Annotated in this window: 181 protein-coding genes (2 of these 181 only partly in view); 101 read left to right on the top strand and 80 right to left on the bottom strand. The window is 65.0% G+C overall.

The window, feature by feature from the left end; translation table 11 throughout:
* From AC6RV7_RS01150 to trxB, 9 genes are all read right to left on the bottom strand, one after another.
* A protein-coding gene (locus tag AC6RV7_RS01150) for a beta strand repeat-containing protein (RefSeq protein ID WP_500092056.1) crosses the window boundary here: on the bottom strand, nt 1-1,715 show its 5' portion. It extends 3,673 nt beyond the left edge of the window; only the first 1,715 of its 5,388 coding nucleotides appear in the window; it begins with the start codon at nt 1,713-1,715; its stop codon lies off the left edge, out of view.
* Nucleotides 1,716-1,842: 127 nt separating this feature from the next.
* The gene (locus AC6RV7_RS01145; protein ID WP_500092055.1) at nt 1,843-2,712 is read right to left on the bottom strand and encodes a helix-turn-helix transcriptional regulator; all 870 of its coding nucleotides are present in this window, start codon (nt 2,710-2,712) and stop codon (nt 1,843-1,845) included.
* A gap of 125 nt (nt 2,713-2,837) precedes the next feature.
* Nucleotides 2,838-4,166 carry a Fe-S cluster assembly protein SufD gene (gene sufD / locus AC6RV7_RS01140; protein WP_500092054.1) on the bottom strand — a complete coding sequence of 443 codons (1,329 nt, stop codon included), beginning with the start codon at nt 4,164-4,166 and terminating at the stop codon, nt 2,838-2,840.
* A 95-nt stretch (nt 4,167-4,261) separates the two neighbouring features.
* Complete coding sequence (gene sufB, locus AC6RV7_RS01135) at nt 4,262-5,719, bottom strand: Fe-S cluster assembly protein SufB (protein WP_500092053.1); 1,458 nt, start codon at nt 5,717-5,719, stop codon at nt 4,262-4,264.
* Between the two features lie 53 nt (nt 5,720-5,772).
* The gene (gene sufC, locus AC6RV7_RS01130) at nt 5,773-6,528 is read right to left on the bottom strand and encodes a Fe-S cluster assembly ATPase SufC (RefSeq protein WP_500092052.1); all 756 of its coding nucleotides are present in this window, start codon (nt 6,526-6,528) and stop codon (nt 5,773-5,775) included.
* A 47-nt stretch (nt 6,529-6,575) separates the two neighbouring features.
* Entirely contained in the window at nt 6,576-7,010 is a 435-nt protein-coding gene (locus tag AC6RV7_RS01125) for a Fur family transcriptional regulator (protein WP_500092051.1), read from the bottom strand.
* A gap of 108 nt (nt 7,011-7,118) precedes the next feature.
* Nucleotides 7,119-7,685, bottom strand: a complete 567-nt coding sequence (locus AC6RV7_RS01120; protein WP_500092050.1) for a M15 family metallopeptidase — start codon at nt 7,683-7,685, stop codon at nt 7,119-7,121.
* Nucleotides 7,682-8,680, bottom strand: coding sequence for a 2-hydroxyacid dehydrogenase (locus AC6RV7_RS01115; RefSeq protein ID WP_500092049.1), 999 nt, complete (start codon nt 8,678-8,680; stop codon nt 7,682-7,684). The genes AC6RV7_RS01120 and AC6RV7_RS01115 overlap by 4 nt, the downstream gene beginning before the upstream one ends.
* A gap of 76 nt (nt 8,681-8,756) precedes the next feature.
* Entirely contained in the window at nt 8,757-9,701 is a 945-nt protein-coding gene (gene trxB / locus AC6RV7_RS01110) for a thioredoxin-disulfide reductase (RefSeq protein ID WP_500092048.1), read from the bottom strand.
* Nucleotides 9,702-9,817: 116 nt separating this feature from the next.
* Here trxB and AC6RV7_RS01105 point away from each other — a divergent pair, with 116 nt between their 5' ends.
* Together AC6RV7_RS01105 and AC6RV7_RS01100 are read left to right on the top strand one after the other, a co-directional pair.
* Nucleotides 9,818-10,621 (top strand): nucleotidyltransferase family protein, encoded by an 804-nt coding sequence (locus AC6RV7_RS01105; protein WP_500092047.1) that lies wholly within the window; start codon nt 9,818-9,820, stop codon nt 10,619-10,621.
* 49 nt (nt 10,622-10,670) lie between these two features.
* A complete protein-coding gene (locus AC6RV7_RS01100; protein WP_500092046.1) occupies nt 10,671-11,435 on the top strand; it encodes a sugar phosphate isomerase/epimerase family protein in 765 nt (254 codons plus the stop codon).
* A gap of 58 nt (nt 11,436-11,493) precedes the next feature.
* Here AC6RV7_RS01100 and AC6RV7_RS01095 read toward each other — a convergent pair whose 3' ends face one another.
* Nucleotides 11,494-15,210, bottom strand: coding sequence for a PAS domain S-box protein (locus tag AC6RV7_RS01095; protein WP_500092045.1), 3,717 nt, complete (start codon nt 15,208-15,210; stop codon nt 11,494-11,496).
* Between the two features lie 239 nt (nt 15,211-15,449).
* Between AC6RV7_RS01095 and AC6RV7_RS01090 the strand changes: the two genes are divergently transcribed.
* Nucleotides 15,450-17,501 carry a YgiQ family radical SAM protein gene (locus tag AC6RV7_RS01090; RefSeq protein WP_500092044.1) on the top strand — a complete coding sequence of 684 codons (2,052 nt, stop codon included), beginning with the start codon at nt 15,450-15,452 and terminating at the stop codon, nt 17,499-17,501.
* 51 nt (nt 17,502-17,552) lie between these two features.
* Here the strand turns inward: AC6RV7_RS01090 and AC6RV7_RS01085 are convergent, their stop codons facing one another.
* The 13 genes from AC6RV7_RS01085 to AC6RV7_RS01025 form a co-directional block, all read right to left on the bottom strand.
* Nucleotides 17,553-18,764, bottom strand: a complete 1,212-nt coding sequence (locus AC6RV7_RS01085; RefSeq protein WP_500092043.1) for a glycosyltransferase — start codon at nt 18,762-18,764, stop codon at nt 17,553-17,555.
* A 4-nt stretch (nt 18,765-18,768) separates the two neighbouring features.
* A complete protein-coding gene (locus AC6RV7_RS01080; RefSeq protein ID WP_500092042.1) occupies nt 18,769-19,554 on the bottom strand; it encodes a PEP-CTERM sorting domain-containing protein in 786 nt (261 codons plus the stop codon).
* A 143-nt stretch (nt 19,555-19,697) separates the two neighbouring features.
* Nucleotides 19,698-21,704 carry an ATP-dependent helicase gene (locus tag AC6RV7_RS01075; RefSeq protein ID WP_500092041.1) on the bottom strand — a complete coding sequence of 669 codons (2,007 nt, stop codon included), beginning with the start codon at nt 21,702-21,704 and terminating at the stop codon, nt 19,698-19,700.
* A 79-nt stretch (nt 21,705-21,783) separates the two neighbouring features.
* Nucleotides 21,784-22,770, bottom strand: coding sequence for a glycosyltransferase family 8 protein (locus tag AC6RV7_RS01070; protein ID WP_500092040.1), 987 nt, complete (start codon nt 22,768-22,770; stop codon nt 21,784-21,786).
* A 116-nt stretch (nt 22,771-22,886) separates the two neighbouring features.
* Nucleotides 22,887-23,618, bottom strand: coding sequence for an IspD/TarI family cytidylyltransferase (locus AC6RV7_RS01065; RefSeq protein ID WP_500092039.1), 732 nt, complete (start codon nt 23,616-23,618; stop codon nt 22,887-22,889).
* Complete coding sequence (locus AC6RV7_RS01060; protein ID WP_500092038.1) at nt 23,578-24,672, bottom strand: CDP-glycerol glycerophosphotransferase family protein; 1,095 nt, start codon at nt 24,670-24,672, stop codon at nt 23,578-23,580. The genes AC6RV7_RS01065 and AC6RV7_RS01060 overlap by 41 nt, the downstream gene beginning before the upstream one ends.
* A 169-nt stretch (nt 24,673-24,841) precedes the next feature.
* Complete coding sequence (locus AC6RV7_RS01055; protein ID WP_500092037.1) at nt 24,842-25,321, bottom strand: GNAT family N-acetyltransferase; 480 nt, start codon at nt 25,319-25,321, stop codon at nt 24,842-24,844.
* 67 nt (nt 25,322-25,388) lie between these two features.
* A complete protein-coding gene (gene proB, locus AC6RV7_RS01050) occupies nt 25,389-26,495 on the bottom strand; it encodes a glutamate 5-kinase (RefSeq protein WP_500092036.1) in 1,107 nt (368 codons plus the stop codon).
* 33 nt (nt 26,496-26,528) lie between these two features.
* Entirely contained in the window at nt 26,529-27,074 is a 546-nt protein-coding gene (frr, locus tag AC6RV7_RS01045) for a ribosome recycling factor (protein ID WP_500092035.1), read from the bottom strand.
* A 129-nt stretch (nt 27,075-27,203) separates the two neighbouring features.
* Nucleotides 27,204-27,944, bottom strand: a complete 741-nt coding sequence (pyrH, locus tag AC6RV7_RS01040; protein WP_500092034.1) for a UMP kinase — start codon at nt 27,942-27,944, stop codon at nt 27,204-27,206.
* A gap of 118 nt (nt 27,945-28,062) precedes the next feature.
* Nucleotides 28,063-28,908, bottom strand: coding sequence for a carbohydrate ABC transporter permease (locus AC6RV7_RS01035; protein WP_500092033.1), 846 nt, complete (start codon nt 28,906-28,908; stop codon nt 28,063-28,065).
* Nucleotides 28,905-29,795: a carbohydrate ABC transporter permease gene (locus AC6RV7_RS01030; protein WP_500092032.1), complete on the bottom strand. Its 891-nt coding sequence runs from the start codon at nt 29,793-29,795 to the stop codon at nt 28,905-28,907. Before AC6RV7_RS01030 ends, AC6RV7_RS01035 begins: the two co-directional genes overlap by 4 nt.
* On the bottom strand, nt 29,792-31,105 hold the full coding sequence (locus AC6RV7_RS01025; RefSeq protein ID WP_500092031.1) for an ABC transporter substrate-binding protein: 1,314 nt from the start codon (nt 31,103-31,105) through the stop codon (nt 29,792-29,794). The genes AC6RV7_RS01030 and AC6RV7_RS01025 overlap by 4 nt, the downstream gene beginning before the upstream one ends.
* 260 nt (nt 31,106-31,365) lie before the next feature.
* On the opposite strand from AC6RV7_RS01025, the gene AC6RV7_RS01020 reads away from it, so the two are divergent.
* A complete protein-coding gene (locus AC6RV7_RS01020) occupies nt 31,366-31,740 on the top strand; it encodes an SPW repeat domain-containing protein (protein ID WP_500092030.1) in 375 nt (124 codons plus the stop codon).
* Nucleotides 31,741-31,746: 6 nt separating this feature from the next.
* On the opposite strand, the gene AC6RV7_RS01015 is transcribed toward AC6RV7_RS01020, so the two are convergent.
* Together AC6RV7_RS01015 and AC6RV7_RS01010 are read right to left on the bottom strand one after the other, a co-directional pair.
* Nucleotides 31,747-32,142, bottom strand: a complete 396-nt coding sequence (locus AC6RV7_RS01015) for a hypothetical protein (RefSeq protein WP_500092029.1) — start codon at nt 32,140-32,142, stop codon at nt 31,747-31,749.
* Between the two features lie 109 nt (nt 32,143-32,251).
* Entirely contained in the window at nt 32,252-32,677 is a 426-nt protein-coding gene (locus tag AC6RV7_RS01010; RefSeq protein ID WP_500092028.1) for a hypothetical protein, read from the bottom strand.
* A 499-nt stretch (nt 32,678-33,176) separates the two neighbouring features.
* On the opposite strand from AC6RV7_RS01010, the gene AC6RV7_RS01005 reads away from it, so the two are divergent.
* From AC6RV7_RS01005 to AC6RV7_RS00975, 7 genes are read left to right on the top strand one after another with little or no spacing between them, the layout of a single operon-like run.
* Nucleotides 33,177-33,716, top strand: a complete 540-nt coding sequence (locus tag AC6RV7_RS01005; protein WP_500092026.1) for a hypothetical protein — start codon at nt 33,177-33,179, stop codon at nt 33,714-33,716.
* Nucleotides 33,713-34,267 (top strand): c-type cytochrome, encoded by a 555-nt coding sequence (locus tag AC6RV7_RS01000; protein ID WP_500092025.1) that lies wholly within the window; start codon nt 33,713-33,715, stop codon nt 34,265-34,267. The genes AC6RV7_RS01005 and AC6RV7_RS01000 overlap by 4 nt, the downstream gene beginning before the upstream one ends.
* 15 nt (nt 34,268-34,282) lie before the next feature.
* Nucleotides 34,283-35,239 carry a cytochrome c oxidase subunit II gene (gene coxB / locus AC6RV7_RS00995; protein WP_500092024.1) on the top strand — a complete coding sequence of 319 codons (957 nt, stop codon included), beginning with the start codon at nt 34,283-34,285 and terminating at the stop codon, nt 35,237-35,239.
* 40 nt (nt 35,240-35,279) lie between these two features.
* On the top strand, nt 35,280-37,178 hold the full coding sequence (ctaD, locus tag AC6RV7_RS00990; RefSeq protein WP_500092023.1) for a cytochrome c oxidase subunit I: 1,899 nt from the start codon (nt 35,280-35,282) through the stop codon (nt 37,176-37,178).
* Nucleotides 37,175-37,783 carry a cytochrome c oxidase subunit 3 gene (locus AC6RV7_RS00985; RefSeq protein ID WP_500092022.1) on the top strand — a complete coding sequence of 203 codons (609 nt, stop codon included), beginning with the start codon at nt 37,175-37,177 and terminating at the stop codon, nt 37,781-37,783. The genes ctaD and AC6RV7_RS00985 overlap by 4 nt, the downstream gene beginning before the upstream one ends.
* Nucleotides 37,780-38,199 carry a hypothetical protein gene (locus tag AC6RV7_RS00980; RefSeq protein ID WP_500092021.1) on the top strand — a complete coding sequence of 140 codons (420 nt, stop codon included), beginning with the start codon at nt 37,780-37,782 and terminating at the stop codon, nt 38,197-38,199. Before AC6RV7_RS00985 ends, AC6RV7_RS00980 begins: the two co-directional genes overlap by 4 nt.
* Nucleotides 38,196-39,143 carry a cytochrome c oxidase assembly protein gene (locus AC6RV7_RS00975; protein WP_500092020.1) on the top strand — a complete coding sequence of 316 codons (948 nt, stop codon included), beginning with the start codon at nt 38,196-38,198 and terminating at the stop codon, nt 39,141-39,143. Before AC6RV7_RS00980 ends, AC6RV7_RS00975 begins: the two co-directional genes overlap by 4 nt.
* Here AC6RV7_RS00975 and AC6RV7_RS00970 read toward each other — a convergent pair.
* Nucleotides 39,131-39,808, bottom strand: coding sequence for a beta-propeller fold lactonase family protein (locus AC6RV7_RS00970; protein WP_500092019.1), 678 nt, complete (start codon nt 39,806-39,808; stop codon nt 39,131-39,133). The two genes, AC6RV7_RS00975 and AC6RV7_RS00970, sit on opposite strands and share 13 nt — an antisense overlap.
* Before the next feature lie 469 nt (nt 39,809-40,277).
* On the opposite strand from AC6RV7_RS00970, the gene AC6RV7_RS00965 reads away from it, so the two are divergent.
* Genes AC6RV7_RS00965 through AC6RV7_RS00955 form a run of 3 tightly spaced genes read left to right on the top strand, consistent with a single transcriptional unit; the run spans nt 40,278 to nt 42,457 of the window.
* Nucleotides 40,278-41,309 (top strand): ATP-dependent DNA ligase, encoded by a 1,032-nt coding sequence (locus tag AC6RV7_RS00965; protein ID WP_500093003.1) that lies wholly within the window; start codon nt 40,278-40,280, stop codon nt 41,307-41,309.
* Nucleotides 41,310-41,367: 58 nt separating this feature from the next.
* Complete coding sequence (locus AC6RV7_RS00960; RefSeq protein ID WP_500092018.1) at nt 41,368-41,667, top strand: Dabb family protein; 300 nt, start codon at nt 41,368-41,370, stop codon at nt 41,665-41,667.
* A gap of 16 nt (nt 41,668-41,683) precedes the next feature.
* Nucleotides 41,684-42,457, top strand: coding sequence for a metallophosphoesterase family protein (locus tag AC6RV7_RS00955; protein WP_500092017.1), 774 nt, complete (start codon nt 41,684-41,686; stop codon nt 42,455-42,457).
* A gap of 15 nt (nt 42,458-42,472) precedes the next feature.
* Here AC6RV7_RS00955 and hflX read toward each other — a convergent pair whose 3' ends face one another.
* Nucleotides 42,473-43,747, bottom strand: a complete 1,275-nt coding sequence (gene hflX / locus AC6RV7_RS00950; RefSeq protein WP_500092016.1) for a GTPase HflX — start codon at nt 43,745-43,747, stop codon at nt 42,473-42,475.
* 104 nt (nt 43,748-43,851) lie between these two features.
* On the opposite strand from hflX, the gene AC6RV7_RS00945 reads away from it, so the two are divergent.
* Nucleotides 43,852-44,232, top strand: a complete 381-nt coding sequence (locus AC6RV7_RS00945) for a response regulator (RefSeq protein ID WP_500092015.1) — start codon at nt 43,852-43,854, stop codon at nt 44,230-44,232.
* 16 nt (nt 44,233-44,248) lie between these two features.
* Here AC6RV7_RS00945 and AC6RV7_RS00940 read toward each other — a convergent pair whose 3' ends face one another.
* A complete protein-coding gene (locus AC6RV7_RS00940; RefSeq protein WP_500092014.1) occupies nt 44,249-45,298 on the bottom strand; it encodes a lactonase family protein in 1,050 nt (349 codons plus the stop codon).
* Between the two features lie 273 nt (nt 45,299-45,571).
* Here AC6RV7_RS00940 and AC6RV7_RS00935 point away from each other — a divergent pair, with 273 nt between their 5' ends.
* Both AC6RV7_RS00935 and AC6RV7_RS00930 read left to right on the top strand, forming a co-directional pair.
* The gene (locus tag AC6RV7_RS00935; protein ID WP_500092013.1) at nt 45,572-47,065 is read left to right on the top strand and encodes a butyryl-CoA:acetate CoA transferase; all 1,494 of its coding nucleotides are present in this window, start codon (nt 45,572-45,574) and stop codon (nt 47,063-47,065) included.
* A gap of 30 nt (nt 47,066-47,095) precedes the next feature.
* Nucleotides 47,096-47,299 carry a hypothetical protein gene (locus AC6RV7_RS00930; protein ID WP_500092012.1) on the top strand — a complete coding sequence of 68 codons (204 nt, stop codon included), beginning with the start codon at nt 47,096-47,098 and terminating at the stop codon, nt 47,297-47,299.
* 19 nt (nt 47,300-47,318) lie between these two features.
* Here AC6RV7_RS00930 and AC6RV7_RS00925 read toward each other — a convergent pair whose 3' ends face one another.
* Nucleotides 47,319-47,897, bottom strand: coding sequence for a DNA-3-methyladenine glycosylase I (locus AC6RV7_RS00925; protein ID WP_500092011.1), 579 nt, complete (start codon nt 47,895-47,897; stop codon nt 47,319-47,321).
* Between the two features lie 127 nt (nt 47,898-48,024).
* Between AC6RV7_RS00925 and AC6RV7_RS00920 the strand changes: the two genes are divergently transcribed.
* The 4 genes from AC6RV7_RS00920 to AC6RV7_RS00905 all read left to right on the top strand — a co-directional run bounded on the left by AC6RV7_RS00920 (nt 48,025) and on the right by AC6RV7_RS00905 (nt 50,934).
* The gene (locus AC6RV7_RS00920) at nt 48,025-48,972 is read left to right on the top strand and encodes a helix-turn-helix transcriptional regulator (RefSeq protein ID WP_500092010.1); all 948 of its coding nucleotides are present in this window, start codon (nt 48,025-48,027) and stop codon (nt 48,970-48,972) included.
* Nucleotides 48,973-49,038: 66 nt separating this feature from the next.
* On the top strand, nt 49,039-49,446 hold the full coding sequence (locus tag AC6RV7_RS00915) for a VOC family protein (protein ID WP_500092009.1): 408 nt from the start codon (nt 49,039-49,041) through the stop codon (nt 49,444-49,446).
* 125 nt (nt 49,447-49,571) lie between these two features.
* Nucleotides 49,572-50,393 (top strand): VOC family protein, encoded by an 822-nt coding sequence (locus AC6RV7_RS00910; RefSeq protein WP_500092008.1) that lies wholly within the window; start codon nt 49,572-49,574, stop codon nt 50,391-50,393.
* Between the two features lie 109 nt (nt 50,394-50,502).
* On the top strand, nt 50,503-50,934 hold the full coding sequence (locus AC6RV7_RS00905; RefSeq protein WP_500092007.1) for a DoxX family protein: 432 nt from the start codon (nt 50,503-50,505) through the stop codon (nt 50,932-50,934).
* A 20-nt stretch (nt 50,935-50,954) separates the two neighbouring features.
* On the opposite strand, the gene AC6RV7_RS00900 is transcribed toward AC6RV7_RS00905, so the two are convergent.
* The 3 genes from AC6RV7_RS00900 to AC6RV7_RS00890 all read right to left on the bottom strand — a co-directional run bounded on the left by AC6RV7_RS00900 (nt 50,955) and on the right by AC6RV7_RS00890 (nt 57,926).
* Complete coding sequence (locus AC6RV7_RS00900) at nt 50,955-52,220, bottom strand: phospholipase A (RefSeq protein WP_500092006.1); 1,266 nt, start codon at nt 52,218-52,220, stop codon at nt 50,955-50,957.
* A gap of 306 nt (nt 52,221-52,526) precedes the next feature.
* Nucleotides 52,527-55,964, bottom strand: a complete 3,438-nt coding sequence (locus tag AC6RV7_RS00895) for a PPi-type phosphoenolpyruvate carboxykinase family protein (RefSeq protein WP_500092005.1) — start codon at nt 55,962-55,964, stop codon at nt 52,527-52,529.
* Between the two features lie 147 nt (nt 55,965-56,111).
* The gene (locus tag AC6RV7_RS00890; protein WP_500092004.1) at nt 56,112-57,926 is read right to left on the bottom strand and encodes a chloride channel protein; all 1,815 of its coding nucleotides are present in this window, start codon (nt 57,924-57,926) and stop codon (nt 56,112-56,114) included.
* Between the two features lie 82 nt (nt 57,927-58,008).
* On the opposite strand from AC6RV7_RS00890, the gene AC6RV7_RS00885 reads away from it, so the two are divergent.
* Together AC6RV7_RS00885 and AC6RV7_RS00880 are read left to right on the top strand one after the other, a co-directional pair.
* On the top strand, nt 58,009-58,425 hold the full coding sequence (locus AC6RV7_RS00885) for a MarR family winged helix-turn-helix transcriptional regulator (RefSeq protein ID WP_500092002.1): 417 nt from the start codon (nt 58,009-58,011) through the stop codon (nt 58,423-58,425).
* A 66-nt stretch (nt 58,426-58,491) separates the two neighbouring features.
* Entirely contained in the window at nt 58,492-59,037 is a 546-nt protein-coding gene (locus tag AC6RV7_RS00880) for a hypothetical protein (RefSeq protein ID WP_500092001.1), read from the top strand.
* Nucleotides 59,038-59,064: 27 nt separating this feature from the next.
* Here the strand turns inward: AC6RV7_RS00880 and AC6RV7_RS00875 are convergent, their stop codons facing one another.
* Together AC6RV7_RS00875 and AC6RV7_RS00870 are read right to left on the bottom strand one after the other, a co-directional pair.
* Nucleotides 59,065-59,571, bottom strand: a complete 507-nt coding sequence (locus AC6RV7_RS00875) for a chemotaxis protein CheX (protein WP_500092000.1) — start codon at nt 59,569-59,571, stop codon at nt 59,065-59,067.
* 153 nt (nt 59,572-59,724) lie between these two features.
* Complete coding sequence (locus tag AC6RV7_RS00870; RefSeq protein ID WP_500091999.1) at nt 59,725-64,944, bottom strand: Ig-like domain-containing protein; 5,220 nt, start codon at nt 64,942-64,944, stop codon at nt 59,725-59,727.
* 241 nt (nt 64,945-65,185) lie between these two features.
* On the opposite strand from AC6RV7_RS00870, the gene AC6RV7_RS00865 reads away from it, so the two are divergent.
* Entirely contained in the window at nt 65,186-65,887 is a 702-nt protein-coding gene (locus AC6RV7_RS00865) for a YceH family protein (RefSeq protein ID WP_500091998.1), read from the top strand.
* A 42-nt stretch (nt 65,888-65,929) separates the two neighbouring features.
* On the opposite strand, the gene AC6RV7_RS00860 is transcribed toward AC6RV7_RS00865, so the two are convergent.
* From AC6RV7_RS00860 to dnaE, 3 genes are all read right to left on the bottom strand, one after another.
* Nucleotides 65,930-71,149, bottom strand: a complete 5,220-nt coding sequence (locus AC6RV7_RS00860; protein WP_500091997.1) for a rhamnogalacturonan lyase family protein — start codon at nt 71,147-71,149, stop codon at nt 65,930-65,932.
* A 238-nt stretch (nt 71,150-71,387) separates the two neighbouring features.
* Nucleotides 71,388-74,204 carry a pyruvate, phosphate dikinase gene (gene ppdK, locus AC6RV7_RS00855; RefSeq protein WP_500091996.1) on the bottom strand — a complete coding sequence of 939 codons (2,817 nt, stop codon included), beginning with the start codon at nt 74,202-74,204 and terminating at the stop codon, nt 71,388-71,390.
* Nucleotides 74,205-74,349: 145 nt separating this feature from the next.
* Nucleotides 74,350-78,099 carry a DNA polymerase III subunit alpha gene (dnaE, locus tag AC6RV7_RS00850; protein WP_500091995.1) on the bottom strand — a complete coding sequence of 1,250 codons (3,750 nt, stop codon included), beginning with the start codon at nt 78,097-78,099 and terminating at the stop codon, nt 74,350-74,352.
* Between the two features lie 233 nt (nt 78,100-78,332).
* Here dnaE and rpsU point away from each other — a divergent pair, with 233 nt between their 5' ends.
* The 3 genes from rpsU to AC6RV7_RS00835 all read left to right on the top strand — a co-directional run bounded on the left by rpsU (nt 78,333) and on the right by AC6RV7_RS00835 (nt 80,438).
* Nucleotides 78,333-78,530: a 30S ribosomal protein S21 gene (rpsU, locus tag AC6RV7_RS00845; protein WP_500091994.1), complete on the top strand. Its 198-nt coding sequence runs from the start codon at nt 78,333-78,335 to the stop codon at nt 78,528-78,530.
* A 97-nt stretch (nt 78,531-78,627) separates the two neighbouring features.
* Nucleotides 78,628-79,578: a sugar phosphate isomerase/epimerase family protein gene (locus tag AC6RV7_RS00840; protein ID WP_500091993.1), complete on the top strand. Its 951-nt coding sequence runs from the start codon at nt 78,628-78,630 to the stop codon at nt 79,576-79,578.
* An 8-nt stretch (nt 79,579-79,586) separates the two neighbouring features.
* The gene (locus AC6RV7_RS00835; RefSeq protein ID WP_500091992.1) at nt 79,587-80,438 is read left to right on the top strand and encodes a redoxin family protein; all 852 of its coding nucleotides are present in this window, start codon (nt 79,587-79,589) and stop codon (nt 80,436-80,438) included.
* Nucleotides 80,439-80,535: 97 nt separating this feature from the next.
* On the opposite strand, the gene AC6RV7_RS00830 is transcribed toward AC6RV7_RS00835, so the two are convergent.
* Nucleotides 80,536-81,564, bottom strand: a complete 1,029-nt coding sequence (locus AC6RV7_RS00830; RefSeq protein ID WP_500091991.1) for an A/G-specific adenine glycosylase — start codon at nt 81,562-81,564, stop codon at nt 80,536-80,538.
* Nucleotides 81,565-81,648: 84 nt separating this feature from the next.
* Here AC6RV7_RS00830 and rnhC point away from each other — a divergent pair, with 84 nt between their 5' ends.
* The 3 genes from rnhC (at nt 81,649) to AC6RV7_RS00815 (ending at nt 84,838) form a co-directional block, all read left to right on the top strand.
* Entirely contained in the window at nt 81,649-82,662 is a 1,014-nt protein-coding gene (gene rnhC, locus AC6RV7_RS00825) for a ribonuclease HIII (protein WP_500091990.1), read from the top strand.
* A gap of 123 nt (nt 82,663-82,785) precedes the next feature.
* A complete protein-coding gene (gene rnhB, locus AC6RV7_RS00820) occupies nt 82,786-83,544 on the top strand; it encodes a ribonuclease HII (protein ID WP_500091989.1) in 759 nt (252 codons plus the stop codon).
* 112 nt (nt 83,545-83,656) lie between these two features.
* Complete coding sequence (locus AC6RV7_RS00815; RefSeq protein ID WP_500091988.1) at nt 83,657-84,838, top strand: two-component system sensor histidine kinase NtrB; 1,182 nt, start codon at nt 83,657-83,659, stop codon at nt 84,836-84,838.
* A gap of 34 nt (nt 84,839-84,872) precedes the next feature.
* On the opposite strand, the gene AC6RV7_RS00810 is transcribed toward AC6RV7_RS00815, so the two are convergent.
* The 11 genes from AC6RV7_RS00810 to AC6RV7_RS00760 all read right to left on the bottom strand — a co-directional run bounded on the left by AC6RV7_RS00810 (nt 84,873) and on the right by AC6RV7_RS00760 (nt 106,560).
* The gene (locus tag AC6RV7_RS00810) at nt 84,873-85,937 is read right to left on the bottom strand and encodes an NAD-dependent epimerase/dehydratase family protein (RefSeq protein WP_500091987.1); all 1,065 of its coding nucleotides are present in this window, start codon (nt 85,935-85,937) and stop codon (nt 84,873-84,875) included.
* Nucleotides 85,938-86,098: 161 nt separating this feature from the next.
* Nucleotides 86,099-87,835, bottom strand: coding sequence for a hypothetical protein (locus AC6RV7_RS00805; RefSeq protein ID WP_500091986.1), 1,737 nt, complete (start codon nt 87,833-87,835; stop codon nt 86,099-86,101).
* Nucleotides 87,832-93,657, bottom strand: a complete 5,826-nt coding sequence (locus AC6RV7_RS00800) for a hypothetical protein (protein WP_500091985.1) — start codon at nt 93,655-93,657, stop codon at nt 87,832-87,834. The genes AC6RV7_RS00805 and AC6RV7_RS00800 overlap by 4 nt, the downstream gene beginning before the upstream one ends.
* Nucleotides 93,645-94,637: a class I SAM-dependent methyltransferase gene (locus tag AC6RV7_RS00795; RefSeq protein ID WP_500091984.1), complete on the bottom strand. Its 993-nt coding sequence runs from the start codon at nt 94,635-94,637 to the stop codon at nt 93,645-93,647. The genes AC6RV7_RS00800 and AC6RV7_RS00795 overlap by 13 nt, the downstream gene beginning before the upstream one ends.
* Nucleotides 94,638-94,714: 77 nt before the next feature.
* Nucleotides 94,715-96,622, bottom strand: coding sequence for a hypothetical protein (locus AC6RV7_RS00790; RefSeq protein WP_500091983.1), 1,908 nt, complete (start codon nt 96,620-96,622; stop codon nt 94,715-94,717).
* A gap of 25 nt (nt 96,623-96,647) precedes the next feature.
* Nucleotides 96,648-100,475: a glycosyltransferase gene (locus tag AC6RV7_RS00785; RefSeq protein ID WP_500091982.1), complete on the bottom strand. Its 3,828-nt coding sequence runs from the start codon at nt 100,473-100,475 to the stop codon at nt 96,648-96,650.
* 82 nt (nt 100,476-100,557) lie between these two features.
* Nucleotides 100,558-101,580 carry a bifunctional heptose 7-phosphate kinase/heptose 1-phosphate adenyltransferase gene (locus AC6RV7_RS00780; protein WP_500091981.1) on the bottom strand — a complete coding sequence of 341 codons (1,023 nt, stop codon included), beginning with the start codon at nt 101,578-101,580 and terminating at the stop codon, nt 100,558-100,560.
* A 26-nt stretch (nt 101,581-101,606) separates the two neighbouring features.
* Nucleotides 101,607-102,119, bottom strand: a complete 513-nt coding sequence (locus AC6RV7_RS00775) for an adenylyltransferase/cytidyltransferase family protein (protein WP_500091980.1) — start codon at nt 102,117-102,119, stop codon at nt 101,607-101,609.
* A 106-nt stretch (nt 102,120-102,225) separates the two neighbouring features.
* Complete coding sequence (locus tag AC6RV7_RS00770; protein ID WP_500091979.1) at nt 102,226-103,665, bottom strand: hypothetical protein; 1,440 nt, start codon at nt 103,663-103,665, stop codon at nt 102,226-102,228.
* A 29-nt stretch (nt 103,666-103,694) separates the two neighbouring features.
* A complete protein-coding gene (locus AC6RV7_RS00765) occupies nt 103,695-104,558 on the bottom strand; it encodes an efflux RND transporter periplasmic adaptor subunit (RefSeq protein WP_500091978.1) in 864 nt (287 codons plus the stop codon).
* Nucleotides 104,559-104,574: 16 nt separating this feature from the next.
* Nucleotides 104,575-106,560: an efflux RND transporter periplasmic adaptor subunit gene (locus AC6RV7_RS00760; RefSeq protein WP_500091977.1), complete on the bottom strand. Its 1,986-nt coding sequence runs from the start codon at nt 106,558-106,560 to the stop codon at nt 104,575-104,577.
* Nucleotides 106,561-107,170: 610 nt separating this feature from the next.
* On the opposite strand from AC6RV7_RS00760, the gene AC6RV7_RS00755 reads away from it, so the two are divergent.
* The 7 genes from AC6RV7_RS00755 (at nt 107,171) to AC6RV7_RS00725 (ending at nt 119,075) form a co-directional block, all read left to right on the top strand.
* A complete protein-coding gene (locus tag AC6RV7_RS00755) occupies nt 107,171-108,499 on the top strand; it encodes a TolC family protein (protein ID WP_500091976.1) in 1,329 nt (442 codons plus the stop codon).
* Nucleotides 108,496-110,730: a site-2 protease family protein gene (locus AC6RV7_RS00750; protein WP_500091975.1), complete on the top strand. Its 2,235-nt coding sequence runs from the start codon at nt 108,496-108,498 to the stop codon at nt 110,728-110,730. The genes AC6RV7_RS00755 and AC6RV7_RS00750 overlap by 4 nt, the downstream gene beginning before the upstream one ends.
* A gap of 91 nt (nt 110,731-110,821) precedes the next feature.
* The gene (locus tag AC6RV7_RS00745) at nt 110,822-111,931 is read left to right on the top strand and encodes a helix-turn-helix transcriptional regulator (protein ID WP_500091974.1); all 1,110 of its coding nucleotides are present in this window, start codon (nt 110,822-110,824) and stop codon (nt 111,929-111,931) included.
* A 65-nt stretch (nt 111,932-111,996) separates the two neighbouring features.
* Nucleotides 111,997-113,343 (top strand): ABC transporter ATP-binding protein, encoded by a 1,347-nt coding sequence (locus tag AC6RV7_RS00740; RefSeq protein WP_500091973.1) that lies wholly within the window; start codon nt 111,997-111,999, stop codon nt 113,341-113,343.
* Nucleotides 113,344-113,597: 254 nt separating this feature from the next.
* Nucleotides 113,598-116,858 (top strand): beta strand repeat-containing protein, encoded by a 3,261-nt coding sequence (locus AC6RV7_RS00735; protein WP_500091972.1) that lies wholly within the window; start codon nt 113,598-113,600, stop codon nt 116,856-116,858.
* Between the two features lie 128 nt (nt 116,859-116,986).
* Entirely contained in the window at nt 116,987-118,597 is a 1,611-nt protein-coding gene (locus AC6RV7_RS00730; RefSeq protein WP_500091971.1) for a methyltransferase regulatory domain-containing protein, read from the top strand.
* Between the two features lie 34 nt (nt 118,598-118,631).
* The gene (locus tag AC6RV7_RS00725) at nt 118,632-119,075 is read left to right on the top strand and encodes a hypothetical protein (protein ID WP_500091970.1); all 444 of its coding nucleotides are present in this window, start codon (nt 118,632-118,634) and stop codon (nt 119,073-119,075) included.
* A 64-nt stretch (nt 119,076-119,139) separates the two neighbouring features.
* On the opposite strand, the gene AC6RV7_RS00720 is transcribed toward AC6RV7_RS00725, so the two are convergent.
* The 9 genes from AC6RV7_RS00720 to AC6RV7_RS00680 form a co-directional block, all read right to left on the bottom strand.
* A complete protein-coding gene (locus AC6RV7_RS00720) occupies nt 119,140-121,011 on the bottom strand; it encodes a glycosyltransferase (RefSeq protein WP_500091969.1) in 1,872 nt (623 codons plus the stop codon).
* Between the two features lie 57 nt (nt 121,012-121,068).
* Nucleotides 121,069-122,289, bottom strand: coding sequence for a glycosyltransferase family 4 protein (locus AC6RV7_RS00715; protein WP_500091968.1), 1,221 nt, complete (start codon nt 122,287-122,289; stop codon nt 121,069-121,071).
* On the bottom strand, nt 122,286-122,795 hold the full coding sequence (locus tag AC6RV7_RS00710; protein ID WP_500091967.1) for a hypothetical protein: 510 nt from the start codon (nt 122,793-122,795) through the stop codon (nt 122,286-122,288). Before AC6RV7_RS00710 ends, AC6RV7_RS00715 begins: the two co-directional genes overlap by 4 nt.
* Nucleotides 122,796-122,908: 113 nt before the next feature.
* On the bottom strand, nt 122,909-125,332 hold the full coding sequence (locus AC6RV7_RS00705; RefSeq protein WP_500091966.1) for a glycosyltransferase family 9 protein: 2,424 nt from the start codon (nt 125,330-125,332) through the stop codon (nt 122,909-122,911).
* Nucleotides 125,332-126,882: a methyltransferase domain-containing protein gene (locus AC6RV7_RS00700; RefSeq protein WP_500091965.1), complete on the bottom strand. Its 1,551-nt coding sequence runs from the start codon at nt 126,880-126,882 to the stop codon at nt 125,332-125,334. Before AC6RV7_RS00700 ends, AC6RV7_RS00705 begins: the two co-directional genes overlap by 1 nt.
* Nucleotides 126,879-127,610 carry a sulfotransferase family protein gene (locus AC6RV7_RS00695; RefSeq protein WP_500091964.1) on the bottom strand — a complete coding sequence of 244 codons (732 nt, stop codon included), beginning with the start codon at nt 127,608-127,610 and terminating at the stop codon, nt 126,879-126,881. Before AC6RV7_RS00695 ends, AC6RV7_RS00700 begins: the two co-directional genes overlap by 4 nt.
* Nucleotides 127,611-127,696: 86 nt before the next feature.
* Nucleotides 127,697-128,521 carry an ABC transporter permease gene (locus AC6RV7_RS00690; protein ID WP_500091963.1) on the bottom strand — a complete coding sequence of 275 codons (825 nt, stop codon included), beginning with the start codon at nt 128,519-128,521 and terminating at the stop codon, nt 127,697-127,699.
* Nucleotides 128,518-129,078, bottom strand: coding sequence for an adenylyl-sulfate kinase (cysC, locus tag AC6RV7_RS00685; protein WP_500091962.1), 561 nt, complete (start codon nt 129,076-129,078; stop codon nt 128,518-128,520). The genes AC6RV7_RS00690 and cysC overlap by 4 nt, the downstream gene beginning before the upstream one ends.
* An 81-nt stretch (nt 129,079-129,159) precedes the next feature.
* Nucleotides 129,160-130,137, bottom strand: a complete 978-nt coding sequence (locus tag AC6RV7_RS00680) for a GDP-mannose 4,6-dehydratase (protein ID WP_500091961.1) — start codon at nt 130,135-130,137, stop codon at nt 129,160-129,162.
* A 200-nt stretch (nt 130,138-130,337) separates the two neighbouring features.
* Here AC6RV7_RS00680 and AC6RV7_RS00675 point away from each other — a divergent pair, with 200 nt between their 5' ends.
* The 19 genes from AC6RV7_RS00675 to AC6RV7_RS00585 all read left to right on the top strand — a co-directional run bounded on the left by AC6RV7_RS00675 (nt 130,338) and on the right by AC6RV7_RS00585 (nt 152,168).
* Entirely contained in the window at nt 130,338-131,720 is a 1,383-nt protein-coding gene (locus AC6RV7_RS00675; protein ID WP_500091960.1) for a TolC family protein, read from the top strand.
* Nucleotides 131,717-132,817, top strand: a complete 1,101-nt coding sequence (locus AC6RV7_RS00670) for an efflux RND transporter periplasmic adaptor subunit (protein WP_500091959.1) — start codon at nt 131,717-131,719, stop codon at nt 132,815-132,817. The genes AC6RV7_RS00675 and AC6RV7_RS00670 overlap by 4 nt, the downstream gene beginning before the upstream one ends.
* Before the next feature lie 23 nt (nt 132,818-132,840).
* Nucleotides 132,841-134,085 carry an ABC transporter permease gene (locus AC6RV7_RS00665; protein WP_500091958.1) on the top strand — a complete coding sequence of 415 codons (1,245 nt, stop codon included), beginning with the start codon at nt 132,841-132,843 and terminating at the stop codon, nt 134,083-134,085.
* A gap of 23 nt (nt 134,086-134,108) precedes the next feature.
* Nucleotides 134,109-134,822, top strand: a complete 714-nt coding sequence (locus AC6RV7_RS00660; protein WP_500091957.1) for an ABC transporter ATP-binding protein — start codon at nt 134,109-134,111, stop codon at nt 134,820-134,822.
* 431 nt (nt 134,823-135,253) lie between these two features.
* Entirely contained in the window at nt 135,254-135,907 is a 654-nt protein-coding gene (locus AC6RV7_RS00655; RefSeq protein WP_500091956.1) for a cytochrome c3 family protein, read from the top strand.
* Entirely contained in the window at nt 135,904-139,290 is a 3,387-nt protein-coding gene (locus AC6RV7_RS00650) for a TAT-variant-translocated molybdopterin oxidoreductase (RefSeq protein WP_500091955.1), read from the top strand. Before AC6RV7_RS00655 ends, AC6RV7_RS00650 begins: the two co-directional genes overlap by 4 nt.
* Nucleotides 139,290-140,765 (top strand): NrfD/PsrC family molybdoenzyme membrane anchor subunit, encoded by a 1,476-nt coding sequence (nrfD, locus tag AC6RV7_RS00645; RefSeq protein ID WP_500091954.1) that lies wholly within the window; start codon nt 139,290-139,292, stop codon nt 140,763-140,765. The genes AC6RV7_RS00650 and nrfD overlap by 1 nt, the downstream gene beginning before the upstream one ends.
* Before the next feature lie 14 nt (nt 140,766-140,779).
* Nucleotides 140,780-141,313 (top strand): DUF3341 domain-containing protein, encoded by a 534-nt coding sequence (locus AC6RV7_RS00640; protein ID WP_500091953.1) that lies wholly within the window; start codon nt 140,780-140,782, stop codon nt 141,311-141,313.
* 3 nt (nt 141,314-141,316) lie between these two features.
* Nucleotides 141,317-141,955 carry a c-type cytochrome gene (locus AC6RV7_RS00635; RefSeq protein WP_500091952.1) on the top strand — a complete coding sequence of 213 codons (639 nt, stop codon included), beginning with the start codon at nt 141,317-141,319 and terminating at the stop codon, nt 141,953-141,955.
* Nucleotides 141,952-143,229, top strand: coding sequence for a hypothetical protein (locus AC6RV7_RS00630; protein WP_500091951.1), 1,278 nt, complete (start codon nt 141,952-141,954; stop codon nt 143,227-143,229). The genes AC6RV7_RS00635 and AC6RV7_RS00630 overlap by 4 nt, the downstream gene beginning before the upstream one ends.
* Nucleotides 143,222-143,518, top strand: a complete 297-nt coding sequence (locus AC6RV7_RS00625; RefSeq protein ID WP_500091950.1) for a hypothetical protein — start codon at nt 143,222-143,224, stop codon at nt 143,516-143,518. Before AC6RV7_RS00630 ends, AC6RV7_RS00625 begins: the two co-directional genes overlap by 8 nt.
* Before the next feature lie 12 nt (nt 143,519-143,530).
* The gene (locus AC6RV7_RS00620) at nt 143,531-144,940 is read left to right on the top strand and encodes a cbb3-type cytochrome c oxidase subunit I (protein WP_500091949.1); all 1,410 of its coding nucleotides are present in this window, start codon (nt 143,531-143,533) and stop codon (nt 144,938-144,940) included.
* Nucleotides 144,937-145,581: a cbb3-type cytochrome c oxidase subunit II gene (locus tag AC6RV7_RS00615; protein ID WP_500091948.1), complete on the top strand. Its 645-nt coding sequence runs from the start codon at nt 144,937-144,939 to the stop codon at nt 145,579-145,581. Before AC6RV7_RS00620 ends, AC6RV7_RS00615 begins: the two co-directional genes overlap by 4 nt.
* Nucleotides 145,578-146,237, top strand: coding sequence for a c-type cytochrome (locus tag AC6RV7_RS00610; RefSeq protein WP_500091947.1), 660 nt, complete (start codon nt 145,578-145,580; stop codon nt 146,235-146,237). The genes AC6RV7_RS00615 and AC6RV7_RS00610 overlap by 4 nt, the downstream gene beginning before the upstream one ends.
* A 140-nt stretch (nt 146,238-146,377) precedes the next feature.
* Entirely contained in the window at nt 146,378-147,370 is a 993-nt protein-coding gene (locus tag AC6RV7_RS00605) for an AAA family ATPase (protein WP_500091946.1), read from the top strand.
* An 81-nt stretch (nt 147,371-147,451) separates the two neighbouring features.
* On the top strand, nt 147,452-148,099 hold the full coding sequence (locus tag AC6RV7_RS00600) for a hypothetical protein (protein WP_500091945.1): 648 nt from the start codon (nt 147,452-147,454) through the stop codon (nt 148,097-148,099).
* Nucleotides 148,096-149,292: a DUF2157 domain-containing protein gene (locus AC6RV7_RS00595; protein ID WP_500091943.1), complete on the top strand. Its 1,197-nt coding sequence runs from the start codon at nt 148,096-148,098 to the stop codon at nt 149,290-149,292. Before AC6RV7_RS00600 ends, AC6RV7_RS00595 begins: the two co-directional genes overlap by 4 nt.
* Nucleotides 149,289-149,774, top strand: a complete 486-nt coding sequence (locus AC6RV7_RS00590; protein WP_500091942.1) for a GDYXXLXY domain-containing protein — start codon at nt 149,289-149,291, stop codon at nt 149,772-149,774. The genes AC6RV7_RS00595 and AC6RV7_RS00590 overlap by 4 nt, the downstream gene beginning before the upstream one ends.
* 165 nt (nt 149,775-149,939) lie before the next feature.
* Nucleotides 149,940-152,168, top strand: a complete 2,229-nt coding sequence (locus AC6RV7_RS00585; RefSeq protein ID WP_500091941.1) for an AMP-binding protein — start codon at nt 149,940-149,942, stop codon at nt 152,166-152,168.
* Between the two features lie 28 nt (nt 152,169-152,196).
* Here AC6RV7_RS00585 and AC6RV7_RS00580 read toward each other — a convergent pair whose 3' ends face one another.
* The 3 genes from AC6RV7_RS00580 to AC6RV7_RS00570 form a co-directional block, all read right to left on the bottom strand.
* Complete coding sequence (locus tag AC6RV7_RS00580; protein WP_500091940.1) at nt 152,197-153,429, bottom strand: sugar efflux transporter; 1,233 nt, start codon at nt 153,427-153,429, stop codon at nt 152,197-152,199.
* Nucleotides 153,430-153,521: 92 nt separating this feature from the next.
* Nucleotides 153,522-154,793 (bottom strand): ATP-binding protein, encoded by a 1,272-nt coding sequence (locus AC6RV7_RS00575; protein WP_500091939.1) that lies wholly within the window; start codon nt 154,791-154,793, stop codon nt 153,522-153,524.
* Nucleotides 154,790-157,060: a response regulator gene (locus AC6RV7_RS00570; protein WP_500091938.1), complete on the bottom strand. Its 2,271-nt coding sequence runs from the start codon at nt 157,058-157,060 to the stop codon at nt 154,790-154,792. Before AC6RV7_RS00570 ends, AC6RV7_RS00575 begins: the two co-directional genes overlap by 4 nt.
* 146 nt (nt 157,061-157,206) lie before the next feature.
* On the opposite strand from AC6RV7_RS00570, the gene AC6RV7_RS00565 reads away from it, so the two are divergent.
* On the top strand, nt 157,207-158,637 hold the full coding sequence (locus AC6RV7_RS00565) for an FAD-binding oxidoreductase (RefSeq protein WP_500091937.1): 1,431 nt from the start codon (nt 157,207-157,209) through the stop codon (nt 158,635-158,637).
* Between the two features lie 216 nt (nt 158,638-158,853).
* Here the strand turns inward: AC6RV7_RS00565 and AC6RV7_RS00560 are convergent, their stop codons facing one another.
* The gene (locus tag AC6RV7_RS00560) at nt 158,854-160,341 is read right to left on the bottom strand and encodes a DHA2 family efflux MFS transporter permease subunit (protein WP_500091936.1); all 1,488 of its coding nucleotides are present in this window, start codon (nt 160,339-160,341) and stop codon (nt 158,854-158,856) included.
* 238 nt (nt 160,342-160,579) lie between these two features.
* On the opposite strand from AC6RV7_RS00560, the gene smc reads away from it, so the two are divergent.
* Both smc and AC6RV7_RS00550 read left to right on the top strand, forming a co-directional pair.
* Nucleotides 160,580-164,467: a chromosome segregation protein SMC gene (smc, locus tag AC6RV7_RS00555; RefSeq protein ID WP_500091935.1), complete on the top strand. Its 3,888-nt coding sequence runs from the start codon at nt 160,580-160,582 to the stop codon at nt 164,465-164,467.
* A 4-nt stretch (nt 164,468-164,471) separates the two neighbouring features.
* A complete protein-coding gene (locus tag AC6RV7_RS00550) occupies nt 164,472-166,385 on the top strand; it encodes a hypothetical protein (RefSeq protein WP_500091934.1) in 1,914 nt (637 codons plus the stop codon).
* A 49-nt stretch (nt 166,386-166,434) separates the two neighbouring features.
* On the opposite strand, the gene AC6RV7_RS00545 is transcribed toward AC6RV7_RS00550, so the two are convergent.
* Nucleotides 166,435-168,624, bottom strand: coding sequence for an ATPase, T2SS/T4P/T4SS family (locus tag AC6RV7_RS00545; RefSeq protein ID WP_500091933.1), 2,190 nt, complete (start codon nt 168,622-168,624; stop codon nt 166,435-166,437).
* A gap of 81 nt (nt 168,625-168,705) precedes the next feature.
* Here AC6RV7_RS00545 and AC6RV7_RS00540 point away from each other — a divergent pair, with 81 nt between their 5' ends.
* The 8 genes from AC6RV7_RS00540 to AC6RV7_RS00505 all read left to right on the top strand — a co-directional run bounded on the left by AC6RV7_RS00540 (nt 168,706) and on the right by AC6RV7_RS00505 (nt 178,690).
* Entirely contained in the window at nt 168,706-169,131 is a 426-nt protein-coding gene (locus AC6RV7_RS00540) for a YraN family protein (RefSeq protein ID WP_500091932.1), read from the top strand.
* Nucleotides 169,132-169,213: 82 nt separating this feature from the next.
* Nucleotides 169,214-170,752, top strand: a complete 1,539-nt coding sequence (gene zwf / locus AC6RV7_RS00535; RefSeq protein WP_500091931.1) for a glucose-6-phosphate dehydrogenase — start codon at nt 169,214-169,216, stop codon at nt 170,750-170,752.
* Nucleotides 170,753-170,790: 38 nt separating this feature from the next.
* The gene (locus AC6RV7_RS00530) at nt 170,791-171,774 is read left to right on the top strand and encodes a glucose-6-phosphate dehydrogenase assembly protein OpcA (RefSeq protein WP_500091930.1); all 984 of its coding nucleotides are present in this window, start codon (nt 170,791-170,793) and stop codon (nt 171,772-171,774) included.
* A 176-nt stretch (nt 171,775-171,950) separates the two neighbouring features.
* Nucleotides 171,951-172,523 carry a MotA/TolQ/ExbB proton channel family protein gene (locus AC6RV7_RS00525; protein ID WP_500091929.1) on the top strand — a complete coding sequence of 191 codons (573 nt, stop codon included), beginning with the start codon at nt 171,951-171,953 and terminating at the stop codon, nt 172,521-172,523.
* The gene (locus tag AC6RV7_RS00520; protein WP_500091928.1) at nt 172,520-172,918 is read left to right on the top strand and encodes an ExbD/TolR family protein; all 399 of its coding nucleotides are present in this window, start codon (nt 172,520-172,522) and stop codon (nt 172,916-172,918) included. Before AC6RV7_RS00525 ends, AC6RV7_RS00520 begins: the two co-directional genes overlap by 4 nt.
* A gap of 82 nt (nt 172,919-173,000) precedes the next feature.
* Nucleotides 173,001-173,687: an SDR family oxidoreductase gene (locus AC6RV7_RS00515; RefSeq protein ID WP_500091927.1), complete on the top strand. Its 687-nt coding sequence runs from the start codon at nt 173,001-173,003 to the stop codon at nt 173,685-173,687.
* Between the two features lie 393 nt (nt 173,688-174,080).
* Nucleotides 174,081-177,533: a PVC-type heme-binding CxxCH protein gene (locus tag AC6RV7_RS00510; protein ID WP_500091926.1), complete on the top strand. Its 3,453-nt coding sequence runs from the start codon at nt 174,081-174,083 to the stop codon at nt 177,531-177,533.
* Nucleotides 177,534-177,718: 185 nt separating this feature from the next.
* Complete coding sequence (locus tag AC6RV7_RS00505; protein WP_500091925.1) at nt 177,719-178,690, top strand: glycoside hydrolase family 43 protein; 972 nt, start codon at nt 177,719-177,721, stop codon at nt 178,688-178,690.
* A gap of 22 nt (nt 178,691-178,712) precedes the next feature.
* Here the strand turns inward: AC6RV7_RS00505 and AC6RV7_RS00500 are convergent, their stop codons facing one another.
* From AC6RV7_RS00500 to AC6RV7_RS00470, 7 genes are all read right to left on the bottom strand, one after another.
* The gene (locus AC6RV7_RS00500) at nt 178,713-179,084 is read right to left on the bottom strand and encodes a VOC family protein (RefSeq protein WP_500091924.1); all 372 of its coding nucleotides are present in this window, start codon (nt 179,082-179,084) and stop codon (nt 178,713-178,715) included.
* Between the two features lie 52 nt (nt 179,085-179,136).
* On the bottom strand, nt 179,137-179,565 hold the full coding sequence (locus AC6RV7_RS00495; protein ID WP_500091923.1) for a CBS domain-containing protein: 429 nt from the start codon (nt 179,563-179,565) through the stop codon (nt 179,137-179,139).
* Between the two features lie 68 nt (nt 179,566-179,633).
* Nucleotides 179,634-181,412 (bottom strand): SLC13 family permease, encoded by a 1,779-nt coding sequence (locus AC6RV7_RS00490; RefSeq protein ID WP_500091922.1) that lies wholly within the window; start codon nt 181,410-181,412, stop codon nt 179,634-179,636.
* Between the two features lie 87 nt (nt 181,413-181,499).
* On the bottom strand, nt 181,500-182,276 hold the full coding sequence (locus AC6RV7_RS00485; protein WP_500091921.1) for a PPK2 family polyphosphate kinase: 777 nt from the start codon (nt 182,274-182,276) through the stop codon (nt 181,500-181,502).
* Nucleotides 182,277-182,327: 51 nt separating this feature from the next.
* Nucleotides 182,328-183,140 (bottom strand): metallophosphoesterase family protein, encoded by an 813-nt coding sequence (locus tag AC6RV7_RS00480; protein WP_500091920.1) that lies wholly within the window; start codon nt 183,138-183,140, stop codon nt 182,328-182,330.
* The gene (locus AC6RV7_RS00475; RefSeq protein ID WP_500091919.1) at nt 183,137-184,045 is read right to left on the bottom strand and encodes a diacylglycerol/lipid kinase family protein; all 909 of its coding nucleotides are present in this window, start codon (nt 184,043-184,045) and stop codon (nt 183,137-183,139) included. The genes AC6RV7_RS00480 and AC6RV7_RS00475 overlap by 4 nt, the downstream gene beginning before the upstream one ends.
* A gap of 64 nt (nt 184,046-184,109) precedes the next feature.
* Complete coding sequence (locus AC6RV7_RS00470) at nt 184,110-184,613, bottom strand: GreA/GreB family elongation factor (protein WP_500091918.1); 504 nt, start codon at nt 184,611-184,613, stop codon at nt 184,110-184,112.
* Nucleotides 184,614-184,930: 317 nt separating this feature from the next.
* Between AC6RV7_RS00470 and AC6RV7_RS00465 the strand changes: the two genes are divergently transcribed.
* The 7 genes from AC6RV7_RS00465 to AC6RV7_RS00435 all read left to right on the top strand — a co-directional run bounded on the left by AC6RV7_RS00465 (nt 184,931) and on the right by AC6RV7_RS00435 (nt 195,209).
* Nucleotides 184,931-187,510 carry a DUF5060 domain-containing protein gene (locus AC6RV7_RS00465; protein WP_500091917.1) on the top strand — a complete coding sequence of 860 codons (2,580 nt, stop codon included), beginning with the start codon at nt 184,931-184,933 and terminating at the stop codon, nt 187,508-187,510.
* Nucleotides 187,511-188,318: 808 nt separating this feature from the next.
* Nucleotides 188,319-190,520 carry a DUF5060 domain-containing protein gene (locus tag AC6RV7_RS00460; RefSeq protein ID WP_500091916.1) on the top strand — a complete coding sequence of 734 codons (2,202 nt, stop codon included), beginning with the start codon at nt 188,319-188,321 and terminating at the stop codon, nt 190,518-190,520.
* 168 nt (nt 190,521-190,688) lie between these two features.
* Entirely contained in the window at nt 190,689-191,045 is a 357-nt protein-coding gene (locus AC6RV7_RS00455) for a hypothetical protein (RefSeq protein ID WP_500091915.1), read from the top strand.
* A gap of 60 nt (nt 191,046-191,105) precedes the next feature.
* Nucleotides 191,106-192,467 carry an Nramp family divalent metal transporter gene (locus AC6RV7_RS00450; RefSeq protein ID WP_500091914.1) on the top strand — a complete coding sequence of 454 codons (1,362 nt, stop codon included), beginning with the start codon at nt 191,106-191,108 and terminating at the stop codon, nt 192,465-192,467.
* A gap of 100 nt (nt 192,468-192,567) precedes the next feature.
* Nucleotides 192,568-193,419: a restriction endonuclease gene (locus AC6RV7_RS00445; protein WP_500091913.1), complete on the top strand. Its 852-nt coding sequence runs from the start codon at nt 192,568-192,570 to the stop codon at nt 193,417-193,419.
* Nucleotides 193,420-193,533: 114 nt separating this feature from the next.
* The gene (locus AC6RV7_RS00440; RefSeq protein WP_500091912.1) at nt 193,534-194,232 is read left to right on the top strand and encodes a DUF4412 domain-containing protein; all 699 of its coding nucleotides are present in this window, start codon (nt 193,534-193,536) and stop codon (nt 194,230-194,232) included.
* A 65-nt stretch (nt 194,233-194,297) separates the two neighbouring features.
* Entirely contained in the window at nt 194,298-195,209 is a 912-nt protein-coding gene (locus tag AC6RV7_RS00435) for a 3-keto-disaccharide hydrolase (protein ID WP_500091911.1), read from the top strand.
* A 101-nt stretch (nt 195,210-195,310) separates the two neighbouring features.
* On the opposite strand, the gene AC6RV7_RS00430 is transcribed toward AC6RV7_RS00435, so the two are convergent.
* Entirely contained in the window at nt 195,311-196,933 is a 1,623-nt protein-coding gene (locus AC6RV7_RS00430) for a serine hydrolase (protein ID WP_500091910.1), read from the bottom strand.
* A gap of 110 nt (nt 196,934-197,043) precedes the next feature.
* Here AC6RV7_RS00430 and AC6RV7_RS00425 point away from each other — a divergent pair, with 110 nt between their 5' ends.
* Nucleotides 197,044-197,484: an SRPBCC family protein gene (locus AC6RV7_RS00425; protein ID WP_500091909.1), complete on the top strand. Its 441-nt coding sequence runs from the start codon at nt 197,044-197,046 to the stop codon at nt 197,482-197,484.
* Between the two features lie 21 nt (nt 197,485-197,505).
* Here the strand turns inward: AC6RV7_RS00425 and AC6RV7_RS00420 are convergent, their stop codons facing one another.
* A complete protein-coding gene (locus AC6RV7_RS00420; protein ID WP_500091908.1) occupies nt 197,506-198,309 on the bottom strand; it encodes an NYN domain-containing protein in 804 nt (267 codons plus the stop codon).
* A 131-nt stretch (nt 198,310-198,440) separates the two neighbouring features.
* On the opposite strand from AC6RV7_RS00420, the gene AC6RV7_RS00415 reads away from it, so the two are divergent.
* Nucleotides 198,441-198,863 carry a hypothetical protein gene (locus tag AC6RV7_RS00415; protein WP_500091907.1) on the top strand — a complete coding sequence of 141 codons (423 nt, stop codon included), beginning with the start codon at nt 198,441-198,443 and terminating at the stop codon, nt 198,861-198,863.
* Between the two features lie 20 nt (nt 198,864-198,883).
* Here the strand turns inward: AC6RV7_RS00415 and AC6RV7_RS00410 are convergent, their stop codons facing one another.
* The gene (locus tag AC6RV7_RS00410) at nt 198,884-200,236 is read right to left on the bottom strand and encodes a TAXI family TRAP transporter solute-binding subunit (RefSeq protein WP_500091906.1); all 1,353 of its coding nucleotides are present in this window, start codon (nt 200,234-200,236) and stop codon (nt 198,884-198,886) included.
* Between the two features lie 288 nt (nt 200,237-200,524).
* Between AC6RV7_RS00410 and AC6RV7_RS00405 the strand changes: the two genes are divergently transcribed.
* Nucleotides 200,525-200,836, top strand: a complete 312-nt coding sequence (locus tag AC6RV7_RS00405) for a hypothetical protein (protein ID WP_500091905.1) — start codon at nt 200,525-200,527, stop codon at nt 200,834-200,836.
* A 17-nt stretch (nt 200,837-200,853) separates the two neighbouring features.
* Here the strand turns inward: AC6RV7_RS00405 and AC6RV7_RS00400 are convergent, their stop codons facing one another.
* Nucleotides 200,854-201,228 (bottom strand): PAS domain-containing protein, encoded by a 375-nt coding sequence (locus tag AC6RV7_RS00400; RefSeq protein WP_500091904.1) that lies wholly within the window; start codon nt 201,226-201,228, stop codon nt 200,854-200,856.
* Nucleotides 201,229-201,469: 241 nt separating this feature from the next.
* Here AC6RV7_RS00400 and AC6RV7_RS00395 point away from each other — a divergent pair, with 241 nt between their 5' ends.
* The 8 genes from AC6RV7_RS00395 to AC6RV7_RS00360 all read left to right on the top strand — a co-directional run bounded on the left by AC6RV7_RS00395 (nt 201,470) and on the right by AC6RV7_RS00360 (nt 210,240).
* Nucleotides 201,470-201,613 (top strand): entericidin A/B family lipoprotein, encoded by a 144-nt coding sequence (locus AC6RV7_RS00395; RefSeq protein ID WP_500091903.1) that lies wholly within the window; start codon nt 201,470-201,472, stop codon nt 201,611-201,613.
* A gap of 163 nt (nt 201,614-201,776) precedes the next feature.
* Entirely contained in the window at nt 201,777-202,211 is a 435-nt protein-coding gene (locus tag AC6RV7_RS00390; RefSeq protein WP_500091902.1) for a VOC family protein, read from the top strand.
* Between the two features lie 308 nt (nt 202,212-202,519).
* Nucleotides 202,520-203,122, top strand: coding sequence for a hypothetical protein (locus tag AC6RV7_RS00385; RefSeq protein WP_500091901.1), 603 nt, complete (start codon nt 202,520-202,522; stop codon nt 203,120-203,122).
* Between the two features lie 79 nt (nt 203,123-203,201).
* Nucleotides 203,202-203,954 (top strand): DUF899 domain-containing protein, encoded by a 753-nt coding sequence (locus tag AC6RV7_RS00380; RefSeq protein WP_500091900.1) that lies wholly within the window; start codon nt 203,202-203,204, stop codon nt 203,952-203,954.
* Nucleotides 203,947-204,255, top strand: a complete 309-nt coding sequence (locus AC6RV7_RS00375; protein ID WP_500091899.1) for a hypothetical protein — start codon at nt 203,947-203,949, stop codon at nt 204,253-204,255. The genes AC6RV7_RS00380 and AC6RV7_RS00375 overlap by 8 nt, the downstream gene beginning before the upstream one ends.
* A gap of 108 nt (nt 204,256-204,363) precedes the next feature.
* Entirely contained in the window at nt 204,364-206,322 is a 1,959-nt protein-coding gene (locus AC6RV7_RS00370; protein ID WP_500091898.1) for a sialate O-acetylesterase, read from the top strand.
* A 61-nt stretch (nt 206,323-206,383) separates the two neighbouring features.
* Nucleotides 206,384-209,575, top strand: a complete 3,192-nt coding sequence (locus AC6RV7_RS00365) for a DNA polymerase III subunit alpha (RefSeq protein WP_500091897.1) — start codon at nt 206,384-206,386, stop codon at nt 209,573-209,575.
* Nucleotides 209,576-209,631: 56 nt separating this feature from the next.
* Nucleotides 209,632-210,240 (top strand): UdgX family uracil-DNA binding protein, encoded by a 609-nt coding sequence (locus AC6RV7_RS00360; protein ID WP_500091896.1) that lies wholly within the window; start codon nt 209,632-209,634, stop codon nt 210,238-210,240.
* Nucleotides 210,241-210,253: 13 nt separating this feature from the next.
* Here AC6RV7_RS00360 and AC6RV7_RS00355 read toward each other — a convergent pair whose 3' ends face one another.
* A complete protein-coding gene (locus AC6RV7_RS00355) occupies nt 210,254-210,919 on the bottom strand; it encodes a phosphoribosyltransferase (protein WP_500091895.1) in 666 nt (221 codons plus the stop codon).
* Between the two features lie 90 nt (nt 210,920-211,009).
* Here AC6RV7_RS00355 and AC6RV7_RS00350 point away from each other — a divergent pair, with 90 nt between their 5' ends.
* Together AC6RV7_RS00350 and AC6RV7_RS00345 are read left to right on the top strand one after the other, a co-directional pair.
* Nucleotides 211,010-211,507 (top strand): Ohr family peroxiredoxin, encoded by a 498-nt coding sequence (locus AC6RV7_RS00350; protein WP_500091894.1) that lies wholly within the window; start codon nt 211,010-211,012, stop codon nt 211,505-211,507.
* Nucleotides 211,508-211,518: 11 nt separating this feature from the next.
* Complete coding sequence (locus AC6RV7_RS00345; protein WP_500091893.1) at nt 211,519-211,974, top strand: host attachment protein; 456 nt, start codon at nt 211,519-211,521, stop codon at nt 211,972-211,974.
* A gap of 54 nt (nt 211,975-212,028) precedes the next feature.
* Here AC6RV7_RS00345 and AC6RV7_RS00340 read toward each other — a convergent pair whose 3' ends face one another.
* A complete protein-coding gene (locus tag AC6RV7_RS00340) occupies nt 212,029-213,699 on the bottom strand; it encodes an ABC1 kinase family protein (protein ID WP_500091892.1) in 1,671 nt (556 codons plus the stop codon).
* Nucleotides 213,700-213,809: 110 nt separating this feature from the next.
* Here AC6RV7_RS00340 and AC6RV7_RS00335 point away from each other — a divergent pair, with 110 nt between their 5' ends.
* The gene (locus AC6RV7_RS00335; protein ID WP_500091891.1) at nt 213,810-214,130 is read left to right on the top strand and encodes a hypothetical protein; all 321 of its coding nucleotides are present in this window, start codon (nt 213,810-213,812) and stop codon (nt 214,128-214,130) included.
* 102 nt (nt 214,131-214,232) lie between these two features.
* Entirely contained in the window at nt 214,233-214,646 is a 414-nt protein-coding gene (locus AC6RV7_RS00330) for an OsmC family protein (protein ID WP_500091890.1), read from the top strand.
* Here AC6RV7_RS00330 and AC6RV7_RS00325 read toward each other — a convergent pair.
* Nucleotides 214,628-215,134, bottom strand: a complete 507-nt coding sequence (locus AC6RV7_RS00325) for a hypothetical protein (protein ID WP_500091889.1) — start codon at nt 215,132-215,134, stop codon at nt 214,628-214,630. The genes AC6RV7_RS00330 and AC6RV7_RS00325 overlap by 19 nt on opposite strands.
* A 115-nt stretch (nt 215,135-215,249) precedes the next feature.
* Here AC6RV7_RS00325 and argH point away from each other — a divergent pair, with 115 nt between their 5' ends.
* From argH to AC6RV7_RS00275, 10 genes are all read left to right on the top strand, one after another.
* Entirely contained in the window at nt 215,250-216,653 is a 1,404-nt protein-coding gene (gene argH, locus AC6RV7_RS00320) for an argininosuccinate lyase (protein ID WP_500091888.1), read from the top strand.
* Nucleotides 216,654-216,697: 44 nt separating this feature from the next.
* The gene (locus tag AC6RV7_RS00315; RefSeq protein ID WP_500091887.1) at nt 216,698-216,904 is read left to right on the top strand and encodes a type II toxin-antitoxin system HicB family antitoxin; all 207 of its coding nucleotides are present in this window, start codon (nt 216,698-216,700) and stop codon (nt 216,902-216,904) included.
* Nucleotides 216,897-217,112 carry a type II toxin-antitoxin system HicA family toxin gene (locus tag AC6RV7_RS00310; protein WP_500091886.1) on the top strand — a complete coding sequence of 72 codons (216 nt, stop codon included), beginning with the start codon at nt 216,897-216,899 and terminating at the stop codon, nt 217,110-217,112. Before AC6RV7_RS00315 ends, AC6RV7_RS00310 begins: the two co-directional genes overlap by 8 nt.
* A gap of 173 nt (nt 217,113-217,285) precedes the next feature.
* Nucleotides 217,286-219,382, top strand: a complete 2,097-nt coding sequence (locus AC6RV7_RS00305) for an elongation factor G (protein WP_500091885.1) — start codon at nt 217,286-217,288, stop codon at nt 219,380-219,382.
* A 41-nt stretch (nt 219,383-219,423) separates the two neighbouring features.
* Complete coding sequence (locus AC6RV7_RS00300) at nt 219,424-219,657, top strand: hypothetical protein (RefSeq protein WP_500091884.1); 234 nt, start codon at nt 219,424-219,426, stop codon at nt 219,655-219,657.
* Between the two features lie 297 nt (nt 219,658-219,954).
* A complete protein-coding gene (gene mutL, locus AC6RV7_RS00295) occupies nt 219,955-221,799 on the top strand; it encodes a DNA mismatch repair endonuclease MutL (RefSeq protein ID WP_500091883.1) in 1,845 nt (614 codons plus the stop codon).
* A gap of 96 nt (nt 221,800-221,895) precedes the next feature.
* Entirely contained in the window at nt 221,896-224,400 is a 2,505-nt protein-coding gene (locus AC6RV7_RS00290) for a glycogen/starch/alpha-glucan phosphorylase (protein WP_500091882.1), read from the top strand.
* A gap of 104 nt (nt 224,401-224,504) precedes the next feature.
* Nucleotides 224,505-225,755 carry an intermembrane phospholipid transport YdbH family protein gene (locus AC6RV7_RS00285; RefSeq protein ID WP_500091881.1) on the top strand — a complete coding sequence of 417 codons (1,251 nt, stop codon included), beginning with the start codon at nt 224,505-224,507 and terminating at the stop codon, nt 225,753-225,755.
* Nucleotides 225,756-225,811: 56 nt separating this feature from the next.
* Nucleotides 225,812-225,991, top strand: coding sequence for a hypothetical protein (locus tag AC6RV7_RS00280; RefSeq protein ID WP_500091880.1), 180 nt, complete (start codon nt 225,812-225,814; stop codon nt 225,989-225,991).
* Between the two features lie 5 nt (nt 225,992-225,996).
* On the top strand, nt 225,997-226,374 hold the full coding sequence (locus AC6RV7_RS00275) for a YdbL family probable chaperone protein (protein ID WP_500091879.1): 378 nt from the start codon (nt 225,997-225,999) through the stop codon (nt 226,372-226,374).
* A 118-nt stretch (nt 226,375-226,492) separates the two neighbouring features.
* Here the strand turns inward: AC6RV7_RS00275 and AC6RV7_RS00270 are convergent, their stop codons facing one another.
* Entirely contained in the window at nt 226,493-227,788 is a 1,296-nt protein-coding gene (locus AC6RV7_RS00270; protein ID WP_500091878.1) for a NupC/NupG family nucleoside CNT transporter, read from the bottom strand.
* Between the two features lie 145 nt (nt 227,789-227,933).
* Here AC6RV7_RS00270 and AC6RV7_RS00265 point away from each other — a divergent pair, with 145 nt between their 5' ends.
* Together AC6RV7_RS00265 and AC6RV7_RS00260 are read left to right on the top strand one after the other, a co-directional pair.
* Entirely contained in the window at nt 227,934-228,467 is a 534-nt protein-coding gene (locus AC6RV7_RS00265) for a gamma carbonic anhydrase family protein (RefSeq protein WP_500091877.1), read from the top strand.
* Nucleotides 228,468-228,627: 160 nt separating this feature from the next.
* A complete protein-coding gene (locus AC6RV7_RS00260) occupies nt 228,628-228,876 on the top strand; it encodes a YgaP family membrane protein (protein WP_500091876.1) in 249 nt (82 codons plus the stop codon).
* A gap of 26 nt (nt 228,877-228,902) precedes the next feature.
* On the opposite strand, the gene AC6RV7_RS00255 is transcribed toward AC6RV7_RS00260, so the two are convergent.
* Entirely contained in the window at nt 228,903-229,532 is a 630-nt protein-coding gene (locus AC6RV7_RS00255; RefSeq protein ID WP_500091875.1) for a tetratricopeptide repeat protein, read from the bottom strand.
* A gap of 352 nt (nt 229,533-229,884) precedes the next feature.
* Nucleotides 229,885-230,686: the 3' portion of an ArsR/SmtB family transcription factor gene (locus AC6RV7_RS00250; protein WP_500091874.1), read on the bottom strand. 140 nt of this gene lie beyond the right edge of the window; 802 of the gene's 942 nt are visible here — the last part of the coding sequence; the start codon falls outside the window, past its right edge; the stop codon is at nt 229,885-229,887.

The raw sequence follows: 230,686 nt of genomic DNA, 5'->3' as shown, positions 1-230,686 counted from the left end.
AGGAGGAGGGTGCCGGCGCCGTATTTGATGAGCGGGCCCGTGCCGGCGATGGTCGAGCTGATGGCGAGATCGATGCCGCTCGGGGTGAAGCCTTGGGCGATGGTGAAGGACGTGGTGACGCCGCTCGTCCAACCGGAGAGCAACGTCAGGACGGGGACGTCGATCACCGCGGTGGTGGTGGCGGCGTGAGTGACGAGCGGGCCATTGAGCAGGAAGCGACCGTTCTCGCCCGGCGAGGTGAGGTGGCCGCCGGTCATCGCGACCTGCTGCAGCGTGGTGTGGGTGTCGGCGGAGTTGTCCGTGGTGACGGTGCCGCCGTTGATGACGAGGTGGGCGTTGCCGGAGCCCCAGCCGAGGGAGTCGGCGCCGGCGGTGACGAGGGTGCCGCCGGGGTTAACGATGACGGTGCTGCCGGGGGCGAAGGTGCCGATCTGGCCGTGGTGATCGGCGACAAGTGTGCCGGCATCGATCGTGGTGTCGCCGCTGTAGGTGTTGGCGGCGGTGAGCGTGAGCGTGCCCGCGCCGGTCTTGGTGAGAGAGCCGGTGCCGGAGAGGGAGGAATCGAAAGTGATGGAGTTGCTTCCGGTGTCCACGGTCCCGCCGGCAACGCCGAGGGTGATGAGCTGGGAGGAGAGGTCGGCGGTGTTGCCGGCGGCCCACCGCAGACCGCCGCCATCGAGGGTGATGGCGCCGGACCCGAGACTGGATGCGTTGAAGGTGATGACTCCTCCGGAGACAGTCGTGGCACCGGTATAGCTGCCCGCGCCCGCGAGCGTGAGCGTTCCGGCTCCGGTTTTGGTGAGCGAACCGCTGCCGGCGAGCGCGGACGCGAAGGTCAAATTATTGCCGTTCGTATCGATGATGCCGCCGGCGGAGCCGAGGGTGATCAAGCGGGAGGAAATATCGGCGGTGTTGCCGACGGCCCACTGAAGACCGCCGCCGTCGAGCGTGATCGACCCTGAGCCGAGGTTGCCGGGCGCGGCGAAGCTAATGAGGCCGCCGGTGACGGTCGTGCTGCCCGTGGAGGTGTTGGCGCCGGAAAGAGTGAGCGTGCCGGTGCCCGTCTTGGTCAGGGAACCGCTGCCGGAAATCGCGCCGGTGAACGTAATGGCGTCGGAGCGATTGAAAACCAGCGAGGCGTTGTTGAGCACTTTGCCGGCCAGCGAGCCAGTGACGCCGCCGTTGCCGATCTGGAGGGCGCCGGCGAGGATGTAGATGCCGGCGACGTCCACCTCACCCGTGAGGATCGTGGTGCCGCTCCCCCGCTGCTGGAGGAGGCTTTCGCCCGAGCCGAAGATGTCGGCGCTCAAAGTGTAGGTATCGGAGCGGCTGAACCAAAGGTCGGCGCCGAGCGAAAGATGGACAGACGATGTCGCGGAGATCGAACCGGCGCCGGCGAGATTGAGGAAAGAGTAGGAGGTGACGATGGTCTTGCCCGTGTAGGTGTTCTCGCCGCTGAAGGTGAGGATGCCGCTGCCAAAAGCGCCGAGAGTAACCTGGACGTTGCCGTCGCCACTGATCGTGCCGGCCACTTCGGCATTGTAGACGTTGATGAAGTCAAGTGACGAGCCGGCGGTGGTGGTGTGGGGCGAGGGGTCGTATTGATCGTACAGGTTGTAAAGGATGGTTTCCGCTTGCAGCGCACACGGGGCGGCCAAGGCAACGAGAGCAAACAGGATGGTCGCGACAAAGCCGCGGGCGGCAAACAGGCGCATAAGGGGGAAGGAAATGTGAGCGGGTGGGAAAAGGCCGCGGGAGTTTCCCAGAAGCGCAGCGGACTGAATACTCCCCTAAACAGGGGGAGATGTGACGGGCGCCCGACCCGGCGTATCAGTGTTCCGATTACGGGAGTCCGCCGAGCCAGAGCGCCATCAACCCGGCGCGGCTTTCCACCCCGAAATGCCGGTAGATCGCTTTCACGTATTGGTGCATCGTCGCCGGTTTGCGGCCTGCGGCGGCGGCGACCTCCTTTTCGGTCCGGCCGCTGAGCAGGCCGCGGAGGATCTGCCGCTCGACGGGACTGAGCGGCTTGTCGCTGGTGAGCAGGCCGTGGCCAAGCAGGAGGCGGCGGTGCAGTTCGGGCACGCCGCGCGACGCATCGCCGGCCAGCGTCGCCTCGCGCAGGGTAAAGTGCCGGTCGCGCCGCGCGCCGGCTTGCCGGTAGCGATCGACGAGGAAAAACGATTCCCGGCTGCCCGTGACCGGATAGCCGATCCAGATGCGGTCGCTGATGCCGGGCTCCAGATAATAACGCTGATAATTGGCCGTGCGCCGGAAGGCGGCGAAATCGATCCAACCGTCCCGCATGCGATGCACCCGGAAACGGCCGGCGCCGACGAACGCCGCGTGGCCGGTCATGCCGACGTGCACCTCGCGCTTTTCTTCGTGGGACCGCTGGTAATAGGTGGGCGTCCGTTTGCCGTAATGATCAGGGGTGTAATATTCGGCGAGCTGCCGTTGATAAGCCCCGGGATCGCTGCGCAGCGGTTGCCGGACCCGCAACCGCCAGCCGAGCGAGGGATCGTTTTTCGCGGGCGCGCCGTCCAGCACGCGAACGGCGCCGATCCAGATGACGTTGTCGGCGTCGATCGCCTGGGCGATCCAGCCCATCAGGCTGCGGAGGGCGGATTCGAACTGCGCGGCAGGATAGTCGGACAGCCGTTGCCGGAGCGCAAAGAGCGCTTCGGTCGAACCGTGAGCGGAACGTTTCACGCGTGACGCCGACGGGCGAGCGGCGTGAGGTTCAGCGCGAAGAGGCGAAGAGCGCAAAGGTAACGCGAAGAATGCCGGGTGACTCTTTGCGGACTGGGCGGATCTTCGCGCCTTCGCGCTGACGCTTATTTCTTGAACTTGGTTTGGATCAACGCGCGGAGCGCGTCGTGGAGCGGCTCGTTGTCGAGACGTTGCAGGACTTCCTCGAAGAAGCCGAAGGTGAGCAGCTCGTCGGCCATCGCTTTGCCGATGCCGCGCGACTGGAGATAGAACTCCTGCTCGGGATCGATGCGCGAGGACGTGGCGCCGTGCGTGCAGCGGACGTCGTTGGCCTGAATCTCGAGACCGGGCAGCGAATTCGCCTCGGCGTCGTCGCTCAGCATCAGATTGCGATTCGACTGGTAGGCGTCGGTTTTCTGCGCGTCCGGGTCGACGATGATCAGACCGGAGAAGATCGTGCGGGCTTTGTCGCGCAGCGTGTTCTTGTAGAGCAGGTCGGATTTCGTGTTCGGCGCCTGATGAATCTGCAGCGTGCGCTGGTCGAACTCCTGCGCGTCCTCGGCGACGGTGACGGCGAGCATCTCGGAGAACGCGCCGGGAGCCTGAAGCTGCGAGAGCGACTCGTGACGGGCCTGGCGGGCGCCGAGGTGGACGTTGAGCGACTGCACGCGGGCGTCGCGGCGGACGATGGTGTCGTTGAAATGAAACGACAGGGTGTCGCGCGACCAGTCTTGCGCGGCGACGTAGGTCAGCTGCGCGCCGTGGCCGGCATAGAGATCGTTCGCGCCGCACGCGAACGATCGGACCTCGGAGCCGGGAGCGGGGAGATCGGCGCTGACGGATACGAAGTAGTCGACGACGGTGACCTTGGCATTGTCTTCCGCGATCACGAGCGTGTGCGGGAAGACGGTGGCGTTCGCGCCGGCGGCGGCATGCGTGATCACGATCGGCGAGGGCACTTCGACGCCGCGGGGCACGTAAATGAACGCGCCATCGGAAATGAAGGCGGAGTGCAACGAGGCGAACTTCTCGGAGCCGAGTTTCTGCGGCTGCGCCATGAAATGCTCCTTGAGCAAGTCGGCATGCTTCGCCGCGGCCTCGACGAGCGTCGTGACGATCACGCCCTTCGGCAGATCGGACGGAAGCGCGACCTGGCCGACCAGCGCGTTGTTGACGAACGTGAGCGCCGGGGCGCCGAACGGCGAATCGGCGGAGAGCCCGCCGGGGATGCCGGGGGCGGTCTCGAAGCCATCGAGCGTCAGGCCGGCGATGTTCGAAAAGCGCCACGTTTCATCGGTGCGTTTCGGCATCGGGAGCGCGGCGAATTGCGCATAGGCTTCGCGCTTGCGCTCAAGCCACCAAGCGGGCGCGGATTTCTGCGCCGCGAGATGAGTATTGAAGGCGTCGGCGGTGAAGTTGCCGAGCGTGGAGTGGGACAAAGTGGAGGTGGACATTTTGGATTAAGCGCGAAGACGCGAAGAGCGCCAAGTATCGCGAAGGAAAGATCTTTGCGGAGCTTCGCCTCTTGGCGTCTTTGCGCTTCAATTGATCAGCCGACCGAGCCTTCCATTTCGAGGTCGATGAGGCGCTTGAGCTCGACGCTGTATTCCATCGGGAACTGGCGCGCGAGGTCGTTGATGAAGCCGTTGACGGCCAGACTCATGGCCTGGCCCTCGGTGAGGCCGCGCTGCTGCATGTAGAAGATCATGTCTTCCGAAACCTTCGAGACGGAGGCTTCGTGCTGCGTGGCGTTTTGGTCGCCGCGGACTGTGATCGCGGGGTAGGTATCGGTGCGGCTGTTCGTGTTGATCAGCAGCGCGTCGCACTCGGTGTTGTTTTTGCAACCCTTCAAGTGCTTCGGGATGTGAACCTGTCCGCGATACGTGGCGCGACCCTGGCCGACGGAAATGGATTTCGAGACGACGTTGGAGGTCGTTTCGTCGGCGGCGTGGATCATCTTCGCGCCGGTGTCCTGGTGCTGGCCGTCGTTGGCGAGCGCGATCGAGATCACCTCACCGCGAGCCTTGCGGCCCTTGAGGACCACGCCGGGATACTTCATCGTGAGGCGGCTGCCAATGTTGCAGTCGATCCACTTGATCTCGGCGTTCTCGTGCGCGACGCCGCGCTTGGTGACGAGATTGAAGACGTTGGGGGCCCAGTTCTGGACGGTGATGTATTGAATCTTGGCGCCCTTGAGCGCGACGAGTTCCACGACGGCGCTATGGAGCGTCGAGGTGGAGAACTTCGGCGCGGTGCAGCCTTCCATGTAAACGACCTCGGAGCCTTCGTCGGCAATGATGAGGGTGCGCTCGAATTGGCCGAAGTTTTCCGCGTTGATGCGGAAGTAGGCCTGCAGCGGGTGCGAGACCTTCACGCCGGGCGGCACGTAGATGAAGGAGCCGCCGGAGAACACGGCGCTGTTGAGCGCGGCGAACTTGTTGTCGCCGGTCGGGATGACCTTGCCGAAGAACTTGCGGAAGAGCTCCGGGTGTTCGCGCAGCGCCTCGGTCGAGTTGACGAAGATGACGCCCTGCTTCGCGACCGTTTCCTTGATGTTGGAATACGCGGCTTCGGAGTCGAACTGGGCTTCCACGCCGGCGAGGAACTTGCGCTCCTGCTCGGGAATGCCGAGGCGCTCGAAGGTCTTCTTGATGTCGTCGGGCACTTCGTCCCAGGTCCGCTTCGGCTTCTGGCCCTGCGCCAGGTAGTAGCGGATCTTGTCGAAATCGATGTTCTCGAGGTCCTTCGTCGCCCAGTGGGTGGGCAGCGGCATCGACTGGAACTTCTTGAGGGCGTTGAGGCGAAATTCGAGCAGCCACGGCGCCTCCTTTTTGACGGAGCTGATGTAGCGGACAGTCTGCTCGGTGAGGCCGGTGCCGGCGTCGAATTCGTAATCGACGTCGTATTTGAAATCGCCGCGCGACTGGTCAATGCCAGCGACGGGATTCTCGATCACGACCTCGTCGGGAGCGACGGACGTGGTGTCGAGTTCGGTGGGTGGTTTCATGGGCAATCTGAAATTTTAGATTTGAGATCTGAAATCGCGCGGCGGGGCCGCGGTCAGGCGGTGACGAGTTCTTTTTTGACCCAGTCGTAGCCCTTGGCCTCGAGCTCGAGGGCAAGGTTTTTGTCGCCGCTCTTTACGATGCGGCCATCATACATGACGTGCACGAAGTCGGGCACGATGTAGTTCAGCAGGCGCTGATAGTGGGTGATGAGGAGAACGCCGAGTTTCTCGCCGCGGAGCGCGTTGACGCCCTCGGCCACGATGCGCAGCGCATCGATATCGAGGCCGGAATCGGTTTCGTCCATGAGGGCGAACGCGGGTTCGAGCATCGCCAGCTGAAGGATCTCGCAACGCTTCTTTTCGCCGCCGGAAAACCCTTCGTTGACGGCGCGGGACGTGAACTTCCGGTCGATCTTGAGGAGGTCCATCTTCGAATAGAGCCGCTTGTAGTAGGCGGTGGCGTCGAGTTCCTCGCCCTCGCCCATGCGGGCCTGCACGGCGGCGCGGAGAAAGTTGGCGATGCTGACGCCGGGGATCTCGCTCGGATACTGAAAAGCCAGAAAGATCCCGGCGCGGGCGCGTTCATCGGGCTCGAGTTCCAGGATGGATTTGCCGTCGAGCAGGACCTCGCCCCCGGTGATGACGTAGTCCGGGTGTCCGGCGATCGCTTTCGCGAGCGTGGACTTGCCGGTGCCGTTGGGGCCCATGATGGCGTGCACTTCGCCCTGGCGGATCGTGAGGTTGAGGCCCTTGACGATCGGTTTGTCGCCGATGGCGATGTGGAGGTCTTTGATTTCGAGTTGGCTCATTGCGGGAAGTTGAGAGTTGAGGGATGAGACTGGAGGGAGAGCGTGGGTTAGCGGGCGTGGGAATTCGTTTTGCCGCGGAAAATGATCTCCACGGACGAGGCTTCGTAATCGGAAGGGAGAACTTTCTTCACGCGGGCCAGGAGCTCGGGCGGAAGGTCGACGTCGTAGGTCTCGCCCGTCTCCTCGTCGTGAAAATGGGCGTGCGGATGAAGGTTCGGGCAGTAACGCGTCGGGCCGCGTTCGAAATTGACCGCGCGCACCAGATGGCACTGCACGAGTGTTTCGAGACAGTTGTAGACGGTCGCCAGGGAAATCGTCGGCATCTCGTTGCGCACCCGCGCATACACTTCGTCAGCCGTCGGGTGGTCGCGCTTTTTCAACAGAACGCCGAAAACGACCTCGCGCTGGGGGGTGGCGCGCAGCCCGCTGTCGGCCAGCCGACGGGCCAACGAATCGGGAGAAATCGTGTCGTGGGAAATCATGGGAAGGTGGCAACAAACTGGAATGGTTCTAAGTTTCAAGTGAGAATTAGAACTATTCTAAACAAGCGCCCCGACGATCACGTGATAGGAGAGGTTTGCGAAGGTCGGTCAGTGCGTCCGACGCGCGACCTCGAGCAACGGCGGCTGCCAGCACCAGTGCCACGGCTCGAAACGGATGCCGTGACGGTTGTGGTGCGGATAGCTCAGCGTGAAACCGAATTCCGCCGCGCGGGCGCTCAACCACGTGAACGCGTCCGTCTGCGCGAAGCTTTCTTCCAACCCCGGATGCTCCGGCGTGGCGAGATCGACGGCCCGGCCGCTGTGATGCTCGCTGTAGCCGGGGGCCGCGTTGACCTCGAGGATCGATTCGATCGACTGGCCGCGGGCGAGCTTGCGGCGGATGATTTCCGTCTGGCGCTCGATCGAGCGAAAGCCCGACAGCAGCAGCAATTCGATGCCGTCGCGGCGTGCCGCCGTGTGCAGCGAACGCCAGCCGTCGGCGGCGTCGCGGGTGAGCCGGATCGTCGGCGTCGACCCGGCGTGGCCGTTGGCGGCGACGACGTCGACGAGATCGCGGGCCTCGGCGCAGAACCCGAGTCCGCGCCGGCGCGCGTAGTCGGAAGGGATGCCCAGCTCCCGGTGCAGCGCCGCGATCGCTTCCGGCATCGCGTTCATCCGGCAGACGGCGTCAACGCATTCGGGCCCGCTTCGCCGCGGGCGATCGCGTCCAGGTTGTTCAAGGTCGTCTCGGCAATCGCGTTCATGGCCTCGCGCGTGAAAAACGCCTGGTGGCTGGTCACGAGGACATTGGGAAATCCGATCAGTCGCGCGAGTTGATCGTCGGCGAGGATCTGTCCGGAAAGGTCCTCGAAGAACACGCCTTCCTCCTCCTCGTAAACGTCCAGCGCGAGCGCGCCGACGCGGCCTGATTTGAGCGCGTCGACGACGGCGGCCGTGTCGATCAGCGGACCGCGGCCGGTGTTGATCAACACCACGCCCTCGCGCATCTCCGCGAGGGTGGACTCGTTGATGAGATGATGCGTTTGCGGCGTGAGCGGGCAGTGCAGGCTGATGACATGACTTTCCGCGAGCAGCTCCGGCAGCGGCACGTAAGTGGCGCCGAGCGCGCAGACCTCGGGATTTTCCACGACGTCATAGGCCAGCAGGCGGCAGCCGAAGCCGGCCATGATGCGGGTAAAACACGTGCCGATCTTGCCCGTGCCGATCACGCCGATCGTTTTGCCGTGCAGTTCGAAGCCGAGCAGCCCCTCGAGCGAGAAATTCCCCTCGCGCACGCGATTGTGCGCGCGGTGGATCCGGCGGTTGAGCGTCAGCAGCAAACCCACGGCGTGCTCGGCGACTCCATGCGGCGAATACGCGGGCACACGATTGACCAGCACGTGCTGACGCTGCGCGGCGGCGAGATCGACATTGTTGTAACCGGCGCAGCGCAAGGCGATCCCGCGCACCCCAAGTTCCGCGAGCCGCGCCATCACGGCGGCGTCGGCGTGATCGTGAACGAACAGGCACACGGCGCCGGCACCGGCGGCGAGCGGCGTGGTTTCCGCGAGTAACCGCGGTTCTTGAAACACGAGCTCGTGACGGCCGCGGTTGGCCGCGACCAGAAATTGCCGATCGTAGGGCTTGGTGCTGAAGACGACGACGCGCATGGGAGACGGGATCGCCTCCATGGTGACGCAGGTCGCGGCGGCGTGCAACGCCGCAAGTTCGCGCGCGCGCCGACGCTCAGGCGCCGTGCTCGGCGAGCCAGCGCTCCGCTTCGATCGCGGCCTGGCAGCCCATGCCCGCGGCGGTGATCGCCTGGCGGTAGACATGGTCGGCACAATCGCCCGCGACATACACGCCCGGCACCTTCGTTTTCACCTGCGAGCCGTCGGACGGTTTGAAATAGCCGCCGTCGTCGACGTCGAGCGCCGCGGCGAACGGGCCGGTGTTGGGCACGTGGCCGATCGCCACGAAGAGTCCCTTGATCGGCAGCACGCTCTCCTCGTTGGTCTTCACATTCTGGATGCGCAGGCCGCTGACCGCGCCCTGTTCGACACCTTCGACCGCGAGCGGGATGCTGTTCCACACCATCCGGATTTTTTCGTGCGAGGTCGCGCGATCCGCCATGATCTTCGAGGCGCGGAGCGCGTCGCGACGATGCACGAGGTAAACCTTGCTGGCGAAACGCGTCAGAAACAGCGCCTCCTCCGCCGCGCTGTCGCCACCGCCGATGACGGCGACGTCCATCTTGCGATAAAACGCACCGTCGCACGTCGCGCAGGTCGTCACGCCCTTGCCGCCGTAAAGTTCCTTTTCGCCCGGGATGCCCGTCATGCGCGGCGAGGCGCCGGTCGCGATGATCACGCTCTTCGCGAGAATCGTGCGATCGCCGCAGATCAGCTTCCGCGGGTGCGAGGTGAAGTCGACGGCGGTGACGAGCGCCTGCTCGAAACGCGTGCCGAACTTTGCCGCCTGCTCGCGGAGATTCTGCATCAGTTGATAGCCGTCGACTCCCTCGGGGAACCCCGGGAAATTCTCCACCTCGCTCGTCGTCGTGAGCTGGCCGCCGGGCAGCGAGCCTTCGAGCACGAGCGGATTCAGGTTGGCGCGTCCGGTGTAGATCGCCGCGGTCAGGCCTGCGCAGCCCGTGCCGACGATGACGACGTTTTCGACGGAGGAAGACATGAGGCGGTTAGTTCAGTCGCAACTTAGCACACTTGGGAAGGGGAAAGTGGTCCCGGCCTGGCGGGGAACGCCCGCGCCGATGCTCGGTCTGCGGGGCGGGCCCATCCCCACTTGCCATGCCGGAAATCGATCAAGCCTTTTTGGCCGCGGCCCCGTCGCCGCCGACCACCGATCCTGTGAACGAAACGAGCTGGAGCTCCCTGATCCCCGAGGATCAATGGCGGGTGTTACTTGGCGGCACGGACGCGCTCGAACAGGCGGGCGTGCGTTTCCTGTTGGGCGGAGCCCTCGCGCTCGCCACCTACACCGGCCACTGGCGCAACACCAAGGACGTCGACGTGATCGTGTTCGAGGCCGACCGCGATCGCGCGATCGAAGCCCTGAAACGAACCGGATTCGACGATTACTTCGAGCAGCAGGCCTACGACCGCAGCTGGATCTTCCGCGGTTTCAAGGACGGCGTGCTCTTCGACGTGATCTGGGCGCTGCCGAATCACCGCGTCGGCATCGACGATGGCTGGTTCGCGCACGCACGGGCGCTGAATCTGCGCGGACGGACGTTCCACGCGGCGCCGGCGGAGGAGATCGTGCGCGTGAAGCTTTATGTCATGCAGCGCGAGCGTTGCGACTGGGTCGATGTGCTCAACATCCTCGCCGCCACCGTCGAGCAGATCTCGTGGCCCTGGCTTTTCGAACGCATGGGACGCGACCTGCCGCTGCTGCACGCCGCCCTCGCGATTTTCAACTGGATGTGCCCGGGCCGGGCGCACGCGTTGCCGGCGTGGCTGCGGAAACAATTTGCGCTGCCCCGCATCGAGGCCGACGACCTGGCGGCGACGGAGGAGCGTCGCGTCCGGCTGTTCGACAGCCGGCCGTGGTTCGCGCTGCATCAACCCGACGACCGACCGCTCGAGCGATAAGTGCACGCCGGCCGGGGCGAACGGCAGACCCTTTATGACGATTGGCGCGATGAACCACCCTGGCGAGCCGCTGCAACGCGAGCTGGCCTGGATGTCGGAACTGGAGCTCGACTTTGTCGATCTCACGCTCGAACCGCCGGCCGCCGCCACGTGGCAGCTGCGGCCCGCCGAGGTCGCGGCGATGCTGCGCGATTTTGACCTCGGCGTGGTCGGTCACACGGCCTTCTACCTGCCGATCGCGTCGTCGTTCGAAAGCGTGCGGCGTGCCGCGGTCGACGAGTTGAAGCGCGCGGCGGAGTTCTTCGCGAAACTCGGCGCGAAGTGGATGAACGTGCATCCTGACGGACACGCGCCGTTCGTCGACGAACCGAGTGTGGTCCGGCGCAACATCGCGTCGCTCCAGGAGCTCGCCGATTTCGCCCAGCCGCTCGGCGTCGGCGTGATGCTCGAAAACGTGCCCGGGCGCTTCAACAACGTGGTGCAACTCGCGCCGATTTTCGACGCGGTCCCTCATCTCGGGCTGCACCTCGACATCGGTCACAGCAATCTTTCCGTGCCGCGGAACACTGCGACCGAGCTGATCGAGCGCTTCGCGCCCCGCCTCGCGCACGTGCACGTGCACGACAACCGCGGCGGGCACTCTGACCTTCACCTTGCGATCGGCATGGGCGACATCGAAGTCGGCCGCCATGTCCGCGAACTTCGTGCCAGCGGCTACGACGGGACGATCACGCTGGAAGTGTTTTCGCGCGACCGTCACTTCCTCGCCTACAGTCGCGACCGGCTGCGGCAGCTGTGGGACGCGGCGGCCTGACGCCAACGTCTCGCGGTATTCGCTATCCGGATTCGAAGCCGGAGGCCGGCGCCTTGCGCTAGCGTGGCAGCGGCGTGGTGCGGGGCTGGACCGGCGAAGGAAACGCGGCCCGCGGACCCGAGCCGTCGAGCGGGTCGGGCGGCGCGATCGGCAGTTCGAGGAAGAAGGCGGCGCCCTGACCGGTCCCGGCGCTCTCGACGCGCAACGTTCCATGCATCTCCAGTGCGGCGAGAATGCTCGCGTGCAGCCCGAAGCCATGGCCGTGCGGCCGCGTCGTGAAGCCATGCGTGAAGATGCGGGAGAGGTTCGCCGGGGCGATGCCGACGCCGTTGTCTTCGACGACAAAGCGCACGCAGCCGGGGGCGCCCGGCTCGACGCGGACCGTGATCGTCCGCCCCCCGGGCGAATCGCCGGCCTCCTCGCAAGCTTCCTTCGCGTTCCGCACCAGGTTCACCAGAATCTGCAGCACCTTGCCTTTTTCGACGGTGATCGGCGGCACCGGCCGGTAGTCGCGGACGATGTTCACGCCACGACCGGGCAGGAAGGTGTCGTTGATGCGAAGCGCGTCCTCACACAGCGACGAGGCGTCGAGGGTTTCGACGACGCCCGCCATCGTCGCGTGGTCCTGCTGCGTGACGACGATTTCCTTGATGTGGTCGATGCTGCGCTGCATCGCCGCAATTTCTTCGATCAGCCAGGCGCGCTCGCCGGCGGCATTTTCCGCCAGCATCGCGACCATCTCGGGCACGCGTCGTCCCTTCGGGTCGGCGGTCAAAAAGTGGGGGAGATTGGCGGCGTGCTCGTGGAGCAGCGCCGAGAGTTTCTGCAGCAGGTCGGTCTTCGAATGGCGGACGGTGTCCGCGATCACGTTGGCGGAGACGTTGAGGCTGTTGAGCACGTTGCCGACGTTGTGCAGCACGCCGGTGGCCACCTCCGCCATGCCCGCGACGCGCGACGTGGCCACGAGTCGCTTGTAGGTCGCGGCGAGCTGCTCCTCGGCCTGCTTGCGCGGTGTAATGTCTTCCAGGATACCGATCTCCTGCACCGCCCGGCCGGCGTCGTCGCGGATCACCGCGACCGAAAACGAGCCCCAGACGGTGCGGCCGTCGGCGAGCACGAAACGTTCCTCGAGGTTGTAGCTGTCGGCCTCGCCGGACTCGATCAACCGGTTGAGGGAGGCCTGGCGCTCGGCATCGGCGGGATGCACGAGGTTGGTGAGCAGGGCGTAGTCGATCGTGGTGTCGTCGGAAAGCCCGAGAATGCGGCGGAAGGCGGCGTTGAAATGATACGCCGTGCCCAAATCCGATCGCCGCCAGGAGATGCCGACAGGAGCCTGTTCGAAGATCAGACGGAAGAGCGATTCCCGCTGCTGCAATTCGCGATTCGAATGCGACAGTTCGGCCGTGCGCGCTTCGACGCGCTGTTCCAGTTCGGTGTTGAGCGTCCGGTAACGTTCCTCGCTGGCGCGGAGTGCCTGCGTGCGTTCGCCGACGAGTTGCTCGAGCCGGTCGTTTTCGCGGCGTTGCAGGTAGGACGAGAGCCAGCCGGCAAAGCTGACCAGCCCCACGGCCGTAAGGACATAGGCGACCCAGGCCAGCCGCGTCCGGAACCAGGGCGGGCGAATCGTGAAGGCGAGTCTCGCCTCGTCTCCGCGCAGCGTGCCGCCGGCGACCGGCCGCACGCGAAACACGTAGTCGCCTTCCTTCAGCCGGTTGAACGAGGCGGAGCCGATCGTGCCGGTGGAAACCCACTGGCTGCCGGCGCCCTCGAGCAGGACCTCGAAGCCAACGGCAGCGGCAAACGGGTTCGCGGGCGCGGCGAAATGAAACATGAGGGAGTTGTCGCCGTAGTCGACCGGCGGCAGCGCCCCCGCCGGCGAAAAGACCCATCGGCCGCTCGAGGAGAACTCGACGCTGGTCAGACGCGCCTGCAGCGGCGGCGCGGCCGGAACTTCGACGCGCGGATCGATTCGCGAGAGTCGTTGTTTGTTGAAGATCCAGACGACGCCGGCGTCATCGATCGTATATTCCAGCGGCGAAAAACCGACCGCGAGGGTGGTGATTCGCGGCGCGGCTCCATTGGCGCGGCGTTCCAGAATGTGCACCTGGCCGTTCGCCGTATACCACAGCCGCCCGTCGGGCGCCCGCGCCACGCGCCCTTCCGGCCGCGCGTCCGCCGGAAAACGCGCGAGCAGTTCGCGATCTTCCACAAACCGCCGGCTGGCCGGATCGAAGAGAAGAAAGTGGTTGGCGAGATGAAACCGCGCTTCGCCAGCGAGTGCGTAAACCTCGACCCAGCCATCGGCGAGACCGTCCTGCGCCCCGAAGATTTCAACGGTAGGCTGGGCCGGATTCGGATCGAAACGCGCCACCCTGTTCGTGCCGAGCTCCAGCCAGACCACACCGGCGGCGTCTTGCGCCGAGCCGTAGTTGTCCGGCAGTTCGGGGAACGGGCGGCGCTCGGCGCGAAATCCTTCCGGCGTCCGCTGCAGCCAGCCGACTTCGCCTCGCGCGGCGAACGGAATCCCGGCCTCCGTCGGCCGGCCGACCATCCGGGCGTTGACCACACCGGTGACGATGGAAGTCCAGCCCGACGCCGTCCGCATATAGATGCCGTTTTCGTTGCCCGCGAGCAGGTGTCCCTGCACCTCGGCGAGCGTGAAAAGGAAACGTCCCGGCGGGGAATCCTCTTCGAAACGTTCGATTCTTCCGTCCGCATCGTAAGCCGCGCGCAGCGCGCGTCCGTCCGCCAGCAGCCAAAGGGAGCCCTCGTGTCGCAAGGGTTTCGCGTAGACGAGCCCGCTGGGGATCAGCGGCTCGAAATGCGAAATCGGCGACGGAAACTGCACGCGAGCCACGCCTTCGTTCAACAACGCCCAGAGCACGCCGTCGCGCGAATGCACGAGCCGCTTCACGCGCGAGAGCCGGTGATCCAGCGAACGGTCCAGCACTTGGACGATTTTGCCGGAGCGGTCGAAAAACACGATGCCCACGGTGTCCACGGCTGCGGCGAAAACGCCATCGCCCACCACGCAAAGGTCGGTGAGGCGAAAGCCGGGACCGAGGAGACGCGAGTGTCCGAAGGGTTGCGTCGTCGTGCCGTCGAACGTGCGGAGGCCATCGGCGCCGGTGCCGACGAGCAAAGTATTCGCGTTCAGCGGCGCCGCGCACGTGATGCCTTGGCTGGCCATCACGTCGCGCCGCGACACCCGCTCCAGGCCGTTGGCATTTCGCCTAAGTCGAAACAGCGAGCCGATCGAGCGATCACTGAAAAACACGTCGGGCCCGAGCGAAAACACCCGCTCGATCGCAGCGTCGGCATTCGCCACCACGCGCGCGGTCTCGCCCGGCCGCCACGCCACCACCGAGCCGCTGCCGCCATACCAATACCACTGGTTTTCAAGTCGCGTGACCCACGCGAGGGTGATCTTTTGCAGGCCGGAATCGGCGGGCAAATCGGCAGCACGCGCGAGTCGCCAGCGCGCGTCGGACCCGAGTTCGACCCGCGCGATCCCCCCGCGAACGCCGGTGTAAATGTTTCCCTGCTCGTCGACGGCGACTTGCGGCGCGATCGACTCCTCGCCGTCGGCGCCGCGAAACACCTCCCAGCGCAGGCCGTCGCCCAAGGCGATTTCACGCAGGGAAGTGGCAAGAATGCGCCCATCCGGCAGCACTTGCAGATCGGCCGGCTGCGTGCTCAGCCCCATCGCTTCCGGTCCCAGCACAACAAACGACGGGGTGCCGGTTTCCACCCGGTCGGCCGGCGTGGACGCCATGGTCTGCGCGATCGAAACCGGGGCCGCCGCGGCTAGGACCGAGGCGAACAAAACCGTCCGGGCGAGACGAAGCGGCCGGCGAAGCGCGGAGAGGGCGTGACGGAGCGGGGTAATGGCGCAGGCTATGGCTGCTTCGTCGGCATTCGCGAGACGATCTTGAGCGAAAAACCGCTCGCATCCCGGGCGCGCAAACCGCGCTTGCGATGCGGCGGAGCGACGTCGACTGTGGCGCTCGCACCGTGCCCGATTCCGTTACTTCGAAAATCTATTCTCACGAGCCCGTCTGGGATCCCGCCCGCTGGCTGCCGACTACGCGCGACGAGATCGAGGCGCGCGGCTGGGATTACGTGGACGTCATCCTCGTTTCCGGCGACGCCTACGTCGATCATCCGTCCTTCGGCACGGCGGTCGTCGGCCGCATCATGGAGCACGCGGGCTTCCGCGTTGCGATCCTGCCGCAACCGAACTGGCGCGACGACCTGCGCGATTTCAAGAAACTCGGCGTGCCACGGCTGTTTTTCGGCGTCACGGCGGGCTGCATGGACTCGATGGTCAACCGCTACACGGCGGCGAAGAAACTGCGTAGTGAAGATGCTTATACGCCGGGCGGCGAACATGGGTTCCGCCCGGATTACGCCAGCGTGGTTTACTCGCGGATCCTCAAACAGCTTTATCCGGATGTGCCCGTGCTGCTCGGTGGCATCGAGGCGAGCCTGCGCCGCGTGACGCATTACGACTATTGGTCCGACACGCTGAAACCGGGCATCCTCGAGGAAAGCGGCGCCGACCTGCTGGTTTACGGCATGGGCGAGTTGCCGCTGCGCGAGATCCTGCGGCTGTTGAAGCGCGGCGTGCCGTTTTCGTCTCTAAAAACGATTCCGCAGACGGCGGTGATGCTGACCACCGGCGCGCCGCTCCCGAAGAACTCCAACTGGGACGACTTCACGCTGCACTCGCACGCCGAGTGCCTGACGGACCGCGCGCTCTACGCGAAGAACTTCAAGGACATCGAGACCGAGTCGAATCGCGTGAAGGCGCGGCGGCTGCTGCAGGCGGTCGGCGAGCGGATGCTCGTCGTCAATCCGCCGTATCCGACGATGACCGAGGCGCAGATCGACGAGAGTTTCGATCTGCCCTACACGCGGCTGCCGCATCCGAAATACCGGAAGCGCGGGCCGATCCCCGCGTATGAGATGATCAAGCACTCGATCAACATGCATCGCGGGTGCTTCGGCGGTTGCAGCTTCTGCACGATCTCGGCGCACCAGGGGAAGTTTGTCGCGAGTCGCAGCAAGGCGTCGATCCTGCGCGAGGTGGAGGCGGTGAAGCAGATGCCGGACTTCCGCGGCACGATCAGCGACCTCGGCGGACCGTCGGCCAACATGTACAAGATGAAGGGCAAGCAGCAGTGGATCTGCGACGAGTGCATCCGCCCGAGCTGCATCTGGCCGGATGTATGTCGAAACCTGGATACAGATCATACGGCGTTGCTGGAGATCTACCAGGCCGTGCGCGAGACGCCGGGCGTGAAGCACGCTTATGTGGCGAGCGGGATCCGCTACGATCTTTTCCTGCACGACAAGGACCAGCGGCCGGAGGTGAAGGCGAGCCACGAGAAGTATATCGAGGAACTCGCGGCGCATCACGTGCCCGGCCGCATCAAGGTCGCGCCCGAGCACACGAGCGACCACGTGCTGCGCGTGATGCGCAAACCGACCTTCAACCTGTTCTACAAGTTCAAGGAGAAGTTCGATCGCGCGGCGAAGAAGGCGGGCAAGCCCGAGATGCCGGTCGTGCCGTATTTCATCAGCTCGCATCCCGGCTCGCGTCCGGAAGACATGGCCGAGCTCGCCCTCAAGACGAAGGACCTCGGGTTCCGGCTGGAGCAGGTGCAGGATTTCACGCCGACGCCGATGACGGTTGCGACGGAGATCTACGCGACCGGCGTGCATCCGTATAACCAGGAAAACGTGTGCGTCGCGCGCACGCCGGAGGAAAAACAGGAGCAGCGCAGTTTCTTCTTTTGGTACAAGCCGGAGATGAAGTCGGTCCTGCGGCGTTCGCTCCAGCGGATCGGCCTGGGCCAGATGGCGACGCGTTTGCTTGACGAAAAGAAGAAGACGGTCGACGTGACTCCGCCGCCGCACATCACGCCGTGCGGGATGAATGCGACGGATGTGGCGGCGCATTCGGGCACGCGATTGGAGGCCGCGCGACGCGGGGCAAGGAAGCCGATGAAGGTCGAGGTCGACGAGTTGTTGAAGAAGGCGGGCGTGCGGGTGAAGGAATGACGGGGCGAAGAAGGTGGTGCCGCGGGGGCCGACGCGGGGCGGTGTCTTCGGTCACGATCTGTGCGCCAAAACGCGCTCGAAAAACTCCACATATCGCGGAGCGAGTTTTCGAGGAAGGTAGACTTCGCCGGCGGCGCGGGCGCGCGTGCTGGCGGCGGCGTAGAAAGCGTCGTCGGCGAGTTTTTCGATGAGTTCCAGCCACGGGGCGACGGCGGCTGCGGTGACGGGCGTGCGCGTTTCCAATGTCAGCTCGGTCGGGAGCGGCAGGACGAAACCGCCGCCGTTGGCGGCTTCGGGCAGGCCGCCGCGGTCGCTCACGATCGGCGGCACGCCATTGAGCAGCGCCTCGGCGGCGACCCGACCGAATGGTTCTTCCCACACCGATGGAGCGAGCAGTGCGCGGGCGCCGCGGAAAATTTCGGCGGGCATCGCGGTGGCGGGCGCGAACATGAGCGATTCGTGCCGGCGCAGATCGAAGCCGCCGGCGAGGCCCGCGCGGACGAGAGCACCGGCGGAGCCGCGGGATTCGATGAAAAGCAGCGGCAAGTCGGGCCGGCGCAACGCGACTTCTTCCGCGACTCGCGCGAGGAAGAAAACGCCCTTTTCGACGGACGGGTTCACCGCGACGAAGAAGATGGGTTCGCGTTCGGTGGCGATGACGTCGCGTTCGGCGAGCGGAGGCGGCAGCGCGGTGCTGTCGAGTCCGAGTCGCTCGCGGTAGCGCGCGGAAAGAAACTCGCTGCACGTGAGGACGGCGTCGAGTTCGGCGAGCCAGCGAGCCTCGTAGTAGCCGTGGTTGCGCAGGCCGAAAACGACTTTCGCGCCCATAGCGGAGGCGCGGCGGTAGCGTTCGACGTCGCTGGGGTGTCCGCCGAAAGCGAATACGATGTCCGGGCGAAAATCTGCGAGTTCGCGGGCGTAGAGCCGGTTGAACTGAGAGCTGTGATGCTCCGGCCAGGCGGAGAGGGCGAGGTTGCCGGTGTCGAGCAGCGTCGTGTGGATACCGTGCTGGTCGGTGAACGTGAGGACAGGGCGATCGTGCCGGTAAATCGCGCGATTGGGCGCGCGTTCGTCGGGCGCGATGCCTTGTTGAGCGAGCAGGGCGCGTCCATCGCCGCCGGCGGCTTCGGTGGCGGTGGTCGCGAGCGTGCGCACGGACCAGCCAGCAGCGGCCAGGAATTCGCACGCGGTGCGGAGGGAACGGGCCGCGCCGCTGGCGGGGTCGTGCGGCAATTGCGGCAGAAGCAGCAAGAGCCGCGGCATGGGATCAGGCGGCGCGACGGCGGCGATACGCGACGTAGCCGAGGGCGGTCAGGCCGAGCAGCAGGGCGTAGGTCGAGGGTTCGGGGATGGCGCTGAGGGTGTTGGAGCCGAGCGCGAAACCCTCGGAGGGGCCCATGGCGATGTTGAGCGTATCGGTTGTCGCTGCCGCGCTGAAATGGATGGTGAGCTCGACGAGCCAGCTGCCCCCGAGCAGGTATATCGGGTCGTCTCTATCGTTCCATCCGTCGTTGGAGATGAAGCTGCCCGAGCCGGAGAATGTTCCCGAACTGAAATCCGAGATGTTGTCCAGGCTAGGACCTGTCCTGCGATCGTCCGCGCTGATCAGATTGGCATTGATAGACAGCGAGTGGAGCGTGACGCCGGAGCTGGCGGAAAGAGAAAATTGGTAGGCGAACGCCACCTCCGTGCCCTCTAGCAGCTCGCCGGAACTGCCGGAATCGGAGTAGAGTTGGATGTGCGCTTCGAGCCCGGGGCCCGACGTAGGCAGATTGGTGAACGTGTAGTTCGCGCCAAACTGCTGGCCCGCGAGACCGTCCTGTAGGGAGAGGGACTTGCTGAACGAGCTTGATGCCGTGTAGTTGAAGACGGCGGAACCGGACGGGACAAAGGCCGAGGCGCTCGTCAAGGTCATGGGCCCGAACACCACCTGGGCTTCGGCTTCGGTCGGCACGGTCGCGAGCGCCAGTGGGGCGATCACGGCGGCAGCCTTCGTGGATTTCGCAATGAAAGCTTTGGCGGCCTGAAGCAGGTTGGAGCGGGGGGAATCCATGGATGAAATTTTTTTTCGCTGAACGAGAGAACCTCTTCGGCAGATAAAATAAAACTGTAGGTCTTATCCTGTCATTTGGATCAACGCGGAGAAGCCCAGGCGGCGAACAAATGGGCTTCGAACAGCTGCGGGCGGCGCGTCACCTACCAGCCAAAACTCCGCTTGATGCGGAGGGGCTCGTAGAGGTCGGTCGGGAGCTCGAGGATGAAACGGCTCGGCGTGAGGAGCATGCCGCCGGGGCCGGCGCGCGTCGCCACCTTCGGATATGTGAGATACAATTCATTCTTCGCACGCGTGACCGCGACGTAAAACAATCGCCGCTCCTCCTCCACGTCGCCGCTCTCGATCGACCGCCGGCCGGGAAACTGGCCGTCCGCGAGTCCGATCAGGAAAACGACGTCGTATTCGAGGCCTTTGGATTGGTGAACGGTGGTGAGCTTGACGGCTTCCGTATCCGCCTCGACATGACGGTCGCTGGTCTCGCTGTTGAGCAGCACGATCTGCGCGAGGAAATCCTGCGTCTCCTCGAACCGCTGCGCGAAACCGACCAGCGCCTTCAATTCGTCGAGGCGGTCGAGGTAGTCGGCGAAGGCGCCTTTCAGGTAATCGCCATACCAGCCGTCGATCGCGGTCTGCACGGCGTCCGCCGGCCGTCCGGCTTGCATCGTCTCCGCGACCTGCGAGAGCGAGGCGCAGAAATTCACCCAGTCGTCGCGCGCATCTTTCGGGACCTTGCTGCGGACGTCGTCCGTGTTCAGTATATCGATGAAATTTTTCTGCATCAGCCGCGCATGATCGAGGGCGGCGGCGTAGATCTTCTGCGCACCTTTTTCGCCGATCTTCGGCAGCAGCACGACGATCCGCGCCCAAGCCTGCTCGTCGGCCGGATTGTAGACGAAGCGCAGCAGGGCCACGAGGTCGCGGATGTGCTGGCGCTCGAAGAATTTCACGCCGCTGGTGATGTGATACGGGAGTCCGGCGCGCGAAAGCGCGAGCTGCACCTCGAGCGCGAGAAAGTGCGAACGGTAGAGAATCGCGATCTCGTTGAGCGACACGCCTTCGTCCTCCACCAGCGCGCGGATGCGTTTGAGGATGAAATCCGCCTGCTCGCGGTCGTCCATGGTCTGGACCACGAAAGGCTTCTGCGAGTGACCGCGGGCGGCGCGGAGTTCTTTGTCGAAATGCCGGCCCTTGGGCTGCGCGAGCAGCACGCCGTTCGCGAGATTCAGGATCTCGGGCGTCGAGCGGTAATTCGTTTCGATCCGATGGATGACGGTGCCCGGATGCCGGTCGGGAAACGTCATGATGTTTTCGAAATTCGCGCCGCGCCACGAGTAGATGCACTGGGCGTCGTCGCCGACGGCCATCACGCAATGGTGTGCGGCGAGCCGGTCGACGATCTGCGACTGCAGCGTGTTCGTGTCCTGATATTCGTCGACGAGCACGTGGCGGAAGCGGTGCGCGAAATACTGCGCGACCTCCGGCGCGTCGATCAGCAGGCGCAGCCAGCATTCGAGCAGGTCGTCGTAATCGAGCACGTTCTGCTCGCGTTTCTTGGCCGCGTAGGCGGCCGCAAACGCGGGAAACCGGTGCGCGATCTCGTCGTATTGCGGGAAGTTCTTTTTGACCGTTTCCGGGATCGAAAGCTGCGTGTTGCGCGCGAGGGAAAGGACGTCGAAGAGCGGGCCGGGCCGCGGGTTGGTTTTGTCCTTGAAAAAGAGTTTGTCCTCGCGATCGACAACCTGCTTCAGCAGCGATTCGGATTCGTCGGCGTCGAGGATCGTGAAGTTGCGCGGTACTTTGATCGCTTCGCCGTAGATGCGCAGCGCGCGGTGGCCGAGCGAATGAAATGTCCCGCCCCAGAAACGCTGTGGCTCGACACCCGTCAGGTCCTGCACGCGATGCAGCATCTCCTTCGCGGCCTTGTTGGTGAACGTGAGCAGCAGGATCTCGCCCGGTTTCACGCCCTGCGACAACAGGTAGGCGACGCGGTAGGTGAGCGTGCGCGTCTTGCCGGAGCCGGCGCCGGCCAGCACGAGCAGCGGTCCGGGCGGCGCCGTGACGGCCGCGTATTGTTCGTCGTTCAGCTGCGCGCGAAAGTCGATCGGCGGGATCTGCTCCGGGGGACGTTGGTCGAGGGAAAATTCCATCAAAGCCGCAATGGCCGCAAAGAAGCGCGGACGGGGCAAAAGAAAAAACCCGCGAAAGCGGCGGCGCGCGCGGTTGCGTTCAACCCGATGGCGCGGCCGAGCGGGCGCGGCGCAGCAAAAGACGCAATGCCCGCACGGGAGAACCGACCCGCCGCCGCACCGCGTCGGGTCGCAGCGGCGGCGGCATCGCCTGGACCAGACGTTGACCCAGGCTCGGCGGTTCCGCCCGCCAGCCGCGAAACGGCGTGCGGTCCAGATAGCGGTAATAATCGCGCCGCCAGGGGTGCGCGTTGCGATCGTGCCACGGTTTCGCCGTCGAGGTGAAATGAACGATGAATGGACGCGTCCGCGCCGCCCGCAAGGACGCCACGGAAACTTGCAGGTCGGCGGCGGAGTGATCGAAGAACTTCGATTGCTGGTTCCAGCGCAGATCGAGCCGATGCCAGTTTCCCGCATGCACCTGATTCAGAGCGTCCTGATCCTGGCATGGCAGCTCACCGGGATGCTCGAGCGCAAACGCCAGCGCCCGCGCGGCGATCCGTTGCTCGCGCCACGCCTGCAAGTCGAGCACCAGCACGCCGGCGTTGAAATAATCGTCGGCGCGACGGAGGCCCAGCAGGTCGAGTTTCCGGCCGGCGGGATTGAGCACCGCAGCCGTCGGCCGGCCGCGCAAATCTTCTTCCCAGAGCTCCTCGATCGGATGGCGGACGAGAAGATCGCAATCGAGATAAATGGCGCGGCCGACATCGGACGGAAGCAACTGCGGCACGAGCAGTCGATAATAGGTCGCTTCCGTGAGATGTTCGCTGAGCGGAATCGACGAAAGCTGGCGCCGGGCCTCGTGCACGGGAACGAAACCAATCGTCGCACCGGCGTCGGCGACCACCTGCAGGAGCGGCCCGGCGTTGTGGGCCGCCAGCGAGTCCGACAAGATCCAGAAGCGCAACCGGGACGCAGCACGGGCATGCGCCACGACCGAGGCGACAGCGACCGTCAGCGGCTGCAGATAACCGGCATCGCAACCAAAGGCAATTTCGACAAAAGGCGCAGGAGCGTTCGAAGCCATGCGCGACTCGACAGCGACCGGCGGCAAACGGCGACGGAATCGTCCACCAAGCCCAGATGGGGGCTCGTCCCGAAGGAGAACACCGTTGAAAGGAGACCGGCAGCGTGGCCAGGCCGTCAGCCGCTCGCGCGATGGGCGAGCGGGTCGGGAGCCGAGATGACGCGCAGCGGCGCGAGGTCTTCGGGGTAGGTGACTTTGATGTTCTGGGCCGGCCCTTCGATCAGACGCACGCGATGACGCGCGCGGCTCATCAGTGCGATCGTGCTTTCCTCCTCCCAGCCGTGGCGGGCCGCCAGATCGTAGGCGCGGCGCAGGGCGGACGTGCGGTAGGCGTGTGGTGCCTGAACGGATACGACTTCCGAACGCGGCAGGCTGGCGGTGAGCAGGCCGTCTTTCATCGTCGCCACGCTGTCTCGCACCGGCAGCGGGGTGAAGAGCGCCACCGCGCTGCTGTGCCGCACCTCGGTCAGCAATCGCCGGAACGTCTCCGGTTCGACCCAGGGCCGCGCGACCTCATGCACAAGCACGAACGGCGTGTGCGCTTCGTCGAGCAGACGCTTGAGGGATTGCTGGCGGGTGGCGCCGCCGCTGACGCACGTGATCGCGCAGTCGTAGCGCGGCGAGTGGCATTGTTCGTGCGCCCAATCGAGATCGCACTCGCGGACGCCGACGACGGCGTGAGCGACGAACGGCGACACGAGCGACAGGGCGTGTTGGAGGAGCGAGCCGCCCTGGTATTCGAGGGTGGCCTTGGCGATCCCGCCGAGACGCGTGCCGCTGCCGGCGGCGAGAATCAGAGCGGTGACCTCAGGCCGACCGCAGCAGTCGTTTGAAAGCTCGGGATGCATTGCGCAGGTAGGGAAGCGAGGTGTGAAAGGCCCGGCCGAAGGGACTTACGGCCAGCAGTTGCGCGTCGGAGGCGACCTCCGGCGCGAGTCGGTCGATGTGGGCGGCGAGGCGTTCGCCGCTGCGGCCGTCGAGGAGAGGACCGAACAGGCGCTCGCGATAGACGGCGCGGCGGTCTCCGTGGAGTTGCGGGTTGTTGAGAACGTCCGTGATCGCGCCGGGCAGCGCGTCGGCGCTGGAGATACGTTCGCCCATGTCGCGCCACTTCCACTCCATCCCGTTCGGATCGTAGTGTTCCGACGCGACGTGCTGCGGGTTGTCGATCAGGACCATGGGGCGGTCGAGCGCGAGAAATTCGAGCTGCACGCTGGAGGCGTCGGTGACGAGCACGTCGGCGGCCTTGAGCCAGGGCATCACATCCTCGCCGCGGTTCTCGATCAGGAACGCATCGCTGCGGCGGCGGGTGGCCTCGCGCAGCGTCTGCATCCACGGCGCGAGTTTCGGATCCTGGCCCTGCTGCACGAGAGGGTGCGGCTTGATCACCACGAAGGTGTCGCTGCGTCCGCCGTGCAGCAGATCGACGACGCGCGAGCCCAGCATCGGGAGCGAGGACAGACCGTCGTGCCACGTGGGAGCGTAGAGGACGACCTTCTTCCCGGCGGGAATCTGGGCGGGCCGCGGAGCGCTGAACAAGTTGTCCATCTGGACGTAACCGGTAATCCAATACGCCCGTCGCGGCTGGATCCCTTGGGCGAGAAAGTCGTCGCGCATCGCCTCGCTGGTCACACAAACGTAATCGGCGGCGCGGAAGGAGCGCGCGGGAATGCCCTTGTTCGCCAGGCCGTGGCGCGTATGCACGAAACGGGAAAGCGGCAGGTGGGCGCGCAAATGCAGGTAGGTAAGGTCTTCGGCGGCGACAATCACATGTGGCCGGAAGCGGGTCAGCTTTCCGGTGTCGGACGTGGCGAGGCAGTCGTGCCGCTGCTCCAGGGCGCGGATCGTCGACTGGAAAATCGCCTCGTGAAACGTGTGTCGGTAGTAGATGCCAATCCGCATGAGTCTCGGAAGGAAGGGTTACGAATTCGTGACAGACAGGCGGCCGGGGCGCTTGTGTTACAAATGCGAAACAAAGCAGGTCCCGATCGGCGCACCGGGGATTTTCCCACCCCGGGCGCGGCCACGTTTCGCCGCCGTCCGAGTTTGATGATGCTGGCGGCGGATTCCCTCAACCCGTCGCCGGCAGGGGATGGCGCATGATGAAATGGGTCAGCGTTTCCTCCACCACCGAGAATCCGAGCCGCAGGTAAAGATCGCGCGCCCGGGTGTTGACCTTCAACACCTGCAGACGGACCGGCAGGGCTAGGCGGTGGGAGGAATCAACGACGCTCCGCACCACGGCGCTGCCGAGACCGCGGTTCTGGAAGGCAGGATCGATCTGAATGTTGGCCAGAAAGACGTCGGCGGCGGTGCGTTCGACGTGCAGCAGGCCGGCATCGCGGCCTTCGGTGACGATGATCTGGATCGTCTTGGGGCTGAAGTGCTGCCGGAAAAAGCGTTCTTGGGCGGCGTCGTCCCACGAGCCCCAGGTTTGCTCGACGAGCGGCTGCATGGTGCGGCGTTTGAGCTCCCACAGCCATGCGTAGTCACGCTCGGTGACGGTGCGGAGGGAAAACGGCGCCGGCGGCGAATCCGTGCGGATGGTCACGGGGAGAGGCGGAAATGCGCGTCGGGCGCGCAACGTGGAGGGACGAAAGCTCTTGGGGCGTGAGCGGCTAGAGCAGGACCAGGTCGTTGCGATGCACGACCTCCAGGCGTTTGCGTGCGGGATACAGCACGGACACTTCCTCGCCCTTGCGCCCGGCGAGAGCGGGGATCTCGTCGCTGGAAAACGCGATCTTGCCGCGGGCGAAGACGGTGCGTTTCGGGTCGGCGATGTTGACGATGTCGCCCGCGGAGAACTCCCCCGAGGCGCCCGTCACGCCGACGGCGAGCAGGCTTCGACCCTGCTCGCGCAGGACGGGGACGGCGCAGTCGTTGACGAACACGGTGCCGCTGGGCCGCTGGAAATAGGCGAGCCAGCGCTTCTTCGCCTCGAGCGGCAGACCGCTGGGCACGAAAAACGTGCCCGGTCCGTGGCCGCCCAGCAAACGGGCGATGATCTGCGGTTCGGCGCCACTGGCGATGAACACGCCGCAGCCGGAGCGCGTCGCGAGTTTCGCCGCGGAAATCTTCGAGATCATTCCGCCAACCGCGGTCTCGCTCGTCGTGCCGCCGGCCATGGCCTCGATGTCGGGCGTGATGCGCTCGACGATCGGCACGATCTTCTTGGAGCCGTTCAGGTCGATGAGTCCCGGCGCGGTCGAAAGAATGATGAGATACTGAGCCTCGACCAGACTGGCGACGAGCGCGGAGAGGGTGTCGTTGTCGCCGAATTTGATCTCGGCTGCCGAGACCGTGTCGTTCTCGTTGATGATGGGGATCGTGCCGTAGCTGACGAGCTGGCGCAGCGTCTCCTTCACGCCGAGAAAACGCGCCCGGCCGCGGAGGTCCTCGTGGGTGAGCAGCACCTGCGCGACGGTAAGGCCGTGAGGGCGAAAACCGGTCTGCCAGTGCTGCATCAGCAGGCTCTGGCCGATCGCGGCGCAGGCCTGTTTCTTGGAGACGTCCTTCGGACGCTTGGCGAGCGCGAGCGCGCCCATGCCGAGGCCGACGGCGCCCGAACTGACGATGATCACTTCGGTGCCCTGCGCGCGGAGGGCGGCGACCTCGGCGCACACCGCGGAAATGCGGGCCGTATCAAGCTGGCCGATACCGGACGTGAGCACGCCGGTGCCGAGCTTGACGACGAGACGTTTGGGAGGAGCGGAGGAGGGAGGCATCGTGCTGGCGGCCGGAGCGGCCGCCGCGATCGATCAGACCGTCAGCAGATCCTTTTCCTTGCCGGCAAGGTGCGCGTTGATGTCGGCAATGGCCTTGTCGGTCGCCGTCTGGATGTCTTTTTCGACGCGCTTGGCCTCGTCCTCGGGCAGCTTCGCCTTCTTGACGCTTTCGATCGCATCGCGACGGAGGTTGCGCACCTGAACGCGACCTTCCTCGGCGAGGCGGTGGGCGGTCTTGACGAATTCCTGCCGGCGTTCGCGGCTCATTTCCGGCAGCGGGATTCGCACGACTTTCCCGTCCGGGACGGGGTTGAAACCGAGGTTGGCTTCCTGGATGCCCTTGACGATGGCCTTCACGAGGCCGGCGTCCCACGGTTGGATCTGGATCAGGCGGGCGTCGGGCGTGGAGATGGCGGCGCAATCTTTCAACCGCATCGGGGAACCGTAAGCTTCGATCATGACGCCTTCGACCATGGTCGGCGTCGCCTTGCCGGTGTGGATCGCGCTGAACTCATGCAGCGTGTGATCCACGGCTTTCTTCATCTTGGCTTGGGCGTCGGTGAGAATGGGATGGGACATGGTTGGAAGTTGAGAGTTGAGGGTTTTGAGTTGAGAGCCGGAGAGAGGGTGCGAACGAGAATGAAAGAGGTCGGTATGACCTCTCAGCACTCAACTCTCAACTCTCAACTCGCGCGCACCCGCGCGCATTCAACCATGCACGAGGGTGCCGATTTTCTCGCCGAGGACCGCTTTCCGGATCGCGTGGGCGTCGCCGAGATCGAACACCAGAATCGGCACGTGGTTGTCGAGACAGAGGGAGAACGCCGTGGAGTCCATGACATTGAGCCGCTGCTTCAGCGCGTCGATGAAGCTGATCTGGTCGTATTTGACGGCGTCGGCGTGTTTCTTCGGATCCTTGTCGTAGATGCCATCGACTTTCGTCGCCTTCATGATGATGTCGGCGTGCATCTCGGAGGCCCGGAGCGCGGCGGTGGTGTCCGTGGTGAAATAAGGGTTGCCCGTGCCGGCGACGAAAATGACGACGCGGCCCTTTTCGAGGTGGCGGATGGCGCGGCGGAGGATGAAGGGCTCCGCGATCTGATTCATGGGAATCGCGCTCTGCACGCGGGTGCGAACGCCCATTTTTTCCAGACAATCCATGATCGCGAGACCGTTGATCACGGTCGCGAGCATGCCCATGTAGTCGCCGGTCGTGCGGTCCACGCCGCGCTGCGAGCCGGTGAGTCCGCGGAAGATGTTTCCTCCGCCGATGATCACGCAGACTTCGACGCCGAGGTCGTGGATTTCCTTCACCTGCCCGCAGATTCGCTCGAGGGTGGTGGCATCGATCGCATCGCCGGTTTTCCCTCCCCGGAGCACTTCGCCGCTCAACTTGAGGACGATGCGCTTGTATTTAACATTCGGATCAACCGGCGGTTTCTCTTCCATTCCTTGAGAAAACGACGCATGAAAATCCACGTCAATCCCGCCGTGTCGGAACACCCGCGGAGCGCGCCAGATGCAGGTATCGGGAAATTCCGGTGCCTGTCTCGCGCACACGCGCGAATCATTTGATCCCGGCCCGAGCCTCGCTCGGCACGATGTGTCGTTGAAAGAATCGAAACAGCGCGATCACCGGCAGGGTGGCGAGCACGGCGCACGCGAGGATGTCGCCCCACTGGATCGGCGGGGCGGTGAACAGATTCGCCAGCGAAAGCTGCACCGTGCGCGTCTCCTCGCGCGTGCTGATCATCAGCGGCCATAGAAAGTCGCCCCAATGTGCGAGCAGGTCGAGCAGCACAACCGTCGCGAGCGCTGGGCGCACCGCCGGCAGGGCGAGGCTCCAAAATTGCCGCCATGCGCCCGCGCCCTCGAGCGCCGCGGATTCCTCGAGTTCCTGCGGCAGCGAAAGGAAATGCTGCCGCAGGAAGTAAATGTTGAATGCCTTGGCGAGAAACGGAACCGTGAGCCCCGCGAGCGCTGCGCCGAAGCCGCCGGTCAGCCCGAGATCGCGCGCGGTGAAAAACATCGGCACGGCGAGGACCTCCACCGGCAGAATGATGAGGATCACCACGCCGGCAAAGAGCAGATCGCGACCGCGAAACTCGAGCCGGGCAAACGCATACGCCGCAGCGGCGTTGACGACGAGTCCGATGCCGGCGACGAGCGCGACCTGCAGAAGCGAAACGAGCAAACCGCCGCCGAGAGCCGCGCGGCGCCACGCGTCGGCATAATTCGCGAAGGTCCAGCCGTCCGTGGTGAACCAGTTTTCGCTCGTGAAATGAAAAATCCGCCCCTCCTCCCGGAAGGACGCGAGCACCATCCACAGCAGCGGCGCGAGGAAGGCCACCGCGACGACAACGCTCACCAGCCAGGCGAGCGCCGGACTCGAATTCGAAAGGCGCGCTTTCATGTGCGTTCCTCCCGCGTGAAACGGCGCTGCAGCAGCGTGAGCCCGCCGACGAGCAGCAGAAACAGCAGCGTCGCGGCGCACGCGCGTCCGAGGTTTTGGCTCAAGAAGGTGATCTCGTAGATCGATTGCACGACGGTGAGCGTGCTGTTGCCCGGTCCGCCACGCGTCATCAGATACGGCTGCACGAAAATCCGAAACGCCAGGATCGTCGTCACCGTGATCACGAACACGATCGTGTTGCGCAAGCCGGGGACGACGATATGCCGCACGCGTTGACCCGCCGTGGCGCCGTCGATCCGCGCCGCGTCGAGCAGTTCACGCGAGACGCCCTGCAATCCGGCGAGAAACACCATCATCTGCAGGCCCACGCCCTGCCAGATCGACATCGCCGCGATGGCGGGCAACGCGAGGTGCGGATCGCGCAGCCAGGCCTGCGCCGGCAGACCGACGAGCGAAAGCGCGGCGTTGACGAGCCCGGTTTCGCCGCCGTGCGCGGGTTGGTAGAGGATGGTCCACAGCACCGCGAGGACCGGCATCGAGACGATCACGGGCAGAAAGAACGCCGCGCGCAGCCAGCGCCACGCCGGTTCGGGGCGGTTCACCCAGAGCGCGAGGAGAAACGCGAGGACCGTCTGGATCGGCACCACGAGGAGCGCGAACAGCGCGGTGTTGCCGAAAGCGCGCCGAAAGCGCGGGTCGGCGAGCAGATCCGAATAGTTGTCGAGCCCGGACCAGCGCGCCTGCTCCGGCGCGAGCAGATCGGCGTTGGTGAAACTCCAGCCGAAGGCCCGCAGCATCGGCCAGACGACGAACATCGCGAGCAGGGCGAGCGCGGGCAGCAGGAACCACGGCGCCGCGCGGCTTTGGGCTTTTTTCCAGGACGTCATGGAGAAGATGATACGGCGGACGGCGCCGCGGCCGGGCGACGCCGGTCGATCACGGCCTGCACCTCGCGCTCGGCCGCCCGCAGGCGGCCGGCGACCTCGTCGCCGCGGGCGATGTCGCGCAGCGCCCCGGCGAACCGCTGCGTCAACGTCGCGTAGAAGGGTGTGCGCGGCCGCGGTTGCGCGGAGGTTTCCAGCTGCTCGCGAAAGAGGCGGTAGGGGAGATTCTGATACTCGGGAAACAGTGCGAACGCCGAGCGCCGCGCGGGCACCGCGCCATTCGCGCGCACGATCGGCGCGATGCCCTGTTGCGGGTCCGTCACCCATTTCAGCCACAGCGCCGCGAGCTCGGGATGCCGCGCCTGCGCGGATACGCCCCAGCACCAGCTGCCGCAGGGCGCGACCGAGCGGGCGCCGACCCGCGGCAGCGGCATCGCGCCGAGGGCCGCGCCTTTCGTCCGCACGTGCGACGGAGCCATCCAGTGGCCGCTCCAGTCCATGGCGGTGCGTCCGCTGCCGAACGGATCCGGATCGACCGGGTCGGTCGCGGCGTAATTATTTTTGAATACGTCCTGCCAGGCCTGCAGGGCGGCGATGTTCTCCACCGACGCCAGGACGCCGCGAACCGAGGTGCCGTCGCTCGAGATGAGCTGGCCGCCGTTCGACCAGATCACCGGCGAAAAGGCATAGGTGAACCATTCGTCGGCGGACTCGTTCATGTGAAAGGCGACCGGTTCGACGCCGCTCGCATGCAACTTTTCGCACGCCGCGAGAAATTCGTTCCAAGTCCACCCGCGACCGGCTCGCGGCGGTTCGACGCCGGCGGCGGCAAGCAGCTCGCGATCGTAGTAGAGGACCACGGCCGAGTCGAAGGCGCCGAGCGCGTAGAGACGGCCGTCGATCGTCCCCTGCGTGCGGATCGTCGGCAGGAAATCGGCGAGCTCGGCCGGCGTGAACCACGCGTCGAGCGGCGCGAGCAGGCCGGCATCGACGTAGCGCGCCACCAGCGGCCCGTCGAGATCGAGCGCGTCCGGGAGATCGCGGGCGGCGGCGGCGATGGCGATCTTCTCGTTATATTGGAAGTCGGGGAAAAACGTCAGCTCGACGCGGGCGCGACCCGCATGTGCGGCATTGAAGGCGGCGGCGATCGCGCGCATCGCCTGGTTCTCGGCTTCCTGCCCCTGATGACACCACACCCGCACGAGCGACACGCCGGCCGTCGCCGGATCGTCCCGCCGGCAACCCGCGGTTCCGATCAGCGCGAGGAACAGGAAGAGGAAAGCGGAAATGGGGGCGGGTCGAACGGAACGCATGAGCAGCGGGAAAATGAAACCGCCGGCGGAGAACGTTTCCGCACCGCTGACGAAAGTGGATCCGACCCGCGACGCGGCGCGGGTGGAAAGAGGCAGACCGATAGCAACGTTGCGGGTTCAGGTGCAACCCCTCTCTGCGCCTTTGTTTTTCCGATGACGGGAACGGGCGATCGCGCGATGTGCCACCGGTGGGTTGTCTTGCGCGGCCGGTCCGGTCGCGCCCCGCTCCCGTTTGCCGCCGGTGCTGCGTAGAGTGGAGGATGCGTTTCATCTCCACCTGGGTTCATGGCGTGCTCGACTACGTGGTCGGCATTTTTCTCCTCTTTGCGCCGCGTGTCTTCGGGTTTCAGAACGGCGGGCCCGAGGACAGGATTTTCGTGTTCCTCGGCGTGGCGACGTTGATCTACAGCCTGCTCACGCGCTACGAACTCGGGCTGTTCAAGGTCCTGCGATTCAGGACGCACCTCACCCTCGACATCATCAACGGCGCACTGCTCGCGATGTCGCCTTGGGTGTTCGGCTTCGTCGAACGCGTGTGGGCGCCGCACCTCATCATCGGCCTCTTCGAACTCGGCGTCGTGCTGCTGACGCAGCCGCACACGGCGGAGACCGGCCTGCAGCGGATCGGCCGCTGAGGGCCGTCAGGTGACTTTCAAGCTGTCGAGGGTGATGACGCCCTCGTCATTCTTTTGCGTGACCGCTTCGAACTCACGATGGAAGCGGTTGAAAGATCGGGTGGTGCTGTCGAAATACTCGATGTAGGCGCGGCCCTTGGAGCGAAAACGGTTGGCCCAGCCTTGCACCGGCAGCGTCTCGTCGAGCGAGATCTTCGCGTCGGTCACTTTTACGGCGTGGGTGCCGATGGGATATTCGTATTTGAAGTAATCGAGCAGCCGTTCGCGCGTGAACTCCCGGTGCTCCTCGCGGGCCGCGTCGCCCGGGGTCGGCGGAGCCGCGCCCACCGAGCCGGCGGCGAGAAGCGACAGCGAGAAAAGGGAAACGAGGAACAAACCGAGAGGTGAGAAGCGACGAGTCATAAGTGTAGGCGACGCACGCCAAAGAACTGCCGCTCATCCGGAATCGCAAGCTGATCGCGGTGGCGGAAGCGCACGCGAGCGACGCCTACGCGTCGCTCGCGGCCTTGGTTCAACGACTCCGATCTTCCGACGACTGCCGTTCCGCGGGCGCGGGACCGGTGTCGATTTCGATCCCCGCCTCTTCGAGCGCGCTGCGGAGCGGCGCGACGAAGTGGTCGCAGAACTCCTCGAGTCGGAACGTCACTTCGAAATCCTCCTGGCCCGTGACAAACGAGACGGCGTCCGCGAGATCGCAGAGGTCTTCGTCGGTGAAATGCTCCTCGATCACGGCCTGACTGCCCTCGAGCGCGATCATTTGCGCCCAGAACACGTCGTTGTCGGGATCGGCCGGGCGCAGCGTGACGCGACCGCAGAGCCCCGCTCGGGCGATGCGCCGGCCGAAGCCGCGCAGCGTCTCATACGCGAACGCCAGATTCGCGAGCCGGGCCTGTCGCGCGAGCAGCGGACGAGCCTGCAATAATTGGGTGAGTTTCATGGGAGGTCCTCCTTGCATCAGCATGCCTTGGTTGAAGGTTGATCCGCGTCCGGTGACGCGGGGTGTTGAGCAAACGCGAACAACTGACCATGGGTCCGGTGTCCCCGCCTTCGCCGAAGCGACTGTGCCGGAAACCGGGCCGTCACTGACCTGAACGCCGGAAAAAACCGCTGTCCTGACGATGCGCTCGGCCCTGCCGCGAATCGGATCCTGATCAACCATCCTCCGAGCCGCGCTTCATCTCGCCTCACGCTCTGCTGTCAATCACTCGTCACTGACCGGACTGACTTAAGCTTCCACTCCAACGAAGCTGCGTCCGCGCGCTTGTCCAGCCTCGTGACAAAAAAACTGCGGTGGCGCTGGAAATTTTCGCAATCGGGCCGCACCTGAGGCGCCCTTCCGGCCACTCTCCGCAAGACAGGCGGGGGTGCTTCCTCTAGCATGTTCCATGCGCTTTCATCCTGCAGCGGCCGGCCGGCGATCCTGGTGGCACAGAATCATGCGAGTGCTGCTGACGACCCTGGCGGGAGCCGCGGCCGCCGCCGGGCCCGAGGCAGGACCGCCGGGCGAGTGGCGGATGGCCGCCAGGGACTTTGCCAACACGCGCTATAGCGCGCTGACGGAGATCGGCACCGCGAACGTCTCGCAACTGCGGGTGGCATGGGCGTTCTCGACCGGCGTGGTGCGCGGGCACGAGGCCGCGCCGCTCGTGGTCGGCGACACGATGTATGTCGTCACCCCGTATCCAAACATTCTCTACGCGCTGGATCTGACGAAAAGCGGCGCGGTGAAATGGCGCTGCGAACCCAGGCCCTCGCGCTCGGCGCAAGGCGTGGCGTGTTGCGACGTGGTCAATCGCGGCGCCGCTTATGCGGACGGGCGGATCTCGTCGTCGGCGTGCCGGCGGATCTCGAACGCGCGCTCCCGGCGCGGCCGTATTACCGTTCCACCTACGTCTTCGTCACCCGGGCGGGCACGGCGGCGGTGCACTCTTTCGACGATGCCGCATAGCGGCGTCGCACCATCGGCGTGCAGATGATCGGCGACGATTTCTACAGTTCGCCTCCGGCACGCGCGCTCGCGGCCCGCGGTCGGACGGAAAACGTGTGCGGCGACTACGCGCAGGATAGTCCTCCGGCCGAGATCGCTCGCGCGGACGAGGCGTCGCGAACGGCGGTATTGAGCGAGTTGCGTCCTGGCCCGGCGAGTCCGGCGGACCCGAAGCGCGTGAGCCTCTACGACGACAACGCCTGGGCGGTTTCCGAGGGGCAGCGCTGGTTCCAGGCTTTTAATTGCATCGGCTGCCATGCCAACGGCGGGGGAGGCATCGGGCCGGCGTTGATGGACGATGTGTGGATCTACGGATTCGGACCGGAGAACATTCGCGCCACGATCATCGAAGGGCGGCCGAACGGGATGCCGTCGTTTCGCGGCCGGGTGACGGAACAGCAGGCCTGGGAGCTCGTGGCTTATGTGCGCTCGCTCGGCGGCCTGCTGCGCAAGGACGTCGAGCCGGGGCGCTCCGACAGCATGAACGCGCGGCTCGCGCCGCAATCGACTCCGCCGCAAAAGCCGCGTCAGAGCGAGTGACGCGTCGGAACCGCCATGTCGGAAAACTTGAACTCCGCGCTGGATACGGCCGGTCCCCAAGCGGGGCGGATCGAGGACTTGTGGTGGCTCCTGTTTGGTTTCTGCGCGGTGGTGTTTGTCGCGGTGATGGCGGTGCTCGTGGCCGCGCTCGTGCGGCGCCGCACGCCGGACGAATCGATGGAACCGACGTATGCGGGGCAGCGCACGGCGCTGCGCTACGTGGGCGCCGGACTGCTGGCGACGGGCGCAATCCTGTTCGGTTTCTTGATCGCGAGCGTCACGACCGACCGCGGGCTCGACGAAATCGAAACCGGTGGCGCGCGTGTGCTGACGATCACCGGCCGGCAGTGGTGGTGGGAGATTCGTTACGAGGATGCGCGGCCGGACCGGGTGGTGGTGACCGCGAACGAGATCCATGTTCCGGTGGGGCAGCCGGTGTTGCTGCGGCTGCGGGCTTCGGACGTGATCCACAGTTTCTGGGTCCCGAGTCTGGCGGGGAAGCGGGACCTGATTCCCGGACGCGACACCGGATTATGGATACAGGCCGACCGGCCGGGAACCTTTCAGGGGCAATGCGCGGAGTTTTGCGGGCACCAGCACGCGCACATGCGTTTCCTCGTGATTGCGCAGCCGCCGGCCGAATTCGAGGCGTGGCTGGAGGGGCAGCGGGCGTCGGCCCCCGAGCCGGCCACCGACGAGGAGCGGCGCGGGCGGGAGGTGTTTCTCGCCGGGAGCTGCGTGATGTGTCACACGATTCGCGGCACCGCGGCCGGGAGCATCGTGGGCCCCGATCTCACGCACCTCGCCAGCCGGCAAACGATCGCGGCCGGAGCGCGGCCGAATACCCGCGATCATCTGGCGGCCTGGGTGGCGGACCCGCAGCGCACCAAACCCGGTGCGCGCATGCCGGTGCCGGAGCTGCCGCCGGCGGATCTGCAGGCGCTGGTGACCTACCTGAGGAGCTTGCGATGATGACGCGGCGGCAAGGGTCGGCGGGACGGAGGCCGCGGGCGTGAAGCTTTCACCCGAAGCGGAGGCGGCGTTGCACGAACCGGCCACGGACGCCGAGGCGGCCCTGCTCGAGCGCACCTGGGCGCGACCGCGCGGGCTCGCGGGCTGGCTGGCGTCGACCGATCACAAGGACATCGGCCGGCGCTTCGTCGTGACGGCTTTTGCATTTTTCCTCATCGGCGGCGTATTGGCGGCGCTGATGCGCCTGCAGCTGAGCCGGCCGGAGTTGGGGCTGCTCGATCCCGATTTATACAATCAGGTGTTTTCGATGCACGGTGCGACGATGATGTTTCTCTTCGCCGTGCCGGTGATGGAGGCGATGGGCGTTTACCTCGTGCCGTTGATGATCGGCACGCGCAACCTGGCGTTCCCGCGGCTCGCGGCGTTCGGCTATTACATCTATCTTTTCGGCGGCGTGATGATCTACGTGGCCTTCGCCTTCGACACGGGCATCGAGACGGGCTGGTTCAGCTACGTGCCTCTGGCGGGGCCGGAGTTTTCGCCGGGCAAGCGGACGGATTTCTACGCGCAACTGATCACCTTCACGGCGCTGTCCGCGATGGTCGAGGCGGTGAACCTCATCGTGACGATCCTGAAGCTGCGGGCGCCGGGCATGACGCTCAACCGGATGCCGCTGTTCGTGTGGGCGATGCTGGTGACCTCGTTCATGATCGTGTTTGCGATGCCGACGGTGGCGACGGGCAGCGCGATGCTGATGCTCGACCGGCTGGTGAGCACGCAGTTCTTCAATCCGGCCGAAGGCGGCGATGCCTTGTTGTGGCAGCATCTGTTCTGGTTCTTCGGACACCCGGAAGTTTACATCATTTTCCTCCCGGCCACGGGGATGGTTTCGGCGATGCTCGTGCCGTTCACCCGGCGCGCGATCGTTGGCTACACGCCGGTGGTGCTGGCGCTGATCGCGACGGCATTTGCCGGATTCGGCCTGTGGGTGCACCACATGTTTGCGACGGGCTTGCCGAAGCTCGGGCAGAGTTTCTTCACGGCAGCGAGCATGTTGATCGCGATTCCGAGCGGCACGCAGATTTTCTGCTGGCTGGCGACCTTGTGGATGGGGCGGCCCCGGTTCACGACCCCGCTGTTGTTCGCGCTCGGATTTCTGTTCACGTTTGTGATGGGCGGGCTGACCGGTGTGATGCTCGCCGCGGTGCCGTTCAACCTGCAGGTGCACGACACGTATTTTGTCGTCGCGCATTTTCATTATGTGCTGATCGGCGGTGCGGTTTTTCCGCTGTTCGGAGCATTCTACTACTGGTTCCCGAAAGCGTATGGTCGCATGCTGAGCGAGCGCCTCGGACGGTGGAACTTCGCGCTGATGTTCGCGGGGTTTCAGCTCACGTTTTTTCCCATGCACATTCTCGGGCTGCACGGCATGCCGCGGCGCGTGTATACTTATCCGGCGGAGACGGGATGGGGCGGCCTCAGCCTGCTGGCGAGTATCGGGGCCGGGGTGCTTGGGCTCAGCGTGCTGCTGTTTTTGATCAACGTATTGCTGGCGCTGCGGCGACCGCGCGAGAATCCCGCGAATCCGTGGCATGCCGACGGCCTCGAGTGGTCGACGACCTCGCCGCCGCCGGCCTGCAACTACGCCGATCTTCCGGTCGTGCGCGGCCGCTATGCGCTGTGGACCAAGGGCGAGCCGACGGTGGTCACGGGCCTGCGCCGGGACAGGATGTTCGTGCTCGTCACGCATGTGCTGGACGCCCAGCCGGATCACAAGCTGGAGATGCCGGCGCCGTCGCTCTGGCCGCTGCTCGCCGCGCTGGCGACCACCGCGCTGTTCATCGCGACGATCTTCACGCCGTGGGGTGTAGTGTGGGGACTGATACCGGTATTCGTGACGCTCGTCGGCTGGTTCTGGCCGAAACAGGACGAATCATGAAAACGCTGCACAAACTGGACGTGTCCGAGCTGCCGGAATACGCCTTCGGCCACCGCAGCATCATGTGGTGGGGCACGATGGGAATCGTGCTGATCGAGGGCACGATGTTCGTGGCGCTGCTTGGGACCTATTATTACCTGCGCAGCCAGTCGACGGGGTGGCCGCCGGAATCGCCGCCGCCGGACCTGTGGTTCGGCACGATCAACACGGTGATTCTCCTGGCGAGTTGTGTGCCGAATCATTTGTACAAAAAGGCCGCCGAGCGGGAGGACCTGCGTGGCGTGCGGATCTGGCTCGTGGTCGCGGTGCTCTTCGCCCTCGCGTTCGTCGCGATCCGGGTCTTCGAGTTTCGCACGCTGAATTGCCGCTGGTCGGACAACGCCTACGCGTCGGCGATCTGGACGCTGCTGGGCTTCCACACGGCGCACCTGGTCACGGACCTGCTCGATACGCTCGTCCTGACCGTGCTGATGTTCACGGGCCCGCTGAAGGGAAAGCGCTTCGTCGACGTCGCGGAGAACGGCATGTATTGGTATTTCGTCGTGTGGGCGTGGCTCCCGATTTACGCGACGATCTATCTCGTTTCGCGAGGAGGTGGCGCATGAGCGGCTCGGACCTCCGTCTGCCGGCGCGCGACAACGTCCCGGACGAGTCGCCGGGCAACAACGAGACGCGGCGCGACGTCCTTCGCCTGTGGACGGGGATTTTTGCCGGGCCGTTCGCGTGGTTTGTGCACCAGCAGGTGTCGTTTGTGCTGGTGCCGTGGGTGTGCCGGAATGGCGAAATCTACTGGCTGCACCTGCTGACCGTCGCCTGCCTTGCCGCGACCGCGCTGGCCGGGCGCATCGCCTGGGACACGTGGAAGCGGGAGCGCCACAAAACGCGGTCCGAGCCGTTCCGGCCGGGACAGCAGCGCGTGATCTTCATGGCCGTGCTCGGCGTGCTGGGCTGCGCGTTTTTCGCCGCGGTCATCGTGGCGCAGGAAATCCCCAATTTGTTTCTCGATCCCTGCCAGCGATGAACCCGCCCGCGTTTGCCGCTCTGCTGGCGTCGTGCCTGCCGCTCGCCCACGTCGGTCCGGCGTCGACGAACGGACCGGTGAACTGGTCGCAACTGGTGCAGGCATGGGAACTCGATCCATTGCTGCTGCTCGGGCTGGTCGTGAGCGCGTGGATTTATCGCCGCGGCGTGCGGCGGCTGCGGGCGGAGCTGGACGCGGGGCACGGCCTGCGCGGTTGGGAAGTCACGGCATTTTGGGCGGGCTGGTGGACGCTGGTCCTCGCGCTCTCGTCGCCGCTGCATCCGTGGGGACAGGTGCTGTTCGCCGCGCACATGACGCAACACGAACTTCTCATGGTCGCCGCCGCGCCGCTGCTGGTGTTGGGTCGCCCGTTCCTCGCGCTGATGTTTGCGCTGCCGCGGGCCGACGCGCGTCAGCTCTCACGGGCCGCACGCCGGCCGGCGCTGCGGCGGACCTGGCGCACGCTGACTCATCCCGTGGTCGCCTGGGCGGTGCACGCGGCCGCGCTGTGGCTCTGGCATGTGCCGGTGCTGTTCCAGGCGACGCTGGTGCGACCGTGGCTGCACGATCTGCAACACCTGAGTTTCTTCGGCTCGGCTTTGCTCTTCTGGTGGAGCGCACTTGACGCCCGCGCGAGGCTGCAAGGTTTCGGCGTGGCGGTGTTATATCTGTTCACGACGATGGCGCACACCGGACTGCTCGGTGCGTTGCTGACGTTTGCGACGCGTCCGCTTTATCCCGACTACGCCGCGGGCGCGCGGGCGTGGGGGCTGACGCCGCTCGAGGACCAGCAACTGGGCGGCCTTATCATGTGGGTGCCGGCCGGACTCGTTTATATGATTGCAGGGCTCGCGCTGGTGGCGGGCTGGATGCGCCGCGCCGACCGGGCGCCGACGCCCCCGGCGGTTCGTCGATCCCCGGGCACTTCAGCTCAGTTGGGCTGAAACTCGCGCGCTTGCGGGGCGCTGGAGTTGGCGCCGGACGAAGGTCCAATGGCGATGCCCCACGGGCCGGCCCCGGCGGGGACGCGCTGCAACTCGCGCCGCGCGCGCACGTCGATCACCGACACGTCGTTCGACGCGCCGTTGGCCGTGAAGAGCCGGGAGCCATCGGGACTCAAGCCGAGGCCCCAAGGCCGCGCGCCGACGGGGATGCTCGCGATCACCTCGCGTTTTATGAGGTCGATCACGACGACCTGATTCCCGCGACCGGTGGAAACGTAGAGTTCGTGGCCGTCGGGCGAAAGCGCGGACGCCATCGGCAGAGCAGGCGTCGGCAGCGGAATTTTTCCGACGAGCTGAAGCGGGTTGGTTTCCAGCATCGCGATCGCTGCGCCGGTTTCCAGCGGCACGTAGGCAAACGTGCCATCGCGATCGAACCTGATCGTGCGCGGGCGACCGCCCAGCCGGAGGTGTCCGCGAGGTTGGCCGTTGGGTACGGAAACAATGAAGACATCGCCTTCCTCTTCACAGGCGATCCACGCTTCGTCGCGAGTGGGATGGAGGCTCACGCCCTCGGGTTCTTCGCTGACGGGCGAACGGGCGAGGCGTTCGCCGGACTGGACATCCCAGATCGACACGGCGGCAATGTCTTCGTTGGCGACGATCACGTGGCGGCCGTCGGGAAAAAGCGAACTCCTCCGGATCGGACCCGACGGCGAGGCGGCGGACGACGCGATTTTCCTGCAGATCGATGACGGCGAGGCCGTCGGCGGATTTGTCGGCCTGGGGGCTGCGGGCGCGTTCGGGATCGGCGCCCGGCCCCTGACGCGGCGAGCCGCTGGTCGCGACGAGCAACCAGCGACCGTCGGGAGACAGGTGCAGACCGCGCGGACGCTGGCCGACGGACAGGGTGAAGAGCGGCGCGAGCGTGGCGCCGTCGAGGACGGAAACGTCGCCGGACCGCTCGTTGCTGACATAGATGCGAAAATCGGCGCCGGTGCCATGAGTCCACGGGGCGAGCGCGACGAAAAGGACGGAACGGACGAGTCGGGCGAAGCGCACATCACTGCGGACAGAGGTCGCGCGCGGGCGTTCCGCGGCGCGAACCGACGCGGCGGCAGGCGGTCCGAGATCGCGATGAGCTTGGCGGTAAAGACGAGTCTTGCCCCGATGGAAGCGGCGTCCGTTGAGGAGATTCCCACGGGTGGCGGCTGGCAGTATGAGCCGAAGTGGGATGGGTTTCGCTGCCTGGTTTTTCGGGACGGTGAAAACGTCGAGTTGCGGTCGAAGGCCGGACAGCCGCTGGGGCGCTACTTCCCTGAAATCGTCGCGGCGGCGCAACAGTTGCGGGCGGCGCGCTACGTGCTCGACGGCGAGTTGGTGATCGCGCACGGCGGGACGCTGTCGTTCGACGAATTGCTGCAACGGATACATCCGGCGGCGAGCCGGGTGACGAAGCTGTCGCGCGAGACGCCGGCGTGGCTGGTGGCGTTCGATCTGCTGGCGGACGAGCGAGGACATTCGCTGGTCTCGCAGCCGTTGGGCGAACGGCGAAAGGCGCTGGACGCGTTTGCGAGACGGTTCTTCCCGCCGGACGGAGCGCTGCGGCTTTCGCCGGCAACGGTGGACTTGAAGGTCGCCAGAAAATGGTTCGGCTCGGTCGGCACGAGTCTGGACGGATTGATCGCGAAACGCGTCGACGCCCCGTATGCGGCGGGCGAGCGCACGGCCATGGTGAAGATCAAACCGGAGCGCACGGCGGACTGCGTGGTGGGAGGGTTTCGTTACGCGGCGAAGAAGAAGGAAGTAGGCTCGCTGCTGCTCGGGCTGTATGACGACGACGGGCGGCTGCATCACGTCGGCTTTTGCTCCGGTTTGAAGGCAGCGGAGAAACCGGCGCTGACGAAGAAATTGGAGGCGGCGATCGGCGGGCCGGGTTTCACGGGCCGGGCGCCGGGCGGGCCGAGCCGGTGGAGCACGGCGCGATCGGCCGAATGGCAACCGCTCGCGCCGGAGCTGGTGGTGGAGGTGGCGTTCGACCACGTGACCGGCGAACGCTTCCGTCACGGCACGCGACTGGTGCGCTGGCGACCCGACAAGGCGCCGCGACAATGCACGATGGACCAGCTGCGGCAGAAAGCGTCGCGGGTGCTGGCCTGGCTCAAGTGAGCGGGGCGAGGGAACTCGGAACTTGCGTCGGCAAACGCGCCCGCGAGGCTTCGAGAGCATGCTCGTTCACTCCGTTTATTTTTGGCTGAAGCCTGAACTTTCCGACGCTCAGCGCGCGGATTTCCGTCGCGGCGTCGAGTCGCTGGCCGGCATCAAGTCGGTGGAAAAGGTTTATGTCGGCACGCCTGCGGCCACGCCGAAGCGCGCGGTGATCGACGACAGTTATTCGGTCGCACTGACGGTGCTCTGCCGCGATCTCGCCGCGCAGGATGCGTATCAGATCGATCCGATCCATCTCGCGTTCGTGGAGCAGTTCAAGACGTTCTGGACGCGCGTGCAGATCTACGATTCGGAGTGAGGTGACGCGAAGGCAGATGCTCGGGAAGCTGGCGACGCTGCTGGGCACCCAGCGGTGGCCGGGCTGGCTGCATGCAACGGAAGCGGCGCCGTGCGCGTTCGCGGTGGCGAACGATTTCCATCACGACGGCCCGGCGTGCGATCCGTGGTTCGAGCGGCTCTTCGAGAGCATCGGCCGTCATCCCGGGCTCGAGTTCTGCGTCGGCCTCGGAGATCTGTCGCACCAGGGGCAGCCCGAAAGCCTCGAGGCGATCCGCCGGCTGTCGCGCTGCGCCGGCGTGCCGTTTTATCCGGTGCCCGGCAACCATGACAACGATCTCGATGGCACGACGCGGCGCTATGCCGCGGTGTTTCCCGGGCGTATCAACTATTCCTGGACGCAGGCGGGCTGGCAGTTCGTCGCGCTCGATACGACGGACGGGGCAAAATGGAAGGAGACGCACATCGCCGAAGCGACCCTGGCGTGGGTCGAAGAGGAACTGGCACGGCTCGATCCGCGGAAACCGACGGTGATCTTCACGCATTTTCCGCTCGGAGCCGGCGTGCGGATGCGACCGCTCAATGCCGACGAACTTCTGGCGCGGTTCGCGGGTTTCAACGTCCGCACGGCGTTTTGCGGGCATTTCCACGGCCGCAGTGCGGTGCGGCGGGGCGACTGCGATCTCGTGACGAACGTCTGCTGCTCGCGGGTGGCGGCGAACCACGACGAATCGGTCGACAAAGGTTACTGGCTGTGTGCGGCGCGCGCCGACGGAACGCTGACGCGCGCGTTCGTGACCTTTGCCGGCTGAGCGCCGGCGCCGGTTTCACTTCACGACGAAAGGCGCGAAGAAACCGGACTGCGTTGGGGGAAAACGGGCTTTGATCCGCACGCCGCCGTCGAAGTCCTCCGACGCCTGCACCTCGCCGAACTCGTGGAGACGCGCGATGACGTCGTAGCGCTCGTGCGGCACGACCAGTTCGGTCGAACCGAAGGCGTCGGCGATCAGCTCGAGGCAGCGCGTTTCCAGGAGGTCCATCCCTTCCCGGGTGCGCGCACTGACGAAGATCGCATCGGGCACGAGATGACGCGCCCGTTGCCGCAGCGCGGGATCGGCGATGTCGGTCTTGTTGAAAACGGTGAGGATCTGCTTGTCCGCGGCGCCCAGCTCCGCAAGCACGCCGAGCGTGGTGGCGTGGTGCTTCTCGAAATTTGGATTGGCGACGTCGAGCACGTGGATGAGGAAATCGGCGACGACGACCTCTTCCAAGGTGGCCTTGAAGGCCTCGACCAGGCCGTGCGGCAGGCGGCGGATGAAACCGACGGTGTCGGTGACGAGCAGCTTCTGGTTGCCGCGCAGCTGGAGCTGGCGCGTGGTGGGATCGAGCGTCGCGAACAGCTTGTCTTCCGCGAGGACGTGCGCGCCCGTGAGGGCGTTGAGCAGCGAGGATTTTCCGGCGTTGGTGTAGCCGACGATCGAGGCGGTCGGAACCGGCACGCGCAGCCGCCGGCGACGCTGCACGCCGCGCTGCTGCACAACCTCGACGAGCTCGCGTTTCAGATGCGCGATGCGGTCGCGCACGATCCGGCGGTCCTGCTCGAGCTGGGTTTCGCCTTCGCCGCCGAGGGCGCCTTTGCCGCGCTGACGGGAAAGATGGGTCCACGCGCGGGTCAGCCGCGGTAGCGAGTATTCCATGCGCGCGAGCGCGACCTGGAGCACCGCTTCGCGCGTGTGCGCGCGATCGGCGAACACCTCGAGGATCACTTCCTCGCGATCGATCACGCCCAGCCCGGTGAGCTCTTCCCAGTTGCGCTGCTGGGCCGGCGAAAGTTGCTCGTCGAACACGATCACGTCGGCGTTCTGCGCCTTCGCGCGCTCGGCCAGCTCCGCGGCCTTGCCGGAGCCCAGAAGGAGGGAAGGCGTGGGCGTGCGCAGGTTGACGAGGGTGGAATCGACGACCGTGAGCCGCAAATTCTCCACCAACTCCTTCAGCTCGCCGAGCAGTTCCGCGGCTTCCCCGGCCGGCATGTCATTCGTCTGGACGCCGATCAGAAAGGCGCGTTCGAGGTTGCGGGGTTTTTCGGTGAGAAATACGGCCATCGGAAGGAAACGCCCAGAGATATCCGGATCGCGGGCGGCGTCAACCGGCTGAGGGCCAACCCCGGCGGCTTGCGTCGCATCGAGACGCCCCTAGCATTTCGCGCGTGAAAAGCCGCTCGATCCTGGTTGTCGACGACGAAAGTGAGCTCCGCGACATGATTGCCCGCGTGTTGTCGGAGGCCGGCCATCGGGTCGAAACCGCCAGCGACGGCGCGATCGCAAGCCGGCTGTTTGCGGCGCGGGATTTCGATCTGGTCGTGACCGACGTGATCATGCCCGAGCGCGATGGCATGCAGGTGATTTCCGAACTGCGGCGGAAGCACCCGCAGGTGAAAATCATTGCGATGTCCGGCGGCGGCCACGTGCCGCGGGAGCATTATTTGAAAATGGCGAGAGGCCTCGGCGCACACGCGGTGCTCTCGAAGCCCTTCGACGTGCAGGAACTGCTCGCGGCGGTGGCGTCGGCGTTTCCCGTCGACGCGTGAGCGCGGGGCGTCGCCGTCAATTCGCGAACAAGACGCAGACCGGCGCGGGCACCTGGGCGACGGCGTCGGTCGCGGTGAGGCGTCCGGTCTCCGAATCGACGCGAAATGCCTTCAACGTGCCGGCATCCTGGTGGGCGACGATCAGCCAGCGCCCGTCCGGGGAGAGCGCGAAATCGCGGGGGTTGGGCCCGCCGCAGGGAACGATTTCCACCAGCGAAAGCCGGCCCGTGCCTTCTTCGAACCGAAACACCGCGATCGTGTCCGGACCGCGGTTCGAGCCGTAAACGAAGCGCCCGTTCGGGTGCACGCGGACGGCGGCGGATTTGTTCTTCCCGGGAAACTCGGCGGAGAGCGTCGACTGCGTATCCAGCGGATGAAGTGTGCCGCGCTCGGCGTCGTAGCGGTAGGACGTGAGCGTGCCGCCCATTTCCGAAATCATGAACGCGTGGGCGCCATCGGGGCTGAACGCGAAGTGCCGCGGGCCCACGCCGGCCGGCGTGCTGACAAACGCCGGGTCGTGCGGCTGCAGCGTGGCGGTGGCCAGATCGATCTTGTAGATGTAGATCTTGTCAGTGCCGAGATCGCACGCGAAGACGAACCGGTTGTCCGGCGAAACCGTGACGGAATGCGCGTGGGGCGACGTCTGGCGGTCCGGGTCGACGCTCGAGCCCGTGTGCTGGATCAGCGTGGCGGGAGCGCGCAGACGGCCGTCGGGCGCAATGGGAATCGAGCCGACCGTGCCCGTGTGATAATTGGAAACGAAGAGCACGCGACCCGTGCGGTCGGTCATCAGATGGCAGGGTGCCTTTCCGGCCGCCGGCTGCCGGTCGTCGAGCGGGGTGAGGGTGCGATCGGCGCTGACGGCGAAGCCCACGGCCATGCCGGCGGATTCGCTGACCGCGTAGAGGTGGCGCTGGTCGGGAGAGAAGGCGAGGTAGGTCGGACTGGTGGTTTCCGCCGCGACCTGTGGCGCATCGAAGCGGCCCGTGGCCGGATCGAACGAGACGGCGTAGATGCCTTTGCTGCCGGAATTGGTGTAGGTGCCGATGAAAAGAGCGTGCGACATGGCGGAAGACAGGGAAAGGAACGGAAATGTGGCGAAAGCGAAGGTGGAAACGACCAGAGAGCGCAGGCGCATGATGGGGAAGGTCACAGGTATTTGCCTGCAAATCCGCGATCTGCAATCGGACAGACCGGTTTTTTCGTCATAGGCGCACACTGCGCATTTCTTGCCCGACGTCTTCGGTTGAGCAATTTTCGCAATGCATGCGCCAACCTCTGCGCAGTCGGCGGCGCGCGGCTCTGCGAAGATAGCTGAACCAAATTCGAAGCACCACCCATGAGTTTCCCCTTTCCCTTCCTCTCCGCGGACGAAGCCGCGGCGTTTATCAAGGATCGCGACACGATCGGTTTCGGCGGTTTCACGGCGGCGGGAGCCTGCAAGGTCATCCCCCTCGCCATTGCCGCGCGCGCCAAGGTGGAGCATGCCGCGGGCCGGCCGTTTCAGCTCGGCGTGATCACCGGCGCCTCGACCGGTCGCTCCCTCGACGGCGCGCTGGCCGCGGCCGAGGCGATCGCCTGGCGCACGCCTTACCAGTCCGATCCGACGCTCCGCAAAGCGATCAATGAAGGGAAAACGCGGTTCTTCGACCTGCACCTTTCCGCCGTGCAGCCCACCGTCCGCAGCGGCGTTCTGGGCAAGGTCAACTGGGCGATCGTCGAGGCGAGCGACGTGAAGGCGGACGGCACCATCACGCTTTCGACGTCGGTCGGCGCGGCGAACACCTTCGTGCGCATGGCCGAACGCGTGCTGATCGAGCTCAACGCGCACCACCCGGCGGCGCTGACAGGTTTCCACGATTTGTATGAACCGGCCGATCCGCCGGCACGCCGCGAGATTCCGCTCTACACGCCGACCGATCGCATCGGCTCTCCCGTCATCAAGATCGATCCGAAGAAGATCGTGGGCGTGGTGAAGACGAACGCGCCCGACGAGACCGGTGGCTTCGATGCGCCGGATGAGGTGACGAACCGGATCGGCGAAAACGTGGCCCAATTCCTCGCCGACGAGTTGCGCGTGGGCCGGCTGCCGAGCTCGTTCCTGCCGCTCCAGTCCGGTGTGGGTAACATCGCCAACGCCGTGATCGGCGCGCTCGGTTCGAATCCGGGCATCCCCCCGTTCATGATGTATACGGAGGTGATCCAGGATTCGGTGATCGACCTCGTGAAGAGCGGGAAATGCGTGTTTGCGAGCGGCTGCTCGCTGACCGTCAGCCCCGAGAAGTTGAAGGAGGTTTACAGCGATCTGGAATATTTCCGTCCGCGCATGGTGCTGCGGCCGCAGGAGATTTCCAACAGCCCCGAAATCGTGCGCCGGCTTGGCCTGATCACGGTGAACACGGCGATCGAGGTCGACCTTTTCGGCAACGTGAACAGCACGCACGTGATGGGCCGCGACCTGATGAACGGCATCGGCGGCTCCGGCGATTTCACGCGCAACGCCCACGTGTCGATCTACACCTGTCCGTCGGTCGCCAAGAAGGGCGCGATCAGCACGATCGTGCCGCTGGTGACGCACCTCGATCACAGCGAGCACTCCGTGCAGGTCGTGGTGACGGAATACGGCGTCGCGGATCTCCGCGGCAAGGCGCCGGCCGACCGCGCGCGCCTGATGATCGAGAAATGCGTGCATCCGGATTATCGTCCGCTGCTCACCGCCTATCTGAACATCTCCGGCTCCGGCCACGTGCCGCAGACGCTGCAGAACGCCTTCCGCATGCACCTTGCGTATCTGGAAGGTGGAGACATGCGCAAGGTCGGGTGGCACCGCTGAGCTTGGCGGCGGCCTCCGCGAATCTGCGCGATGAGCTTTTCGTGTCCGTTCTTCCGTCCCGAGGGCGAGTATTGCCTGCGGTTGAAGACCGACTGCATCCCCGGCCGGCGCGGCTGTGTGCTGCCGGCGGATACGGTCTTCGCCGTGCCCGCGGAGGAGCGGGTGAAGGCGAAGGAAGAGGAGAAACGCCAGGCCCAGGCCGACCGTCTGCCAACCTGGCCGCCGGAGCCCTGACCCGGCGGCCGCGCGCGCGCTATGCGCCGGCGCGCTGGCAGGCGGCGTGACGCGGGCAGGTGACGAGGTGGTCGTTGACCATCCCGCTGGCCTGCATGAACGCGTAGCAGATCGTCGTGCCGACGAACTTGAAACCGCGCCGCTTCAGGTCGGCGCTGAGCGCGTCGCTTTCGACCGTGCGCACGGGGACGTCTCCGGATGTGCGGCGGCGATGGACGATGGGTTTGCCGCCGACAAAGGACCAGAGATAGCGATCGAAGCTGCCGAACTCCTGCTGCACGGCGAGGAAGGCGCGCGCGTTGCCGACGGTGGCGTCGATCTTGAGCCGGTTGCGCACGATGCCGGGATTTTTCAGCAAGGCCGCGCGCTTGCGCGCGTCGTAGCGCGCAATCCTGACAGCGTCGAACCGGTCGAACGCGGCGCGATAATTTTCGCGTTTGGCGAGAATGGTGGACCAGCTCAGCCCGGCTTGCGCGCCTTCGAGAATCAGCAGTTCGAATAACGCGCGGTCGTCGTGGAGCGGCACGCCCCATTCTGAATCGTGGTAGGCTTGATCGAGCGGCGTCTTGGGCCAGGGACAGGGACGGAGCGTGGGCATGGAAGGAAGGTGCGAGCAGGGTAGCACGGCGCGCGACAACCTTATGTCAGGATTCGTGAGGGGGAACGCGATGCCGGCCAGCGGTTTTCCTTTGGCGGGCGCGCCGGAAGTTTTCCATTCTGCCGGGATGAACCGAACGGACCGGCTCGTCGCGATGGTGATGTTTTTGCAGGGGCGGCGCGTGGTCAAAGCGGACGAGCTGGCGGCGCATTTCGACGTGAATGTGCGGACCGTTTATCGGGACGTCGCGGCGTTGAGCGAGGCGGGCGTGCCGGTCGCGGGCGAGGCGGGCGTCGGCTACAGCCTGGTGAAAGGCTATCATCTGCCGCCCGTCATGTTCACGGCGGAGGAAGCGATGGCGCTCTTTGTCGGCGGCGAAATGGTGAAGCAGTTCACGGATGCGTCGTTGGGCGAGCCGATGGATTCGGCGCTGTTGAAAATTCGCTCGGTGCTGCCGCGGGACCGGCAGGACGACGTCGATCGGCTGGCGAAGGCGACGGTGATTTATGGCACGCCGCGACTGCCGTCGGGATTGGATCAACGCACCTTGTTGCCGATCCAGCAGGCGGTGGTGTCGCGACGGGTGTTGCGGATGACCTACCACTCGCGCACGAGCGGCGGGGAAACCGCGCGCGAGGTGGAGCCGCTCGGGGTGACGTTTCACGGCGGCGCGTGGTATGTCGTGGGTTGGTGCCGGCTGCGGAAGGCGTTCCGGTATTTCAAACTCGAGCGCGTGCAGACGCTGGAGGTTTTGCCGGAACGTTTCGCGCCGCGGCCGGAGTTTTCGCTGCGCGACTACATGCAGCGCGAACTCGCGGCGGAGACGGAAACCGTGCGCGTCTGGTTCGCGACCCGTGCGGTGGACCGTGCGCGACGGGAAAGCTATTCGGGCTTCATCGAGGCCGTGCCTGCGCGCGAGGGACTGGAAGTGGCGATGAAGACCTTCGCGCTCGAGTGGATGGCGCGATGGCTGTTGTCGTTCGGCGCCGATGCGGAAGCGCTCGCGCCGGCGCGCCTGCGCACGCTCGTGGCAAAGGAGGCGGCGGCGGTCGCGCGACGGTATCGTCCGGAGTGAGGTTTTTTCCGGATCCGCGCGCTCCTGACATAAGGATGTCAAAAGCCGGTGGTAGGATTCGCCGCCATGAACACCCCCGCTCCCGTCTCCGCTGTCCGCGTCAAAGAAATCGCGTTTACCGGCTATCCCGTGACCGACCTGCCTCGTGCCCGGGCCTTCTATGAAGGCGTGCTGGGTTTGAAATCGGCGCTGACTTTCGAGCACGGCGGTGCGGCGTGGATCGAATATGAGATCGGCGGCGGCACGCTCGCGATCAGCAACATGATGCCGGAGTGGAAACCCTCGCCGGACGGCCCTTCGATCGCGCTGGAAGTGGAGGATTTCGACGCAGCGGTGGCGGCGTTGAAGGCGGCAGGCACAAAATTTTTGCTGGAGCCGATGGTCGGTCAGACCTGCAGCCTCGCCGTGGTGGCGGATCCGGCTGGCAATGGCGTGGCGATCCATCGGCGCAACGAAGCGGCATCTACGACCTGATCCGGTCCTGCAGTGAGACACAGCGAACGCAGTATTTTGGCTGCTTCTGACTCACCCTGTCGGAAAAGGACGTATTTAAACGTCATAGAAGTGGGCTCAAATTTACCCGCACGTATTTCCCTTACATGAAGACTCGCACGATCACCCTTTCGGTCGCAGCGGAACGCGATACGCTTTTCGCTTTTCTTCAGCACATTGAGAACCTGCCCGCCTGGGCGCCGGAAACGTTTCGCGAGTTGCGACGCGAGGGAGGTCATTGGAAAGCGCGCACCCCCGTGGGCGAAATGCACGTCGCATTGATGGCCGATGCGCGCACGGGCGTGATCGATCTTTTGATCGGCGAACACCCCGACGAAATGACGCTGTGGCCGATGCGCGTGACCTGCCGTTCGCACGGAGCGGCGTTGACGGCGACGATCTTCCAGGCGGCGGACGAGCCGGAGGAGCTGTTCGATTGTGTCTGCCGTGCTTGGATGGCGGATATGCGCGGCCTCTCCGCGAAGTTCGGTGGAAACAACCTCGACGTCCTGCCGAGTGAGGGCGTGGCGTTTTACCCCGGGATCGTCACGGCCGATTTCTACGGAACGTGGGATTTTTACAGCACGCACCTTGGCTTCCGCACCGTGGCCGAATGCAGTTATTACGTGCAACTCGCTCATCCGAGCGGCGCGCAAATTTCGATCCTGCGTCACGAACTCGACGGCCAGGCGCCGGAATTGATCAGCGCCACGGACGGCCGGGGGTTCTGGCTGAATCTCGATGTGGCCGACACGGATGCCGAACATGCGCGACTGAGTCAGGCCGGCCTCGAGATTGTGGCGCCGCCGGAGGACAAGCCCTGGGGCGACCGGATGTTTGTGATCCGCGATCCGAACGGCGTGCTCATCGCGCTCTCGCATCGCGTGGCCTCTCCGGCCATCGAGACGATGCCCCTGGCGGTGAACTGAGCGGCTCAGTCGCGCGGCGGTCGCTGCCGAAGTGACCGCAAAGCTCTTCGCCTCAGGTGAGTTGACCGGCGGCGTGACGCAGTCACGTTGGCGGCGAGTATCACTTGTCATGAAGAGTTTCCTGAAATTCCTCCAATTCGGCTTCATTCCGCGCAGCTCCGATCTCGCGCTGCTCGTTCTCCGGGTGTGGCTCGGCATATCGCTGCTGGCGCTGCACGGCTGGGCGAAGCTGGTCAATTTCAGTTCCATGGCGGGCCGTTTTCCGGATCCGCTCGGGATCGGCCCGAAAGGCAGCCTGGCGCTCGCGATCTTCGCCGAGGTGCTTTGCGCCGCACTGCTGGCGCTGGGCCTGGCCACGCGCTTCGCGGCGCTCGTGCTGATCGTCTTGCTCGCCGTCGCGTTTCTCGTGGTGCACGGACGCGCCTTGTCGGGGGCCGGCAGCGGCGAGATGGCTTTCGTCTACCTCGCTGGTTTCGTGACGGTCTTTCTGGCCGGTCCGGGCCGTTACTCGGTCGATGCGAAACTCGGCGGCGCGGTCTGAGCCTTCGGCCGGTGGGCGGCTCAACGCACGATCATGATGCCGAAGCGAAGCTGATCTTTGCGCCGGACATTGTAATCGAGGAGGCTTTCCCCGTAGCCGTTGAAATACTGCACCAGCGCGTAGCCACCCAGCGAGTGGGGCAGGATGAGTTTGAGCAGCGGCGTTTCGATGGCGGGCCAGGAAGCGTCGAACTCGACGCTTCCGTATCCGCTGGGGTGGCCGCGGAGCTCCGTCGCGAGTTGGAATCCGCGATCGTATCCGCCGCGCAACTTCAATGCCACATAGCCGCGATAGCGCGCGATGTCGGGATTTTCGTCGACTTGAAAATACGAGCTCGCCCGGGCGCCCGCCTCGAAGAAGCGGCCGCGGTCGTCCGACCACCGGAGGGTCGTCCCGAAATAAAGCGTGTTGAGGCTTCGTGAATCGGCGGGCGCCGGATCGGTGGCGGGATCGGGCGTGCCGCCTTTGCCGTTCGATTCGTGCTGAACGCCGCCGTTGACCGTGAAACGCCAGCCGACGGCCTTCTCGGGTCTGAACGTGTGTTCGAGGAAAATCGTCGGCCGGTAGCTGGAATCGTAGAACGGTTTGGAGAAGGTCTCCAGGTCCCAGATCGTGGTTTGCGAATAGGCGGCGTGCAGGTCGCGGGCGAGCTGGGCATACCACGGATCCCCGGAGGTCGCCGGCTCGAACACGCGGTATTTGAAACTGAACTGGAAACGGGCGTTCAACCGGGCGCGGGACCCGACCGCAAAGTAGATCGGTTCGTAACCCGAGATGTGCCGCCGCATGTTTTCCAGATCGGTCGTCAGATCGAGATGATGTCCCGGCTTCAGCGCCGTGCGCTGCGCCGGGGTGGGAGCGGCCGCCTCGGGCGGGGTTGCGCTCGCGAGAGCGGCAGGATGCTGCAGTTCGAACATGATGCTGTTCGTCTCCGGCCGAAGCAGCCGCAATGAAACGAAGCCGTTTTCTCCCTCGAGCGGCTCGCGCAGCACCAGTTTTACGGTGCGACGGCTGAGCGCAGGCACGACGCAGCGGAGATCGTCGGTCTCGGCCAATTGGAGCTGCGTGCGGTGGCGGCCGGTGCTGCTGGAATAGTCGGCGGAGATGACCTGCGGAAATTCGACCGTCTCGTCGAAGGGCGTCGGGTTGTTGAGATAAAGCGTGAACACCAGGCCGGCCTCGCCGGGCACCGCGTCGTTCGGCGGAACAAGCAGAAAATCGACCCGCGCGTGGAGCCCGGTGGCGGGCGCGAGGACGAGCAGAAAAACGAGAAGGCGAAACTTCATGATAACGTGCGACCGGTCCGAGGGTGAGGTGGAGATCCGTGCGGGTGCAAGCGGCGCCACGCGCGCGTCTTCGCGGTGCAAGCCCCAGCCAAACGTGGGGAAACTTACCCGCCGCGGTGCCATCGCTCGCGATACGCCGACGTTGCGCCGCGTTCCGATGAGACCACGCGGCGGTCAAACCGCCGGACGGAGCCGGTCAGCTCGCTCCGCCGGCGTCGCGAACGTAGCGCAGGTGTCAGAACCGTGGATACGACGGGCCGACCGGCGGCCGCGGGCGGCGCGCCGGTGGAGCTCCGCGATCCGCGTTCAAGGCTGCAGCTTCGCGATCTCCGCGGCGACGGCTGGCTCGGCGCCGATCGTGCCGGTGAGCCGCTTCGCGTAAGCCGGTTTGCGAGCCGCGCGGGCGTGGGCGGCGACGCGATCGAGCTTCTCGCGGATCGAGAGTTCCTCGGCCACCTCGCTGTAGTTGTGGCGGCGGAGGAATTTCTCGAGGTAGCGCGCGTGGTGCTCCCACAGGTGGGCATCGACGATGCGCTTCGCCTCGAGGCGCGCGGCATACCAATCGCTCGCGAGCATCGACTCGCGCGTGAAGAGGGCGCGGAACTCGGGATGATCCGCGCCGCGGCCTTCCCACTGGCCGTCGCGCATGATGTGCAGCAGCGCCTTCAGCGGCGGCACGGCCTGCTCGATCGAGCCGTCGTTGAAGTAGTTTGCCGCGGCGGTGCGCATCGCGGTGGCGATGTTGGTCATGCCGGCGACGAACACGTCCATGTCCTGCTTCTCCGGGCGGAGATACTCCTCCTCGAAGACCATCGTCGGATTGCTGAACATGCGGCCGAAGAACGTCTGCACGAAGCGCTCGGTGATGCGCCAGCCGAGGCGGTTCGCGAGCACGCGCTGGCCGTTGTGATCGAAGTCCGCGCAGCGCTCGAGATAGCCGTGCTCGATGAGGAATTTCGGATCGCGTTCCTCGGGCGACATGCGCGCCCAGATCTCGGGGACGAGCAGGCTGATGTCGTGATCGACGCGGAGCTTCGGGCCCACCCAGCCGGCGGCCGTCGAGAAGACGGGGAGACCGGTGAGGATGAAGGAGACGAGCGCGGCGTTGAGATCGTAGATCGGCGGCAGGGCGTTGAACGGACCCTTCGTCAGCGCGCCTTCCGAGCCCGCGCCGGTGGTGGACGGCGATTTGCCGGTGAGGCTGCCGATGAGATCCATGAAGGCCTCGGGCAATTCCTGGTAGTGGATCGGTCCATACACGCAGAGCGGCTGGACGCCGGCCTCGGGCGGGTTGAGCCGGCGGCCCATGAGCACGGCGCCGACCGGAAACACCACGGGAGCGTCGGCGCGGAGCCGGCGGTAAAGGCGCGCGCCGGTTTGCGCAAGATACGTGGCGCGCGGGTCCTCGAGGTCGGGACGATATTGCAGGTAACGCGGGTTCTTCGAGGGCTTGCCGTCGACCACGCGCGGATGCGCGGGCGACACGAGGAACTGCGGGCCGGGCTTCTCGAGGAAATCGTGGAAGATCTTCTGCACCGGCTCCGTGAACGCGTCGAAGCCGAGCGCGTCCTCGACGATGGCGGTCGCGGCCTTGCGATCGAGCGGCTCGTAATTCGAGAAGAAGTTGCCGGGGCGGCCGAAATCGCGCTCCGTGCGTTTGTCGTAGCCGCGCACGATCGCGTCGTCGGGCCGCTGGAAGAGGCGCGTCTCGCAGTTGTGGACGAATTTGAGCGACGGCTCGGTCGCGTTGGCGGGGATGCCCTGCACCTGCTCGCGTGGCGCCACCGCCGAGGCGGTGATGTCGTCTTCGACCTGGATCTTTTCCGCCGGGAAAAAGTCCTTGCGCAGCGTGAAGGTGCGCCAGCCGCCGTCCTTCGTGTAGCCGACACGGAGGTAATGCGTGAGCAGGCGTTCGCGGTGGTATTTGAGCTCGTTGCCCGGGCGGGCGTTGATCGTGTCGACGCTGTAGTGCTCACGCCAGTCGCCGGCCCAGGACGGCTTGTAGGCGCGCTTCACGATCAGGACGAGGTCGCGGATGTTGCCCGGAATCGTCTCGAGCCAGGCGTTGTATTCGTCGGTGTAGTCGGGGCTGACGGAGAGCAGCTTGACGACCGAGCCGAGCGAGCGGCGTGGATCGAGCACGGGGCGGCCGTGCGGGCGGTTGCGGGCCGGATCGCGGAAACGTTTCGAATAGTCGTAGCGCAGGATTTCGTCGACGCGATCGAGGTCCTTGTTGAGTTCGCTGACGAACACCGGACCGGAGAACGTGGCGTCGGCGATGGATTTCGAGATCTCGGATTTGCCGCCGCCGGAGACGGTGCACGGCTTGTGGCAGAGCAGGCCCTCGGCGGTCGTGCCGCGCAGGCGCCAGCGGCGGCCCTGGTCGGGCTTGTTCATCTCCACCTTGTAGCCGGACGGCAGCACGTAGGTGATGCCCGGCAGAAGTTTCAATTTCTGCTCGGAGCCGTCGCCGTTTTTCCACGTCACGCATTGCGTGCGCAGATCGAAGCGGGAGTCCTGCGGCACGTAATACACGTCGGACACCACGCGGTCGCGCGCCCAGCCGCCCGGCTGCAGTTCGGCGCGCTCGCCGAGCAATGCGAGCGCCTCGGAGAACGTGTGATCGACGACCGGCACGTAGCTGCTGAGCTGGAAGTCTTCGCCGAGATCGTAACTGGGAAACACGATGGCGCCGCCAGCGTGTTCCTCCTCGGCGACGCCGAGAAGATTCGCGGCGAAGCTGATCTGGGTCTTCACCTCCTTTTTGCAGTAGCCGAAATAGTTGTCGGAGATAATCGTGACGACCACGCCGGAGGCGTTGCGGGCGGTGATCTTGAAGGCGCCGCCGTCGTTGTAGAGCTCGTTGGGATCCTTCCAGCACATCCCGTCGCGACGCTGCCGCGGCGTCGCGGCGTCCCAGGAGGGGAGGCCGAGATCGATCTTCTTCAGGCCGTTGAGATGCGGGGCGAGGATGACGCAGCCGGTGTGGCCGGTCCAGTGCTCGGGATCGAGCGCCGCGTCGTTTTCGGGGAGATGCGGATCGCCGGCGTTGCCGAAGATGCTTTCGACGAAATCGAGGTTGGCGACGAGGCTGCCGGGGACGAAGAAACGCGTCTCCATGGACCGCGCTGGCGTGAAACCGGGCACGGCGGGCACGACGGTCGGCCGCAGATAGAGCGACACGAAACACGCGGCCTGCTCCGGCTCGGCCGCCGTAAACGGGAGCCGCGCGAAATCGGTGGGCGGCTGCAAGGCGATCCGCAGCAGCCGGCCGAAGACGGCGGCGGGGACGGCTTTTTTGTCGTCTGGAATCGGGAGCCCACCTTCGGTGACGTGGAAAATGCCCTGGGTGGTGCGGCGGTCGGCCTTGGGATTGTGCAGCACGCCCTGGCGCACACGGCGCGAGGTGAGAATCGGGCTCTGGTGCTCGTCGCGCGACGGCGGCAGCGAGAGGGTGCGGGCCAGCCCGGCGCGATCCAGGACGAGCGTGGCCGGCGGCAGGCGCGGCGTCTCGACTACACTCTCCAGGTAGTCGAACAGAAAGTTCTGAATGCGCTGGTCGACCGGGCAAAGATGGCGGGACAAGGCGCGATCCTTTTCGCGGCTTAGCGCAACAAAATTGCCGACGAGGTCGCCGAGTCCATCGTCGGCCAGCGGCACTCCCGGCTGCGAGAGTTCGCGAAGCTTCAGATTGAGGTAGGCCAGCGTGCGAGTGTCGGTGGAGGAGGTGGGAGAGGTCGACATGGCGATTGAAAACATCCGGAGGCGCCGAGAAGCAAAGAAACGTCCGGCCATCGCGCAAACTAATAGACTGCGCAGTTTATGCGGGGAACACGCGCAAAAGCTGCGCAGCCGAAAGGATGCAAGATCGGCGCAGTCGCATCGCGGCGGTCAGGCTTGCCGGCGACGCAGGAAGATGCGCTCGCGCCGTTCCTCCTCCGCGTGGCGGTGGAGCCGCGCGGCAAGGATATCGCCGCGTCCCAGATAGCCGATCACCTGTCCGGGCCGGTCTCGCTGCACCACCGGCAGCCGTCCCACGCCGAGCGTCAGCATCCGGGTGAGCGCGGTCTGGAGGGTTTCGTCGGGAAACGCGGTCGCGACGCCGGAGCGCGCCGCCGATATGACCGGTGCGCGGCCGGAGGGATCGCGTTGCAGCGCGTTCATCAGATCGCCGCGGGTGATCACGCCCGCCAGATTCCCCTCGGCATCGACGATGAACGCCGCCTGGCGGCGGGCCACCGCGGGATCGTCCTGCGCGATGCGTTCGGCAAGCGTGCTGATCGTCATGTCGGCCGGAACCAGCGGCGGCTGCCGGTCCATCGCTTCTCCGACGCGCGCGAGTTCGAAGACGTCCACCGAATATTCGCGCGCGATGTGTTGTCCGCGCCGGGCGAGTTTTTCCGTCAGGATCGAGCGACGCAACAGCAGCACGGTCACACACAGTGCCGCCACGCTGCCGACGAGGAGCGCGGGCAGCGCGTGCAAATCCTGCGTGAGCTCGAGCAGAAAGAAGACCCCGGTGAGCGGTGAACGCATCGTGCCGCCCATCATCGCGGCCATGCCGACCGTCGCCCACAAGCCCGCGTCGCCGAGCCCGGTGGCGTTTCCGACGAGTGCGCCCAGCGCACCGCCGATCATCAGCAAAGGCGCGAGCACGCCGCCGGAAGTGCCGGAACCCAGCGCGACCGCCCAGACGATGCCCTTGCCCACGAGCAGCGAAACGAGCGCCCAGCCGAGAATATCTCCGCGCAACAATCCATGGATGCTTTCGTAACCGACACCGAGCACGCGTGAATCGAGCAACCCGCCCAGACCTACCACCACGCCGCCGATCGCCGGCCACCACATCCAGTGAAGCGGCAGTTTCTCGAAACCATCCTCGCACGCATAAACGACGGCAGTGAGCAGGCCGGACAATAATCCGCCGCCGATGCCGATCGCCAGCGCGATGCCGAGCGCGGCGGAAGAGAGCGGTGCGTGGGCCGCGACCGGGAAAATCGGACCGGCTCCCAGCAGCGGCACCCGCAGCAACGCGGCCGTCACCGCCGCGACGGCGACCGGAATGAAGCTGCGCGGCTTCCACTCGAACAGCAGCAGTTCCACCGCGAGCAGGACGGCGGCGATCGGCGTGGCGAACACCGCGGCCATCCCGGCGGCGGCGCCGGCGACGAGCAGCGTCTTTCGTTCGGCGGCGGTGAGGTGGAACAATTGCGCGAAGATCGAACCGAACGCACCGCCGGTCATGATGATCGGCCCTTCGGCGCCAAACGGGCCACCCGTGCCGATCGACACGGCGGAGGAAACGGGTTTCAAGATCGCGACCTTGGGCTTGATGAGGCTGCCGCCGAGAAGGATCGCCTCCAAGGCTTCAGGAATGCCGTGACCGCGGATTTTGTCCGAACCGTAACGCGCCATGAGGCCGATGATCAGGCCGCCGATGACCGGCACGGCCACGCCCCACCAGCCGAAGTGATGATCCTGCAGCGCCACCGGTTCCGCCGAAAAACGGAGGAAGAACGCGGCGTTCGTGAAGACGGCGATCAGCCAGAGCAGCACCTTCGCCACGACCGCGCCGAGCGCGCCGATCGGCAGGGCGAGGGCGCAGAGCAGGAGCACGCGCCGGTTGGTGCTGAAGTCGGCGAGACGATCCGAAAGATGGGTTTGGGCAGGCGCCGGAGCCGGCGCGGCGGGAACAGCGGAGGACATAAAACGGAAGAAAACATATCGTAGTGCGATATATTGCAATGGCATTGTCGCGATCGCGCGGATGCGCTTGATTGCGCGTGCCATGACTGCGAAACGAACCGCCCGCCTGACGAAAGCGAACTACGAGGCTCTCGCGGAGCTCCGCCATACGCTGCGCGGCTTCCTCCGGTTCAGCGAAGCCGCGGCGAAAGCGGCGGGAGTGCCGCCGGAACAGCATCAGGCGCTGCTCGCCATCAAGGGTTTCCCTGGCCGCGACATCATCACCATTGGCGAGCTCGCCGAACGGTTGCATGTGCAACACCACAGTGCGGTTGGCCTCGTCGACCGCCTGGTGCGACGGCAACTGGTGCGTCGCGTGCGCGACGGCGCCGACCGCCGCCGGGTGCACGTGGAGCTGACCGCGCGGGGCGAGACGCTGATCGGCCGGCTGTCCGCCGCGCACCTCGACGAGCTGCGTCAGATCGGGCCGTTGTTGCGGCAATTGCTGGACACCATGTGACAGGTTAAAACGCCTTGCGGGTAGGGGGCTTGCGACGCACCGCCCCGGCGCCCGAAGATGCGGGGAATGGGGGTTTTAAGCTTTGGGATCAACGCGCGCGCCGAGATCGTCGCGGTGGGGGACGATTGGGAAAAACATGCAGATCAAGGGGCGCCGCCGCGGGCGGCGATCATTGGCCGCGTGCTGTGGGATTTTTTTGCCGATCCAACGACCAAGGAGCTCTACGCGCGACTCGTGAACCGCCTGCCCGCCGGCGGCTCCGTGAGCGTTCCGTATCGCTGCGACACGCCTTCGCGCCGGCGTTGGTTCGTGATGACCATCGTGCGACAGGGGACGGATCGGGTGGAGTTTACGTCGCGCCTCATGCGCGAGGAGAATCGCGCGCCGGTGGCGCTCTTCGAATTCGCGCGGGCCAGAGACGAGCGAATGGTGCGGATGTGCAGCTGGTGTCAGCGGATCGCCGCGCCGGACGACGGCTGGCTGGCGGTGGAGGAGGCGATAGCGGTGTCGCGCTTGTTGGAACGCGAAACGATGCCGCGAATCACGCACGGCATCTGTCCCGATTGCGTCGATGGGCTCGCTCGCTCGACTTCCCTCGAGTGGAAAACCTGAGCCGCCCCCCTGGGGCCGGCCCGCGCGTCAATCGATCTTGAGCTGCAGGTCGACGGCGAGCCGGTGCCCGGAGCAGTCGAAATGAAAGATGTGCCGCGTGGCGGATTTGATCGCGGCGATCGACAGCTTTTGTCCGCGAACGATCGCGGGCAGCGTGAGTTTGCAGGGGAAACCCATGTCGCACAGCGTGTTTTTAAAACCGCCGACGGTCATGTTCGTGATTTCTCCAATCGCATCGTGCACGACTTCGTCACCGTGCATCTCCACCTCTTCCCGGCTCATCCCGAGAATCCGGCTGCTGGCGATTTTCGCGAACTGTTCCGTGAGGCAAAGATAGATCAACCCGTCCGCCGCGCCCAGAAAACCCACGCTCGCAATCACGTGCGGCGACGCGAGTGGCAGCGAATGCACGTCGGCGCCGACTTGGTTCACAAACCGGACATCGTCGCCCGCCATGGTTTTGAAGACCGCCTGAACCGAGCGGATGATGCAGTCTTGGATGACCTGATCGGTGACAGGGGTTTTTACGTCCATTCGTGAAAAGATTACCCGTTATCGGGACAAACGCCGATTCCTGAAGCGCGTTTTTGGCCGCGCTACGCCGTTTAGCGGCATAAAAAACCCCGCGATGCGCTCGCGGGGTTTCCTGCAGGCACGCGCCGATATCGGCGGCGCTCGAAAGGCGGTCTACGGCTCGATGAGCGCCGCGCCGCCGTTGATGGTCAGCCGATCTGCAGCCACCCGGCCGGTGAGCGTCGTATTCGTGTTCAGCGAAACGGTGCCGGCTGGCGCGGTGACGTTGCCGTGCAGGGACGCGCCGGAATTCAACGTGACATTCCCGCCCGCAACCTCGAGCTCCAGCCAGGCGGGCTGCGAGGACGAACCGATTTCGCCGCCGTTAAAAGACATGTCCGCAGCGACACGCAGCCGGACGGGGCCGACGACTTGCAGCCGTGCGCCGGAATTGAGCGTCAGTCGCTGCAACTCGTAAACCGCTGGCTCGGTCGCGCCGGCGACGCCGAGCACCAACGTGCTGCCGCGATTCGCCGCGAAGTCGCCGTAGGTGCCCGGCGGCACGGCCACGCTGCCGGCGCCGGAGTTCAGCGTGAGATTGCGTAGCGTCGCGAAAGCGCCCGGAGACTGCGAGGCGTTGTTGATGGAAACATCGCGTGTGCCCGCCGGTTTCGCCGGCGCCGCCACGGTCGGGAGCGCGGGCGAATCGACCCGGCGCACGACGTGCCGGAGCACCGCGCGTTGGTTCAGCGTGATCGTGTGACTCGAGGGCGAGGCGCTGCCGCTGGCGTCCTGCGTCCCGCCATAAAGCGGGCTGCCGTTCAACACTACGCGCGGCGTACCAGGAACGAGGAGATCGCCGCCAATGCTGGCGCCACCGTTGAGCGTCACGTTCTCCGGGAAGATGACTTGCGCGGAGCCGTCGAGATCGCCGTTGAAACTCGGCGCGTGGCGGACGCGCGCGGTGATCGTGATGGTCAACGTATCCGCGAGCGCACCGTGGTAACCTGGATCCGTCACACGCGTGGCGACGGCGTAAGTTCCCGGCAGGATCGGCGGCGCGGTTTCACCGTCGTAGGTGATCTCGACCGGCAGACCGGCGGGAATGGTGGCGACCGATACTGGCTTTGGACTGCCATCGTAGGCTTGCGTGAGATGTTCCAGCTTGATCGCGGCGATTGCCTGCACCGTCACCTGCAGACTCGAGCCATCGAGCAGGAATGTCGCCATGTAGCCTTCCGGCAAACCGATCGCCGAGAAGTCCGCGGCCGCAAAGTCTGTCGACGCGAACGTCGCGACCGTGTAAGGAATTCCCAACAGGACGTCGTCGCCGAATTGCAGCGCGACGGGGAACGAGCCCGCGCCGCCGCGGGTGAGTGCGCCGGCCAGTTCGAGGCGATCGGAACTGCCGTCGGCGCCGAGCCGCGCGCTGAGGACGCTGCCGGCGTTCCAGCGGATGGCGGGCACCGCGAGTTGACCGGATGGGGCGAGCGCGCCGCCGTCGAGGACCACCGTGCGGGCGAGATTGCCGCTTGCGGCGAGCGTCCCCCCGGAGCGGACGACGACGTCGTCACCGGCGCCGAGACTGCCGGTCAGGGCGAGTTTGCCTTCGGCAATGACGAGCGGACCGGTGAACGTGTTTTCACCCGCAAGAGACAGCACGCCGCTGCCGGTTTTCGTGAAGCCACCGTCGCCGGTGAGAGCGCCGGTGAGCGCCACATCGTGTGGCTGACCGAGGGCGTCGGCGGCGCGAAGTTCCACCGAGTTGCCCGCGGGCAACGTGAGCGCCACGGACGTGCTCCACGGTGCGATCGCGCCGAGGGTGCCGTCGATGAGGTTGATGACGGGCCGGAACGAACCGGTCCCATTCTTCGCAATGCCACCGGCGCCGACGAAGAGCTCGCCGCCGTTGACATTGATCGTGGCCGAGCCGGCGTTGACGTCGGCGTCGTAGCCCAACGCGATGCGTTCGGCGGTGGTGGTGCCGCCGAGCAGATGGAGCTCGGCGACGTTGTTCGCGTTACTGCCGTTCTTGCGCGAAAGCACCAGGTCGCCGACCGCGAGAGTGCCGCCGAGCACGCGGACCTGTCCGCCGCGCCCGGAGGTTTGCTGCCAGCCGACGTAGAGTTCGTCGATCGCGATCGAGCCGCCTTCGACGGACATCGCGCCCCAGGAGTTGGTCGTGCCGAGGCCAACCGTGCCGATCGCGGTTTCGCCGCCTTGGATCACGAGTCCGTAACTATACATGCCCGCGCCGTCGCCGCTGCGAGGAAACAGCAGCTCGGTCGCCGTCATCGTGCCGCCTGTGACCTTCACGAGGTTGTTGCGGGAGTTGGTCGGGACGATGCGTTGGAAACTCGCGCGACCCGCGCTGACGACGTAGCCAACGCCGGTGCCAGAGACGAGCGCGGCGTCGCCCGTCACCGTGAGATCGCCGCCCGCGACTTCGAACTGCGTGCTGACCGCGAGCGAGATCGACGGCACGACGAGCGTCGCCCCCGAACCGAGCTTGAGCCGGCCCTGCGAGACGGAGATCGGTCCGGAGAACGAGCCGATGCGGTTGAGGATCGCGGTGCCCCAGCCGGTCTTGGTCAGGCCGTTGTCGGTCGCGAGCGTAACGTCCAAAATTGCCGGATACGCGGCGCCGAGTTCGGCGAGCGTCGGATTCGTCTGGCCAGCGGTTCCGGTGAAGTCGACGTGAACCGCGGCCGGTCCGGACGGCATGGCGAGCGTGAGCGTGTTGGCCGGATCGCCGTTGTCGGTGAGCAACCAGTTTCCCGGCGAGGCCTGGTCCGCATCGCCGAACGCCACGCGACCGACCGTGCGCGGGCCATCGAGATGCACGGTGACCGTGTCGCCGATGTCGCGCGTGCTGAAGTCCGCGGTCGCGCCGACGCCGTTGCCGATGAGGTTACCCTCCCAGTTAGCGGCATCGCTCCAATTACCGTCCGCCTCGGTGCTGCTCCATACGCTGCTGCCGGGCAGGCGCAGCGTGTAGGATTGACCGCCGGTGTAGTTGCGGGAGCTGACGCTGTTGCCTGCGAGATCCTGGATCGTGGAATTGGTGCGGCGGTCGAGTCGGATCGTGCCGTCACCGCCGGCGCCGGTGATCGTCACGTCGTAGATCCGCGGAGTGATTTCTGTCACGGTCGCGATTGCGCCGGTGACGCCGGTGCTGGTGGAGAGCGTGAAATCGGTCGGGTCGACGTCGATGACGGGCTCGGAGAACGTCACCCGAAACACGAGCGTGCTCGCGGACGTGCTCGGCGTGGCAGGATCGAAGCGCGCGCTCGTGTCGATGGTCGGAGCCTCGGTGTCGACCTGCACGCGGAACGGAGCAGACACCGGACTGGCGACGTCACCCGTCGAGGCCGTGGCCGTGAAGATGTAGTCGCCGTCCGGCAACGTCGTGGCGGTGGCATCGAAAGTCCACGCTCCGCTCGCATCGGCGGTGGCCGTGCCGATCTCACCCGCGCCGGCGCGGGTGAATGTCACGACCGAGTCGGCAGGCGCGGTGCCGCGGAGCAGCAGCGTCGTGTCGCGCGTGATTTGGTCGTCCGGGACGACGCCGGTGTCGGATTCGATCGCGATGAAAACCGGCGCCGCGAGACGGGTGTCGACGACATAGGCGGCCGACGCGGCACCGGCGTTGCCGGCGAGATCGATGGCGGACGCGGTGAACGAGTAAATCCCGGGGGGGAGCGGCGCGCCGGTGTAGGCGGCAGTCCAGCGGCCGTAGCCGTCGGCGGTCGCGGTTGCGACCGTTCCGACGCCTTCCTGGGTAACGGTGATCGCATCGCCGGGCGTGGCGGTGCCGCTGAAAACGTAATCCGGCGCGATCACGAGACCGGCAATCGCGGGCGGTTCGGCAGGCGTGGTGTCGACCTGCACGACGAAGGCGGGCGACGGCGGCGAAACGCGGCCGCCGAGATCCGCCATCGCGGTAAACGCATAATACCGGTCCGCGAGCGGCGTGCCGCTGTAGTCGAATTCCCAGCGGCCGTTGGCGTCGGCGACCGCCGTGCCAATCGCGCCGAGATCGACGCGGGAAATCGTCACGGTGCGGCCCGGCGCGCTGCTGCCGTGCAGCACGAGAGTGGTGTCGGAGGTGACGCCATCGTCGTCGATGTCGCCGCTGTCGTTGGCGATACCGTCGATGCTCACCGCCGGCACGCCCGCCACCACCAGGGCGTTGAGGTAATTTTCGAGATTGGTGTAACCGTCGCCATCGCGATCGCCGTTGTGATCGGCAACGTCCGGATCGGTGCCGGCGGCGGATTCCCACCAATCCGGCATGCCGTCGCTGTCCGTATCGACTGCGGCAATACCGCCGGCGATGGGGCCGGGGCCGCCGACCTCGTTTTCATCGACGATCTGCGCGCCGGCGATACCGAGCGACGTCAGCTCGGAAATCATGAACGCGTCGACGCGATCACGGCGATGGGATGCGCCGGCGTAGGCGACGACGTGCTCGTAGGCTTCCTCCGGCGTGAGCAGCGTCGCGACCGCGGGGTAGGGAAAGCGCTCGGAAACGAAATCCACCGTCGTGTAGCCGGACGGCGGAACGACGGAGCCGTTCAACACGCCGTCGCGGTCGGCGTCGTGGACATTGTTGTCGGCGAAGACGTGGAAGTTGAGATTGCCGCGGGTGAAGGCCTGCGCGGGCGAGTTCGGGCCCGCGATGAAGTAGTTGCGGCTGATGTTGGCATACGACTGGCCGGCGGAATCGCCGAGGATGTAGCCGCCGCCGCCGCCCCAGTTGTAGACGACGTTGTTGGTGAACTCGTGGACGCCCTTCACCTTCGGATTGCGCATCCAGTTGTCGGTATAGAGCGTGCGGAAAACGCTCACGCCGCCGTCGGTCTGCATCAGGCCGCCGGCCGAGTGAATCAGCAGGCCCTGGCCGACGATGCAGTCCTGCAGGGTGATGTTGCTCGGCGAGCCGCTGACGGAGAACGTCTCGTCGCGTCCCCAGGACGCGGATACGTGATCGAAGATCATGCGATCGCCCGACGCGATGCCGACCGCGTCGGTGCCGCCGTCGCCGCCGAGGCCCTGACGGAAGCGGATGTAGCGGCAGATGGTGTTGTTGGCATTGGAGAACGAGATGCCGTTGCCGTAGATCGTGATGCCGTCGCCGGGCGCGGTCTGGCCGGCGATGGTGATGTTTTCCCGCACGGCGATGCGCGAGGTGATGTGGATGATGCCACCGACGGCGAACACGACGGTGCGGTTGGGCTGGCTGACGGCGTCGCGGAACGAACCCGGACCGCTGTCGTTGAGGTTGGTGACCGTGTAGACCGAGCCGCCGCGTCCACCCGTGGCCTCGGCGCCGAAACCTTCGGCGCCGGGAAACGCGGGCAACGCCAGCACGGAATGGGCAACGAAAGCCATCAGCGCAGCGAAAACCGCGCAGACGCGAACACGAACAGAGCGAGGCACAGGCAGTGGGGTCATAGGGAAAAATGAAATGCGGCGGGGTGGCCGGACGGAACGCGGGTGGGGCAGGCCGCCGAGTGGGGCGCCGGAAACCAAATGCTTTTTCGCGCAATTTCCGGTTCGCACTGCTCGTTCCGTCTGAGCGCCGTCAGTTTTACGATTGGGTGACGCTGCCGATCGGTGCTAAAGGCTGCGCATGAGTTCTGAATCTGCTGTCGTGCCACCGCTGCCGATCGATCCGCCGTTGTCCGCGCTCGAAGCGCGCGTGTTGGGCTGCCTCATTGAGAAGGAGCTGACGACGCCGGATGTGTATCCGTTGACGCTCAACGCGCTCGTGAATGCCTGCAATCAGCGCAACAACCGCGCGCCGCTGCTCAGCGTCGGCGCGTCCGAGGTGGAACTCGCGCTCGAGCAGCTGCGGCACAAGCAACTCGTCACGCACTTCGCCGGCGCGGATGCGCGCGTGGCCAAGTTCAAGCAGCGGATCGACGACGTCTTCCCGATGGAAACGGCGGCGCGGGCGATGCTGGGGGAGTTGTTGCTCCGCGGACCGCAAACGAGCGCGGGGTTGCGTGGGAACTCCGAGCGCATGGGCGCGATGCCGGATCTGGCGGAAATCGAAGTAATTCTCGCGGAACTGGCGGTGCGCCCGGCGGGCGCGATCGTGCGGAAACTTCCGCGTCAACCCGGGCAGAAGGAGGCGCGGTGGACGCAGCTACTCACCGGCGAGCCGGCGACAGGAGCGGTCGAGGCGACGGGGGCGGGTGGCGCCACGGAGCCGTTGACGGTCGCCGTGACGCTGCCGCCGGACGCGGAGCGGCGTATTGCTGCCTTGGAGACAGAAGTCGCCGCGCTCCGCACCGAACTCAACCAGCTGCGCGAGGCGCTCGGCAGCTGAAGTCAGCAGGGCGGGCTGTCGGGCCCGCCCTGCGCTTTCAGATCAGGGTTCGGCGAGGACGCCGCCGCGGTTGATCGTGAGCCGGTCGGAGGAGACGCGGCCGTTGAGCTCGGTGTTGCCGTTGATCGAGACCGTGCCGGCTGGCGCGGAGACGATGCCGTGGAGCGTTGCGCCGGAGTTCAGCGTCAGCCCACCCGAAGCGATTTCGAGTTCGAGCCATTCCGGATGAGCGGCGGCACCGACGGTGCCGGCGTTGATCATAAGGCCGCTACCGAGGCGCAGCCGGACCGGGCCGACCACCTGCACGTGGGAACCGCTATTGAGCGCGAGGCTCTGGAGTTCGTAAACCGCAGGCTGGGTCGCGTCGACGACGCCGAGAACGAAGGTCGAACCTCCGTTCGCGGTGAACGCGCCGTAGGTGCCGGGCGGCACGCTGACGGAGCCGGCGTCGCGGTTCAGCGTCAGATTGCGCAGCGTCGCGAAGTCGCCGGGCGCCTGTGAGGGCTGGTTGATCGTGACGTTGCGCGTGCCGGTCGGCGCCGCGGGAGCGGCGACGGAGGGCAGTTCGATCGCGTCGACGCGGCGCACCACGTGACGCAACATCGAGCCGCTGTTCAGCGTGATCGTATGCTGCGTGGGCGAGGCGCTGCCGTCGGCGTCGATCGTGCCCGCGTAGAGCGGACTGCCGTTCAACTGCACGCGCGGCTGGCCGGGCACGAGCAGATCGCCGTAAACGCCGGCGATGCCGTTGAGCGTGACACTCTCGGGCAGCAGCACCTGCGCGGAACCGTCGAGATCGCCGTTGAACGCCGGTGCGTGGCGCACGAGGGCCGTGACGGTGATCACGAGCGTGCCGTTGGCGGTGCCGGCGTAGTTGGCATCGTCGACGCTCGCCACGACCGCGTAGCGGCCCGGCAACGTCGGCGCTGTTGGCGAACCGGCGTAGGTGATCGTCACGGCCAGATCGGACGGCGACGTCGTGACGCTGACTGGACGCGGCGTGCCGTCATACGGCTGCTGGAGGCCGCTGAGCGTCACGGTGGCGGCGGCTTTGGCGATCGTGAGCGCGAGCGGCGCAGCGCCGGTGCCGGCGACGTTCGAGGCGGTCAACGTCACGTTGAACTCACCCGTGACCGTCGGCGTCCCGGAGATGACGCCGGTTGCCGGATTGAGCGTGAGACCGGCGGGCAAGCCGGAGGCGCCGAAGCTCGTGGGCTCGTTGCCGGCGGTGATGGCGTAGCTGAACGGTTCGCCGTAGGTGCCGGAAGTGGCGGCCGGGCTGGTGATGAACGGCGTGCCGACGATCGAGACCTGCAGCGACGTGTCGTCGAGGTGAAACACCGCGGCGTAGCCGGACGGGAGTCCGGTGGCGGTTAAGTCGTCCGCCGTGAAGTCGGTCGACGCGAACGTCGCGAGCGTGTAGGTGTTGCCCGCGGCGAAACCGTCGCCCGCTTGTAGCGAGAACGCGAATACGCCGGAGCCGGCCTTGGTCAACGGCCCCGCGAGGGCGAGCCGGCCCGAGGTGCCGCTGGCGCCGAGTTCCGTGGAGACAACGCCGCCGCCGGACCAGGTCAGGCCACTGGCGCCGAGCTCGAGGGTGTCGCCGGCGAGGGCGAGGGCGGCGGTATCGTTGAGGAGCACGGGACCGACGACACGGCCCGAGACGCGGAGCGCGCCGCCGTTGAGCACCGTGGCGCCGGTGAAGGTGTTGTCCGCGGCGAGCGTGAGGGTGCCGGGGCCGGTCTTCGTCAGACTACCGTCGCCGGAGATCACGCCGGAGAGCGTGATGTCATGCGGTTCGCCGGCGGCGTCGGCGGTTTGAATCGTTACACTGTTTCCAGCCGGCAGCGTGAGCGGCACGGAGCTGAACCAGTCGTCCTTGGCCGCGAGCACGCCGGATGCGAGGACCACGGCCGGCATGAACGAACCGGAGCCGTTGGCGACGAGGCCGCCGCTGCCGAGGTAGATCGTGCCGCCGTCGAGGGTGAGGGTGGCGGTGCCGGAGTTCACGGCGCTGGTGAGGCCGAGCGTGATCTTCTCGAATGTACTCGTGCCGCCGGAGAATTCGCCGGTGGCGACATTGCCGGCGCGGGCGCCGAGGACGAGGCCGCCTTCGGCGGCGACGTTAAACGTGCCGCCCGTGACGCGAAGCTGTCCGCCTCGTCCGCCGGTCGCCTGATTACCGACGGTGACGACGCCGCCGACCGTGAGCGTGCCGCCTTCGACGGACATCGAACCCCACGAATTATTCGTGCCGACGCCGATGGTGTTGGCGATGGTGGCGGTGCCGCCGGTGACGACGAAACCGAAGGCAAACGACGGCGAGCGATCGCTGCTGCGCGGGATGTTGATGCTGGCGGCTTCGAAGCTGCCGCCGTTGATGCGGATGAGACCGTTGGCCGAGTTGTTCGTGTTGACGGCGGCGAACGTGGCGGCGCCGTCGTTGACGATGAGGCGACCGCCGCTGCCGTTGACGGTGGTGGCGCCGCTCGCGGTAAGGCTGCCGCCATTCACCTCGAGGGTTCCGGTGCCGGCGGAAACGTTCACCGTGCTTGCGGTCATGCTGCTCTCGGTGTCGAAGCGCAGGGTGCCGGCGGCGACGTTGAGCTGACCGGTGAGCTCGAGTGGACGCTGCAGAGCGAGCGTGCCGGCGCCGGCTTTCGCGAGTCCGGCGGTGCCCGCGAGGCGGACGTCGAGGCGCGCGACGGCGTCTTCGCCGAGGGCGTTGACGGTGAGCGTGGGCACGCCGCTGAGGGTATCCAGCGTGAGCGCGTGATCGGCTGGACTGGCGAGGGTCCAGCTCGCGGCCGACGCGGGCGCGGTGTCGCCGAACGTGATGCCGGAAATCGTGCGCGGCGTATCGAGGATCACGGTGTTGTCGGTCGTGAGATCGAAATTGCCGAAAATCGGCACGGCCCCGACACCGTCGGCGACGATGCCGCCGTCCCAGTTCGCGGGATCGCTCCAGTTGCCGCCGCTGGCGGTATTCGTCCACGCGAGCGTGGCGCGATTGTAGGCTTCGCCGCCGGTGAACCCGCTTGAAATTGGCGTGCCGTCGACGCTCACGATGCCGGTGCCGGAGGCGGCGAGATCGACGCGAATCAATCCGCTGCCGGTGATGGCACCGACGGTGACGTTATAGGCGAAATCCGTCAGTCGGGTAACGCTCGCGATGGAGCCTACGGCGGTGCCGGTCGTCGTGACGAGGAAGTCGCTCGCGTCGACGCCGGTGACCGCGGTGTTGAAGGTGGCGCGGAACGTGAGCTGCGTGCGATCGGTGTTGGTGCTGAACGGATCGTAGCGGTTGATCGACGCCGCCGCGGGCGGTGCGGGCGGGAGATCGGCGAGGGAGGTGACGATGTCCGGCGCGGGCGGAGCCGACATGCCTTCGCCGAGATAAAAGCTGGGGTGCGGGGGCTGGTTGTATCCAACATTCTGCCACGCGATCGCGAGGCGATACTGGCGGTCGTGCATCAGCGTGGGAAAGCGATACGTGGTCGGCGTCGTGGTCGTGTAGAGCCGCAGCGCGTCGTCGGTGTTTTCCCGCAGAATCACCTCCTCGCGCCAGTCGCCGAGAATGTCTCCGCTGAGCGCAGGCGTGGCTTTGGTGCCGTTGTTGGAGGAGACGTCCGGTGAGCTCAGCAGAACGGACGTGGTGCTGGTGTTCCAGTCCCACTTCGAGATGGTGGTGCCGTCGAGGATCTCGCGCAGGAGATCGCCGTCCCACCAGATCACGAAATTCATCTGGCCGGGGCGGGCGGCGGAGATCTGGGTGCCGTCAACGGCCATCAGTCCACTGCGTGAGCCCCACATTTCGTAGCCGAGAAAATGCGGATCGATGTCGCCGGCCACGCCGCGACCGACGTCGGCGCCGTTGCCCGGAACGCCGAAGATGATCTCGCCGGTGCGGGCGTCGCGGAAGTCCTGGCCGTTGGGGCCGTAGCTGCCCGGATCCTCGTGGACCATCCAGAGTTCCTGACCGGGGCGCGTGGGATCCATGTCGGACAGGTGCACGGCGTCGCCGTGGCCGAGCAGCGTCGAGTAGAGGCCGGAGCCATCGTCATCGATCGCGGAGGCGCCGTAGGTGATTTCGTCGCGGCCATCGCCATCGACGTCGCCGACGGTGACGGAATGCGAACCCTGGCCGCGCCAGTTGGCGTAAGGGGAGGCGGTGCCGTTGTGGCCGGTGTCGAAGACCCAGCGCGGGGTCAACTGGCCATTGCGCCAATCCCAGGCGGCGACCACGGCGCGCGTGTAATAGCCGCGGCAGAGCACGAGACTCGGACGACGGCCGTCGAGGTAGGCGACGCACGCGAGGAAGCGGTCCACGCGATTGCCGTAGTTGTCGCCCCAGGCGGAGACATCGCTGCTGGCGGGGTTGTCGTTGCGCGGCGGAATGTAGTTGGTGGTCGCGAGTTCTGCGCCGGTGAGGCCGTTGAAGATCGTGAAGAACTCGGGGCCGGTGAGGATGTAGCCGCCCTCGTTGCGGTAATCGGCGGAATGATCGATCGGAGCGGAAGGCGTGCCGACAAATTTGCCGGGTTGGCCGATGAAGGCGCCGGTGCCGTCCTTCGTGCCCGGAGCGGTTTTGCACACGACTTCGGCGCGGCCGTCGCCATCGAAATCATACACGAGGAACTGCGTGTAGTGGGCGCCGGCGCGGATGTTCACGCCCAGGTCGATGCGCCAAAGAAACGTGCCGTCGAGCTTGTAGGCGTCGAGATAGACGTTCCCCGTGACGCCGGACTGGGAGTTGTCCTTCGAGTTGGACGGATCCCATTTGACGATGAGCTCGTATTCGCCGTCGCCATCGACATCGCCGACGCTGGTGTCGTTGGGACTGTAGGTGTAATCGGGGCCGGGCGTCGGGCGCTGGAGCGGGATGCGCAGATACGGTTGTGCGGGGCTGTTGGCCGGCAGGGTGAACGCGGCGCTGAGCGGCTGCTCGGTGCCGCCGACGATCGCGGCCACGGCGTAGGCGTTGGCCTGCGCGGGGTCGGCGGTGGTGTCGGTGAAATGCGTGGGACCGGTGAGCGGCTCGGCGTTGAGCCGCACGGCGGCGGCGCCGTTGGTGGAGCGGTAGACATTGAAGGCGAGATCGCCGGGGTCGGTGCCGAGGAGGCGCCAGCTGACGAAGACCTCCGCTTCGGAGGTGCGCACGGCGACGACACCGCGACCGAGGTTTTCCATCAGGTGGGGCGCGGCTGACAACGAGGTGGTCAGGGCGCACGCGAGCAGAAGCAACGTTTTGAGCAGTTTCATGGGGAGGGGAAAAGCGAGCCGACGGGGTGGATCGGGCGGCGGTGCCGCGGGGTGATCGAAAACAGCGCCCGGTTGCTCGGATGCACAAAGAGCGCGCGCAGCTGACAGTTCGGGTGAAAACCTTTCGGTAAATCCCCGATGGCTCGCTGGGCCTGAACGGACCTGGCGAACACTCGGAAAGCGCAAAAAAAAAGCCCCGCGCTTTTGGCGCGGGGCTTGGGAGAGAAACGGACGCTGCTTACTTCTTCTTCTTGCTGCTGCCGGCGGCCTTCAGCTCCGCGACCGCCGCCTGGGCGGCGGCGAGGCGGGCGACGGGCACGCGATAGGGCGAGCAGGAGACGTAGGAGAGGCCGAGCTTGTGGCAGAACTTCACCGAGTCCGGGTCGCCGCCGTGTTCGCCGCAGATGCCAAGCTTGATGTCGGGGCGGGACTGGCGGCCCTTCGCGATCGCGACCTGCATCAGCTGGCCGACGCCGGTCTGGTCGATGGAAGCGAACGGATTCTTCTTCATGATCTCGGCCTCCTGGTAGGCGCCGAGGAAGATGCCCGAATCGTCACGCGACATGCCGAGGCAGGTCTGCGTGAGGTCGTTCGTGCCGAAGCTGAAGAACTGCGCGGTCTGCGCGATCTCGTCGGCGGTGAGCGCGCCGCGCGGCACCTCGATCATGGTGCCGACGGAGTAGTTGAGCTTCACCTTCTTTTCGGCCTGAACCTGCTTGGCGACCTGGTGAACGATCTCGACCTGGAGATCGAGTTCCTTCTTGAAGCCGACGAGCGGGATCATGATCTCGGGCTTGGCCTTGAAGCCGGCCTTGTTGGCGTCGGCGGCGGCCTCGAGGACGGCGCGGGCCTGCATGGCGGTGATCTCGGGATACTTGATCCCGAGACGGCAGCCGCGGAAACCGAGCATCGGGTTGAACTCATGCAGCTCGTGCACGCGGTGCATGATCTTCTCGACCGGAATGTTCAACTTCCGCGCGAGGTCCATCTGCTGCTCCTTCGAGTTCGGGAGGAACTCGTGCAGCGGCGGATCGAGGAAGCGGATCGTGGCCGGAAAGCCCTTCAGCTCTTTGAAGATGCCGAAGAAGTCCGCGCGCTGATACGGGAGCAGTTTCTCGAGCGCGGCCTTGCGGGCCTCGAGGGTGTCGGCGAGGATCATCTCGCGCATCGCGTCGATGCGGTCGCCCTCGAAGAACATGTGCTCGGTGCGGGTGAGGCCGATGCCGGTGGCGCCGAACGCGACCGCGTTGCGGGTCTGCTCGGGGGTGTCGGCGTTGGTGCGGACGGCGAGCTTCGTGACCTGCGCGCACCACTTCATGAGTTGCGCGTAGCTCTTGAACTTCTCGGTCTTCTTCGCGGCTTCGTCGTTGTGGAGGAGGCCGGAGATGATTTCGGACGGGGCGGTCTTGATCTGGCCCGCGTAAACGGTGCCGCTGGTGCCGTCGATCGAGAGGTAGTCGCCCTCGTTGAAGGTCTGGCCGTCGATGGTGGCGGTCTTCTTGTCGTAGTCGATCTGGACGGCGGAGGCGCCGCACACGCAGACCTTGCCCATCTGGCGGGCAACGAGCGCCGCGTGCGAGGACACGCCACCGCGAGCGGTGAGGATGCCCTCGGCGGCGATCATGCCGCGGAGATCTTCGGGCGAGGTTTCGACGCGGACGAGGAGAACCTTCTCGTTCTTCTCGGCGGCGATGACGGCGCGATCGGCGTTGAAGTAGATCTTGCCGGTGGCGGCGCCGGGGCCGGCGGGGAGGCCGGTGGCGATGACCTTGGCCTTCTTGACCTCGTTGAGATCGAAGATCGGGGCGAGGAGCTGCTCGAGCTGGTCGGCGGGGTTGCGCAGGATGGCGGTCTGCCAGTCGATGAGCTTCTCCTTCACCATATCGATGGAGAACTTCAACGCGGCGGCGGCGGTGCGCTTGCCGTTGCGCGTCTGGAGCATGAACAGCTTGCCTTCCTGGATGGTGAACTCGACGTCCTGCACGTCCTTGAAGTGCTTCTCGAGGATCGCGCGGACGCGCATGAGCTCGGCGTAGGCCTTCGGCATCTGTTTCTTGAGCTCGAGGACCGGCTCGGGCGTGCGGACGCCGGCGACGACGTCCTCACCCTGTGCATTGATGAGGAACTCGCCGTAGAATTCGTTGGCGCCGTTGGCGGGATTGCGCGTGAACGCCACGCCGGAGCCGGAAGTTTCGCCGGTGTTGCCGAACACCATGGCCTGCACGTTGACGGCGGTGCCCCACTCGGAGGGGATGTTGTATTTGCGGCGATAGACGATCGCGCGGTCGTTCATCCAGGAACCGAAGACGGCGCCGGCGGCGCCGCGCAGCTGGTCCCACGCGCTGTTCGGGAACGACTTGCCGGTGCGTTCCTTCACGAGCGCCTTGAAGCGCTTCACGAGCTCCTGCTGGTCCTCGGCGGTGAGCTTCGAGTCTTCGATGTCCTCGTGGTAGGTCTCGTGCTTGAAGCTGTGGATGACGGTCTCGAACGGCTCGTGGTCCTCGCCGGGGCGTTTCTGCACGCCGAGCACGACGTCGCCATACATCTGGATGAAGCGGCGGTAGCAGTCCCACGCGAAGCGCGGATTGTTGGTGGCCTTCTCAAGCGCGACGACGGTCTGGTCGTTGAGGCCGAGGTTGAGGATCGTATCCATCATGCCCGGCATCGAGTCGCGGGCGCCGGAGCGGACGGCGACGAGGAGCGGCATGCCGGAGGTGGCGCCGAACTTCGTGCCCATGATCTTCTCCATGTTGGCGACGCCGGCTTCCATCTGGGCCTGCAGCGACGCCGGATACGTCTTCTTGTTCGCGTAGTAGTAGGTGCAGACTTCCGTCGTGATGGTGAAGCCCGGAGGCACCGGCAGGCCGATGCGGGTCATCTCGGCGAGATTGGCGCCCTTGCCGCCGAGGAGGGGCTTCATCGAACCGTCGCCGTCGGCTTTGCCATTGCCCCACGTGTAAACGTATTTCGGGCCTTTGGCGGCGGAGGTTTTCTTAGCGGGCGCGGAGGCTTTGGACTTCGCGGCGGGTTTTTTCGCTTTGGATTTAACGGCCATGATGGAGGTTATCTGGGTTTAAAAACGAACGGTCTGCGCGGGGCGCAAAGGGCAAGGGCATAGCTGGGCGAAAGGCACTGTCAACCGCCTATAAGACGGGCGACGGGCGGTGGCCGTCCGCGAGTCGCCGCGGCCGTGCCACCGATCAGGTGCGCTTCGACCAGCGGCGATCCTGCTTCAATTCGAGCGTGCGGGTGCCGATCTGCACGCCGGCCACGGCCGGATGGGAACGCAGTTCGTGAAACGACGGGGCATTCACCTTCCAGCTGAGCGCGGTGCTGGTCTCCGCGAACGGCGCGACGCGGCCGTCGAAAAGAAACGCGAGTTCGACGCGCGTGTCGCCCGACTGCTTGTCGAGCGTCGAGCGCAGCTGGCGGAGGAAGGACGGGAGCTCGCGATGTTGCGGATGGAGAATCCAAACGACCTTGCGGACGAGGCCGGCGACCTGGTTCTCGAGCGGATACGCTTCCTTCACGTTGATGCGCGCGCCCTCGTGATTGACGATGATGGTGCCCTGCACGAGCACGAGGGCGTTTTCGACGAGGACGGTGCCGTAGTTGGCGTAGCCGTCGGCGAACATGTTGAGCGGGAGCGAGCCGTTTTTCGTCGCGAGGACGAAGGACGCCCACGGACGGTTGTCTTTTTTCGAGAGGCGTTTCGCGATCGAGCCGGCGATGCCGCAGAGGCGGAATTCGGTGCGATCGGGCTGGTTCAACAACTCCGTGATCGGGAAGGTGTCGATCGCGTCGGTGAGGCCGGCGAAGGTGTTGAGCGGGTGGCCGGACACGTAGAAGCCGAGGAGCTCCTTCTCGAACGCGAGTTTTTCCGACGACGCGAAGTCGTCCGCGGCGGCGGCGGGCGACGATTTCAAATCTGAACTCTCGGATTTGGGATTTCGAGCCGGAGGCTCGGGGGCGAACATGTCGAAGAAGTTGTGCTGGCCGGCGGCTTTGTCGCGCGCGTGCGCGGCGACGGCGGCGAGCGCGGAGTCGATGCTTTCGAACAACGTTTTGCGCGAGGCGCCGCTGAAATCGAAGGCGCCGGTTTTCACGAGATGCTCGAGCACCCGCTTGTTGATGGCGCGTCCGTCCATGCGGGAGATGAAGTCGTCGAAATCCTCGAAGGCCCCCTTCGCGTCGCGCTCCTCGATGATGTTGCGCGCGGCCTGTTCGCCTACGCCTTTAATTCCCGCCAAACCGAAGCGGATTTCGCCTTTGGCGGAACCCGCGTCGGCAGCTGATAGCTGAGAGCCCAGGGCCGGGAGCTCGGAGTCGGATTTGCTCTGGGCTCTGGGCTCTGGGCTCTGGGCTTTTCGAAACACCGGCGTGAACGTCTCGCGCGATTCGTTCACGTCGGGGCCGAGGACGGTGATGCCCATGGCCTCGGCTTCGGCGATGAAGTGGGCGACCTTTTCCGCGTTGCCCAGTTCGGCCGTGAGCACGGCGGCCATGAACTGCACCGGGTAGTTGGCTTTCAAATACGCCGTCTGGTAGCTGACGAGCGCATACGCGGCGGAGTGCGATTTGTTGAAGCCGTAGCTCGCGAACTTGTTGAGCAGGTCGAAGATTTCGTTGGCCTTCTTTTCGTCGATGTTGTTCACGCGCTTCGCGCCTTCGACGAACTTGATGCGCTCCTTCGCCATCGCCTCGGCGTCCTTCTTGCCCATCGCGCGGCGGAGCATGTCGGCGCCGCCGAGCGTGTAGCCGGCGATGATCTTCGCGCACTCCATGACCTGCTCCTGGTAAACGATGATGCCGTAGGTTTCCTGCAGCGACGCTTCGAGGAGCTTGTGCGGGTAGTGGACGGAGGAAGGGTCCTTTTTCCCGCGGGCGTAGTCGGGAATGAACGCCATCGGACCGGGACGGTAGAGCGCGCAGATGGCGTTGATGTCGTCGATGTTCGAGACGCCCACCTGTTTGCACGCGCTCTGCATGCCGGGAGATTCGAGCTGGAACACGCCCACGGTCCGGCCGGCGTTGAGCATCGCGTAGGTCTTCGGGTCGTCGAGCGGGATGGCCTCGATGTCGAACTTCGGGTTGACGGTGCGGCGGACGTTTTTCACGGCGTCGTCGATGACGGTGAGCGTCTTGAGGCCGAGGAAGTCCATCTTCAACAGACCGAGTTTGCCGACGGCGGCCATGTCGTATTGGACGGTGACGTCGCCTTCCTGCGAAGTGAGCGGGACGAATTCGTCGAGCGGTTTGTCCGTGATGATGATGCCGGCGGCGTGCTTGCCGGTGTTGCGCACCATGCCTTCGAGGACGAGCGCGTGGTCGACGATTTTTTTCGCGACGGGATTGCGCGCGATTTCGGAGGCGAGTTCGGCCGATTTGGCGATGGCGTCGGTGAGCGAGATGTTGAGCTCGTCCGGAATCATCTTCGCGAGCCGGTCGGCCTCGGCGAAGGGCAGGTTGTGAACGCGCGAGACGTCGCGGATCACCATCTTCGCGCCGAGTGTGCCGTAGGTGATGATGTTGGCCACGCAGTCGCGGCCGTATTTCTCGCGGACGTAGTTGATGACGTCCTCGCGGCGGCGCATGCAGAAATCGATGTCGAAGTCAGGCGGCGAGACGCGCTCGGGATTGAGGAAGCGCTCGAAGAGAAGTTTGAAGCGGAGCGGATCCAGATTGGTGATGCCGAGGAGATAGGCGACGAGGCAGCCGGCGCCGGAGCCGCGGCCGGGACCGACCGGGATTTCACGGGACTTGGCCCAGTGGATGAAATCCCACACGACGAGGAAGTAGTCGATGAAGCCGGTGACGGTGATGATCGACAGCTCGTAGGCGAGGCGGACGACGAGTTCTTCCTCGTGAGCGAGACCGCTGTAATCGGGCGGCTGCGGTTTCTCGCCGGGCGGAAGATTCGTGAGTTTGGCGAGGCGTTCGGCGACGACGGCGCGCGAGGCGACCGCCTCGTAGTCGACGCCGTAGCGGCGCTTCAGGCCGCCGACGCAGAGATCGTGGAGGTAGGCGCCGGGATTGGATTTTTCGCGGACCTCGAGGGGCAGCGGATATTTCGGGTAACGCTCGCTGCCTTTGGGAAACGGGATCGCGAGGTCGCACATCTCGGCGACCAGCTGGGTGTTCGTGAGCGACTCGGGGACCTCGGCGAACACCTTCGCCATTTCGTCGCGGGATTTGAGATAGAACTCGTGGCCGGAGAAACGCATGCGCTTCTCCTCGTCGATCTTCGCGCCGGTCTGGATGCAGAGCATCGCGTCGTGCGGGCCGGCGTCGGAGTGATTCACGTAGTGGACATCGTTCGAGCAGATGACCTGGAGCTTGAATTCGTCGGCCAGCTTCAGGAGTCCGGGGATGATCTTGCGCTGCTCGGGGATGCCGTGGTCCTGGATCTCGACGAAATAGTTTTCGCGGCCGAAGATGTCGACGAAGCGGGCGCAGGCTTCGCGGGCCTCGTCGTCGCGATCATTGAGCAAGTGCTGCGGCACGAGGGAGGCGAGACAGCCGGTGAAGCCGATCAGGCCTTCGGCGTGTTTCGCGAGCAGCTCGAGATCGGTGCGCGGCTTGTAATAGAAGCCCTTGAGATGCGCGTCGGAGACGAGCTTGAGCAGGTTCTGGTAGCCGGTGAGATTGCGGGCGAGAAGGCCGAGGTGGAAAATGGATTTTCCCTCGTCGTCGGTGCGGCCGTGTTTCTCGAGGCGGGAGTGTTCGACGAGGTAGAGCTCGCAACCGATGAGCGGTTTGATCTGCGCGGCTTTGGCGGCGTTGTAGAAGGCGATCGCGCCGTAAAGATTGCCGTGGTCGGTGAGCGCGAGCGCCTTCATTCCGAGCTCGGTGGCGCGCTTCATCAGGCGGTCGATCCGGCAGGCGCCGTCGAGCAGGCTGTAATCGGTGTGGACGTGAAGATGGACGAAATTCGGATCGGCGGACGGCACGGGTTTATGAAGGAAACGCGCGGGCGGAGCGGGCAAGGGGAAAGGTGGGCGCGAGCGGGAAACGGCCGGAAATCACGTGGCTGCGGCGTAATTTGGAGGCGGTGCCCACGGGGAAAGTGGCGGAACGCCACCGCAAACCGAGGGCGGGCGGCAAACGGCGAAAAAGACCATTGACGCGTGTGGGGAGGGGTGGCGTAGTTACCCACTTTTCTCTCACCTTCCGTCCGTCCCACATGGCTATCGAAATCAAAATCCGTAAGAATGAGCCGGTTGATCGTGCGATCCGTCGCATGAAGAAGAAGCTCGATCGCGAGAACATCATCAAGGGTGTTCGCGCCAAGCGCTACTACGAGAAGCCGTGCGAAAAGCGCCGCCGCAAGGAGAAGGTCCAGGCCTTCACCCAGATGCTGCGCCGCCGTTACGAGAGCTGAGGTTCTCGGACGCTGAATTTCAGCCGCGCTCCCGGTCGTCCGGGGCGCGGCTTTCTTTTTGCGTGCAACGGGATGGGATTTTCGAGTTTTTGGTGAGGTGAAGCCTGTGTTTTCGCTTTCCTGCTGCTGGTGCTCGCACCGTCATTCCGACGGCTACGCGATGGCCCGGGAGATGGCCGACATCGGATTCGAATACGTGGAACTGAGCCACGGCGTCCGGATCACCCTGGTGCCCGGCATCCTGAAAGCGGTCGACGAGGGCATCATTAAGGTCAGCTCGACGCATAACTTTTGCCCGTTGCCCATGGGCATCGTGCATGCGGCGCCAAATCTCTTCGAGCCATCGTCGCTCGACGCCCGCGAGCACGACCAATGGCTGCGGCACACCAAGCGGTCGATCGACTTTGCCGCGCAGGTGAAGGCGCGCGTCCTCGTCTGCCATTTGGGCAGCGTCCATTTTTTCTGGCTCAACCCCGGCCGCAAACTCCGCGCCTACGCCCGCCGGCATGCGCGCGACGCCCACATGGGCAATCCGCGTTACCGCGCGTTGCTCGACAAATGCAGCAACCGGCTGCGCAAGCGTCTCGGGCCGTATTGGGAGCGAACGAAAGAGACGGTTGGCGAGGTGCTCGCCTACGCGAAACAGAAAGGCGTGCGGCTGGGCTTCGAGAACCGCGAGAAATTCGAGGAACTGCCGTTCGATGCGGATTTCGCGGATTATTTCGCGAGTCTGCCGGCCGACGTTTCCGCCGGCTACTGGCACGACACGGGGCATGCGGACATCAAACAGTCGATGGGCATGATCGACCACCGCGCGCAGTTGGAAAAACTTTCGGCGCGCACGATCGGCTTTCATCTGCACGACGTCGACGCCGAGGGCTCGGATCACCAGCCGATCGGCACCGGGCACATCGATTTCGGCATGGTCAGCGAATTCTGGCGGCCGGAACACGTGCTCGTTCTCGAACTGAGCCCGCGCGTGCCGGTCGAAGGCGTGCGCATCTCGAAAGAACGCGTCGAAGCCTTGCTCGCCCGCAAATGGGCGTAACCTCACTTATGAAATTCAGAACGTTTCTTCTCTGCGCCCTGGTGCTGGGCGCGTCCGGCGTCGCGGGTGCGGCGGACACCGATTCGTCCGCCACCACGGCGACCTCGCCGCAGGGCGTCGACGAGTTGAAGGCACTGATCGAGCGGATCAAAACCAAGCTGACCGCGGGCGCGCGCACGGAGGCGGATCTCGCCGAAGAGTTGAAGGCGTTCGACACCCTGATCGCCGACCATCGCGGCCAGCCGACGGAACTGAGCGCGCAGGCGATGCTGATGAAGGCGGCGCTGTATCTGCAGGTGTTCGAGGACTACGACCGCGCGGCGGAATTGCTGACGGCGCTCAAGGAGGAGTTTCCAGATTCGGAATCGGGTCGGACCGCCGTGCAGCTGCTCGCGCAACTGGACCAGCAGAAGGAGAGCTTGCAGGCGCAGGCGGCATTGAAGCCCGGCGCGGTGTTCCCGGATTTCAACGAAAAGGATCTCGCGGGCCAGCCGCTCTCGGTCAGTCAGTTCAAGGGCAAGGTCGTGTTGATCGATTTCTGGGCAACGTGGTGCGGACCATGCGTGGCGGAACTGCCGCACGTGTTGGCGGCGTATCAAAAGTATCACGACAAAGGTTTCGAGATCGTCGGGATCAGCCTCGACCAGAGCGAAAGCGCGCTGAAGAATTTCATCGCGGAGCGCAAGATGACGTGGCCGCAGTATTTCGACGGTCAGGGATGGAACAGCAAACTCGGCCGCGCGTATGGCGTGAACAGCATTCCCGCCACCTACCTGTTGGATAAGGAAGGCCGGATCGTCGCGAAAAATCTGCGCGGCCCTGCGCTCGAGCAGCAACTCGCCAAACTTCTCGGCGAATAATTCGGCGATAAAGAGGTGGGGACGCGTGTCTCCACGCGTCTTGAGTTGGGTGCACGCCGCGCCTTTGGATGAGCGCGGACGGCTCGGAGAGCCGTCCCTACCGTCCTTTGAGCAACTCGCCGATCCAGCGGCGATGCGGGCCGGACAGCGTGATCGTGTCGAGGTCGGACCGCGACACCCACACCAGTTCCGGTCCGGGCGTTCCGCGCGGCGCGGGCGCGCGATAGATCGATTCCGTGATTTGAAAACGCGTGATGCCGCGCCGCTTTTTTGCGAGCAGGTGTTCGTCGTTCAGTCGCCCGGCGTCGATACCCGCTTGTTCCGCGGTGGGAAGTTCGTGTAACTCGGCCAGCCGCCGCGCACCGGCGGCGGCGCGATGCAGCAGGAGCGCGCCGTCGCGCTCGCACCAGACGCGCGTCACGGCGCGTTGCTCCATTTGCTTCGGCGCGAGCCGCGGATAATCCTCGGGATTCCCGCGCTGACCGGCGGCGCAGAACATCCGCACCGGGCAGGTCAGGCAGAGCGGCTTCTGTCGGAAGCAGACGGTGGCGCCGAGCTCCATCATCGCCTGATTGTGATCGCCGGCGGCCTCGTGCGAGAGGAGTTCGCTGGCCAGCGGCGTGAAGGCTTTCGCGGCGGTCGCGGAATCGCGAAACGACGTGGCATCAGCGGTCAGCCGCGCGAGGATGCGCACGACATTGCCATCGACGCAGGCGGCGGGCGCGTTGAACGAAATGCTGGTGATCGCCGCCGCGGTGTAGGGACCGACGCCCGGCAACTCGCGCCACGCGTCGGGCGTGCGCGGGAGTGCGGGGAGCGCGGTGACGGCTTTCGCGAGTTTGTGCAGATTGCGGGCGCGCGAGTAGTAGCCGAGGCCTTCCCAGAGTTTCAGGACGCGCGGCTCCGGCGCGGCGGCAAGCGCGGCAAAATCGGGAAACTCTGCGAGCCAGCGCGCGAAATAGGGGAGAACCGTTTTCACCTGCGTCTGCTGCAGCATGAACTCGCTCACGACCGTTTTGTAAGCCGAAGGCCGGTCGCGCCATGGCAGCGTGCGGGCGTGCCGGCGATACCAGGCCAGCAGCGCGGCTTGAAACTCGGCCCGGCGGGCAGTGAGGGTCGGCGTCACAAAAGGTCCAAGAGGCACAAAACTTCGTCGCGGCCCAAGCAGAATTTTTTTGTGCTTTCCCCGCTTTTTGTGGCGAATCGCGTGATGCCAAGAAAGCCAGCCGAGGAAGAGGCGCCGAAAAAGCTCTCGTCCTACACCACCAAGCTCGACGACGCGCAGATGGAGAAGCTCCACGCGATCTGCAAGGCACGCGGTTTCACGCCGTTTGAGGTGGCCTATACGCGGTTCGCGTTCAAATCCGACGCGGCGCGCATAAACATCAGCGCCTACACGAGCGGCAAGGTCGTGATCGCCGGCAAGGGCACCGAGGAGTTTATCACGATGACGCTCGAGCCGGAGGTCACCGGGGTGGCGAAGCTCGGCTACGACGAGGCGCTGCATCCGGACTGGTTCGAGTCGCACGCGGGCCTGGACGAAAGCGGCAAGGGCGATTTTTTCGGACCGGTGATCGCGGCCACGGTGATTGCCGACAAGGCCGCGATCGACGCGTGGCGCAAGGCGGGCGTGCAGGACTCGAAGAAGATCACGGAAACGCGGATCCTCGAGCTCGACCGGATCATTCGCGAAACGAAGGACGTCGTTGTGCGCACCTGCTATTGCGGGATGGCGAAATACAACGATTTGATGGCGCGGCCCGGCGCGAATCTCAACCGCCTGCTAGCGTGGCAGCACGCGACGGCGCTCGAACAAGCCCTCGCAGCGAAGCGCGTGTCGTGGGGATTGCTCGACCAGTTTTCCGAACAGCCGCTCGCGCAACGGGAGCTCGCGCGCAAAGGCGTGAAGGATTTCGAACTCAAGATGCGGACGAAGGCGGAAGAAGATCCCGTCGTCGCCGCGGCGTCGGTGGTCGCGCGCGCCGAGTTCGTGCGACAAATGAACCTGCTGTCCCGCCGCTTCGGCGCGAAACTCCAGAAAGGCGCCGGACCGCTGGTGAAGGAGCAGGCGCGCCAGATCATCGAAAAGTTTGGCACGCGGGCGCTCGGCGAGTTCGCCAAGCTGCATTTTCGCACGGCGTATGAGGTGGTTGCGGCGATGGGCAAACTGGACGAGTTGCCGTTGAAGGAGCCGCGGGAGAAAATGGAGTGGGGCGGACGATGAAGGGGTGGGTTTTGAGATTGGACACGGCGGTAGGGACGGCTCTCCGAGCCGTCCGCTTTCCCGCAGCGACGATCTTTAACGGACGCCTCGGAGAAGCGTCCCTCCCGTCGATCACGCGTTAGCATGCCGAAGCGCAGACAATTGCGGGCGTTCGATCTGAAGCAGATCGAAAGTTACCAAAGCCTCATCGGCGTCGATGAAGTGGGGCGCGGCGCGTTTGCCGGGCCGGTCGTGGCGGCGGCGGTGCTGGTGACGCGCGAGTTTCTGGAGAGCCGCTGGGCGATCACGAAAGCCGGGCGCGTCAACGACTCGAAAGCGCTCAACGCGTCGCAGCGCGAGGAGTTGTGGCAGGAGTTCGAGACCCTCGCGGCGAACGGAATGATCCACGCGCATTTCGGCGTGGCGGGCGTGGACGAGATCGCGCAGTTCAACATCCTCGGAGCCACCAAGCTCGCGATGCGCCGGGCGCTGGAAGCGATCCATCCGCCGGATGCCTTCGAGCGCAAAGTCGAGCCGGACCTGTTCTCGAGTTTCGAGGAGCGCGCGGCGTTTCAGCCCACGGTCTCGGCGCGTGTGCTCATCGACGGTCTGGCGTTGCGCGGCTTTCCTTATCCCCACACGGCGTTCGTCAACGGCGACGCGCGCTCGCTCTGCATCGCGATGGCTTCGATCGTGGCGAAGGTCGCGCGCGACCGGCTGATGTGCGAGCTCGACACGAAATTCCCCGGCTACGGTTTTGCGCAACACAAAGGCTATGGGACGGAGGAGCATCGCGAGGCGGTGCTGCGGCTCGGACGCTGTATCGAGCATCGCGAGATGTTCCTGCGCAAGCTGCTCGCGGTGCGCGTCGATCCCGCGCAGATGGAAATGTTCGGCGAATGAAATGCTGAAGACATCGAGCGCCGGAACGCCAGAAACCTGAAACGCTGAGAAGCCGGGAACGGGCGGAGTTTTCAGCATTTCAGTTTTTCCGGGTTTCAGTTTTTGTGCGCCCATGCCCGGTAAGAAGAATTCCTCGCTGGACCGCGTGCTTGGACGCGTCGAGTCGCTCGACTCGGTCAATCTCGCGAACCTCGTGCAGCGGCTCGCGCGCGAGCGCGGGCTGTTCGAGGACATCTTCAACGTGCTGCAGGAAGGCGTGCTCGTGATCAGCGCGGATGGGCGGATAGAATACGCCAATCGCGCGGCGCAGCGACTGATCGGCCTGGCGGACGAAGACCTGTCGGGGCAGACGCTGTGGCGGCTCGTGCCAGGACTGCGACCCTCGCTCGAGCGCGCCCTCGACGCGGAGGGCGTGGCGTCGCTGCCGATCGTGGCGCGCGAGTTCGAGCTGACGTATCCGGAGCCGCGGACGGTGCGGCTCTACATGGTGCCGTTTCGCAACGAATCCCGCGGCGCGCTGCGCCGGTTTGCGGTCATTCTCTCGGACATCACGCGCGACAAACAAACCACGGAGGCGCGGATCGAAAACGAGCGGACGTCATCGATCCTGCTACTCGCGGCAGGCGTGGCGCACGAGCTGGGTAATCCGCTGAATTCGCTGACGATTCACCTGCAGTTGATCGAGCGCCGGTTGAAGAAGCTGCGTTCGGCGAAGGACAAGGACGTCGCGGGGCTCGAGAACTCGATCGGAGTCTGTCAGGAGGAGGTCCGACGGCTTGACGGGATCATTAGCAACTTCCTCGAGGCGATCCGGCCGCGCACGCCGGACCTCTCGGAGACGCACCTCGCGGAGCTGCTCGCGGACGTCCTGCGTTTCCAGCACGGCGAGCTCGCGGATCGCGGGATCACCGTCGATGCGGAAGCGACGGGCGAGCTGCCGGTGGTGATGGCGGATGCCAATCAGATCAAGCAGGTGTTTTTCAACATCATCAAAAACGCGATCGAGGCGATGCAGCCGGGTGGAAAATTGAAAATCCGGTCGCACGCGGACGACGACAATGTGTATTTGCTCTTTGGCGACACCGGCGCGGGGATCAAGCAGGAGGATCTCGTGCGGTTGTTTCAGCCGTATCACACCACGAAATCCAGCGGCCACGGTCTCGGCCTGATGATCGTGCAGCGGATCATGCGCGACCACGGCGGCCAGATCGGCATCGAGAGCAAGGAAGGCGTGGGCACGCTCGTGACCTTGCAGTTTCCGCGGAAAGACCGCCGCGTCCGCATGCTGCAGTGAGGGCGCGGCGGCGCGAGGTGGATGCGCGCGGTGGTTATGCGGCCTGGGGCCGGCGCTGCCAGGCTTCGACGATCTGGCGGATCGTTTCCTCGAGCGACTGCGTGATGTCCCACGACGGGTAGTGCGCGCGCATCTTGCGCAGGTCGGAGTAGTAGCAGATGTGGTCGCCGATGCGGTTCTGGTCGACGTAGGTGTAGACCTGGGGCTTGCCGGTGAATTTTTCGGCGATCTTGAACGCCTCGAGGATGGACGTGCTGTTGGCCTTGCCGCCGCCGAGATTGTAGACCTCGCCGGCGCGCGGCGCGGCGACGAAAGCGGCCATGAACCGCGCGACGTCGAGCGAGTGGATGTTGTCGCGCACCTGTTTTCCCTTGTATCCAAAAACCTTATATTCGCGGCCCTCGAGATTGCATTTCACGAGGTAGGAGAGGAAGCCGTGGAGCTCGACGCCGGAGTGGTTGGGACCGGTGAGGCAGCCGCCGCGAAGGCAGCAGGTAGGCAGGTTGAAATAGCGGCCGTATTCCTGGACCATGACATCGGCGGCGACCTTCGACGCGCCGAAAAGCGAGTGCTTCGACTGGTCGATGGTGAACGTCTCGGCGATGCCGTGTTCGTAGGTCGGATCGGCGTAGTCCCAGCGGGTCTCGAGTTCCTTGAGCGCGATGCGGTTGGGAGCGTCGCCGTAGACCTTGTTCGTGCTCATGTGGACGAACGGCGATTCGGGCGCGGACTGGCGGGCGGCCTCGAGGAGGTTGAGTGTGCCGACGGCGTTGGTGTCGAAATCGTCGAACGGGATGGCGGCAGCGCGATCGTGGCTGGGTTGGGCGGCGGTGTGGACGATGGCGTCGGGCTTGACGGATTTGACGAGGGCGAGAACGCCGGCGCGGTCGCGGATGTCGAGCTCGTGATGGACGAAGTCGGGCAGCTCGTGCGCGAGGCGCTGCTGGTTCCAGCGGGTGTCGCCCTGCGGGCCGAAGAAGACGGCGCGCTGGTTGTTGTCGACGCCGTGGACGGTGTAGCCGAGTTCGCGGGCGAAATAGACGCAGACTTCGGAGCCGATGAGACCGGAGGAACCAGTGACGAGAAGGGTTTTGGGCACGAGAGGAGGAAGTTGAGAAGAACCAGCTAAATAAGCGACGCACGTCGCGGCGCAACTCGAACGATGGTCGTGCTCCCCCGGGTGAGACGTCCGCGGGTTTCCCGAGGCGATTGAGGGGGCGCGGCCGACGTGCGGAGCGCGGGAAACGAGCGAAACGGGCTTTACTGTTTCCTGATATAAATGCGGCTGCCGTCGACGGTCGCCGCCAGAAAGTAGTGACGAGCCACAAAATCCCGCAGCGGTGGAAAACTCTCGTGGCGATGCTCAGGGGTGCGGTCGTTGTAGCCGAAATTGTTTCCGCCCACGGCATCGACGAAAATGCGGGGCAGCCGACGTTGCAGATCCCACAGGTATCTCTGGCGATAAAACTCCACCATGGAGCCTTGAATCTGCCGTTGCGTATTGCCGTCGCGGGCGGCTTGGGGAAGGCCGGTCTCGACGTAAAAATAGGGCATCCAGCCCCATACCGTCATCGTGTCGCCCGGCTGGGCCAGCTGGGCGATGGCGATCGAGGCGGGGTATCTCATTTCGCCTTGCCGCCGAGTCCACTCGCCACGCATTTCAGGATTCGCTCGTTGGAGACGGGCGACGATCAGCGGGCTCGCCATCAGAAGCGCCAGTATTGCCAGCACCGCGAACTCGGCCCGGCCCGACAGCTTTGCCATGCGGAAACGAAGTTCGCACCACGCGACGATGCCCAGCGCTCCGAGAGGCACGCTCAAAAACTGCAGGTAGTGCGCGAAGAAGCGACGCGGCGCCAGCACGCAATAGACGCCGGCCGCCACGACCACCGCGGCAAGGAGGAAGCGGGATGCTCCGCCCGGACTGAGCGAGAAACCGCGCACGCGAATCCTGGAGAGTAACGTCGCGTCGGCTGGGAGCCAGGGCCGGCGGATCGGGCGCCAGCGGCAGGAGACAACCAGCGCGGCAAGGAAAGCGAGGATCGTGATGCCTGCTGCCGCCTGCAACCCGGGCGCGACGTCCATCCAGCTCCAAAGCTGAGAAATCATCCACCACCACGAGAACTCGCCGCCGTCCGCGTAGAGCAGGTTGTTCAAAACATACGTAAGCCAAAACTGCTGGGTGAGTCCCCAAATGATCAGGTAAACCGCGAGGAACAGCGAGGGGGCCAACGCGCCGGCGATGAGGGCCGTTACGAACCGGCCGCGCGCGGGTCGCCGCCACGCCGCGATCAGCGACACGACTCCGATGGCGACGCCGAGGGGGATGCCTTGGATCTTCGCGTAGGGGATGCAGCCCAGCAGCGCCCCGCCCAACGCGAGTAGCGATGCGCGTTGGCGAATGGACAACTCCGGGGAACGCAGTGCCGATGCGAGCGGCCAGATCGCAACAAGCGCAAAAAAGATCGCGGGCATTTCGCTCGTGTATCCGGAGAAGTCATAAAAAGAGATGGAGACCCAAAGCAGGATGACTGGCGCCAGCCCCAGTCGAATCGCGGAAAAGGAGCCGCAATGCCGCAGCCCGCGGGCCGCGAGCAGCCAGCCGCCGATCATCATCATCCCGCCGACGAACCGGGCGCCGCCATAGCTGAGCGGAACACCGAAGGCGTGGGCGAAGAGCAGGGGGACGTCGGCGAGCGGACCGTGAGTCGTGCCGTCCACGTATTTCCAAAAAATGGGATACGACTTAAGCGTGATCGCGCCCGCGATCATTTGCGCCTCGTCGGGATTGGCGATCGCGGGACCGACCAGAAATGGCCAACGCCAGGCCAGCAGCAGCAGGACGCTTGCGCCCGACCACAGCCACCAGGTTCTCGGCCAGCGGCGATCGTCGCGATCGATGAGCAGGGTGACCGTCCACGCGACGGTCGTCAGCAGCGCGATGCTCCAGTAGTGCCAGGGCTCGCGATCGAGCCAGTCAAGCAAGGTTCTCGTCATGACGCCCCTTCATTCTCCGCCACCGCGACTTCCCGATGCGGTCGGCAGCCAATCAGAATTACCCCCGCTGCGCCGAGGATTATGATTCCCCAGGCCAGCGGTTGCATGTTCCCCCCGATGACCCCATTGCCGGGAACCCAGGTGAACACGAAGGCCGCGAGTTGAAGCACCGCCATCGCGGGGATGGCGAACCGGCCAACAACGTCGCACCAGGCGGCGAACAGTGCGAACAAGGCAATCATCGCAGCGAAGGATCCCTGGTGAACGATGGCTTCGCCTCCCTTGAACATCAATGCGCACCAGACGCAGAGTGTCCCGAGACTCCAGGCCAGCAGCGCGCCGTGTCTTTTCGCCCGAGACGCAGACTCCGGCGGGGCAACTCTCAAGCGCCGGAAAATCAGCGGCAGAAAGAAAAGTGCGACGAGCCACCAACCGAACGCTCGGAACGTATGGAAGAATTCGTCGATGCGGCGGGCTTCGGCTCCCGCGGCGGAGGTGGCGACTAGTTCGTGCCATTCTCCGCGAAAGAGCGTTTTAAAATTCTCGAGCTTCTGATGACCGATGGCTGCGCCGTCCAGGGCACCGTAATTCTCCCGCAGGGTTTCCCAGACTCCACGAGGGTCCGGGGCGATCTGGCCGCCAAGGTGCCACTTCACGAGGCGGTTGCCCGGTGGGTCATAGAATTTTTGATACAGCAGCCAGGGCGTGGCGGCGAGGGCGAACACGCATCCGGCGAGGAGCCAGTCCCGATACCGACCCTTCAAAGCGTCCCACGCAATCCAGGGCACGAGCGCAAGGAGAGAAAACGCCACGCCGCCGTGGGCGAGCCAGGCCATCGCGGCACAAAGCGAACCGGCAACCAGCGCCGATGAAAGCCGGCTCGATTCGGCCCGCGAGACCCATAACACAAACGTGCCGCACATCAGCGCGCCCGCGGCGAGCTTGGGCCAGACAAAGGTGGAGTGCAGCAGGAAGAAACCACTGAGGGAAAGCAGGGCGACCCAAACGGCGCTTCGTCGGGGCGGAATTTGCAGCCATCGGAGCAGACCGTAGCACGCAGGCACCCAGAGAAGTTGAAACCAGATCGCCGACATGCCGCTCACGGATTTGGCGTCCAACCCCAAGGGCGCAAGCGGCGCGCGGGTGAGCAGGATCCAGCCGGTTTGCAGCGGCGGCCGGTCGCTGGAAAGCCAGTCGCCGGAGAAAGGTTTGAGTGAGCTACCGGTATAAAGTCGCTCGGCGAAGAGGTGCGGAAGTTCATTGTCGCCCGGGAGTCCGGCGAGAAACCGATTCGCGGACAGCGCGTAGAGGCTTCCACTCCCGGAATACAAATGGAGAACGCCGATGTAGCCCAGACCGATGAAGCCGCCGAGCAGTGCGATGCGTCTGGCTTCGGGGTTCATCTGCAAGCCGCGGAGGTGATGGCCCCAGCCGAAGGTCATGCCGCCGATTGCGCCGCCAACGGCGACCAGATGTCCGAACCACGGATGCAGAAAGTAGGCCCAGAAGGTTGCATATCCTGCGGCGCAGACCAACGCCCCAGCGACGAGGGGTTGCCACGGCTGCGTGATGCCACCGAGCTGCTGGACCGCCGCGAGTGCAACCATTCCCATTCCGGCCAAAACAAGACCGCTCGCCAGCCACGCTGTCAGATTTTGAATCAGTATCTGTCCGGACGTGACACTCCCCCGCGCCAGGACAGATCCGACCACCACGACGATCAGCGCCGCGGTCAGAAACTTCAGTCCTTGGGAATCGGATGAGCGATACCAAGGTCGAGCCACATACCACATCGCAGGTGCGAGCGCAGCGGCGATGGAGAGGGCCAAAAGCGCTGCGGCCTCACCGTTGATCTGCCAGCTGGGGAAGTCGGGCGCGGCAACGATGCCGAGCACCCGGATGCCCGCCATTTCGAGCGCCGCGATTGGCAGCACCCAATACCAGCCGCGTCGGACGGGCGGCAAAGCGGCGGCCGCGTAAATGATGAGAAGAATCGAGAGCGGCTCCAGGCAGTTGCGTCCCAAACCGTCATTGCTGAAGCCCCAGAAAACCAGCATCGTCGCGAACGCACCGGCAAAAATCCAGAAACGCAGTCCGGCGGCCGACTGCGGCGCGGGACGGAACAGACTGTAGAGCGCCGCCGGATACAGAATCAGCCCCATCGCGCCCGGCAGCGATTTCGCGTATCCAATCGCCCATCGCAGTGTCGGGCTGAGCGGACCCTCCAGCCACGCCGTCATGTGCGACGAGTAGAAAAAACCTGCAGGAACAACGGTCAGCCAGAAGTTCTGCCAACGGCAATCGAGCCATGAACCGATGCTCGCCGCGGCCAGAAATCCGCGTCCGTCGCCGAGGGTATAACGGAGCATGGCGTCCGGATGTCCCAACCAGGCTTTATAGGCCAGCCACGGCAAAAGGCAGGCGGCGAGCGCGCCGGCGAACCAACCGGCCGTTCGCACGGCTGTGCGTAATCTGCGATCGGGTTCGCTTTCCCGCCACGCCCGCCATGCGAGAAAACCAAAGACCGGCGGCGTCATCAGCGCTCCCACCGGATGGCTCAGGTAGGCGAGCGCACACCACAAGGCGCTGCGCCAGGCCGGCTGTTGCGCGACGATCGCGCGCACCGCAAGCACGACGAATGTGGTGGCGAGGAGTTTGGGCCACACGAAATCCGTGTTGATGGCGACAACGGGAGCACACGCCAAAGCAAGCAGCGCCAGGCGTTGGGAATGCGGCGCGAGATGCGACGCCAGGGCCGCGCCGGCGAGCACGACGAGCGCGTTGCACAAAATCGTGAACGCGCGCGCGAGCCAGAACCCGTCCGACGAAGCGGGCCAGGCGTCCGTTCGCGCCCCTGGTGGCGATCCCGGATCCACGTCGAAGAAGGCAAAGAGAGAGGTCAACGCGAGCGGCAGCAACGGCCCGCGCGAACCGACCGACCACATCTCACCGAAGTAGGCGGCACGGTCCTCGTTACCGTCCTTGCCATGTAGAAAATAGGCGGCGGTCCGCCACGGGATGTCGTGATCCGGAGGCGACGCAATCATTCGACTTTGCGCCGTGGTGCGGGCTCCAAACTCCTGCGCGACCTCGAGCGGAAGCACGCCATAGGCGAGCGCGGCGACCACGACCGCTCCGTAGACCAGGCCCGCCTGGCAATCCTCGCGCGCCAACGGCACGCCGTGCGCCCACCAGCGCACCGCGAGCAGCAGGGCAAGAACGCCGTGAGCCAGCAGCCAGGTGACCGCGAAGACCTCGCCGTTCGCATTTCCCGTCAGCCACATCATCAAGCCGGCTGCGGCCAGGGCAAGCAGGCCGGGAATCGCGATCATAACCGTCGCGGAGAATCGCCAACCCGGAAGCCACGTCGCCAGGGCCAGCCCCGGCAGTAACAGGAGCGCGGATACGGCGACCACACCGATCGCGAACCAAAGGTAGTTGCGGCGAACGTTCTCAAGCCATGGCACCTCGTGCGGCGGAGAAAACGACGGCGCGCCGATGGCGAGCCAGCCGGCGAATGCCGGCGATGCGTCCGTCAGCACCAGCCTGGCCGGGGCGCCGCGCCATTTCTTGACATCCACGGACCACAAGGCGCTCCGCTCGGTGGGATTTTTTCCAGTAAATGCGATTCGCTTCGGGCCGCCGGGCGTTTCGATCTCCAGCGCCAGCTCCGTGCCAGGCGAGTGGGGATAGCCGGCGATCGGAACGAAAAGCTTGTCTTCGTGAAGCGGAAACGGGGCCGTCGCGAGGACGCCGGTGAATGCGTCGCCGCCATAGTAAGAGCCAAACCACCGGTCGCCGCCGAGTGCTGGTGGCACCCGTCCGGCGAATGTTTCCGCCGAAGGCGGCGGCGCGCGGGATGACAGGACGTGAAGGGCAAAATCGCGCTCTGTAAACGGCGCGGGCGTGAGCGGAGGAGGGATCGGGTTTACCAGTTTCAGCCGGACCAAAAGAACGACGGCAATGGCTCCCGCGGCCAACATCGCCGCGATCGATGCGATCGCGGCCGCCGAAGAGGTCGGCCTCACGACGCGCGGCAGCTTGCGACTGCGCCTGATCGCCGTTGCGGCTCCGATGAGCACCAATCCCGCGACGAGGATAGTGGCATGCTGCTTCGTCATCTTTTCGGCGACCCAGCTGGTCCAGCCCATCTCGATTGGCCGGGTGAAAGCGAACCAGCCGCGTGGATCGCCGTCGCTCGCCTCGATCCACCATTCGCCTGCCGGCCGGGCGACCGTCACGCGCTTCCATCGCTCGCCGGAAGGCGCCTCAGGAATCACCGGCGTTTCGCCCTCCCGACTCTTGATTGTCAATCGCAGGCGGGGCGATCCGTTGCCCAAATCGCCGGCCACGAGGAACCGCAGCACGGGCAGCGTCGATGTCGCCACAGGGTCGCTTCGCCAGGAAACCTCTTCTCGTTCGGCTTCCGGTTCGCCGCGTGTGCTTAGCGCAATCTCCCAATTGCCCCGTGGCAGCGTCGGCGCGGAATGCGGATCGCGAGGCATCGTTTCTTCCCGGAGACGAATGGGCGTTCGCACGCTCCAAGGCAGAATCGCGCGCAGCACAGGTGTATCCAGTCGTTGCCGCAACACCGGCGCGCTGGGATACGGGATCTCGGGCCATGTCTGGTTCTCGAAGACGGCGGGATCGCCGTTCGCCACATAAGAACGGACAAGCTCATGCTGCCGCTGGTGGATCTCCGGAAGCGAGCCAATCGCCCCCGTCGCCTCGTGAACGCTGCGAGTGAGCAGACCGCCGATCGCAACCACCATCCACGCGCCGACGAACCACGGTCGGGATTGGCGCAAAATCAGAAGGCCGCCAACGGCGACGTTGATCGCGAGCAGATCTGTGTAACGCGACGCCTCAACTGCGCCGCCGCCGCGGCCGTAGGCCAGCGCGAGCGCCTGCAGCAGGCTCCAGCTCAACAATCCGAGCAACACGGGATCAGGTGCGTTGCCGGCGCCGCGTCGCAGCGCGCGCCAGATAAAAATCGCCGCGGGCGCGAAGACCAGCGGGAGAAACCACGGCCCGGGCCACGCGAGCAACTGCAGCAGCGCGAAGACGAATTGAAACGGCGTGTGCGCCTTCAAAATCGCATGCCCCGCCACATCGACTTTCATCGCCCAACCGGCGACAACGGCTGCGCCCGCAAGCAACGCGGTGACGATTTGCTGCGGCGTCCAGCGACGCTCGCGAACGAGGCGATAACCCAGCGCCGACAGCACGGCCAGCGCGGAAAGAAACCCCGTCGCCATCGTCGCCAGCGCAAGCACGGCACAGAGCTGGCCGAGCGCCCAGCGAATCGTGAAACGTTCGGCCTCGAGCGAGAAGATCAGGTGTCCGAGCGAGAAGAGCAGCAGATAATAAAACTGGGCCTGAAATCCGACGAGGGTGTTTTCCCAGGAGAACGGCAGGCTGAAGAGGAGCAGCAGCAGCAATCCAAACCAAAAAAACGGCGGCCCGCGCAGCCAGCGTCGGGCGCACCACAGCAACAGAACCGCCGACGCGAGGTGAATGAACGCGTTGAACACCGTTTCGACGTAGCCATCCCATTGCCGGTTGAGCGCCGTCAACGCGAGGGTTTGAAGCTTCGTGGTGACGATGCGGTGCTCGTTGTGCGGCTTCAGGATGTCGGCCGCCGTGAGCCGGTTCTCCAACCAGGGACGCAGCGCAAATTCGGCTTCACCGTCCCATTGATCGAGCACTGGCAGATCGCTGCCGGCGCGCTGAATGAGCCAGAACTTTGCGCCGAGAATCGTCAGCGCGAAGCCAAGCAGCAGCAACCAGCGAGACAGCGCGCCCGGGCTCAGTTTTCGCATATAGCGAACAGATGATTGTCGAGCGGGAGACCTTCGGGTGTGCGCACAGGCAGGGGTGCGTAGGTGAGGATCTCGACTTTCCTGAAATAACCGGACAACAGCCCGCGGAGACTCGCGCGGGTGAAGAAGTTTTTGTGATCGCCTTCGAGCAGGTGCCAGGGAACGACGCGATAAGGATGAAGGTAGGGGATCAGTTCCAGGTTGGGGACCGAGATCAGGCAGCGATGGCCGGTGACTCGCGCGATCTCCGACAGAAACCCGGCGGGCTCGGCGATATGCTCGAGGACTTCGATGCAGATCGTCGATTCGAAGGCGCGATCCGCAAATGGAAGTGTGCGGCCATCGACCTGGCGGTGGGGAAGATTCCGCCGCGCCAGCTCGTCGCAATCGGAAGCTTTGACCTCCACGCCGAGCCAGTCGTAACCCGCATCGAGCAGCGCGCGCCCGTATCCACCAAAACCGCACCCGACGTCGAGCACGTGGCTGGGGGGCTCCGGAAGATAGCGGCGAAGCATTGTCAGGCACTCGGGATTGATTTCGGAGACAGATGCGCCCGAGGTGTAGATGTCGGACCGGTGAAACAGCCGCGTCTCATCGGGTCGCGCCAAGACGCCGTAGTCGTTCGAGCGATAGTCGCGATCGATGACCTGGATGGTGCGAGTGGCCCCGAGCACGGAGGAACCGTCGCTGAAACGAATGCGACAGCCGAGCGTGACGAACTCCCGCCTGAACAGGGACGGGGCGCTGAGCAAAACCGAAAACCCGGTCCGCGTGTCGCTCAAAAAGGAATGCGCCTCGTTGACGTCGGGACGAATGAAGAAAAACGCCGTCTGGCCGAGCAATTCGCCGTCGGCGAGCACCTCCACCGCGACCAGATCGTCGTGTCGCGATGCCGCATGCACCCAGCCTTCGATGCGAAGCGCGAGCGGATCGGCGAGCGCATTGGCGGAGGGGGTGTCGATGATGTTGATGGGATTCATGCGGGCCGTTCTGATGCGTTCAAGTTGCATTAGGCGAAGCCTTTCGGCTTCGCCTGAAGGGTTCAAGTCTTCTGCAACTATCGGGCGATAATGTCGAGGCGCGCGAACTCGAACCGTGCGCGTTCCCGGAAATATTTTACGCCGCCGCGCGGAAGTTCGAGTCGAATGCTACGGACTTCCCGGCCGGCGGATTGCGTCAACAGCGTCGAAAGGTCCGCTGTATCCAGAAGCATGGGACTGAGCAGGAAACCGGCGCGGGCGGCGGGGACGATCAGGCGGAAGCGACGTTCGATGTCGTCGGCATCCCGCACGACGAGGCTGAGCTCCGGCGGCTTGTAGAAAAACGTGCGCAGCCGACCCAGCCACGAATACGGAGCCTCGATGCTCGCCCACACGGTCCCGCTGCCTGGCGGCAGGGTTTGCGCTTCGGTGCCATAGCGCAGAGAGCCGGAGGCGAGAGGCTTCCGCGTGACGGCCGACGGGGCGGGATTTTTTTGCAACAAGAGAAAGCCACCTTCCGCCAAAACGAACCGGTAATCGCTCTGCAAACGCGGGAGCAGAGCCGCGTCATCAAGCGTTGGATACCGGCCGTCGATCGTCTCGAGCGAAGCGAGCAGGAACTCCGCGCCGTCCGGCGAGAGGGCGGCCGTTTCATTGAGCCGGGCGAGCGGTCCGGAGTAGGCCTGGAAACTTTGAAAGACCGGACGCGGGCGATAGTTGAAGGCGTTGAGCAGGAGAATCGCCTGGTTGTTGCCGAATTGATCGACAGTGGCATCTCCGATGGCCGCGCGAACGGCCGGCAGCGCGTGGCCGAGGGCGAGGGCACGGGTTTGCCGGTCACGGATTTCGCGAACCCAAGGGAGTTGGAACGCGAGCTCGGTCTTCTTCACCAGGCGAAGACGGCTGGTGTGGTAGGGAAGCGTGAGCATCGCCGGCTCCGCTGCGAGGCAGCCGCCGAGCGCGACGGCGCAAAGCGCGCCGGACGTGACGTGGCGCCGCCAGCCTGCGGACGGATTCAGGCGCGGCGCGGCGATGCCGGCGAAGAGCACAAAGAAGAAAAAGCCGAGCGTGTGACCGTCAGCGCGGACGAAACCGTGTTTCCAGGCGAGAAAGCCAAACCCGGTCAACGCCAGGGCGGCCGGCCAGCTTTCACGGTTCACGCGATCCCAGACGAGCAGCAAAAACAGCAGCGCGCCCGAGATCCCGAACGCGAACACGGCGGGCGACTCCTCGAGGAACATCGCTTCCGTGTATCCGGAAGCCACCCACGCCGAGTGTTGGAGGAAAAGCGGGATCGCGGCCAAAGGCTGGCCGGCGGCCATCCAACCGATCAGAAATGAGCCGGTCGTGCCGCCGAGCAGCGCGGCCAGAAAGCGGCCGCGTTCCGGCGTGCGCAGGCGTTGGCCCACCACGCACGTCAGGCCTCCGGCGGCCATGACCAGATACGTGAACTTCTGGAGCGAAAGAAATCCCAGGCCCGCGCCGATCGCGGCGAGGAGCGGCCAGCGCAGATTTGGGCGCATCGCGAGCAGCGTCAGGCCAGCGATGAGCAGCATCGGCAGCGTGTCCTGAAAAACGGGCGGAAACAGGATCGCCGCGGCGACAAAGGCGATGCGGCGAGGCCAGGCGAGCGTGGTTGCGGCGAGGACCACCAGGATGGACGCGACAGTTTTGAAACCGATTTCCCACGCCATACGGGGAAAGAACGTCGCCGCGTCATACTGCAGCGTCGTCAACCAGCCCCACGGACCATACGTGTAGACCAGATCGCGTCCGAACACCCAGGGGCGGCCGACCGCGTGACAGAGCACGCTCTGCCAGGACGGATCGAGTCCGAGCGCCGGCTCGTTCGGAAAAAAAAGATTGGCCGACCAGACGAGGCACGTCGCGACCACCGCGAGCGTCCACCGCAGCGCTCGCCGCGCCGGCGAAGCCGCCGGGAAAGCGGTCGCTGCGGCCGAAGCGGGGGCGTCGGACACGTGCATGCCGGGGAAGGCGCGCGGCGAAGGCTCAGGCCGCCGGCGGGCGCGGAGGAAACGCCAGCGCGAAGTCTTCGTGCTGCAGCGTGAGGTTGGGGTTGTAAGCGGGGTCGTTGTCGAGCAACGCGCCCCAGGTGCGCCGCATGTAAGCGGCTTCGCGCTGGAAGCGCGCGATCTTTTCCGGCGTATCCTCGGCGCCGCGACTGGCGGACTCGTGGTGATACAGCTCGGCGAACGGCGTCCACAGGTTGCGGTAACCGGCCTGCCGGACGCGGAGGCAAAAATCGATGTCGTTGAACGCGACGGGCAGGTCGGCTTCGTTGAAGCCTCCGACCTGGTCGAAGACCTCGCGGCGCACGACCAGGCACGCCGCGGTGACGGCGGAATAGTTCTGCACGAGCCGCAGGCGGTTGCGCTGGCCCTCGGCGCCGCGCGGGAAACCCTTGAACGCATGGCCCGCGACACCGTCTTTGCCGGCGGGACCGGTGAGGCCGAGCACGACGCCGGCGTGCTGCACGGTTTCGTTGGGATAATAAAGCATCGCGCCGACGCAGCCGATCTCCGGCCGCAACGCCTGGGCGGTCATCTCGGCGAGCCAGTCGGGGGTGATGACCTCGAGGTCGTTGTTGAGAAACGCGAGGACGGAGCCCGTCGCAGCCCGCGCGGCGAAATTGTTGATCGCGGAAAAATTAAACGGTTGATCGTAGTCGATCACGCGGACCTTGATCCGGCGCAACTCGTCGAAATAGGCCAGCGTGCCTGGATCGTCGGAGCGGTTGTTCGCCACGATGACTTCAAAATCCGGATACGCGGTGCGCGCCAGGATGGAACCGATGCAGATGCGCAGGAGGCCCTCGGCGTTGCGCGTCGGGATGATGATCGAGACTCGCGGCGCGGGTTCGGGCAGGGCGCGCTTCACGCGCCAGTGCCGACCGGTGACGGAGACCAGTTCGGCGGCCGTGCCGGTGCGCGCGAGGTGATCGGCGAGGGCCTTGCGCGCGGCCAGAAACGGGTAATCGCTTTTCTGGTCGATCACGAGCGCGGTCGAGCCGGCGATGGCGCGCCAGTGATAAAGGATGCGCGGGATGTGGTGAACCTCGCCGGCGCTGAGACCCTCGGCGAAGCGCAGCGTGAGGTCCCAGTCCTGGCTGCCCTCGTAGCCGACGCGGAAGCCGCCAATGGCGTGGAGGCGACTCGTGCGGAAAACGGAAAGATGGCAGATGTAATTCTGGCCGAGCAGGAGATCGGGATTCCAGTCGGGTTTGAAATAGGGTTCGAAACGCCGGCCCTGCTCGTCGATTTTGTCCTCGTCGGAATAGAGGAACTCGAGCGCGGGGTTCGCGGCGAGCGCGAACGCCACTTCCGCGAGCGCCTGGGGAGTGAGTTCGTCGTCGTGATCGAGCAGCGCGGTGAACTCGCCACGGGCAAGGGCGAGCGCCGAGTTCGAGGCGGCCGAGATGTGGCCGTTTTGTTCACGGAAGGTGACCTTGATGCGTTCGTCGCGACGCGCGTAGTCCTCGAGCACGCGGCGGACGTGCGGCGAGGTCGAGGCATCGTCCGCGATGCAGAGTTCCCAGTGCGGGTAAATCTGAGCGCGCACCGACTCGATCGCTTTGACGAGCCACACCTCGGGCGTGTTGTAGGTAGGCATCAGCACCGAAATCAGCGGCCGCCGCGTGTCCGGCAGCGATTCCACGCGGGCCCGGAGGGCGACGGTTTGCTCGAGGCCGAGGGTGTCGAAACGCTGGACCCAGGTCGCGTAGTCGCGGCGCAGGTGCGGCGGAATTTCGGCGGCGACCTGCGCGGTGGGCGTCGCCGCGCAGCGCCAGACGCGATCCTCGGTCTGCACCTCGAGGAGGAGCGGCTGCGAGGTTTGCGGCGGCAGCGAATATTCGAGGGAGAAGCCGCTGCGCAACGCATGCGGATGGGCCGGGTGGCCCATGGCGACGTCGGGGCGCGTGAGGGCGTGAGCGGCATCGACAACATGACCGGCGGCGCGGAGCCGGACGCCGAGCACCGCGAGATTCTCCTGCGAGAGCACCCAGCCGCGCAAGGTGCCGGTCGGAGCGACCTGGTTCCAGTCGGTGGGTTCGTCGATGACGCAAGTCAACGACGTATCCGGAGAAATAGGACGCGGGGCGGGGGCAGGCCGGCGGCGCGTCAGCGGATCGATCAGAAGCCGGCGCAGCGAGCGCAGCGGGGCCGTGATCTGCCAGGAAAAGGAACGTTGGAGACGTTTGGTCTTCTGGTGGCTTTGGTGGAGCTCCGCCGAGAGCTCGTCCGAACGGGCGCGCTGCGCTTCCAGTTGATCGGCGAACCGCCGCACGGCGCTCATCGCCTCGACGAGCTGTCCGCGGAGCACTTCGACCTGGTTCCGAGCGTCGTTGGTTTTGCCGGCTTGGTAATTGAAGCGTGCGACCTGGCGGTCGTGGGACGCCTGAAGTCCGCTCAGGGTGTGGCGCAGTGAGTTGATCGTCTCATTGAGGCTAGCCACGGTGTTTTGCAGCGATTGGATCGTGCGCTGATGCAGCGCGAGCTCTTGCTGCAGTGACAGAAACGGCTTTTCGGCGGCGACCACCTGCTCGCGCAGGTGAGCGATGGTGGCTTCCTTGGCGCGCAGGCGCAGTCCGATATCGCCGCCGTCGAGCAATAGGTCTTCGGAAGGCGGCGTGCTCGAATCGGGGAAGAGCGGAGCGGCCGCGCTGGTGACGCGCTGATAAAAACCGAAAAGCGCGGCGGTGTTTTCCTTTAGATCGAAATGGCGGCGCGCAAAGGCGCGTGCGCCTTCGGCGAGCCGGCGGGCAAGCGCAGGATCGTGGAAGACCTGCAGGCACTTCTCGACGATCTCCTCCGGCGTGCCGGTGTCCAGGAGCAGCGCGTCGCGGCCATCCTGCATCTCGTGTGCGAGGTTCGCGCGGGGAATGATCGTGGGGCGGCCGGAGAAAAGAAATTCCGGAATTTTCGAGGGCAGCCGGTAGTCGTTGAACGCGTCGGCGGCGCCGGGTTGCACGAGCACGTCCGCGAGCGCGAGGAGATGAGGGAGCAGGGGCTTCTCCACGAAGCCGAGATCGATCACATTGCCGCCGGCGATGGCGGCAAGCTCGGCGGAATATTGGGGCGGGTTGATTCCGGTGCGGAGCAGTTTGCAGGGCGTGCCGCGATCGTTGAGGAGCCGGACGGCGAGCAGCAGGGTGCGCACGTCGGCGAGATTCGCGAACGTCGTGCTGCCGGTGAACACGAGCAGTTTCTCGTGCGGCTGCACGCCGAACGACTCGCGTGTTGGCGGAGTGGAAACCGGACGCTCGAAAGTTGCGGGATCGATGCCCGGCAGCAGGCGAAGGGCGGGCTTGTCCGGGGGAATGAACTCGCGCAGGCGGTCGGTGATGAAGGTGGCGGCGTGCGCGACCCGGAGGAAGTTTTTGAACCGGACCGGGTGAGAAAGCCGCGGCGACAGGCGGGCGGCGAGTTCCTCGTCGGAAAGCGTGCGCAGCTGATCCAGGCCCTCCTGGGCGAACGATTCGATCAGGAAGGCTTCGTTGTCTTCGAGATGAATGATGAGGGCGGCGTCGCGATGCTGCCGGAGGTAGTGCAGGCAGAACTCGCGGACGTTTTCGCGCGGAGTCCAGGCGTGCACCACGTCGGCGGGGCGGCGGTCCGGGAAGATCGGCTCGCGCTGCAGCGCACGTTCAAACGTCAGTGGCGTGAACAGCGGTTCCGGAATCGCGGAAATCGTTTCCGGATTGTCGGGGACGGCGACGACGCAGGAATGGCCGAGCAGGGTGAGCTGGTTGGCGAACGCGCCGATGTGGTTCAGGCTGTTGCTGGTGAAGTCGCCGTAGTTGACAAAAAGGATGTTCACGCGAATCGCCGCCGAGGCTAGTTGGAGTCGGCGAACGGATTCCAGAACCGTTTTTCCAGATCCGGTTCGCGGAGGACAGAAACTAACGCCGATCGGGATGAACCCGCACCCACTCCAATAGCTCCGCGGTGGTGACGCTCGCGGTGCCGGGCTTCCCGACGACGATGCCGGCGGCGTGATTCGCAAGCGTGGCGGCTTCGAAGGGCGTCGCTCCCGCGGCGCGAGCAAGGGCAAACGCGGCGATCACGGTGTCGCCGGCGCCGGCGACGTCGAACACCTGGCGGGCGAAGGTGGGAATAGGTTGCGGGATGTGGCCTTTTTCGGCGAGCAGGAGCCCGGCTTCGCTCAAGGTGACAAGCAGCACGGCGGGATCGTGGCGGGCCTGGACGGCGGCGACGGCGCGTTGCAAGGCGTCGTCGCGGTCGCGGAAATTCGCGTTGGCGGATTCGCTCATGCCGGCGAGTTCGAAGGTCTCCTTGCGATTCGGCGTGAGCAGCGCGCACCCGCGCATCTCGAGCTGATGCGCGGGTTTCGGATCGATGCAAACCGGGACGCCAAGTCGCACGGCTTCGCTGAAGGCGGCGTCAAGCAGAGGCTGGCTGACAACGCCCTTGGCGTAATCGGCGACCAGAACGGCGGCGGCGCCCGGCAGCACGGCGCGAAGGTGCGAAAGGAGTTTCTCGGCCGTGGCGGCGCGGGCGGGCTCGCTGGTTTCGCGGTCGAGACGGACGAGTTGCTGGCGTTGCGCGGTGATACGGGTTTTGAGTGTCGTGGCGCGGCCGGGCTCGGCGATCAGGCCGTCGGTGCCGATGGCGTGTTGAGCGAGGCTTTCGCGCAGCAGCGTCGCGGCGGAATCGTCGCCGACCACGCCGAGCAAATCCACGCGTGCGCCGAGGGAGACCAGATTGTGGGCGACGTTGGCGGCTCCGCCGGGTGTGTAGGTTTCGTGGAGGAAGTTGACGACCGGGATCGGCGCTTCGGGCGAGATGCGGCGGGCATCGCCGACGATCAGGTGATCGAGCATGAGGTCGCCGAGAACGACGAACCGCTGCTGCGGAAACGCGGCGCAGATCTGCTGGAGACGGGAGGGAGGCACGGAGAGCATGCGGGACGCGAGGAGCGGCGAGGCGACTACGGGGACGACGCGGCGGCAATTCGTTTCAGCAGCCCGGTCGTGCTGAAGCCGGGGAGGAAGGGCAGGAAGCGAACCTCGGCCCCGACTTCCTGGAGGGCGGCCCGCTCGGTCGGGTCGAGAGTCGCCAGGGAGTAATCGCCGGCTTTGACATAGATGTCCGGCGCGAGCGCGCAGATTTCGGCCTCCAATCGCGGTTGATCGAACAGGACGATCGTATGCACGCAGGCGAGGGCGGAGAGCGCGTAAGCTCGTTCGAATTCGGAAAGGATCGGGCGGGCGGGACCTTTGAGCGCGCGCACGCTGGCATCGCTGTTTAGCGCGACGAAAAGCGCGTCGCCGCACGCCGCGGCCTGTTGGAGAAAATAAAGGTGGCCGGCGTGCAGCAGGTCGAAGCAACCGTTGGTGAGGACGACGCGGCGGTGCTGCTGACGGAGCGATTGGCGGAGATCGATCGCGGCGGTCAGGCTGCGGAGCTTGTCGGCTGACGGTGAAGTCACAGGAAGTCCCATGAAGCGGCGTAGGAAGGAGAACTCGGAACGTTCCGATGGGACACGCGCTTCATGGGCAAGCCGGCACGCCCGCGTGGGGACGTTTCAATGCGGCGCTGGCCGTCAGCTAGCTGGAAGCAGCCAGCGGCGACGTGACGAGATCGGGCGCCGAGACCATCTGCTCCAATGACGATTTGCGGCTGGTGCCCAACCCGCGGGTCGGCTGCGGATCGACGAGAAGAACGAGCGACTGCTGACCGGGAGAGAACTCGGCGGTGACGCGTTCCACGATATAGGTGCTCAACGCGCGCACGGTCTCCGCCAGCGATTGCTCGGGTTCGGGGGACGAGCCGTTCTGATGGCGATGGTTACCGATTTCGGCCAAGGCAACGGGATCGAAACCGTTCCACGACACGTCGACATGCATCGGCACGCCGAGCTTGTTTTCCACGCCCATGGGCGCGGAGAAAACCGTTGTCTCGGGCAGAGGGGGCAGACCGCGATCGGTAAAAAGACCGTGTCCCGGCAGCAGGATGGGCGACTCGAAGTTTATCGGAGTTCCGGCCGTAATGCTGGTGAGCGGGATATCTGTCGCCAGGTCAAATTTACTACGATCGCCAAAGGGGTTTTGCAGCGCTTCGGGGGTGACGGAATGGGAGGAGAGTAGGGGAGACTGGAGCTGCAAAGGATGACCAAGGTATTCGGCCAGCAGAATCTCCGTTTCGCGGCTGGAGGAGTTCAGCACGTTCCGCAGTTCCAGTAAAAAGGCACGCGTTTTTTCGTCGAGCGGAAGGCTGATGACGACAAGCTTATCCGGTGGACTTGCGGGGACCGGCGTCGTGGGCGTGGTTGGCGTTTGCGAATCGCCCGGTGTGTTCGGCGTTCCTCCACCGTTTCCAGGAGTGACCGGCGGGGTTTCGGGATCGCCCGTACCCGGAAGCAATACGTGCACCGAAGAGGTGGGCATGCCCGTGACCGCCACTAAGTCCGGTAGATACTTAAGGTTCAGGGTTTGCTCGGAATTGAGGCTGATGAGGAAAACCGACTTGCTACTCGAGTCGAACGTGAGGGTTTTCAGATCCGAGATGAGGCTCGTGTCTCCGAGGGCGCCCAGGGAGAGATCCGTGCTGTCTCCCTTCAAAACGGCCAAGCGACCGGCGGTGGCCAATGAGAGAGTCTCGACGTCGCGGGCCGTGAGGCTCTCCGTGACGGACAGACCGCTGGCGCTGAACGAACCGACGGAGTCTATGATGAGCGTTTCGACCTTATCGTTGCCGACAATGTTAACGGTCTCGAAGGACGAGATGTAAAGGTTCGTGATGAAGTCGGGCAGCTTATCAAGATCGATGGTGACGGCTGCATCGGCATTACCCGTGAGAACCAGACGATGATTGCCGAAGTTCGTGCTGAACGAACCCTGAAAATCTCCCGTGCCACTGACGGCGGCCATGGTCAGATTGAAATCAGCCGTCAGTCCAAACGGGTCCGAAGCATCGGCCGCCAGCAGCGTGCGCGTCTCCAATGCCTCAAGGAGGAGTCGGGAGGGGAGAGCTGGATACGCGTTCATTGTCGGCTGGCGAAAGAAAATGAGGAAGTTCAGGAGGGCGCAATCAATATTGCGGGCAAACCGGGGATCGCATCGGCGGAACGCTCGATTCTGACCTTGACGCGGAACGTGCCGCTGGACGGATCGATGATGGGATCAACATGGGAGATGGTGCCTGTCACGATCGGCTGCTCTTCTGTCGACTTGAGGACGCGGACTTGTACCTGTTGGCCAGTCTTGAAGAGCGGGAAGTGGCGCGCGTCGCAATATACCACCATTTCCAAGCTCGTGACATCGACCACGCGGGCGACGGTCTCGTAACGTTCGACCGCTTCGCCGACCAGTTTGTTGGTCTTTAGGAAGATGCCATCGATCGGCGAAACAATATCGCGGTTCTCCAGCCGCACTTTCGCGAGCTCCATGGCCGCGACGGCCTGCTGCTGACGACTGCGAGCCAGTTCGGCGGCGGCTTTCGCTTCCTGGAGTTGTTTCTCGCTGTAAATCTTGTCTTCCCTGAGCCGCTGCATCCGGTCGAACTCGTTCTCGGCCCGCGACAGTTCGGCGTCCGCGCCGCGGACGGCGGCTTTGGCTTGGGCGAGCTCCGCCCGCTCTTGATTGGAGTCGAGGCTGATGATCGGCTGGCTCGCTTTGACCTCGGTCCCTTCGGGCACGCGGATGAATTCGACGATGCCCGCGGCGCGGGCGCTGAGGGAAACGTCCAGTACGGGACGGAGAACCGAGCGAAGCGATCCGCGCGAGGTGCTTCCGCCCAAGGTGAACGTCTCGGTTTCCCGCGCGGCGGGATTGAGGCTGGACTGCGCCGCGGCCGGCAGGCAGGGGAGCAGCAGACTGAAAGCGATCAGTGAGCTTCGCAAAGAGGAGGAGGAGGAGCGGGACCCAGAGCCCATGGCCATAATCGTGGAAGGCGGACTAGAAGAATCGGACAGTAAGGAAATTGATAAAATCGCTGAACATCACGTAAGCGAGCGCCCGGGTGCCGGTCTTGAAAGTAACGCGGCCCGTGAAGCCGGCCTTCAGGACGTTGGTTTCTTCCAGCCGGGTGTTCAACGGCAACATGGCGGTGAATTGATATTCGCCAGTCGTGGTATCCAGTCCGTAAGCGAGCTGACTTTTGCGTTCGAGACTGAGCTCGTATTCGCGGGCCGGATTAGCTGACAGTCGCAGCGAGGCGAATACCTCCCCTTGTTTGGCCAGGGTTCTGTCCAGATAGATCAAATCACGCTCCTTGAGGCTGGCTTTTACCTGCCAGGCGGAGGGATCGACCACTTCCAGCGCCGGCTCGCCCATGCGCAAGACCTCACCGATGCGGGTGGAAAGAGTTTGAGCTCCCAGCACCATGCCGGTGAACGGAGCCCGCATGACGGCGCGAGAAAGATCGAGCCGAAGCTTTTCGGCGGCGGCGGCGGCTTTCTCGGCGTTCAGCCGGGCGATCTGCATCTGCGCTTCGTTACCCATCGTCAGGGCGGCGTCGCTTTCCACGAGAGATCGCTGGTATTCCTGTTCCGCTTGGGAGAGCTGCAGCTGGATGTCGCGCGTATCGAAACGCGCCAGCACCTCGCCCTGCTCCACCATCTGGCCCTCGCGGACTGTCACCTCCAGCAACCGGGCGTTCACCAAGGATGGCAGCGTGTTCTGCGTGACCGGCAGAACACTGGCATTGCCGCGCACGTTATAGGGGACCGGCAGAGCCAGGATAGCCACGATCACCAAGACCGGCAGGCCGAAGCGCATGAGCTTGCGGCGAAGCGGCGTGTTCACGTATTCGCGCCGCAACGCAATCGTGCGGTGCGCGATCCGCATGGAACGATGCTGCGTGCAATAGAGTGTCGTCCCGAGCGCCTTGCCGGCCGACGCTGCGAGATCGAGCATCGGCTTAAGCAGCGTGGCAATTTTCTCCTCCAGCTTGACTCCTTCGAAAAGCAGAATGCCGCAAACACGGTTTTCGCGATCGAGCAGGGGGATGACGGTCGCCCAGTTCATGGGCATGACCTCGAAATAGTCGTTCACCTCCGGCGGACGCGTGGCCGTTTTTGACGGATCGCGCATCATCAACGTGAGCTGCATCCGCGGCGCCACCGGGTCCGGTGCGGCTTTTGCGGGCTGGGCGGGATGGTTGCCGGGCGCTGGATTCGCGGTGTTGTCGGCGGCTGTCGCCTCGGCGGGCGCAGGCGCGGCATTCTCAGTCGTGGCCTTTTGCATCGACATCTCGGTCAGCTTCTGGGCCACGTGCTGCAACACCACCGCCTGCTCGCTTTTCGGATGCGGCCGCTTCAGCCCGCTGCAGGCCTGCAAGCGGAACTCGTAATCGAGACTACCGGACGCGGGATCGGCTTGGACGACGCGGTGGTAATCGCTCGCGATAAACAGACACACCCGCTCGCACGCCACGGCTTCACGCGCGTAGTTGACGAGCTTCCAGCTGACGGAGTCGAGATCGATGTCCCCGGTCAGCTCCTCCAGCAGTCTGGCGTAAGTCGTGACGCGCGTGACCTCATGCGACGCATCGCGGGCGCGGCGCGTTTTCAGATACAGCTCAATCTCGTTGCACAGCTGGCGGAGTATCGTCACGCGCGCATGGGAAGCGGCGGGATTCGTGGGCTGGAACCAGACGTGAAGGATGCCCGCGCAGCCGTCGTTCATCGGGATTGGCACGAAAACCTGCTCGAAAGGAGTCTGGTTGAAAATCGAAAGCTCGTCGGGCGCCGGCGAGTCGAACGCCGAGGATCCGCGTGGGCCGGCCTGACGTGTGTTAGGCGGCAAGACCAGCGGTTTGCGTTGATCGACGACCATCTTCCGCGCCCGCTGGAACGCGTTTTCCTGTTCCGGTGAATCCTTGTAACCCAGTGACTCCAGATTCGCCTGTAACAGGCGCTGGAATACCGCGCCGGCCACCATTTCGTAGGAAAATCCCGCGGGACGGAAAGCCGCGGTGACACACTCCGCGTGAGCTCTCAGGTAGACCAGCAAGTCCGGCGGATCCTTGGCCAGCTGACTGAGCCGCGCGGTGATCTGGTTGAAAAATTGCTGCTGTTGGGAAACGGAAGCCGCGGGCGGTGACTGCACAGGCGTCATTGGAAGGTAAGGACGATTTCACCCCATGCCTTCCTGTGGCAATTCAATTTCTGATGAGCCCGACCGCACTTCTTCCGCTGATTTTAAGCCATGACGGACTGGACGGGGCGGCAGAAGAGAGACAGACGGTGCTGGAATAAAGGGGAGCCCACGTCGGGAGCACACCCACTCCGAGAAATACGTTGCCATGCTGCACGCCAGACCTGACGTTGCCGGTTTTCTGCGAAATGTATCCGATGTTCCGGCGCCCGTGCCTTATCGACGTGCGATCCATCGTCAGCCGCCCAGCGGCGGATGTGAAGCGGTGCGGCACCCCGGTTTCGGGCCATCGTCCTTCGGACTCAAAGCAATGACCCTGCTGCGACTGCGTCGTCACGTTAAACTGAATACCTCCCGCTTCGCGTCGGTTCTTCTGACTGCAACCGCATTCTCGATGATGCCCGTCGGCGCGAGGAGCGAGCCCACGGCCGCTCGCCTGTCGGGATTGGCCGCGGCGGATGTGTGGACGCTCGACCGGGCTCTGAATCGGGCGCTGGAGGCGAATCCCGACATCGTGGCGGCGAAGCACGATCTCGAGCGCCAGGAGGGCGCGCGTATTCAATATGTGGCGCGGCTGCTCCCGTCGCTCTCGGTCAGTGCGAGTGTGAACGAGCGCTCGGAAGGCCTGGTGGATACCGATCTGCCCGCCTCGCAGGCGAAACCGGATGTGGCCCTCTATGGCTACGACTCGCGAATCGAGGTGCGTCAGCTGGTGTTCGACGGACTTTCGAGTTGGAACCAGGCGCGGCGGCAGAGCTTGTTGACCAAGCAGGCTTACCTGACGCTGCAGGCGACGGTAGGGCGCGTCGTGAGCACGGTCCGGCAGGAATTCGACGCGGTGCTGCTGCGGGGTTCGGTGGTCAGGGCCGAGGAGCGGCGGGTTGATGAGTTTGTGCAGCTGGTGGACTGGACGTCGCGCAAGCACGCAGTTGGGGATGTTGCCGATTTCGAACTGCTGCGAGCCGAGGCCGAACTGGAAGGCGCCCGCGCCGATCTCGCGGAAGCGAACCGGGCGCTGTCGCAGGCCGAGCAGGCGTTTCGCCGAATCCTGCAGATCACGGATGCGAACCGACCGATCCGGCTCGAGGGTGCGTTCGAGCCGCGGCGGTTTGATCTGCCGCTGGAGCAGGCGATCGCGCAGGCCCAGGCCAATCGCCCCGACCTGCAGGCGGCGGCGTTGGCGGTGAAAGCCGCGCGACGCAACGAACTTTCCGAACGGGGCAATTATCTCCCGAGGCTGGAGGTGTTCGCCTCCTACGGGGCGCGCAGCTCGTATTACGATTCTGGAACGCGACTCGACGGCTGGAGCTACGGCGCGATGGGACAGTGGAATCTCTTCGAGGGCGGCGCGGCGCGTGGGCGCCGGATTAGCTTGCGGGCGGAGCGGCGCGGCGCGGAGGCCAAGCTCAGCGAAACCGAGCAAGGCATTGTCTCGCGTCTCCACGAATTATACGATGGTCTCGATCAGGCCAAAATCGCGATGGAAGCGCAGCACAAGAGCGTGGAAATGTCGGGTCGGGCATCGCATGATGCGCGCCGGCTCTACGAAGAGGGGCAGGCCAGCCTCGAGCAGGTCCTGCAAGCCGGCATGACCTTCCGTCGCGCGGAAACGCGACTCGGTGAAGCGGTCTTCAATTACAACTCGACCGTATCGGAAATCGAGTTCGCCATCGGCAACGGCACGGATGGGGCGGAGCGGGTGCCCGGCGTTAAGAAGCCATGAGCACCGTGGCAGCGCCTGCGCCCGCGCCCGCGTCTGCGCCGCCCGCGGCGGATGCCGAGCAAAGCCGGCTGGAGGCCGTGATCCCGGCGCGCCTGCGCGCGGACATCGTGATCCGGCGGCAATCCTTCAAGCACCAGGAGTACTACGTCCTTAAGGATCCGCTGGCGCTGACGTATTTCCGGCTGCTGCCTGAGGAGGCTTATGTTCTTACGCTGCTCGACGGGAAGAAGTCGCTGGGCCAGATCGCGCGACGGTTCAACGCGCGGTATCCGAACCATCACCGTTCGGCGGCTGAGCTCGCGCAGTTTGTGAATCAGCTCGGTGCGGGTGGATTGCTGAACATCAGCGCGAGCCGGTTCATCGAGGAGGCAAAAAAGACCAAGCCGCAGCAGCTCCTGCTGTTGTGGGCGAAGCTGATTTCCAGCACGCTCTTCATCAAGGTGCCGCTGCTCGACCCGAGCCCGTGGCTGGGAAAGCTCGTGCACGCGATCCGCTTCGTGTGGACGAAGTGGTTCGTGGGCGCCGCGCTGCTGTTGTTCGTCTGGACGATCGGTTTGCTGCTGGCCAACGCCGGCGAATTCAGCGCCCGGCCGATCAACTTTTTCTCCGCGAGCAACCTCATGCTCCTGTGGGCAACGACGATCGTCATCAAGACGCTCCACGAGTTTGGCCACGCCACCACCTGTCGCCGCTTCGGCGGCGAGGTGCACGAGATGGGGGTGTGTTTCATGATGTTCACGCCCTGCGGCTATGTGGACGCCTCGGATGCGTGGATGATGCGGCATCAACGGCACAAGCTGTTCACGACCATCGCGGGCATCTTCACCGAGCTGATCCTTGCGTGTATCGCGGCGCACCTGTGGCTGATCCTGCCGGATGGGCTGGCGCGCAGCGTTGCGTTCAACGCAATGTTGGTGGCGAGCATCAATACGATCGTCTTTAATATTAATCCGCTGATGCGGTTCGACGGCTATTATGTACTGTGTGATCTGCTCGAGGTTCCGAACCTGCGGTCGAAGGCGATCAGCTTCTGTTCGTATCACTTGCAGCGCCTGATGTTGGGCTACCGAAATCGCATGCAAGAGATGCAGTTTGCGCAAGAGGCGCACGGTCGAGTGTTCGTGCTCTATGCGATCCTCGCGTATCTTTACATGATTTCGATCATCTACGGATTCACGCAAATTTTCGCACGCGTGCTGGAGCCGATCGGACTGCACGATTTTGGCCTCTCGCTGGGTTTTTTTGTCGAAGGTTCCTTCGTAGCCCTCCCGTTTATCAAAGTCATCATGGATGCAACCAAACCCGGCGTGCACATCGTCAAGACAGGATCGGCCTTAAAGCGGGCCAGCCTCATCGTCCTCGGTTTGGTCGGAATCGTAGTCGGGAGCTTCTACGTGCCGACGCGCTATCATGTCAGCGGCCAGGCGGTCGTGATGCCACATTCGCTGGAAGTCGTCGGTTCCGAGGTCGGCGGCGTCATCAGGGAAGTGCATGTCCGCACCGGACAATGGGTGAGCCGCGGCGATCTGCTGATCACGTTGGATAACCCGGAAGTGACCGCGGAGCTAAAGATTGCTGAAGCGGGCCGTGTGCAGGCCCGGGTGCGCTTTAGCAGCCTGGCGAATTCCTCGACCTGGCGCGTGTCGGAAACCCGCGCGTTTGCCGCGCAGGAGATGGAGGTCGCCGAAGCCGCTTATAAAATTGCGGCCGCCCGCGCGGCCAAACTGGAGCTTCGCGCCGCGGCGGACGGTTACGTGCTGACGCCGGATGTAAAGAAGCTGGTGGGGTCCTACGCGCCACCTTTCGCGGTGGTCCTGCGGCTCGGCGACACGCGTCAGCTCCGGCTGGCGATGGCGCTCAGCGAGGACGAAGCCCAAGTGATCGGTCCGGGCGCGCCGGTGGAAGGTCGCTGGGTGGCGACGGCGGAGAGATTCGAGACGAAACTGGATTCCGTGTCGTCGCAACCCGCCAAGCCTTCCGAACTGCACCATGGGATGCTCGCCTATTTTGGCGGCGTGGTGCCGGCGCAGGCCATGCAACGCGACCACCGCGGGGCGACCAGTTATCCGATCTTTCTGGCGACGGCACCGTTGCCGAAACCCGATTATGAAGTGACGGAAGGATTGCGCCTTCGCGTGAATATTGAAGGCAACCGCACCACGCTCGGCCATAAGGTGTGGCGGCGGATCCTGTCGTTCTTCAATTTGAAGTCGGCGCCGCCGCAGCGGTGAGTAAGGGGCACCGGCATGCGCGCAGCGGATGTCGCGCCGCCGTTACCGGTTTCGGCTTCTCGGTGGGTTCGCAATCGGGTAGGTGATCGCCATGGTCGCGCCGTCGGCTCTCAACGAATGTCTGCTGGAACTCGCGCTGCAACGCAGCCTCGCGGGGTTTCAGCAATCGTTAAAGCGGACGCTGGATCAGTTTTCTCTTTCGGCGTGGGCGGTGGTTTTCCCCGCCGGGACGGCAATCGGTGCGCGGCCGGTTTTCATGGGGCACGGCGTGCGATCCACCGCGAGTTCCCTGCTGTCCTTGGCCTCGAAACAGGGGCTGGAAACGATTTTTCCGCCGCAGGGCGTCGGGCCGCAGTTGCTGGCGCGTTTCGCCGATGAACTCAATCCCGCGCCGGGGAGCCGGTGCCGCATCCTGCGCAGCAAACGCGAAAAATCCGGCGAGTTTTTCCTGTTCTGCTACCGCGTGCCGTCGGGCCCGGATCTTTCCGCTGCGGAAATCGAAGTGCTGTCGCGCGTCGGCCGGATTCTCGATCGTTGCTTCGTGGCGCTGTGGCAGGCGCAGGAGCAGGAGTTCGAAGCCGGACTGTTCCGCCTGGTTGGCAACCTGCATCCGGAAGGTCTGTGCGTATTGGATAATCGGTTACGCATCCTTTTCGAAAACCGGAAATTCCGGGAGCAGATGCAGATTTGGAACCGCGGACTGGGCGCGCTGCAAAGTCTCTCGTTGCCGAAGCAGTCGGAACTGCCGGCGGTCTGGCGCGAGGCGTGCGATCGCTCGTTCCAAGCGTTTCGCGAGGTGAAATTTCCTCCCGTTTCGGGTCGCATGGCCGTCACTCAAGGTTCGCTGTCGGTGCTGAAACATCCGCTCGACGACCAGAGCTGGCTCGAGGGAGCGGTGCGCTATCTCGCTTTCCAAAGTGCGTTGGGCGTGCGGCCCTATCTGGTGCTCACGTGCGCGTTCAAGCGCCGTCAGCCGGCTTCGGCGGCGTTGACGCCCGCGCAGATCGCCGAGCGACTGGGATTCTCGCGTCGCGAGGCCGAGTTGGCCGAACTTATTTTGGAGGGCAAATCCGCGCGGGAAATCGCCGGCCGGCTGAAGATCGCCTTGCCGACGGTGAAGACACACATCCGCCATATTCTCCACAAATCGGGAGTGAAGACGCGGCTGCAGTTTGTGGGGCTTTGTCGGCCGCAGAACTGACCGCCGCAGATCGAAGGCCGACGCAGGCTTGCGCGTTGTGGCGAACGCTTCTGGTGTTCACCGTCATGAGCATGCCGTTGGTCGAGGTGGATCGGGTCACCAAGGATTATCGTTTGTGGCACAAGCCGGCGGATCGGCTGGCCACGATGCTGCTCGAACAGACAGCGCAGCTACCGCTGGTGCCGGAGGGGATCGGGCGACGTTTGCGGGCGGCGGCCGATCGCCGCGGTGCGCTGTTCCATGCGTTGCGGGAAACCAGCTTCACACTGCAGCACGGCGAAAGCCTTGGAATCATTGGCCGCAACGGCTCAGGCAAAAGCACGCTGCTGCAGATCCTGGCGGGAACGCTGCAACCTTCAACAGGAACGCTGAAGGTGAGCGGCCGGGTCGCGGCGCTGCTGGAGCTCGGTTCCGGCTTTAATCCCGAGTTTTCCGGACGAGAAAACGTGCTGCTGCAAGCGGCGCTGTTTGGCTTCACGCGACGGCAGGTGGAAGCGCGCATGCCGGAAGTGGAGGAGTTCGCGGGCATCGGGGAGTTCATTGACCAGCCGGTGAAGGTCTATTCGAGCGGCATGCTCGTCCGGCTGGCGTTTGCGACCCAGACCATCGTCGAGCCGGAGCTGTTCATTGTGGATGAGGCTCTCGCCGTGGGTGACGTCTTCTTCCAGGCGAGATGTGCAAAGTTCTTCGAGGATCGGCTGAAGTCCGGCATGTCGCTGATCCTCGTCAGCCACGATCTCGTCGCGGTTAAAGCACTGTGCCAGCGGACCATTGTCCTGCATCAGGGACATCTGTCGTTTTTCGGACCGAGTGCCGAGGCGGTCAGCCACTATCATCAGTTGCATCGCCCTCGTATCGAGAGTTCGAGTGCCACTGTGCCAGCAACGGCGTCCGCTCTGGACGCGTCCATCGAACTGCCGCGCGGCGCGCAGGAGCGTAATTGGACGGCATCACAGGAAGTCGGAACGCGCGAAATCGAGATCGTTTTCTGCCGGGTTTTGGACGTGTCTGGACAGGAGCGAGCGGCGTTCGATTTGGCCGAGGAGGTGCTCGTGGAGTTCTATACCCGCAGCAAAGTTGCGCTCACCGGGGTGGTGTTTGGTCTCGAGCTGACCAACCGGCACAATCAGGTGGTTTACGGTGCGACCACGGTCCATTTGGGGACGGAACCTCCGTCCATCTCCGCGGGAAGCCTGAGTCGGTTCGCTTTTCGTTTCTCTGCGCGTCTGGGCGCAGGCGACTATTTGATCGATGCGGCCGTGGGTTGGGGAGATCGGGGCGATGGAGCGCCTGAACAGCTTCTGCATCGGGTCGCCCGGATCGCTTCGCTCTCGGTCCGGCATACGGGATTACGACCGGCCTTTTTTGGCGCGGCGGATTTGTCCGGCAGGCTGCAGATCGACGCCGGATAAGGCCTTTGCCTGAAAAATTGCGTGCCCGCATCGTTACGTATCTGCATATGCAAGGCGCAGTTTCGATGCATTGGGAGTCGCTTCGGATATCATCCTTATGGATGGTTCACGGTTCTTTGAGGCCCGCTTAAGCCGCTGCCTTCGAGAACGGTTCGGGAAACCTTCGGGAAAGGATCGGGCCGCAAAGCTCCTCGTAAAATCATCCCTTGGGATGATAGGCGATTTTCCGGTTTTTCGCTAGGATAACGCCGACATTGAGCAACCCGGCTTCTTTTTTGGAGGCTGCGACCCTGCTCGAACCCAAACAGAAAACCTATATGGCTAAACGCACAAAGAAACTGTCCAAGTCAGTCCTCAAGCTTGAGGCGCTCGAGCAGCGCCAGCTTCTCGCCGGTATTTCCGGTAGCGGTCAGGAAGTCACGCCCGGCGGCGAGGGCGTGGATAACTACATCCTCCACCCGAACGGCAATAAGTATGACCAGGTGCTCATGACCGGTCAGACGGTTTCCGTGACGAACGATACCGGCACGGTTACCCGTGTTTCGTTCATGGATCTCCAAGGTGACATCGTCCAAGCCGAGTTCTCCGGCAAAGGCACCCTGACGATCTCTCTCGACGACTACAGCGGTCCGAAGGAAGCGGAAAAGTATATCCAGCCGGGCGTGAAATACGTTTCCGGTCTCGCGACCTTCACCATCGAGGGTTCGGATTCCACGACCAACTTCTCGGTCTTCTCGGTCGGTAGCAAGACGGCTATCAACCAGTCGCTCTTCGACGACACGCATGTTGGCGGTAACCACACGGCGGACGTCGCGCGCGTGACCATCGTTGCTGATACCACCAACCCGAACGGTTCGAACTTCGGTGGCATCCGGGCCGGCAACGCCGTCTTCACGGCGGACAATGGCCCGGTCGGTATCACTGCTGCGAACGTTCAGGTGCAGAACAAGGTCGTCATTGGTGAAATCAATGCCACCGGTTCGGCCACCCCGACGCTGATCTTCGGCAAGGCCTCTCAGTTCGGTGACGTTCAGGTCGCTGGCGGCGGCTTGCTCTCGGCTAACGGCAAAGCGATCAACAACGTCGACTCCTATACCTTCGGCCTGACGCTGATGGCGGGTGAGAAGTCCGATGGCACGGCGGACGCGGCGGAGGCCACCCAGTCGCAGCTGTCGTTCCTCGGCAACAACCCGGTTGCGGCCCAGACGAAGACGTTCGAGCTCACGACGGGCGTTGACACGATCGTTGGAACCACGGGCGGCGACAAGATCCTCGCGAGTGACACGACGATTACCGGTCTCGACACGGTGAACGGCGGCGACGGCAATGACACCTTGACGGTCAACGACGTCGCTGGCGCGTCGGCGAACCTCTCGCTCCTCACGGTCAGCAACGTCGAAAACCTCGTCGTGAACTCGACGAAGGGGCTCAACGGCGCGGCGCTCAACACGACTGCCTGGACCGGCCTCAATTCGGTTGTTCTGACCCTGAATGCTGGCGCCGCCCAGACGATTACGGCGTCTTCGACCACGGATTTGAGCGTGGTGAATACCTCCGCTCAAGACGTCAGCATCATCGGCGGCGGCCAGTCTCTCATCGTGCAGAACGGCGCGGGAGCGATTAATGTCGGCCAGACCAACGTTGCCAACGCTTATACTTCCGCTGAGATCAAGGGCGGCACCACGGTTGCTATCCGCGATTATTCCAAATCCGGCGGCGGCGTGGGAGCTACCCTCACGAGCGTAACCCTGGACGGTAACACCGGTGCGGCGACGCTTACTTCCGATGGTCTGACCTCCGTGACGCTGAAGAACCTGAGCACGGACACGACGATCACCAACACCAAGGATCACGCGCTAACGGTTGGCTTGGAGAAGACCGCGGCTGGTGCTACGCTGACGGACGCTAAGGCAACTTCCGTCTCGGTGAGCGCTGCGGCCGATTCTACGCTGACGACCTTGACGGCTGCGGCCGCCAAAAGCGTTTCGCTCGCTGGTACCGCTGGCAAGCTGACGGTCACGACCGCTGACGTTGACGCGGCCGAGACGATCTCGATCACCGGGAGCAAGGACGTGACGGTGGGCCTCGGTGCCACCGCTGCGCTCAAGACGATTGACGCGTCTGCGGCCACCGGTCCCGTCAAGGTGACCACCGCCATTGGCACGGGCATCGTTTACAAGGGCGGCGCGGGCGCTGACACCATCACCCTCGGTGCCACGACGAAGGATATCACCACGGGTGCCGGCGACGACGTTGTGACGGTGAATGCCAGCGCGATCACCGGTACTATCGACGCGGGCGAAGGCACCGACACCCTCGCCATGACCTCGGCCAACGCCGTCACCGCTTCCGCTTCGACCACGTTCGAAGGCAAGATCAGCGGTTTCGAGCGCCTTGACCTTGGCACGTTCACGACTGCCAGTGCAGAAGTGAAGCTCAACAACCTCGATGACATCAACTATGTCACCGTGAACGGCATCACGAGCGCCACGGCGGCGACGGCCGACACGCTTACTCTTAGCGGTTTGGCGAACGGCGCGACCCTCAAGATCACCGGCGCGGCGGACGAGGCGGCGAACGATGGCTATGCCCTCGCTCTCACCGACAACTCCGGCTCGAACGACAGCGTTAACCTTGTCATCTCCAACGTCGCCGGCATTAATGTCGGTAAGGTCGACGCTTCCGGCATTGAGACGATCAACATCAACTCCGACGACACGGCGAGCACCCCCTCGGGCATCGCTCACACGGTCGCTCTCACGGCTGCGGCTGCAAAGACCATCGTCGTGACGGGTGATGCGGGTCTGACCGTGACCGGCACGGGCACGGCGCTCACGAGCTTCGACGCCAGCGCGGTTTCGAAGGGTGCGGTTACGCTTACCACGGCGGCGCTCGCCAACGCGGCCACCCTCAAGGGTGGCGCGGGTGACGACGTCATCAACGCGAGTGCGGCCACCAAGGCCGTTACGATCGAAGGTGGCGCGGGTGCGGATACCCTCACGGGTTCGGCGACAGCGGCCAACACGATCAACGGCGGCGATGGTAATGACATCATCGTTGGTGGCGCGGCTGCTGACACCATCAATGGTGGTGCCGGCAACGACACCATCACCACGGGTGGCGGCCTCGACATGATCACCGGTGGTGCGGGTAACGACACCTTCATCATCAGTGTTCCGGCTAACGGCAACACCTACGCCACCATCACGGATGCGTCGGCGGGTGATAAGCTGCAGTTCGCCGATCAGGGCACCGAGACCTTCACCTCCGCGAAGGTGGAACTCGCGAGCACGGCTGCTTTCCAGGACTATCTGGATGCTGCCGCGGCCGCGACGAATGCTGCAGCAAATGGCAACTACTCGTGGTTCCAGTATAACGGCGACACCTACCTCGTGCAGGATAACTCCGATGCCTCTACGTTCCAGAACGGCGCGGACATCGTTGTGAAGCTCTCCGGTCTCGTCGACCTCTCGAAGGCGACCGGTGGCACGACGAACATCCTGACGATCGCCTAACTCGGTTAGCGATTCTTGGATCTCAGCCCCGTCCCGAAAGGGACGGGGCTTTTTCGTGGAAGCTGACGACGGAAGGCATCCTCGAATCCCCCTTTACACAGCTGGTCTCCCCGCTTGTTGTGGAACGCATGTCGAACCTCGAAAACGCAAGCGCACCATCGCAAACGAATCCCTACGATGTGACGCCTTATCCGGCCGCGGCTTTTCCGCAAAGTCATCCTAATCGCTTAGCGGCGATGGCGCGTCTTTTTGGCGTAGCGGCCCCTGACCCTGTTCATGCGCGAGTGCTGGAACTCGGCTGTGCAGACGGTTCCAACCTACTGCCAATGGCGTCGCATCTGCCCGGTGCAAAACTACTCGGTGTGGATGCTTCCACGGTTCACGTCACGGCGGCGCAGAAGGCGCGCGACGCTTCAACCTTGGGTAACGTCGAGATCAGACGACAAGATATTTTGAATTTCCCGGAGACGGAGGGGGCGTTCGATTATATCGTGGTGCACGGCGTGTACTCTTGGGTGCCGCAGGTCGTTCGAGAGAAGATATTGTCCATTTGCTCGACCCACCTGACCGATAATGGCGTCGCCTATATAAGCTATAATGCGCATCCAGGCTGGAATCTGCGTCGCTCGCTACGGGATATGATGCTGTTTCATACGCGAAATATCACTGAACCGGCGGCAAAAGTTCAGCAAGCCCGCGCCCTGCTGGCGTTTTTGGCAGAGACCGTTCCGAGCGATGATAATGCCTACGGCATGCTCCTCAAAAACGAGCTGAGTGCGATCACTTCGTATGCCGATAATTTCCTCCTCCATGACATTCTCGGCCAGGAGAACACGCCTTTCTATTTCCACGAATTCATTTCCGACGCTGCGCGCCACGGGCTGCAGTACTTGAGCGAGCCGGGCATCGCCGAAATGTTGACTGCAAATCTCCCCGATAAAGTTCGGCAGACGCTGGGGCAGCTTAATAACCAGCTCATTGCCCAGGAGCAATACATCGACTTTGTCCGCAATCGATCCTTCCGCCAGACCTTGCTGGTAAAAGCGGGAGCGTCGATCAAACGCAAACTGGATCCGGCCAGCATGAGCCAATTTTCGTTCCGCTCCACATTGGTGCGGGCCACGGGAGCAGTAGAATTGGTGCCGGGTATCCCTGTTAGCTTCACGACCGCACTGGGCGTCCAGATCACCAGTGCCGATGTGTTCGTGAAAGCGGCGTTACTTGCGCTGACTGAGACAAAAGGAGTGGCGGCAGTATCCTATAGTTCGTTGTTGGAAAACGCGCGTTTACGCTCCCGCCCTTTCCTGGGCGAAGTGCCTGCCGATCGTAACGAGGTAGAAGACGCCACCCTTCAAACGAACCTCCTCAATCTGCTGGCTAAAGGCTTTGTCGAGCTTCACGCGACGCCTGTTTCGGTGCGCACCGACGTGCCTGAAAGGCCGGCCGTCACTCCGCTGGCGCGCTATCAGGCGCTAAACGCCCGTTTGGTCACGAATCATATTCACCAGTCGGTCCCCGCAGACATCGTGTCTCGGTATATCATCGCCGCGTGCGATGGCAGTCGCACGCGGGAGCAGATCCTGGACGAACTCGTGGCGCGGGTGCTGGAAGGCAAGCTGCAGGTGAACGAGGGTTCGGTGAAGGTCACCGACGAAACGAAGCTCCGCGGTCTGCTCGGCCCGACCTTGGATACCGGGCTCACCGCGCTGGCCAATGCCGGGTTCTTCGCGGCGGAGTGATAAATCGACTACATTTACAAGAACGAGGTGGAGAATGACGGACGCGGAAATTCTCCACCAGTTCCTCGCTCGCGAGCAGCGCTGGCTGCAGACGCTGCAGGCGTTGCGCAGCTTTCACGAAACGCAGATGGGCAAGGTCGCGACCGGCATCCAGTGGATTGCTGGGCGTGAACTGGGACGGTTCTCCTGGCTAGGCTATTACTGGCACCAGGAGATGTTCTGGTTTGGTTACGGGCTACGCGAAGGCCTTTGGCGTCCCCTGATCGAGGTCGATAACCGCTCCCGGTTCAGCGACGTGCTCGAATCCATGCGCGCCGAATTGAGCGGGAGGTGGGAATCGGTCACCGCCGAAGGAAATCTGTACCGCCGGCTGTGGTCGGAAGCCCCCGTCGCCGGCGAGTCCGCGTCCGAACTCGAATGGTTCAAGGCCCGCTCGCGCGAGCTGCACGAGTTTGTCGTCCAGCCGGGGTCGAGCTGAGCTCCGGCTCTTTCGCGCAGATTGGCGCGATGGTCTGTCCCGCCGCTCACGCGGCGGGCTACGATTACGAAAGCGACCGTCGCCGCAGGACGCAGAACGCTCCTGCCCACGGTTCGGGTTTGATCAGTTCAAAATCCGGATGGCGCGCGACGAATTCGTCGGCTGCGGTTTTCGCCCCCGTCGAAAAGAAATCGTAGTCGTCCACCACGACGCGGCCGTTGGGCGTGAGGTGGCGCTCGAGGTATTCAAGCGTGTAGAGGATCGGCTCGTAGAAATCGAAATCGACGTAGGCGAACGACACCTGCGCCGGGCCATTTTCCTCGCGCAGCGTCTCCTGCACCCAGCCCGCGCGAATTCGATAACGCTCCGGCGCAAACCCGATCGCGGCGAGCCGGTGTTCCACCTCGCGCGAATCGCAGCGCATTTCCCCTTCATAAAGCTCGATGCTGCCGAGGCGGAAAATGTCGTCCTTCAACCGATCCTTCGCGGACGGCTTGGGCAGGCCGGCAAACGAATCGAACAGCCACAGGGCTTTCGCCGTCGAGCGAATCTCGTTGGCGAGCAGCGCCGAGGTCGCGCCTTGGGCCACGCCGAACTCGCACACGTCGCCTTCATCCGCCAGTCCTTCGTGCAGCGCCGCAAGCACATACATCGCCTCCGGGATGCCGGTTCCGAGCAGTTTCGCCATCAAGTCGACGCGGCCGTCAGTGAGTGGCAGCCGCGGAAACAGGAACTGCCGCACCGCATCGTGCATTTGCGCGACGAGATTCGGATAGGCTTGGGTCAGCTCGGGCTGCAGGGGGATGATCGGTGACATGGAAAATTTGGGGTCCGGCGATCCGGTCGTGGCGCACAGGGATCCGGTCGAGGAGGCGTGTTGTCGCCCTGTCCGTGAGGACAGGGATTCCGTTTCAGGAGAGTTCGTCGATTCGGCAGCGGCGTGTTCGGTCCCGCTCCTCACGGAGCAGGCCACGGACGAAGCGGGTGCGGCGTGTCTCCACAAATCGGAGACGTGGCTGCCGTGCGGCGCAATGTCGCGGCCGTAGCGCGCGACGATGTCGTTGAACGACCGCGCCTTCATCAGGCGCACGAGCCAGGCGTTGAGATGATCCATGCAGCGCTGTTGCGCGGAGCGTTGGCTCATCGGCAACTCGGGCGAGGCGGCCCAGCCGGCGGCGTTCAGCGACTTGATGATGTATTCCAGCGTGTAGAGGCGGAAGGCCGGACGCGTGACGAAGAGAGGTCCGGGATTCGACGAAAACACCCGCATTGCTTCCCACCACCGTGCAAGTCCGCCGGAATTGGTTTTCGTCGCCGGGTGGTCGCGGTTCGCGGCGAGGAAGTGCGGCAGGCGCGCGCCACGCAGCCCTGCTTTGAAGAAGCGCGTGAACCACTCGTAATCCATGAACCAGCGCAGATCTTCGCGCAGCGGTCCGACCTGCGTCGGCACCCGCCGTCTCATGAAGAGCGTGGGCTGGCAGATGAAATTGTGAGAGCAGAAATACCGCCGCGGATCCGGATCTTCGGTGAACGGATTCGGCGTCATGATCCGGCCATTTTCGTCGATCTCCAGCACGTCGCCGTAGACGAAGTCCAGTGTCGGATCGGCCGAAAACGCCGCCTGCACGCGGGCGAGCGCGTCCGGCAAATACAGGTCGTCGGAGTTCAGCCACGCCACAATTTCGCCGCGGGCCTGGACGAGTCCGCGATTGATGGCGTCGACCTGGCCGCGATCCGCTTCACGCCGCCACTCGAGTCGGTCGCGGTAGCGCTCCAGGATCTCCGCGGTGCCGTCGTCGGAGAGCGCGTCGAACACGATCAATTCGACCCGCCCGGCGAACTGCTGATCGAGCACGCTGCGCACGGCGTCTTCGATCCAGCGCGCGTGGTTGCGCGTTGGCATGACGATGGTGAAGTCGGGTGCGGACTGAGGCATGGCGTTGATTCGTCGAAACCGCGCGGAAGAAGGCAATCCCGCTCCGCACGGAACGAGTTACCGGTTGTGTCCTCCCGCGCGCGGCCGCAGGGACTCGCTCAGCAGCCGTTGCGCGGCGCCGATTTCGTGGGGCAGAAGCGCGCGGCGCGGCACCTGCGAGCGCGGCTCGAGGAATTTTTTGCGATACCAGTGTTTCCACGGGCGGTAGCGGCGGCGGGCGAGTTCGAACGCGGCGAGATGGCCTTCGACCAGACGTTGCGGTGTGAATTCGGCGGCGCGTTCAACGCCGCGCTGGGCGAGCTGGCGGCAGAGCGCATCGTCCTGCCACAAGCGAGCGATCGCCTGGGCGATGTCGTCGCTCCGCGTGGGATCGAAGTAGAGTGCGCTCGCTTGCGCGATTTCGGGCAAGCTCGTTCGGTCCGCGCAGGCGATCGGGCAGCCCGACTGCATCGCCTCGATCAACGGAATGCCGAAGCCTTCGAACAGCGACGGGAACACCAGTCCGCGCGCGTGCTGAAACAGCCACGCGATTTCGCCGCGAGAGCGTCGGCCGAGATGATGAACTGAATCGGCGAGGCCCGCGTCGCGGATCATGGCGTTCCATGCCTCCTCGTGGCCCAGCAGATTTCCGGTGAGCACGCCGCGAACGGCCAGGCCGTTGGCGCGGCATTTCTGCAAGGCATCCAACAGAGTCCGGTGATTTTTGTGCTCCCAGAGGTTCGACGGGTAGAAAATGAACTTTTCCCAGCTCGCATCCCAGCCGTCGGGCCGACGGGGCGAAGGGAGTTCGTCCGGGGCATGGTAGACGCGGCGAATTTTACGCGGAGAGATCCCGACGATGTCGGTGCAGGACCGTTTCGTGAACTCGGAAACCGCGATCACGACGTCCGCCATGCGCAGCGATGCGTCGTAGTGGAAAAACCGTTCCTCGAGCTGCGCCGGGGTGAAAAACTCCGGGAAAAAGCGCTCCTGCAGGTCGTGAAACGTGAGCACTGTGGGGAGCGGGACCGGGCGTGGCCACAGCGAGCTGAACGGGCAGAAGTAGACGTCGATTTTGTCCAGGTGGCGGAGGACGTCTTCCTGAGTGCGGAGACGGATCTCATGACGCCGCGCCGCGGCGGGAAGCTGCGCAAGCATCTCCTCATTGTGGTCGAACGTGAACAACACCAGCGGGTGTTCGGGCGCGAACTCCGGCCAGTGCCGCAGCAAAGTGAGCGCGTAGTTGCCGACGCCGCCAGCGTGCGGCTGGAGGAGGTTGAGTCCGACGCCGATCCTCATGGGTGGACGGGACGGCGCTCCGGACACCCGGGATCAGCGTTCGTAAGCTGACCGGCCGTAGCCCTGCGCGTGAGCGCAGGGACGGGTTGGACATGCTCCCGTTGCTCAAGCGGCAGACATTGGTCCGCGCGCCGATGATGAATCTTCCAGAACGTCTCCCACAAATCTGCGCCGCGAGGATCGAGGTCCGGATAGCCCGGAACCATACACCCAAGATGCGGCCATTCGCGTTTTCGCAGGAGCGCCGTCGCGAGCCATTGATCGGCAGAATCGGACAGACCCATCGCCATGATGTGCCAGTGGTCGGGCATGAGCACGTAGCATGGCACGGCGAGTTGGTAGCGATGACACGCGTGGAGCAGAGTCTCGCGAAAACGGTGATGGAACGCGGGACTCAGCCAACCGGTGGCACGGTGCTCCATGGTGTGCGTCCACAGGACGATCGCGCGACCCTGGTAATACTCGCGGGCGAGACGCGGGAGTTTGGAACACGCGACGAAACTCATGGACGGACGAGGCTGCAACGGTCCCGCTGCTTACGCAGCGGGCCAGGGGCCGGGTGCGGCGAGAGACTTGCCCCATTGGATGGCGGTATGCGGGGATCGCTCGTGCCTCGTGTTCATCGCCGGACGGGGTCGGTCAGATTCTGCAACAGCGCGAGCGCGTAGCGCGCGACGCCGGCGAGTCGTCGTTTAGCAGCGAACGCCAGGAACGCTTTTTGCGCGTTCCGATCGCTGGCGGTGCGGGCGGGGAGTTCGCGGAAGCGCTGCGATGTCCACAAATACACCTGCCAGTGAAACTCCAGCGAGGACTCGACGATCAGGTAATTCAGCAAAATCCAGGGCACGCGCAGTCCTAAGCGAACGCCCTGCGTGGCTTGATGGCGGCGGTTCATCTGCAGATCGCCCCAGGTGCGCGTGAGCACGGTGCGAACACTGTAGGCGCACACGCCGCCGAAACCGGCGAAGAAATATTGGGCGGCGTTGCCGTTGCGCCAGAAATAGCGCCACATCCGCCACAGCGAGTCGCGGCCGTGGTGATGATACGCCACCAGCGAAGGTTCGTAGGCGAGCAGATAGCCGGCAGCCCGGATGCGCTGCGTGAGATCGACGTCCTCACCGTTCGGCAAATCCGGGTTGAAGCCACCCGAGCGATGATACGCTTCGACGCGAACGACAATCGCCGCGCTGTAGAGGAACCAGATGCTATGCGGCACGGCGCGCAGCGGCGATTGCTGCGACCAGAAATTCGAGATGTCCGTGAGCTGCTCGAAATACGTTCCGCGGCCGCCCGGCAGCCGCACGCCGATCGCGCCGACCGGCGGCTGGTCGGACTTCGTCGCCGGCACGGCGAGGATACGCGCGAGCATCGCGAAGAAATCGGGCGACAGCTGCACATCGTCGTCGACAAACAAATACCACTCACCGGTGGAGCGTTTCACTCCTTCCACGCGCGTGCGGGGCGGCAGGAGATTGTGTTCGAGATCCACTGGCACGAGCGGCAAACGCGGGTATTTGGACAACAGCTGCGAAGCGCCCACGCCGACGACGACCACCTCCCAGAAATCGGGCTGAAGGGTCTGCGCCGCGAGCGATTGCAAGGTGCCGTCGGCCCGCTCCGGACGGCCCATCGGGATGATGACCGATAATTTCGGCAGCCGAGGCCCCGGGGGAGCCGGTGTCGTGCTTTTCTCCATCAGCTCCGCGTGAGAGATTTTGAGCCGTTCGAGCACGTCGTTGATGATCTGGAGGCGCGCCCAGCCGTCCCAGCGGAGTCGATACAGCTCCTGCTGATACCAGTCGCGAACTTGTTCGAACTCGGCCGCACGATCGGGCGAACCCGGGAGCGGCAACGCAATCGGGAGGGCGACCTGGCCGGCCGCCGGCGCGGCGAGTTGATCGACGACGGCCTGAGCGACCGCCTCGTAGGGGACGTCCTGCGCGCAAACGTGACGCTCGAACGCACACTGCCACTGGCAGCCGCGGCACACCGGATTCCCTTGCACGACGCGGACGCGCCCGAACTGCGGGACAAAGCGTCCTTTTTGTCCGGCGCCGAACACGGCCACGGCGGGAACCTCCAATGCGGCGCACAGATGAACGTAGGACGTGTCGTTGCAGACGACGAGCGCCGCCGAGTGCAGCAACGCGGCGAGCAGGTCGAGGCGATCGGCGGAAATCTTGATGCGGTGAGCCGCTTCTTCCGGGGAGAGCTGTGCCAGCAACTCGGCGTCCTGCGGGCCCTCAAGCCAGCGAACCGCGTGACCTTGGGCACGAAGTTCGCCGGCTATCTGGAGAAAGTGTTTCAACGGCCACGCCCGTTGCGTGTTTTGTCCGACGCCCGGCGCGATCAGCACCGTGCGCTGACCCGACGCTAGAAGCGCGGCTGCGTCCTGTTTTGCGGCCGCGGAAAGACTCAAGTCCGGAGGTGACCACGACGTTTGCGGCGAGATCGCCCGCAGCATCCGGCCGTGCTGCCGCCATTCGGGTTCTTCCAACGACGACGTGATCTCGTCGGTGAACACCGCCTTTTTCTGCGGCAGGTGCGTGAACGCTGCCTCGATCATCGGCTGGCAGGCGACATGGGTCGCGAACGCGAAGCGCCGCGGGGCATTGCTCGCGGTGACCGTGAAGTCGCTCAGCGCAGTGCGATTCACCACCGGCGCGACGGCCAGGTCCCACGCGGTGGCGGAGAGGAATTCGCGCCACCAGCCGAACTGGCGATCGAGGCCAGAAGTCCAGTTGGCGTATGGATCGAGGCGGGTGGGCACGACGACGATCGGAGTCGTGGTGATCGACCACAGGCGTTCTGCTTCGGCGGTCGCGGGCAGGTTCGCGTCGGGCACGAACACACTCGTGTCGGCGACGAGCGACGCGATGACCTCCATGCCATGCCGCACGTGCCAGACAATGCGCGCATCGGGACGGGCGCGTCGCAAGCCCTGCACGAACGACGTCGCGAGCACCTGGTCGCCGAGCGCGTCGGGTTTTGAAACGAGAATCTTCATCGCCGAGGCTGAGGCGTCGTCCGCGATTTCCGCCATCAGCCGAACCAGCGGCGGAGCTTCGCGAGCAGGCCCTGCGGCTGCTTGCGGAGGATGGCCGCGCCGGTGACGTAGTTGTGATGGGCGGCCGTTTGCCGGTGCCAGCGGAGAAATGGCCCGATGTCTTCGCGATTCCACTCGAGACGTTTGCCGCTGCGAAACGCCGGGTGATTCCAGATCTCGCGCTCGAATTCGGCCATCGTCAGCGCCCGCCCGTTCCATTCCGGGAACGTCATTCCAAGCGACGGTTCGCAAATGTCGAATGAGATGCCGAAGCGGCCGTCGGGCTTGAGCACGCGGGCAACTTCGGAGACAGCGAGACGTTTGTCGTCCTGGTGTTCGATCACCGAGAAGCTGGTCGCCGCGTCCACGCTGTTGTCGGCGAACGGCAGCCGGCAGGAATCGACGATTTGCCAGTCGACTTTCACGTCGCCGAGCGCGGCGCGCACCGCCTCCCATTGTCCAATCCAGTCGCGGCGAGTTTCGACAAGCGTGACGACGGCGCCTTGGGTCGCGAGCCACCAGGGAAACGGCGATTGCTCGGAACCGAGGTCAATGACCCGACGTCCGCGCCAGTCGAGCGCGGACAAGCCGCGGTGCCAGAGCCACGGATACTCCCAGATCTTCGACCAGTTGGTGAACTGGCGCAGCCCGAGGGGCGCCGCGAAGGCGTTGAGCGTATCGATGAAACCGATCCAGTCCGGAGAAAACGTTTCGCCGAGATTGGCGAGGTGACGAAGCTTGCGCGGAGGTGTTTCGACGCGGCGGGCGACGACGATCTCGTGTGCGCGCCGCCACGCGGTCTCATTCTCGAGCACAGCGAAACCGGCCGTTTCCAACAGCGTGGCCACCGAATCGCGCGAGTAGATGAACACGTGTTCCTGCACGTCGAAGACTCGCTCGTTCATCGGACCGAAGTCGGGTTCGGTGCGCTCGAGCAGTGGGAGCTGTAGGAACAGCACGCCGCCGGGCTGGAGCGCTGCCCGGGCGGCGCGCAGGAAAGCGAGCGGTTCGGGGATGTGTTCGAGCACATCGCAGGCGATGAACAGATCGCAAGTGGGCGCGGCGATTTTCGGAAAGGCGCCGGCGCTAATCTCGAGGCCGGTCCGCTCCGCGACCGCCGCGGCGGTTTTCGCGTCAGGCTCGATGCCTACCGCTCGCCAGCCGCGATCTCGCAGATGCCGCAGCAGCGTGCCTTCCGCACAACCGACCTCGACGGCGGTGCCGCGTTTCGGGCCGGTGTGGCGTTCGATGGCCCGTATCCAGAAATCGATGCGGCCGTCGGCCTGGCTTTCGAAAAGTTCCTGACGCGCCCACAGAGTGGGATGCTCCTTGCCCGATTGGCGCTGGTGCCAGTAGCCGTCGAAGCTGTAGAAGCGTTCGATGCAATCTGGCTTGAGCCGGCGTGACGAGAAGTGCGTGCCGCAACGCTCGCAGACCAGGTAATGGGGCGAGTGAGCACTGGGCGTCGTGCTGCGGCCGCCGCACCAGCAGCGGTCCACGACATCGAACCACGATTCGTCGACCGTGTGCGTGTAGGTCTTGATCATGGGCGCTCAGGATAGCCGTAGCGGTTGAAGTCGCCGGGATCGGCTTGCTCGAGGTCGCGCCGCCAGCCCTGGTCTTCGCGCCAGCGCTCGTTGTTTCCGCCACGGTAAAACGTTTTCGGGCCGGGTTGCGTCATTCGGCTGAAATCCGTCCACCAATGCACGAAGGGGGGCGAGAGTTTTGGGCGAACGCCGAGGAAGGAGACGATTCGCTCCAACTCGGTCGGGCTGGCCTTGAGGTCTTCGAAGCGCACGAGACAGGTGCGCTCGGGCGCCTTTTCCTGAATCGCGAGCGCGGCGTCGTAGAATTCGCGATAGTGACGGTACACGTCTTTCATCCACGCCACGCGATCGGGGACGATCGCGCCCCACCGGTCGATCGCGGTGTGATACCAGCTGTAGACGGTGGGATGCGGATCTCGAATCAGGATGAGCAACGGCCAGTTCCCGGCGATAGGCGTGCCGTGCGTGCCGTTGGCCGCGGCGTTGATATAAACGGGCTGGACGGGCACGCCGTCCTCGCGCAAACGCAGCGCATAATAAGCGTGCGGATTCAGCTCCTCGGCCCGCTGCCGCGCCTCGGGGTTGTCGACGTATTCGTTCGGAAAGAACACCAGATCGAGCAAGCCGGTCAGACAGGCCCACAGGTAGTGGCTGCCCGTGCGGGGGAACGCGTAATAGTCGCATCGCACGGCCAGACGGCTGCCGAAATAGTAGCTTTCCGGAGTCATAAAAGGTAGAGCACGCAGCGCGCTGGAAATCAGCGCAAACGAAAAAAGAACGCGCCGGAGTTCACAAAAGTGTCAGTTCGCCGAACCTAAAGCACGTCCGCAAACGCCGAGCGGGTTTTGCTGAAGAAGAAGTAGCCGGCGAAGCAGACGGCGAGGCCGGAGAGCCAGAGATAAAGCAGCCCGTGCGCGTTGACCGGCATCTGCCACAGCACCGCGTGGCGGGCGCCGTCGACCGCGTGGAGCAGCGGATTCCAGCGCAGCACCGTCCACCACACCGTGCCTTGCACGAGGCTCAGCGGAAAAAACACGAAGCTCGTGTAAACCAGCACCTGCACGAGGAACGGCATCGCGTTCGCGACGTCCCGCACAAAGACGCCCAGCGCCGCCAAGAACCATGCGCACCCGAGTCCGATCAGCGCCACCGGCGGCAGGATCGCCAAAAGCAGCAACGCATGCGCGTCGAGCCCGCGGCCCAGCACCGCGATGCCCGTGATCGCCAGCGTGAGGCTCACCGCGGCGTTGAACGCCGCCGCGCCCACGATCGCCACGGGCAGGACTTCGAGCGGAAACACCACCTTCTTCACGAAGTTCGGCTGCGTCACGATCGCGGTCGAGGCCTGCGCGAGGATTTCGCCGATGAATTGAAAGATCGCCAGCCCCAGAAACAGCCCGAGCGCATACTCGAAACGCGTCTCGTCCGGCACGACGCCGTAACGCGTGCCCAAAACGTGCCCGAACACGAACGTATACAACGCCAGCGATAACAGCGGCGTGAGAATCGTCCACACGAAACCCAAAAAGCTGCCGCGGTGCCGTTGTTCGATCGTGCGCCGCGTGAACTGCCGCAGCAGATCGCGGTGCCGCCAGAGCAGGATGAAAGGGGCGAGCGGATTCCAGGCCGACGTGGTCATGCGAGAAACGGATCCCCCGTCCCGGCGCCGAGCCGGTCGCGGGCGAAATCGAGCAGCCGCGCCGCGCTCGCGTCGACCGAATCGCGGCTGGTGTCGAGCACGAGATCGGCCGCGGCAGGCGGCTCGAAGCCCGACGAGATGCCGGTCATGTGTTTCACGCCGCCGGCGTTGGCGCGCGCGTAGAGACCCTTCACGTCGCGAGCGACGCACACTTCGAGTGGGGCGTTGAGATAAATGAACGAAAGCGACGAGTGGGGGACAACGCTGCGCACCAGGGCGCGATTCGCGGAGAGCGGCGTGATGAACGACGCCACCACGCAAAGCTGCGATTGCAACGCGAGCTTGGCCGTTTCAGCCGCGCGGCGGAGGTTTTCCGCGCGGTCCGCGTCGGAGAATCCTAGGCCGGCGCACAAACCCGCGCGCAGCGCGTCGCCGTCGAGCATCAGCACTGGATTCCCGTCGTCGCGCAGACTGTCGCCGAGCCGCGTCGCGAGCGTGGACTTGCCGGCGCCGGAAAGGCCGAAGAGCCAGAAAACGTGAGGAGTGAAGCGATTCATCGGGGATCCTTGCCCGCACTTACGTTACGGACGGAAAAACGGATTCAGCGACGCGCAGGAAACGGAGAAAGCACCGCCGGCTCATGCCAGTTTCTGCAGTTCGGATTCCACCAGGCGGCCGACCATGTCCTTGAACGGAACGGTGTTTCGCCAGCCGAGGATGCGGTGGGCTTTGCCGGGATTGCCGCAGGGCGCGACGGGCTCGACGCTCGTGATCAACGCCGCGTCGTGGCGCACGTGATCGCGCCAGTTGAGGCCCACGCAATCGAAGGCGCAGCCGACGAGATCGGCCACGCTGTGCAGTTCGCCAGTGGCGAGCACGAAGTCGTCGACGTGCTGCTCCTGCAGGATGAGCCACATGCCCTTCACGTAATCCGGCGCCCAACCCCAATCGCGGCGGCCTTCCAAGCTGCCGAGCGCGAGCTCGGTTTGCAGGCCGCGCTTGATGCGGGCGGCGGCGCGCGCGACCTTCATCGTGACGAAATTGCTGCTCCGGCGCGGCGACTCGTGGTTGTAGAGAATCACGGCGCAGGTTTGCAGACCATAGGCGATGCGGTAGATCCGCGCCATCTGCTGGGAAAACGCCTTCGCCGCTCCGTAAGGCGTGGTCGGGTTGACCGGCGTGAGCTCGTCCTGCGGCGAGTGGGGCGGGGAACCGAAGACCTCGCTGCTCGACGCGTAGAGGAATTTTGGCGGATTCGGCAGATCACGGAGAATTTCCAACAGTCGCAGCGTCGCCATGCCGATGCTGTCGACCGTGCTTTCCGGCAACTCGAGGCTGAGCCGCGGGCTGGATTGGCCGGCGAGATGATAAAACTCGTGCGGCCGCGCCCGGCTGATGATGCGGCGCAGATGCGTGGCGTCTTCGAACGCGCCGTTGTGCAGGAAGAGGCGCTTGCCGAGCAACGCAGCGTCCGTGACCAGGTGGCGGATATTGCTCGTGGCGAGTGCGTCGGGCCGGTGCACGAGGCCGTGCACCTCGTAGCCTTTTTCCAAGAGGAGTTCGCACAAATAGGAACCGTCCTGGCCCGTGATGCCCGTGATGAACGCTTTCTGCATGGTCGACCGGACGGTTATCGCGCGGCGGCGTCGAGCGCAAAGCCAAAGACAGTCGCCCGGCCCGCGGTGGAGGATGGGGAGAACAACGGCAGGCCGTTGACGGCGTGGAACTATTAAACTTTCGCTTGTCTCCTGAATTTGCTGAGGTGGCGGCTGCGCTGTCCCGTCAGCGCCAGGAAACATCACGCCGTCACCATCGAATGCTCCGTCGCCTCCGCTTTACCGTCATTGCCGGCATCGCTTGTTTCCTCCCGTTCGTTTGCGCCCAGACTTCGTCCGACTCGTCGCTGCCCGTGCCGGAGACCTATTTTCCCGGGCTGAAGACGTTGATCGAGACCGCCGTTTCGCAAGCGCCGCGGATGATCGCGCGCAATACCGAGAGCGCCGTGGCCGAAGCCGAGCGCATGGTCACTCGCGCCGCCCAGCTGCCGCAATTGCGCGGTTACGCAAGCTACTATCCGTGGACGCAGGACCGCCGCGCCGATCTGACCGGCACGACGACGACCGAAAAGGCGGCGTATAACTTCGCGCTCGAGCAGCCGCTGTTTCACTGGGGCGCGCTGCGCGACGCAACGCGGATCCGCGACCTGCAACTCAACATTTCCCGCGGGCAGATGGCCGAGGCGTATCGCAGCCTCGTCGCCGAAATCCGCGCGCAATACCTGCAACTCGTGCTCAAACGCCTGGGCCTGGAACGCGCGCACCAGGCGCAGCGCCTCGCTGACGAGGCATTGAGCCTCGCGCGCGACCGGCTCGAGCGAAAGGAAATCGCCGAGGCGGATTTGTTCGGACCGACGATCGCCGCCGAGCAGGCGCGGCTGTATACCGATCGAGTGCAGGACGATTACGACACGGCGCGGATCGTGCTTGGCAAATTGTGCGGCACCGAACCGATCGACGACGCGCAGGTGCCGACCGCGATTCCGCCGATCACGCCCGTCTCAAGCGAAGTGGGATCGCTGGTCGCGGACTTCACGCGTCGCGGAGAAGTGGATACGATTGGCATGCGCAACCTGCGCCAGCAGATCGAAATCGAGCGGTTGAACTACGCGATCGCGTCGGACCGGCTGAAGCCGAAGCTCAATGCGGTCGTGGGCCTCTCGCAGGACCAGCAGACCTACGTGTATTCGCCGGGTTCGGAACGCAATTATCGCTACGAGGTGCAGTCGCTGTTCACCGGCGTGACGTTGAGCTGGTCGATTTTCGACGGCTTCGCGACGCGCGGCGCGAAGGCCGCGTCGCTGGCGCGCCGCCGGCAACTCGAGCGCGATTACGCCACGCAGGGCGACGCGATTGCGATGAACGTCAAGGCCCAGCAGCGGCAGCTCGAGTATGCGGCGCGCAGCCTGGCGATTTCCGAAAAGTATCTCGCGCGCGGGCGCGACGAACTCGCGCGCAAGGAGGAGGACGCGAAACGCGGCCTGGTCTCGGCCAACGACCTCGAGACGGCGCGGATCCAGTTTGTCGACACGCAGAACGCCACGTTTGCCGCCCGCAACGATTACCTGTTGCGCGTCGCGGAGATTCTGTCTGCCACCATGAACGATCCCGCGCTAGCCAACCTTCCGGCCCAACTTCGATGAAAAAGATCCTGATCGCAGTCGTGGCGCTCATCGCCGCGGCCGTTGTTTTCCTGGTAATGGCCAAACCGGTGGCGAAGGTCGCTCCGGTCGTGAAAGGCCGCGCGGTGAATTCCGTGCCGGGCAGCATCACCGTCGAGGCGGAATACCAGATGGAGCTGAAGAGCGAGATCGGCGGACGCGTGATCGAGAGCCGGCTCGACGAAGGTCTCGCCGTGCGAAAGGGCGACGTGCTCGTGCAGATCGACACCGGGGATCTCGAACTCGATATCGAGAAAACGCAGAGCGAATACGACGCGAAGAAGAAGAGTCTCGAGATCGGCTCCAGCATCCGGTTGCAACTGGCGACCGCGCGCGAGAACTTGGAAAATCTCGAACGCCTGACGAAGTCCGGCAACTACGCGCCGGCCGAGTTGGAAAAACAGCGCCGCCAGGTGAAACAGATCGAACAGCAGCTGGCGTTGGAGGAGGTGAGCAATTCCCACCTGCTCGCAAGCTACGAGAACGCGTTGAAAACGAAGCGTCGCCAGCTCGACAAGATGACGATTCGCGCGCCGTTCGACGGCGTCGTGTCCGTGATCAAGGCGCGGCCCGGCGACCTGATCGGGCCCGGTGCGCCGATCGCGGTGATCATCGCCAACTCGCGGAAGGTCGAAGCCAAGATCAGCGAGGAAAACTTCTCCGGCGTGCGCGTAGGCCAGCCGGCGAGCGTGCGCTTCCTCGGCTACGGCGATCACACCTACGAGGCCGTCGTCACCAAAATCCTGCCCACCGCCGATCCGGCGACGCAGCGTTACGTCGTTCACCTCGACGTGAAGATCGACCGGGAAAAACTCGTGCCGGGCATCACGGGCGAGGTCACGATCCAGGTCGGCGAGCGCGACGCCGAAGCGATCATCCCGCGGCGGGCGTTGTTCGGCAACAGCGTGTTCGTCGTGGAGGACGGGCGCGTGCACCTGCGCAACGTCGAGACCGGCTATGTGAGCCTCACCGCGGTGGAGGTGTTGAAGGGACTGCAGGCGGGCGAGCAGGTGATCGTCGAGGACCTCGACAAGTTCTACGACGGTCAGCGCGTGCGCGCCGAGTCGACGGGCAACTGATTCGTTTCGCGAGCGCCGAGGCAATGTCCACGAATTTCCGGATCGCGTATCGGTTTCTCACCGCGAAGAAGCGCGCGATGGCAATGAGCCTCGCGTGCATCATCCTCGGCGTGGGCCTGTTCGTGCTGACGCAGGCGACGACGAGCGGCTTCGAGCGGCTTTTCATCAACACGATCCTCGGGACGGACGGAGCGATCCGGATCCAGGACCAGATGCAGGACACGATGCGCAGCATGGCGGCGCCGGGCGGAAATTCGCTTTTTCGCGTGCAGCAGAAGGAAGGGCGCAAATACATCCAGGGCATCGAGGAGCCGCGGCTGGTGACGGAGGCCCTCGCGAAATTCGCGAGCGTGACGGCGGTGTCCGAAGTGCTTAGCGCGCCCGTGACGATCCGCAGCTCGTTCGGCAGCGATGCGGTGCGGATCTTCGGGATCAATTTCGACGATCACGTGCGCGTATCCGATCTGGAACGACAACTGGTGCGGGGCGAGGCGGCGACGTTTCGCAGCACGCCGTCCGGCGCGCTCGTCGGCAGCGAAATCGCGTCGCAGCTGCAGCTCGCGGTCGGGGATTCGTTCATCATCGAGGCTGCGGGCGAGCAGCGGCGGTTTCGCGTCAGTGCGATCTACGAGACCGGCGTGAGCGACATCGATCGCGTTCGCGTTTACGTGCACATGAGCGAGGCGCGCTCGGTGTTGAAGAAGCCGACCGGCGCGTCGTTCATCCAGGTGGCGGTGGTGGACCCGGACCGCGCGCCCGAGGACGCCGCGCACATGAGCGAGGTGCTGCACCATCTGGTGCGCCCGTGGCAGGTGCGGCAGAAGACCTGGCTCGAGGTGTTTCGCGCGCTGCGTATCTCCTCCGGCATTACGGTGTCGGTGTTCACGCTGATTGCGGGCCTGGCGATGTTCAACACCCTCGCGATGATCGTCCTCGAGAAGACCAAGGAGATCGCGATCCTGCGGTCGATGGGCTACACGCGCGACGACATCCTGCGGATCTTTCTGTGGCAGGCGGGGATCGTGCTGGCGATCGGCACGGTGCTCGGTTGCGCGCTTGGCGCGGCGGTGACCTATGGCGTTTCGCGGGTGCCGTTGCGGATCACGGGGATCTTCAAGACGGAGACCTTCATCGTGGCGTGGTCGGTCTGGCACTACGTCGCGGCCGTGGTGACCGCGGTCACGATGGTGATGATCGCGAGTTTGATTCCCGCCCGTCGCGCCGCGCGCCTCGAGCCCGGCGATGTCATTCGCGGCACGGCGCAATAGCTTCGGGCGCATCCGGCTGAACGATGAGTTTTTCCACCCACAATCCTGCCCTTGCCGCCGACGGCCTCGCGCTGCGTTGTGTGAATCTGCACCGCCATCTCGGCCAGGACGAGGCGCGGGTGCATGTGTTGCGCGGAGTGTCGTTCGAAGCGCAGCGCGGCCAGGTTTACGCGATCGTCGGTCCGTCGGGTTGCGGCAAGTCGACGCTGCTTTATCTGCTCGGCCTGCTCGATCGCCAGGAGGAAGGCGACATCTGGATCAACGGGCAGTTGATGTCGGACCGCAGCGACCTCGAGCGCACGTCGGCGCGGTGTGCGCACATCGGGTTCGTGTTTCAGTTTCACTTCCTGATGTCGGAGTTCACGGCGTTGGAGAACGTGATGATGCCGATGCGTCGTCTGGGGAAACTCTCGCCGGAGCAGATGGTCGAGCGTGCGCAGGCGCTGCTGGGGGAGGTGGGGCTGGGGGACAAGGCCCACCGTTTGGGTAATCATCTTTCGGGTGGCGAGCAGCAGCGCGTCGCGATCGCGCGCGCCCTCGCCAACGAGCCGGCGATTATCCTGGCGGACGAACCGACGGGAAATCTCGACGTGAAGAATTCGGGCATGGTCTTCGACCTGCTCACGCGGTTGGCGAAGGAAAACGGCCAGGCGGTCGTGCTCGTCACGCACAATCCTGACATCGCGAGCCGTTGCGATCGGGTGCGGCCGATGCGCGATGGTGTATTCGTAGATTGAAGCGCGCGTGGCCCGGAGCGTCGGGCCTTTCTCCCTACGGCTCATGGGGCCTTCGACCGGGTCGCGCTTATTAGCGCGCGCGCCATGCCGTTGCAGGGATGGTCATATTTTGTGCACAAGAAATGCGGCTCCCCAAATTTTGGTTTACAACGACAAAACACGCACACTTCTTTGACAGCTCCATAACTTCCTCCCTTTCACCCGCTGTGAGCCACGACCCTTCTCGAAAGAGCTTTCTTGGTAAGTTGATCGGCCTCTTCGCCGTCGCGAGTCTCGCGCCGCGGGTGCTGGCCAAAACCGCGGTGAACGCCGCGACCGAGGACTCGAAAAAGGCTCCTGCTCCTTTCTCGCTCCGCCCGGATTCTCGCGCCGTTTCACGGCGCGCCGATTCGGTTTAACCCGCGTTTGGTTCACCGAGGATCATCCGGCTCATGTCGTATATTTTTCCGAAATCGGCCAACAAGCTGCCGCTGCAGATTGTCATTTATCTCGTCGTTCTGGCGGGCATCGCGACGGCAGGCGTCACCTACTACATGACGCCGAAATACACGCGCGTGGGCTATGCGCCGGTCCAGCCGGTGCCCTACAGCCACGCGCTGCACGTCGGCCAGCTCGGCCTCGATTGCCGTTACTGCCACAACAACGTCGACAAGTCGGGCTTCGCCAACCTGCCGACCGCGCAGACGTGCATGAACTGCCACAACCAGGTGAAGCCGGACAGCCCGCTGCTCGCGCCGGTGCGCCACAGCTATGAAACCGGCGAGCCGGTGCCGTGGGTGCAGATTCACTCGCTCCCCGATTTTGCCTACTTCAATCACGCCGCCCACGTGAACCGTGGCGTCAGCTGCGTCGAATGCCACGGCAAGATCAACGAAATGGAAGTCGTCGAGCACGCGCAGTCCCTGAGCATGGGCTTCTGTCTCGACTGTCACCGCGCGCCGGAGAGCCGCGTGCGCCGTCCTGAGGACATCTTCAATCTGAACTCGCCGACCATCGCGCAGGCGCAAGGCATCGAGGCGGGCAAAAAATTCGTGCACGACTGGAATATCAAGCCCCCGCAAAGCTGCAGCGGCTGCCACCGATGAAACGCAAATTTGAACATCCCGCGCCGTCCGAACGCGAGCTGACCGGTCCCAAATACTGGCGGAGCCTCGACGAACTCGCCGCGACGCCCGGTTTCAAGGCGCAGCTTGAGCGCGAATTTCCCGATGGAGCTTCCGAGCTCGAGGGGGTTGATCGTCGCCAGTTCCTGAAGCTGATGGCGGCGTCGTTCGCCCTCGGTGGCATCGGCCTCGCCGGCTGCCGCCGCCCCGAGAAGCACATCCTGCCTTACGGCAAGTCCGTCGAAGGCGTGATCCAGGGTTTGCCGCTTTATTTCGCGACCGCGATGCCGCTGCGTCGCTCGGCGATTCCGCTGCTGGCGGAGACGCATCAGGGCCGCCCGACCAAGCTCGAGGGCAATCCGACCTACACGCCGCACGGCGGCGCGAGTTCGCTCCTCGCCCAGGCTTCGGTGCTCGATCTTTACGATCCGGATCGCGCTACGCGTCACACGAGCGGTGGCCGCGAACTGCGTCCGGCCGACGTGAACGATCTGCTCGCCAAACTTGGCGCCGATCACGCTTCCAACGGCGGCGCCGGCCTGGCTTTCCTGGCCGAGCAATCGAGCTCGCCAACTCGCGCGCGCCTCGTGGCCGCGTTGCAGGAGCGTTTCCCGCGTGCGATCTGGGCCGAATACGAGCCGGTGACCGATGAGGCGCCGGCCGAGGTTGCGCGTGCGGCATTCGGACAGAACGTCCGCCCGCTGTATCGTTTCGCCAAGGCGCAGCGCGTCGTCTCGATCGACGCCGATTTCCTCCGCGCCGACGGCAGCCATCTGTATTACTCGCGCGACTTCGCGAAGGCGCGCCGCGTGCGTAATCCGGAAGACGCGAGGGCGATGAACCGCCTCTACGTCGCCGAGAGCGCGTTCACGCTGACCGGCAGTATGGCGGATCACCGCCTCCGCCTCGCCAGCAGCCACATGGTGGCACTGCTCGCGACGCTCGCGGGCAAGATCACCGGCGAAAACACCTACGCGTCTCTCGCGCAGGGACTCGACATCAATCCGAAGTGGGTCGACGAGTGCGTGGCCGATCTCCTTGAACACCGCGGCGCATCGCTGGTCGTCGCCGGCGCGCACCTCCCGGTGCAGGCGCACGTGATCGCCTATGCGATCAATGCGGCGCTCGGCAACATCGGCGCGACGGTCGACTTCGTCACGGTCCAGGAAAACAGCGCCACGTCGATCACCGGTCTCGCGAGTGCGATCAAGGCCGGCTCGGTCAGCTCGCTGGTGATTCTCGGCGGCAATCCCGCTTACAACGCTCCTGCCGACCTCGATTGGCCGGCGCTGCAGAAGTCGGTCGCGAACGTCGTTCGCTACGGCTACTACGTCGACGAAACGTCCGCGGCGTCGAATGTCACGCACATCGCCGCGACGCACTATCTCGAATCGTGGGGCGACGCCCGCACGATCGACGGCACGATCGTGCCGATCCAGCCGATGATCCTGCCGCTGTTCGGCGGACTCACGGAAAACGAAGTGCTCGCCCGCATTGCCGGTATCCAGAATCCGGATCCGTATGCGCTCGTCGTCGAGACGATCGCGCCGCTGGCCGGTGGCGATGCCGAGAAGGCGGTCCGCCAGTTCCTGCACGACGGTCTGCTGGCCAATTCGGCTTTCCCGATCGCGCGGGTTTCGTTCAACGCCGGCTCCGCGGCCCGCGCGCTGGGTGGCGCGGCCAAGCCCGAAGCGCTGTCGGGCAAGAACCTCGAGGTGCGTTTCGTCAGCGACTACAAGCTTGAGGACGGTCGCTTTGCAAACAACGGCTGGCTGCAAGAGCTGCCGGACCCGATCACGAAGCTCTCGTGGGACAACGCGATCCTCGTCAGCCCGCGCCTCGGCAAGGAGCTCGGCGTCATGCCGACCGGGTCGAAGCTGCAGGTGGCACGCATGGAGTCGGCCGAGTATCCGCAGGGCAAGCAGGTCGCCTACATCGGCACGCTGACCCTCGGCGGCCGGACGATCACCGGGCCGATTCATATCCAGCCTGGTCTTTCGAATTACACCGTCGTTCTTCCGCTCGGCTATGGCCGCACGAAGACCGGTCACGTCGGGCAGGGGATGGGCCACGATTTCTATCCGCTGCGCACGACCGCCGGCTTCCATTTCGCGACCGGCGCGACGCTCACCGTCACGCAGGAATCGGTGAAGTTGGCGAACACGCAGGAGCACTGGTCGATGGAAGGCCGCGACATTGTCCGCGAGGGCAATGCGGCGGAATACATCGAGAATCCGGCGTTCGTGCACACGTTCGGCATGGAGACGCACAGCCCCTCCATTCTCGGCGAGAAGGGCGAGGCGATGTCTCCCGCCGAGCGGGCGACCTTGATCCCGCGCGGTAACTCTCTTTACCAGACGCCAAAGTTCGACGGTCACCACCAGTGGGGCATGACCATCGACCTCAACACGTGCATCGGCTGCAACGCGTGCGTGATCGCCTGCCAGGCGGAAAACAACATTCCGATCGTCGGCAAGGACCAGGTCATGCGGGGTCGCGAAATGCACTGGATCCGGCTCGACCGTTATTATTCCGACGGCCGGCTCGATGCGGCGGCGTTCGGTGGCGAGGGCAACAAGGAGATCCCGGAAGATCCGCAGGTTTCGCTGCAGCCGATGGCGTGCGTGCACTGCGAGATGGCTCCGTGCGAAACCGTGTGTCCGGTCAATGCCACGGTGCACGACGACGAAGGCCTGAACGTGATGGCCTACAATCGCTGCATCGGCACCCGTTATTGCGCGAATAACTGCCCGTATAAGGTGCGGCGCTTTAATTTCTTCGACTGGAATCAGCGCCAGCTCGACAGCCTCTACCTCGGCCCGGTGGGCCCGCAGGGCATGCCCGAGCTGCTGAAGATGGTGAAGAACCCGGAAGTCACCGTCCGCATGCGCGGCGTGATGGAGAAGTGCACCTATTGCGTGCAGCGTATCCAGAACGGCAAGATCCAGCACAAGGTGAAGACCGCGCAAGCCGGCCGGCCCGAGGATGTCGTCGTTCCCGATGGCACGATCAAGACGGCCTGCCAGCAGGTTTGCCCCGTCGACGCCATCGTGTTCGGCAACATTCTCGATCCGAACAGCGCTGTCTCGCAGAACAAGGCGCTCGGCCAGAGCTACGACGTGCTGGGTTATCTCAACACCCGTCCGCGCACCTCGTATCTCGGCAAGCTCCGCAATCCGAATCCGCGGATGCCGGACTACACCGAGCTGCCGCTCAGCCGGGTCGAATATCAGCGCAAGAACGAACCTGCCGGTCATGGCGAAGGCCACGGCGAAGACCACGCTCCCACGCAAGGCGAGCACAAGCATGACCACGACAGTCACAGCGCCATGAACGCGTTGAAACGTTTGGGAGGACTTAGCTAATGGCCCACGCCGACCATGCCGTCGCCGCGCCGGCGATTCTCAACGAGGTCAAGCCCGCGCATCTGCCGCGGGCGGTGCTCGTCGAGCACAACCGGAGCTTCTCGTGGATCACCGACAAGATCTGCGGCATCATCGAGGGCAAGACGCCCGCCTGGTGGTGGGTTTGCTTCATCCTCGCGTGCTTCGTCGCGTCCTTCACCGTCGCAGGCATCACCTACCTCGTCGCCACCGGCGTCGGCGTGTGGGGCCACGCGAATCCGGTCAATTGGGCGTGGGATATCGTCAACTTCGTCTTCTGGATCGGTATCGGCCACGCCGGCACCCTGATCTCCGCGATCTTGTGCCTGCTGCGCCAGAAGTGGCGCACGTCGATCAATCGTGCCGCCGAGGCGATGACGATTTTCGCGGTCGTTTGCGCCGCGATCTTCCCGGTCTTCCACGTCGGTCGCGTCTGGTATGCGTGGTATCTGTTCCCGATTCCGAATTCCAACTGGATCTGGCAGAACTTCCGCTCGCCGCTCGAGTGGGACGTGTTCGCGGTTTCGACCTACGGCACGGTGTCCGTGCTCTTCTGGTATGTCGGTCTGATCCCTGACCTCGCGATCCTGCGCGATCGTTTCGAGGCCGCGGGCAATCGCCTGCGTTCCTTCCTTTACGGCCTCTTCGCGATGGGCTGGCGCGGTTCGAACCGCCACTGGAGCAATTACGAAATGGCGTATTTGATCCTCGCCGGCGTGAGCACGCCACTCGTGTTGTCCGTGCACACGATCGTGTCGTTCGACTTCGCGGTTTCGCTGCTCCCGGGCTGGCACACGACGATCTTCCCGCCTTACTTCGTCGCCGGCGCGATCTTCTCCGGCTTCGGCATGGTGTTGACGCTGATGTTGCCGCTGCGCGCGATCTACCGATTGGAGGATTTGATCACGCAGTATCACATCGACTGCATGTGCAAGATCACCCTCGCGACGGGCACCATCGTGGGCTACGCCTACGGCATGGAGTTCTTCATCGCGTGGTATGGCGCGAACCCGTATGAAGGCTTCGCGTTCATCAATCGCGCCTTCGGCCACTACGCCTGGGCCTACTGGATCATGATCTCGTGCAACGTGATCACGCCGCAGTTCTTCTGGTTCAAGGCGATCCGCAACAACACCGCCCTGGTCTGGGTGCTGTCGATCTTCGTCAACGTCGGCATGTGGTTCGAGCGCTTCGTCATCATCGTGACCTCGCTGGCCCGCGACTTCCTGCCGTCGAGCTGGGGCTACTACAGCCCGTCGATCGTCGAGATCTTCACGTTCTTCGGCACCTTCGGCGTCTTCTCGGTCCTGTTCCTCCTCTTCATCCGCTTCCTGCCGATCATGCCGATGGCCGAGCTCAAGGCGGTCACGCCGCAGGCGGACGTCCATGGCCACGGCCCCGACGACCACGCGCACACGACGGGTCTCGGCGATCCGATCAAGCTCGAGAAAATCTAACGCACGACCCGACCATGCCCGCACCATCCTACGGCTTGATCGCCACCTTCGACTCCGCTGCCGCGGTTTACCACGCGGCCGAGCAGGTGCGTGACGCCGGCTACAAGAACTGGGACGTGATCACTCCGTGTCCGATCCACGGCATGGACAAAGCCATGGGCGTGAAGCGCTCCATCGTGCCGCGCATCTCGCTCGCCGGCGGCATCACCGGTTTCTGCACCGGCATGACGATGATCTGGTGGACCGGTCAATACGACTATCCGCTGATCGTCGGCGGCAAGCCCTACTTCTCCCCGATGTTCGCGTTTCCCGTGAGCTATGAGCTCACGATTCTCTTCACCGCCTTCGCCACCATCATCGGCATGTTCGTCGTGAACGGCCTGCCCATGCACTACCATCCGGTGCTGAAGTCGCCGAAGATCAAGCGCGGCTTGGACGATCAATTCCTCATCGTGATCGAGGCGCGTGACCCGCGCTTCAATCTCGCCAACACCAAGGCGCTGCTCGAGAAAGTCGGCGGCAAGGACGTGTCGGAGCTGGAGGCCTGAGCCATGCGCAACGTCTACCTTGTCACCGCTTTCGTCGTCGTGCTCGCGTTCTCGATCCTCGGGTTTCGCGGCACGAACTTCACCCGCCCGCCCGCGGACGTTTTCCCCGAATGGGCGTTTCCCGGGATGAAGTATCAACCGAAATACAAGCCGCAGCACGAGAGTGCGTTCTTCGCCGACGGCCGCGTCGATCGCCCGATCCCGACGCACGCCGTCTCGCGCGACGCGCTCCGGAACGACGATGAGCTCTACGCCGGCCGCACCGGCAATGGCGAATGGGTCCGCGGCTTTCCCGCCGGCATCGAAGTCGACGAGAAGCTGATGGCTCGCGGCCACGACCGCTATCAGATCTATTGTGCCCCCTGCCACGGCGCGCTCGGCGATGGCCACGGCGTCACCAAGCTCTACGGCATGGGCGCGACCCCGACCTACCACGATCCGCGCCTGCGGGACATGGCGGAAGGTGAAATCTTCAACACGATCACTCACGGCAAGGGCAACATGCTGTCTTATGCCGACAAGCTCGCGCCGGAAGACCGGTGGGCGGTGATCCTCTACGTGCGGGCTCTGCAGCGCGCGCAAATGGGCACGGCGGCGGATGTCACCGACGCGGCGGCCAAAACCTCTCTCGGTATCCAATGAGCACCCACGCTGCTTCCGCTTCCGCAGCCGTCCCGGCGGCCTCGTCTTCGGCGACTCCCGCCGGCAAGGCCCTGATGATCGGCGCCGTGGGGCTGGCCCTGACGCTGGTCGGCGCGCTCATCTCGCCCGACAAGGCCGGCGTCGCGCTGTCCTATCTCGTCGGCGTCAGCTACTGGACCGCCATCACCATCGGCGCGCTCCTGCTGGTGCTGATCCACCACATCTTCGACGCCTCCTGGTCGGTCGTGATCCGCCGCCAATACGAACACTGGCTCAACGCCTTCAAGTGGCTCGCCGTCCTGTTCGTGCCGCTCGTGCTGGTGACGCTCTTTTTCCAGCGGGATCTGATCTGGCCGTGGATGGACCCGGCGCATGAAATGCACGGCGGCCACACCGTCGGACACGATCCGCTTTATCTGAAGAAATCCGGCTTCCTCAACCTGAATGCTTTCGTGATCGGCACGTTCGCGTTCTACGGAATGTGGATGTGGCTGTCGGCCCGGCTCCGCAAGGCGTCGTTCTCCCAAGATGCCGACGGCGACGTGAAGTGGACCTTCATGAACCGCAAGACGGCGGCCTTCGGCCTCCCGATCGCGGCGCTCTCGCTCACCGCGGCGGCGATCTACTGGATCAAGTCGCTCGAATATCACTGGTTCTCGACGATGTATGGCGTGTGGTTCTTCGCGAACTGCGTGCGCGGCGCCCTGTGCGTCGGCGTCGTCATCATGGTCTGGCTGTATCGCCGCGGCGACTACAAGGGGGTGCTCAACACGAACCACCTCCACAGCATCGGCCAGCTGATGCTCGCGTTCACGATCTTCTGGGCCTACGTCACGTTCTCCCAATACTTTCTGATCTGGAACGCCAACGTTCCCGAGGAGACCTTCTGGTATAACCTGCGCGAGCTGAATCAGGACGGTTCCACGAACCAGTGGTGGTATGTCGGCCTCGTGATCCTCTTCGGTCACTTCTTCGTGCCGTTCTTCGCATTGCTGTCCTACCGCTTCAAGGTGACGCAGCACATCATCCGGCGCATCGCCTTCTGGAATCTCGCCATCATCCTCGTCGACATTTGCTACAACATCCTGCCGGCCCTGAAGAACGAGCACGGCGATCCGCTGCCGTTCACCTCGCTCAACCTCGTGTGGGTGATCACGTCGATCGTCGGCGTGGGCGGCATCTGTGTCTGGGCCTATCTGAAGAGCTTCCCGACTACCAAACTCATCCCGATCCGCGATCCGCGGATTGGCGAGAGCCTCACGCACCATGAGTGACCTTTCTCCGAGACGAGCTCCGCTCGTGGCCATCTTCGCGATCTTCGTGCTCTTCGCACTCTTCGCGGCGGTCGCCTACTACATTTACGTTCCGCGTCGCACGGGCGCCTACACCGGCGACGGGCTGCGCACGGCGGAAGAACGCATCAAGAACCTCGCCGAGCTTCACGCCAAGGAGGCGGAGGCTGCGTCGACCTACGGCTGGGTTGACCAGAAGGCCGGCGTCGTCCGGCTGCCGCTCAACCAGGCGCAGGAAATCACCCTGCAGCATTACGCCAAGAAGCAGTAAACGATGTCCGCGATGACCTCTGCCTCCACCGAAGTCAGCGAGATTGACTCGTCCGCCCGCGGACCGATTTCGCTGCTCCTTGCGTTCGCGCTCGTCTGGCTCGTGGTCAGCGGCGCGCTCGCGCTGCTGCACTTCGCGCAGACGCTTAATCCGGCCTTCCTCGCCGATTGCGCCTGGCTCACCTACGGCCGCCTCCGCGGCTTGCAGGAAACCGCGTTCGTTTACGGCTGGGCCGGCAACGCCGGCGTGGCGATCGCTGTCTGGCTGCTGGGCCGCCTCGGCGGCGCGGCGCTGCGTTCGTTGAACTGGCTGACCGTCGGCGCGCTGTTCTGGAATCTCGGCGTGCTGCTCGGCCTGATCGGCATCGCCCGCGGTGACGGCAGCTCCACGCCGTTCCTTCGCGTGCCGGAGTATGTCCAGTTGCTGCTGCTGGTCGCCTATGCCGCGATGGCGATTCCGGGCATTCTCGCGTGGACCGGTCGCGGCCGGGCGCAGACGTTCGCCGCGCAGTGGTATGCGGTGGCTGCACTCTTCCTGTTTCCCTGGTTCTTCGCCGCCGCGCAGATCGTGCTCGTGCACTTCCCGGTTCGCGGGGTGGTTCAGGCGATCGGTGCGGTGTGGTATGCGCAGAGCCTGTGGAATCTCTGGCTCGCGTCGCTCGCACTCGCCGCCGCCTATTATCTGGTGCCGAAGCTGACCGGGCGCGTGCTTCCCGGCTACGATTTCGCGGCCTATGGTTTTTGGACGTTGATCCTGGTTGGCGGCTGGATCGGCGGGCGCCACCTGGTGGGCGGTCCGGTTCCGGCCTGGGTGGCGACGATCGGCATCGTTTCCTGCCAGGTCCTCGTGTTCCATTATCTCATCGTCGCGATCAATCTTCGCGGTGCGTTCACGGGCCGCGGCAGCACCGCCCTGAGTCTCGTGGCGTATGGCGTCGCCGCCTATCTCCTCGGTGGACTGGTTGACGCGGTGGTGTCGCTGCGGGCGATCGCGGTGACGACGCAATTCACGTGGGTGACGCAGGCGCAGACCGCGCTCGCGCTCTACGGGGCGTTTTCGCTGATCGCGTTCGGCGTGATCTATTTCCTGGTTCCGCGCATCGCGAATCAGCCGTGGCCGTCCGCTCCGCTGGTGCGCGCGCATTACGCGGCCGCGTTGTTGGGCACGGGCGGTTTGGTCCTTGGCCTCGCCGTCGCCGGCGTGATCCAAGGTCGGGGCTTGCTCGAGGCGGGCTTGTCGTTCGCCGACATCGCCGCCCGCACGCGCCCCTGGATCCTCGTCGCGGCGGCCGGCCAGGCGGTCCTGTTGGCCGGTAATCTCGTGTTCCTGTTCCACTTCGCTCGTCTCCTGGTGAAGAAGCCGGCCGTCACTGCGGCCGAACTGCTCCGCCAGCCCCCGACAATGGAGGCGTCTGTCTCATGAGAAACGGTTTCCTTTTCTTCATTGGCCTTTTCTGCGCCGCCGCCCTGTCGTGGGCGGGTGTGGTGCTGTGGCCCCATCTCCAGATGGGCTCGCTCGTCCCCTATGTGGACGAGACCGAAGGCAAGGCCTATCCCTTGCGCCTCTCCGGCATCGCGGCCCAGGGCCAGATGGTTTACGACGACCTTGGTTGCGCGGCCTGCCACACGCAGCAGGTGCGTCGTCCGGGCTTCGGCTCCGACAAGGAGCGCGGTTGGGGCGATCGACAGACGGTCGCGCGCGACTACATCTACGAGACGCACGTGCAACTCGGCGACAGCCGCCTCGGACCGGACCTCGCCAACGTCGGCGGCCGCAAGACGCCCTACGACGCGGAGGATCTCTACAAGCTGCTCTACGCGGGCAGCGGTGCGATGCCGGCCTACAAGTTCCTTTTCGAGCAACGCTCGATCGCGGACCGCCAGCCGTCCGATTACGCGCTCGCCTTGCGCGGCAATCTGGCGCCGGCGCCCGGGACGGAAGTGGTGCCCACGATGCGCGCACGCGCCCTGGTGACCTATCTCCTGAGTTTGAATCACACATTTGAATACCCGGAAGCCCGTCCGGTCGAGCCGACGGCGGAGAACGAGGGGGAGGCCAAATGAGCGACCAAAACGATCCTCGCCTCGAACAGCCCGGCGCGTCCGACGAGACGCTGCTGTCGGCGCACGAGCATCAGCTCGCCCCGAAGGGCGACGATGGCGGTCATTATCGGATGCTGCCGCTGGCGCTGCTGTTCATCTTCAGCGGTCTGATCTTCTACGGAGCGACCTACCTGCATCACTACTCGGGCCACTTCCACGCCGACGTTTTCAACGAGACGGCGTCGCCGGCCGGCGCGACGGCGGCGGCACCCAAGATCGATCCGATCGTGCTTGGCAAACGCAGCTATGAGCAGGTCTGCGCGACCTGCCATCAGGCCACCGGCCTGGGCGTCGAAGGTGTTTATCCGCCGCTGGCGGCTTCCGAGTGGGTCACCGGTTCGACGGATCGCGTCATCCGCATCGTGGTGCACGGCCTGAAGGGCCCGATCACGGTCGAGGGCAAGCAATACGGCGCCGCGGCCATGCCGGCGTTCGGCAAGGTTCCTGGCGGCGGTTACAACTGGAACGAGGATCGGATCGCCGCGGTGCTGAGCTACATTCGTCAGGCTTGGGGCAACACAGCCTCGGCGATCACGCCGGAGCAGGTGGCCGCGATTCTCCAGCAGGAAGGTCCGCGCAAGGAGTGGACCGAGCCGGAACTCCTCAAGATTCCCTGAGCGGCCCCGCCGTTGGCTGCCAGAACTCACTTCAAAGCCGCGCCTCCCAGGCGCGGCTTTTCGTTTTTTAGCGCTCTGGGATCGCCCGTGCGCCGGCGGAGCGCGATTGCCTTCACGCCGCGCGCGAACATGGTGTGCTCGTGATTGCGTCGGTCCGCTTCCGAAATTTCAAAGCTCTTCGCGACGCCCGCGTGCGGCTGGCTCCGTTCAATCTTGTCCTCGGGCCGAACGGCAGCGGCAAGACGAGCCTCATCGAAGCCCTGTTGCACCTGCGTGGGCTGGCGAACCTCGCGCCGCGGCCGATCGGCCCGGTGCCTGAGTCCGGCGGGGGCCCGGATATTCAGTTTCAGTTCACTCCGCCTCACGCGGCCGTCGAGGTGCGGCTCGGCTGCGTCGATGCGACGCGCTGCAATGCCTTGAACATCCGGCCACCCGACGCTCCCGACTGGCCGGCACTGAAGGCGGAGATCGCCCGGATCCGAAGCTACGTTTTCGACCACGAGGCGATGTCGCGCCCCGCCCCCGGGGAAGAGGCGGACGAGCTTTCGGCGGACGCGGCGAATCTTCCGGCGCTGCTCGCCACCTGGAAACGGCGCCACCCCGAGGCTTACGCCGCTTTCGTGCGCGAAGCGTTGCGGTTGTTTCCGGAGTATTCGGCGATGGCGCTGCGGGAACGCCCCGGCAATCGTATCGCGCTGGCGTTCACGCTCGTGGGCGAAGTGGGCGTTGTTGACGTGGAGAACATTTCCCAGGGCACGCTGCACACGCTCGGAATCCTCGCGTTGTCGGTGACGCCCACGCCGCCGAGCGTGTTGTGCATCGAGGAGATCGATCGCGGCGTGCATCCGCGCATGCTGCGCGAGATTCGCGATGCGTTTTACCGGCTGAGCTATCCCGAGGCGAGTGGCTTGAAACGCCCACCCGTGCAGGTGCTGGCCACCACGCATTCGCCCTATCTGCTGGATCTGTTTCGCGATCATCCGGAAGAGATCGTGCTCACGCAAAAGCACGGCCGCGAAGCGCACTTCATGGCGCTGACCGATCTTCCGAATTTCCGCGAAGTCCTGGTCGAGGGTTCGCTGGGCGATCTGTGGTTCAGCGGCATTCTCGGCGGCGTGCCGGAAGCGGACTAGACCTGGAATGCACGCAACCCGGCTCATCCTTTCGCAAACGAACGCGGCGCGATGTCGCGGCCATGAGTTTCAAGGGAGCCGATGAACGTCGCGATTCTGAGCGAGTCGCCGGCGGATGAGGCGGCAATCCGGGTGTGGACGGAAGCGTTGCTGGGCGTGCCGATCCACCGGGTCCAGGCCGGATTGCGGGCGCGCGGGTGGCCGAATGTCCTGCAGGTGCTGCCGGCGGTGGTCCGTCACCTGCATTTCAATACGGACGCGCACGGCCTCGTGGTGGTGGTCGATGCCGACGATTCCGTGGTGCATACGGAAGCGCACGAGGCGCCGAACTATTTCCATCCGTTATGCCGGCTCTGCCAGTTGCGCGCGGTTTTCCGGCGCACCGCCAAACGCCTGCCGGCGGCGCGTGGACGCGAGCGCGTGCTGCGTTGCGTCGGCGTGGCCGTGCCCGCGATTGAAGCATGGTATTTGTGCGGTCGCGACGACTCGGTCGGCGAGGCGGCGTGGCTGGCTGGACAGGAGCAGGGGCGACCGCCCTACACCCGGCGCGAGTTGAAAGAGCGCGTTTACGGCACGGATCGGCCGAGCCTGCCGTTCGAAACCGAACGTGCGATCGCGGAGGTGCGCCGTCAGGGCAAGGATCTGCGGCGGCTCGAGGCGGATTTTCCCGGAGGTTTCGGCGCCCTTGCGGCCGACCTGCGAAGCTGGCATAAAGCCTCTTCAACATGAAGAGCTTCGAACAGAAGCTGGCGGAGCTGTCGCCCGTGTGGGTGCGCGAAGGCCTCATCACCGAGGAGCAGCGTAAGCGTTTGCTCGCCCGTCACCCGGCGGAAATCGGCGGCGGCGGACGGTTCGTGGCGATTCTGGCGACGTTCGGCGGCATCATGGTGGCGGCGGGCCTCGCGCTTGTGATCGCGTCGCACTGGCAGGCGATCGCCGATGGCTGGAAGATCGCGGGTTTGATCGCGCTGCTGGTCGGCACGCACCTGACCGGTTGGCGGCTGCGCATCGCCCCCGCGAGTTTTCCGCGGACCGGCGAAGTTTTCTTCATGATCGGCTGTGTGATGTTCCTGCTCGGCATCGCGCTCGTCAGCCAGATCTATCATCTCAACAGCCGGCCCGCGACCGGCGTGATGATCTGGTGGCTTGGCATCGCCGGCCTGCCGTGGATCGTCCGCGTGAAAAGCGCCCAGTTGGTCAGCCTCGTGGGCCTGCTGATCTGGTTGGGCATGGAAGCCGCAGCCAACGATTCCTGGTTCTGCCTGCGCACGGAAGCGTCGGGTCACGGCGCGGAGCGGTTGCACGGCGTCGCCTTCTTTTTCCTCGGCGCGACACTGGCGTTGAGCGGGCTGGCGCTGCGTCGAAGCGCTTATGCGCTCTTCGCTTCGCTGCACGAATTGCTCGGGCTGCTGGTGGCGAACGCGGCCTTGTTTTTCCTCAGCTTCAGCTGGAGTCGAAACCTGTGGTGGAACGCCAGCGCCGTCGCGCCACGGCCGATGCCCTTCGTCGTATTGCTCGTGGTTCTCGGGGCGATCGCCGTTTGGGCATGGCGCTGGAATCGCCCGGACGTCGCGCGAATCGGCGGGTGGCTGGCGCTCGGGCTGGTTCCGGCGTGCGGATTTTTGTTTGCGGTCAACGATCCTGCGGCGCGGTGGTGGTGGGGGGCGGCGGCGAGCGTCGCGTTGTTTTTCCTCAACGTCGGCATGGTGCGGGCCGGACTCGCGAGCGGCCGCGAAAGTTGGATCAACCTTGGCGTGGCGTTCGTCGCCCTGAATGTTTTCGCCCGCTATGTCGACCTGTTCGCCTCGATGCTCGAGGGCGGGTTGTTTTTCGTCATCACGGGCCTGATTGTTCTCGGCCTGGGGGTGTATCTCGAACGCAAACGCCGCGCGCTCGTCGCGCGGGCGCGGGAGGCCAAATGAACGTGCGCGCGGTTTGGTGGTTTTGGAGTCTCGTCGCTCTCCAGGTGGTTTTCCTCCTCGGCTGGGCCGGCTATCACGAGACGGTGCGGCGCTCCGCACCGACCGTGTTGCTGAAAACGAATCCGGTCGACCCACGGGATTTGTTGCGCGGCGACTACATCTTGCTCGGCTACGAGATTGCGGACGTAGCGTTGCCCGCGGAGACGGCGATCGGGGCCGACGTCTGGGTTCTGCTCGAGCCGCACGGCCGGTATTACGAAGCGGTGTCGGCGTCCCGCGAACGACCGGCACTCCAGGATCGGCAGATCGCGGTCCGCGCGCAGAAAGGCGGCCGCGGAGTGAATTTCGGCATCGAGCATTTTTACGTGCCGGAAGGCAAGGGGACGCCGGCTTTCACGACCCTCGAGGTCGAGGCGTCGGTCAGCCCGACCCAGCAACTTTACATCAAACACCTGTTGCTGGACGGAAAACCTTATCCGTAACGCGCGGCCGGTCGTGCGGTTGACGGGTGGGAAACCGGTGCGGATCGGACCGCCGCGCGGGTTGGCTTCGGTTGTTCGAGTCGCCGCGTTTATTGCCCGGGCGTTTTCCGGAGGAGAAATGTTTTGAAAACGCGAGCCGGGTGGCTCGCATCGACGTCCGCGAGCATGCCTACCCTGTTACTGCGCCGAAGGTCCTACCTTCCTTATCCCATCGAACTGCTGGCCGAACTCGGCGCGCGCCTCCTCTATCGCGTGCGCTCGCGGGGCGGGCAACACGTTCCGGCGAGCGGGGGCGCGCTGCTGATCGCGAACCACCTGTCCTACGTCGACGTGATCGTGCTGCAGCTGGCATGTCCGCGACCGATCCGGTTTGTCGGATTTCAAGGCCTGCGCGCGAACGCCTTTTTCGATCTCTGTCTGCGCTGGAGCGGGGCGTTGCTGATTTCCTCGCGGCGGCCGGCGGAAGGGATGAAGGGCGCGATTCGCGCGCTGCAGGCGGGCGAACTGGTGTGCGTGTTTCCCGAGGGGCACATCTCGCGCACCGGTCAGCTGATGGAGCTCAAGCGCGGCTTTGCGGTGATCGCGCGGAATGCGGGCGTGCCGGTGATTCCGGTGGCGATCGACGGCTTGTGGGGTTCGGTGTTTTCCTTCGCGGGCAACAAGTATCTGTGGAAATCGCCGCGGTTGATGCCGACGGCGGTGTTCATTGCGTTCGGTGAACCGATCCCGGCGGAAAAGGCGAGTGTCGCCGTCGCGCGGAAGGCGATGCTGGACCTCGGCGCGATCGCCTTCGAAGAGCGACCCATTTTGAAGCGTCATCTGGCCCGCGAGTGCGTGCGCGCGCTGGCCAAGAATCCGCGGCGCGTGCTCGTGATCGATCGCACGGCGGAGCGCCGGCCGCTCAGTGCGGGGCGGATCTTCGCGGCGGCGGCGGCGCTGGCGTGCCGGATCCGTGACACCATTCCCGAGCGGCGGGTGGGCATCGTGTTGCCGCCCGGTGCGGGGGCGTTCGTCGCGAATCTCGCGGTGATCTGCGCGGGCAAGGTGCCGGTGAATTTAAATTTCACGCTCGGGAGCGCGTCCTCCGCCGCCTGCATCCGCATGGCGGAGGTGAAGACGGTGATTTCCGCCGATGCGATGCGCGCCAAGGTGCCCGGCTTCCCCTGGCCGGAGCGCACGCTCGACCTGCCGACCGAACTGAAGGCGTGCGGCAAGAAGAAGATCCTGCCGTGGCTGCTCGCAGCGTGGTTCCTGCCGAACCAATGGGTCGCCTCGCTGCTCCGGCTGCCCAAGGTGGGCGATCGCAACGAGGCGGGACTGCTTTTCACGAGCGGCAGCGCCGGCGAACCCAAGGGCGTGATCCTCACGCATCGCAACATCCTCGCCAACTGCGCGCAGATTTCCTCGCTGTCGATCCTGCCCCGGAGTGCGTCGATCATGGGCTGCCTGCCGCTGTTTCACAGCTTCGGCTTCACCGTCACGCTCTGGTTTCCGATGCTGCGCGGCTGCCACGTGGTGACCGTGCCGAGTCCGCTCGACACGCGCAAAATCATCGACGCCATCCGCGAGGAGGAGGTGACGGTGCTGGTCGGCGCGCCGACTTTCATCCGGCCGATCTTGAAGAAGGCCCAACCGGCCGAGCTGCGTTCGCTGGACATCGTGGTGACCGGCGCGGAAAAGCTGCCGGACGATCTTTATCGAGCGTTTCTCGAGACGTTTCACATCGAGATCCTGCAGGGTTACGGACTGACGGAGACCACGCCGGTGACAAACGTGAACCAGCCCGACCCGCCGGTCACGACCGACACGGCCGAATATCAAAGCGGGAAACGCACCGGCTCGATCGGACGCCTTTTCCCGGGCATGACCGCGCGTATCGTCGATCCCGATACGGGCCGCGAGCTGGAGGTCACGCAAACCGGTGTCGTGTTGTTTCGCGGCGCCAACGTGTTTTCCGGCTACCTGAACGACGAGCAGAAAACCCGCTCGGCGTTTCGCGACGGCTGGTTCGTGACCGGCGATCTCGGACGCTTCGACGAGGAGGGTTTTCTTTTCATCGAGGGCCGGCTCTCGCGGTTCTCGAAGATCGGCGGCGAGATGGTGCCGCATGTCACCATCGAACAGAAGATCGCCGAGGTCTTCCGCCTCGACGAAAGCGAGCGGCCGAAGGTCGCCGTCACGAGCGTGCCGGATCCGATCAAGGGAGAGGCCTTGGTGTTGTTGACGACGGAGCCGATCGCGAACGACGAGCTGCGCGTGCGGCTGCTCGACGCCGGCCTGCCGAATCTGTGGGTGCCGAAGATTGTGAAACGGATCCCGGAAATCCCGATGCTCGGCTCCGGCAAGCTCGACCTGAAGGCCTGTCGCGAACTCGCCGCCGGGCCAGCCGCTTGAGCGTCGCGCTCCGCGGCCACGCGCCGCTTCAGGCGGCTTTCGGTTCGGCGGCGAGGGCTCCGCCGGTGGAGCTCCGCCGGGCGCTGAACAGGAGCGCCGTGACCAGCGCGAGCCCGCTGCAGACGACGAATACGCCGCGGTAGCCGACGGTCGACGCCAGCAGGCCGAAAAGCAGGTAGCCGGCGGTCGCACCGATCCGGTTCACCGTCATGTAGAGATTCGTGGCCGAGCCATGCTGACCGGGCAGATAGTTTTGAAAAAATGTGATTGCGACGCCGGAGTTCACCGCGGTGACGGCGGCGGCGAGCAACTGCAGCGGATACACGTTCCACGGCGCGCGGACCGCCGCGAGCAGTCCGTAGTAGGCGAGCGCGATCGCGGCGCCGAGGCGGATGATTCTGGCCTGGTCGCCGCGAGAGGCGAGCAGGCCGAAATAGAACATCAGCGGAATCTCGAAGATCGGCGCGAGGCTGAAGGCGATGCCGATCTGCTGCTCGGTGCCGTGCAGTGTCTGGATGATCAACAGGGGCAGGCTCATCGCCGCCATGGTCGAGGCGCTGTTGATCAGCACGAAGCCGACCGCAAACGCCTGCAGGTCGCGGCGCTGCAACGTGCGAAACAGCGACGGCCGCGGGCCGGTCCGTCGCGCCTGCGGCGGAGGGAGATGCGGGATGAACCGCAACACGATCGCCAGCAGCACGACAAACAACGACGCGGTGGTCAGGAACAGCCCGCGGTAGGAAAACAGCACGAGCACCCAGGAGGCCGCCGCCGGACCGACCGTCCACGCCAGCGCGAAAAACAGGCGGAATACGTTCACGTAAAGCGGCGCATCGGCTGCGGGAAGGCCCGAGCGGTCGAGTTGCTCCCGCGCATGCGCGAACAGCTGCGAAAACGTGATCGAGGAGATGCTGACGACGAAACAGCCCACGAGCATCAGTCCGGTGAAGCTGCGGACGTAGCCGTAGCCGAGATAGCCGAGTGCGCCGCCCACGCAGCCGACGATGAGCACCGTGCGCCGCGACCAGTGCGTGTCGGACCAGCGCGCGATCGCCGTGCTGACCACGATCGCCGCCAGCGCCGTCACGGTCATGAAGACGCCGAACTGTGCCGGGCTCATGCCCGCCTCGATGGTGCCGAAGAGCGAGAAAAACGGCACCGCGAAGGAATAGGCGAGGCCGAGCAGCACGTTGCACCCGAGGATGACGAGCAGCTCGGGATGTTGGACGAAGGTTCGCGCCGGCGTGAGCACGCGTTGCATGGCGAAACCGGCCTTCATAGCCGACGCGTGCCCCCGCGCCACGGAAAAACGCAGACAGCCGCGTGGCGTCGCGCTCGGGGCGGCAAAACTGCCTAGGCCGACGGCAGTTCCAGCATGAACGTGGCGCCCTGGCCCGGGCCCCCGCTGGTGACGGATAACGTGCCCTTCATCTCGCGCGCCGCGATGGCGCTCGAATGCAGACCGAAGCCGTGACCGCCCGCGCGGGTGGTGAAGCCGTGGGCGAAAATCCGCGTCAGGTTCTCCGGGGCGATGCCGACGCCGTTGTCCGCGACGATCAGTTGCACGCGTCCTGTCTCGCCGGTTTGGATACGCAACGTCACGCGTTTGTCGGGACGGCCGCTTTCGTCGGCCGCATACTTCGCGTTGCGGATCAGGTTCACGAGGATCTGCAGCACCTTGGCCTTTTCGGCGAGCACCGGCGGAACGGGCTGGAACTCGCGCACCACCGCGACCGAGTGGCGCATGAGGGCGCCGGCGTTCATGCGCAGCGAATCCTCCATCAATTCGGCGGGATCGAGCGGCTCGGTGACGCCGACCATGGTCGCGTAGGCCTGCTGCATCGCGACGATCTCCTTGATGTGGTCGACGTTTTTCTTGAGCGATTCGATTTCCTTCAACAGCCGGGTGCGTTCGGCGGCGGCGTGCTGGGCGAGCGACTCGATGAACTCAGGCAGCCGCCGGCCCTTCGGGTCGCGGGTGAGATAGTCGCCGAGGTCGGCGGCGTGCCGGCGAAACAGCTCGGCGACGCGCGTGAGGTTTTCGGTTTTGGAATTGCGGAGGCCGCTGGCGATGACGGTCGCGGAGACGTTCAGGCTGTTGAGCACGTTGCCGACGTTGTGCAGCACGCCGGTGGCGACCTCGGCCATGCCCGCCGTGCGCGATGCGTCGATCAGCTGGCGCTGCGTCTGCTCGAGCGTCAGCTCCGTTTCCTTCGACTGCGTCACATCCTTGCTGATACCGAAAGTGCCGACGACCTCGCCCTCGGCGTTGCAGAGCGGAAGCTTCGTGGTGAGGACCCAGGTGATCCGCCCGTCGGGCCAGGTTTCGCGCTCGACCTTGCCGATGATCGGTTGACCGGTGCGGATGATCTCCTGTTCGTCGGCAAACGCGGCCCGGGCGTGCGCTTCGGAAAACAGATCGAAGTCGGTTTTGCCCAGGATCTCGCCGCGCTGTCGGTCGTGAAGAATCTCCAGCGAACGACTGACCGCGATGAAGCGCGACTCGCGATCCTTGAAATAGATCACGTCGGGAATGTTTTCCAGGAACGCGACCGCAAGATCGTGATCGAGGCTTTGCCCGTCCTGGCGATTGAGGCGGGCCGAAGTCGGTTCAGTGGAGGTCATGCGACGGGGGCGCAGGTGCGATTGGGGAGATAACGGCTCAGCATCGCCCGGAGGTCCGCGGGCTTCACCGGCTTGGCGAGATAATCGTCCATCCCAGCCGAGAGGCACGCCTCGCGATCGCCTGACATGGCGTTCGCCGTCATGGCCACGATCGTGATCGGCGATTGAAAGCCCGGCTCTCCGGCGGCTTGCGCGGAGCGGATGCGCCGTGTCGCCTCGGCGCCGTCCATTTCCGGCATCTGCGCGTCCATCAGGATCAGCGCGTAGGTCTTGCGCTGCAGGGCGGCGATGACCTCGACGCCATTCGCGACCACGTCCGCGGTGTAGCCGAGATTGCGGAGCTGCAGAAGAGTGACCTTCTGGTTAACGGGATTGTCTTCGGCGATCAGGATCTCCGCCGGATGCGGCGTCGAGGCCGGGGCTTCGTCCGTGGCTGATGGCGGGGTGGCGGCGGAAGGCGGGAGACTCGCGAGCACGCGGGCGAGCGTCTCGTGGAGCGACTTCGTGTGAATCGGTTTCAGCTCGCACGCAGCGAAACGGTATTCGTCGAGCACGGGCTGGGGCAGCCGTTCGCCCCGTGAAGTCAGCAGCACGAGGGCGGGTTGGGGCAGGCCCTGATCGGTCATGATCGTCGCGGCGAGATCCAGGCCGTCGCGGCCGGGCATGTGATGATCGGTGATCACCAGCTCGAACGGCGTGCCGGCCTCGGCCGCGCGTTGCAGTTCCTCGATGGCGCTCGTGACCGAATCGACCGCCACGGATTCGAGCTGCCAGCCGGCGCAGAGGTGCGAAAGGAGGGTGCGGTTCGTGGCGTTATCATCCACAATGAGCACCCGATGTCCCTGCAGCGTGGGCAGGCGGACCACCGGATCGATCGGGTGCCGGGCGTGCTTCAGTTCGGCGGTGAACCAGAACGTCGAGCCCTTGCCGGGCGTGCTTTCGACGCCAATGCGACCGTCCATCAACTCTACGAGGCGTTTGCAGATCACCAGTCCCAGCCCCGTGCCGCCGAAGCGCCGCGTGGTGGAGCTGTCCGCCTGGACGAAGGGTTGGAAGAGTTTTTCCTGGATCCAGTCGGGGATGCCGATGCCCGTATCGCGCACGGCAAACCGGACCAGCGTGCGGTCCGGCCAGCTCTGGTCGATCGAGGTCTCGAGCACGACTTCGCCCTGGGTGGTGAACTTGATGGCGTTGCCCACCAGATTGAGCACCACCTGGCGCACGCGCACGGGATCGCCGCGCACGTGCCGCGGCACATCGGGCCCGAAACGGGCGACGAGTTCGAGTCCCTTGCGCGCGGCCGCCTCGGCGTGCAGGTCGAGCGCGCGCTCGAGCGTGTCAGCCAGGTCGAAGTCGATCGACTCGAGTTCGAGCCGGCCCGCTTCGATTTTGGAGAAATCGAGGATGTCGTTGATGATTGTGAGCAGGCTTTCGCCGCTCTGGCAGAGCGTCTCGGTGAGGTCCCGCTGCTCGGCGTTCAGCGGCGTCGCGAGCAGGAGATTCGCCATGCCAAGGACGCCGTTCATCGGCGTGCGGATTTCGTGGCTCATGTTGGCGAGAAACGCGCTCTTCGCGCGATCCGCCGCCTCGGCCGCTTCCTTCGCGCGCTTCAGGTCGAGCTCGACCAGCATGCGGCGCGCGATCTCGTCCTGCAGCAATCCGTTGGCCTGCTCGAGCGCAGCGGTGCGACCGCGCACGCGCGCCTCGAGGTCGTCGGCATGAGCGCGGGCCTGCTGCAGGAGATTCCATTTCGCGGTCATCGCGTTCGCGAGCTGGAGCACCTCGATCGTGTCGAACGGCTTTTTCAGGATCACGAGGCGGTCGGAGCCGTCGATCTTCGCCAGCAGCTCCTCCCAGGAGTAATCGGAATAGGCGGTGCAGATGACGATCTGCAGGTCGGGCGCGACTTTCCACAGCTCGAGCGTGGTCTCCACGCCGTCCCAGCCCGGGGGCATGCGCATGTCGACGAAGGCCATCCCATACGGTTGACCCTCGGCGAGCGCCTGTTCGACGCGCGCGAGGCCCTCGCGTCCTTGAAACGCCGAATCGACGACGAAAGTCGGCAGCGCCCGCGCGGGCGCATTGTCCGGACCGGTCGGGTTGTCGCCGAACAGCTCCTGCTCCAGAGCGTCGAGGCTGGCGGACGACGGCACGGTCGGCGGGCAGAGGATTTTGCGCACGTCGTCGTGAATCGACGGGTTGTCGTCGATCACGAGGACGCGATTGCTTCGCGCCGAGCCACGGGCCGGTGGGGAAGTGAGAACCATGAGCGGGCTGCGCGCCGAACGCGCACCGGAGACTGCAATTATTTTGTCGGCTCAAATCGTTTGAACTTTAGCTCCTCTGCTGAACGCAAACCGACGGCAACCGCCGCACTCTTGCGTCGAATTCTGGCGCGCGGCACCCTGCGAGCATGTCCTTCGCTCCAGCCACTCGTTTGCTGCGCCGGCGGCTTGGCCGCATCGTCGCCACCGATGAGGCGTCGCGTTTCGCGGCGTCGTTCGACAGCAGCAAGATTTCCTTCCTTCCCGAGGCGGTGATCACGCCGCGACGCGAGGCCGAAATCGGCGTCGTGCTGACACTGGCGAACCGCCACGGCGTGCCCGTCACGGTGCGCGGGCGGGGGACGACGTTGATGGGCTCGGCGGCGCCGGTGCGTGGCGGCTGGGTGATCGACATGCTGGCGCTGAATCGGATCAAGATCGATCCCGTCGCCGGACTGGCGCAGGTGCAATGCGGTGCGAAGGTCGGCGATATCCAGCGCGCGGCGGAAGCGGATGGCTGGTTTTATCCGCCCGACCCCTCGTCGAAGGAATACTGCACGATCGGCGGCAACATCGCGTGCAACGCCGGCGGGATGCACGGCGGCAAATACGGGGTGACGCGTGACTTTGTCGTGGCGCTGAGCGGATTCCTGCCGACGGGCGAGTTCGTGCAATGGGGGACGGCGACGAAGAAGTTTTCCGCCGGCTTCAACCTCCGCGACCTGTGGATCGGCAGCGAAGGCATGCTCGGCGTGGTGACGGGCGCGGTGTTGAAACTTGTGCCGAAACCGGCGGCGCGCTGGACGCTGCTGACGGCGTATCCGGACGAGCAGCACGCGATCGAGGCGGTGCTCGCGCTGTTCCAGGCGAAGGTGCAGCCGGCGATCTGCGAGTTTCTCGATCGCGACAGCGTGCTCTGCGCGGAGCGGGCGACGCAGACGGAAGTATTTCCCGGACAGGCCGGTCGGCCGGTCGTGCTGCTCGAATTCACCGGCAGCGTGGCGGACGTCGCCGAGCAGCAGGTGGCGGCGCTGGCGTGGGCGCAGGCGCACACGAGCGCGCACCGCGCGGCCCGCGATCGCGCCGAGGCCGAGCAACTCTGGGCGGTGCGGCGGAAATGTTCGGGGGCGATGTTCGAGCTCGGCGACGCGAAGCTGAACGAAGACATCGTGGTGCCGATGAAGAATTACGGGACGTTCATGCGTTTTCTTACGCAGTTGAAGCGCAGCTCGCGGCTCGCGATTCCGACCTTCGGTCATCTCGCCGACGGCAACCTGCACGTGAACATCATGTATCATCGCGACGATCCCGCGGAGACGAAACGCGCGGAAGCGGCGGTCGAAAAACTGATGCGCAAGGTGGTCGCGCTGGGCGGCGCGATATCCGGCGAGCACGGTATTGGCCTGGCGAAAACGCCCTTCCTGCGGGTGCAGCACAGCCCGGCGCAGATCAAGGCGATGAAGGCGGTGAAGCACGCGCTCGATCCGAACGGTATCCTGAATCCCGGAAAAATGTTCGAGCCCGTGCGCATCTGGAAATACCGCCGCCTCGCCGTGAAGCTGCCGTGGGATCACAAGTGAGGCGTGACCGGTCGCGGGGAGCTCCTGGCCCTCGCGGCGCCGCGGCCGGCCATTCTCGTGCGCGTGGCGCCGCATCGGCAGACTTTGATCTTCGGCGATGAGGTGGGACACGACTGAGTTTGCCGAGGCGAGTTGGCGTCGATCGCGTCGCGGTCCGATCGCCCTCAACTCTCAATCTCTCAACTCTCAACCCTCAACTCGGGACTCCCTCCGCCCTCACTTCCCGACCGGGGCAGCGGCGTCGCCGGCGATGTTGACCTCGGCGCCAGGACGGCGGCGGGTGCGACGGTTGCTGACGTTGTTGCCATCGTTGGCGTGCAGGCCCCAGAACGTGATCGAGGACAGGATCGTGACGCTGCCCAGCGTGAAGAATGCTTTGTGCAGTGCGGGGATCGCCTGGCCCGGATCGGTCTGATTCACGTGGCCGAGAAACAGTCCGGCCAGCAATGAGCCAAACGCCACGCCGAAGCTTAACGAAAGCTGCTGCGCCGTGCTCGCGATGCTGCCGGCCTTGCTCGCGTCGCGATCCGAGATGTCGGCGTAAACGAGCGAGTTCATGCTCGTGAACTGCAGCGACGAGAAGAACCCTTGGGTGAAACTCAGCAACAGGATCGCCGCCCACGGCGTGCCGGGGCCGATCTGCGTGAAGACCATGATCGTGCCGCCGAGCAGGACGGTGTTGGCGATCAGCACATGGCGGTGGCCGAGATGACGCAGGACCGGCCGGCTGATGATCTTCATACCCATCGCGGCGACCGCTTGTGGCATGGTCAACAGTCCCGCCTGCCAGGCCGGATAGCCGAGTCCGATTTGGTAGAGTAGCGGCAACAAAAACGGCATGCCGCCCACGCCCAGCCTCGTGACGAAACCGCCGACGACGGAAAGGCGAAACGTCCGCACGCGAAACAGCGACAATTCGAGCAGCGGCGCGTCGTCACGTTGCGCGTGCCAGCCGTAGGCGGCGAGCAGCAGCAGCGCCAGCGCCAGCAAAAACGCGATCGGTCCGGGCGCCATGCTGTGCTCGCCGAACACTTCCAGCACGTAGGAGAGCAGCGCGATGCCGGCGCCGAAGAGCACGAACCCTGTGCGGTCCATCGGCGCGGTTTCCTCGCGGAAATCCGGCATGTAGCGCCGGATCATCCAGAATCCGAGGAGCGCGAGGGGAATGTTGACGAAAAAGATCACGCGCCAGGAAAACCAGTGCACGATCAAGCCGCCGGTGAACGGCCCGAGCAGCGGGCCCATCAAGGCGGGGATGACAACGTAGTTCATCGCGCGCAGCATTTCGGAACGGGGAAACGCGCGCACGAGCGCGAGCCGTCCGACCGGTGTCATCATCGCGCCGCCGATGCCTTGGAGGATGCGCGCGCCGACGAGGAAGTGAATGTTGGGCGCGACGCCGCAAAGCAGGGAGCCGGCCATGAACAACGTCACCGCCCAGTGAAACACCTGGCGCGTGCCGAAGCGATCGGCGAGCCAGCCGCTGATCGGAATGAACACGGCGAGGCTGAGCGTGTAGCTCGTGAGCACGGCCTTGAGGCTCAGCGGCGCGACCTGGAGATTTGCCGCGATCGTCGGCACGGCGGTGTTCACGATCGTCGCGTCGAGGTTCTCCATGAACAGCGCTCCCGCGACCAGCCATGGCAGATAACGGCGCGTCTCGGAAGAAACAGCGACGGACGTGGCGGCGGCGTTCGTGGACATCGGACCCAAAGTGCTAGCGAGTGACGTCCCCGGCGCAAACGAGGATCCGATCGGCATCGATGCACTCCGTGCAATCTGTGGTTTCAATTAAGAAGGGCAGCCCATGCTCGCACCTGACGAAGGAGCGCCGGCGCCGGGGACCGGCCGCGCCCGGCTGGGAATACCGTGTGAACATCTTTCGGGTTTTTCCATTGCCGGGGACTAGGGGTGGCCTTCAATGGCCCGTTTTTAACGCTGCATGTATCTAAAGGCGCTCAAGCTCCACGGTTTTAAATCGTTCGCCGACCCCACCACGCTTCGCTTTGAGCCCGGCGTCACCGCGGTCGTCGGTCCCAACGGTTGCGGCAAGTCCAACATCGCCGATTCCATCCGCTGGGTGCTGGGCGAACAGAGCGCCAAAGCCCTCCGCGGCGGCAAGATGCAGGACGTCATCTTCGAGGGCGCCGACACCCGCAAACCCGCGCAGATGTGCGAGGTTTCGTTGCTGTTGACCGAGTGCGAGAAGCAGCTCGGCAGCGAGTTTCACGAGATCGAAATCACCCGCCGTGTGCACCGCGACGGCCAGAGCGAGTATTTCTTCAACGGCCAGGCATGCCGGTTGAAGGACATCCAAAAACTGTTCATGGACACCGGCATCGGTCGGACCAGCTACTCGATCATGGCGCAGGGCCAGATCGACCTGATCCTCTCCTCGAAGCCGGAAGAGCGTCGTTCCGTTTTCGAAGAGGCGGCCGGAATCACCAAATACAAGAGCCAGCGTCGCGAGGCCCTGCAGAAGCTCGCGCTCACCGACCAGAATCTCGCGCGCGTGGCCGACGTCATCGGCGAAGTCAGCCGGCAGATCGGCAGCCTCCGCCGCCAGGCGTCCAAGGCGATGCGTTACAAGCGCATCAGTTTCCGCCTGCGCCACCTCAGCCTCGCGTGGAGCGGCTATCATCACGCGAAGCTCGCGGCGTCGCTCGGCGAACTCGAGAGCCGCGTCACCTCGCTGCGCTCCGAAGCCGACGAGCGTCGCACGCATCTCGAGTCGCAACAGGCGCTGCTCGACGAAAAGAAGTCCGGCCGCAACCGGCTCAACCAGCGCGTGCAGGATGCGCAGCAGGCGGTCTTCGACGTCCGCTCGCAAAAAGAGCAGGCGGAAAACCAGGCCAATCTCGCTCAGATCAAACGCACCGGCCTCGAGGACCGGCTGGGTTCCTCGAAACAGAATCTCGAGGAACTGGAGATGCAGCTGCGCGAAGTCTCAGCGCAGGTCGACAGCGGCGCGCAGGACAAGCAGCTGCAGCTCGGCTTGCTCGGCAGCAGCGATGCCGTTTTCCAGCAGCGCAACCGCGAACTCGCGATCGTCGAGGGCGAGTTGTCGAAACTGGAGCAGGAGCTGCAGCAGGCGAAATTCCAACTCCTCCAACTCGAGAGCACGGTCGCGCGTTTGCGCACCGACTGCTCCGGCTACGAGGTCGACCAGAAGACCAGCGTGCACCGTCACGAGGGACTCGCGCAGGAACTCGAAAGCGTGCGGCAGCAGCAGGCCGCCGCCGCGCAGATCGTGGCGGAGCTCGAGGCGCGCGTCGAAAGCGCGCTCGCCGACAAGGCCCGCGCCAATCAGGAAGCCGCGGAAGCGCAGCAATCGATCACCGATCTGACGCGCGAGTTTCGCGAGGCGCAGCGCAAGCTGCAGGAAATCGATCGCCAGCTCGCCCAGCGCACCGCGCGGCTGCGCTTGTTGCAGCAGCTGCAGGAAAAGTGGGAAGGTTTCGGCGAGGGCGCGAAAGCCGTGCTGCAGGGCCGGCTCGATGCCGCGCTCGCAGGCGCGAAGGTCGCGCCGATCACGCACGGGCTCGCCGTGAAACAGGATTTCGCGAAGGCGATCGAGGCGATCCTCGGCGCCGCCGCCGAGGCGATCAGCGTCACCGATCTGTCGACCGCGCAGCGCATCCTCGCGCAACTGGAAACCGAGCAGATCGGTTCCGCGGTGCTGAATGTGGCGGAGATGGGAGCGCGGGGCTCGGCGAACGGAAGCGAGCTGCCGCCGGGTCTCACGCCCGCGGTCCAAGCGCTCGGCGACATGGAGCCGAATCATCCCGTGCTCGGCGTGCTCGGCGAATGCTACATCGCCGAGGATCTCGGCGCGTTTCTCGATTATTGGAAGGCCAACCCGAGCTTCGGGTTTCTCGCGGTGGCGACCCGGAAAGGCGATTTGGTGGACCGACGCGGTTTCGTTTACGGCGGCTTCCACTCGAGCAAGCGCTCGGCGAACAGCATCGTGCAGCGCGAAATCGATCTGCGCGAAACCGCAAAAGCGCTCGCCGACGACCAGAAGGCGCACGACGAACAGAAGGCCGTCATCGACGCGCTCAACGCGCGACTGACCGAAGCCGAGCAAACGCTCGAAGCGAAGCGCGCCGAAGTGCTCGCGGTCACGCAGACCGTCGCCGCGGTGCAGGCCGAGCAGCGCAGCGCCGAGCGCAACGCCGAGGACATCGCGAACCGCGTCCGCCGGATGGAGACGGAACTCGTCGGCCTCGAACAGGCCCGCAACGAGGCGCACGTGCGCTGGGAAAAAGCGCAGGCCGGACTGGCGGAGGCGGAAGCCACCGCCGGCGCGCAGCGCGATCGCATCCAGCACCTCGAGGTGCGGATCAACGAATTGCGCGCGGATCGCGACGTGAAGCGCGAGACCCTGGGGCAGGCGCGGCTCGAACTCGCCGAGCGACGCCAGAAGGTCGAAGTCCTCGATCGCGGCCTCGGCGAAATGGAGCGCCGGCGTATTCAACTTTCGGAGCTGCTCGTGCAGCGGCAGCACGAGATCGAAACCTGGAGCGAGCAGACCGGTTTGCTCGAACGCGAGGCCGAGGAACAGCGCGCCCGCGCGATCCAGCTCGAGGAAACGTTGATCGTTTCGCAGCAGCAGGTGGAGAGTGCGCGCACGGAGTTGATCGATCTGGAGCGCGAGATCAACGCGCTCGAAGGTGCACAGTCGTCGCTGCATTCGCAGTCCGACAACGCGCACAACCAGCTCAGCTCGCACGAAATCAGGCTCGCGGAGACACGTCAGCGCGCGCAGTTCCTCGCCGAGGAAGTCACCCGCGAGTATCAGCTCGATATCACCAGCGTCGATTGGAAGCAGCAGCTCTGGCGCTCGGACGACGAGCCGGAAGGCGTGAAGCCGCTCGATCTCGACGACGAGGACGATGACGAACCGAAAAGCGCGGAGTTGAAGGCCTCGACGCCCGAACCCGACCTGCGTGGCGAGACCCCGGCCGCGGCGGGCGAGGAGCCCGGTCCGAACGGCGAGCAACCGGCGGGCGAGGCGGAGGCCGCAGCGCCGACGAAGCGCCGGCGCAAGCCGAAGGCGCCGAAGGGCGAGCCGACGGAGCAGGATCTCGCGGCGCTCGAAGCCACGAACTGGGACGCGATCAAGAGCGAAATCGATGCGCTCCGCGCGCGGCTCGGCAGCATGGGCGCCGTCAACCTCGTCGCCATCGAGGAATACGCGGAATTGAAGCAGCGCTTCGATTTCCTGAAGGGGCAGTCGGACGACCTCACGACCGCGAAGGCGGAGTTGTTGAAGGCGATCGACGAGATCAACCAGACCTCGCAGAAGCAGTTCGAGCTTACGTTCGAGCAGATCAAAAAGAATTTCGAATACACCTTCCACACGCTCTTCGGTGGCGGCCGCGCGCACCTGGAATTGATCCAGACCGAGGACATTCTGGAGAGCGGCATCGAGATCGTGGCGCAACCGCCGGGCACGAAGTTGAAAGGCATCACGCTGCTGTCGGGCGGACAGAAAACGCTCACCGCCGTGGCGCTGCTTTTCGCGCTCTACATGGTGAAGCCGTCGCCGTTCTGCTTGCTCGACGAACTCGACGCGCCGCTCGACGAATCGAACATCGGTCGCTTCACGGATCTGTTGAAGAAGTTCGTGAACGAGTCGCAGTTCATCATCATCACGCACAACAAGCGCACCGTCTCGGCGGCGAGCGCGATCTACGGCGTGACGATGGAGGAGCGCGGCGTCTCGAAGACCGTCTCGATGAGATTCAATCACGAGCGCGGCGAAGCCGAGGCGCATTCCCAAAACATCGCCCAGGCGGTTCGTGCCGCCGCGCCGGCGCTCGCCTGACGCGGTGAGGCCCGGTCGGATCAAGCTCATCTGGGGCGGGGCGGAGCGCATTCGCGGCCACTGGCGGCTGGGATTGTGGGGCGTCTATCAGCGCGAAGTCGGTTCGCGTCCCCACATCGCGATCAGCCTGCGCGGCGTGCTGCTCTGGCTGACCGCGATTGCAGTCAGCGGTTATCTGGTCGGCGCCACCGCGCTCTATTTCTGGTTTCGGCAGAGCCCCTACAACTTCGTCACCTGGTCCGACTGCGTCCTCATGCCGGTCCGCTGGGACCACGTCCGCGAGTTGCGCGGTCGCGCGATGATCGCGGAAGGCCTGGCCGATTTGAAGGAGAAGCGCTGGGGTGAGGCGCAGATGAAGCTGCGGATCGGCCTCGCCCGCGCCCCGCGCGAACTCGAGGCGCGACGGGCCCTGGCCGAGTTTTACGTGCTCGCCAACCGGCGCCCGCTGGCCCTGAGCACGCTCGAGGACGGGCTCCGTTTCAAGTATCCGGGAAAACGTTACCTCACGACCCTGTTTGCGGTCGCGACCCAGGGCGAGGCGCACGAGACGATCGTGACCGCCTGCGACCGTTTTCTGCCGGGCGAGACGATCGACCGCGCCTGGCTCGTGACGCAGAAAGCGAACGCGTTGATGGCGCTCGACCGGCCGGCCGACGCGCTGGCCGCGGTCGACGCCGAGCGGGATCGCCTGACCCCGCAGCTGCGCGAGGCGCGGGTGCTCGCGCTCGTGGCGTTGGGCCGGGCAGACGCCGCCGCCGCCGCGCTCGAGGCGTGGACTCGCGAAGCCCCCGCAGACCGTGCGCAAATCCTGCGTCTCAAAGTGCGGGTGCTCCGCGAGGCGGGACGACTCGCGGAGATGTCGGCGGCATGGGCGCAGCTGCGCGAGCTGGCGCCCGCGGATCCGCGGACCTACGTCTATGGCGTCGTGCAGACCTGGCTGGCGGGGGACGCCACAGGCGCGGCGGACGGGCTGGAGGATTTCTTCCGTCGTTTCGGAGCATCGTCGCAGCACCTGTTGCTGATGGCGAATGCGCTCGGTGAAGCGAAAGCCGCCGCGCTGGTGCGACGCTGCGACGAACGGGCGGCCTCGCACGGGTTTCCGCGGGCGGGGTTCAAGACGAGCCTCGCGCAGGTGCAGCTGGCGACGGGTGACTGGACGGGCGCGCTCACGACGGTCGCGGAGTTGAAGGGCTTGCTGAAGCAGCCCTCGGCGGAAAACGCGTTTGTGCTCGCGTGGATGGAGCGGGTGGCCGGGCTGGCGGCACGGCCGGAGGACGCGCGGCGGGTGATGCTGCTCGAGCTGTTGCAGGGGCGGTCGCTGCCGCTGCGCGTGTATCGTGAAACCGGAGACATTTTGGTGCGCGCGGCGGATTATGAAGGCGCGCGCCGGGTGCTGGACCTGGCGCAGCGCTCCTATCCGGAGAGCTCCACGCTGGCGGCACTGCGGACGCGGACCGACGAGGGGCTCGCGGCGCTGGCGGCGCAGAGCGCGGCCGCCGAACCGGTCGCGGCGAATCGCCCGAGCGGCACCGCGGACGATTTTTTTGACCGGCTGAACCAGCTCGAAACGGAGGAACGCTGGTCCGAGGCGCTGGAAGCGGTGCGAGCGATACGGCTGGCGAAGCCGGGCTGGCTCGCTTCGCGCGATGCCGAGGTGATCGAGCGCCAGCTTCGCCTGGCCGCGCGCGCCGGAGAGACGCTGGAGCTGCTCGGGGCGGCGCGACAGTATTTGAACGGAGAGCTGGTGCGCGCGGCCCGGGTCGTGCAGATCGCCCGCGAACTCGATGCCGCCGGTCGCCGGACGGACGCGATGGCGCTGAATCGCGAAGTGCTGCGGCGGACGCCTGCTTTCAAGCCGGCGGTGACGTTGCAGGAGAGTTGGGACCGGCCGCCCGAGGCGCCCGCGAGTCAGCCCTAGGTCTTGGCGGGGCGCCCGAGCGTCGCCCTGTTTCGAGGCGGCGGGCGGATCAGAGGATCAGGTCGGGCGGGACGTTGCTCAGCGCCTCTTCGATGGTCGTGAGGCCCTGCCGCACCTTCAACATCGAGTCCTGGTGCAGCGTTTTCATGCCGTTTTTCATCGCGATGCGCTTCAATTCGGCGACCTCGATCTCGCGGTTGATGCCGTCGGTCAGCTCCTCGCTGTTCGTCATGAGTTCGTGGATACCGACGCGGCCCTTGTAACCGAGGCCGGCGCAGGTCGGGCAGCCCTGGGGATTGGCTTTGAAGACCTGGCCGCTCCAGCCGAGCGCCTTTTCGAGGATGTCCTTCTCGCGACCCTTCGGCTCGTAAGGCACCTTGCAGTTCTTGCAGACACGACGGAGGAGACGCTGCGCGCAGACGCAGACGAGCGAGGCGGAGATGTTGAACGGCTCGATGCCCATCTCGCCGAGACGTGCGACGGTGGACGGCGCGTCGTTGGTGTGGAGCGTGGACACGAGCAGGTGACCGGTGAGCGCAGCCTCGACGGCGATGCCGGCGGTTTCCTCGTCGCGGATTTCGCCGACGAGGATCACGTCGGGGTCCATGCGGAGGTAACAACGCAACGCGCGCGCGAAGGTGAGCCCGATCTGCCGGTTCATCTGCATCTGGTTCAGGCCGGGCAGCGTATATTCGATCGGGTCCTCGGCGGTCTGGATGTTGATGTCGGGCGTGTTGATCTCCGAGAGGGCGGAGTAGAGCGTCATCGACTTCCCGGAGCCGGTCGGTCCGCAGTGCAGGATCATGCCGTAGGGCTGCCGGATGCACTCGCGATATTTGGCGAGGTTTTCCTCGGAAAAGCCGAGGGCGGGCAACGGCAGCGTCGACTTCTGCTTATCGAGGATGCGCATGACGACTTTCTCGCCGTGATTCATCGGGCCGGTCGCGACGCGCAGGTCGATATCGATGTTTTTCTTCGTGTATTTCTTGAAGACGATGCGTCCGTCCTGCGGCAACCGTCGCTCCGAGATGTCGAGGTTGCACATGATCTTGAGGCGGGTGACGAGCGCGTTGGTCACCTGTTTCGGCAGCCGGAGCTTTTCCTGGCAAAGGCCGTCGACGCGGTAGCGCACGAGCAGATCCTTTTCCATGGGCTCGATGTGGATGTCGGACGCGCCGGAGATGTAGGCGTCTTCGATGACGCGGTTGGCGAGCTGGACGATCGGCGCGGATTCCTCGTTCTCAAGATCGGCGGCGGTGGCATCGCCGACGAGCTCGTCGCCGGTGTAGGCGGTGCTGATCTCCTCGGCGACGGAGCCGATATCGATGTCGTCGGCGCCGGGCGCGGCGGTTTTGGCGTCCTTGAAATATTTTTTGAGGAGCGTCTCGAACAGCGAAGCCGAGACGACGCTGACGTCCTCGATCGACAGATCCGTGGCTTGGGAAAACGCCTCCCGCTTCGCGTAATCGAGCGGGTTGGCCATGAGCACGGCGATGGACGTGGGTGAGACGCGTTTGTGCGGGAAAACACCCTCGCGGCGGATGATCGCGTCGCCGATCGCTTCGAGGAGCTTGTCGTCGATCTCGACGTCCTCGGGTTTCGTGACGAGCGGAAGGTCCGTGAGCTTGGCGACGAACTTCGCGGTGTCGTCGGCGCTGAGCTGGAACTTCGGGTCCAGCATCCGCTGCAGGAGCGTGGCGGAATATTCGGCGACCTCCTGGAGGAGGAGCAGATCCTTTTCGGTGAACTCGCCGCCGGTGCCGGCGGAGGCTTCCTTGTTCAGCACCTGGATCGCGCCGATCACGACGTTCGTTTTCAGCGGGACGGTCAGCATCGACCGCACCTCGAAGCCCGTCGTTTTTGCGAGCGATGCCATCATCGACGCCTCGTCGGCGGTGTTGCGGAAGAACTGGGCTTCGCCCGCGGCGATCACGCGGCCGACGATGCCGGTGCCGAGCGGCAACTTGAGCGCGAGGAGCTTGGCGGCGGTTTCTTGCAGCTTGTTCTCGAGCGGCGGATCCTTCGCCCACAGCGTGGGCGAATAGTAAACCTGTTTGAAGGCGATGTCGTTGCCCTCGACGAGATAGAGCGTCATCGACTGGGCCTGCAGCGCCTCGACGACCTTCGACGCGGTCAGCTCGATCACGGAACTCACATCCTCCCGGCTCGGGGCGGGCTTGGAGATGACCTTGATCAACAACGAGCGGCGCAGGGTGCTGGCGATGTGCGAGGAAGCCATGGGGCTGGAGCGGGTGGCGGGATTGTCGATGGTGGTCGAAGGCTCGCAATGAGAATCAGCCTCCGCCATACCGCGTTCGCCATGCTGCGATGGATCAAGCGGATTCTGGGAGGACGTCCGGGCGACGGCGCCGGCGAACGCGGCGAGCGGCAGGCGGAAGCGTGGCTGAAACGGGAGAAAGGTTTCTCGATTGTCGCACGCAACTGGCGGAGTCCGCGCGACCGGCGCGAGGAGATCGATCTGGTGTGTCGCGAGGGCGACGTGCTGGTGTTTGTCGAAGTGAAGGCGCGCGCCGCCGCCGCGCTGGTGCCGGGGTATTATGCGGTGGACGAACGCAAGAAGCGTGTGATGCGCCGGGCGATCGACGCCTATCTGCGACGACTGTCCGCGGCGCCGCAGACATTTCGCTTCGATGTGGTGGAGGTTTCGCAGCGTCCCGACGGCGACGTCGCGGAGATCCTGCACTTCGAGAACGTTCCGCTGTTTTCGAAACATTATCGCGGGTGAGCGCGCGGTCGACGATGTGACACGCATCGTCCAATTGGCGACTTGCGTCACCCGCGGAGCGGGTCGAAGTTCGCGGCCGCGCATGGCCGACACACAGCGACATCCTTTTCTGCATGGACTGAGCAAACACCGCGGCGCCCCCCCGACGGTGGTGGTGATTTTCGGCGCCTCTGGCGACCTCACCGCGCGAAAACTCATTCCCGCCGTCTATAACCTCGGCCTCGATGGCTTGCTGCCGGCCGATTTCTTCCTCGTGGGCTACGGCCGGAAGCCGATCCCCGACGACGAGTTTCGCAAACTTTCCGCCGAGGCCATCCACGAGTTCTCGCGTCGTGACCTGATCGAGGACGTGTGGAAGCGCATCGCCGCGCACACGAGCTATGTTGCCGGCGGTTACGACGAGAAGGAGGCGTTCGACCGGCTCGCGGCGCATATCGCCGGGCTCGAAAAAAAGCTCGGGCGGCCGATGCAGACGCTGTTCTACATCTCGACCCCGCCGTCGGTGTTCGCGCCGATCGTCAAGAATCTCGGCGCGAGCGGGCTGGCTTCGAAATACCTCAACGAGCCGCACCACGCGAAGGTGATCATCGAGAAACCGTTCGGCAAGGACCTGGCTTCGGCACAGGCGTTGAACACGGCCATCCGCGCGGTCTTCGAGGAGCGCCAGGTGTATCGTATCGACCATTACCTCGGGAAGGAAACGGTGCAGGACCTGCTCGTGCAGCGCTTCGCGAACGCGATTTTCGAGCCGCTGTGGAATCGCAACTTCATCGACAGCGTGCAGATCACGGTCGCGGAGGAGGTCGGCGTCGGCACGCGCGGCGGTTATTACGAGCAGAGCGGCGCGTTGCGCGACATGATCCAGAATCATACGATGCAGCTGCTGGCGCTTACCGCGATGGAGACGCCGGTGTCGCTCGATGCGGAGGCGATCCGGGACGAGAAGGTGAAGCTGCTGCGTGCGATCCAGCCGCTCGATCTCGGCCCGCAGGGCGATGTCGCGCGGGCCCAATATGACGCCGGCATGATCGGCGGCAAACGCGTGCCCGGCTATCTGGCGGAGGAGGGCATCTCGCCGCAGTCGAGCACCGAGACCTACGCGGCGTTGCGACTCTCCATCAACAACTGGCGCTGGCAGGGCGTGCCGTTCTACCTGCGTTCCGGCAAGCGCATGGCCCGCCGCGTCTCGGAAATCGCGATCAATTTCCGGCGTCCGCCCGGCACGCTGTTCGCCGAAGGCGAGAAGTTCAACCTGGCGGCCAACACGCTCTCGTTCCAGATCCAGCCCGACGAAGGCCTGAGCTTCGTGTTGAACGGCAAGGTGCCGGGACTCGAGACGCGCACGCAGCCGGTGAAGATGAATTTCCGCTACTCGACCACCTTCGGCTCGAACACGCCGGAGGCCTACGAGCGCCTGGTGCTCGATGCGATGGTCGGCGACGGCACGCTCTTCATTCGCGGCGACGAGACCGAGGCGTCGTGGAGGCTCTGCACGCCCATTCTCGAATCGTGGGCCGCCGCCGGTCGCCAAGGTCTGGATACGTATCCCGCCGGCTCCTGGGGCCCGCCGAGCGCGGCGGCGCTGCTCGCCAAGAACGGCCACACCTGGCGGCAGCCGTGAGGCCCGCGCCGCATCGAGCACCGGACCCAAAGCCGATCATGTCTGAGATTTTCAACGCGCTGCCCGGGATCGAGGTCGAAGTGGGCGCCATCGCGAAAAGCCTGGCGCACATGTGGGAGGCCACGGCCGCGAGCGGCCGGGCCGCGCCGGCCTCGAACGACGTCCGCGCGACGCAGGCGAACGTGGTGCTGCATCTCGGGTTCAACACAACGCCCGCCGATGCGCTCGAACAGTTCCAGACCATGCTGCGTTTCTCGCAGCGTTATCCCAGCCGAGTGGTTGTGCTCTGTCCGCTCAAGGAAGAGCACGGTGCGACCGAGATGCGGGCGAAGATCTATGGCGAATGTTTCCTCGGGCGCTCGAAGGGAGACACCCGCTGCGTCGAGTTCGTGATGCTCAGTTATCCGATCGTGGCGCGGCAGCGGCTGGAGGATCAGGTGTCGATCTGCCTCTCGACGGACCTGCCGCTCTACTACTGGGTGCACCGTTTTCTGACGACCCAGCGGATGGCCGACTACACTTACCTGCTGTCGCGCGCCAAACGCGTGCTGATCGACAGCGCGACGGCGCCGGCCGACACCCTGGCTTATCCGTGGCCGAATCCGGCGGCGCTGCGGGACCTGGTGTATTGCCGCCTGCTGCCGGTGCGCCAGACGGTCGGCCAGTTTCTCGCGGGCTATTCGCCGGAGATACTGGTGGACGGGTTGAAGGCCGTCACGGTGCGCCATGGGGGCGAGCTTGCCGCGGAAGCGCGGGTCACGCTCGGCTGGCTGCAGCGCCGGCTCGCCGCTTGCGGCGCGACGGTGCAGGACATCGCCTTTGCGGACGAAACCGACGGCAACGGAAAATTCGAAATCCATTTCGCCTATGCGACCGCGGGGAAATTCTTCCATTGGGCCGGGGATCTGACGACCCGCCATGCGATGTTCGAGGCGGATTTCGGTTCCGGCCCGGCGACGCTGCCTGCGCCGGTCAGCCTGCTCGCACCGGAGTGGGCGCTGAGCGAGGCGATGTTCTTCTAGGGAGACGCCCGCCGGAAACACCCCGCGTGGTCGCGCCGTAACTTGGCTGCGGCGGTCGGCGTCTGCCTGGACTCTTCTCCGGCTCTTGCCAACGAGAACGCGTAGCGCCATGCACTTGCCCCGTTTTCCTTGAACTTTTGCTGGGACCGAACGTCACATCGTGCACTTTCTTTTCCATGTTCATCGCCATGATTGAGGTCTTCAAGGGCGCGGGCGTCCTGATCTATCCGCTTGGGATCTGCTCCGCCGCGGCGGTATTCATCATCTGCGAGCGCGCTTATGCGTTGCGCCGGGTGGCCGTGATGCCGCCCGACCTGGTCGACGCCGTGGTCAACGGCCGGCCGCTCGTCGGCGGGAGGCACACGGTGCTTTCGCGCATCGTGGAGTTCGCCGAGATGCACAAGCATGACGAGGACGCAGTGAAGGCCTTCGCCCGCCTCGAAATCAACCGGATGGAGCGCGGCATCCCGTATCTCGACGTCATCTATGCCGCCGCGCCGCTCATTGGCCTCACGGGCACGGTGACCGGCCTGCTCCAGGTATTCTCCCAGATCGCGCCCGACACGGGCCTGCCCGATCCGGTCAACTTCACGAAAGGCGTCGCCCTCGCGCTGTCCGCCACGGTCATCGGCCTGTCGATTGCGATTCCGTCGCTGGTCGGCAGCGGTTACCTCCAGCGGAAAATCGAGAATTACGCGGCGCAACTCGATGTGCTGCTCGAGCGCATCCTGCAGCGCGGCCGGGTATGAGCGGCCTCGTTCGCAAACGGCGCAAACGGCCCGAGATGAACCTCGTGCCGCTGATCGACGTGCTGGTCATGTTGATCTTTTTCGCGTTCGTCACGATGCAGTTCAAATCGGCGGCGACCCTGAACATCACGCTGCCGAAGGTGGAGACCGCCGGCAAAAACGAGTTCAAGGGCAACATCACCATCTCGATCGACAAGGAGGGGCAGCTCACCTTCAACGGCAAGCCGATCCCCGACGAGGCGCTGCCCGGCCTCCTGCGCGAAGTGCACAACGTCGACCGCACGATTCCCGTGCTGATCAAGGCCGACGAAAACACGCCGCTGAAAAAAGTGACCTACGTGTGGGACGAATGCCGCAAGGTCGGTCTCACGCGGCAAAGCATCCAGTCGCGCTGACGCCGCAGTCCGCGAACGGAACCCGGTGGGACGAGCAATCGCGCGGTTGCGCGCGCGAAGCGGACCCCCAGAGTGGGCGGGCATGAAGATTCTGATCACCGGAGCGACGCGCGGCCTCGGTCGCGCCCTGGCGGAGGAATTCATTCGCGGCGGGCACACCGTGTTCGGCTGCGGACGCAACGGCGAAGCCATTTTCGACCTGCGCATGGCGTATCCGGAACCGCATGACTTCTCCGTCGTCGACGTGGCGCTCGACAACAAGGTCGCTCTCTGGGCCGCCAAGGTCCTCGAGCACGATGCCGCGCCCGACCTGCTCATCAACAACGCCGGCGTCATCAACCAGAACGCGAATCTCTGGGAGATCTCCGACCGCGATTTCACGAAAGTCATCGACGTCAACGTGCGCGGCGTGGCTAACGTGATCCGTCATTTCGTGCCCGCGATGGTCGCGCGGAAAAAAGGCGTGATCGTCAATTTCAGCTCCGGTTGGGGCCGCAGCACGTCGCCCGAGGTGGCACCGTATTGTGCGTCGAAGTTTGCGATCGAGGGACTCACGCAGGCGCTCGCGCAGGAACTGCCGGACGGCATGGCCGCAGTCGCGTTGAATCCCGGCGTGATCGACACCGACATGCTGCGCACCTGCTGGGCGGATGGCGCAGGGAGTTACCCGAAAGCGGAAGCCTGGGCGAAAGCCGCTGCGCCGTTTCTGCTCGGCCTCGGGCCGAAACACAATGGCCGCGCTCTGAGTGTGTCGTCGTTCGAAGACTGAGGCGGCCCACGGAACACACAGAAGACACGGAAGAGTGGGTTTTCTTAAACCACGAAACACACCAAACACACGAAAGCTCAGACCCCGGGAAAGGTAGGGGCGGCTCTCCGAGCCGTCCGTGGTTTGGCCCACCTCCGCCGCCATGCGGCGAGTTTAAGGTTCAAAGTTTAGCGTTTAAGGGGCGCGATTGAACCTTCCCGCGTGCGCGGCTCGCGGGAATTGCGCCGCTCAAACAAGCGATCCTGATTTCCGTGTTTTTCCGTGTGTTCCGTGAGCCCTCTGCTTGTTTGCCGCTGCTCCGACGAGCGCCCGCGCGAGTCATTTTCTGCTTTTCGCACCGGCGGATGTCACTCTTGCCCCGCGCGTGCGACTAACACACGTTTCCCATTCCACATGCAGTCCCCTGTTCTTCCCCGCGTGGCGGCGCTCGCCGCTGGTCTCCTGGTGTTATTTTCCGCAGGCGTGCGCGCCGTGGAAGTCGAAGCGGATGCCTCCGCGTCCGTGCCGCGAGGGCTGAAGGATCCCGGGACGCGCCTCGCCGAAGCGGAGATCGCGCCGGCCTCGAACGAAGCCGAGCAGGCGCTGAAACGCATGCAGCTGCCGGCCGGCCTGCAAGCCTCGCTGTGGGCGGCGGAGCCGATGCTGGCGAACCCGGTGGCGTTCAACATCGACGAGCAGGGCCGCATCTTCGTGGCTGAGACCTATCGCTACGGCTCCAGCGTGCTCGATATCCGCAACTATCTCTGGATGCTCGAGGACGATCTCGCGTGTCGCACGATCGAGGATCGCACGAAATTGATCGCGGCGAAGTTCGGCCCCGAAGGCACGAAGGAACTGTCGCTGGAAAGCGAGCGGCTCCGGCTGCTCGAGGATCGCGATGGCGACGGCAAGGCGGACTTTTCCACGGTTTACGCGGAGGGTTTCAACACGCCGCTCGATGGTGTGGCGGCGGGCGTGCTGATCCGCCGCGGCGAAGTCTGGTTCACCAACATCCCGAGTCTCTGGAAACTCACCGGCCGCGAGAAGGCCGAGCAGCGCGTCGAGCTCAGCCGCGGTTACGGCGTTCGTTTCAACTACACCGGTCACGACCTGCACGGGCCGATCTGGGGACCGGATGGGAAAATCTATTTCAGCATCGGCGATCGCGGCGCGCATGTGCCCACGAAGGAAGGCGGCGTCGTCGACGTCCCGGACATGGGCGCGGTTTTTCGCTGCAATCCCGACGGCACCGAACTGGAGCTCTTCGCCTACGGCCTGCGCAATCCGCAAAGCCTGCTGTTCACGGAAAACGGCGATCTTTTCACCGGCGACAACGACTCCGACCAGGGCGACCAGGAGCGACTGGTGCAACTCGTCGAGAATGGCGACAGCGGCTGGCGCGTCGGTTATCAGTTCGCGCCGCTGGGCAACGCCGGTCCGTGGAACACCGAAAAAATGTGGCACCCGCGCCACGCCGGACAGGCTGCGTATCTGCTCCCGCCGATTGCCAATATCGAGGACGGTCCGTCCGGCATCGCTTACTACCCCGGCACGGGCCTCAACGACAGCTATCGCGGCAGCATCTTCATCACCCATTTCAAGGGCAGCATCGCCCGCAGCGGCATCTTCGATTACAAGCTGAAGCCGGCCGGCGCTTCTTACGCGATCGCGGACGCGAAGCCGTTCCTGACCTCCTCGCTGCCGACCGACGTGCGTTTCGGGCCCGATGGCCGCGTGTATTATTCCGACTGGGCCGAGGGCTGGCCGAAATCGAAGAAGGGCCGCATCTATGCGATCTTCGATCCCGCTCACGTGAACGATCCGCTCGTGAAGGAAACGAAGGCGATCATCGCGTCCGATTTCACGCGCAAATCGGACGACACGCTCGTGCAACTTCTCGCGCACGCCGACTGGCGCGTGCGGCTCGAGGCGCAATTCACGCTCGCCGAACGCGGCGCGAAGAGCATCGCGCGTTTCGCCTCCGTGCTGCAGCGTCCGGAACCGGGATACGCCGGGTTGCATGCGATTTGGGGACTGGGGCAGCTCGCGGCCCGGGAGACGTCGGCGCTCGCGCCGGTGCGGGCCGCGCTCAAGCACGGAGACGCCGAGGTGCGGGCGCAGGCGGCGAAGGTTTTGGGCGATCGTCGGATGAACGAGGCCTTTGACGACCTGATCGCCGCGCTCCGTGACGATCAGGCCCGCGTGCGTTTCTTCGCCGCGCAGAGTCTCGGGAAGCTCGGTCGTCCGGAAGCGGCGCCGGCGCTGCTCGCGGTCTTGCGGGAGAACGACGACCGCGATCTCTACCTGCGCCACGCCGCGGTGATGGGCCTGGTCGGCGGCAAAAATCTCGAGGCGCTCGCGGCCGCGGCGAAGTCGGATTCGCGCGCCGAGCGGCTCGGCGTGTTGCTCGCGTGGCGCCGGCTGCATCGCCCGGAGCTCGCGCAGTTTCTCTCGGACGCGGATCCGTTCCTGCGACGCGAGGCCGCGCTGGCGATCAACGACGAACCGGTCGACGGTGCCTTCCCGGCGCTCGCGGCCTTGTTGAGCGACGCCTCGTCCGGGACGGCGGCGGACGAACCCGTGATGTTGCGGGCGATCAACGCGAATTTCCGTCTCGGCGGCGTCGACCACGCCCAGGCTCTCGCCCGCTACGCGGCGCAGGCCGGCGCTCCGGCCGCGCTGCGCGCCGAGGCGCTGAAGCAACTCGCGCTCTGGCGCAAGCCCCCGGCGCGCGACCGCATCGTGGGCGTGTATCGACCGATCCATGACGCCGGCCGCGCGCCCGAGGCGGCCGCGGTCGCGTTGAGCGAAGTCGCGGGATCGATTCTCTCGGGCGGTGCCGCCAGTGAGGTCGAGGCGGCGGCGATCGAGGCGATCGTGGCCTTGCAGGCGCGAGCGGCGGCCGACGCGCTCGTGGCCACCGTGCGCGACGCGCAGCAGCCCGGCGACATCCGGGCGGCCGCGCTCGCGGCCCTGGCCAAGCTGCAGGCGGGCGATTTGACGGAACTGGTCGCGTTCGCCCGCGAATCGGATTCTCCCGAACTGCGGATCGCGGCGCTGCCGGTCGCGGCGAAACTCTCGCCGGAGGCCGCCGCGCCGCTGCTGGAAAAGCTCGCGACGCAGGGCAACGCCGAGGAGCAGCGCGCCGCTTACCAGGCGCTCGGCACGCTGCAGCTGCCCGCGGCGGACAAGCTACTCATCGCGCAACTCAAGAAGCTGAACGCGGGCGAGATTCCCGCGCCCGCGCAGCTCGAGCTGCTCGAGGCGCTGCAACAGCGCAGCGATCCGGCGATCAAGCAGATGCTCGCGGACCGCGATGCCGCGCTCGCCGCCAGCCCCGATCCGCTCGCGCCTTACCGCGTCGCCCTCGAAGGCGGCAATCCCCGCAAGGGTCGCGATATTTTCCGCAGCCAGCCGGTCATGTCGTGTATCCGTTGTCATGATGCAGGCTTCGGCGGCGGCGACGCCGGCCCGAATCTGGTGATGGTGGGAGCCCGCCGCACGCGCGAGTATCTGCTCGAAGCGGTGGTGAAGCCCAACGCCGCGATCGCGCCCGGTTTCGACAGCGTGGTCGTCACGTTGAAGTCCGGCGGCCTCGTCGGCGGTATCGTTTCGACGGAGACGGAAGACACGCTGAGCCTGAAGGACGCGGACGGCAAAGTGGTCGAAGTGAAAAAGTCGAACATCGCCAGCCGCGAAGGGGCGCCCTCGTCGATGCCGGAGATCTACGGCGCGGTGCTGTCGAAGACGGAGCTGCGCGACGTCGTCGCGTTTCTGGCGAGCCTGACGAAGGAGTCCGGCGGTGGCGCCGGTCCGGAAAAGTTGCGCGCGCTTCGCACCGAGGAGGAAATCGCCGCGATGCAGTGAACGCGGGCCGCTGACGGCACCGCGCGACGACGCCAAGGGGCGAAGCATAGCGAAGGATTCATGGTCCTTCGCGCGTCTTCGCTCCGCTTCGCGGCTTCCGGCTTTGGTTCGGCTTGATGCTTCTTCGACCTCCTCGCTTGCGCGGGGAGGTGGAGCTGCGCAGGTTGCCGCCGATCTGAGGCGGCATGGCGCGCGATACCTTGAGTTATACGAATCCGGTCTGGCCGGGTTATCTCGCGGATCCCTTCGTGTTTCAACACGAGGGGATCTATTACGCGGTAGGCACGGGCTCGGACGAGGGTAACGGACGCCAGCCGGACGGCCGCGTGTTTCCGGTCCTGCGTTCGCCGGATCTGGTGCACTGGACGCAGCTCGGCGGCGCGCTCGAGCCTCTGCCGGCGGCGCCTGCCAGCACCGCGTATTGGGCGCCGGAGGTGGCGGAGCGCGACGGCGTATTCCATATGTATTACGCGGCGGACATGCGACTGCGCGTGGCGAAGGCGCGGCGTCCGGAAGGTCCCTATCGCGACGCGGGAGTGGATCTGTTTCCCGAGGAGAAATTTTCGATCGACGCGAATCCGTTTCGCGATCCGCGGGATGGACAATGGTATCTGTTTTTCGCGAAAGATTATTTCGACGAACGCGTCGGCACCGGCATCGCGGTGGTGCCGCTGGCCGACGACATGGTGACGCCGCGTGAGGCGCCGCGCACCGTGGTGCGGGCGCAGAGCGACTGGCAGATTTTTCAGCGCGACCGGCTGTGGTATGGACGAAAGTGGGACGCGTGGCACACGGTGGAGGGACCCTTCGTCGTCGCTCACGACGGGCGCTACTATTGCCTCTATTCCGGCGGCTGCTGGGAAACGCCCGGTTACGGCGTCAGCTTTGCCGTCGCCGATCATCCGCTTGGCCCCTGGAGCGACGAATGGAGTGAGGCGGGACCGGTGGTGTTGCGCGGCATCGAGGGCCAGGTCGTCGGACCCGGCCACAATTCCGTGGTGCGCGGGCCCGATGGCCAGCGTTGGTGGATCGTCTATCACGCCTGGAATGCGGAACGCACGCGCCGCCAGATGTGCGTCGATCCGCTGGTCTTCACGCCGGCGGGGCCGCGCTGCCTCGGTCCGACGACCACACGTCAGGCTTTCGAGGGAGCCTGAGAGTAATTGCGCTGCGTTGTCGTCAGCTGTTTTTGCGATGATGGAGCGTGAGGCGGTTCTCGTCGGGATCGAGCACGACCGCCATCCAGCACACGGGCGTTTCCTGCGGTTCCCAGAGAAACTTCACCTGTTCAGCTTTCATGCGCTTCACCCACGCGTCGAAATCATCGACCTCCAGCGCCGCGCCCGGCCCGCCGTTGGCCGGCGGCCATTCCGCGCCCCCGGCAACGATCGCCAGACACCCAGGGCCGATGTCGTATTCCACCCAGCTGGGATTGGACTCGTCGCCCCATGCGCGCGACGTCTTCAGGCCAAGCACGCCCTCGTAGAAACGGCGGGCGCGCGTCATGTCGGTCACCGGATACGCGGTGAACGCGATTTCCTTGATCGTCATTCGTATAAAATAACGGGTTTCCTCGCCGGCGCCAGCGGCAGGATCCGCGTCTTTACGGCAGCGGCATCGCCGGTTCCGAGACAGTTTTGAGCACCTTGCCGGACATGCCGGCGTGCACGTCGACGGCGAGATCGCCGAGCGACACGATGCCGACCAGGCTGTCGCGCGCGTCGACCACCGGGAGTCGTCGTACCTGGTATTTTTGCATGAGCTCCGCCGCTTCGTCGACCTCCTGATCCTCCCGGATCGAGATCGAGCCTTGGGACATGACATCGCGCACGAGCGTGGCCCGTGGATCCTCGCCGTCGGCCACGACCTGCAGGACGATGTCGCGGTCGGTCAACATGCCCACGATCCGGTCGCCTTCGAGCACCGGCACGACTCCGACATCGTGAAGGCGCATCAATCCGGCTGCTTCGATCACGGCGGTTTCGGGCCCGACGGAGTGCGTGCCCCTGGTCATCATCTCGCGAATTTTCATGAGGTGCGGAATGTATCCCGTCGTTGCGTCCCGGCCATGGGGCGGGTTCCGGCTTGCGCGGACGGAGATCATTGCAGCGGCCAGAAGCGAGGAACCAGGAACATCGCGAGAATCAGCAGCAACACGGTGAGCGGAGCTCCGACGCGAAGAAAATCGGCGAACCGATATTGACCCGGCCCATAGACCATCACGCAGGCGGGTTCGAGCGGCGTGAGATACGAGCAACTCGCGGCCACCGCGATCATGATGGCAAAGGCGCGGGGGTTCAGATGGAGCTGCGCTGCGGTGTGCACGGCGATGGGCAGGATGACGGCCGCGGCGGCCTGGTTGGACATCGGCTGCGTGAGGGCGACGGTGAGAACGAAAAAGCCGCCCAACAGCCAGAGCGGGGACACTCCGGCGCTCGCCGCGGCCAGCAATTCCGCGAGATAGGCGGCGGTCCCCGTGCGCACCATCGCTTCTCCGAGCGCGAGCATGCAGGCGATCAGAATCACCGCCCGCCACTCGACCTCGCGATACGCGTCGGAGGGTGCGATGCAGCGGGTGAGGAAAATCAAAAACGCGCCGAGCAGCACCGCGACCGGAAGCGGGAGGACATTGAACGTGGCGAGCAGCAGCGAGCCCACGAAGATCGCGATCGAACGCCAGGCGCGACCGCGGTCGACGCGATGTTCCGTCACGGCATTCAGGACCGAGACGGCGCCGTCGTCGGCGAGCCGCGCGATCGATTCCTTCCGGCCCTGTAGCAGCAACATGTCGCCGGCGCGGAGCACGGTGCGGCTCAGTTTCTCGAGCATGTTTTGGCCGTGGCGATTCAGGCCGAGCACCTGCAGCCGATAACGTTCGCGGAAGCCGACGGAGCGCAGCGTGCGACCGATCAGCAGCGAGCGCGGGACGATCAACGCTTCCGCCAAGGTGATGTCCTCGACGTTGAGATCGGGATCGGAAAGCGCCACGTCCGGACGGATCTCGATTCCGACGGTGTCTTTAACCTTCAGGACGTTCTCGCGGGCGCCTTTCACCAGCAGCACGTCACCGGCGCGGATCGCCATCGTGCGACGCGGCCACACGTAGGTGTCGGGCTGGCGTAGCACGCGGATCACCTCGAGGTCCATATCGCGCCCGAGCCCGGCCTGGTCGAAGGTCTTTCCGACCAGCGGAGAATCGGGCAGCACGAGCACTTCGGTCACGTAGGCGCGCACGTTGAACTGGTCCACGAGGTTTTCGGCAGGGGCGCGTTGCGGGATGATCCGGCGGCCGATGAAAAACATGTAGAGCAGCCCGACCGCGAGGATCGGAAGGCCGACGGGCGTCAGTTCGAACATCCCGAGCGGCTGCAATCCCGCGCGGGTCATGAGCCCGCTGACGACGAGGTTGGTGGAGGTGCTGATCAGCGTGACGGAGCTCGCGAGAATCGAGGCGAACGCCACCGGCATCAGCAAACTCGAGGGCGAGATCTTGGCCTTTGCGGCGATGCCGATCACCACCGGCAGAAACAGGGCGGCGGCCGCGGTGTTGCTGATGAAGGTGCTGAGGGTGGCCACCGCCAGCATGATCGCCGCGAACAACCCGTTGGTCCTCGTGCCGGCGTGCCGCAGGATCGCGCGCGCGACGAGGTCGACCACTCCGGTGCCGACGAGCGCCGCGGTCATGATCAACAGCGCGAGGATCATGATCACGGTGTCGCTGCCAAACCCGGCGAACGCATCCCGCGCCGGCAGCAGCCCGGTGAGTATCAACGCGAGCAGGACGCCCAGCGCCACGACGTCGCTCGAAACCCATTCGAACGAAAAGAGGATCAGCGCCACGACGACGATGCCAAGCAGCAGGGCGATCGAGAGAGTCACCGCCGTATGGTGCGAAAGAAGGGGGCGCAAGTTCCCCCGATCGGGCCCGTCCGTTCGCGACGACCGGAAAGTCCCGGTGTCGGCCGCTCAATCGATCTTCACTTTCGAAAAGTCCGCCTTGGCCTTCGGCCATTTCAAATCCAGCGCTTCGAACGTGTCCACGACGAGCCGGGCAATGAGGTGATCGCGATACCAGTTGTGGTCGGCGGGGATGACGTGCCAGGGAGCGGCGCGGTGACTGGTCTGGTTAAGCATGTCCTCGAACGCCTCGGCGTAGTCGTCCCAGCGTTTTCGCACGTCGAGATCGGCAGGGGAGAACTTCCAGTGCTTCTTCGGATTGTTCAGGCGCTCGCGGAAACGCCGCGCCTGTTCCTCGCGGCTCAGGTGCAGGAAGAATTTCAACAGCACGACCTTGTTGGCGGCCAGCATGCGTTCCCAGTCGACGATTTGCTCATAGCGTGGCTTCCAGACCCCCGGCGGCACGATGCCGAGCACGCGTTCGGCCAGCACCGCTTCGTAGTGCGAGCGGTTGAACACGCCGATGTTGCCGTAGCGCGGCACCGCGCGGTGCACGCGCCACAAAAAGTCATGCGCCCGCTCCTCCTCGGAGGGCACCTTGAAGTTCGCCACCTCGACGCCGGCGGGATTGACCTCGCGGAGCACGCTGCGGACCGAGCCGTCCTTGCCGCTCGCATCGATGCCCTGGAAAATCATCAGCACGGCGTGCGTGCCGTTGGCGTAGAGCAACGGCTGCAAGTCGCCGATGCGCTCGTGCAGCTTGGCGGTTTTCGCCTTCGTCACGGCTTTGTCCAGGCCGCGGGTGTCGTCGGGATTGAGGCGTTTGAGACGGAACTTGGTTTTCACAGGTGCCGACAGACTACGAGACTCGCGCCGAGTTGCCACGCGCCCGGCGATTCAGGTCGGCGAGGAATCCAGGATCCACCCATCGGGGTAGCGGCGATAACCACGGGTGTTCAGCGGCCGAAACCCTGCGCCCGACCAGGCCCGAATCTCGAACTCCAACCGGTCGCCGGATAACGCGATCCAGTTGTAGGCGTTGGCCTCGTGCCGGGTGCGACCGGAGGTGGCGGTGCCGGCCTGCGCCGCAACGATCGCGCGCTGCGAGGCCGGATAATGTGAACGCACGTCGCCGCTGTAGCCGCGATGCAGGTGTCCGGCGAGCAACAGGTCCGCGCCACCCGCCGCCAGAATCGGAATGGCGAGTGCGGCGCGCCCCACCAGATCGATGCCGATGCCATCCGGCGGCGGCAGAAAGGGATGATGCGTCACCACGACTTTCAGTCGGGCGCCCGCGCCGTTCAGCCGCTGCTCAAGCAACCGCAGCTGTTCCGCCGAGATGCGGCCGCTTTTCCAGGTAAACGATCGCGCGGTGTTCAGCCCGATGACGGCGACCTCGTCGTGCAACAGCAAAGGATTCGGGTCCTCCGATATGAAGCGGCGATAGCGGGCGAGCGGGGCGAGAAACCGGCGCACGACGTCGTAAAGCGGCACATCGTGATTGCCCGGCACGACGAGCTGCGGCCGGGGCAGCTGGTCCAGCCAGGCGCGCGCATGGCGGAATTGGGAACGCCGGGCGCGTTGCGTGAGATCGCCACTGACGACGACCAGCGACGGGCGGCGTTCCTGAAGCTCGGCGGCGAGCGCCGCGACGACGGCGGGAATTTCGGTGCCGAAATGCAGGTCCGAGAGATGGGCGATCGTGGTCACGGGCGGGATCCGGCGGGCGGCGCGAGCACGCGCAGGGCGAGCGGCCGGCAGCGAAATTTCAGCGGAGGTGCCAGGTCGACGAGTTCGCCGTCGCACGCGACCGGCAGCCGCGGTTTCGCCACCGAAATCGTCGCGCGGTCGGTGTCCTGCACGTCGAGGCGATCGGTGTCGTCGAGATCGCGGGTGAGTGCCTGCGCGACGAGGCCGAGCACTGCCCAGCGGCTTTGCGCCCGCGTGGTGTAGAGGCACAACCGGCCCTCATCGAGCCGTGGCCGGAGGTCGCTGTTCAGGACATGGCCGGAGTAGCGATTGTTGGCGATCACCGCAAACGGCGAGCGAAGGCAGGTGGTGCCCGCGGGCGTCTCGATCGTGAAGCGATGCCGGCGCAGCCGGCGAAAAACCTGCCAGCAGGCGAGTGCCATCGCCCGCCATTTGCCGTGGCCCCGTTCGCGTCGCAGCGCGTCGCGTCGCCGCACCGCCTCCCCATAGGAGCCGAGCGAGCAGTTGTTGATGAACACGCGACCGTTGACCTCGGCGACATCCACCCGGCGTTCGACGGCGGTGGCGAGCGTCCGAATGGCTTCGCGCCAGTCGGCGGGCAGGCCGAGGTCCCGGGCGAAATGATTCAGCGTGCCCAGCGGCAGCACCCCCAGCGGCACGCCGGAATCGGCCAGCCTGCCCGCGGCGGCGCTCACCGTCCCGTCTCCGCCGCCCGCGAAAATCGCGTCCGGCCGGCGCGCGAGCGCGGCGGCGAAGGTGCGGTCAACCTCTCCGCCCTCGAGCGGCAGGAGCGCGACGCTCACCCCCGCCTGCGCAAACGCCTGCTGCAGCGCCTGGTCCGAGGCCTCCGCGTCGGAACCGGCGGCTGCACCGGCTTTACGATTAAGGACGAGGATGGCGTTCATCGCCCGGCGCTGACCGGTCAGCTGCCGGCAGGTTCGCGCGGGGAAGATCGAGGCTCTGCAAAACTCAGTATTCGACGTGCAGGATCTCGAGTCTGCGTTCGCCCGCTGGCGCCTTGAAACGGACGATGTCGCCGCGGCGGTGGTTCAGCAGCGCCCGCGCGATCGGCGAGGTCCAGCTGACGGCGGAGTCCTCGAAATCGGCTTCGTCCACACCCACAATGCGATACTTCGTCACCTCGCCATCCTCGGCCTCCACGGTGACGGACGCGCCGAAACGAACCACGCCGTCGTTATGTTCGGGTGGGCTGACGATTTCCGCGGTTGCGAGACTCTGCTGCAAATAACGGATGCGCTGGTCGAGCACCTTGAGTTGTCGTCGGATCTCCGGGTCGTCGGAGCCGGTGAGACGCGGACGTTCCTGCTGCACGAACTGACTCAGCTCCTCGCGCAGCCGTTCTGCTCCCGCTTGCGTCAGATAATTCCTGGCTCCCGCCGGCAGAACCTGCGCCAAAGGCGCCGGCTCCGGAACCGTTCCCAAATCGGATTCGCGAAGGAATGCTTTGCTCATGGGAAAATATAGCCGTGCGATGCGGCATTACAACCTGCCGGGACGAGCGGTTTGGACGGGGCTGAGGCTGTAAAAAACCGATTTAAACGCGACGCGGCGCGGGCTCAGGCGTGCCGCGGCGACCGGCCGAAGCCACCGGATCTGAAACAGCTTAGACACGAGCCGGCGGGACGTATCGGTAAAAGCACTTCAATGCCTCCCGGGAATTATTCTCGACGGAGCCATCGGTGAAAACACTGTGCGGCTTCGTTGCTGGCCAGCGGCAACAGATCTCCGGCGCGACCGTGCGCCCGGACGGAAACCTCAAATTACGAATTATGTTCAAGCAAAGTAAGGTGAAGATCGGGCTGGCGCTGCTGGGGCTTTTGCCGGCGGGTGGATTGTGTGCGGCCACGAGCATTCCCGGTCCACTCACCACGATCAGTGGGGAGCAGAAGCAGTGGCACAAGGTGACGCTGACGTTTGCGGGGCCGACGGCGAGCGAGACGGGGAGCCCGAATCCGTTTCGCAACTACCGGCTGGATGTGACGTTCAAGCACGCGGGGAGCGGGCGGACGTATGTGGTGCCCGGCTACTTTGCAGCGGACGGCAACGCGGCGAACACGAGTGCGACGTCGGGGAACAAGTGGCGGGTGCATTTTGCGCCGGAGGCGACGGGCACGTGGACGTATGTGGCGTCGTTCCGGACGGGCGCGGACGTGGCGGCGTCGACGTCGGTGACGGCGGGAAGCGCGACGAGCTTCAACGGCGAGAAAGGAAGTTTCACGATCGACGCGTCGAACAAGAGCGGTGCGGACTTCCGGGCGAAAGGCCGACTGGAGGACGTGGGCCAGCACTATTTCCAGTTCAAAGGAAACAAGGAGTATTTCGTGAAGGTGGGCGCCGGCAGTCCGGAAAACTTCCTCGCGTATGCCGACTTCGACAACACGACGGCAGGAAATCGGATTCTCCATCGCTACGCACCGCATGCGGCTCACTACCGTTCGGGCGATCCGACGTGGAAGGGCGGGAAGGGCAAGGCGATCATCGGGTCGGTGACGTATCTGGCGTCGAAGAAGATGAACTCGCTGTATTTTCTGACGATGAACGTGAATGGCGACGGGAACGACGTGTTCCCGTGGACGACGAAGTCGGAGCGTTACCGGTTCGACGTGAGCAAGCTGGCGCAGTGGGAGATCGTGTTCGAGCACATGCAGGAACTCGGGATCCACCTGCACATGGTGACGCAGGAGCAGGAGAACGATCAGTTGCTGGACAGCGGCAATCTCGGGCTGCAGCGGAAACTTTACTATCGCGAGTTGATCGCGCGGTTCGGGCATCACCTGGCGCTGACGTGGAACCTGGGTGAGGAGAACACGAACACGAGCGCGCAGCGCTCGGCGTTTTCGAACTACATCAACGGCGTGGATCCGTATCTGCACCCGATCGCGCTGCACACGTTTCCGAACCAGCGGGATGCGATCTACACGGCGGAGCTGGGCGACGAGCTGATCGGCGCGGCCTCGCTGCAACTGGAGACGCCGTCGATCGTGCACGCGGAGACGCTCAAGTGGGTGAAGAAGTCCGCTTCCGCCGGCCGCAAGTGGGTCGTCGCCGTCGACGAACTCGGCAAGGCCGCCGTGGGCGTGGTGCCGGATGCGAACGATCCGGAGCATGCCGAGATCATGAAACGCGTGCTGTGGGGCGGGTTTCTCGCCGGCGCGGCCGGCATGGAGTGGTATTTTGGATACGACTACGCCAACGACGATCTCGATTGCGAGGACTGGACGTCGCGCGAGCGCATGTGGGAGCTGAGCGCGATCGCGGCGCAGTTCATGCGCGACCATGTGCCGCTGCCCCTCGTCGCCAATTACAACAGCCTCACGTCGACCACCTCGGATTACGTGCTCGGCAAGCCTGGATCGGTTTACGTCATTTATCTGCCGGCCGGAGTGGCGACCGACATCGCGTTGCCGGCGGGAGAAACCTATGCGGTGAACTGGTTCGACCCCCGTCGGGGTGGGAGCCTCGTCGCCGGTACGGTGACCTCCGTCACCGGCGGTTCCGCCGTGGCGCTCGGCCGTCCGTCCGGCACGACGGGCGGGGATTGGGTGGCGCTGCTGCGTCGTTCCGCCGAGGCGCCTGCGGGCGAGGCTCCCAAGCCTGCGCCGGAGCCGGAAACCGGCATGGCCGTGACGAAGTTGACGCTGATCGATGCGACGCGGCAGCTGGCGCTCGGCGCGCTCTCGAACGCGACGATCGTCAACCTCGCCGCGACGAGTGCGATCAACGTGCTCGCGGAAACGTCCGGGAAGGTTGGCAGCGTGCTCTTTTACGTGGATGGCAAGCTGGTGCAGCGGGAAAATCTGGCGCCGTATGCGCTGGCTGGCGACGACTCCGGTGTGTTTCGCAAATGGCAGCCGACCGTCGGCACGCACACCGTGCGCGCGGTGCCCTACAGCGGCAGCAACGGCAGCGGAGCCGTGGGCACGCCGGTCGAGGTCACGTTCTCGGTGGTGGCGTCCACCGACGTGGTAACGGCGCCGGTGGAAGACGTGGTGAAGGCGCCGGCCGAGCTCGCGGTGACTCGTTTCGTGCTCATCGATGCTGCGACCCAGCGTGACCTGCGGGAGTTGACCGATGGAGCCGTGATCAGGCTCAGCCAGGATGGAACGGCGTTGAACATTCGCGCCGAGGTTGCGGGTTCGGCCGGCTGTGTCCTTTTCGTCTGGGACGGCAAGAATTACTGCACGGAAAACCTCGCGCCCTACGCGATCGGACTCGACGACAACGGCGTGTACCGCCGCTGGACGCCGCCGCTCGGGAGTCATACGCTGCGCGGCGTGCCGTATTCCGGGAGCAATCGCAGCGGGAACGCCGGCACCGCGCGCACGATCCGGATCGACGTTGTCAATTAGGCGACACCGGCACCGGACGTTAGTACGCTTTGTGACCCGTGGTACCGGTAGCGCGCCCGATGGGCGTTACCGGGACGGCTTCGATTTCGCTCATCCAAGCGTTTGCTAGGCTGGCACGATGCTTTGTCGCATCCTTCCGGCCCTGTTGGCCTGCTGGCTGGCCCCACTTTGTGGATACAGCTGCGGCCGCGAAGCGCCGGCCTTGGTCACGACCGGTCTGTCGTCAGCCTGGCTTCAGACGGAGGAGGGCGGAGGAGGACCGGAGTGTCCCGGGCCCAGGTGGGGGCGAATGACGGACGTGTCGAAGCGCGTGGCGCCGCTCGCTTTTCAGCGTGCGCGCCAGGACAGCCGGGACGTCGTCAAATTTCTCCGAAAAACGACGGAACCTTGGTTGACTCGCGGGTTCGCACCGCCGGTGGAATTTACGGTGCGTGGATTCGGTGAATACGGCGAGGAACCCGAATGGGCGCTCGCGTCGGCTTCCCGCTCGCGTGCCGAGCTTCATTCCGCGCGGGGACGCCAGTCGGATCCCTAGACCCCGTCGCCGAATGCTCCGACCGGAGCGCAGGCGGTGGATCAGCTCTCCAGCATCACACCTTTCATTCGAAGGGGCCGTCGATCCCGACGGTCGCCTTCCTGGCGAAGCTTTTCTAGCGCGTATCCGGCTACCGGATGCGGGTGTGGGCAGCACGCGAAACAAGTCAGCAAATCCGGACGGCTGCCGCCGCTCCTGTCGCCGGCGCATCCGCGTCCGGCAATGCGGCGACCGAGACCGTTCCCCTTACCATCGATAAACAGAACAAAAGACATGTTGTTTAGACTCGTTCAAGGCGCAGGGGCGTTGCTCCTCGCAACGGCGTGGCCGGTCCTCGCGACCGCCGCCACCAGCAATTTGGGCAGCAAAACCACGATCAGTGGGGAGCAGAAGCAGTGGCACAAGGTGACGCTGACGTTTGCAGGGCCGACGGCGAGCGAGACGGGGAGCCCGAATCCGTTTCGCAACTACCGGCTGGATGTGACGTTCAAGCACGCCGGGAGCGGGCGGACGTATGTGGTGCCCGGCTACTTTGCAGCGGACGGCAACGCGGCGAACACGAGTGCGACGTCGGGGAACAAGTGGCGGGTGCATTTTGCGCCGGAGGCGACGGGCACGTGGACGTATGTGGCGTCGTTCCGGACGGGCGCGGACGTGGCGGCGTCGACGTCGGTGACGGCGGGAAGCGCGACGAGCTTCAACGGCGAGAAAGGAAGTTTCACGATCGACGCGTCGAACAAGAGCGGTGCGGACTTCCGGGCGAAAGGCCGGTTGGAGGACGTGGGCCAGCACTATTTCCAGTTCAAAGGAAACAAGGAGTATTTCGTGAAGGTGGGAGCGGGGAGTCCGGAAAACTTCCTCGCGTATGCCGACTTCGACAACACGACGGCGGGAAAGCGGATCCTGCATCGCTACGCGCCGCATGTAACCCACTATCGTTCGGGCGATCCGACGTGGAAGGGCGGCAAGGGCAAGGCGATCATCGGCGCGGTGACATATCTGGCGTCGAAGAAGATGAACTCGCTGTATTTTCTGACGATGAACGTGAACGGCGACGGCAACGACGTGTTCCCGTGGACGACGAAGTCGGAGCGCTACCGGTTCGACGTGAGCAAGCTGGCGCAGTGGGAAATCGTGTTCGAGCACATGCAGGAACTCGGGATCCACCTGCACATGGTGACGCAGGAGCAGGAGAACGACCAGTTGCTGGACAGCGGGAATCTCGGGCTGCAGCGGAAACTTTATTATCGCGAACTGATCGCGCGGTTCGGGCATCACCTGGCGCTGACGTGGAATCTGGGTGAGGAGAACACGAACACGAGCGCGCAGCGCTCGGCGTTTTCGAATTACATCAACGGCGTGGATCCGTACCTGCACCCGATCGCGCTGCACACGTTTCCGAACCAGCGGGATGCGATCTACACGGCGGAGCTGGGCGACGAGCTGATCGGCGCGGCTTCGCTGCAACTGGAGACGCCGTCGATCGTGCACGCGGAGACGTTGAAGTGGGTGAAGAAGTCCGCTTCCGCCGGCCGCAAGTGGGTCGTCGCCGTCGACGAACTCGGCAAGGCCGCCGTGGGCGCGAAGCCCGACTCCTACGACACCACGCGCAACGAGATCCGTTACAAGGTCCTGTGGGGCAGCCTGCTCGCCGGTGCGGCGGGTGTGGAGTGGTATTTTGGATACGACTACCCGCATGACGACCTGGACTCCGAGGACTGGACGGTCCGGTCGAAGCTGTGGACGATCTCGGCTTACGCCGCGCAGTTCATGCGCGACTATATGCCGCTGCCGCTGGTCGCCAACTATGACAGCATCACGTCGGCCACGTCCGACTACGTGCTGGGTAAGTCGGGTGTGGCGTATGCGGTTTATCTGCCGGGCGGTGTGACGACGAACATCACGTTGCCGGCGAGCCAGACTTACACGGTGCATTGGTTCAATCCGCGCGCCGGCGGCAGCCTGCGCACGGGCACGATCGGCACCGTCAAAGGCGGATCTGCGACCTCGCTCGGCCGTCCACCGGCGGAAACGTCGCAGGACTGGGTGGCGCTGCTGCGCCGCTCCGGCGGCACGGGCACGTCCGCCCCAAGTGCGCCGTCGACGGATTCTTCGAACGACTCGGGCACGACGATGGCGGTTACGAAGCTCGTCTTGATCAACGCGAGCGAACAGGAAGCGCTGCGCTCGCTGGCCTCCGGCAGCGTGGTCGATCTGTCGAGCGACGGCAGTTCCCTCAATGTGCGCGCCGACGCTTCCGGCTCTGTGAAGAGCGTCGTGTTTTATCTGAACGGGAAAAGGCTCAATGCCGAGAGCGTGGCGCCGTATGCGATGGCGATGGACGATAACGGAGTATATCGCGGGTGGAAACCCGCGCCCGGCAGCTACACGTTGAAAGCCGTGCCCTATTCGGGAAGCGGCGGCACCGGTGCCGTCGGCACGCCGCTGGAAGTTTCGTTCAAGGTCCAAAAGTAGCGGCGCTCCCGGCGGCTTCGATCGCCGGTGAAACTTTTCCGGAGAAGACACCCGCTCCCGGTTCGACGCCGGGGCGGGTGAAGTTCGCGGTTGTCAAAACGCGGCTAAAGTCGGCGCGTGCGTGCGTGCCGGCTTTCGTTTTCGTCGTGCAACCGATTTATCTGGAACATGCAACCGATCCGTGTCGCGGCACTCGTGCTCGGAATGGCCGGGTTGGCGAATATTTCGCCGGCGGCCGGCGGATGGCCGGAGTTGAAAGCAGGAATGACGGCGCAAGAGACGGCGGCGGCGCTTGGGGAACCTTTGATGCGCAGCCAGGGCCGGCAGTTCGAACTCTGGATCTACGATTCGGGGGCGGAGGTGGTGTGTTTGCGCGGGGTGGTGGTTGCTTGGACCGCGCCGGCCGGCATCATGGCGGCGAACGGTCGCGAGTTCGATTTGCGTGGGGTGCCGGCGACAGCGCCGGAGCAGAAAACGGCGCGCTCGAGAACGGTGCGGACGCGGCCGGTGCGTTTCCGCTGGTGAACGCGGACACGTTTCCCGCTTGAAGCCCGCACGGGGCGGTCGGCATGGTCCTGCGCCCCCATGAGTACGCTCGACCCCGCAGCGAGTTCCGTTTCCGAAATTGAATTGGCCCCGGCGTCGCTCGGCGGCCGGTTGCGCCAGGTGGGACCTGGTCTGATCATCTCGGCGATCATCGTTGGCGCGGGCGAGTTGATCGTCACTCCGAAGCTCGGCGCGGAGGTCGGTTTCCGGCTGCTTTGGTTTATCGTCCTCGGCTGCCTGGTGAAGGTGTTCGTGCAGATCGAACTTGGCCGCTATGCGATCACGCGGGGCCGGACGACGCTGGAAGCGCTGAATGCGCTGCCGGGCCCGCGGCTGGCGGTTTCGTGGGTGATGTGGATCTGGCTGGCGATGTATCTTTGTCTCGTCCCGCAGGTCGCCGGCATGTTGGGCGGCACGGCGACGGCGTTGCGGCTGGGAGGGGCGGCGATTCCGGTCGGAGCGCTGTCGATTTTGATCGGCGCCAGCTGCGCGATCCTGCTGGTGGTCGGCCGCTACCGGCTGGTCGAGCGCGTTTCGACCGTCCTCGTCGGCGCGTTCACGTTGACGACGATCGTGGCGGTGACGGCGCTGCAGTTCACGCCCTATGCGATCACCGGCGCGCAACTGGCGAGCGGGTTCTCGTTCGAGTTGCCGGCGGACCTGGCGACGGCGTTCGGCGCTTTCGGCATCATTGGCGTCGGCGCGTCCGAACTGATCTACTATCCCTATTGGTGCTTGGAAAAAGGATACGCGCGGAAGCTTGGCGCGGACGACGGCAGCCCGGAGTGGAAGGTTCGCGCCGCCGCGTGGCTGCGGGTGATGCGGCTGGACGCGTGGATGTCGTTCGCGCTCTACACGTCGACGACGGTGGCGTTCTATCTGCTCGGCGCGGCGATCCTGCACGCGAAGTCGCTGCGGGTGGAGAGCGACCGGATGATCGAGACGCTCTCGTTCATGTATCGCGACGCGTTTGGCGAGTGGAGCCTGTGGCTTTTCGTCGTCGGCGCCGTGGCGGTGCTCTATTCGACGATCTTTTGTGCGACGGCGTCGAATGCGCGGCTGCTGGCCGACGCGCTCGCGCTCTTTCAGGTGAAACGCTACCGCGACGCCGAGCACCGGATTCGCTGGATCAAGCTTTGCTGCGTGTTGTTGCCGGTGGCGTTCACGGGCTTGTTTCTCGCGGTCGGCAATCCCGTGCAGCTGGTGTTCTGGGGCGCGATCGCGCAGGGACTCATGCTGCCCTTTCTCGCGGGCGCGGCGCTTTACTTTCATTTCAAGAACCCGCATCGCGAACTGCGGGCGCGACCGGCGTCGCTCGCGGGGCTGAGCGTTGCGGCGGTGCTGATGACCGCGCTGGGCGGTTACCAGGTCGTCACGGAGATTCTTCGCCGGTGGCCGTGACACGAGTGCGGCGGCCGCTTCTTGTAACCGGCTGGCGGGTGCGGAGTGGCGCGAAAATCCATTGTCGGGTCGGGGATCCCGCTGCACGCTGTCTGACCCCATGACCGTGTCTGGCGAACGCTTCGTTTGCAGGTCGATTGTGTTCTTCGCGCTGGCGACAAGCGGCCGGGCGGAGACCTCGGTCGTACGGGCCGAGTCGTCGCGCGGTCCGTGGCTGGAATGGGGGGCGGGGATTGCCGCGGCCGTGTGTGTGATTCTGCTGTTTTACCGGCTGCTCGGACCGCGCGGCGACGAGGCCGGGCCCGCGCGCTCGGACGCCGAGGAGCGGGAGGATTCCGACCTCGCCCTCGAGTATCCGTACTGCACCGATCCGCCGCCGCGCGAGGAGGTGAAAATCGAGCTGCGCGAGCCGCTCGATCTCACCCCGGAGGTATTGCGGGAGCTGGAGTGGAAACGATTCGAGGAGCTCGTCTGCGGCTACTACGAGGCGCATGGCATGGACGCCCAGCGCACTCACGCGGGTCTGGGAGCGCCGGTCAACATCTGCCTGTATCGGGCCGGCGAGCACCGGCCGTGCGCGTATGTGCAGTGCGATTACGGTTTGGAACCGGATGACGGCGCGGGGCGCCTGCGCGCGCTGCGCGAAACCGCCACCGGCGAACGCGTCGAGGAAGGCGTGGCCATTTCCCAGCGCGGTTTCGCCGCGGGCGTCCGCGAGGAATGGTCGCAGGCCGGACTGCACCTGATCGACGGCGACGAGTTTCTCAATTTGTTCGCGGCTCTGCCGCTCGAACAGCGGGACCGGATCGTGCGGCATGTGACGCGCGAGGATTATCGCACGCCGACGTGTCCCGCGTGCGACCTGAAGATGACGCGGCGCGATTCCGGCACCGAGGCAGTCTGGGTTTGCCGGAATTATCCGCGTTGCCAGCGGATGGTCGCAGGACGCTGAATACGGGCGCGAGTCTGGCACCGGCTGCCGAAGTGCTGGTCTGATGGAGGCTTCCGCGCCGGCGATTCGCCCGTGCCGCGTCTTTTCCCGTTCGGACGTTCTATTTTCCTCCCGATGAAAACCACACCCGTTCGTCTCATGATTCTGCTTGTCGCCGCCGCCGGATTGCTCGCCGCGGGGCGAATGTCCGCCGCCACGTTTGAAGGCCGCGTGAAGATGAAAATGGAGTCCGGTCGCAATGACGCGCAGCTCCTCACCTACGCGATGAAAGGTTCGAAACTCCGCATGGAAATGCCCGCCGGCGACCGCGAGATGATCAGCCTCGTCGACTGGGACAAACGGGAGATGAGCATGCTCATGCCCGAGCAGAAAATGTACATGGTGGTCGAGATGAAGGACGTTCCTGCGATCGGCGAAGTCGAGGAGGCGCGTGACAGCGCACGGCTCGAGAAAACGTCCGAGACGGCAACGATCGCCGGGCGCGAGGCCACGAAATACCTCGCGCGCGACGGCAAGGACAAGACGGAGCTCTGGCTCGCGAGCGGTCTCGGCTCGTGGTTCAACATGGGCAGCGGCGGAGGAAATCCGATGAAGCCGAAAAAACTTTCGGATTGGGAAAAGGAAGTGATCGCGAAGGGCCTGTTTCCGCTGCGCATCGTCGGCTTCGATGGCAAGGGGCGGCAGACGATGAAAATGGAGGTCGTCGAACTGATCCCGCAATCCCTCGACGACGCGCTGTTCGTGCCGCCGGCGGACTATTCGCGATTCAACATGGGCGGTTTGCTAAAGGGACTCACCGGCGGCGGCCGCTGAGCTCAACTGAGCGCAGTCGGTTTTGGATTCTCGCCGGGGCGGCCGGGTGTCATGACCTCCGCCGCATGTTTCTTCGTTTCTCCTGCATCTCCTGCGCGTTGCACGGACGCATCGTCCGGCGTTCGCTTTCCGCACTCGCGTCTGCCTGCGTCGCCGTCGCGGCGCCCGCGGCGGAGTGGCGGCCGTTGCTGGACCGCGATCTCAGCCAGTGGCGGACGTATCTGAGTTTTCAACACGTCGAAGGCTATCGCGGGGCGCCGCCGGCGGACGCGCATGGCCGGCCGATCGAGCCGGTCGGCTACGACCGCGATCCGAGCGGTGTGTTTACGGTGCTCGAGCAGGAGGACCGGCTGGTGCTGAGGGTCAGTGGCGAGACCTACGGCTGCATTTTCACGAAGGAGGAGTTCTCGAATTATCGCCTGCGGTTGAAAGTGAAATGGGGCGAACGCAAGTGGACGCCGCGGCGGAACCTCCTGCGCGACTCCGGCATCCTTTATCATTCGGTGGGTCCGGCGGGCGTCGACTACTGGCGCGCGTGGATGCTGTCGCAGGAGTTCCAGATCATGGAGGGCCACATGGGCGATTACTGGGCGATCGCAAACTCGGCGATCGACATCCGCGCCTTCCCGCCGGAGGGCATGATGAACTGCGTCGCGAGCGCGAAGCAGCCGTTTCGCCCGTTTGGCGCGGAGCCCAGCGTCAGTGGCTTCTGCCTGCGCAGCGAGGATCGGGAAAGTCCGCCCGGGGAATGGACGCAACTCGAGCTGGTCTGCCACGAAGGCCGGAGTCTTCACATCGTGAACGGCCACGTCGTTATGGTCCTCCAGAATTCGCGCGCGGTCACGGAAGGCGTGGCCACACCGCTCACCCAGGGCCGCATCCAGTTGCAGAGCGAGGCGGCGGAGGTGTTTTTCGCCGACGTCGAAGTGCAGCCGATCGACGCCTTGCCGGAGGAGTTTGCGGCGTATTTTCGGTGAATGACGCGTGAGGAGGAGCCGCCCTGCATTACGTCCGCCCGCGGTGGAGCTGCGTTCTGTGCATTCCGTGCACTCGGTGGTCCAATGGAATTGGCTTCCGCTCAGCGTCGCGGCGCGGTGACGTCCATCGGACCTTGGTGCAGCACCAGGTGGGTGACGCGGCCCTCTGCGTCGGTGAAAAATTCCAGCTGCGCGTCCACCACCTTGAAAAAGAAACGGGTGTCGGATTCCGGAAAGATCGGCGCCTTGGCCTGGCCGGTCGCCTGACTCGTCAGCTGGTCGCCTTCGAGCGCGATCGTAAGAGCGAGACCCGGCCGCAGCTGATAGACGCCGACCAGCGCTTCCTTCGCAGGGCGCGGCAGTTCGATTTCGCGGCGCTCGACCACGCGATCGCTGATCCGCGGTGCGACCTGCGCGTGTCCATTTTGATGGAGGGTGAGCTCGGCGACCCGGCCGTTCGTGTCCCGGGAAAACTCAATCTGCGCGTCGACCACTTTCAGGAAAAATTTCGTGCCGGACTCCGGAAACAACGGGAATTCGGCCTGGCCGGAGAGCTGCACGGTCAGATGGTCATCGCGCTGCCGGACGGCGATCGTCACTTTGTCCGTGAGGCGGTAAACGCCGACGTATCCAGCAAGACCGGACGAGGGGAGAATGGCGACCGGGCGCTCGGCCGGGAAGGCCGCGGGGTCGCCCAACGCCACCGCCGCGAGTTCGCCCGCCAGCTCGGCGGCGGCGGGGCCGTTGACGTTGGCGAGCACGACCACGGCCAGCTGCGGGTCGGGATAGAACGCCAGGTAGGAATTGAAACCCTCAATGCCGCCGCCGTGCTGGATGACGCGGCGGCCGCCTTCGGTCTTAACGCCGAGGCCGAGCGCATAGTCGCTCAGGTGTGGCGAGATCATCTTTTCGAGCGAGGCGGGCGAGAGGAGTTTGCCGCCGAAGAGACTGTCGCACCAGCGCGCGAGGTCGTGCGTGGTTGAATACAAACTCCCGGCGGCGTGCGGCAGCGACATGTCGATGTAGGGGGCGTGAATGAGCTGGCCCTGCGCATCGTGCGCATAGCCGACGGCGCGCCGCGGGAGAATCGCGTCGTTGCGGTCCACTCCGGTGTTCTCCAGGCCGAGCGGCTGCAGGACGCGCTCGCGCAGAAACGTCTCATAGCTCCGGCCGCTGGCCTGCTCGATCACCGCGCCGAGGACGATGTAGCCGGAGTTGCTGTAATGGAATTTTTCGCCCGGCGGAAAATCGAGCGGCAGCTCGCGAATCAGGTCGACGATCTGAAGCGGGGTGGCGGGCGAGAGCTTGCGTTGCGGATATTCGGGCAGCTCGGTGACGCTGGGAAGTCCGGCGGTGTGCGTGAGCAGCTGATACAACGTGATGTCGTGCCAGGACGCCGGCGCGCCGGGGACGTGGCGCGAAACGGGGTCGGATAGCTGCAGCTTTCCCTCTTCCTGAAGCAGCAGCACGGCGGCGGCGGTGAATTGCTTCGTGATCGAGCCGATGCGAAACCGTGTGTCGGCGGAGTTCGGGACGTGCCATTCCGCGTCGGCGAACCCGACGCTACGCTCGAAGACGGTGCGGCCGGCGCGGGTCACGAGCACCGAGCCCATGAAGCGGTCCCCGTCTGCCCGGGCTTCGACGAGGCGAGTCATGCGAGCAACATCCTGTGCGCCGGCCTGTGCCACGATCGCCCATGCGATGAGCAACCCGCGAAAGATCATGGCGCGAAACGTAGTGCGGACGACGCATCCGCTCAAGGTTTGTCGCGCGGCCGATCCGCGCGGTGATTCGTGTTTGTGCTTTTGCCGCGGCTGAACAAAGAGCTGCGATCATGAGTGCGATGCGTGCGATCCGGGCCGAGGCGGGCCGACACTTCGAGGCAAGTGCAGAGCGGGTGTTCGAGGCCTGGCTGAAACCGGATCTGATCGAGCGCTGGATGTTCGGACCGACCGTGCGCGACGAGGAGATCGTGCATCTGTCGGTCGATCCACGGTTGGGCGGGGCATTCTCGTTCATGGTGGAGCGCGACGGCCAGAAGATCGAACATCTCGGCAAGTATCTGGAGTTCGAGCGGCCGCGGCGGCTGGTGTTCACTTGGATGGTGGCGGACGAGAGCGTGGGCTCGCGGGTGCTGGTCGAGATCGCGCCGCGCGGCGAGGGTTGCGAACTCAGGCTCGTGCATGAGGTGCATCCGAGCTGGGCTGCGCAGGTGGCGCAGATTTCCGCGTCGTGGCGGCGGATGCTGGAAGGACTGGCGGCGGCGTTGCAGTAGCGGCGCGGTCCGCCCGCGGCGTCACTCGACGAGCTTCACCTGGCAGTTGCCCGCACGTTCGTCGAGTTGCACGAGACCCCGGCGCTGGGCCTCCGCGAGGAGGTCGGTGAACGAGCCGAAACCGTGCGCGCGTTCGTTGAAGCCGGGATCGCGCCGCTTCATCGCCTGCTTGATCATCGAGGCCCAGATCGGTTCGTCGGCCCCGCGCTCCTCGGTCAACGCACTGAGGGTGGCGACGAGGAGGTCGATGCCACCGCCGCCGCCGGCGGCAGGCGCGGGGGCGTGCGGCGATTTCGGTTTCGCCGTCGCGGCGTTGCCGGCACGGGCGCGGGTTTTGGGCGCCGTTTTCCGGACGAGGTCGTCGTAGTAGATGAACTCGTCGCAGTTCGAGACGAAGAGATCGGAGGTTGAGTTCTTCACGCCGAGGCCGATGACGGTCTTCGCGTTTTCGCGGAGCTTGCTGACCAGCGGCGAAAAGTCCGAGTCGCCGCTGAGGATGGCGAACGCGTCGACGTGGGCGTTGGTGTAGCAGAGGTCGAGGGCATCGACGACCATGCGGATGTCGGCGGAGTTTTTGCCCGAGTGGCGCACGTGCGGGATTTCGATCAGCTCGAAGGCGGTCTCGTGCAGCGGGTGTTTCAGGTCCTTGAACCGTTCGAAGTCGCAGTAGGCTTTTTTCACGACGATGTTGCCCTTGAGGAGGAGGCGCTCGAGGACCTTGCCGACGTCGAACGGCGGGAAGCCGGCGTCGGCGGCGCCGCGTGCGAGGTTTTCGAGATCGAGGAAAACGGCGAGGGTGAGATTGGTTTCGCGCGCGGGATTCATGAATGGAGAGAGGGCTGCGACCGACTATGGGGCGGCGTGCGTGCAGGGCAAACCCCGCGATCCGATCCGCGCGTCAGGATTGCGGGGCTGGCGGCGATCTGCTCTCGTCGACGCGTTACCCCCTCGTCAATATGACAAACTCCTGTTCATGGTTCCTGCGCCCGGCGGTCCGCCGGGTTGCGATGCTTGCGCTGGGCTGCGTCGTCAGCCTGGCTTTGGTTCAGATCGCCGTGGTCTCCGCTCACGCTGCGCCGGCCGCGAAAACCTCGGTCGAGAAAGCGACGAAGCTGCCTGTCTCGGCCCGGTTCCACAAAACGAAGGCCAAGGAAGGCACGACCTATGAGCTCAAGCTGAAGAGCAAGGCGAAGGAGCCGCTCACGGTGCAGGTCACGGTTTACCTGAGCGTGGTGGCGCACAACGCCGACAAGGCGCGCGTGGAGCCGCCGCATGTGATCGCGCCGAAGGATACGTATACCGTTTCCGGCCTCGCCGCTCTCGACAAGGTGGTCGTCGCCGCCGACGGCTACGCGCCGCTCGAGCTCGAGGTGAAATAATCCGTTGACTCCGGCGCCGGTCAGCCCGGCGCCGGAGTGAGTGATTGCAGCCGGTGGCGCACGAAATCCACGTAGCTGCGCAACCAGTAAAAGCGGTCGGCGAACGAAGCCGGAATTTTGAGCCGGTTCACGTGGTCTTCGATTTCGTCGACGCGCTGCAGCAGTTCCTGAATCCGGGCCGCGGTGAGCGGCGCGAAAGTCTCACGCTCGACCCGGAGGAGCGGCCGGTAGCAGCGATAGAGGCGCAGCTGGATGACCCAGCGAAACAGCAGCGGCAGGAGCCGTATCGCCGGAACAATGACAAGGATCAGCGGGACGACCGCGACCAGGATGCGGTTGAGCAGGCTTGCGAGCCAGAACGAATGGAGCGTCCGGTAGATCAGTCCCTTGCCGGACTTGTAATAACGCAGCGCATCCTCGCTGAGCGGAATCTCGTGCTCGAGCGGTGAGGGGAATTCGCCGCGTTTTTGGAACAGGCTCGCGCGGCCGTGCACGCCTTTCGCGACTTCGAGGAGGAGATCGGAAAGCGCGGAGTTGAGACCCTTGCGCGCCACCAGCTCGACCGTGGGGCCAACCAGCGTGACGTCTGCGGACGGAAGATTTTTCCCGAGATCCATCACACCCTGGGGCAGTTCGATCTTGTTGAGAAACGGATATCGCCGGAGATACGCGTCGGCCTGTTCGAAGTTGAACAACTTCACGTCGGGTGCGCGCATCAGCGAGCGCAGCGCGTGCAGAGGCGCGGAATCCCCCATGAGGAAAACGGCGTCCAACCGGCCCTCGAGCAGCGCCGCGGTCGCATCGTCGGCGTCGAGGTCGAGCAGGGTCGTGGGCGCTCCGGTGATTCCGTTGGCCTGCAGCAGCAGCAGAGCAAAGGACCGCGTGCCGCTGCCGATCGCGCCGACCGCGAGCCGGCGACCGGCCAGTTCCGAGAGGCGTTCGATAGGCGTGTCGCCGCGGTAAAATACGAACAGCGGCTGGTAGGCGAGGCTGCCCAGCGAGAGGAGGCCTTTGACGCTGCCTTCCTTCACGAGCCCCCCGGGCACGAAGCCGATATCGATACCCGAACTCCCGGATTGCAGCCGCTCGAGATTGTCGAGGCCGCCGGCGGAGGTTCGTACCTCGAGCCGTACATCGTGGCTCGCGAGATCCTTCTGATAGGCCAGCGCCCATCGGTGAAACGAACTACCTTCCGGGCCGCTCGTGAGCACGAGCTTGTCCGGCGGCGCGGAACGCAGGATCCACAGGATTGCCGCCGCGCAGAACAGCGCGAGGAAGAAGGTGATCACCGACGCGACCGCCGGGCTGAACCCGAAGGTTTCGATCAGTGCGGTGACGAAGGGGAGACGTTTCCTTTCCTGCGGGGATTTCATGACGTCGGGAAGCGGAGTGCGACCACGATGGCAGAATTCGGGCCGGGGAAACCACGAAAAACCGGACGAGCGTTGGAAACGGACGACGTCGCGCGGGGGGCGCGGGACGAATCGGGTGGGCGAAGTTCGGGCGCGATGACGATCGAGTATTTCCCGTTGGTTCTCCTTTGCACGCGTCGGGCGTGACGCGGCTCGGAACCCGGCGGGTGACGACGGTTCTGTGAGCGCATGCAGCGGATGAGCACAGCCTGCCGGCGGGACGGCGGTCGAGCAGAGGAGGATTGATCGATGCCGTTTTCCCGCCGACAGCCGCGGATCGCGTCCGGTGGTCGCGTCACGCTCCGCCTCACCGTGGTGCAGCGCGATCGTTTGCTCGCATCACCGGCGTTGCCGAAAAATCTCGGACATCTCCTGCACCGGGCGCCGGTGCGCGAGGGCCGGTTGGGCGTGCGGGTGACGCGCGCCGAACTGGCGGCGCTGATCGCCGCCGCCGCGGAGGTGAAGGCTCGCGACGACCGCGAGGAGCGGGCACTGGGGGCGCTGTTGCGCTATCTCGAGACGCAGGAGGAGCGTTTCGAGGATGTATCCGAGGAGCCGTGACGCGGCGCGGCGGCCGCTCAGGCCGCGCGCAGCCGGAGCGAGGCGATGAAGGAACCGGCGCCGCCGGTCGCGCGCTCGATGCGCACGAACACCTCGCGAGGCGTGCCCTGCAGCGGTTGGACGAGATGGTGCGTGGAGCGGTCCAGGGCGACGGCGAGAAATGCCTTCCACTGCGCCTCGAACGAAGCGGCGTCGTCAGACCCGCCGTCGAGCACAAGGAGTTTCGCGAAGGGGCGACCAATCAGCGATTTTTCGGTGGCGCCCCAGAGCTGCCGGGCGGAGTGGTTGGCGGCCACGACGCGTCCCGAAACATCGAGCACCAGCACGGCGGAGAGTTCGGCCTCGTCGACGGCGGCGGGGGTGGGGGAAAGGGTGGGCGCAGTGGTGTTCAACGGCACTGCACTTCGCTCCGGCTGAAGCACCGGTGCGGAAATGCACGTTCACCAAATGCGACCGGGCGGGCGGCGTCAAATGGTGGCGTTGCGCAGAGATTGCGCTTTTCAGAGCGGAACTTGGCCCCCGGCTGCCGGCGCGCGTCGGTGCCGAACCTGAAAGCCATCCATGGAAACTGCAGTCGCGCTCCCGGTGGCCGCCCGATGGCGGCGGGAACGCGGTCGCGTAAGTTGAAAAGCCATGAACAAAAAACACTTCATCCTTTGGGGACTCGCGGCCCTCCTCACGTTCGCGGCCACGGGCTGCAACACGATGCACGGCGTTGGAAAAGACGTGGAGCGCGCTGGCGAAAAGATTCAGGACAACGCCAACCGGCACCGTTGAGCAAAACAGCGTCGCCGACGCCCGAGCGCCGGGCGTTCGGGGCGGCGACCGTCGCCGGCGCGGTGCGAAGCGGCTTGTCCGTCCGGCGGCTGGTGGTTCGTTGAGAGGCTGGCCGGAGATTTTCACCCGCCGGCGTTATTCCTGAACCCTTAACTCCACTCCCATGGCTCGAGTCAGCACCTACCTCATCTTCGCCGGCACCACCGAAGCGGCGTTTTCATTCTACAAGTCCGTTTTCCAAACGGAGTATGTGACGCCGATCGTCCGCTTCGACAGCGCGCCGCCGAATCCCGCCGCCCCGCTGCAGGAGGCGGACAAACAAATGGTCCTGCACGTGGCGCTTCCGATTCTTGGCGGTCATTTGCTGATGGGCAGCGATTGCCCGCCGTCCTCGGGCATGAGCGTCACGCCGGGCAACGCCGTTCACATCAATCTGGAGCCGGACACGCGCGCCGAAACGAAGCGCCTCTTCGACGCCCTCTCCGCCGGCGGCAAGGTCGAGATGGAGCTGCAGGACATGTTCTGGGGCGACTACTACGGTTCCTTCGAGGACCGCTTTGGCGTGCACTGGATGGTGAACTGCCGGAGTAAAGCCTGAGGCGACACGAGCGAACGAGGCGCCCCACGGTATCGTCCCGGGGTGCCGTCGGCCGGTCGTTGTAAAACTTTAGGTAAATTTTCGATTATTTTGTGGCCGAAGGCGGAAAGCTGGGTTCCGTTCGAGCCATGCGCTTCCGTCGCGCCGCCACCCTGCTGTTTGCTGCCCTGTTGTTTATTGGCGGTGTTTCGTGTGGGTTGCATTTCGTTGGCGACGCCGGTCGTGCGGGGGAAGCCGGGAGGGCGCGGGGCTCGCCGGCCGAAGTGAACACGCACGTGACGCGAAACGCGGAGCTCTCGCGTGGTCCCTTGGCTTTTGTGCAGGCGGTCGCGTTGCGGGTTTCCGACCGGCTCGCCAGAGTGTTCGTTACCCGGGCCGAGGAGGCGGCACTGATCGGCGAGATGAGCCAGTTGCACCTGCTGGCGGAGGATTCCGGGCTCGAGTTGAACCCCGCGCAATGGGAACGGTTCGCGGCGGTGACGCTGCAGTTGCAGGCGGTGCGACAGGAGTTCGAAGCGCAGATCGCCCACGTAACCGCGGTCGCTCCGGGCCGCTATCAGGTGGAAATTCCAGACTATGCCGCGGCGGGCGGCGCGTTGCGGCGGAAATTTTACGCCACCCTCGGGGCGGAGCTCGGCGAGGGCGTCGCGGCGGACATTGCGGATCGTCTCGGCGGAGGGCTCGAAGGGTATTTCGGCGGCTTCGGCGTGAGCCGGCAGACGCTCGAGGTGTCCGCGCCGTCCGGCGGCGCCACCGAGGTCGAAGTCACCCGCACGATCACTTACGTCAAGGACCTCGACGGCGCACCGCGTGTGATTACGCGACGGGAGACGGTTTTCCCGGGCTGGGAGGATCCGGCCGGCGAGCGCTGGGGTGCGCTGTTGGCGCGGCTGCCGGCGCGGGCGGGCTGAGGTTTTTTCGATTTCTCGAAAAAAGTGTCGCGAATCGGTCTGAATCGGGCGGCGCGATTCGTCTAGATGGCGAGATCCCATGAATCCCGCCCTGACCCCCACGTCCTCCCGGCCGAAAATCGTTTCGCGCGCCGAATGGCTGAAGGCCCGCAAGGAACTTCTGGCCGAAGAAAAAGCCCTGACTCGCGCGCGCGATGCGCTCAGCGCCCGACGCCGCCGGTTGCCGATGGTGAAACTTGAAAAAATCTACACCTTCACGAGTGCGGCCGGCCCGGTGACGCTCACCGAGTTGTTCGCCGGCAAACGCCAGCTTTACGTGCACCACTTCATGTGGAACGAGGAGCAGCAGAAACATTGCCCCGGCTGCTCGCAGTCGGCCGACATCATGTTCAACAACGAACCCTTCCTGGCCTTTCTCGCGGAGCGCGACACGGCCTTCGCCGCCATCTCACGCGCACCGCTCGAGCGCATCGAAACCACGAAGGCGGAGAAAGGTTGGAAGTTCCCGTGGGTGTCCTCGGCCGGCACGGATTTCAATTACGACTTCCACGTGACGCTCGATGACTCGCGCGCGCCCATCGAATACAATTACCGTAACCGTGAGGAGTTGATCGCCGCGGGTTTTCCCGCGGAGCAGCTCAAGGGCGACTGGCCGGCCGCGAGCGTTTTTCTGCGCGACGGCGACACGGTGTATCACACTTATTCGACCTTCGCGCGCGGAGCGGATCACCAGTTCACGCCCTACAACTTCCTCGATCTCACCGCCTACGGCCGGCAGGAGAATTGGGAGGATTCGCCCGAGGGGTGGCCGCAACGGCCGACGTATGGTTGAGACGCGCCGGACCGCTGAATCCGGCGGGGAGTGGCGGAAATCCGGATTTGCACGCAGGCGATGGCTCGCGGCCGCGGTGCCGGTGATCGGACTGGCGCTGCTGCCGAAGTGCCTCGCCTGCGTGCTCGGCTATATCGCGATCGGCGCGGGCTTGAGCGCGGCCGGCCGCGAACTTTGCGGCGCCGTGACGAGCGGTGACGGCTGGCTGGTGGTGCTGACGAGCGACGGCTGGCTCTACGGCGGGCTCGCGCTGGCGGCCGGCATGACGGCGCTCGTCTGGGGCCGGCGGGCTCGCAAGTGAGAATTGCCGGTCGCGTAGCGGCGGACGCGCGAATGTGTGAATGGGTGGAAAATTGTCGCGTGCACGTCGGACCCCACGCTCCGGCGGCGTTATCCAACCCCGTTGCCCATGAAATCGATTTGGCACTTTGGCCTTTGCTTATTGCTGCTCGCGCTTGGCGTATCGGCCTCCACGGCCGCCGCAGAGAATTCCGCACGACCGCTGCTGGCTCCCATTTTCGGCGACGGCATGGTGCTGCAGCGTGGAAAACCGAACACCTTCTGGGGCTGGGCAAAGCCGGGCCAGTCGGTGCGCGTGACGATCGCGGCGGCAGTCGTCGACGCGGTGGCCGGGGAAGACGGGCGTTGGTCGGCATCGGTCACGGTGCCGCCGCCCGGCGGACCTTACCGGGTCGCGATCGACGGCCCGCAACGGATCGAACTGAACAATGTGCTCGTCGGCGACGTCTGGCTGTGCAGCGGTCAGTCGAACATGGAATTTGCGCTCGCCGCCAGCTTTGGCGGCGACGCTGAAGTCAAAGCGGCGAATCATCCGGACCTGCGCTTTTATCTCGTGCCGCGCACGGTCGAATATGCACCCGCGGAACAGGCCGCGGGGAAATGGACCGCGTGCACGCCGGAGACGGCAGCGCGGTTTTCGGCGGTCGCGTATTATTTTGCGCGGCGGTTGCAGGCGGAATTGCACGTGCCGATCGGACTCGTGCAGTCGGCCGTGGGCGGAAGTCCGGCGGAATCGTGGATCAGCGCGGAAGCGCTGGCGAAGGCTGGTGAGTTCGGCCCGCAGGTGGCGGAGATCGCGCGCCTCGAAAAAAAAGGCGGACCGCACCACGGGAGCTTTTTGATGCACTGGCTCGACGAACACGACATCGGCGGGCAGGGCGAGGTGTGGGCGAAACCGGAGTTCGACGATCGCGGCTGGCGCCGCGTCAAGGTGCCTGGCGGTTTTGCGGAGCTCGGCGTGCCGACGCGGCCGAGCGTGGTGTGGTTTCGCCGCGAGATCGAGTTGCCCGATACGCTCCCGGCGAACGGCGCACGCGTGCAACTCGGCGTCGTCGAGCGGATGGACACGATTTACGTGAACGGCCACTGGACCGGCGCGAGCTCGTGGGTCGAGAATCCACGCAACTATGCGATCCCGGCGGGCGCGTTGCGGCCGGGGAAGAACACGATCGCGCTGCGCGTGTTCAAGACGAAGCCGGAGGGCGGGTTCCTGTCACCGGCGGATGCTCTGAAGATCGTCCTCGGCGACGGCACCGTCGTGCCGCTCGCGGGCGAGTGGCGCGCCGCGGTGAGCGTCGACGTGCAACCGCCGTTGGCGTTGCCGCTGGATTTCGACAATTACCCGACCATGCCGACGGTGCTCTACAACGGCATGATCGCGCCGGTCGCGCCGCTCGCGATCGCCGGCGCGCTTTGGTATCAGGGCGAGGCGAACACGTCGCGCGCGCAGCAGTATCGCACCCTCCTGCCGGCGCTGATCGGTGACTGGCGCGAGCGTTTCGGCCAGGGAGAGTTTCCATTCTACATCGTCGGCCTGCCGGCGTTCATGTCGCGCCGCAGCGAACCCGGCACCGACGGCTGGGCGGAGTTGCGCGAGGTACAGCTCGACGTGGCGCGCCACGTGCGCAACACCGCGGTCGCGGTGACGATCGACACCGGTGACGCGAACGACATTCACCCGAAGGAAAAACGCACGGTCGGCGAACGGCTGGCGCGCTGGGCGCTCGCGGAACATTATGGACGCGACGTGGCGGCGTCAGGGCCCGCTTTGAAATGGGTCGAACGCCGGCCGGGCGCGCTGGCCTTGCATTTCGACAACGTCGGTGACGGCCTGGTCGTGCGCGGCGAAAAGCTTGGCGAATTTGCGGTTGCGGGGCCGGATCGCATCTGGCGTTGGGCGGAGGCGAAAATCGCGGGCAAGGACGTGGTTGTGCTGACGAGCAACGCGGTAACCGAGCCCGTGGCGGCGCGTTATGCGTGGCAAGGCAATCCGCTCGCGACGCTCGCAAACAGCGACGGCTTGCCGGCGGCGCCGTTCCGCACGGACGACTGGCCGCTCGCGCGCTGAGGCGTCCGCTTGCGCGCGGGGACGGGGCGGGCGAAACTCGCGATTCGCTCGTTTCCTGCGCATGTCCGACTACATCGAACTTCACGCCAACAGCGCGTTCAGTTTTCTCCGCGGCGCCTCGCTGCCGGAGGACCTGGCGCGTGAGGCTGCGCGGCTGCAGATTCCGGGCGTAGCCTTGCTGGATCGCGACGGCGTTTACGGCGCGCCCCGGCTGTATGGCGCCGTGCGGGAATTCGAGCTCGAGCTTCAGCCCATCGTCGGCGCGGAAATCACGATGGAGGACGGGACGGTCGTGCCGCTGCTGGTCGAGAACCGCACCGGTTACAGCAATCTCACCCGCCTCATCAGCACGGCCAAGCTCGAGCCGCGCACACCGGTCGAGCCCGTTCGCGAACTGGCGCCGGGCGAGGACCCGCGCGCGCGGAAGCGTCCGTGTTTTGCGACTTGGGCGGAACTCGCGGCGCATGCGGAGGGATTGATTGCGCTGACGGGCGACGAGGACGGTCCCGTGATGCGCGCGCTGGCGACCGGCGGCACGGGTGCAGCGGAGGCGACGATGCAAAGGCTCGAGGCGATTTTCGGCGGCGGGCGGCTGTATGTCGAAGTGCAGCGCCGGCGCGAACGGGGGGAGAATGCGACCGTGGAAGCGCTCGCGGATCTCGCGGCCGCGCGGAAACTGCCGGTGGTGGCCACCGGCGGCGTGCGGTATGCGACGCGCTCCGGCCGGATGGTGGCGGATGTATTCACTTGTCTGCGACAGCATACGACGCTCGATCGCGCCGGCCGGAGGCTCGCGCCGAACAGCGAGCGGCACCTGCGTTCCGGACGCGAGATGGCGGAGTTGTTTCGCGACTTGCCGGAGGCGATCCTGAACACGCGCCGGCTCGGCGAGCGGCTGGAATTCACCTTGCAGAACCTCGGTTATCGTTTCCCGGAGTTTCCCGTCGGTCCCGGCGAGACGATGGCCGGCGTGTTGCGCGAGCAGGTCTATGCGGGCGCGCGCGAGCGTTTTGGCGGGATCACCGCGCGCGTGCGCGAGCAGATCGAGCATGAGCTGGCGCTGATCAACAAACTGGAGTTTGCCGGCTATTTTTTGATCGTGTGGGACATCTGCCGGTGGGCGCGCCAGCAAGGCATCCTCGTGCAAGGCCGCGGTTCGGCGGCGAACAGCGTCGTTTGTTATGCGCTGCGGATCACGTCGGTCGATCCGATCGCCGGCCGTTTGTTGTTCGAACGCTTCCTCAGCGAAGGACGTCATGGCGCCGACGGCCAGCCGTCGTGGCCGGACATCGATCTGGATTTCCCGAGCGGCGAATTGCGCGAGGCGGTGATCCAGGAGGTATATCGCCGCTACGCGCCGCGCGGCGCGGCGATGGTTGCCAACGTGATCACGTATCGCGGCCGCAGCGCGGTGCGGGAATTGGGCAAGGTGATGGGCCTGGCGGAGGACGTGATGGATCGCTTTTCGGCGTTGTATGCCAACGGCGATTTCCCGCAGACGCTCGACGTTCGCGAACAGGTGAAGCTGGCGGGATTGTCGGAGAGCCACCCGCGGCTCGAGGCGATGCTCGGCGTGTATCACCAGATGAAAGGCCTGCCGCGTCATCTTGGACAGCACTCGGGCGGCATGGTGCTTTGCCCGCATCACCTGGACCAGATCGTGCCGATCGAGCCGGCGACGATGGAGAATCGCGCGGTGATCCAGTGGGACAAGGACGACTGCGAGGACCTGGGGCTGGTGAAAATCGACTTCCTCGGGCTCGGCATGATGGCGGTGCTGCAGGATACCTTCGAGCTCTGCCGCGGCCGCGGCGGGCCGACGGATCTCGCGGACATCCCGCAGGACGATCCTGCGACTTACGCCAGTATGCAGGCGGCGGATACGGTGGGCGTTTTCCAGATCGAGAGCCGGGCGCAGATGGCGACGCTCCCGCGCTTCCGGCCGCAGACCTTTTATGACGTGGCGATGCAGGTTTCCATCGTGCGGCCCGGGCCGATCGTGGGACGGTTGGTGCATCCGCTGATCCGGCGGCGTCAAGGCCTGGAGAAAGTGACGTTCATCGATCCGACGGTCGACGACATCGTGCGGCCGACGCTCGAGCGCACGCAGGGCGTGATCCTCTTCCAGGAACAGATGTTGAAGATCGCGATGGATCTGGCGGATTTCACCGGCAGCGAGGCGGAGGAGCTGCGACGGGCGATGGGTTTCACCCGGAATCGCGATCGTCTCGACCGTGCACTTTCGAAACTCCGCGCGGCCCTGCGCGCGAAAGGGCACAACGACGCGGTGATCAACAAAGTCGTCGATTCGTGCACCTCGTTCGCGGCTTATGGCTTTCCGGAAAGCCATGCGATCTCGTTCGCGCTGCTCGCGTATGCGAGCACGTGGTTGAAGGTGCACCGGCTGGCAGAATTCTGTGCGAGCGTGCTGAACAACCAGCCGATGGGCTTTTATGCGCCGGCCACGCTGATCCAGGATGCGCGGCGGCACGGGTTGAAGGTGAAGCCGGTGTGCGTGCAACGCTCCGCGTGGAAGTGCACGGTCGAAGGGGAGAACACGATGCGGATCGGCCTGAGCTACGTGCACGGCCTCCGCGAGGCGCGCGTGCGCGCGATGCTGGAGCAACGGGCGGAGCGGCCGTTTGCGTCGATCGAGGATTTCATCAGCCGCACCACGTTCACCGCCGCGGAGCGGCGCGCGCTCGCGTCGGTCGGTGCGTTTCATTTGCTCGCGCCGCATCGCCGGGCGGCATTGTGGCAGATCGAGGCGGCATGGTCGGCCGACGAAAGCCTCCTGCTCGGCGCGGGGTTGCTGGAGGAGGCGTCGCCGCTCGCGCCGATGACGGCGGAGGAGCGGGTGCAGGCGGATTTCGGCGGGTTGAGCCTCACGGTCGGCGAGCATCCGATGACACTGGTCCGCGAGCGGCTGCCGGATGCGTGGCGCGCGGCAGAGTTGCCGCTGGGGCGCGACGGCGATCGCGTGCGGATCGCGGGCAGCGTGATCTGCCGGCAGCGTCCAGGCACGGCCAAGGGCTTCGTCTTTGTTTCGCTCGAGGACGAGACGGGCATCGCGAATGCGGTGGTGACGCCGGATCTGTTCGAAGCGCGCCGCATGGTGATCAACGAGGAGTCGTCGCTCAGCATCGTCGGCCGGCTGCAGATCCAGAACCACGTGATCCATGTGCGCGCAGAGAAGATCGACGCGCTGCGTCTGGACGAGCTGCCGGCGCAGGCATCGCACGATTTTCGCTAGAAAGGGAACCGCCCGCCGACGCGCAACCGCCGCGCTTCAAGCGGGTCGATGGCATCATGGCGACCGCGACCGCATCGCTGGAAAAACTGCGCGCGCAGGCGCGACGTTGCACGCGCTGCCCGCTTTACAAGACCGGCACGCAGACGGTTTTCGGTGAAGGTCCGGCGAAAGCGCGCGTGCTGATGATCGGCGAGCAGCCGGGCGATCAGGAGGATGTGGCGGGCCGGCCATTTGTCGGCCCGGCGGGGAAATTGCTCGATCGCGCGCTGGCAGGGGCGGGCCTCGAGCGGTCGGAGGTGTATCTCACGAATGCGGTGAAACATTTCAAATGGGTGCGCTCCGGGAAACGACGGCTGCATCAGAAACCGACGGCGCGGGAGATAGCGGCCTGCCGCGTGTGGCTGGACGGAGAGCTGGACCTGATCGATCCCGAACTGGTGGTGGCGCTGGGCGCGACGGCCGCGCAGGCGTTGATGGGGCGGACGTTTCGCGTCACGCAGCAGCGCGGTGAGGTGCTTGCGGATCCACACGGCCGACCGTTGCTGGCGACCGTGCATCCGTCGTCGATCCTGCGGACGCCTTCGGGCGATCGCGAAATGGCGTATGCGGCGATGATGGAGGACTTGAAAGCGGCCGCGCGGTTCTTGAGGAAGGCGAAGGATTGACGTCGCGGCCTCGTCAATCGTCGGCGGGCGTCGGCGCTCCGGACAAACTGGCGCGCACCTGGGCGTCGGTGAGCGGGGGAAAATGATCATACCACACCCCGACGGCGTAGAACGGCGTGGGCTGAAGCGGACAGATGAGTTCGTCGACGGCGCTCGCGAGCGCCGCACAGGTTTCGGGCGCGCCGACGGGAATGGCGATGGTGAGCGAGGCGGGCCGCAGTTTTTGCAGCGCGAGCACGGCCACGCGCATGGTGTAGCCGGTGGCAACGCCGTCATCGACGAGGATGACGTGCCGCTGTTCGATCTCCGGCGGCGGGCGATCGCCGCGGTAGAGTTGTTCGCGACGGTGTAGCTCCCGCGTTTCTTCCTGCACGACCCGGGCGATCGCGTTGGGCGAGACATTTTCCGTTGCGATCAGCGACTCGTCGAGCAGCTGGACGCCACCGGAGGCGAGGGCACCCATCGCGAACTCGGGCTGGCCGGGCAGGCCGAGTTTGCGAACGACGAACACATCGAGCGGGGCGGACAACGCGCGCGCGATCTCTGCCCCGACCGGCACGCCGCCGCGAGGCAGCGCGAGAATGACAGGGCGATCGTCCGGACGCAGGCGGGACGCGAGGTGTTTGGCGAGAGCCTGTCCGGCCTCGACGCGATCGCGATAACGGTTGGCGGAAGTCATGAGAGGATGCGCGGCGCGGGACCAAAAACGATAGTCCTGAAGCGACGCGATTGCCATTCGGGACTGCCGGAGCGCGCGCGAGTGCGGTCGGTGGCGGACGATCTCCGCAATCACGGAAAATCACCCATCCGCTGCCCCAAGGTTGTCCCGATTACCTTTGCGCTTATTGTGGCTAGATTGGCCGCGATGAAAACCATCCACATCGCCGAAGTGATTGCACAGGGAGGAAGGGACGGAACCGTGGAGGCGCCGGATGGCGGATTCTCGGTCAAACTTTCGACGGATGAGCAGCCGGGCAGTGTCACGCCCGAGCATCTTTTTGCGGGCGCCTACGGCTCCTGTTTTCTGGGCGCGCTGAAGAACGCGGCGACCACCGCGCATCTGCCGATCGAAGGCTTCACGGTCGTGGCGCGCGCGCATCTCGAAGAGGACAACCGCGGCGGCTACCGGTTGAACGTCGAACTGCGCGCGGCGATGCCGGGCGTTTCGGCGCCGGATGCGAAACACATCATGAACATCGCGCATCAGACCTGTCCGTATTCGCGGGCCACGCGCGGCAATATCAACGTGACCCTCTCGTTCGATTGAACCCTCACGCCATGAACGAACATTTCATCATCACGCTCGATCGCGGGCATCTGCGGATTTATTCCGAAACGCGGGAGCCCGGCCAGGCGACGCCGAAACTCGAGATCGTCGAAGCGATGGATTTTCCGCAGGGACGATCGCCCTACACGGACAACGCCACCGACCAGGCCGGTCGTTTCCCCGGCTCGAAAGGTCGGCCTGGCGGGATGTCGATCGACGAACGATTGCCGATGAAACGCGAGGAGGAGCGACGCATCACAACGCTGATCGCAAGCGAACTGGATACGTTTCTGCAGAACCGTCCCCAGGCGAGCTGGGATCTCGCGGCCTCGCCGTCGCTGTTCAATGCGGTGATCGATGAGCTCTCGCCGGAAACGCGCCGCCGGCTCAAGCGCGCGCTGCCGAAGGATCTCGTGAATCAAAATACCGAGGAAGTCCGCGCGCATTTCGCGACCGCGGGCCGGTGAATCTCTCCGCGCGGCGGCATCGCCGTGGTGGGTGGGCGCCCCTTCGGGCGGGCGTTAGCGTTTCAACTTCTTCCGGCTCTTGTAGTCCTGCATGAAGATGCTGCCGACGAGGTAGAACGCGCCCGCCGCGGCAGCAAGGAACAACAGGATCGCGAGGCCCGGGTAGCCGAAGAGCCGGAATCGCGTTTCGACGCGCATCAGCAATGACGCGCCGATGATCAGCGCGGCGAGGACGACGCCGGCGGTGATGCGGTTGGCGATCTTCTGCATGCCCTCGAGCGCGACGTTGGCGTCGACCGCCTTCACCTTCACCTCGAGTTCGGCGTTGGTGATCGCGTCCATGATCCGGTTCAACCGCGCCGGCAGGCTGCCGACGAAATCCTTCATCTCGAGGATCGAGTTGAACATGTTGCCCTGTGTAAGGTCGCGCCGGATACGCCGCGACATCAGTTCGGTGACGTTGCGCCGGATGGAGGCGTTGGGATCGAACTGCGGATCGAGGATGCGCCCGATCTCGTCGAGCTGGAGGAGAGTCTTGCCGAGCAGCGTCAATTCGCTCGGCGCGAACAGTCCGCAATCGCGCGCGTGTTGCGTGAGCCGCAGGAGCGATTTGCCGACGTTCATCTGTTCGAGCCCCTGGTCGTGGCGACGCGCGACGAGCTGGCTGACCAGCCGGCGGAAGGTTGCCTGATCGAAATCCTCGAGTTTCTCGCTGACGCGGATCGCGATGTCGGCGGCCTGCTCGCCGTCGCCGTCGCTGAGTGCGAGGAGGACCTTGAGCAGATTCTCCTGCATGGCGGGCGACGTGTGGCCGACCATGCCGAGATCGAGCAGCGCCAGCCGGCCGTCGGCGGTGATGAAGACGTTGCCCGGATGCGGATCGGCGTGAAACAGGCCATCGACCAGGACCTGCTTCAGATACGAACGGAACAGCTCCTCGATCAGCGGCTCGCCCTTGATGTCGAGCCGGGCGAGGGGACTGAGCGAGGTGACCTTCTGGCCGCGCACGTAATCCATCGTGAGCAGGTTGCGCGTGCAGTAGTCGGAGATCGGCTGCGGCACCAGGATCAGCGGAAACTCGCGGAGGTTGTTGCCGACGGCGATGAGGTTCTGCGCCTCGTGAAGATAGTTGAGCTCGTGCTGGATCGAGACGCGGAATTCCTCGACGACCAGGGCGAAGCGGAAGCGTTTCCCGGCGGTCGTGTGCTCGTCGAGAAAGGTGGCGATCTGACCGAGAACTTCGAAATCCTCGGTGATCTGCGCGCGGATGTCGGGTCGTTGCACTTTCACCACCACCGGCCGCCCGTCGCGCAACTCGGCGAAATGCACCTGGCCGAGCGACGCGGCGGCGATCGGTTCAGGGTCGAAGCGGGAAAACGCCTTCGAGATGCGCACGCCCAGTTCTGATGCGACGATCTGCTCAACTTCCTCGTAAGGGAACGGTTTGACGCGATCCTGCAGACGCTCGAGGGCCTGCAGATAGGCCTCGGGCAAGAGGTCGGGCCGGCCGGCGAGCACCTGGCCGATTTTTATATACGTCGGCCCCATGGACTCGAGGTCGTCGGCGAATTGTTCGGGGGCGGCGGCATCGCCCTCCGGCAGGCCCTCGGTTGGGCCGAGGTCTTCCGATTTCGCCATCTGTTGCACGAGATCGGACCGGCCGTATTTCCACAACAGGCGGGCGATCTCGCGGTAGCGTTTCAGATGATTGGGAGACAGTTTCATGCGAAAGGGAAGCGGGCGCGCGGGGAAGGAGACCGACACCGCCGGGCCGGTGCGGTTCACGCCCGGCAAGTGCGGGAACCGAATCGCGCGCGGCGGTCTCTAGTCGAACGATGTTTTCCGCCGCGAAAGACGCCCTCACGAGCCGGGCCGCCCAGACCTTCATCAACCAGCGCATCGCACGCTACGGCGAGGTGAAGTCCCTGAAACTCGATTCGCGCACCAAATCGGGCGAGGTGGTGTGTCAACTCATCGGCGAGCCGACGCCGATCACCGTCCGCATCGAGCGCTACGAACTCGAACAACGCGAAGGTCAAACTTACCTGCGCGTCGGCGCGTGTTCGTCGAATCGCGAGTGGCTGCAGAATCTGCTGACCGATCTCGCGCGCGAACGCGAGATTCCGGTTCCGCCGTGGGCGGCGTCGGCGTTGTAGGGTGCGGCTCCGGGCGTTGTATCCGCGGATCATGACAGGATAAGCGCGGCGGTGGGATTCAAAACCGGTTGCCAGCGGCACGGGATGGCCAACGCTGCCGCCATGGTCAAAATCACCGGCGAATATCAAGGCGATCTTCACTGCATCGCGATTCACGGCCCGTCCGGCCAGCAACTGATCACCGACGCCCCGAAGGACAACATGGGCCGCGGCGAGGCGTTTTCGCCCACGGATCTGTTCGCGACGTCGTTTGCGACCTGCATCGCGACGACGATGGCGATCGTCGCCCGCAAGAACGGTGTCGAGCTCGGAAAGTTTCGCTTCGAGGTGACGAAGGAGATGTCGACCGACGCCCCGCGCCGGATCGCGCGGCTGGCGACGCAGATGTGGATGCCGATCCCGCGCAGCTCGCCGATCGCGACGCTGATGGAGAAAACCGCGCACAGCTGTCCGGTGCATCAGAGCCTGAGCACCGCCGTCGACGCGCCGGTGACGTTTCACTGGGCCGCGGAGTGAGCGCCTGGCCGCGCGCCGGCGTTGTACGGTGCGGCCGCGGCGAAGCGGTAGGTGGTGTTGAAGATCAGCTGGATTCGCTTCGAGACGAAGACGCGGACCTTGATCCGGCCGTGCGTGGCATCGGCCGGGACGGCGCGGCCTTCGATGTGACGGCGGTCGCCGTCGTCGCTCACGCCATGGCCTGAAAACTCGATCGGCGCACCGGCCGCCAGTTGGCGCAGCTGCTCGTCGGAGATCTCGACGAAGAGCGTGCCGCTCTCGTTGTAGAAGAAATAGGGAAACACCTTCGCGTGATAGCCGGCGGAGTAAACGCCGTCGGTTCGCACAAAGGTCGGCATCGTCATCGTCACGCTCCCGACGTAGATCGACGTTTTCGTCGACGCGATGTCGACCCGGTCGAAGCGCGCGAGGTCGGTCTCCTCCGCGAGGCTGGCCGCGGCGGAGGCAAACAGCACCGCCAAAACCAGGAGCGCGCGAAGACGAAGCATGCGGCGGACTTTGCGGCCGGGCGGCGGACGGTCAAGGGAGCGGCGGGGCGGATGGGGTGACGGCTTTTCGCGTTGCGCGGTCGGGCGGCGGACCGTCATCTCGTGGCCGAATCTCATGGCCAAAAAGTCTTCGCAAGTCACCTGGGGTGGCCGCTTCAGCGCGGGCCCGGCGGAATTGATGCTGCAGTTCAGCGAGTCGGTTTCGTTCGACCGCCGGCTGGCGCCGTTCGACGTCGCCGGCAGCAAGGCGCACTCGGCCATGCTCGCGCATGTCGGGCTGATCACGGCGAAGGAGCGCGACGCGATTCATGCGGGGCTGGACGCGATCCTCGCGGAGATCGAAGCCGGCAAGTTCACGTGGGACACGAAGCTCGAGGACGTGCACATGAACATCGAGCAGGCGTTGACGAAGCGCGTGCCGGCGGCGGCGAGATTGCACACCGCGCGCAGCCGCAACGACCAGGTCGCGACGGATATGCGGCTGTTCTTCAAGCACGCGTGCGGCGTGTTGGCGGAAAAGATCCGCGGCGCGGAACGGGTGTTGCTCGCGGCGGCCGAGGCGAATCGTGACGTGTTGATCCCCGGCTACACCCACCTGCAGCGCGCGCAGCCGGTATTTCTCGCGCATCATCTTTTTGCGTGGCTCGAGATGCTGGAGCGCGACCGGCTCCGCTTCGGCGATGTCGCGGCGCACGCGAACTGGTGTCCGCTCGGTTCGGGCGCGATCGCGGGCACGACCCTGCCGATCGACCGCGAGTTCACAGCGAAGGCGCTCGGCTTCGTCGATGCGAAGGGCCGGCCGCAGGTCACGCAGAACTCCATGGATACCGTCGCGGATCGCGACCTGTTCATCGAGTTCGCCGGTGCGTGTGCGCTGTTCGGCGTGCACGTGTCGCGCATCGCCGAAGATCTGATTTTGTGGAGCAGCTCGGAGTTCAAATACGTCGAGCTGCCGGACGCGTTCTGCACCGGCTCGTCGTTGATGCCGCAGAAGAAGAATCCGGATTCCTGCGAGCTCCTGCGCGGCAAATCGGCGCGGCTGCAGGGCAACCTCCACACCTTGCTCACGCTCGCGAAAGGCCTGCCGCTGACCTACAACCGCGACCTGCAGGAGGACAAGCCGCCGGTGTTCGACAGCTTCGACCAGACGGCGATCTGCGCGGACGTGCTCGCGGGGACGTTGTCGGGCATGACGGTGTATGCGGAGCGTTGTGCGGCGGCGGTGGCGGATCCCGCGCTGCTGGCGACGGACCTCGCGGATTATCTCGTGTTGAAGGGCGTGCCGTTTCGCGATGCGCATCACGCGGTCGGCGCGGTGGTGCGTCTGGCGGAAAAGAACGCCGTCGCGCTCAACCAGCTGCCGACAGAGGAGGTGCAAAAAATCAACCCGGCTTTCGGCGCGGACTGGGTGGAGGTGTTCGATTTGAAGCGCGCGCTGGCCAAGCGCGCCGGCACCGGCATGCCCGGCCCGGCGCAAGTGGAAAAGCAGTTCAAGCGCTGGCGGAAAGTGCTGGCGTAGGAACGGCGGTTGACCGTGGGAAGCCGGCCTTTATTGTTAAGGCTATGATCTTGAGTGCGGTCCTTTCACCCGCCGAGGAAGGCGGGTTTGTGGCTTTCAATCCCGAAACCGGCACCACGACCCAGGGCGAGACGATCGAGGAAGCTCTCGCCAATCTTCGGGAGGCGACGGAATTGTATCTCGAAGAGTTTCCGCTGTCGAAGCCGGCGGCCTCGCTTTTGACCACGTTCGAGGTTCCGGCCCGTGCCTAAGCTTCCCCATCTTTCGGGAGCGGAGATCATCCGCGTGCTGGGCCGGTTGGGTTTTGTGCAGATTCGGCAGAAGGGGAGTCACGTGATCCTGAAGCGTGGAAACGCAGGTTGTGTCGTTCCGCTGCACCGGGAGGTAAAGGTGGGAACCTTGGCCGGGGTCCTGCGGCAGGCAGGACTGTCGGCGGAGGAGTTCCTGGCGGCGCTTTAGCCTGGTCGGAGTCGCAAGCGGCCGAGCCTGACGCTGGTGCGCCTCCGCTGCGCAAGCATTGCGGAGGCTTTTCCAAACAACGCGCAGGCGCGGGAGAAAAAACTAGGTATATTGGGCGCGAATCCGGCCCCGCTCCGGAGCGGATTCCCGCGTTACCCCCTAGTTTTTTCACCATGAAAGACTACGCCTCCGCCGACCTCCGCAGCTTTGCCGTCGTCGGGCACGCGTCGTCCGGCAAGACCCTGCTCTGTGAAGCGATGCTGGCCTGTTCCGGCCGGATCGGCCGCATGGGTAGCATCGCCGCCGGCACCACCGTGTCCGATTATCATGCGAGCGAGAAACAACATCAGATCTCGATCCACGCATCGCTGCTCAACACGGAGTGGCAGGACAAGAAGTTCAATCTCATCGATTGCCCGGGCTACGCCGACTTCATCAGCGAAACCTACAGTGCGCTTCGGGTCGGCGACTTCGCGCTGGTGGTGATCAATGCCGCGCACGGCCTCGGCGTCGGCACCGACACGGCGTGGGACAACGCCACGCTGCACGGCCTGCCGCGCATGATCGCGGTCAACGCCCTCGACAAGCCCAACACGAGCTTCGAGCAGATCCTTGAGGACACGCGCAGTCATTTCGGCCGGAAGGTTTTTCCGCTCACGATTCCGCTCAACGCCGGTCCCGGCTTCAACCGCGTGCTCGATGTCCTGCGCAGCGAGGTCGTGACCTACAAGCCCGGCGGCAACGGCGCCTACACCGAGGAGCCCGCCGAGGGCGAGCTCGCGGAACGCGTGCACGCGCTGCACAAGGAATTGATCGAATACGTCGCGGAATCCGACGACGCGCTGATGGAGCGGTTCTTCGAACAAGGCGTCCTCGCCGAGAGCGAACTGCGCGCGGGCCTGCACCGGGCGATCCAGAATCAGGTTTTCATTCCGCTCTTTGCGGTGTCGGCCGAGACGAATGTCGGCGTGGCACGGCTGATGGACTTCATCGCGAAATACGGCTCGTCTCCGCTCGATCGTTCGGAGGTCGATGCGCTCGATGCGAAAGGCGCCCACGTGCCTGTGCCCCTCTCGCACGCCGAACCGGTCGTCTACGTCTTCAAGACGATGAACGAACCGGGAGTCGGCGAGCTCTCTCTCTTTCGCGTTTATTCCGGCACCGTCACAAGCGGTGCCGAACTTTTTAATGCGAGCCGGCAGGTCACCGAACGACTGGGACAACTCTACGTGCTCAACGGCCACGATCGCGTGCCGGTGCCGCAACTCCGCGCGGGCGATCTCGGCGCGGTGGTGAAGCTGCGCGACACCCGCACCGACGACACCTTGTGCAGTCCGCGTTTCGTGGTGACGCTCCCGCGCGCGGAACTTCCGCGGCCCAACATCCACGGCGCGCTCAAGCTGCGCACCAAGGGCGACGAGGATAAACTCGCCGTCGGTCTCGCCACCCTGCACGCCGAGGATCCGTCCTTTCAGTATCGCGTCGTCGACGAACTGCACCAGACGATCGTGTCGGGCCAGGGCGAGATTCACCTGCAGGTGATCGTCGAGCGGCTGCTGCGGCGCTTCGGCGTGAGCGTCGAGTTGACCGAGCCCGGAATCCCGTATCGCGAAACGATCCGGACGAAGGGCGAATCGAAATACCGGCACAAGAAACAGACCGGCGGCGCCGGGCAGTTTGCCGAGGTGTGGTTGCGGATCGAACCCGCGCCGCGCGACACCGGTGTGGTGTTCACGCAGTCACTCGTCGGCACCAACGTCGACCGCGTGTTCGTGCCCTCGGTGGAAAAAGGCCTGCGCACCGCGTGTACCGAGGGTGTGCGTGCGGGCTTCCGCGTGACGGACGTGAAGGCGGATTTCTACGACGGCAAGATGCACCCCGTCGACTCGAAGGACATCGCGTTCCAGGTCGCGGGTTATCACGCGTTCAAGGAAGCGTTCCTGTCGGCCGCGCCGTGTTTGCTCGAACCGATCTACAAGGTGAATCTCACCGTGCCGGAGGACTACATCGGTGCGGTGATGGGCGATCTCTCGTCACGACGCGGCCAGATCCTCGGCGTGGACAGCGACGGGCATTTCCAGATCGTCCATGCCCACGTCCCGCAGAAGGAGCTGCACCGCTACAGCACGACGCTGCGCTCGCTGACCAGCGGCCGCGGCCGTCACGAGGAGGAGTTCAGTCACTACGCCGAAGTGCCGCCGGAGCAGGAGGCGAAGATTCTCGCGGAGGCGAAAGCCCGCCGGGAAAACGGCGCCAACGGCGGGAAGTGAGGACGACTGCAGCGCGCGTCGGACGGTTCAATTTCTCAGCCATGACAACCACAACCTGGAAAATCGAAATCACCGAGCCGCACAGCGGCGAACTCGGCGAGGCGATCCTGCACGAGGACCACGCGCTCGCGATGGAAGGGTATAGCTACGAACCGGGACACAAACTCGAAGTCGCGGTGCACGACGTGCACGATCCACAGTGGCACATTTTCACGGACTTCGATTCGGGCCACCGTTTCAAGATTCCGCCGGGCAAATACCGCAGGTTGTCCTGAGCGGGAGGAACCACGAAAAACACGAAAGACACGAAAACCCTGCACCACCCGAGCCAAGCTGCCCACGGAACACACGGAATACACGGAAAGAAAAACAGCCGGGAGTTTTGGGCTGCCTCTTCAGACAAGAGATCGGCTTCGGGTGGATCTGATTTCTGTGTATTCCGTGTGTTCCGTGGGCAGGTCTGCTTTGGTTTTCGTGTGTTTCGTGTCTTTCGTGGTTTCCTCTCCGACACGGCGCCGGGGTAATTCTGCGCTTCCGTTTTGGCGCGAATCCGGGATTTGCTTGGCGGGTTAATGACCAAGGTCCGCATCCTTCCCGATCGAGTCGCCAATCAGATCGCCGCCGGCGAAGTCATCGAGCGTCCGGCCGCCGTCATCAAGGAACTCGTCGAAAACGCGCTCGATGCGGGCGCGACGCGGATCGAGGTCGAGTTCCGCCACGGCGGACGTTCGCTCATGCGCGTCGAGGACAACGGCGGCGGCATGTCGCGCGACGATGCGCTCCTCGCGCTCGAGCGTCACGCGACGAGCAAGATCGCGGAGGCCGGCGACCTCGACCGGCTGGTCAGCTATGGATTTCGCGGCGAGGCGCTGCCGTCGATCGCCAGTGTTTCGCGTTTCGATTTGCAGACGCGCGAGACCGGGACGGATATCGGGACCGAGATTCTGATCAATGGCGGGAAGTTCGTGCACGTGCGCGAATGCGGCCGGCCCGTCGGCACGCGGATCGAGGTCACGCACCTGTTCAACTCGGTGCCCGCACGGCGCAAGTTTCTCAAAACCGATCAGACCGAGGCCGCGCACATCGTGCAATGCGTGCGGCTCTACGCCCTCGCGTGTCCGCAGACGGCGTTCACGCTCATCGAGGACGGTCGCGTGATTTTTCGATCCCCGCAATGCGCCACGCTCTCGGAGCGGATTAGCGAGATCTTCGGCCGGCAAACCGCGGAGTCGCTCGTGCCGCTCGCCGCGGAGGAAAACGGGATGCGGTTGAACGGCTTGATCGGACGGCCCGGCATCGGTCGCGGGACGCGTCATGAGATGATCGTGTTCGTGAACCAACGTCCGGTGGACAGCCGCACGCTGAATTACGCACTGATCGAGAGTTATCACGACTCGCTGCCGAAGGGACGCTATCCGCTGGCGTTTGTGTTTTTCGAATGCGATCCGGCGGTGGTGGATGTGAACGTGCATCCGGCGAAACGCGAAGTGCGTTTCCGCAGCGAGCCCGCGGTGCGCGGGTTCGTGATCCGCGCGGTGTTGTCGCGGCTGCGGGAAATCGGCGGCGGAGCCGGCACCGGAGACCGGAGCGTTCCGCTCGGAGATCGGAGTTCGGAGATCGGAGATCGGGACAAACTGAGCGCCCCATTTCCGCCAACGACCGACGGCCGGTTCGCGTCTCCTTTCCCGCGGCCGGTCCTCGTGGCACCCGCCGAACTCCGATCTGCGAACTCCGATCTGCGATCTCCGATCTCCGAATTCCGATCTCCGGTCCCTGCTCCCAACCCAAAACTCGAAACCCAGAAGCCGGAACTCCCGCCGCCTGCGGCGGCGGCGGTGGCGGCGCCAACCTGGCGGTTCGTCGGATTGGCGCATGGCAGCTACGCGTTGTTCGAGACGAGCGCGGGTTTGGTCCTGCTCGACCGGCGGGCCGCGCACGAGCGGATCTGGTTCGAGCGTTTGCAGGAACAGTTTCGCGCGGGCGAGGTGCCGAGCCAGCGGCTGCTGTTGCCCGTGCCGCTGGAGCTGGACCCGATCGCAGCGGCGCTGCTGCTGGACCGGCTGCTGTTTCTCAACGCGCACGGTTTCGAGATCGCGGAGTTCGGACGGAATTTTTTCCGGATCGAAGGCGTGCCGGCGTGGATGGAGCCGGCCGACGCGGAACCGTTCCTGCGCGATCTGCTCGGCGCGTTTCGTGACGGCCACTGGCCCGATGCCAATCCGGAACTGGCCCGCGAGGAACTGGCGCGGCTGTCGGCGCTGAAAGCGGTGCGTTTGCCGCCGGGCGAGAGCGAGACAGAGATGCGCTCGCTCGTGGCGCAACTTTTCGCCACCCGCACACCGCTCACGAGTCCGGGTGGACGACCGACTTACATCGAGTTGAACCACACCGAGCTGGCGCGGCGTTTTCAGAAATAAACGGGATCAGCGTCGGCGGCGAACGCCCCGCGGGAAAATAGGCGTGCGCGCGGCGGGCGATGGCACAATTCTTGTTTTGGTCGTTCATTAATTTCCATGGCTAATTCCTCTTCCGCGCCCTCATTTGCCTCTGTTCCGAAACTCGAAGCCTGCCCGGGCGAGTCGCCCGAGGAGGCGTTTCGCGCTTCGATTCTCCGGCATCTGATCTCGACGCTGGCGCGACATCCCGGGGCCGCGACGGCCCGCGACTGGTGGATCGCCACGGCCCTGGCGACCCGCGACCGGATTCACGAGCGAATGCTCGAAACGCAGGCGGTGCATAACAACGAAAACGTCCGCCGCGTTTATTATTTCTCGATGGAGTATCTGATGGGCCGGTTGTTCGAGAGCAACCTGCTCGCCACGAATCTGACGGAGGTCGCGCGCCAGGCGCTGACCTCGCTCGGCGTCGATTTCGACGCGGTCCGCGCCGCGGAAGTCGACATGGGCCTGGGCAACGGCGGTCTCGGACGCCTCGCCGCGTGCTTCCTCGATTCGCTGTCCACGCTCGATTATCCAGCGCTTGGATACGGAATCTACTACGAGTTCGGGCTCTTCAAACAGGAGTTCGTCAACGGCCACCAGGTCGAACATCCCGACGCCTGGGGCCTGTTCGGCGATCCGTGGGAGGTGGTGCGCGCCGACTACACGCAGGAGGTCCAGCTCTACGGACGCGTGGAAAACGTCTTCGACGATCGCGGCAACTCGCGTCCGCGCTGGGTCGGCACGCAGACGATCATCGGTGTGCCGCGCGACATCCCGGTCGCCGGCTACGGCACGAAAACCGTCAACCTGCTGCGGCTCTGGGCCTCGAAGGCCTCGAAGGACTTCGACCTCGCGGCGTTCAATTCCGGCGGCTACGTCGAGGCCGTGCGCGACAAGGCGATGGGCGAGACCATCTCGAAGGTGCTTTACCCGAACGATAAGACGGAGAACGGCAAGGAGCTGCGCCTCGTGCAGCAGTATTTCTTCGTCGCCTGCTCGCTGCGCGACATCCTGCGCCGGCATTTCCGGAGCCCGCTCAACACCTGGGCCAACTTTCCGAAAAAGGTCGCGGTGCAGCTCAACGACACGCATCCCGCGATCGCCGTCGCCGAGCTGATGCGCATCCTGCTCGACGAACATCAGATGGAGTGGGACGCCGCGTGGGACATCGTCGGCCGGACGTTCGGCTACACGAATCACACCTTGCTGCCCGAGGCGCTCGAGCGCTGGAGCGTGGCGCTGTTCGAGCGCGTGCTCCCGCGCCATCTCCAGATCATTTACGACATCAACACGCGCCTGCTGCGGCTGGTCGAGACGACCTGGCCGGGCGACGTCAACAAGCTCCGCACCTGCTCGCTGGTCGAGGAAAACGGCGCGAAGATGATCCGCATGGCGAACCTCGCGGTCGTCGGTTCGCACGCCGTCAACGGCGTGGCCGCGCTGCACACGGAGCTGCTGAAAAAGCACCTGTTCCCCGAATTCGATTCGCTGTTTCCGGGCAAGTTTCAGAACAAGACCAACGGCATCACGCCGCGCCGCTGGCTCGCGCAGTGCAACCCCAGCCTCGCCGGACTGATCACGCGCACGCTCGAAAGCGAGGCGTGGATACGGAACCTGGATCTGTTGCGCGGACTCGAGAAGTTCGCCGACGACGCCGAGTTCCAGGACGAGTTCATGGCGATCAAGCGCGCCAACAAGGCCAACCTCGCGGCCGTCATCAAGGCCGAGTGCGGCATCGTGGTGTCGCCGGACGCGCTGTTCGACGTGCAGATCAAGCGCCTGCACGAATACAAGCGGCAGCACCTGAATCTGCTGCACATCCTCGCGCTTTACCGCCGGCTGCTGCAGAACCCGTCGCTCGATATCGTTCCGCGCGTGTTCGTCTTCGCGGCCAAGGCGGCGCCGGGCTACGATCTGGCCAAGAACATCATCCGCGCGATCAACCTGATCGGGGCGAAGATCAACACCGATCCGCGCGTGGCGGATCGGTTGAAGGTCGCCTTCCTGCCGAATTATCGGGTGTCGCTCGCGGAAAAAATCATTCCGGCCTCGGACCTGTCGGAGCAGATTTCCACGGCGGGCAAGGAGGCGTCGGGCACGGGCAACATGAAACTCGCGCTCAACGGCTCGCTCACGATCGGCACGCTCGACGGCGCCAATGTCGAAATCAAGGAGGAGGTCGGCGACGACAACATCTTCATTTTCGGCATGACGGTCGCGGAGGTCGAATCGCTGCTGAGCAGCGGCTATAATCCGTGGGACGTCTACCAGCGCGACGAGGAGCTGCGGGCCGTGGTCGACTGGCTCGGGAGCGACTATTTCACGCCGGGCGAGCACGGCGCGTTTCACCTCGTGCACCACAGCCTCCTCAATGGCCGCGACCCGTTCATGGTGCTCGCGGATTTCCGGGCCTACAGCGACTGCCAGGCGCGCGTCGATCAGGCGTTTCGCGACCGGAAGGGCTGGGCGCGCAAGGCCATCCTGAACACGGCGCGCGTCGGGAAATTCTCGAGCGACCGCACGATTCGCGAATACGCCGAGCAGATCTGGAAGCTGCCCGCCGTGCGGGTGAAGTGAATGCGCCTCCGGCCGCGGCTTGCGGTCGATGCGGCGCGTCTGCAACGTAACGCGCGGCCTTCGGGCTGCGTTTCCGCCATGCGTCGCGCCTTCCTTTCCCTTGCATGTTTTCGTGCCGACGCAGGCTGACCGCGACGCTCGCGGCCGTCGCGTTCACGGCGGTCGCGGTCGCCAAGCCCTCGCCGCTGCCGCCGTTTGACGGCGATTTTTCCGGCGACCTGCAGGCGACGAGAATCCCCCGGGCGCCTTCGCTGCACTGGACGATGCAGATGCGTTCGGTCGAGTCCGGCGAGCGGACCGCCACGCTCTCTCTGGCGGGCCCGGGGACGACGCTGCGCGCCGAGATCGGCGTCGACGCGGACGGCGACGGCTGGTGGAAAATTGCGTCGGCGGAGTTCGGCGCCGACGCATGGTTTCCCGCGCTGATCGCGGGGCTCGGACCGGCGTTCGAGTCCGTGACGGCGACGGGAAAAATCGTGATGACCGGCTCTGGCGTCCTCCACGCGTGGCAGCCGACGGGAAGATTCGCGTTCGAATGGACGGACGGTCGCGTGCAAAGCGAAACCGATGGCTGGCACGTGGAGGGTGTTTCGTTGCGCGGGGCGTTCGCGCTCGAGACGCCGGGCGGGTTTCCGCACAGCGAGACGCCGGCCGAGTTTTCGATCCGCACCGTCGTCTCGCAGCGTTTTGGCGCGCGCAATGCGCTCATCCGCGGCGTGCTCCGGTCGGACCGGACGTTTGCGCTGGAGACGGCGCAAATCGAGATCGCCGGTGGTTCGGCGTCGGTGGATCCGGCAGTGATCCAGCTTGCGCCGGTGGCGCTCGATCTGCACCTGCGCATCACCGATGTCGGGCTGCAGGACGTGGCGGCGCTGGTGCCGTCGGGGTTGACCGAATCGAGCGGTCGCGTGAACGGCGCGCTGCAGATCGGGTGGAGCGAGGCAGCGGGTTTTCAGCTCGGAGCGGGCAATCTCGTGCTGGGCGAAAGCGAGCCGGCGTTTCTGCGGCTGGCGCCTGCGCCCGGATTTTTGACGGACCGCGTCGGCGAGCGCATTGACCTTTTGCCGAAATCCTTCGGTCCGCTCGCGCGCTGGACGCGACCCGTCAATCCGGCCTATGCCGACCTGCAGGCGGTCGAGTTGGGCCGGGTGGCGCTGCAAGTCACGAAGCTCAGCGTGCAGCTCACGCCTGAAGGCGATGCGAACGGCCGCACCGCCGTCGTGCGGTTGCGCGCGCAGCCGGCGAAGCCCGGGAGCTTGATCGATGAGGTGACCTTCGAGATCAACGTCGCCGGGCCGCTTTCGCAGGTGCTGAAGCTGGGCCTGAACAAGGCGTTTTCGGTCGACGTGCGTTGACGAAACTTCTGTTGCCAGCCGGCGTCTCCGAGCCGATAGTCTGACACCCATTTCCCATGCGCCGCGTCTTTCTTCTTGCCCCGCTTTTGCTGTTGGCGGGCTGCATCCATGTGAAACTCGATCCCGTGCAGGTGCACGCCGTGGTCGATGTGAACGTCAAGGTCGACAAGGCGCTCGATGACTTCTTCGGCGACCTGGACCAGAAGTCCGCCACGATCGAAAATTCAGCCCGTTGATGATCATGAACGTTTCCTTCCTTCGTGTTTTGACCCTGGCGTTCGCGTTCGTGCTCGGGGTGGGAGCGGTGTCCGCCTATGCCGAGGACCTCGGCGCCGTAAAATCGCGCATGAGCCAGCGCCTCTCCAAGATTGACCAGCTCAAGGCGAGTGGCGCGATCGGCGAAAACAATCGTGGCTACGTGGAAGTCCGCGGGAGCGGCGACGCCGCGACGATCGTCGCCGCGGAGAACAGCGACCGGGAAGCGGTCTATGCCGCGATCGCGAAGCAGACCGGATCGAGCGCCGATCAAGTCGGTCGCGCCCGCGCCCGGCAGATCGCCGCCGCCAGCGCCGCGGGCGTGTGGTTGCAGCGCGAGGACGGCGAGTGGTATCGGAAGTAGAAGTGAAAGTGAGAGTGACAGTGAAAGTGGATAACGCGTAAGAGCGCTCTCTCTGGCTGCGTCACGAGTCCACTTTCAGTAGCACTTTCACTCTCACTTTCACTTTCACTCCTCCGCCTCACGTCAGCATGCCGGCGACGCAGGCGGTGAGGAAGCAGGCGAGGCTGCCGCCGATGAGCGCCTTGAGGCCGAGTTTGGCGAGGGTCGGACGTTGCGCGGGAGCGAGCGCGCCGATGCCGCCGACCTGGATGCCGATCGAGACGAAGTTGGCGAATCCACAAAGCGCATACGTGAGGATCACGAGCGAGCGTTCGTCGGTGAAGGCACCCGCCGCCTTCATCTCGCCCAGCTGCAGGTAGGAGATGAACTCGTTGAGCACGGTGCGCGTGCCGAGCAGCTGACCGGAAACGAGGAGCTGGCCGTGATCGATGCCCATGAGCCACGCGATCGGCGAGAACAGCATCCCGAGCAGGAACTCGAGCGAGAAGCTTTGATAGGCGCCGTCGGTGGCGGACGCGACCCAGGCGTTCAAACCCGTCGGCCCGCCGATCCACGCGCTGAGAATATAATTCGCCAGCGCGACCAGAGCGGTGAACACGATCAGCATGCCGCCGATGTTCACCGCGAGGCGCAGGCCGTCGGTCGTGCCGAGGCAAATGGCGTCGAGGAGATTGGCGCCCACTTTTTCCTTCGCGACCGTGAGGTCGCGCTGCACGGCTTCGGTTTGCGGTAACAGGATTTTGGAGACCATCAACGCCGCCGGCGCGGAGATCACGGAGGCGGTGATCAGGTGCGTCCCATAGAGGAGTTGCTGCGCGGGATCGTTGCCACCGAGAAAGCTGATGTAGGCGATCATCACGCCGCCGGCGATCGTCGCCATGCCGCCGACCATCACCGCGAGCATCTCGGAACGCGTCATGCCCGCGAGATACGGCTTGATCAGCAAGGGCGCCTCGGTTTGCCCGACGAAGATGTTGCCCGAGGCCGAGAGACTTTCGGCGCCGGACAGGTGCATGGTTTTCGACATCACCCAGGCGAACGCGAAGACGATTTTTTGCAGCACGCCGAGGTAGTAGAGCATCGACGTCAGCGCGGAGAAAAAGATCACCGACGGCAGCACCGACAGCCCGAAAACGACGCCGTGTTTCGACTGGTCCACGAGCGAACCGAAAAGAAACTTCGTCCCTTCGCCGGTGAACCCGAGGAGCTTCACAAAGAAGTTCGCCATCGCCTCGACGGCCAGCCGCGCCGGCGGAAAATACAGCACAAGCGCGGCGAAGACGATTTGCAGCGCCATGCCGCCCGCGACCAGCCGCCAGCGGATCGCGCGACGATTTTCGCTCAACGCGACGGCAATCCCGACAAACACCGCGATGCCGAGCAGGCCGCGCGCGACGTGGTTCAACGTGTCCATGCGAGAAAAGACCGCGCGAGCTTGGCGACCGCGGAATACGCGGCGAGCGGCAAATGACGCGGCGCCGCGAACTGCGGAGCGTTGGACAAAACGCGCACAGGATCGCCGCTTGCGGCGCGCGAAGTTCCGGCGGAAGTTGGGGCGCATGACTGTCGAAGAACGCCTGGAACGTCACCTGTCGAAATCGCCCGACGTCGCGCGCGCGAACTGGATCGCGGCCAATGCCACCGTCATCGGCGACGTCACGCTGGGACCGCTCTCGAGTGTGTTTTACGGAGCGGTGCTGCGCGGCGACATCGCGCGGATCGTGGTCGGCGAAGGTTCGAACATCCAGGACAACGCGGTGGTGCACCTGGCGGACGATCTCGACGCCGTGATCGGCGCGTGGTGCACGATCGGACACGCGGCGATCGTCCACGCGTGCACGATCGAGGACGAATGTCTCATCGGCATGGGCGCGACGGTGCTCGATGGCGCCCGGATCGGCGCGCGCAGCATCGTCGGCGCCGGCGCGGTGGTTACGCCGCGAACGATCGTCCCGCCCGGTTCGATGGTGCTCGGGGCGCCGGCAAAAGTGACGCGCGCGCTCAGCGCCGCGGAACAGTCGGCGTTGAAGGGCTGGGCGGAAAAATACGTCGCAGTATCGAAAGCTCACGCGTTGCGCGAAACGCGCCGCTGAGAGCGACGGTCGTCGCGGCCGCGGGCGGGCGGGATCCTCCGTTGGCGCGCTGAAATGGCGCCGGTGGGCGCGCGAGTCCGGATGCTGCGGAGCAATGGCCAAGATGTGCGCAGCGGGCGGCGCCGGGGAGGAGTAGGGTCGGCTTGTTCCCATTCCTCCCATGAAAGCAAACGTAGGTTCGTATGATTGCGCGGTGCGATTCGTGGCCGGGTGCCTGGCGCTCCTGGTGGGCCACCACTATTTTAGCTGGTGGGCGCTGATCGGCTTCGTGCCGATCCTGTCGTCGATCGCCGGCTTCTGTCCGCTTTATGCGCTGCTGCGCATCGACACGACAGAGTGCGACCGGCACGAGCACCGGATGCGTTCCGATGGCTGGTTCGCCCGCACCGGGCGCACGCCGCGCGGCTGACCGTTGGAGCGGGCGCGCGAAGGAGATCAGCGCGCCCGGGCCGCGGCGTCGGCGCGTCGCAGCTTTTCCGCGGCGTCGGCGGGTTTGCCCTCCGCACTGAGGGAGCGTGCCCAGCGGCGCCACGTCTCGGGATTGTCCGGCGCATTGGAGGTGCTGCCGGCGAAGCTTTCGTTGGCGAGGGCGAAGGTGGCGGCGCGGGTGGACGGCAGGCCTTTGATGGCGTCGGCCTGGCGGCTGTAGGCGACGCCGAGATCCGACAGGATCGCGGGCAGCGCGGCGGCTTCGTCGCAGAGCTGCAGCGACCTCCGGAGTTGAGCGACAGCGGAGTCGTAGCGCTGTTGGGCGAGCATCACGCGACCGAAGCCCAGGAATACCTCATAATTGGTCGGATCGAGCAGCCACGCCTGGTTGTAACGGCGCATGGCGAGATCGAGATTGCCTTCGGCGAAGTAGCGATCGGCCTGATCGGTCCACGCGATGGCTGCGAGGCGGCGGTCGCCTCCAAATTCGCTCGCGGCGTTCACGACAAACGCCTCGTCGGCTTGTTTCAGTTGCGTCGGCCGCGGAATTTCCGGCTGACCATACATGGGAAGGTTGTCGATCCTTGGCGGCGGAACCGGCGTGGAACAGGCGCTGGCGAGCAGGAGCGAAACCAACCCGATGCAACATGAAGGCCGCGACCGGAGGCGGGAGTGCAGGGAGCGAACGCGGAATCGAATCATGGGCGTGACCTCGGGGTGGGGCGTGTGCCAATCAGGTATATGATAAAGGAGAGTCAATGCCACGCTTGTTCTTTTCGCCGACGGTCGTCACCGCGCGCGATTTGAGGCGAACCGCGAAGGGTGCGGACGAGTTGAGGCCTGGCAGATTTGCGCCGCAAAAGACACCGACTGCAGCGAAGCCGTCTCGTGAGTCCGAAGCGCGGCGCGCGACCCGGCGCACGACGAGATTTCCGCGTTCCGTGTCTTCCGTGCGATCCGTGGCCGCTTCTTTCTTTCGCAATCTCGACTAAGGGCGCCCGGGTTTGGTGCCGCTCGCGAGCAGCGTTTCGAAAAACGGCTCGTCGGTTTCCTTCGCGACGGCGGTGACCTCGACGTGGGCGAAGCCGGCTTTTTTCAGAAAGCCGTGGAGCGCGCCCTCCTTGAATCCGAGCCAGACGTCGGCGTAGAGATCGCGGGCTTTTTCGAAGGCGTGCTCGTTGAGATCGAGGATGAGCACCTGGCCGCCGGGACGGAGAATGCGATATGCTTCCTCGACCGCGGTCTGCGGATGCTGCGCGTGATGCAGGGCCTGGCTGAGAATCGCGAGATCGACCGAGCGATCGGGGAGCGGCACGTTTTCGAGATCGCCAAGTTTATAGGCAAGGTTGGCGAGGCCGTTTTTCTGCGCGAGCTCCGTCCCGACCTCGACCATGCGTGGCGAGTTGTCGATGCACCAGACCTGCCGGGCGCGTTGGGCGAGGAGTTGAGAAATCAGACCTTCGCCGGCGCCGAGATCCGCGATGTCGATCGCCGGCGTGAGCCGCAGCGCGAGATGACCGATCGCTTCCCAGGAGCGGCCGGGGCAGTAGTTTTTCCCGAGCCGGCCGGCGATCGTGTTGAAATAATGTTCCTGCGTGCGGCGGCGCTTCTGCAGGATGCGATCGAGGTTGTCGCGATCCTCGATGACGACGGGCAGCTCGGCGACGGAGTCCACGGACGCCTGGAGCAACGCGAGGGTTTTCGGGGGGAGATTCGGACGCAGCGAGTAGAACGCCTTTTTGCCGTCGCGGCGGTCGGTCACGAGATCCACCTGTCGCAGCTGTGCGAGT

This window comes from Opitutus sp. sgz309028, from assembly GCF_059821195.1.
This window is presented reverse-complemented; position numbering and strand designations above follow the sequence as displayed.

Bases quoted from the DNA above. Each gene is read 5' to 3' on its own strand.
- AC6RV7_RS00715 (WP_500091968.1), bottom strand. From the start codon at position 122,289: ATGAGGATCGGCGTCGGACTCAACCTCCTCCAGCCGCACGCTGGCGGC.
- AC6RV7_RS00370 (WP_500091898.1), top strand. From the start codon at position 204,364: ATGAAATCGATTTGGCACTTTGGCCTTTGCTTATTGCTGCTCGCGCTT.
- AC6RV7_RS00860 (WP_500091997.1), bottom strand. From the start codon at position 71,149: ATGAAACTGCTCAAAACGTTGCTTCTGCTCGCGTGCGCCCTGACCACC.
- AC6RV7_RS01035 (WP_500092033.1), bottom strand. From the start codon at position 28,908: ATGAAAGCGCGCCTTTCGAATTCGAGTCCGGCGCTCGCCTGGCTGGTG.
- AC6RV7_RS00515 (WP_500091927.1), top strand. From the start codon at position 173,001: ATGAAGATTCTGATCACCGGAGCGACGCGCGGCCTCGGTCGCGCCCTG.
- AC6RV7_RS00625 (WP_500091950.1), top strand. From the start codon at position 143,222: ATGAGTGACCTTTCTCCGAGACGAGCTCCGCTCGTGGCCATCTTCGCG.
- AC6RV7_RS00905 (WP_500092007.1), top strand. From the start codon at position 50,503: ATGAAGAGTTTCCTGAAATTCCTCCAATTCGGCTTCATTCCGCGCAGC.
- sufD (WP_500092054.1), bottom strand. From the start codon at position 4,166: ATGTCCACCTCCACTTTGTCCCACTCCACGCTCGGCAACTTCACCGCC.
- AC6RV7_RS00920 (WP_500092010.1), top strand. From the start codon at position 48,025: ATGAACCGAACGGACCGGCTCGTCGCGATGGTGATGTTTTTGCAGGGG.
- AC6RV7_RS00270 (WP_500091878.1), bottom strand. From the start codon at position 227,788: ATGGACACGTTGAACCACGTCGCGCGCGGCCTGCTCGGCATCGCGGTG.
- AC6RV7_RS00365 (WP_500091897.1), top strand. From the start codon at position 206,384: ATGTCCGACTACATCGAACTTCACGCCAACAGCGCGTTCAGTTTTCTC.
- proB (WP_500092036.1), bottom strand. From the start codon at position 26,495: ATGCCTCCCTCCTCCGCTCCTCCCAAACGTCTCGTCGTCAAGCTCGGC.
- AC6RV7_RS00540 (WP_500091932.1), top strand. From the start codon at position 168,706: ATGCTGCGATGGATCAAGCGGATTCTGGGAGGACGTCCGGGCGACGGC.
- AC6RV7_RS00330 (WP_500091890.1), top strand. From the start codon at position 214,233: ATGGTCAAAATCACCGGCGAATATCAAGGCGATCTTCACTGCATCGCG.
- AC6RV7_RS00495 (WP_500091923.1), bottom strand. From the start codon at position 179,565: ATGAAAATTCGCGAGATGATGACCAGGGGCACGCACTCCGTCGGGCCC.
- AC6RV7_RS00630 (WP_500091951.1), top strand. From the start codon at position 141,952: ATGAGCACCCACGCTGCTTCCGCTTCCGCAGCCGTCCCGGCGGCCTCG.
- AC6RV7_RS00525 (WP_500091929.1), top strand. From the start codon at position 171,951: ATGTTCATCGCCATGATTGAGGTCTTCAAGGGCGCGGGCGTCCTGATC.
- AC6RV7_RS00275 (WP_500091879.1), top strand. From the start codon at position 225,997: ATGAACGTTTCCTTCCTTCGTGTTTTGACCCTGGCGTTCGCGTTCGTG.
- AC6RV7_RS00730 (WP_500091971.1), top strand. From the start codon at position 116,987: ATGTCGAACCTCGAAAACGCAAGCGCACCATCGCAAACGAATCCCTAC.
- AC6RV7_RS00435 (WP_500091911.1), top strand. From the start codon at position 194,298: ATGTTTCTTCGTTTCTCCTGCATCTCCTGCGCGTTGCACGGACGCATC.
- ppdK (WP_500091996.1), bottom strand. From the start codon at position 74,204: ATGGCCGTTAAATCCAAAGCGAAAAAACCCGCCGCGAAGTCCAAAGCC.
- cysC (WP_500091962.1), bottom strand. From the start codon at position 129,078: ATGAATCGCTTCACTCCTCACGTTTTCTGGCTCTTCGGCCTTTCCGGC.
- AC6RV7_RS00805 (WP_500091986.1), bottom strand. From the start codon at position 87,835: ATGACGAGAACCTTGCTTGACTGGCTCGATCGCGAGCCCTGGCACTAC.
- AC6RV7_RS00875 (WP_500092000.1), bottom strand. From the start codon at position 59,571: ATGGACGTAAAAACCCCTGTCACCGATCAGGTCATCCAAGACTGCATC.
- AC6RV7_RS00380 (WP_500091900.1), top strand. From the start codon at position 203,202: ATGAATCCCGCCCTGACCCCCACGTCCTCCCGGCCGAAAATCGTTTCG.
- AC6RV7_RS00440 (WP_500091912.1), top strand. From the start codon at position 193,534: ATGAAAACCACACCCGTTCGTCTCATGATTCTGCTTGTCGCCGCCGCC.
- sufC (WP_500092052.1), bottom strand. From the start codon at position 6,528: ATGAGCCAACTCGAAATCAAAGACCTCCACATCGCCATCGGCGACAAA.
- AC6RV7_RS00745 (WP_500091974.1), top strand. From the start codon at position 110,822: ATGGTCGCGCCGTCGGCTCTCAACGAATGTCTGCTGGAACTCGCGCTG.
- AC6RV7_RS00640 (WP_500091953.1), top strand. From the start codon at position 140,780: ATGCCCGCACCATCCTACGGCTTGATCGCCACCTTCGACTCCGCTGCC.
- AC6RV7_RS01120 (WP_500092050.1), bottom strand. From the start codon at position 7,685: ATGAACGCGATGCCGGAAGCGATCGCGGCGCTGCACCGGGAGCTGGGC.
- zwf (WP_500091931.1), top strand. From the start codon at position 169,214: ATGGCCGACACACAGCGACATCCTTTTCTGCATGGACTGAGCAAACAC.
- AC6RV7_RS00780 (WP_500091981.1), bottom strand. From the start codon at position 101,580: ATGCTCTCCGTGCCTCCCTCCCGTCTCCAGCAGATCTGCGCCGCGTTT.
- AC6RV7_RS00545 (WP_500091933.1), bottom strand. From the start codon at position 168,624: ATGGCTTCCTCGCACATCGCCAGCACCCTGCGCCGCTCGTTGTTGATC.
- AC6RV7_RS00975 (WP_500092020.1), top strand. From the start codon at position 38,196: ATGAACCCGCCCGCGTTTGCCGCTCTGCTGGCGTCGTGCCTGCCGCTC.
- AC6RV7_RS00775 (WP_500091980.1), bottom strand. From the start codon at position 102,119: ATGGGACTTCCTGTGACTTCACCGTCAGCCGACAAGCTCCGCAGCCTG.
- AC6RV7_RS00740 (WP_500091973.1), top strand. From the start codon at position 111,997: ATGAGCATGCCGTTGGTCGAGGTGGATCGGGTCACCAAGGATTATCGT.
- AC6RV7_RS00260 (WP_500091876.1), top strand. From the start codon at position 228,628: ATGAAAGCAAACGTAGGTTCGTATGATTGCGCGGTGCGATTCGTGGCC.
- AC6RV7_RS00335 (WP_500091891.1), top strand. From the start codon at position 213,810: ATGTTTTCCGCCGCGAAAGACGCCCTCACGAGCCGGGCCGCCCAGACC.
- AC6RV7_RS00960 (WP_500092018.1), top strand. From the start codon at position 41,368: ATGCTCGTTCACTCCGTTTATTTTTGGCTGAAGCCTGAACTTTCCGAC.
- AC6RV7_RS00445 (WP_500091913.1), top strand. From the start codon at position 192,568: ATGACCGTGTCTGGCGAACGCTTCGTTTGCAGGTCGATTGTGTTCTTC.
- AC6RV7_RS01015 (WP_500092029.1), bottom strand. From the start codon at position 32,142: ATGACTCGTCGCTTCTCACCTCTCGGTTTGTTCCTCGTTTCCCTTTTC.
- AC6RV7_RS00560 (WP_500091936.1), bottom strand. From the start codon at position 160,341: ATGTCCACGAACGCCGCCGCCACGTCCGTCGCTGTTTCTTCCGAGACG.
- AC6RV7_RS00315 (WP_500091887.1), top strand. From the start codon at position 216,698: ATGATCTTGAGTGCGGTCCTTTCACCCGCCGAGGAAGGCGGGTTTGTG.
- AC6RV7_RS01115 (WP_500092049.1), bottom strand. From the start codon at position 8,680: ATGCGCGTCGTCGTCTTCAGCACCAAGCCCTACGATCGGCAATTTCTG.
- AC6RV7_RS00865 (WP_500091998.1), top strand. From the start codon at position 65,186: ATGAGTTCTGAATCTGCTGTCGTGCCACCGCTGCCGATCGATCCGCCG.
- AC6RV7_RS00815 (WP_500091988.1), top strand. From the start codon at position 83,657: ATGCCCGGTAAGAAGAATTCCTCGCTGGACCGCGTGCTTGGACGCGTC.
- AC6RV7_RS01105 (WP_500092047.1), top strand. From the start codon at position 9,818: ATGCCGGAAATCGATCAAGCCTTTTTGGCCGCGGCCCCGTCGCCGCCG.
- AC6RV7_RS00900 (WP_500092006.1), bottom strand. From the start codon at position 52,220: ATGAAGTTTCGCCTTCTCGTTTTTCTGCTCGTCCTCGCGCCCGCCACC.
- AC6RV7_RS00375 (WP_500091899.1), top strand. From the start codon at position 203,947: ATGGTTGAGACGCGCCGGACCGCTGAATCCGGCGGGGAGTGGCGGAAA.
- AC6RV7_RS00755 (WP_500091976.1), top strand. From the start codon at position 107,171: ATGATGCCCGTCGGCGCGAGGAGCGAGCCCACGGCCGCTCGCCTGTCG.
- hflX (WP_500092016.1), bottom strand. From the start codon at position 43,747: ATGGCCGTATTTCTCACCGAAAAACCCCGCAACCTCGAACGCGCCTTT.
- frr (WP_500092035.1), bottom strand. From the start codon at position 27,074: ATGTCCCATCCCATTCTCACCGACGCCCAAGCCAAGATGAAGAAAGCC.
- AC6RV7_RS00930 (WP_500092012.1), top strand. From the start codon at position 47,096: ATGAGCTTTTCGTGTCCGTTCTTCCGTCCCGAGGGCGAGTATTGCCTG.
- AC6RV7_RS00430 (WP_500091910.1), bottom strand. From the start codon at position 196,933: ATGATCTTTCGCGGGTTGCTCATCGCATGGGCGATCGTGGCACAGGCC.
- AC6RV7_RS00510 (WP_500091926.1), top strand. From the start codon at position 174,081: ATGCAGTCCCCTGTTCTTCCCCGCGTGGCGGCGCTCGCCGCTGGTCTC.
- rnhC (WP_500091990.1), top strand. From the start codon at position 81,649: ATGCCAAGAAAGCCAGCCGAGGAAGAGGCGCCGAAAAAGCTCTCGTCC.
- AC6RV7_RS00520 (WP_500091928.1), top strand. From the start codon at position 172,520: ATGAGCGGCCTCGTTCGCAAACGGCGCAAACGGCCCGAGATGAACCTC.
- AC6RV7_RS00690 (WP_500091963.1), bottom strand. From the start codon at position 128,521: ATGACCACGTCGGCCTGGAATCCGCTCGCCCCTTTCATCCTGCTCTGG.
- AC6RV7_RS00925 (WP_500092011.1), bottom strand. From the start codon at position 47,897: ATGCCCACGCTCCGTCCCTGTCCCTGGCCCAAGACGCCGCTCGATCAA.
- AC6RV7_RS00935 (WP_500092013.1), top strand. From the start codon at position 45,572: ATGAGTTTCCCCTTTCCCTTCCTCTCCGCGGACGAAGCCGCGGCGTTT.
- AC6RV7_RS00265 (WP_500091877.1), top strand. From the start codon at position 227,934: ATGACTGTCGAAGAACGCCTGGAACGTCACCTGTCGAAATCGCCCGAC.
- AC6RV7_RS00955 (WP_500092017.1), top strand. From the start codon at position 41,684: ATGCTCGGGAAGCTGGCGACGCTGCTGGGCACCCAGCGGTGGCCGGGC.
- AC6RV7_RS00790 (WP_500091983.1), bottom strand. From the start codon at position 96,622: ATGCACGTGTCCGACGCCCCCGCTTCGGCCGCAGCGACCGCTTTCCCG.
- AC6RV7_RS01085 (WP_500092043.1), bottom strand. From the start codon at position 18,764: ATGCCGCGGCTCTTGCTGCTTCTGCCGCAATTGCCGCACGACCCCGCC.
- AC6RV7_RS00360 (WP_500091896.1), top strand. From the start codon at position 209,632: ATGGCGACCGCGACCGCATCGCTGGAAAAACTGCGCGCGCAGGCGCGA.
- sufB (WP_500092053.1), bottom strand. From the start codon at position 5,719: ATGAAACCACCCACCGAACTCGACACCACGTCCGTCGCTCCCGACGAG.
- AC6RV7_RS00695 (WP_500091964.1), bottom strand. From the start codon at position 127,610: ATGACTCCGGAAAGCTACTATTTCGGCAGCCGTCTGGCCGTGCGATGC.
- AC6RV7_RS00505 (WP_500091925.1), top strand. From the start codon at position 177,719: ATGGCGCGCGATACCTTGAGTTATACGAATCCGGTCTGGCCGGGTTAT.
- AC6RV7_RS01070 (WP_500092040.1), bottom strand. From the start codon at position 22,770: ATGGCTTCGAACGCTCCTGCGCCTTTTGTCGAAATTGCCTTTGGTTGC.
- AC6RV7_RS00590 (WP_500091942.1), top strand. From the start codon at position 149,289: ATGAACGTGCGCGCGGTTTGGTGGTTTTGGAGTCTCGTCGCTCTCCAG.
- AC6RV7_RS00575 (WP_500091939.1), bottom strand. From the start codon at position 154,793: ATGACCTCCACTGAACCGACTTCGGCCCGCCTCAATCGCCAGGACGGG.
- AC6RV7_RS00460 (WP_500091916.1), top strand. From the start codon at position 188,319: ATGTTGTTTAGACTCGTTCAAGGCGCAGGGGCGTTGCTCCTCGCAACG.
- rnhB (WP_500091989.1), top strand. From the start codon at position 82,786: ATGCCGAAGCGCAGACAATTGCGGGCGTTCGATCTGAAGCAGATCGAA.
- AC6RV7_RS00915 (WP_500092009.1), top strand. From the start codon at position 49,039: ATGAACACCCCCGCTCCCGTCTCCGCTGTCCGCGTCAAAGAAATCGCG.
- nrfD (WP_500091954.1), top strand. From the start codon at position 139,290: ATGGCCCACGCCGACCATGCCGTCGCCGCGCCGGCGATTCTCAACGAG.
- AC6RV7_RS00965 (WP_500093003.1), top strand. From the start codon at position 40,278: ATGAGCTTGGCGGTAAAGACGAGTCTTGCCCCGATGGAAGCGGCGTCC.
- smc (WP_500091935.1), top strand. From the start codon at position 160,580: ATGTATCTAAAGGCGCTCAAGCTCCACGGTTTTAAATCGTTCGCCGAC.
- AC6RV7_RS00390 (WP_500091902.1), top strand. From the start codon at position 201,777: ATGGCTCGAGTCAGCACCTACCTCATCTTCGCCGGCACCACCGAAGCG.
- AC6RV7_RS01005 (WP_500092026.1), top strand. From the start codon at position 33,177: ATGCGAGTGCTGCTGACGACCCTGGCGGGAGCCGCGGCCGCCGCCGGG.
- AC6RV7_RS01095 (WP_500092045.1), bottom strand. From the start codon at position 15,210: ATGGCGTCCACGCCGGCCGACCGGGTGGAAACCGGCACCCCGTCGTTT.
- AC6RV7_RS00355 (WP_500091895.1), bottom strand. From the start codon at position 210,919: ATGACTTCCGCCAACCGTTATCGCGATCGCGTCGAGGCCGGACAGGCT.
- AC6RV7_RS00405 (WP_500091905.1), top strand. From the start codon at position 200,525: ATGCCGTTTTCCCGCCGACAGCCGCGGATCGCGTCCGGTGGTCGCGTC.
- AC6RV7_RS01065 (WP_500092039.1), bottom strand. From the start codon at position 23,618: ATGCATCCCGAGCTTTCAAACGACTGCTGCGGTCGGCCTGAGGTCACC.
- AC6RV7_RS00580 (WP_500091940.1), bottom strand. From the start codon at position 153,429: ATGCAACGCGTGCTCACGCCGGCGCGAACCTTCGTCCAACATCCCGAG.
- AC6RV7_RS00910 (WP_500092008.1), top strand. From the start codon at position 49,572: ATGAAGACTCGCACGATCACCCTTTCGGTCGCAGCGGAACGCGATACG.
- AC6RV7_RS00770 (WP_500091979.1), bottom strand. From the start codon at position 103,665: ATGAACGCGTATCCAGCTCTCCCCTCCCGACTCCTCCTTGAGGCATTG.
- AC6RV7_RS00600 (WP_500091945.1), top strand. From the start codon at position 147,452: ATGAACGTCGCGATTCTGAGCGAGTCGCCGGCGGATGAGGCGGCAATC.
- AC6RV7_RS00455 (WP_500091915.1), top strand. From the start codon at position 190,689: ATGCAACCGATCCGTGTCGCGGCACTCGTGCTCGGAATGGCCGGGTTG.
- AC6RV7_RS00765 (WP_500091978.1), bottom strand. From the start codon at position 104,558: ATGGCCATGGGCTCTGGGTCCCGCTCCTCCTCCTCCTCTTTGCGAAGC.
- trxB (WP_500092048.1), bottom strand. From the start codon at position 9,701: ATGTCTTCCTCCGTCGAAAACGTCGTCATCGTCGGCACGGGCTGCGCA.
- pyrH (WP_500092034.1), bottom strand. From the start codon at position 27,944: ATGGAAGAGAAACCGCCGGTTGATCCGAATGTTAAATACAAGCGCATC.
- AC6RV7_RS00720 (WP_500091969.1), bottom strand. From the start codon at position 121,011: ATGCCTCAGTCCGCACCCGACTTCACCATCGTCATGCCAACGCGCAAC.
- AC6RV7_RS00885 (WP_500092002.1), top strand. From the start codon at position 58,009: ATGACTGCGAAACGAACCGCCCGCCTGACGAAAGCGAACTACGAGGCT.
- AC6RV7_RS00635 (WP_500091952.1), top strand. From the start codon at position 141,317: ATGCGCAACGTCTACCTTGTCACCGCTTTCGTCGTCGTGCTCGCGTTC.
- AC6RV7_RS00705 (WP_500091966.1), bottom strand. From the start codon at position 125,332: ATGGCGGAAATCGCGGACGACGCCTCAGCCTCGGCGATGAAGATTCTC.
- AC6RV7_RS00340 (WP_500091892.1), bottom strand. From the start codon at position 213,699: ATGAAACTGTCTCCCAATCATCTGAAACGCTACCGCGAGATCGCCCGC.
- AC6RV7_RS01060 (WP_500092038.1), bottom strand. From the start codon at position 24,672: ATGCGGATTGGCATCTACTACCGACACACGTTTCACGAGGCGATTTTC.
- AC6RV7_RS01075 (WP_500092041.1), bottom strand. From the start codon at position 21,704: ATGGAATTTTCCCTCGACCAACGTCCCCCGGAGCAGATCCCGCCGATC.
- AC6RV7_RS00985 (WP_500092022.1), top strand. From the start codon at position 37,175: ATGAAAACGCTGCACAAACTGGACGTGTCCGAGCTGCCGGAATACGCC.
- AC6RV7_RS00660 (WP_500091957.1), top strand. From the start codon at position 134,109: ATGAGTTTTTCCACCCACAATCCTGCCCTTGCCGCCGACGGCCTCGCG.
- AC6RV7_RS00620 (WP_500091949.1), top strand. From the start codon at position 143,531: ATGACCTCTGCCTCCACCGAAGTCAGCGAGATTGACTCGTCCGCCCGC.
- AC6RV7_RS00940 (WP_500092014.1), bottom strand. From the start codon at position 45,298: ATGTCGCACGCTCTTTTCATCGGCACCTACACCAATTCCGGCAGCAAA.
- AC6RV7_RS00650 (WP_500091955.1), top strand. From the start codon at position 135,904: ATGAAACGCAAATTTGAACATCCCGCGCCGTCCGAACGCGAGCTGACC.
- AC6RV7_RS00675 (WP_500091960.1), top strand. From the start codon at position 130,338: ATGCTCCGTCGCCTCCGCTTTACCGTCATTGCCGGCATCGCTTGTTTC.
- AC6RV7_RS00530 (WP_500091930.1), top strand. From the start codon at position 170,791: ATGTCTGAGATTTTCAACGCGCTGCCCGGGATCGAGGTCGAAGTGGGC.
- AC6RV7_RS00425 (WP_500091909.1), top strand. From the start codon at position 197,044: ATGAGTGCGATGCGTGCGATCCGGGCCGAGGCGGGCCGACACTTCGAG.
- mutL (WP_500091883.1), top strand. From the start codon at position 219,955: ATGACCAAGGTCCGCATCCTTCCCGATCGAGTCGCCAATCAGATCGCC.
- AC6RV7_RS00420 (WP_500091908.1), bottom strand. From the start codon at position 198,309: ATGAATCCCGCGCGCGAAACCAATCTCACCCTCGCCGTTTTCCTCGAT.
- AC6RV7_RS00700 (WP_500091965.1), bottom strand. From the start codon at position 126,882: ATGATCAAGACCTACACGCACACGGTCGACGAATCGTGGTTCGATGTC.
- AC6RV7_RS00595 (WP_500091943.1), top strand. From the start codon at position 148,096: ATGAAGAGCTTCGAACAGAAGCTGGCGGAGCTGTCGCCCGTGTGGGTG.
- AC6RV7_RS01125 (WP_500092051.1), bottom strand. From the start codon at position 7,010: ATGATTTCCCACGACACGATTTCTCCCGATTCGTTGGCCCGTCGGCTG.
- AC6RV7_RS01025 (WP_500092031.1), bottom strand. From the start codon at position 31,105: ATGCGTTCCGTTCGACCCGCCCCCATTTCCGCTTTCCTCTTCCTGTTC.
- AC6RV7_RS00835 (WP_500091992.1), top strand. From the start codon at position 79,587: ATGAAATTCAGAACGTTTCTTCTCTGCGCCCTGGTGCTGGGCGCGTCC.
- AC6RV7_RS00800 (WP_500091985.1), bottom strand. From the start codon at position 93,657: ATGCGAAAACTGAGCCCGGGCGCGCTGTCTCGCTGGTTGCTGCTGCTT.
- AC6RV7_RS00585 (WP_500091941.1), top strand. From the start codon at position 149,940: ATGCCTACCCTGTTACTGCGCCGAAGGTCCTACCTTCCTTATCCCATC.
- AC6RV7_RS00285 (WP_500091881.1), top strand. From the start codon at position 224,505: ATGTTTTCGTGCCGACGCAGGCTGACCGCGACGCTCGCGGCCGTCGCG.
- AC6RV7_RS00470 (WP_500091918.1), bottom strand. From the start codon at position 184,613: ATGAGCAAAGCATTCCTTCGCGAATCCGATTTGGGAACGGTTCCGGAG.
- AC6RV7_RS00415 (WP_500091907.1), top strand. From the start codon at position 198,441: ATGACAAACTCCTGTTCATGGTTCCTGCGCCCGGCGGTCCGCCGGGTT.
- AC6RV7_RS01080 (WP_500092042.1), bottom strand. From the start codon at position 19,554: ATGGATTCCCCCCGCTCCAACCTGCTTCAGGCCGCCAAAGCTTTCATT.
- AC6RV7_RS00870 (WP_500091999.1), bottom strand. From the start codon at position 64,944: ATGGCTTTCGTTGCCCATTCCGTGCTGGCGTTGCCCGCGTTTCCCGGC.
- AC6RV7_RS00725 (WP_500091970.1), top strand. From the start codon at position 118,632: ATGACGGACGCGGAAATTCTCCACCAGTTCCTCGCTCGCGAGCAGCGC.
- AC6RV7_RS01010 (WP_500092028.1), bottom strand. From the start codon at position 32,677: ATGAAACTCACCCAATTATTGCAGGCTCGTCCGCTGCTCGCGCGACAG.
- AC6RV7_RS00655 (WP_500091956.1), top strand. From the start codon at position 135,254: ATGTCGTATATTTTTCCGAAATCGGCCAACAAGCTGCCGCTGCAGATT.
- AC6RV7_RS00395 (WP_500091903.1), top strand. From the start codon at position 201,470: ATGAACAAAAAACACTTCATCCTTTGGGGACTCGCGGCCCTCCTCACG.
- AC6RV7_RS00665 (WP_500091958.1), top strand. From the start codon at position 132,841: ATGTCCACGAATTTCCGGATCGCGTATCGGTTTCTCACCGCGAAGAAG.
- coxB (WP_500092024.1), top strand. From the start codon at position 34,283: ATGTCGGAAAACTTGAACTCCGCGCTGGATACGGCCGGTCCCCAAGCG.
- AC6RV7_RS00280 (WP_500091880.1), top strand. From the start codon at position 225,812: ATGCGCCGCGTCTTTCTTCTTGCCCCGCTTTTGCTGTTGGCGGGCTGC.
- AC6RV7_RS00300 (WP_500091884.1), top strand. From the start codon at position 219,424: ATGACAACCACAACCTGGAAAATCGAAATCACCGAGCCGCACAGCGGC.
- rpsU (WP_500091994.1), top strand. From the start codon at position 78,333: ATGGCTATCGAAATCAAAATCCGTAAGAATGAGCCGGTTGATCGTGCG.
- AC6RV7_RS00710 (WP_500091967.1), bottom strand. From the start codon at position 122,795: ATGAGTTTCGTCGCGTGTTCCAAACTCCCGCGTCTCGCCCGCGAGTAT.
- AC6RV7_RS00325 (WP_500091889.1), bottom strand. From the start codon at position 215,134: ATGCTTCGTCTTCGCGCGCTCCTGGTTTTGGCGGTGCTGTTTGCCTCC.
- AC6RV7_RS00475 (WP_500091919.1), bottom strand. From the start codon at position 184,045: ATGAACGCCATCCTCGTCCTTAATCGTAAAGCCGGTGCAGCCGCCGGT.
- AC6RV7_RS00410 (WP_500091906.1), bottom strand. From the start codon at position 200,236: ATGAAATCCCCGCAGGAAAGGAAACGTCTCCCCTTCGTCACCGCACTG.
- AC6RV7_RS00895 (WP_500092005.1), bottom strand. From the start codon at position 55,964: ATGTCGACCTCTCCCACCTCCTCCACCGACACTCGCACGCTGGCCTAC.
- AC6RV7_RS00570 (WP_500091938.1), bottom strand. From the start codon at position 157,060: ATGGTTCTCACTTCCCCACCGGCCCGTGGCTCGGCGCGAAGCAATCGC.
- AC6RV7_RS00450 (WP_500091914.1), top strand. From the start codon at position 191,106: ATGAGTACGCTCGACCCCGCAGCGAGTTCCGTTTCCGAAATTGAATTG.
- AC6RV7_RS00750 (WP_500091975.1), top strand. From the start codon at position 108,496: ATGAGCACCGTGGCAGCGCCTGCGCCCGCGCCCGCGTCTGCGCCGCCC.
- AC6RV7_RS00880 (WP_500092001.1), top strand. From the start codon at position 58,492: ATGGGGGTTTTAAGCTTTGGGATCAACGCGCGCGCCGAGATCGTCGCG.
- AC6RV7_RS00345 (WP_500091893.1), top strand. From the start codon at position 211,519: ATGAACGAACATTTCATCATCACGCTCGATCGCGGGCATCTGCGGATT.
- AC6RV7_RS00305 (WP_500091885.1), top strand. From the start codon at position 217,286: ATGAAAGACTACGCCTCCGCCGACCTCCGCAGCTTTGCCGTCGTCGGG.
- AC6RV7_RS00670 (WP_500091959.1), top strand. From the start codon at position 131,717: ATGAAAAAGATCCTGATCGCAGTCGTGGCGCTCATCGCCGCGGCCGTT.
- AC6RV7_RS00500 (WP_500091924.1), bottom strand. From the start codon at position 179,084: ATGACGATCAAGGAAATCGCGTTCACCGCGTATCCGGTGACCGACATG.
- AC6RV7_RS01020 (WP_500092030.1), top strand. From the start codon at position 31,366: ATGCGTTTCATCTCCACCTGGGTTCATGGCGTGCTCGACTACGTGGTC.
- AC6RV7_RS00565 (WP_500091937.1), top strand. From the start codon at position 157,207: ATGTCCTTCGCTCCAGCCACTCGTTTGCTGCGCCGGCGGCTTGGCCGC.
- AC6RV7_RS00760 (WP_500091977.1), bottom strand. From the start codon at position 106,560: ATGGTGGCCGGCGCGGTATTCCAGCGCCTGTTACAGGCGAATCTGGAG.
- AC6RV7_RS00980 (WP_500092021.1), top strand. From the start codon at position 37,780: ATGAGCGGCTCGGACCTCCGTCTGCCGGCGCGCGACAACGTCCCGGAC.
- argH (WP_500091888.1), top strand. From the start codon at position 215,250: ATGGCCAAAAAGTCTTCGCAAGTCACCTGGGGTGGCCGCTTCAGCGCG.
- AC6RV7_RS00290 (WP_500091882.1), top strand. From the start codon at position 221,896: ATGGCTAATTCCTCTTCCGCGCCCTCATTTGCCTCTGTTCCGAAACTC.
- AC6RV7_RS01100 (WP_500092046.1), top strand. From the start codon at position 10,671: ATGAACCACCCTGGCGAGCCGCTGCAACGCGAGCTGGCCTGGATGTCG.
- AC6RV7_RS00615 (WP_500091948.1), top strand. From the start codon at position 144,937: ATGAGAAACGGTTTCCTTTTCTTCATTGGCCTTTTCTGCGCCGCCGCC.
- AC6RV7_RS01030 (WP_500092032.1), bottom strand. From the start codon at position 29,795: ATGACGTCCTGGAAAAAAGCCCAAAGCCGCGCGGCGCCGTGGTTCCTG.
- AC6RV7_RS01000 (WP_500092025.1), top strand. From the start codon at position 33,713: ATGATCGGCGACGATTTCTACAGTTCGCCTCCGGCACGCGCGCTCGCG.
- AC6RV7_RS00890 (WP_500092004.1), bottom strand. From the start codon at position 57,926: ATGTCCTCCGCTGTTCCCGCCGCGCCGGCTCCGGCGCCTGCCCAAACC.
- AC6RV7_RS00680 (WP_500091961.1), bottom strand. From the start codon at position 130,137: ATGCAGAAAGCGTTCATCACGGGCATCACGGGCCAGGACGGTTCCTAT.
- AC6RV7_RS00465 (WP_500091917.1), top strand. From the start codon at position 184,931: ATGTTCAAGCAAAGTAAGGTGAAGATCGGGCTGGCGCTGCTGGGGCTT.
- AC6RV7_RS00610 (WP_500091947.1), top strand. From the start codon at position 145,578: ATGAGCGACCAAAACGATCCTCGCCTCGAACAGCCCGGCGCGTCCGAC.
- AC6RV7_RS00795 (WP_500091984.1), bottom strand. From the start codon at position 94,637: ATGAATCCCATCAACATCATCGACACCCCCTCCGCCAATGCGCTCGCC.